This is a genomic window from Dyadobacter crusticola DSM 16708 (assembly GCF_000701505.1).
Taxonomy (GTDB): Bacteria; Bacteroidota; Bacteroidia; order Cytophagales; family Spirosomataceae; genus Dyadobacter; species Dyadobacter crusticola.
Genome location: NZ_JNJB01000004.1, coordinates 229056 through 459741, shown reverse-complemented (window position 1 = coordinate 459741; position 230686 = coordinate 229056). Strand labels below are relative to the sequence as shown.

The following is a 230686-nucleotide window of genomic DNA, read 5'->3' as shown; positions in this document are numbered from 1 at the left end:
ACGTGTTGATAATTCTTCTTTATACCAATCAACACTTTTACGTCCCTTTTTCTTGTCCCCAAAGACGCTGTCAAGCGCAACTAAAACACCTGCATAAGCAGTATGACCAGCCATTTTTACGTACTTTCTGTCTTTGTAAAAACCATCTTCCTTCTGTGCTTTTTCGCTCAGTATCGCTTTTGCATTGGAGAGATAGCGTTTAGCTTCAATGATATCTTTCATGTTAATGTGTGTTTAGTTTTGATGGAGAAGGCAATGCGAGCTGCCGATATAGTGCAGGCAGCTCGCATTTTCGTACTATCAGATTCCAACAGCTTTCAAAAACTCAGCATCTGTTGGTAATACTTTCGAAGCAAAAAAGTTGGTCAGCTCGCCATTCTCATTGACTACATATTTGCAGAAGTTCCAGGTTGGAACTTTGTCGTTCCAGCCGTTCAATTCTTTTGTGGTTAACCATTTGTAGATAGGAGCCTGGTCTTCTCCCAAAACCGACACTTTCTCGAACATAGGAAACGTCACGCCGTAAGTTGCCGAGCAGAATGTAGCGATTTCTTCGCTGGTACCTGGCTCTTGTCCACCGAAGTTATTGGCAGGGAAGCCAAGTACAACCACTTTGTCGCCATGCTCTTTGTTAAATTTCTCCCAATCCGCATACTGCTTGGTATAGCCGCATTTGGACGCCACATTCAGGATCACTACTTTTTTTCCTTTGTACTTACTTAAATCCACTGTTTTACCGCCTACCAGCGATTTTACCTTGAAATCGTAAAGAGATTGTTTCGCAGTTTCGTATGAATCTGGGCGCGATGCGGTTTCACTTTTATCAGCAAACAAACCGCCGATCAGAGATGTAATCATAATTAAAATTGATTTAAGAAAGCTCATATTAGTTTTGGTTATGGTTTATACAAATCTATCAATAAACGCGTGAAAATCAGCTTTACATACGTTCCGGAACTTCTATTCCCAATAACCCTAAACTTTTTTGAATTGTTTCCGAAACAACCTGCGATAATGCAACCCTGAAACGTACAGCGTCCGGATTTGGGTCAGAGAAAATGGATACCTCGGCGTAGAACTGGTTATAAACTTTTGCCAGCTCAAATGCATACAGTGAAATGATCGACGGGGCAAATTCGCTTGCAGCTGAGGTTACCTTCAGAGGAAACTGAGCAAGCGCAAAAATCAGCTCGCGCTCCGACTGGTGCATTGCGTAAGTTGCGCCAGGGATAATTGCTTCAATACCCGCCTGTTCCGCTTTTCTCATAATGGAGCGGATCCGGGCATAGGTATATTGAATAAATGGTCCCGTGTGCCCTTGGAAATCAATGGACTCGGCCGGATTGAACAGCATTCTTTTCTTTGGGTCCACTTTGAGCAAAAAGTACTTTAATGCGCCCATTGCCAGCTGATTATAGAGCTGCTTGGCTTCTGCACTATCGAAATCGTCTATTTTTCCTAACTCCTGGGTACGGTCGGCGGCAGTTTGTATCATTTCTGCAATCAGATCGTCTGCATCCACGACGGTACCTTCACGTGATTTCATTTTACCCGACGGCAGGTCAACCATTCCGTAGCTGATATGGTAGCAGCCTTCTGAATAGGTTCTTCCAAGCTTTTTCAAAATGGCAAACAGGACCTTGAAGTGGTAATCCTGCTCGTTGCCAACCACCCATAAGTAACGGTCATTATGGAAATCACTGTTTTTTAGCTCGGTTGTTCCCAGATCTTGCGTGATATAGACGGAAGTACCATCGCCGCGAAGTACAAGTTTCTCGTCCAAACCTTCATCTGCGAGGTTTATCCAAACAGAATTGTCCTCTTTCCGATAGAAAACACCCTTTTGAAGACCCTCTTCGATGATATCTTTTCCTAGCAGGTAAGTGTCTGATTCGTAATAGGTTTTGTCAAATGTTACACCAATTTTGTTGTACGTTTCTCCAAAACCTGCATACACCCAGCTGTTCATTTTTTGCCAAAGTGCAACCGTCTCGGCGTCGCCTTGTTCCCAAAGCAGCAATATACGTTGAGCTTCAAGCATCCATGGGGCCTTTTTTGCTGCTTCTTCTTCCTTCATTCCCTGCTCAACCAGCTCTTTGATCTGCCTTTTGTATTCCTGATCAAACTTTACATAATACTTCCCGGCCAAATGGTCGCCTTTGATCCCGCTGGTTTCGGGCGTTTCCCCATTTCCAAGCTCGCGGTAAGCCAGCATAGACTTACAAATGTGGATTCCGCGGTCGTTTACAAGGCAGGTTTTTACAATATTGTAGCCGCTCGCTTTCAGTATTCTCGACAAAGAATCGCCGAGGAAATTGTTTCTTAAATGCCCCAGGTGCAGGGGTTTATTGGTATTAGGGGAAGAAAATTCAACCATCACCGAGGCCCCATTCGAAGGCGAACTGCCGTAATCAGGGTCGCTTTTCATCTTTTCAAACAGGTCGAGCCAGGTTTGATCTTTCAAGCTGATATTGAGAAAACCCTGCACGACATTGAAGCGCTGCACCACCGCAGAAGCCTCCACAAGCGCAGCACCGATAATCTGGCCGATTTCCCCAGGCGCTTTGCGGGTCGTTTTGGTAAGCGGGAAGGTTACGAATGTATAAAAGCCTTCAAATTCTTTTTTGGTTGGTTGCAAAATGACTTCCTCAACATCGATCTCGAAATGCTTTTGGATCGCTTTTTGGATATCCTCTTTTAATATAGCCTCAATTGTCATGAAAAATGGTGTAAGCGGAAGTGTGCTCCTGAAAGCCGGGACCCATTTCCTGTCGTTTTTATTTGAATGAAAATATTTCTTATATTAATAGTGATGTTATCTTTTTTGATGCAAAATTAGGGTAAATATTGAAGAGAGTTACACCCCACCAGGAAGAAGTTATGTCCAATTACCTGCTTCGTTTTTTCCGGACAAAGATACTGCTGCTGATTGTTCTGGCTCCATTCACTGGTGCAAAAGCGCAGTTGCATCAGTCTGACCGATTGGAGATTCCAACCAGTTCTTCCAGCTCCGAACAATTCGAAGTATTTAGCCTGGGCGAGCAGGGTATTCTGTCCGTGATCCGGGGCGATGAGTATTCCAGCAGTCGTAATGAAAAGTGGAATTTCGTGAAGTACGACACGACTTTGAAAGTACTATGGCGAACCGCGTATAAACTTGATTTTCGTTACATTCCAGTAATGGCTTACAAAGGAGCGGATTTGGGCTACTGGCTTTTCGCAGAGCCGGATACCGACAAGTTCCTGTTTTTGCAACTCAATTTCAACGACGGGTCCATTGATACCTTCAAAGGTAATCTCCTTTCTGGTGTGGATGTGCAGCAGTTCAAAGTGATAGGCAGCAAGGCACTGGTTTCAGGATATTATCGCTCGCGGCCGGTGGTAATCGTGCATTCTTTCTTCGACCACACGACGCGCGTTCTGCCAGGATTGTTTGAAAAAAATACAGAACTGAACAATGTGGATATCAATGAAATCGACGGCTACATCAATGTAATTACTTATGCTTACCGGAAAAAAAATTGTGTTTTTGAGATCAAAACTTACAATTATGACGGCAAGTTTTTGAAGAAAACTACATTGAGCGACCCGAGGTACAGCTTCATATCCGGACAAATTGTGCCGCTTAATTCTGATGATTCCTATCTGATTGGCAACTATTCGGTAGGTTGTACCCAGTATTCACAAGGGTTGTATGTCACACATATAGAAGATGATACGCCCGGAGAGCCGCAGTTTATCGAATTTTCTCAGTTACAGAATTTTTTCAATTACATGAAGCCAAAACGCCGGCAGCGGGTTTTGGAAAAAATTGATAAAAGACAAAGTCTGGGTAAGGAAAACCGATTCCGGTACCGGCTCCTTGTTCACGAGCTGATCCAGACACCTGAAGAAATCGTGCTGGTTGCCGAAGTTTATTATCCAAACCAGCGTTCAACTAATCCGATTATCTCCGGCGGAATTTCCCGCCCTTACATTTCCCGGTCGCTCGAAGGTTACCGTTATACCCACGCGATCGTCTGCGGATTTGACAGGAATGGAAAGTTTATGTGGGACAACACCATTACAATCAAAGACCTCACCAGCTTCGATTTGCAGGAAATGGTGCAGGTAACGCCCGTCGACGATTATTTCGTGCTCGCTTACCCACAGGAAGGTGAGATTCACACGGAGGTGATCAACCGGGACAAAGTGGTTGTGGAAACCGAGAAATTCAAAATCAATCCCAAATCTGAAAAGGAGAAAGTGCTCAATAATGAAGACGGGTACCTCTCACCCTGGTACGGCCAGTATTTTCTTGCCTATGGAATGCAGCGGATTGGTACTTCTTCGATAGGGCAGGGGAGAGAGGTTTTCTATATCAATAAGCTGACTTACAAAACAGAAGAAATTGGCAAAGTAGGCTTGAAAGAAGCTTCCCGCCCGCGTTGATTTTTTCAGTCGACAAGCCAGATGTGGTCTTCTTCAAAACCCTGCTCTTTCCACTCCACCTGTACCCGCTGACTTTCCACCGTGCTGACTTTCATTCCTGCATAGTCGGGGCCGAGCGGCAGCTCGCGATTATAGCGGCGATCTATTAGTACCATTAGCTCAACTGCTTTGGGGCGCCCGAATGCGGTCATCGCGTCCAATGCAGCGCGCACCATGCGACCGCTTGCAAGCACATCGTCGATCAGGATTACCTTCTTACCTTCGATCAGAAACGGTACATTGGTCTTATTGGGCACAAGCGGCGATTCCCTTCTTCTGAAATCATCCCGGTAAAAGGTAGCATCCAGGTAACCCAGCGGAATATTCTTCCCTGTTCGTTCGCGAAGTTCTGCGACAATGCGTTCGGCAAAGTAGATTCCGCGCGGCTGCAGCCCCATTACCACCGAATTGGAAAATTCCTGGTGGTTTTCAATCAGCTGCTGGCATAATCGGCTGATCATGATTTCCAGCAATGGGCTACTTAGTATCAATCGTTTTTGGGGCATCATGTATTTTCCCTGAATTTTAGCCTAAATTAAGTGCTCTAATACGAAATCAAAAACTTTTAACAAATGAAATACCTTATTGCCGGATTGGGGAATATTGGTCCGGAATATGCATTTACCCGGCATAATGTCGGATTTATGGTACTGGACAGGCTCGCCGCGCAGCACGATTTTAGATTCAGCTTTGAGAAGCTGGCGTTTGTGGCTGAGTGGAAACACAAGGGAAGGCAGATCTATTTCATCAAGCCTACCACTTACATGAACCTGAGCGGAAAGGCATTGCGATATTATATGGACCAGTTCAAAGTCCCGGCCGAAAATACATTGGTGATCGTAGATGAGCTGCAACTTCCGTTTGGAACGCTGCGGATCAAGCCAAAAGGCAGCCACGGCGGGCACAACGGTTTGAAAAACATAGAGGAGCTTCTCGGCACATCGGAGTACCCGCGTTTGCGCTTCGGAATCGGGAACAATTTTCCGCGTGGCAGGCAAGTAGATTATGTGTTAAAGGCTTTTTCCCCAGAGGAAATGATTGAATTGCCGATATTCCTAGATAAGGCGGGAGATATGGTGACTACTTTTTGTACTTTGGGTATACAATCAGCAATGAATAATTATAACCAATGATTGAACATTTCAAAGAAAATATAATTATTTCAAGATGGTAGAAAATTTTGCAATATGCTACTTTTTCGAAATAATTTGAAACAGTACAGCAGGCGAAAAGCATAATATTGCAAAAAGACACGCAAAATTGATATTTAATTCCCAATAAAATTTTGTTGTTACAAAGTCAGCAACTTTGTAATATCGAAATTAACGTTCATATTTGTATCACGGTTAGCGAAGGCCAAAATTGAATTAATCCGTGATGCTAACTAGATTTGTTTTATATTTGTATAAATAAAACAAGAATTTGCCTTCCTCATTGTCAGGCGGCTATATATTAAATGACGAGGGAAGTCGGTGTGTTGTTGAGGGGAGGATTGATCTTTTTACCTTTTAGATTGTAGAATCGATTAATCTTCAAAAAAGGAGTAGCATTAACAATCACATTACTTTAGATATGCAACCCGCTCGCAGGATCTTTTGTTTACTGCAAACGGTTTAAGATATAAAAGAAAAGAAAAGGTTAAGGGTTTAGGAATAGTCAGTATAAAGCCACCTCAATGAGGTGGCTTTATCTTTTTACTGGCTCCGCCCAAATATCTACCCGCCGGTTCGATCGCTTGCCCGTTTCAGACCTGTTTACCCGCTTTGGCTGCGCTGAGCCGTAACCACTTCCTTCAATGCGATCGGCAGGAATACCTTTCCCGATCAAATGCGTTTTCACCGTTTCTACCCGCTTATTCGATAGTTCGAGGTTTTTATCAAAATTTCCCGTGTTGTCAGTGTGACCTTTCAGAAGGATCTTCAAGCCGGGATGTTTTTGAAAGTACCCGGCAATGGAGTCCAGGTCAGTAAGTGACGGGGCGTCCATTTCTTCTGTACCCTGGTTGAAATACAACGTGGTCAATGGAGTTGTATAAGTCTCAGGTGCCAGACTGATCAGTGACTTGATTTCTTCGAACCGGTTGGTCGTCTTTACTGCCACACTCTTGCTTTGAAATCCATCTGCACGCGCCGAAATCCTGTAAGATTGGTAGGGTGTCAGTTCAAAGTTGTAAACACCTTTTACTGTTTTAGTCTGTGCCACCAGAGAGTCATTATCAGACTTTCTTACCATTACCTCGGCGTCATGCACGGGTTTGAGGTTGCGGCCGTCATAAACTTTCCCGGTAACGAGAGAGAGATTTTTGTTACGCCCAGGTTTTTCTGCCACCTTCTCTTCTGGCTTTGGTTCTGGTTCTTCCTGCTTGGCGACAGGCTCCTTGAAATTTTTGCTGATTGTCTGGTAGCTTCTTCTCACAAAAACGGGTGTCATCACGCGGTCGTAAACTCGGATCAATGCAATGGAACCGGAGCTGGCTTCGTGATTGGCAACCAGATCATCCTGAAAGAAGTTAAGTACCTGATCCTGATCCAGCATTCCCTCACTTCCCGGATCTTTGAATTCAAGCTTGGACTGACCATTGATATACATTTTGATGATCTTGGTATCGAAGTCGCGCGAGTACACATAATGTACGTACTGGTTTGCTCTTACCGGCGCTTTTTCACCGATTGCATAATCATAGAAATTCAGTTTGCCGTCATAAATGTAGCTTCCGTAATCGCTTTTGCGGTTCTTGAAATCGAGTACCCGTTTCCAGCTGTCGAGTTCTGTCATTTTAAAATAAATCTCAACAGTGAACGACTTGCTCAGAAATCCTTTCGCCTCCGTATTGTTGAACTGTAGTCCGCTATTGTTTTCAAACTGGTAGATGGTACGATTGAGATAGTCAGAACCCGGGATTTTTTCTTTGATATACTGGCCGGGTTGACCGAGTACTTTTAAGGCAGGTCCGCCATTTTCAATCGGATTAAGCCCATTGTTAAAATCGTAAGTCCATTGATTTTGAGAAAAAGCGGGCGTGTACCAGCTTGTCAGGAGAAATGCGAAAAGCAGTACATTTTTTCGAATAATCATGCTCAAAAATATGAAAAGTGCCGGCGGAAGCCGAAGCGCATCCTGTATTTTTGATCCATAATTCGTTTCATGTGTGAAAAATATCGGTATAGGTCTTCTTTTTTCCATTTTGTGGTCCTCAGCCTCGGTAGCAACCAAATTTGGGGTACAGTCGGCCGCTCCTCTGGTGTTGGCAAACGTTCGCTTCTTTATTGCGGGCATTTTGCTCCTTTCATTTTCTTATGCGTTTGGCAAAGGTTCGGCCTACCGATTGCCAAATAAAAAAGAATGGCAGCAGCTGGCTGTCTTTGGTTTTTTGAATACAACGTTATACCTGGGCCTCTACGTGTGCGCAATGAAATATACCGCCGCAGGAATAGGCAGCCTGGCCGTTTCTACCAATCCGCTGATCATCGTTTTACTATCGTCGTGGTGGTTGAAACGCAAGCCGCAGGCAGCAGAATGGCTGGGAATTGTACTGGGAATGGCGGGTATCGGCATCGCTACCTACCCGTTGCTGGCAAACAGCTACACGACTGGCTGGGGAATTACGCTGCTGCTGATCAGCATGGTAGCAGTGTCTGCCGCGAGTGTTTACTATGCTTCTGTTAAGTGGGAGCTGCCAAATCTGTTAATCAATGGATGGCAGGTCTTTATTGGCGGGCTGTTATTGTTGCCCGCCACATTCCTGCTCAGCGATTTTTCATCAACTGTTTACGATAAAGTTTTTTGGGGCTCAGTCTTATGGTTGAGCCTGGCGGTATCAATCGCAGGGTTGATCTGCTGGTTCTACCTTTTGCGCATTGATACCGTCAAGGCTTCTTTGTGGCTGTTTCTCTGTCCGCTTTTCGGCTTTTTCTTCGCGTGGTGGTTAATGTCCGAACCTATTACGATCTATACCGTGGTTGGGACGATCCTCGTGGTCGGCGGATTATATGCAGGTCAGAGAACAAAGCTTTCAGGAAAGCGGGCAGCTTAATCGTCGACCAGAATTTCTCCTTTGAGATACAATTTCGCCTGACCACCGATATAAACACGGTCGCCGGCTAGCTCGCATTTGAGGTAACCTCCTCTTTTTGAAAGCTGCTTGGCACTCAGCTTATTTTTTTCAAGCTTCTCAGCCCAGTAAGGGATCAAAGTGGTATGTGCCGAGCCTGTCACAGGATCTTCATCAATTCCCGATTGAGGCGCAAAGAACCGTGACACAAAATCCACATCTTCACCAGGCGCGGTGACGATAATACCTCGTGCAGGGATTGTCGAAAGGATAATAATGTCAAAGTCGAGGTTCCGTACAATATCCTCTGACTCTACAACCACCATGTAGTCCGTTTTTCCTTTATATACTTCAAGCAAATGAGTTGTATTCAAGCTCTCCGCAAGCGCCGGAGGTGGTACAGCTACGTGGTATTGATCTACCGGAAAGTTAAGTGTAAGCCAGTCTTCCTTGCAATCCACCCGCAACTCGCCGCTGCGCGACTGGAACAGAATCGTGTAACCTTCGTAATTCTGGATATTGAAGATCACATAAGCTGTGGCCAATGTAGCATGCCCGCAAAGATCAACTTCAACGAAAGGTGTAAACCAGCGGATGTGGAAGCCATTTTCAGTGGGAACGTAGAATGCAGTTTCAGCAAGATTATTTTCTGCTGCTATATGAAGCATGGTTTCATCCGGCAACCATTGCTCTAATGGAACAACTGCCGCAGGATTACCTCCAAAAAGTTTGTCTGTAAAAGCATCTATCTGATATATAGGGAGTCTCATCGGGGTTGGTCATGTTGGTATTACAAGGTATTAAAAAGAATGCTATTGACGGAAGGCGCTAAGCTAATTTTTCAATATAATTTATTGGAATGGTATAAGAATATCATGGTCGGACCGTACTTATCTTTTCTTATTTTTCATTCTGAGATAAACTCCATTGGTCCAGCCGAAACCTTCCTGAACTTCGTATTCACCGCCGCCGGCGATCAGATGTGTGTTCGATACGTTGTATTTTTCAAGCATTTTTCCTGAATGTTTGAATTCTTTTTCAATCAGGGCAAGCCACTCGGTTGACAGTTCATCGGCAGTTCGATGAAAATTATAGTTTCTTAAACCTTTGTAGGCAATCCATTGCAGAGGAGCCCAGCCATTTGGGGCATCCCACTGCTGTCCCGAGTTAGATGTCGTAGTCAGCAAGCCGCCCGATTTCAGGAAATTCAGCCTGATATAGGCGCTTACATAATGCGATTGCTGCTTGGAAGCCAGTTTGAAAAATAACGGAAATGTCCCTGCTAGAGTAACGGCTTTCGTGAATTCTTGCTTTTTGAAATCATAATCCATATAGAAATTCTTGCTGGCGTCCCAGGAGTACAACTGTATCGCTAATTTGCGGTCAGTGGCCTTTCCGGTATAAACCTGGTGCAATGTCCGGTTGCCGCTCAGCAGGTACGCTTCTGCCAGGGTTTGTTCCATATAATACATCAGACAATTCAGATCCACCGGAATAATGTCGGTAGTATGTATGGTGGAAAAGTCATGCTCAGCCGCAAACCAGCGGCTGCTGAAATCCCAGCCTGATTCGGCAGCGGCCCGAATGTGGCGGTATAATTCTGGGCGTGCGGTTCCATGGTTTTCTTTCGCATGGTCTGCGAGTTCCACATCTTCACTGTATGATTCTGGCCGGGGAGTGGCTTTGTCGTCCCAATACCTGTTCAGCTTCAAGCCGTTTGGTAGGAATACCAGGCGGCGATAAGCGGTAAATGGTTCGCCAGTGCTGCTGCCGGAATCCATCCAGTAATCATATTCTTTCTGCATTTGAGGCAGGTACCGGGTCAGTACCTTCTGGCCTTCCATTTCACTGAATAGGCTCACCATCAGGGAAAAGAACGGCGGTTGTGACCGGGTCAGATAGTAAGTCCGGTTGCCGGTGGGAATGTAGCCGAAGCTATCGATGAGGTGCGCAAAATTATTGATCATGGTTTGCACCAGATCGCTCCGTCCCGCCTCTTTCAAACCCAATAAGGTGAAATAGCTGTCCCAGTAGTATATCTCCCTGAACCGACCGCCGGGAACTACGTAGGGATAGGGGAGTGGTATGAGTGAACCGCCACGCTCCTGGCTCTCGGGCTGCCGGGTCAGTACCGGCCATAATCTCTCGATATGGTCAGAAACGGAAGCGTTTTTATCTGCCTGAAAAGTGGATGCGATATGCGCCGGCATTCGGAAATACCGGTCTACAAACGCGGCAATATCAAAATCTTCGGCAATTTTCTCGCGATGGTATCGCTCTATAATCAATACCGGATCTTCAAGCGGGATCGCATCCGCGAAGCTCTTTGAGTCCGGAAAGATGTGGCTATTCTGCACATCTTTAAAAAGGCTGCCGTAAAGGTCCTCCGGTGAAACGTGGGACTGTCCGTAAGTAAAAGCAGGTGCAACAAAACCGTACAAAACGACTGATTTTAAAGGGTTAATACCTAAACACTGGCCCAATAACATCATTTTTGGACATCAATGCACTTCAGTTTAATATAAAAATTGAACCACGGGTCCTTTGCTTTTGTTCCTTCCCGCTCATCAGGCAGCGCTGGGAGTGACAATAGAATTTGGCAGTTTGTTTGCATTTTCTCACGTCCCGGCTTAATATTGTACCATCAAGTCAATTGCTTCACCAAAGCGGTTGATTTATAAAGAAGAGGCGAGAGAATGGGCTCAACGAACCTCTGGCAACCTGCTACCATTATGGAGAAAGGTGCTAATTCCCACCTAATTTATTAGGAGATATAAAATCAATTCGCGTGTTCTTACAGTTAGAAATTTCCGTAAGCCGAATGGCTTTAATCTCGCACCTGCAACTGAAAGGTATTTTTCAGATGTATTAGTCACTGTATTTTTTATCAAAAATCGTGACGTTACTATTTTGTACTTAACTGTGCTTGGGCACCTATGCAGTCGGAACAGAAAATATTCAAACATCCCTATCCTTATTCGCTGGAAATGGGCGGCGAGCTGGCCGGTTTTGAGCTATCATATACAACCTACGGAACCATCAACCCGGAGCAGAACAATATTATCTGGATCTGTCACGCACTTACCGGCAGCTCCAATGCAGCCGACTGGTGGGACGGGCTCGTGGGAGACGATAAATATTTCAATCCGTCCAAGCATTTTATAGTTTGTGTCAATGTGCTGGGCTCTGCATACGGTTCCACAGGGCCGCTTTCGGTTAATCCCAAAACACAAAAACCTTATTACCGCGATTTTCCTGTCATTACCGTCCGCGACGTAGTGGGCGCAATGGACCTGTTACGCCAGGAAATGGGGATCAGAAAAATCAAGATCTGCATTGGGGGATCGTTAGGCGGTCAGCAGGCGCTCGAATGGGCAGTTGAAGTGCCTGACTTGTTTGAAGAACTGGTACTGATCGCTTCCAATGCATTGCATTCGCCCTGGGGAATTGCATTCAACGAATCGCAAAGAATGGCGATCGAGGCAGATCCTACCTTCAAAGACGATCATCCCGAGGCAGGTTCAATGGGGATGCGGGCGGCGCGGTCTATCGCATTGCTGTCTTACCGCAATTACGATACTTACAACTTTACGCAGGCAAGGGATAATCCCGATCAGATCGATGATTTCCGGGCTTCTTCCTATCAGAAGTACCAGGGCGATAAATTTGTGAAACGCTTCAATGCATACTCCTACTGGGTTTTGTCCAAAATTATGGACTCCCATAATGTAGGCAGGAACCGCGGCGGGATCGTGCATGCGCTGGGCCTTGTTAAAGCAAAAACGCTTGTGCTTGGGATTAAGTCGGATCTGTTATTCCCGCTTTCGGAACAGCAGTTTCTAGCCCGTCATATTCCCGATGCGGTTTTTCAGGAAATAGATTCGCTTTATGGACACGATGGATTCCTGATTGAATACAAGCAGCTTACGCAGGTGATCAGGGCTTGGCAGGAGACAAATGGACAACTGGAAATGGCTAGTATTTAGCCATTTCCGTTCCGTAGCTTATTTTTTAGAAATGCTGAGCAGCAATTCAGGTTCGTTGGTTGTGATATAATCCACATCTTTTTCCAGGAACCACTTCAATGCAGATTCATCGTTGACGGTCCAAACGTTGGTAGTCAGCTTTTTCGCCTTCATCGCAGGGATGTAATCTTCATTTTTCTTGTAAACATTGTAGTGGTAATCAATTCCGTCGAGTCCCGCAGCTGCTATTTCATCCGGCGTTTTGTCGCCATTCAGGTATTCTACATGCGCTTTTGGTGCGAGTTCTTTCACTTTTTTACATACATCAAAATCAAAAGCGATGTAGTCTGTGATCTTCTCCACTTTCAGTCTGTTTACCATTTCCACGCATTTGGCAGCAAGCGCAAGTGATCTTTCCTTGCCCATTGATGAAGATTTGATTTCGAGGATCAACCTGGTTTTCTTCTGTTTTGCGCCGGCTTTCAGGTAATCTTCCAATGTCGGCAGTGACTCGCCGTTTTCCAGCTTGATCTGTGCCAGCTCAATTGCATTGGTTTTTTCGATATGTGTGCCTTTAATGGTATGATCGTGGAGCACGAAAAGCACCGAGTCCGCCGACATATGCACATCGAATTCGCTGCCGTAGCAACCTAGTTTAATTGCATGTTCTAATGCGCCAATCGAATTCTCGGTAGCGCCGGTATGCTTCCACGCACCGCGGTGAGCAATTACCTTGTTTTTGTTTTGTGACATTCCTTCGAATGCAGTCAAGCTTAAAAAACCTGCTGCAAGCATAGCAAATACTTTCTTCATTTTGTACAAAAAATTAAACTGAACTAACTGGAAATACAAGTAATCCTGGACCAGGTACTACTCCTAAGAAACGCGAAAATTACTGCTTGTAAATCTCAGCTGTATTAGGCCAATGTTAAGATTGCATTTCAGCAACAGTATGTTTCGAAACCGTTATCGCTACCATCTTGGAAGTGGGCGTGTTACTTTTCTCTGCCACGCTGCCAATCGGTACCAGCACATTCGTTTCGGGAAAATAGGTGGCCGTGCAGCCTTCCGGAATCGGATATTCAACCACTACAAACTTCCTTGCAACCCTTTCCACGCCATCAAACCGGTTGTGCAGATCAACCAGACTGCCATCTTCCAAATCCCGCGCCGCTATATCCCGGCGGTTCATCAATACCACGCGTCGTTCATTGAAAATACCACGGTAGCGATCGTTCAGGCCGTACACTGTTGTGTTAAACTGGTCGTGGCTCCGGATTGTCATCATCATCAGCTCGCCGTCTTTCAATTTGTTTTCGCTAACGGGAGCGACATTGAACCGTGCTTTTTGCGTGCTTGTATCAAATTTTCCTTCCCGGTTACAGTTCGGGAGGTAAAATCCGCCGGGCTGGCGCACACGCTCATTGTAGTTTTCAAAGCCAGGGATCGTACGTTCAATATCTGCGCGGATCACGTCATAATTGGCAACATACCGGTCCCAGTTGATCTGGCTCTTTTTGCCCAAAGTGGCTTTGGCCAGTCGAACTACAATCTCCGGTTCGCTCAAAAGCATGTCCGAGATCGGTGGCAGCATGCCCTTTGACATTTGCACCACGCCCATCGAATTTTCGCAAGAAATAAACCGGTTTTCGCCGTCGCGCAAATCCATATCGCTTCTTCCGAGACAAGGCAGGATAAGTGCTTCTTCGCCGTGCACGAGGTGGCTCCTGTTCAGTTTGGTCGAAACATGGACTGTTAATTTGCAATTGCTTAAAGCCTGTGCGGTGAATTGTGTGTCAGGAGTAGCTGAAAGAAAGTTGCCGCCCATTGCAAAAAACACTTTTGCCCGGCCGTCATGCATTGCCTTGATAGACTCCACAACGTCGAAGCCATGTTTACGCGGCGGGCTGAATTGGAAGTTACGTTCTATTGCATTCAGCAGGCTTTCGGAAGGTTTTTCAAAAATCCCTACTGTCCGGTCACCCTGGACATTGCTATGCCCGCGCACGGGGCAGGTGCCGGCTCCGGGTTTGCCGATGCTGCCTTTCAGCAGGAGCAAGTTCACTACCTCTTTAATGGTATCAACCGCATTTTTATGCTGTGTCAAACCCATTGCCCAGCAAACGATGATCCTGCTTTTCGAAGCGAGTAACCGGGCTGTTTCTTCAATCTGAGCCAGCTCAATGCCGCATATTCTCGCGAGATCTGTTACGTCAAGTGTATCCAGATGAGCCGTGAACTGCTCGTAACCTTCTGTATTTCCAAGAATGAAATCCTGATCAAAAATGCTGCCTGGATCTTTCTTTTCTTCTTTCCATAAAAACGATTCGATCGCTTGCAGCAAGGCAAGATCGCCATTGATCCTGATTTGCAGGAACAAATCGGTGAGTGTTGGATTGATGCCCAGCACACCGGTTACCTTTTGCGGATTATTGAACCCCATTAAACCGGTTTCCGGCAATGGATTGATGGAGATGATTTTGGCGCCATTTGCTTTCGCTTTTTGCAGTGCAGTCAGCATGCGCGGGTGGTTTGTACCCGGATTTTGGCCCAAAATCATAATTACTTCTGCCTGATGCAAATCGTCCAGTTTGACTGAACCTTTCCCAATTCCAAGTGATTCAGTCAGTGCAACTCCGCTGCTCTCGTGACACATATTGCTGCAATCGGGCAGGTTATTCGTGCCAAATTCGCGTACAAAAAGCTGATATAAAAAAGCGGCCTCATTGCTGGTACGACCGGAAGTGTAAAAAATCGCTTCATCCGGTGAGGCAAGGCGATTGAGCTCCATTCCGATTTTTGTAAAAGCAGCATTCCATGTTATAGGCTGATAATGCGCAGCTCCGGCGGGTAAGTGCATGGGTTGCGAAATGCGGCCTTTCCCACCTATCTCGTAGTCGGACAGCTTTCCAAGTTCAAGAACGGAATGTTGAGCAAAGAATTCAGGCGTTAGTTTTTTCAGTGTAGCTTCTTCTGCTACCGCCCGCGCGCCATTTTCGCAGTACTCGGCAATGCCCGAACGTTCATCGTCAGGATCCGGCCAGGCGCAACTCGGACAATCAAAGCCGCCTTTCTTGTTAAGATTAAAAAGCGCCTTCATGCCGCGGCTCACGCCAGCTTCCTGCACCGTTTTCTCAAAACTCGAAACCACAGCAGGAATGCCGGCAGCTACTTTCTGTATCGGGCCTTTTTTTAAGCCGGTTAGCTGATCCGGATTTTCGGAGCCGGGGATTACAGGGGTCATAATCAGCAGGTTTGATTTGGATTTTCGTAGTTGTCCGACTGATCTTCTGCCTCATTATCCAGACATTTAAAATCCTTTTCAACAAGGAGATACAATGATTCGCCTGCATTTAAAGGCATGTTGGAATCCGTTCCGATCAAATTGTTGTCGGGCCAGGCTTTGGTGAAGCTTTCGGGAATATAAATGGTAATCTGCTGGTTTTCGAAAGCAGCGGAAAGTGAATCCGTGTCGGGCTGGCTTTTCAATGCATAAATCAGCTGACCTTGCGGAAAAGTCGTTTTTTCTTCCAGGTATCCCTCGCTTGCCAGTTGCGCTACGTCGCTTTTAGACAGTCGGTACCTTACTTTATTTTGTTGGATTCGAATTTTCATAGATCTGAAATCCGGTGGAAACCGGTGTAAACATTGAACTTATCTTGTTTTAAAAAACCAACCAGCGTGATATTATTATCCTCGGCGAGCTGCACGGCGAGGCTTGAAGGCGCGCCGATTGAAACTACCATTTCGATCCCTGCCATCAATGCTTTTTGGATCAACTCAAAACTTGCTCTTCCGCTCAGCAGAAGTATGTTACCTGTAAGCGGCAGTTTGTCGGATAACAATGCGGCGCCAATCAGCTTGTCCATTGCATTATGCCGGCCCACATCTTCGCGGAGTTGCAGCAGGTTTCCATTCTTATCAAAAAGTGTCGCCGCGTGCAATCCTCCTGTTTCTTCAAAAACGCGCTGACTGCCTGAGATCTTGTCGGCAAGCCCGAAAAGCACTTCGGTGTTTACGGAAAGAGTATTTTCCAAAACAAACCTGGAAACCGTTTTAACAGCCTCGATACTCGCCTTCCCGCAAACGCCGCAGCTCGATGTTGTATAGAAATTCCGATCCGCATGGTTCAGGTTCGGCTCGCACGAATCGGCTAACTTTACCAGAACCAGATTTTCCTCGAATACTGAATTCTCTACCGTTTTGATCTGCCGGATATCGTGAATAATCCCTTCCGTAAAAAGAAAACCTGCCGCCAGCTCGGGATCGTTTCCGGGCGTGCGCATGGTGACAGAAACATTTTGCCAGGTTGCCTTTCCATTTCGCTGAAAAGCGATCCGGATTTCGAGCGGCTCTTCTACTGCGAGCAAATCGTCGATAGTATCAGCTCCCAAGCTGGTTACCCGCCTGATCTGCCGGCGCATTACGGAAGCAGGCGGTATTCTAACCATTGTGAATGCGGTTTATAAAAGCTTGCATTGCTTCAAAATCTTCCAAAGTATCTACGCTCTTCATCGCAGTTTCGGATTTCGGAATAAATTTTTGCGCATCTACCTTCCGTAATAAAGATTGTAGTGAGAGATCATTCACTTGGTAATGCTCTTTTATAAGTTGGCTAAGATTCCGCGAATACCAGGCGAGCAGCGGCTCATACTTTCCATATGCATTAAAAAATGCAGCAGCAGTGGCGCTTTCCTGGATTGAGCTCAAAAAACCTGAGATATCCTCTGTGCTCAGCAATGGATAGTCACAACCTATAAACAGAAAATCTTTATTCGGAAAAGTAGAGTAGACGGTCATCAATGCGGCGATCGGGCCGCTATTGGCATATTCGGGCAAGTCAGACAGTTTTTCGTACTGCGTTTCAAAGCTTTCAAACTGCCTGCTATTGCACGAGATTACCACCTTTTTACAGAATTGGTCAAGAAGATCGCCCACATGTTCAGATTGGGGTTTCTGGTGATACGTCAGCATGCTTTTGTCCTTTCTCATTCGTGAACTTTCTCCTCCGCAAACCACAATTCCGATCAGGTCCGTGCGATCCATTGTTTTAAATCTGTCATGTTTTGGTAAAAAGGCGACTTGGAACTATCGGCTAGATATGTGTAACTTCCTTCTATGGAAAAGGGTGATGTTACGATATTGAAAAAGAAGCCGATCTACCCGGTGAGTCCCGAATTACGGAAGTACCTGCGTTTCTACCAGCGCGACGCCCGTCTTCCGGTAAGTTACCACGATTTGCTTAATTTTTATGAATCCTTTCCGGTAATGGACAAGAACGGAAAAGATACGCTGTGGGAGAGCCCGCTCTACCCGCCACACGAGGTCGACAGGCTGCATAATGGTTTGAAAAAAGTGTATGCAATGCTGAAAGCCTCCGGTAACCTGCGCATCGTGGAGCACAAGTACATCGACCGCATTGACTATTGCAAATTCGGAAATTCCAATCCGTTCAGGATCAAGATCGTGAACAGACTCAATGATATTTACGATTATTTTTATGTCAAAAAAGCCGATGCGTCCCGGATCTATGGATTGGAACTGGAAGAAATATTCTCGCCCAATCAGGTCAACTACCTGGTCGACGGCGACTCGCTGGTTGAAGAACACATTGCCGGAATTCCGGGTGATGAATTTGCTAAAACCCGCCTGCGGCATACTGACTACAATCCGATCCGCATTGCAAAAGAGTTTGTCAAGTTTAATGAACGCTGCATGATCACATTGCTCGGCGATATGCGGTCGTACAACTTTGTAATGCAAATCACGCCCGACTTTGACGATTTTCAATTCCGTTTGCGTGCGATCGATTTTGATCAGCAGTTTTACGAAGGCAATCTGAAAGTATATATGCCGCAGTTTTTCAAGGAAAACCGCCCTTATGTGGAGCTTGCAATGGAATACCTGACAGACAAAACGGTACTGCAATACCAGCAGGAAGAGCATTCTTCCATTATGTACCAAGCCAGAAGTGAGCGGCACCGGCTCCGCGAGTTGCGGGATGTTTCAATTAAGGATAAAATATCGACCGCCGACAATATTTACCAGCTCAGGGACGGGCTTTTCAAGCATTTCAAAGATAACCACTACCAGCATTGCGAAAGCATGACGGAGATAATTGAGCTGAATATTAAGAACATCATTCGGCAGGTGATTTCGTAGCAGTACAAATGTATTAAGCCATTGATCTGACCACTTCGAACATTTCCTTACCTTTGCGGAACCGTTGGACAACGCAAGTCTGTTCAACGGTTTCATCTTTATATCAACAATCGGAAGGCATTCAACCTTCGGCAGATTACTACCATGAGCAAACACGGCAGAATTCTTGTCGCCATGAGTGGCGGCATCGACAGCTCGCTCGCAGCTGTTATGTTACACGAACAAGGTTACGAGGTCATCGGAATGACCATGAAAACCTGGGACTACGCCAGCAGTGGCGGGACCAAAAAAGAAACCGGCTGCTGCTCGCTTGATTCTATAAACGACGCCCGGAACATTGCCGTTGAATTAGGTTTCCCTCATTATATCCTTGACATCCGCACCGAATTCGGCGACTATGTAATCGATCATTTTACAGGCGAGTACCTCGAAGGCCGCACACCAAATCCCTGCGTTTTGTGTAACACGCACATTAAGTGGGATGCATTGCTCCGCCGGGCGGACAGGCTCGATTGTGAATTCATCGCGACCGGCCATTATGCAAATATGCAGTTCAATGATGGCAGGTATTATGTGTCAAAAGGTATAGACAGCTGGAAAGACCAGAGTTATGTGCTCTGGGGCGTTTCGCAGGAAAGTCTGGCCCGAACTAAGCTTCCGCTTGGTTATCTGCATAAAACTGAAATTCGTGAAATGGCGAAAGAGCGCGGTTTTATAGATCTGGTGAATAAATCGGAGAGCTATGAAATATGCTTTGTGCCTGATAATGATTACCGTGGCTTCCTGAAAAGAAGAATTCCTGGCCTTGAAGCGGAAGTTGCAGGTGGAAACTTCGTTTTCGAAGACGGTACTATAGTTGGAAAACACGAAGGTTATCCTTTTTACACAGTGGGACAGAGAAAAGGTCTCGGTATCGCCCTCGGAAAACCTGCATTTGTAACAGAGATCAGAAAAGAAACCAATGAAGTTGTTCTGGGAGATTTGCCCGACCTGTTCCGCGATGGGATGTATGTGGGCAAATTGAATCTTCAAAAATATGCTTCGATTGAAAAACCGCTCGAAACAGTAACCAAAGTCCGGTACAAACACGACGGTACCCCAGCGTTAATCGAACAGATCGAGCCGGATAAAATCGTAGCCCGCTTCCACGACGGTGTAAACGGAATTGCGCCGGGTCAAGCTGCGGTATTCTATGAAGGTGACGATGTAGTAGGAGGCGGCTGGATTTTGAAGAGTTTCCGGCAGTAGAGGAGGCACAATAAAGCTAAGTTTTTCTGTCCGCCTGGCACTTTTTCTTGTAAGTCTGCTTTACATCCTTTTGTCAGCCTGAGCGCAGTCGAAGGCACGTGCACCATGCCTTCGACTGCGCTCAGGCTGACAAACTTGGCACATGCTTTTTCTCTACTCAATCACAGAAGCTTTGCATTGGAGTCCCATACAATAAAAAAACACCTGACGTGCTTAGAGGAGATGCAATCCAATGCCGGTTCAGGTGTTAAGTAAATATAAAAAAACTTTTAGCTGAAAAACAAGTCTTATACCTGGATTTTCAATCGCTGCCGCACCGCCTCATACAATACAATAGAGCTCGCGACTGACACATTCAGCGACTCAACCTGGCCGGTAAGAGGAATCCTGGCACCCGAGTCGGCGAGTTGGATAAATTCTTTCGAGATACCGTCTTCTTCCGAGCCCATAATAATTACAGTTGGCACTGCGAAGTCGATGTCGTAAAGGGACTTTTCAGTCTTTTCGGTACAGGCAATAATTTGCAGACCGCTGTTTCTGAGGTATAAAAGCGTCTCGTATAAGTTCGGCTCGCGGCAAACCGGAAGGAAGTTCAATGCACCTGAAGAAGTTTTCATCGCATCCGCATTGATCTGCGCACCTCCTTTGGTAGGAACGATGATCGCCTGTACTCCGGCGCATTCGGCTGTTCTTGCAATTGCTCCGAAGTTTCGTACGTCAGTAATGCGGTCTAAAAGCAGGAGCAAAGGTGTTTTACCATCTTCATAAACCTGCGTCAGTACATTGTGCAGCGGCATGTACTGAATCGGGGAAACAAATGCGATTGCTCCCTGGTGATTTTTGCGGGTAACTCTATTCAGTTTTTCAATGGGAACCCGCTGAAAAGGTATCCCCTTTTCTTTGGCCAGCTTCTCTATTTCTGAAAAACCTAATTCTCTCTGAAGGAATAAACGCTCAATCTCTTTTCCCGAGCGGAGTGTTTCAATTACTGACTGTGTCCCGAACACCATGTCGGCCTGGGACTGTTTTGGGGCGGGTTTTCTTACCGTATACTGCCGTTTCTCCATGCTTCTACAACTGGATACCAAATGGGCTGGTATTCGGCATAGCGAACCAGTTCATAATGATCATCCACGAATTGATTGTTTTTTCTGTTAAATGTAAAATTGACGTTCTGAGCATTGCCGCGCTGGTCGTAACTCCATACTTCACGGTCTTTGCTTCTCTGAACTTTGTCCGGTGGGCCTAGTACGATGTAAATCATACCTTTGTCGGTTTTCCATCCTTCCTTATAAGTTGTAAACAGCTGGTTGGCTTCTTCCACGCGGCTGTAAAAAGAGCGGATTGACTGCTGGGCCAGCGGCGCATTTCCATTCATCAGCGTCAGCCAGTATTTATCCAGCGCTTTTTTGTAATCTTCTGCTTTCTTGATTTCGTTAATCTCCGTATTGGTGCTCATATAAAGCAATGGACCGAGGAGAAGCTGCGGGCGCGTTACCTTCGGAAAGCGTTCATTTACAACCAGGATTCCTAATCCTTCCGACTGGGTTGTATCAGCAAAAATGTTGTACAAACCTTCTTTCTCAAATTTCAAAGGCTGATTCGCCTGTATTGTAAAGGTACTGTCTATTTCAAGGGACTTGGTAACCCCTTTTGCAGCAATATTCATGGGCGAACCTGCCGGCTCAAAGTCGTAATTATAGTAATATACGTGCAACGGCTGATCTTCACCGGATAGCTTTTTTACCACAAAAGATTCATTGCTGCTGATGTAATGGCGTTGTAGTGGCAGTGAACTGTTTGCAGTGTAAACCCCGTAAGTCTGATTTACATCCAGCTTTTTGAACCTGATCGTCAGGTCATTTAATACTTTCTTTAAAGTCCCTACCTGGCTTATTTCACTCAGCAGAACTCCGTATTCTCTGTCTGGACTTTTGAGATCGTACGATATCACGATCTTATTGCCGGCACTGGTTACATTAGACGAATCCATTTTTACATTCCCGTAACCCAGCCGCTCCCTCGTTCCGTAATCAGAATAAATTACGTAGTTCAGGTTGTATGTTTTGATAAAATCAGCTGGCGAAATCGGGTTCTTTCCTTTGAAGGCATCTACGTAAAGGTACACTTTCGCTTGCGTAGTGTCTTTTAGAATGTACTTGCTCTGGATCGCGACGAGCGATGGTTCTTCGCTTACAGACGGCGCCGCTTGCTGGGTAGACCTTACCTGCGCCTCAGGAAGTGGCTTGGAAGTTTTATTGGAAGACGCGCAGCCTGCTAATGCAGCTACCGTCAGTATATGAACCAAAACGCTTAAACCTGTTCTCATGTGTTTTCTTCAACCTTTGTCAAATAACGAAGGAACCGCCAAAATTACCCAATAAAACGGTAAGAAAATTTTTCATTCACCGGCCTTGCTGTTCCGGTTGGCATTTTTGATCTGGTTTTCGATCGTATCCCACTGATCACTAGTAACTTCGTTTAAAAAGTTAAATTGTCCCGCCGAGAGAACTTCACCTCCGTCCAGCGTAATTACCTCTCCGGTCATATACGCAGAAAAGTCAGACATTAAATAAGCCGCGAGGTTGGCCAGCTCTTGGTGATCGCCGACCCGTTTTAATGGGATCCTGTTTTCGAAAGCAAATTTCTCTGAAAGCTCTTCCGGGAAAAGCCGGTCCCACGCTCCTTTTGTAGGGAATGGCCCGGGTGCAATCGCATTCAGGCGGATACCGTACCTGGCCCATTCGAACGCCAGCGATTTTGTCATAGCAAGTACCCCCGCTTTGGCCATCGCCGAAGGTACCACCCAGCCAGAGCCTGTCCAGGCGTAAGTAGTGGAGATGTTGAGAACTGTTCCTTTTATTTGCTTTTCAATCCAGTATTTGCCCAATGCCAATGTAAAATAGTAAGAGCCCCGAAGCACAATATCAACGACAACATCTACTGCTTTGTAGGATAGCCGCTCGGTCGGACTGATGAAATTGCCCGCTGAATTGTTGACAAGCCCGTCAACCTGCCCAAACCTTTCGATGGCTGCCGCAATGACGCGCTCGATCTGCTCAGGCTTGCGGACATCGCATGGTACCGAGATAATGTTCTCGCCAGCACTTTGTCTGAGTTCTTCCACCGCTTTTGTCAGAACATCTTCTTTCCTGCTGCAAATCACAACATTAGCCCCTAGTTTGAGGAAGTAGGCGGACATGGATTTCCCCAAGCCGGTCCCCCCGCCAGTCACAATAATCGTCTTATTGGCCAGCGATCCTTCCCGGAGCATTCCTTCGGTGTTTGACATGAGATTTGAGATTAGATTAGAACAAATCCTATTGCTGTGCAAGCAGGTACAAAACCGCCATTCTCACAGCTACACCATTCTCAACCTGATTCAAAATAATGGAGTGGTGCGAATCGGCTGCATCGGATGACAGCTCAACACCGCGGTTAATCGGGCCGGGGTGCATGAGCACGATCTCCTTATTCAGGTCGTCGAGCATCTGCTTGTTGATGCCGAAATAAAGTGAGTATTCTCTTAGTGAGGGGAAATACTTGATTTGTTGCCTTTCAAGCTGAATGCGGAGCACATTGGCTACGTCACACCAGTCGAGTGCCTCTTTTACATTGTGGCTTATTTTGACGCCGAGTTCGCCTAAGTGTTTGGGAATTAAAGTAGAAGGCCCGCAAACCATAATTTCTGCGCCGAGTTTTTGTAAGCAGAATATGTTAGACAAAGCAACCCGGGAGTGGGTAATGTCACCGATGATCGCGATCTTTTTACCCCCTAGGTCCCCCAGTTTTTCGCGCATCGAAAATGCATCGAGCAATGCCTGGGTGGGGTGCTCGTGGGTTCCGTCGCCTGCATTGACAACATTGGCAGGAATGCGGGTTGACAGGTAATGCGGCGCGCCCGGACTGCTGTGGCGCATCACAATCATATCCACCTTCATCGCAAGGATGTTATTGACCGTATCGAGCAGCGTTTCTCCCTTCTTTACCGAACTTCCCGAGGCTGAAAAATTTACCACATCCGCAGAAAGCCGCTTTTCGGCCAGCTCAAATGAAAGCCTGGTGCGGGTTGAATTCTCAAAAAAAACGTTAGCAATGGTAATATCTCTGAGGGAAGGTACTTTTTTGATCGGCCGGTTGATGACTTCCTTAAATTCAGTGGCAGTGTCTAAAATTGTCTGGATGTCGTTCTCGTTCAGGTTTTTGATGCCAAGTAAATGCCGGACCGAAAGTTTTGTCATTGTGAATTGTCAATGAATGTTTCGCAAAGATAATAAGTAAGCTGGCATTGAGAAAAAATGATGTCCAAATAGGAGGCAGAACGGCTGGCAAGCGCCCGCTTGCAAGGCAATGCAAGTGCTGGAAATTTCATAGAATTATTTTGTGTCCAATAGTTGAATTATCATAGGAATTGGTATTTTTGTTACAAAGGAATTCGTCAATTTTCTTCTGGCAGTTCCATCGATCTCCTCCTTGCATTTTGAAAATCAACTAATTACTTGATGGTATAAAAAAGTCGGTCTTTTCAGTTTTGGCATTTTGCCAATTCGTGAGACAGGTGTGTTCATTAGTGTCGTTTTTTCACCTAAATGTTACATATATGCACTTGAAATTTTTTACTTTCATCAACTTACTACTGGCTTCATCAGCACTCTACGGACAGGTTAATGTAACTTTTCCACCGTCCCGGATGGTGTATCAGCGTAACGAAGCGGGTAACGCTACCGTGTTTATTAATGGTACTTACCTCAACAATCCGGATCAGATTCAGGCCAGATTGAAGACAAGGGACGGTGAGCCCGGATCGGGCGTCGATTGGACTACCATTGTAACGGATCCTTCCGGCTATGTATTTTCAGGCTCACTCAATGCAAGGGGCGGCAGGTTTGATCTAGAAGTGAGGACCATGCGGAATGGCGAACAGCTCGGTAATACGACCATTGTAGAAAAAGTCGGGATAGGGGAGGTATTCCTGATTGTGGGGCATTCCAATGCAGCAAAAGCGGAGAGCGCTATGAAGCCCGCCAGCAGCGACCTTGTTAATACCATTGATCCAAATGCAAACGCCGAGCTTTACAACAAATATCTCGAATCCGGCAGTCCTGCCGATATGCCGCCACTTGCCCCAGTGCAGTTCTGTCTTAATTGCGGGATTGCTCCGATGGCGGAATATCCCTGGTTCTGGACACAGTTGGGCGATTTGCTGGTAAGCTCACTCAATGTGCCTGTCCTCTTTTACAGTGCGGCTTTTGGCGGAAGTAACATGGGCCATTTGTACAAGGCAGCTTATAACATCGACTTCGACCACGGATTCATCAAGTACAGTATCAGAATGCCTTATGTCAATATCAGGAATACTATTACGACCTATATGCCCCGCACGGGCTTGCGCGCGGTACTTTCTGCACACGGTGTGAACGATGGTGATACAACCGGCGCGGGATTTTATTTCCGCAATAAAATGGTTATCGAGAAATCCAGGAGCGAGGCTAACTACGATAATCTCCCCTGGATGATCGCCACTTCCTGCTATTCTAATGGTGTAAATCAGGAAAAAACGGATGCGCAGAATGCATTGATCAATGATATCCATGATGTTTTCCGCGGGGCCGATCTCAACCAGATCGGAGAGTCGGGACGTTACGACGGGCTGCATTTCAATGAAGAAGGCCAGCGCAGGGCTGCTGAGCTGTGGCGTGACGCAATTACCAATCCCGAGACAAATCTACTAGGTAATGCAAGATCTCTGATGGCCAGCGCGCCGCCGCTGCCTGGCCCGCCATTGCCTGTCAACCTGGTAAGCTTTGCCGGACAAAAGGCGGCTGACGGTAAAAACCATCTCACCTGGGTAACATCTTCGGAAGAGAACAATGATTATTTTGAAATCCAGAAAAGCCGTGATGCGGTCAACTTTGAGGTAATCGGCCAGGTAAAAGGTTTGGGCGACAGCCGGGTAAGTAACACTTATACTTACACCGACGAGCAGCCGACAGACCAGCTGACTTACTATCGCCTCAATCAGGTTGATTATGACGGAACGGCAGCATTATCCCGCATTGTGGCGGTTAAGAATGCAATTGCGCGCGAGAACGATTTTGTATATCCTAACCCCGCCCAGCATTTTGTGGAAGTGGTGCTGAATAACGGCGCAACAGTAGATAACCTGAACCTTTTCGATCTGAGCGGAAAACTTTTGATACAAAAAGAAAAAACAAGCCAGCTAGATATTTCCGCCTTGGGCAAAGGCGCTTACATTGTTGAGATTAAAACAAACGGCGGCCAGTCTGTCCGGAAGAAAATCACGAAAATGTAATTTGAAGTTGTCCAACGCTTAACTTTACCATCAAGTGTAGTTTTAATAGGGTTACCATTTTGGTAACCTTTATTTTTTTATGGACAAAGCAAACGTTTTAGAAAAGCTCAAAGAAATACTCGACGAAAAGCTGCTGATATCGTGGAATGCAATGGAAGCCGCCCAGCAATCTGCGAACGATCAGGGTAAAAGCTCAGTCGGTGACAAATACGAGACCTCACGTTCAATGGGCCAGCTGGACCGCAACATGCACGCGCGACAGTACGAGCAAACGCGGCTCGAAAGGTTGATCTTGGAGCGAGTAAATGCACATGAGGTAAGTCAGCGTGTTGCAGTGGGTACTTTGCTGAATACTACCGCCGGATGGTTCTTCGTAGCAGTGAGCCTGGGCGCCGTAAAAATAAATGAAGAGACCGTTTTGGCAGTCTCTTCATCCTCTCCGGTAGGTGCTTCTCTACTTGGGAAAGAAGTCGGGAGCAAGTTTGAATTTATGAAAAAGCAGCAGGAAATAATCAGTCTGCATTAAGCCATATTGTGGTAAACGCGCTGAACATCGTCGTCGTCTTCGATCTTTTCAATCAATTTTTCCACTTCCGCGGCCTCTTCTTCACTTAATGTCTTGGTATCATTCGGAATGCGCTCGAAGTCGGCTTCTACGATTTCGTAGCCGTTTTCTTCGAAGTAATGTTGCAATGCACCAAATGCGGCGAATTCACCATAAATGTTGATCAACCCGCTTTCTTCATCCAGAAAAACCTCTTCTCCCCCTAAGTCAATCAATTCGAATTCAAGTTCTTCCAGATCTTTTCCGTTGTTTTTAATCTTGAAAATACATTTCCGGTCGAAAATAAAGTCGAGCATACCCGAAGTGCCCAGGCTGCCGCCGAGCTTGTTGAAATAGCTTCTCACGTTCGCGACAGTACGCGTAGGGTTGTCGGTAGTACTTTCCACCAAAATAGCAACCCCGTGCGGCCCATAGCCCTCGTAAACCATTTCCTTATAGTCTTCCTGATCTTTGGAAGTCGCCCTTTTGATCGCCCGCTCGATGGTATCCTTCGGCATGTTGGCTGCCCTGGCATTTTGTAAAAGAACACGTAGCTTCGCATTGGTGGCGGGATCCGCAGTTCCGCTTTTCACCGCGAGGACAATCTCTTTACCAATCCTCGTGAAAGTCTTGGCCATCTTGTCCCAACGCTTAAACATTCTAGCCTTTCTATATTCAAAAGCCCTTCCCATGCTTGTTAATATTAATTGTTAAGTTTTTTATTGATGCTAAGGTGATCAATTTTGCAGCAAATTTAAAAAGACGAACAGATCAGGCAAATATATATTTTATCGTGACCATTAATAATCCTATGCTACTCGACTGGCAGTTCCAAACCTTTGAAACACTTACAAATGAAGCAGTTTACCAGTTGCTGCGTCTGAGAAACGAAGTTTTTATTGTTGAGCAAAAATGCTGTTTTCAGGATCTTGATAATAAAGACCAAAAATGCCACCATTTGCTGGGTTATCGCGAAGGTAAGCTCGTGGCGGTTTCCAGGATAGTTCCGGCTGGTTTATCCTATACATATCCTTCTATTGGAAGAATCGCGGTCGCCCGTGAGGCCCGTGGAATTGGAGCAGGTGTGGAGCTGCTGAATGTGTCCATTGAAAAACTCGAAATGCTTTACGGAAAAAGCACAATCCGCATCGGGGCGCAACTGTACCTTAAAAGATTTTACGAATCCTTCGGTTTCCGTCAGTCCGGCAATATCTATCTCGAAGACGAAATCGAACACATTGAGATGACTCGGTCTGAATGACTCGGTCTGAATGACTCGGTCCGAATGACTCGGTCAAAGTGACCCGGTCTGAATGTAAATAGTGCTGATCTTACAGGTAAACTAATCCAAAATAGCAGGCAAATCGGAATACACTAGAACTATTGTAGAGTACTGGGGAACGAATTCCCGGATTTGCTGAATTTCGAAACATAGGCGCAATTCGGGCTTTTTTTGAATCTTCTCCTTGAATGCAATATTCAGCTAAAATGTAGTACTTTAACTACAAGTTTTGAAAAAAAACTTTGATATAAATTGGTCATTCCCGTAATGTTTAATAATTTGGCACAGAATTTTAGTTATTAGTATTCAGTCAAGCAAATTGTTGCTGTGGGACTGACGCCCGTCAGAAACCCAATAACATTTTTGACGAACACTGATAGAGGAGGGTTTACGTGGAATGGCCTACTGTAATGCGGTAGGCCATTTTTTTGTACTCACTAATTGGTTCGCATTTTCAAATCGTGTTCATTTGTAGCATCATCAGAACACGCCACTTTTTTTCATGACCAAAGTAACAGATTTCATTCAGCAGGCAAACGGCAAAACGCTGTTTTCCATCGAGATTATCCCGCCGCTGAAAGGTCAGAATATCAATGAATTACTGAATTCGATAGAGCCGCTGATGGAGTTTAAGCCTCCATTTGTGGACGTGACATATCACCGTGAAGAACTGATCGACCGCGTCAGGACAGATGGAACGATCGAGCGGATACCAATCAGAAAACGGCCGGGTACCGTAGGTATTTGCGCCAGGTTAATGGAGCGTTTTCATGTAGATGCGGTACCGCACGTGATCTGCGGCGGTTTTACCAAAGATGAAACCGAGGATGTTCTCATTGACCTGCATTACCTAGGAATCGACAATGTACTTGTACTCAGAGGAGATCCTGAAAAGTCAGCCGGGGTATTCCAGCCGAAAACAGGCGGACATACTTACGCCTCTGAACTGGTAGCACAGGTTCATAACATGAATAATGGGATTCTGCTGAATGCGGAAACGGAAATGTCACCTACTAATTTTTGCATTGGCGTGGCGGGCTATCCTGAAATGCATTTTGACGCGGCAAGCATCGATGCCGATTATGAGCACCTCCGCAAGAAAGTAGAACTGGGCGCTGATTATATCGTGACCCAGATGTTTTTTGATAATGAGAAGTACTTCCGCTTTGTCGAAAGATGCCGCGCAGAAGGTATCACGGTTCCCATTATCCCGGGTCTGAAACCCCTGGCCACGCGCAAGCAGCTAAGCGTACTCGCACAAATCTTCCACCTCGAATTTCCGAAAGATCTTGTGAATGAAGTTGAAAAGTGCGCGACTGACAAGGAAGTTCGCCAGGTTGGTATCGAATGGGGAACACAGCAATGCAAGGAATTAATGGCTTACGGCGTGCCGGTTCTCCATTTTTATACAATGGGTAAGTCAGACAATGTAGCACAGATAGCGAGACAGGTGTTCTGAAAAGAGCACCTGTTATTCAAAATAAACCGCAGTTCCGTTGGCGCTCACCATCAGCATTGTGCTGCCGCTGCCAATTGTTTCAAGATCAATATCCACTCCGATCACCGCATTGGCTCCAAGCCTTTGCGCCTGGTCCATCATTTCGCGGATCGCGATGCTTTTCGCTTCCCGCAAGCCTTGCTCGTAAGAACCCGAGCGGCCGCCTACCACATCACGTACATTTGCAAGAAAGTCTTTGAAGAAATTGGCACCAATAATGGCCTCCCCATTTACAAGGCCGATGTATTTAATGATCTTTTTACCTTCAATGTTCGGGGTGGTAGTAACAAGCATATAAGTCAGGTTTTGGTTCGGTGTAATTGCGGCGATGAAGTTAGGTCTTTGGGTAAGGCAGGGCGAAAAATAATTGTTTAGCGGCAAAGTAGCATGCTACGCCGGTAATTTTTAGTTATAAGCCCCAATTTTGTCTGCTAAAAACCACCATTGTTCCCGCCAGCGAGCGAGAAATGGTTAGCTTTGTTTTTGAATTTTTCAGATTAAAAAAGTAGTTATGGAACAGTCTATTCAGACGATCAATACAATTATCAGTACACGACGCAGCATTTTCCCACCAAGTTATATCGAGAAAGAGATCCCGGATGAGATCATCAAAAACATCCTGGAAAATGCCAATTATGCCCCCACGCACAAGCTTACCGAACCCTGGCGGTTTATCGTTTTCAAAGGTGCAAGCCTGAATAAGCTGGCCGGTTTCTTTTCGGAACGATACAGAACAATCACTCCACCGGAAGCATACTCGCAGGCGCGCTATGATGCAGCTGGCGAAAAAGTATTGAAGTCGGGATGTGTGATTGTGATCAATGCAGAACTGCATCCTGAAAAGCTGCCGGAATGGGAAGAAGTTGCTGCAACGGCCTGCGCGGTACAAAACATGTGGCTCACGGCCACAGCTTACGGTCTTGGCTCCTATTGGAGCAGCCCGGGCGTTTTGAAGGAGCTCAGTGAGTTCCTGGGACTTCCTGAAAATCAAAAATGTCTCGGACTGTTTTTCATGGGTTACCACGATGCACCCGAAACACCGGCGCGGCGCACGCCTATTGAAAGCAAGGTTACCTGGGCAGAATAATGACGAAAAACAAGACAGTTCTCCGCGCCGATCAGGTTTCGAAGCAATTTAGTAACCAGCCTGTACTTTCAAATGTCAGCCTGGAACTGAGGGCGGGAGAGTGGCTGGCGATTTTGGGCGAGAGCGGCTCCGGAAAGAGCACGCTCCTGCGCATTTTCGGCAGATTCTTGGATGCAGATCAGGGTAAGATCATTTTTAATGGGGAAGAATTAAAGCCCGTCCGGGGCGAGCTGATCCCCGGGCACGAGTCTATCCGGCTGATCCACCAGGAATTTGAGCTTTTCCCTAATCAGACTGTCGAAGAAAATATTTCCTACTCACTCCGGTTTTACGATTCCGCCTATCGCATTGAGCGTGTGCGGGAGCTGCTTAAAGTAGCTGGCCTCGATTATGTAAAAAGTCAAAAGGCCAAGCTGCTTTCCGGCGGCGAAAAACAGCGTACTGCCATTGCCAAAGCGCTGGCCGAACAGCCGGAAGTACTGTTGCTCGACGAACCTTTCGCTCACCTCGATAATCACAATCGCAGGGTACTCGGCAATGCAATTGAACAGATGCGAAACGAGCAGAAAACCAGCTGCATTTTTGTTACCCACGAATCTTCCGATGCACTCGCGTGGTCAGACAGGATTGCGGTTTTACGCAATGGGGAAATCGTGCAGATCGGTACGCCCGAAGAAGTTTACAACCGGCCTGCAAATAGTTATGTTGCCGAACTGACTGGTGGAATTAACTGGCTCGGCAGCGGAGAAAAGCGCTACTTTATCAGACCCGAAAAGATCAAACCAACCAGATACCCTGAAAAAAGCAAGTGGAAAGGGAAAGTTGAAACCATCCGCTTTCACGGAAACTACTGGGAAATTCGCTGTACAAATGGGACTGAGCAGCTCTCATTTTACAGAAATAAGGCAAATATTGAGATTGGCCAGGAGGTCTTCCTCACTTACGCCGCCAAAGATCTGGGCAGTATCTAAGTTTTATAGGCTGAACCAGAACGAAATTTTCACCGCAAATGGCTGTACGTTCGGGTTGTTGAGATAGGTAAGGCGGTGCACAAAATCAATGCGGCCGGTTTTCAGGATATTGTCAATCCCGTAACCCAGCTCCACATAAGGCCGGTCTTTCAGCTTGCTGAATGTCTGGATTTCGTGACCAGTCTCGTCGGTAGTTGTGGTGAGTGACAAATTGGCGTCGCTGATACTTCCGTAAAACAGCTTGCCCGTCGCCAGCATTCTCCATTTCAGCTTCTTGATCGCAGGGATACGATTGAGCAGAAATCCCTCAAAATTGTGCTCCATCCGAAGTGAAACATACCTGTCGCTGATAAATTCAAAATAGCGCATCATATTAAATGCATTGTCGACATAGAAGAGCGACTCGTTACCCAGCGGGGTATATAGCAGTGGATAAGGCAGTGTGGAAGGGATTAAACCGAACGTCACATTGTAGTAAGTGCGACCGATCACGCCGGTACGGAAGCTTTGTTTTACGTTGAATGAGAGTTTGTTATAATTGAAATCGCCGCCCAGCAAATTTTTGACACCAAGTGTATAGCGGAATGTAAATGCAGGAGAGTTCCCATTTCCCATGCTGATCCGCTCGTTATCGTTCTGCAAAAAGGTTTCCTTGCTGGCCAGCCTGCTTTCGAAGTTGATTTCAGTAATATCGAACGAACTTTTGGTAGGAGAGTCGATACCTGCTTCGGGGTTTGTTTTATATGTAAATGGAAACAACGGATCAAAAGTGCGATGCCGGATCTGGACACTACTTGTCAATCCTTTTACAACCTCCCTTTTAAAATACGCCGAAATATCCTGTTGCCAGTAAGCTCTCCGGAAAGCGCCGAAACGTGAGAATGCGCCAAAGAGGGTGTTCGGCCCGATCGTCTCGGCAGAGATACCGAGCCGCTCCAAGTCTTTGGAATAGGAGATACCTGCCATTGTCCACGGCTTGCGATCAATGATATAGTCCATTCCGGCACCGTATTTGAATGCATTGTCGCGGGTTCCGTACGCGCCGTATCCGCTGAAAATCCATTTGCGACTGAATCCGGGATCAGTTCTGAAACCTAATCGAAAACGATGGCCTTCTACCTTGTTATTTGCATATAGAAAAAGATAAGGTCCGATGTCGATGTTCCATTTGTCAATCTTTTTATAACCATTTACAAAGATGTTGAGGATCTCGGTATAGGTTTTCACAACAGGCAGTACCCGAAGCGAATCCACAAGCTGGAAGGTAAGTCTTTCGGTGGGACTCAATGCTTCCGGCCGGCTTTTGATCCAGAAAGTCGAGTCGTGCTCCATGTAATCCTCCTTTAATTCTATTGCTGTGTCATAAAACTTGGCGTCCCGCGGCGCATTGATCCTGAACTTCGAGTTTGCAGAATAGAATTTCAGCAGCATACCCGCAGTCTGCTTCGTAGGTTCGTCTACATCGATCAAAACCCTTGTTTTCAGCGGTACATACTTGTTTTCGTCTTCTACCAGCTCATAGGATTGCTGGATTTTGATCTTTTCAATGAAATTGATATTCGCCCGTTTACTGACGGTCACGTCCATTTGGGTCAATGCAAATGTGCCTCCGTCGACCCAGAAAGATCCTGTAAATGCAAGATCCTGTTCTTGTCGCGGCTCAAATTCAATGTGGTAATCGTAGCTGGCTCCATTGTACACACTGTCAGCCAGGAAGTATTCGTAGTAAAGCTTCCAGTTGTCGCTCACAGGCGATACGAAATCCTTTTCAAGGATGTTCAGCCAGTTGTTATAAAAATTGTATTGCTGAAACGAAGAACCGATCAGCTGGGAGGTCAGGCTGCCGTCCGTAAGCCCCACGCCGGATATTTTGGTCTTGTTGATTACCTCTTTTTTCTTCTTCGGGTCTCTGCGGTAAAAGACATTGGACACAGATTCGGAAATAAAGATCGGGATGATCGTTTCGCCATTTTCACCTTTCACCTCATCAAACTGGTCGACGATATGGGTCATTTTTTTCACCGGCTTCCGGTTCCTGAAACGCTCCGACAGGTTGTCAATATCAATCTGGATTTTATTGTAGCTCTCGTACTCGTAAGCGCCGAGATGATCCGGATTGTTGACTCGTTTGTTGGCGACTATTTTCCTCAGCACAGCCCACGCGGGGTTCTCACCTGCAAATATCTTCACTTCCCTGAGCTGCAATGATCCCGGCGCGAGCTGGACATCAATCACCTGCTCGGTCAGAGCGGCATTTATAGCCTTGCTTCTATTGTCATAACCCACATAAGTGACGCTGATCGAATCTGCCGGGGGATTGTAATTTAGCTGGTAAAAACCGTCGAAATTAGTTGTGGTGCCGTATAAGCTCGCTTTGATAGCAATATTGGCGAATGGAATCGGGTCTCCCGTACTTGCGTCGGTAACCCGGCCTTTTATCACGTGGGTAGTTTGCGATAATACCCCGGTAGAAGTAACAACTACAATGCAAATTAAGTAAAGTAAAATGCTGAGAAACCTTTTTAGCCTAACCGACACGCCCGCAGTACATTTTCCCTCATTTCGGTTTCTCATTTTTCCTGATTTCTTTATTGGAGGTTACATCTGCCGGCGGCCGCAGGATATGTACATCCAGCACTGCTTTGGGCCTTGCAAGGTACTCCCTGACCAGCGTACGCATTGAGTAGCCGTCGGGAACATCCTGTGCAGCAAAAGATATTGCATCAATTCCTTCATTGTGAGCAATATACAATGCTCTTGCATTATGGAAATTTTGAGAAATGATCGTGAAATTATCCTGGTTAAAAACTTTCTTGCACCGGACTATGGAGTCGAAAGTCCTGAAACCGGCATAATCCAGCGTCATCACATTCTCGGGAATACCCAGGTTAAGGAGCGCTTTCTGCATATCGAGCGGCTCGTTATAGTACTGGGAATCATTATTTCCACTTAAAATTATATACTTGATTTTTCCCTCCTTAAAAAGCCTTGCCGTGGCTTCCATCCGGTATTTGAAAAACAAATTATCTTTCCCTTTTTCCGACTTCGAGCTCGTGCCCAGCACCAGTGCCACGTCATTGGAAGGTAGATTCTCAATGGAAAAGTAGTTATATTGCCTTGTACAATATACCACCCAGAAGTTACAAAGCAAGATGAAAACCATGCAAGCGAATAGTAGGGCTAATATGATCTTTATTGCTTTTTTCACCTCAGCTTTGTTTATTCAAAAAGACCAAGTTGCTTTTTAGGGTCCGGGCTCTTTTTACCTGCTTTTTTCACTTTCGGGCTATTTTCTTCTTTTTCCTCTGCAGGCGGCTCTTCCTGCGCATTAACCGGTTCTTCCTGCTCTTTCGGTAGTTCCTCTTCCGGTTGCTCAGCTAAGTTAGCTGTATTTTCGGGTGGGGCGCTGCTTTCAGTTTCGTCAGCGACCGGTACTTGTTCATCTTCCAGGTCTGTAATTACCTCCGTGTCCTCCTGCGGCTCCGGTTCGTTCACTGGATCGGGCAATGGCGAAAGCCAGTGAATATCCTTGAATTTGTCGTTTGGCAGCTTCGTACCCATTGCACGCCAGCCGCGTACTTCTACCATTTCCTCGATCAGATACTCAACACTGGTTTGTTCTTTCTGAGCTGTTTTTGGGTAAATAATTTCAAGTCTCGGGCGCTTGTCGGTGCTTGCGAGCAGCAGCTTGCTGTTTTTGGCATCACTGATAAAAACGAATTTTTTATCCAGTGAAGAAGTCTCAATGTTAAAACGCTTGATAAAGTGCTGTTTTTGACCTCCGTCAAAATAGATAGCAGTAATCGCTATCGAGGGATCGAATTTCTTGACAAGCAGGACTTCGTTCGGTACGTAATGGTTTGTTAGGTCAAAATTCGTTAGCTCGTAGGATCCGTCTTTATAAATCACGAGAATGCTGTCGGAAGGACCGAAGTTACCCAGGTATTCTCCTCTTTCGTCACGATTGAGGCGGCCGATCGTTGGGTCAAACCACATATCCACACCGCCAAGTGTCGAGCGTCCCGCCTGCTTCATGACAATCTTCCTGACCGGATATTTGGTCAGAATATTTCCCATTGCGCTCCGGTTTTTGATCAGTAACTCGGCAAAGTTGAAGTCAAACTGCTTGACCTTTGCCTTGCTCTGAGCAGTCAGGCTGACAGAAATGATCTCTGCCTCTCCATTGTCATTGGCGGTGAAGTAGGTGATCTTGGATTTGGGCGTACCCTGTGTCAGATCGTACTCACGGTCGCGCGTCACGGCCGTGATCTGGCATCGTTTGATGTACGAAACCCCCGTTTTTCCATCGAGATAAACCAGGTTGTACACCTTTCTTTCATCATTTTTAAGAAAAACGGCGCAATGAATAATATCTTTTCCTACAAAAACCTTTTCCTGGATTTTCGTCACAAGGCATTTACCGTCCGCTTTGAACACGATAATGTCGTCTATATCCGAACAATCCATTACGAATTCATCTTTTTTCAACCCATATCCGATAAAACCCTCGGCGCGGTTTACATAAAGCTTCTGGTTGTTAGCTGCGACAATATTGGCTGAAATCTGGTTGAACGCGCGTATTTCAGTTTTGCGGCCTCTTCCTTTCCCGTATTGTTTCAACAGATCACGGAAATAGTCGATCGCGAATCGGGTAATATTGGCGAGGTTATCTTCTGTTTCGGCCAGATCCTCCTCCCATTTACGCATCAGCTCATCGGCTTTGAAACCGTCGTATTTTGAAATCCGCTTGATCCGGATCTCTGTTAATGCGACGACATCATCGTCCGTGATCTCGCGGTAGAATTGTGGTTTGAATGGTTCAAGTCCCCTGTCAATCGTCCTGATTACATCTTCAAAAGTCTCGCATTCCTCTATATCGCGGTAAATGCGGTTTTCGATGAAGATTTTTTCCAGCGATCCGTAAAGTATTTTTTCAAGAAGCGCAAGCCGCTTTATTTCCAGCTCACGTTGAAGCAGGTGAACAGTTTGCTGTGTATTGTATTTTAAGATTTCCGTAACACCCACAAAGTGAGGCTTATCGGCAATGATGATACATGCATTTGGAGAAATGGACACTTCACACTCGGTGAAAGCATACAATGCATCCATCGTAATATCCGGCGAAACGCCCGGCGCGAGGTGCACCTGTATTTCTACGTCAGCCGCCGTGTTATCTACTACTTTCTTGATCTTGATCTTCCCGCCGTCATTTGCTTTTACAATCGAGTCGATCAGTGAAGTTGTCGTGGTACCGAATGGAATATCACGGATCACGAGCATTTTCTTGTCCTCCTCTTCAATCCTGGCACGTACACGTACTTTGCCGCCTCGGTGCCCGTCGTTGTAATTGGAGACGTCGATCTGCCCGCCGGTGAGGAAGTCCGGATATATAGTTACTTCTTTTCCCTGCAAAACAGCAATAGAAGCTTCGATGAGCTCACAGAAGTTATGCGGGAGTATTTTGGTTGAAAGACCTACCGCAATCCCCTCAACGCCGAGAGAAAGCAGCAATGGAAATTTGACAGGAAGTGTAACCGGTTCTCTTTTCCGACCGTCGTACGAGAGCTGCCACTCGGTTGTTTCATCATTAAAAACAATTTCTTTGGCAAACCTGGAAAGCCTTACTTCAATGTACCGCGCTGCTGCGGCACTGTCTCCGGTACGTATATCTCCCCAGTTTCCCTGGGTATCAAACAGCAATTCTTTCTGGCCAATGTTTACGATCGCATCGTAGATCGAAGCGTCGCCGTGCGGGTGGTACTGCATCGAGGAGCCCACCACATTTGCCACCTTATTAAAGCGCCCGTCGTCCATTTCATTGAGCGCATGCATAATGCGTCGCTGAACGGGTTTTAGACCGTCTTCGACCGCAGGTACGGCACGCTCAAGAATTACATAAGAGGCATAATCCAGAAACCAGTTTTCATACAAACCCGAAATGGGCAATTTATCATGCAATCCGCTATCTGCTACGTCAGGCGTAGCTCCGTTTTCGTCCATAAATAAAGGAGGAACCAGGTTTTAACTATCAGTACTGTAAGGTTTAAATCAAGCGACTTCGTTGAAGGACCGTGCTGCCGCCAGTGAGCGGAACAGGACGAAGATTACCGTAAAATTGGCTTGAATTAACTGCTAATATAGCAAATAAAGCGATAACTATCGGTCTGCTGTACCGGGTTCCTGCGCATTCAGCACAGTAAGCAGCTCGCTGATCATCATCGCAGTAGCACCCCAGATTTTGTACCCCTGTACCATATAGTGCGGAGCATGTACCTGTTCGCCACGTACTTGAATATCACTGGATCCGATGATGTTGACATCCGAAATTTCTTCCAGTTTGATCTCGAATATATCTTCCACCTCGCGCGGATCGGGGTAGAAGTCGGGGCGATAGGGCATCGCGGCGATCACCGGCAAAACGTAGAAGTTACTGGCCGGGATAAAGAGCTCCGTCAAAATGCCAAGTATCCGCACATCGTTAAGCCGCAAGCCAATTTCCTCCTGGGCTTCCCGCAATGCAGTCCGCACCAGGTCTTTGTCGGCGAGCTCGTACCGGCCGCCGGGAAACGCCACCTGTCCTGAGTGTACGCCGTCGTAAGCGGGCCGCAGAATTAGGGGAAAGAAAATCTCGTTTTTATGGGGATAAAACAGAATGAGGACTGCGCTTTTGCGGGTACGTGCATTCGGTTTGAAGGAAAGGCGCAACCTGGAAGAGGCTTGCATAACCTGGTGAGCCGTTTCGCCAGGAAGCGGGTATTTGAGTTTTTGGGTTAACTGTTCAGTAAATAACGAAAACGATTCCAGTGTGGCCATCGGGGCAGTTTGGTGTCAAAGTAAATTAGGCTCTTTTAACTAGATCTTGGCATAATGTAATTCTTTGTTATGTGAGGGTATTTCACAATATAGCAATTATCAATCTCGGACATTTTTACCGCAATCGCAACTTTGCCAGCTGCTCCGCGCAACGTTCGCCGTCCATTGCTGCTGACATAATGCCGCCGGCGTAACCAGCGCCTTCACCGCAAGGAAACAACCCTTTTACTTCCGGATGTTCGCAGCTTTCCCGTTCTCTCGGAATGCGGACCGGCGAAGAAGTCCTACTTTCGACTCCGATCAGCTGCGCATCTGGTGAAAGGTAACCGCGCATTTTCCGTCCAAAATCTTCCAGCGCTTCTTTGAGCGGAAATGCAATGTTTTCAGGTAATATATCATATAAATCAACTGATTGCAAACCTGGTTGATACGAGGTTTCACGCAGTTGGGACGATATTCTTTGCTTTACAAAATCCGTTGCAAGCTGTGCCGGGGCAGTTTGGGTGGCTCCCGCCAGCGCGCAGGCACGCTGCTCCATTTCAATCTGGTACTGCAATCCCGCCAGCGGCCCGTGAGCTTTGAAGGGAGCAAGATCTGCTTCTTCCACGGAGACCACCATGCCAGAATTTGCAAACGGAGAATCACGCTTGGAAGGCGACATTCCATTTACAACCACTTCGCCAGTCGCCGTCGCAGCCGGTACGATAAAGCCACCCGGACACATGCAAAAGGAGAACGCACCGCGCTGAACGCCCTTATAATGCGTTTGTGTAACCAGGCTGTAAGATGCAGCAGGCAGGTAGGCGCCCCGATCGGTTGCGCAGTGATACTGGATTTTGTCAATCGTATTCTGAGGATGCTCAATGCGCACGCCCATTGCAAACGATTTACTTTCGATCAGGATTTGTTTCGAATGCAGCAAATTGTAAATATCCCTTGCGGAGTGCCCGGTTGCAAGGATTACACCGATCCCTATGTGTTCTGTATGGTCGTCGGTGATGACCCCCTTTAATTCCCCCTCTGACACAATGAAGTCTGTCACCTTGGTATTAAAGTGTATCTCTCCACCTGCTTTCAGAATGCTTTCCCGCAATTCAGAAACGACCACAGGTAATTTGTTTGTGCCAATATGGGGATGTGTATCCACCAGTATCTGCTCATTTGCGCCATGCTGAACAAATATTTCGAGAATGCGGCGGATATCCCCGCGCTTGTTGGAGCGGGTGTATAGTTTCCCATCGGAGTAAGTACCCGCACCGCCTTCACCGAAACAGTAATTGGACTCAGGATTAACAATATGTTCTTTATTGATCGCTGCCAGATCACGCCGGCGCGCACGTACATCTTTACCCCGCTCAAAGATGACAGGCTTGATGCCCAACTCGATCAACCGTAATGCAGCAAACATCCCAGCCGGGCCGCAGCCCACAATCAATGCCTGTGGGCGCGTTGACACGTCTTTGTATTGAAATTGCGTGGTGATCAGTGAGGGTGGCAGCTCATTTACATAAACCTCGGCCTGCACATTAACCTTCACCTGCCTGCTGCGAGCGTCGATAGACTGGCGTGTTTTGCGAATTATGGGCTGGTCAGAATCGCGCAGCCTGAGCTTTTTGATAATATGGAGACGAAGCTGTTCTTCGTCAAGCGCCACTTCCGGCGCAAGCGTTAATTGAAGTGTCTGATGCATTTGAAAGGGATTTATCCTTTAATGGTACAAAGTTAAAAATTTCTTTAACTGAACCGTTCGAAAACGTGAATCTGAATGCCGGGTAACTATGCAAAGTCAGCTACTTTGATAGCTAAATCAGCTATAACAACTACTAAGATGGACACTAACCGGCGTCAGTTTTTAGCATCTTTAACCGGCATTCCGGTCGTACTTGCCGCTATTCCTGCATCGGGTGAGCAGCAAGCGGCGAACCGATTTCCATTGTCGTGCAATCAATACTCCTGGATTACATTCTACGCAAGAGATGGAAAAGATTGGTCGGCTAACCCGGACGCTTCTCTCGCCGACTTTGCTTCGACCGGCCTGAAAGCGTACGAGCCAGCGTTTAACAACGCAGATGAAGTAGGCAGGCTGCTGCCGCTTTTGAAAAAATACAAATTGGAGATGCCGTCGGTTTATGTAAATACTTCATTACACGAAGCCAAAGAAGCAGCAAGCTCCATTGAGTCCGTTCTCGCAGTTGCAGATGCATTGAAACCGGCAGGTACCAAAATCGTGGTTACCAATCCAAACCCGATCAAATGGGGGAGTAGTGAGAATAAATCAGACGAGCAGTTGAAGGAACAGGCGGGAAACCTGAACAAGCTCGGGGCCGAACTCAGGAAAAAGGGAATGACACTCGCTTACCACACACACGATGTGGAACTACGCGCAGCAGCACGCGAATTCCACCACATGCTACTAGCTACGGAGCCTGAAAATGTGTCGCTTTGTCTGGATGTACATTGGGTTTACAGGGGCTCGGGTAACTCACAGGTTGCATTGTTCGATGTGGTTAAACTATATGGAAAGCGCATTGTGGAGCTGCACATCCGGCAGTCGAAGGATGGGATTTGGCAGGAGACTTTCGGGGAAGGAGATATTGACTATCCGCGCCTGGTTCGCGAGCTCAACGCACAAGGTATCAAGCCGCATTTGGTACTGGAACAATGCCTGGAAAAAGCATCGCCCAAAACCATGAATGCAGCTGAAGCGCATAAAGTGGATATGGTTGAGGCGCAGAAGGTATTTGGTATATAGGAACGCCATTTACTTGTTGGTTTTATTCGACCAAGGACGGTGCAGTTGCCTTCCTGTCATCAACTATCTTGTCCACCATGCTCCGTCCCAGCTTAATAAAAGGTTTTTCGATGAACAGGTAAATCAAATAACAAATTGTGAAACAGATGATAAGAGTTAAGGCCAAAGCGACGAGTGCGATTGTAGGCTTGGAAACAGATTGATCATCAAAAATGGTTATAGTGAATTGTAAAATATATCCGATGAGCAATGTGTGAATGAGATAAAGCGAGTAAGATATGTCTGCTCCATATCCAGCCAGTTTTTCCGACATAAGAGATCTGGCCGAAGAAATGATCCTAAACATAAATCCAGGAATAATATGTTCTAATTTGTCCAGGAACAGAAATAGCAGGAAGATGCTAAGGATAAGATTAGTAAGAAATGCTTGAAATGATAACAGTACAATGATCGCGATAATCAGGTAGATGGAGCTAATTTTTTTTAGTCTTACGCCTGCTGAAATCATACCAAACAAGAACAGGGGCATGGTGTAAGTTAATATCGAGGGGAGCTTGAACTTAGGAAGAGAAAAGTATTTGGTGAGGAAGTCGAAGACCTTTGGAGAAAGAATCGCCAAAAATGTACAAAGCAATAGGAAGAGGACTAGTTTTTTCTGATGCAAAGATCTATTCGCAAAAGTAAAAAGGAAGATGAAAGGAAATAGAAAATAGAATTGCATTTCCAGGGAAAGGCTCCAAGTTACACCTAGGATGCTGTCATGGAAACTAGGGAAAAGCCCATGGACAAGCAAGATGTGAGAAATGAAATCCGGTATACCCGGTTGAGTTACCGATCTGACAAATCCCCACTGAGACACGTTACTTCCTGTAAAAAATATTAAATTCTCTTCATTTACCTTGGCGATATTAGTAAAACTAATAAAAGCTATTGTAAGCAATAAAATATAAACCGGGTAAAGTCTGAAAAGCCTCCTTAGCCAAAACTTAAAAAAGGTGGATTGATGATTAACTGGCTCTTTATGTTCGCGACTCATATAGTTATAAGTCATCAAAAAACCTGTAATCACCATAAATCCATAAACAGCTATAATAGGGTGATTGAAGCTCTGAAGTATTCGAGGAAGTGGAATGAACATGACACCACCAACGAGGGTGTAAAAATGAGCCAGTACTACCCATAACGATAAGATAAACCTGAATCCATCCAGGAATTGAACTCGGTTTACTTGCATGGAATCTGGTTCTTTAATAAAAATTTTGTATTCATTTGATCCTTTTATTGAGCATTAATAGAGAGAACCTGTAAGTAAGCATTTATTTACCACAGAACAGCAACGCACCCTTCCAGCGATTTGATGTAGTTATTTAATGGTAAGTTGGAAGTTGTCACAAGACGAATTCAAGCTGACTTTGATATGTAAGGCAACTTTTCAATGTAATCAGCATGCTATTCACCGAGCAGTACTTGGAAGGCAATACGTGAGTCAAGCAGAAAGGGGAGGAGAGATTCCTAAATTTTTAAATACCAAGAGAATAGCCTGTCGCACGGCATTAATAGCGCATTCAAATAGTTGTGTCTGCCCCCAAGTCAAGTACTTTCCTTTGCAGCTCCTTACTTGTCTCCCTAGATCCGTCGTGCGACCAGCCTGGGGATTTCAGCAGGTATTTCAGCTTGACAGGCAGCCCTACCGGCAGCATCAAATCGTTTCCTATCTCTCTCCACTCGTGAAAAATGGTGGCTGTAATATTCTCTTTTGCGGCAGATTTGGTCAGGCCGTACTTCGGTGGCACTTCGGGTAGCTCCTCTTGGAAAGTACCAAAAATGCGATCCCAGATGATCAGGCACATTCCCATATTTTTGTCCAGGTACTGAACATTGCTCGCGTGGTGCACGCGGTGGTGGGAAGGCGTTACCAGGATATATTCCAGCCAGCCCAGTTTTTTGACATACTCGGTGTGAACAATGATCCCGTAAATCTGCGTAAGTGAATACATCACGATGATATCCGCCGGATCAAAGCCGAAAATGGCAAGCGGCACGAAATAGATAAAGCGATAGAGCGGCTGAAAAACCGAAGACCGGAAACCCGTAGTCAGGTTGAAATGCTGGGAAGAATGGTGTGTAACATGTACTGCCCAAAAAAGCCTGCAATGGTGATCTACGTAATGTAAAGTGTAAAAAGCGAGGTCTTCCAGCAGGAAGAGCGAAATCCAGTATAGATAGGGATTTTCTATGCCAGAGAACAATGCGCGGTTGTAAAACCACATCAATACGCCCACATAAACGGCTCGGAAAAGTAAATCAATGCCGCCGTTCAGGAGCATCAGAATCGCATTGGTAAAGCTGTCTTTGAAAGTGTAAGCCGGTCGGGAAGGTTGCTCGTGCTGGGAATGCCGGTACGTCAGAAAAATCTCTAAGCCAATTAAAAGCAGATAGAACGGAGTGGAGACTTTTAACAGAAAATCCTCAAAGTCATAAGTGCCGGGCATAGCGTTTTGTCCAAATAATTACAAATATAGTTTAACAGGGACTTGTAGATTTTACCTTGCCATTTTTTAAGGAATTTTTAATCTCACTCCAAGATCGTCCCGTTTGTCAGACATTCCAGCGGGAACAATCCCCTACGAAAAATTTCAAACTGCGACTTATTTATGGGATTATCTTCTTTAGCGCCTTTCTGAGCGCCTCATTCTTGTGCTTTTTTTGAAGAATGATCGGGGCGGCAATGCGCTCGCGACAGTCAAAAAGCGAGCATCTTTCACACGTTTGGTTTACTTCCCGGGAATGCAGGTTCGGATCGTCGAGAAATGCGAGCTTTTCCCGCGTTTGCGCATCGAGGTAAATGCCCATTGAAACACTTACATTCAGGTTGGGCGTGGGCGACATCGGCTGTGCGAAACTGATCACCAGGTATTCGTCCTGCGTGTCGACGTAGGTGGATTTCTGCGCTTTGCAAAGCACCCGCGGAGGCTCTTTGCTGCTGATACTATCAGCTAAATCATTCAGGATCGTGAGTGCAACCCACCGCCGGCAGTAATGCTCGTCGCGGACCGTATGCGGGTAGTGTTTCCTGGAAATATGCATTTCCTTGGTCATATCAAACACATTCTGGCCCACGAAATTGTTGAAGCGCGAGAAGAAGATCTGGTTAATGCCAAAGTATCTGGGCAGTACATTGCTCAGCCGGTAGCAGAATGATTCAGGCGTTGTATTAAAATCCTGTATCAGCTGGATCAATTGGTCGGGCTGCCAGGTTTTTTGTTCAAAAAAACGGGTAATCGCAGGTACAAGCAAGTTCCGCTTGATAATGATTGCGCTTGCGAAGTAGGATGCTTTAAAATTGTTGAGCAGCTGTTCAAAAGATTCCGCTTCAACCAATGCAGTAGTATGCAGCCTGTTTTTCAGTCCGAGCGTCAGGTACCCGATTTCCCGCCCGTAAATAAATGCGCGCTGAACGGAAGATAAATGCACATTCATCAGCAACCGGTTTCCGAGTGGATTGGTGATCGTCAGTGACCTCACTGTGGAAAACTCGGGATTAATGCGCTCATTGATCGTTTCAATGGTGTAGTTGAAGCGGGTAGTCAGTATCTCGGCGAGATCGTTTTCACTTAGTAGTTTCTCAGGCGCTACATTATAAGCTTCCAGAAATCGCTCTGCTTCTATTTCAATATCTTCAAAATAGTTGTCGTGCATCTCCTGGTAGGTCCGCAATGCAGAGAAATAGAACTTCTCAATCGACATATTATAATTCCGCGCGATCTCGATCAGCGTACCTACAAAGGCACTGATCTTCATCGGCGCGTCGGACAGGATTTCGAGCAGGTTTGCAGGATCTATCCCGAAGAGTTCGAGCGGGAGCTCGGTCAGGATATTGGAGCTGAGCAAATCGGAGATCGGTTCCAGTCTTTTGCTCAGTTTGAGCGAGACGAGCGTATCGTAATCCACATCAATGGCGCGTGCAAGTGCCAGTATCTTATCTGATTTCGGATACTTTTTTCCTTTCTCAATTTCATTGATATAAGAAATGGAGAGCCCGGATTTTGATGATAGCTCGCTGAGCGACATGCCTTTATCTAGCCGCAGCTGTTTCAGCTTCAATCCAAAAACCAACCTGACATTATCTGTATTTATCGCCACTATTTTGGATAAAAAAGGCCCGAATAAAAGGGTTTTGCTTTCAGGCAATTTAATTAAAGAAACACAAAAGTAGAAATCCCGGACTACGTATTGCATTCGCACCGCATTTTGTATAAAGAAAAAACGGGATCCATCGTTGACAGATCCCGTTTCCTGCAAATTAAATTTGCCGTTTGTCTTACAAAATAGCGAAGCCCAGTGTTGCCTGGAACAAATTGCCTTTTTTGCCAAACTGTGACGCAGTAGTGCTGTTGTTGAAATTGATATTCACTACTTCAGTGAAGTTTCCTTCGTAGCGAACATCCAGGCTCAGGCGACCGAAGTCAAAGCCTACACCAGCCTGGTACCCGTAAGCAAGACGGTTTTTGAATTCCGCATCCGAGTTGCTGCCGGTAACATCGTCAAAAGAGTCGCCCAATTTTCCATTGCTGTTCAGTCTTAACGAAGCCATCGGACCCACATTGATCCTGAAAAATTTCGCGATCCGCACACCGAATAATACAGGTACATCCAGGTTAGAGAAACGTACATCTACTTTTCCGTCAGAATTCTGCACGCCATCTTCGTACACATTAAATCTTCCTCCTTTTTGCGACAAAAGGAATTCCGGCTGGATATAGACATTTTTACCGAACCGGAAAAATACACCACCTGCAAAGCCGAGAGAGCGGTTATCATTATCTCTGAAACTAAATGCATTCCCGCCAGAGTTGAGCGAAAGATCGTTGCTTCCATTGATATTCGAGAGATTCGCTCCTGCCTTGATCCCGAAGCGGAAAGCCGGGTCGTATTGGGCCGAAGCCGAGTAGCTTATGCAGAGTGCACACAGCACAATAAACATGTTTTTCATTGTATGTTGAGATTTTAGTTTATAATGATGAACACTGTTTTTCTGTAAAAACCTGTGCCCGGTTGTCAGAGGTAGATCTCCGCTTTTTTTGGGAAGCAGATTCCCCAAATGAAAGCTGCGGCGGCTCTTTTTAGGAGGTTAATGCAGGAATTAGCAAAGTGAATACAAGCAAAAAGCCTATTTTTGCGGTTTGATCAGAAATCAGTTTAAATAAGTCACCTTCCTTTAAGGAAAGCATTCTCTGAGCTGGATCGACGGGAGCTTTGGAATGCATTTAAATCAATCAATATGAGTGAATACAGCCATAGGGAAATAGAACAAAAGTGGCAGCAATACTGGCAGGCCAATGAAACCTACAAGGTTTTTAATAACTCGGAGCAGCCTAAGTTTTATGTGCTCGATATGTTTCCGTACCCATCGGGCGCAGGCTTGCACGTGGGTCACCCGCTGGGGTATATCGCTTCTGATATTTACTCGCGCTACAAGCGCCTGAAAGGCTTTAATGTACTGCACCCAATGGGATTTGATAGCTTTGGCTTGCCGGCGGAACAATACGCGATCCAAACCGGGCAGCATCCCGCCATTACTACCGAGCAGAACATCGCCCGCTACATTGAGCAGCTGAGAAACCTGGGATTGAGCTACGATTGGAGCCGCGAAGTGCGTACTTCCGATCCGTCCTATTATAAATGGACACAATGGATCTTCCGCGAACTTTTTAACAGCTGGTACAACAACGATACGGACCGTGCTGAATCGATTGATACCTTGACGGAGCAGTTTAGCCAGTCAGGAAACCGTAATGTTAATGCGCCTTGCGACGAAGACACCCCCTCATTTACCGCGGCAGAATGGAATGCGTGGTCGGAAGAGGAGCAATATAAAATGACATTGAAGTACAGACTCACCTATGTGGCTGACGCAACCGTAAACTGGTGTCCGGGACTGGGATCTGTATTGTCCAATGACGAAGTGAAAGACGGCGTCTCGGAGCGCGGCGGATTTCCGGTGATCCAGAAATTAATGCGTCAATGGATGATGCGAATCACAGCCTACTCACAGCGCCTGCTGGACGGTCTGGATACAGTAGACTGGACAGACTCATTGAAAGAGCAGCAACGCAACTGGATCGGAAGATCGGTCGGAGCCCTGGTCCGGTTTGAGTTGTTTGACAAGGGGAGTAAAGGGAGGATGGAGGAAAGGGAGGATGGAGGAACGGAAGAAGGGAAAAAAAATCCTTCGTCCCTTTCCTCCCCTTCGTCCCTTTCCTCCCCTTACATCGAAGTTTTCACCACGAGAGTTGACACCATTTACGGGGTGACTTTTATGGTGATTGCGCCGGAGCATGAGCTGGTGGACCAGATTACAACTCCTGAGCAGCGGGCGGATATTGATGCTTACATTGCGATGACCCAGAAGAAGTCGGAGCGGGACAGGATGTCGGATGTGAAAACAGTGTCGGGTGCATTTACCGGCGCTTACGTGATCAATCCGTTCAATGGCGAAAAGGTACCCGTTTACATTGCCGACTACGTTTTGGCAGGATATGGAACCGGCGCAGTGATGGCGGTACCATCAGGCGACCAGCGCGACTGGAACTTTGCAAAGCATTTTGACCTGCCGATCGTGCCGATCCTTGACGCTCAGAAAGACATCGAAACGCAGGCAGATAATACAAAGGAAGGTAAATACATCAATTCAGGAATTATCAACGGCCTCACATTCCACGAAGCTAATAAAGTGCTGATCCAATGGTTGGAGGAAAAAGGTTTAGGTAAAGGAAAGATCAATTACAGATTGCGTGATGCGGTTTTCAGCCGCCAGCGTTACTGGGGAGAACCGGTGCCTGTTTTTTACAAAAATAGCAGCGACGGAACACCATTACCTTACCTGATGGAAGAAAGCGAACTGCCGCTGAATTTGCCGGATGTTGACAAATACCTGCCTACCGAGTCAGGAGAGCCGCCGCTGGGCCGTGCGCAAGGCTGGATGCACGCTTCGGGTAATGCTTATGAACTGAGCACAATGCCGGGCTGGGCGGGCAGCAGCTGGTACTGGTACCGGTATATGGATCCTAAGAATGAATCTACATTTGCTTCCAGAGAGGCGATCGACTACTGGCAAAATGTGGACTTGTACATGGGCGGCACCGAGCACGCGACTGGTCATTTGTTGTACAGCCGCTTTTGGAACAAATTCCTGAAAGATAAAGGGTATGTACCACAGGAAGAGCCATTTAAAAAGCTGATCAACCAGGGAATGATCCAGGGGCGCAGCAATTTTGTGTACCGGGTAAAAAGCGATGATCACAAGAACCCGACTTTTGTCAGCGCGGGCTTAAAAGACCAGTATGAAGTATCGGCTTTGCATGTAGATGTGAACATTGTGCAGAGTGATGTACTGGACATCGAAAAATTCAAAGCAACGCGGGCAGATATCGGGGCTGAAAACGCCACCTTCATCCTGGAAGATGGCAAATACGTGTGCGGCGTGGAAGTAGAAAAAATGTCCAAATCTAAATTTAATGTCGTTAATCCGGATGATATCGTAGAGAAATACGGAGCGGATACCCTTCGGCTTTATGAAATGTTCCTCGGCCCGCTGGATCAGGCAAAACCTTGGAATACGAATGGAATTGACGGTACTTACCGCTTTATCAGGAAATTGTGGCGGTTGTTTTACAATGACAATGGACAGTTCCTCGTGAAAGATATCCCGGCGAAACCGCAGGAGCTGAAAATCCTTCACAAGACCATCAAGAAAATTGAAGAGGATATTGAAAACTTCTCATTCAACACCGGCGTAAGTGCATTCATGGTTTGTGTAAATGAACTGAGCAGCCTGAAATGTCAGAGTAAATCTGTTTTGCAGGAACTGGTTGTGCTGGTATCCCCTTACGCACCGCACATTGCCGAGGAGCTTTGGGCTGCATTGGGTAATGAGGCCGGGGGTGTTTCCAAGGCAGCGTTCCCGAAATGGGAGCAGCAGCACGTAACAGATGCGGTATTCGAGTATCCTGTGCAGATCAATGGAAAAGTGCGGATATCGCTTCCGTTCCCGCTCGACACGCCGAGCGCGGAGGTAGAGCAGGAGGTACTGGCGAATGAAACGGTTCAGAAATGGATGGAAGGCAAACCAGCCAAGAAAGTAATCGTGGTGCCGAAGCGCATTGTTAACGTAGTGACATAGTTTTCTTAATAAATTAAAAAGAAATAGCCCGGCGCATTGATTTGCACCGGGCTATTTCTTTAAGGTTGATCTTCATTTGATAGCAAGCGAGCGTTCCGTTGATTGTTCCGATAACTCAAAGCGGCGGGTCACTTTTCCGTCTTTTCCACTAACTTCAATGGTGTACTCTCCGCTTGGCAATTCCTGCAAATTCAATGCTTTTCTGAATTTGGAAACTTCTTTCCCAACTACTTCCCGGTAAATGACGGTACCTCTTGCATCAGTCACAAGCACAACTGCATGATGGTCTGTGTATTTGTCGAGGTTGATATGGATCTTTCCGGATTTGGAAGCAAAGATGCCGGTTCCGAAAGCTGCTTTCTTGGTTTCTTTGTCGTCGGCAAAAGTATTGGAAACGAATACTACAGTGAAAGCTACTGCGAAGGCGATTGATTTAAGTAAGTTTTTCATGGCTAACAGATGTTTAAGGTTCTTCATTTATTTATCCCTGATGGACATAACAAAGATAGGTGACAACAGGTACTATGTATTACAAAGTACATGAATGGTTACTGGCGAAAATGAATGGTCGGGAGCGGGTAATACTGAACTTTCGTATTTTTGCATGGTATGGCAAAAAGGAAAGTAAAGTCTGCGGGCAGTAAAACAAATTACATTAAACCACTCCCGCCGAAAGGTTGGGCGATCATTGCCGGAGTGGCTTTACTGATCATCGGCATTATCTGGTGGCGCTACAGCAAGGACGAAAACCAATGGGAGTTTGTCAGCAAGTTCGGTATCAGGCTGCCAATGCGCTACGCGATCCACGGGATTGACGTATCGCACCACAATGCAAAAATCAATTGGGACAAGCTCAAAGCAACCCGGTCGGGCAATGTGGGGATAGATTTTGTGTATATCAAAGCAACAGAAGGCGCCACGCATCTGGACAAACAGTTTAAACGCAACTGGACAGAAGCAAAGCGGGTAGGGATGAAGCGGGGCGCTTACCATTTTTACAATCCCCGGGTAATGTCCGACCGGCAGGTACAGAACTTCATCGGACAAGTCCGCATGGAACCCGGTGATCTGCCGCCGGTGCTCGATCTGGAAGCCCACGCCGGCCGGCCCGACGATATCATTATAATGGGCGTAAAAAACTGGCTGACGCAGATCGAAGCGCATTATGGCGTGCGTCCGATTATTTACGTCAATGAGCATTTTTACAAAAAATACATTGCAGGCAATTTCGACGATTACCCGCTCTGGCTGGCAGGCTACTCACGCAATGATATCAATGACCTCTCACGCGACGCACAGGTACTGTTCTGGCAGCACAGCGAAAAAGGCTGGGCCGACGGGATCAGGGGTTTTGTAGATTACAATGTATTCCTGCACGAAGGCGACGACTGGGCGGCGCTGGGGGATTACCCCTAAATCCCCTACGAGGGGACTTTTTGGTTTTCACCGGACTAATAAAACTTCTTTTACAATGCAGCAAAGTAAGCCCTTCAAGGGGCGTGGGATAAGCCACTTCCAAAGCGACCAATAAGCCTTTTTAGGTTTTGGAACAAAAACAAAGTAAGCCCCTTTAAGGGTTTGGGGCTAAAGGAGAAAAGCGCCAAAACCTCAGATCAATGGCTCCTGCTGGCTGAGGCAATGGAAGCTTCCCTGTCCCCAGATAATTTCTGTTGCTTCAAGCGGTATGATTTTTCTTCCTGCAAATGCTTTTTCCAGGATATCAATGGCGACCTGGTCATTTGGGTTGTTGAAAACCGGTACGATCACACCTGCATTGCAGATCAGGAAATTGGCATAAGAACCCGGTGTGCGGAAGCCGTCGATGACAACTGCTTTGGGCATGGGGAGCTCGATAATATTTAGCTGCTTTCCATTTACCAGGCGCATGTTTTTGAGCATATCCAGGTTGGTTTGCAGGATTCCGAAGTTCTCGTCGCGGCTATTCGGTTCTACGCAGGCGACTACGGTATCCTCATTGATAAAACGCGTGGTGTCATCAATGTGGCCGTCGGTATCGTCGCCTACAATGCCGCCTTCTACCCAAAGAACTTGCTCCACTCCGTAGTAATCACAAAGTTTTTGCTCTATCTCTGTCTGGCTTAAATGCGGATTTCGGTTGGTATTCAACTGGCAGGAGCGGCTGGTCAGCACACTGCCGGCTCCATTGAATTCCACTGCACCGCCTTCCATGATAATGCCGGGGTTGACAAGTGGTAAGTTGAGGTACTGCGCAACTGCCGCCGGGGTTCTGTTATCGTCGTCGTAAGGCGGATACTTGCCTCCCCATGCATTGTGGCCCCAATCCACGATCATTTTTTGCTTTGTCTCGGGATTGATCACAAAAGAAGGGCCGTGATCGCGGCACCAGGCGTCGTTGGTAGGCTTTATAATGAACTCAATTTTGGTCAAATCCACGCCAGTACGTTCGAGCTCGGCAGTAATGAAGGATTTCAGTTTTTCATCATTCGCGATAATCCCTACATTTTCACCTGCACTGATCGCCTTGATGAATGCAAGGTACTGCGGGCGCATTTGTTCGAGCTTGCCGCCTTGCCACGAAGCCTCATTGTGTGGGAATGTAAGCCAGGTAGCCCGGTGCGGGTGCCACTCGGCAGGGAAAATAAAACCTGATTCTTTCGGGTTCGACGAAGTACTTAGCTCTGACACGGTAATGCGATTGAATTTAATTGAACCGCAAAGGTCGGAAAGGTTTGGGGTTATGGCAAGAAGTAAAGAGCTGTTAGCTTTCAGCGATTAGTGAAAAGTTGAAAGGCTAACAGCTAATAGCTAACGGCCAACAGCTCTCAATTATTCGCTACCATCACATTTTCCACAAGGTAAGTCCCGTCGACGGTTTCCAGGTGATAGGCTTTGTTCACTTTACGGGCATTCTCCTTTACTGCGCCGACCTTCCAGGATGAGACAAGATCGGTAGCGGGCTCGTAATGATAAAGAATGTCGTTTTTTGATAATTTACGCATCCGTTTTTTGCCGTGTTTGGTTTGCACACGGTGATCGGGCGTGGCTTCCAGCAGCAGGGCGGGCACTAGTTTCTGGTCAATGTGCCCGGGCTCATTTGCAGGGCGAAGGTAAATGGCGGTCAGTGCGGAGTAAGGTTCGGTGAATACGTTGATCTGCTTCACCTGGGTAGTCATGCTCCTTCCGTCTTTGCAGGTTTTTACGTGCTCCCCGATTTTTACATCAGCGATCGGTTTTACACTTCCGTCCGCCATGGTCACCGGCGCGCTGCCTGAAAAGTACTGGTAACGTTTCTTCTTCTTGGCAACCTTGATGGTCTCTTCTGATTGAATGCGCTGGTTTGTTGTTTGGGCAAAGAGATGAGCCGACGCAAACAAAAGGAATGAAATGCTAAGGATACGCTTCATGCTTTTGAAACTTTAACAAAAACCTTACTCACCGCATTGGGAATTGCGCCCAGACCGATTAGGATTAATCCGGCAGAAATGAGCGTGGTGTTATGGGTAAAGAATGTGCCCGACGAAAGGATTGCAAGGATCAGGATCGTGGAAAATGGAAGTGAAAAAGCAAGCAGCAATACAGCGAGTTCAAGGTCGAATGTGCGTTTTTCCTTCGGTAAACCTTTGGCATCTTCTTTCAGGTTGAATGCGGAAATATGCGCCAGCGGCCAGAAGCTTGCCGCACTCAAAGGGATCACGATCGCAAGCAATATCATCGCATAGTCGTTGATATTAAGCACATAAATCATTCCTGCGCTGATCAGCATCGTGATGCCGGCGCGGAAGAACAGGATGCTTGCCACAATCCGTTTTTTTCCTTCTTTTAACTGAACAGCAAGTCCTATAAACAACAGCACGAGGGGCGTCATCATTGCACTGGTTTTGTCAAAAAGATCGGTGATCAGGGAGGGTAGGGTATTGTAATTGATACCGAGACTAAGCAAAAGGATAGCCAGGAAAATAAGCAGATTGATCGGTTCCTGGAACATGCTGGCGAACAGGCTTTTCAGTTTGCCGCCCATTTTTGTTTCCTTATCATCGCTGTTTTTCAAAAACATATTCATCGCCAGAATGTAAAGCGAAATCAGCACGAAGAATTTGTTTCCTACATCTGCAAGCGCGGCGATCGCCAGGCTTTTTTCACCCAAAAATTCTGCAATAAAAGGAAAGCAGGAGAGGCCGGGGGCGAGTGACGGGATCAGCATCATCAATGTCCGGCCGGTCGGACTGTTTTTATCAATGCCAAAAAGTGCGAAAGCCAGCGGCGCTGAGAAGAACATCAGGAAATTGAAAACCAATGTCACCAATGGAATGATGATCATGGAAGAGTCTATGTCAATCTTCATCAGCGAGATAAAGATCGTGGATGGCAATGCAACCGAGAGAATAATTTCTTTGATCCCATTGGTCTGGTCCTTGTTTTTGAACTTACTTTTCAGGAGCAGGCCAAGTCCAATCAGCAATAAGAGTGTAATGGTTTTTTGCAATGCATCACTCATAATCTAGCAGAATTTGAATGGTAAAGTAGGGAGTAACGAGATTAAAGAGGGTAGTTGCTTTCGGTGATTTTTATAGTAATAAGAGTGTGCTTCGACCGCCCGGCGACCTGGTCCGCTCAGCATGACAAGATTGTCAACTGTAGATTGTCAGCCTGAGCACAGTCGAAGGTGCTACGAAGAATGCACTTCGCAAAAAGCACTTCGACTGCGCTCAGTGTGACAAAGGCTAGGTAATGTCACACTGAGTGGAGCTTTGTCAAACTGAGCGGACCGGGCCGCCGGGCGGTCGAAGTTTAGCTCAACTGTCCCAGCGCCCCGACAAACGCTTTCATTTCGTCCATTGTACCGAGACTTACGCGGCACCAGGGTTTGTTCTGGATATCGAATGCGCGGACTGCTACGCCTTTTGCATTTAGTTTGGTCAATAGTTCCTTGCCGGGAATGCTCACGGGGAACAATACGAAGTTCGTGAAGGAAGGAATGTATTTGTATCCCATTTTATCCAGGTTTTCGTAGAGGTACAATTTCGCTTCGTGGTTCAGTTTACGGGTGTTGCCCTGGAAATCTTTATCGTCAAGGCTGGCAGAAGCTGCGAAAATCGAGGTGTAAGAAATTCCCATTCCGCCGCGGGTGATTTTGTTAATGCTTTCCAGATAAGATGGACGCGCCACCATATAACCTACGCGAATACCTGCCATTCCCATGATTTTGGAGAAAGTACGCGCCACGATTACGTTTTTCTTTTGCGTAAGCAGGGATACCATGCTCTGGGTGTCTGCGCCAACTGCCAGCTCAATGTAAGCTTCATCCACAAAAACAGGCACTTTCTCGGACACGCGCGAGCAGAAGTCAAGCAAATCCTGACCTTTTGTGATTGCGCCGGTCGGGTTGTTCGGGTTGCAAACGTACACCAGCTTGGTTTCGCTGTCGATCGCCGCTTCCATTGCTTTCAGGTCGTGTGACCAGTCTGCCGTACAAGGTACCGGCTTCCAGGTAGCGCCTACTGATTTGGCTACCTGTACCAGCGACATATAGCAGGGATCAGCAGAAACGATATTGCCTTTTCCATTCATAAATGTTACCAGCGCCACTTTTTCCAACAAATCCGACGAGCCTGGTCCCATCATAATGTGGTCGGCAGGTACACCTTCTTTCTTGGCTATCTTATCGATCAGATCGTACATTTCTTTCCATGCATAACGGTTACCGTTTTTTACAGAATCCGCTACTGCCTTTTGAGCAGACATTGGTGGTCCGTACGGGTTCTCGTTTGCATTCAGTTTCGCTATGATCTTCGGTGCTTTAAAATCATCTGGTAAAAAGTGTTCTCTTACCATTGGGCTTCGGTAAATGCGGTTTTCCGGATCCAGAGACAACGGTGAGTTAGCAAAAGCTCCCATGCTCAGATGCGGAGCCAGGGTCATACCTCCGATTGCCATTAAACCGGATTTAAGTAGATTCCGACGGTCCATTTTGTTGTTCATTGTTCAACAGTTTAGTAGAATACGTGACGATAAGTATATTGTAATTTAGGAAAAATTCAACTGAATAGATCTGTGAAACTCAAATCTTACAGATTAAATCCGCGTCTGATTTGAATATTGCAGTTAATTCTTTGTTATAGCCATTTGTGAAGTTCGGGTAAATGCAATTCCCTTGTGAGTACCTGTCCAGCTCAGCTTAATGATATCATCTTTTCGCTGAATCCTGTTCCCGGTAAGTCCCAGAGCTTTGTAGGTGGTCTTCAATGTCACCACTCCATTCGCGTCAGATGTAACCTCGCCCAGAATGCCCGCGGTTTTGAATGTTTCGGCGGTGAAATTGTAAGTAACCCCTTTGAAGTCAAGTTTGCCCGGCTTTACTGTTTTGGTCACGTCGAAAGAGACTTTGATCGCAATGTTTGGTACCGGAATGGAGTCTATTCCTTTGGTATGGTCGAGAATGTTCGTCTTGTCAAGTTCGAGCAGGCGGGATGTCAGTACCAGTTCCTGCATGGAGCTGTCGTAAGCTACCGACGGGGTACTTGCAAGCGGCGCGCCAAAAGGTGCACCCACAATGTCCACAAGTACCGGCGCTACATCGCGGTCCAGGAATGGATCTTCTTCTTTGCAGGACGTTAGTCCCAGTGACAGCGTCAAAGCCACGCAAAGCGCGAAAATGTATGTTTTGCTATGTTTCATAATCTCGATTCTTGAAATGATTTGGAAATGATAACCGCCTTACTTTTCGGCCCACCACAGCTTTGTTTTCATGTCGTTTGGCCCCCCATTTAAGCCTTCGCCCGCTTTCACAGCTTCTGCGTTCAGCGAATATTCCGAGTTAGGGTAGGGGAAACGCGTTGGCAGGATGCCGCCGTTTTGCAAAACCGCGCGCGGATCTGGTGCAGGGAAAACCGGGAATCCCGTTCTGCGCCATTCTGCCCAGGCTTCTACGCCCTGGCCGAACAATGCGACCCATTTTTGTTCCAAAACCTTTTCCCTTGTTACAGTGCCCAATTTGGTTAGGAAAGATGCAGAAGGTGTCAGGCCGTATTGTGCGAAAGATGCTGCTACGCCCTTGTCAAAATAAGTTTTGGCGTCGCCGGTAATATCGCCGTCCAATGCTGCCTCGGCTAAGATGAAGTTTAGTTCAGCAAAGGTCATGATCACTTCCGGTGCTTCGGCAGCAGTAAAGTAATTTCCTATTGTTGAGCTTGTAGCCAGGTAGGTGGTTGCGATCGCATCAGGCAAGCCATTGGGGTGGCCTTCGTATTTGCCGTCTTTGTTTGGATTGGCATACACCGTAATGCGAGCGTCGTCCAGGGAATTCATTTTGTCGGCCAGCGTTTTACTGATGTTCCAGTCCGTCCGTCCGTCTTGTTTCATCACCTGATTCCATTCGTTATTGCTCGGCAAAACGGTTGTGCATTTCAATTGCGCGTTGTCTGCATTGCTTGTGAAAATCGGGAATTTGGTCGGGTCGGAAATAATTTCTGTCATAATCGCTTTCGACTCGGCAGGTTTCTTGGCCGCCTGGCGGTTTGCAAGGCGCAGGCGTAGCGAGTTGGCGAATTTCTTCCATTTCATGATATCACCAGAATACAGGATGTCACCCGCGACGGCAGGTCCGCCCACGATCAACTTTTCATTCGCCATTTTCAAATCGTTCAGCATTCCGGCATAAACGACTTCCATAGGGTCGTATTTAGGGGTGTAAATGGGCGTCTCAGCTGTTCCTTTGATTGCGTCGGTATATGGGATGGCTCCGTAAAGGTCTGTCAGTAAGGAGAAAACCCACGTCCGCATCACCAGCGCAATGCCTTCATAGTTGGAGTTTGGCGTAGCAGAACCTTCACCGCTTATTGCAATAATGCGCTGAAAATTGAGCTGAGAATCATTGTAAAAGCCCTTCCAGTTGTTGGCAACCAGTGCAGGTGATACCGTGTAGTCGTCGCCTTCATTGGAATAAATATTACGGGTGAAATGCTGCACATACAATTCAGCGGCATCAATGTTAATGCGCTCAAAACGCGTACGGTGTCCCCAGTAGCGGTCTACAGCGGTTTCAATGCCGGTAGGAAGCAGATATTGCGGTCCGATAGCGGTCGGGCTGTTCGGACTTACATTCATTTCATCAAAGTCTTTGGTGCAGCTCGATGCAGTCAGAATCCCTGCCAATGCCGTCATCCAAATGGTTTTATGATTCAGTATATTTCTCATTTTCAAGTTTCTTTAAGGTCAGTAAACTGGATATCAGAATGACAATGACAGGTTCATACCTATGCTGCGTGAGCTAGGAAGCTCGCCGTAGCCGAAACCTTGCCCGTTTCCGCCTTTTGCATCAATTTCAGGATCGATATGCGGCGTGTTTTTAAAGATCATCCACACATTACGTCCTACAACTGAAAACTTCGCCGATTGAATCTTGATTTTTTTCAGGAATGAAGGACTGATGCTGTAACCCAATGAAACCTCGCGAAGCTTTACATAGCTGGCATCGAAAATCGCCGATTCGTGGTAGTTACGTGGGTTGCTGTAACCATAGAGCTGGTTTGCAGTAACAATGATGTCATTCGGAACGTAAGATTTAGAGCCGTCTGCTCCTGTCACTTCACGAACACCTCTTCCGATCACACCTTCCTCACGTCCCAATGCTGTTTCTGCATACTGACCTGTCCAGCGCGCTGTTCCGGTTCCTTCGTCATAAATGTCGCCGCCGATGCGCACATCAACCAATGCACTTAGTGAGAAACCTTTATAGTTGAATGTGTTAAGCATACCGCCGATCCAGTCAGGCTGCACATTACCCAGTTTCTGATTTGAAACGGTCACGGGTAAGCCGTTGGCTCCGTAAACAATTTGTCCGTCTGGTGATTTCTGGAAGCCTACGCCGTAGAACGTTCCGTAAGATTCGCCTACACGTGCTTCTGAGGTCATCCCGCGTTGCGTTGCCAGTGTGTAAGTGGTTAATCCTTCGGCAAGCTCAACCACTTTGTTGCGGTTGCGGGCATAGTTCAACGACACTTCCCAGCTGAATCCATTCGACAATTTTACCGGCGTTCCCGATAATGTAACCTCAACACCTTTGTTAGTGATCTTTCCGGCATTCAGGATTCTTGTGTTATAACCACTTGCTTTCGAAATTTCAACACCCAGGATCTGGTCTTTTGTGGTTTGGTCGTAGTAAGTCACATCCAGGCCAACTTTCCCTTTGAAGAAACGCAGGTCAGCGCCTAATTCAAGTCCGGTTGTGATTTCCGGCTTTAGTTCAGAGTTTGCGATTTGAATGTTCTCACTAAACTTCGGTACAGATCCGTTCCATGAACCACTCGCTGTGAATGTTTGAGCCAACTGATAAGGCGTAGCATCATTTCCAACCTGTGCGTAACTCGCGCGGATTTTTCCAAATGACAACACATTGCTTTTTATATCCAGCAATTCAGTAATTACCGCACTCACAGAAGCAGAAGGGTAGAAGTATGACCGTGCATTGGAAGGCAATGTGCTAGACCAATCGTTTCTAGCAGTTAAATCAAGGAACAATGCATCTTTCCATGAAAAGTTGGCGGTTCCAAACAAGCTTTGCGTTTCAGATTTTTCAATCTTGCTTTCAATGGTGTTGGCGCTTGGTACAGAGTTTCCTGCATTGTACAAGCCATCTACAACCATTTCACCCACCGCGAAATAATTTCTCTTGTAATAATTCTTGCGCTGGATTCCACCGAACTGGACATTCAAACCAAAATCGTTGGTAATGTTCTTATTGTAGGTTAGCATGAAATCCGTGTTTGTCTCCTGGCTGCGCAAAACTTCCTCGTTGAAGCGTCCGGGCGTCCGGGTACCATTGCGAACGCGGAGGAAGTTGGTTACATTGATCCGTGTGTCCGACCAGTAATCTGTTCCTGAGCGAAGCATCAGCGACAGCGAGGGCAGTATTTTATAGTTCAAAGCAATATTTCCTAAAAGGCGGTCTTTCTCGTTGCCGGAAGGCAGCATTTTTTGTGAGAAATATGGATTTGTGAAGAATGTATGCTGCCAGTTTGGCGGATCTGTGTCGCCTGCTTTCTGGTTGTGCACGTCTGTATATTGCTCGTAGTTGCGGAGCTGATCCCATGAAACTGAGCGGTGAGACCAGATAAATTCCTGTCCGCCTGCATAGCTGCGGTTGTCTGAGCCGGATTTGATATACTCACCTGATAATGTAACGCTGATGTTTTTGGTCAGGTTGTAACCCGAGTTAATGCGGAAGTTGTTTCTGTGGAAATCATTATAATACATAATTCCTTTCTGATCCACGCGGCTTAATCCAAGGCGGAAAAAGCCTTTGTCGTTTCCTCCGGAAAGCGCCACACTGTTTGTGATCGTGCGGCCGGTCTGCCAGTATTCTTCCCAGTTGTTAGGCTGGGGAGTCAGTGGTGCAACATCGTCACCAGTCCACCACTGTCTTACCATCCGGCCATCCATAGGTGCTCCCCAGCTTTCATCAGTTCCCGCTGAACCCGCGAGCGGATATCTTGCATCATAAACAGCCCTGTATTGTGCGATTTGCGCAGGATCGGTGATGGAGGAACTCCATCCATCGTTATACCAGGTGCGGTAACCGCTTCCTCCGCCATATGTATTTTGGAAATCAGGTTTGATCCAGGGGCGCTCAAACGTAATGTTTGAATTTACTTCAACACCCAATCCTTTTGTGCCCTGACCGTTTTTTGTTGTAATCAGAATAACCCCGTTCGCCGCGCGTGAACCATACAATGCAGCTGCATTGGGCCCTTTTAAAACAGACATTTCTTTGATGTTATCCGGGTTAACCTCCGAAATTCCACCGCCAAGCGTTTTGTTCGCAGTTTGCTCCATTGGCACACCATCAATAACGATCAACGGCTGGTTATTGCCTGAAACAGAGGAAGACCCGCGAATCTGGATCGTGGAGCTGCTGCCCGGGCCTCCATTGGATTGAACGCGCACACCGGCGATTTTACCCGATAATGCATTCGCTACGTTCGTTGACCGCGCCTCGGTCAATGCGCTTCCTTTTACTTCCTGTACTGTATATCCCAGCGCCTTTTTCTCGCGCTCGATACCAAATGCGGTTACAACCACCTCAGACAATTGTCGGGTGTCGGATTCCAGCTTTATGTCGAATTGGGTCTGATTGCCGATTGGCAGCTCCTGGATCAGGAATCCCACGTAGGAGATAACGAGCGTTCCATCGCCAGGTACGGAAAACGAGAATTTTCCATCTGCATCTGCATTGGTACCTACATTGGTGCCCTTATAAATGACAGAAGCCCCTGCGAGTCCGAGACCATCTTCGGCTGCCGTAATCTTTCCACTGACTTGCCTGACCTGGGCGAAAGCGAGCGGAGAGCAAAGGCATACCCATAATAACAAGAGTAGAGCTTTACGCATAGGAGTGTTAGGTTAAATGGTGAGTTGGTGTTCAGTAGCAGAAAAAGTTATGGCTGTGTGGTGTCCACACTGCCGTGCGCCGCACACACTTTCGCGTGGACAGAACAACACAGCCATAAGCTTGCAACACTGCTTTTCCGGAAAGCAATACCCTCTTTAATCGAGGACAGGCAGGATGAATGGCGAGGATAGCGCATAGCGCTGGTCCTGGCAGTGTGCCTGTCCACGTTGTTAGGGAAACTCGTATTAAAAAAATTATATTACGTTGGCTGAGAACATCCCTGAAAAGATCATGAATGATCCTTTCCGTTCCTGGTATGCTCTTCTCTCAACAGTCAGACATATTCATGTGCGGCTCGAATATGCCCTCGGCTTAGAAGTTCAGTCATTCGTTTAATGACTTCTCAAATATACTGACAATGTGAAAAGATGCAAGAGATTAAATTAATAATATGGAGTTTTTTGCAATAAAAGTTGGTAGGTCAAAACCTTTATAAAATGTTATTGTAATAAATCCATAAAAAATTCTAATAAACCTGCTTTCCTCGAAAATCTAGTGATTTAATAGGCTGTTTGCGTATATAACTCAATGTAAATAGCTATTTGATAGACGTTTATAGGTATTGTGACGAAATTTGGCTTGTCACAAGGAGTTACTTTTTCCCAGATACCGATTTTACGCGAGCTTTTCTGCCGGCACAAAAAAATAAGGCTCCGGATAGAAGCCTTATTTTTGTTGAACTCAGAATAGTTATATATTAAGCGTCAATGTACCGTTTCAGAATGGGCCGGTAAGAGTCGACTCTCCGGTCGCGCAGAAACGGCCAGGTGGTACGGTAGTGATCCAGTTTTTGAAGGTCAAGTTCCTGTACGTGCGTGACTTCCTCTTCATGAGGCGCCAGGTAGATCAGTTTGCCGTGCGGATTTGCAATGAATGAACCACCCCAGAACTGCTGGTCTGCCTCGCGGCCTACACGGTTTACAGATACCACATAAACCCCATTTGCAACGGCGTGGCCGCGCTGGATAGTCTGCCAGGCGCCGTACTGTTCTTCATTGGTGGCAGGATCAGTTTCGTTCGTATCCCAGCCGATGGCAGTTGGATAAAATAGGATCTCCGCGCCCATCAGGCTTGTAATGCGCGCTGCTTCGGGATACCACTGGTCCCAGCAGATCAGCACACCTATTCTCGCGAATTTTGTTTCGAAAATCCGGTAGCCGTCGGTGTCGGTTTCGGTGACCGGCGCGTCACCAGGCGTAAAATAGAATTTCTCATAATAGCCCGGATCATCGGGAATGTGCATCTTCCGGTACTTGCCCAGGTACTTTCCATCTGCGTCGAGTACAGCTGTGGTGTTATGGTAAAGTCCATGCGCCCTTTTTTCAAAAAGAGAAGCAATGATAACCACTCCCAGCTCTCCTGCAAGCGCGCTAAGCGCGTCGGTGGACGGACCTGGAATGGACTCCGCCAGAGAAAAGTTGTTGTGATCTTCTACGTCACAAAAGTACAGTGAACGGAACAGCTCCTGTAAACAAACGATTTGCGCGCCATTGGCAGCTACTTCGCGAATCTTTTCAACCGCTTTCTGAAAATTGGCCTCCGGGTCGGCGGAGCAGCTCATTTGTACAAGACCTATATTGACTTTTTTATTCATTATATCTCGATATTCAACTGATAATTACCTGTGACTTCCAACACTTATTTGCCCAAACTTGTTTCATCAAACATTTTCACCGCACTTCCGGCAATAAGGTGCTCGTCCTGGTCCCACATGCATTTGAAGTGCTTTCTGGGGCAGGCTGGCAATCCGAAATTGCTGCATGGATGACACGACAACTCCTTCACTTCCGCGATAACCTGAGCTGTATTCAGGTATGGCCACACACCGAAATGATCCGGCGAAGTACCTCCCCAAACCGATACAATGGGTTTGTTGAAGGCACCGGCAATGTGCATTAGTCCGGTGTCGTGCGCAATGACAGATCCTGCCGATTTCAATAGCGACACGGATTGGTTGAGGCTGTATTTGCCGCAGGTATCCAGCACTTTTTCGTCACAGGATCCGACCACAAGCTTCGCTACGTCAGCGTCTTCCGGGCCACCCAGCAAAACGATGGGTTTATTGATCTCTTTACAAATCCGGATGATTTTCTCAGGCGGCATTCTTTTCGTGAAATGCTGCCCGCCGATCACAAATGCGATATAGCCTGCCTGGTGTGTGAGCGGCAAACTGGAAAGCGGCACTTCTTCTTCCGGAGAAATAAAATAATCTACCGGCCGGTTATCGTTTTTGATCCCCAGCGGCGCGACCGCTTTCAGATTTCTCTCCACAATGTGAACTCCTTTCGGCAGCAGATCGATCTTGAAACGGTTCATAATCAGCTTCTCGACAGACAGCTTCCGGAACGTCAGGGTAGGGCGGCGGAGCTTGAAGCGGAGCAGGTAAGAGCGCAGCGTTTTGTGCAGATCAATGATGTAATCGAAATGTTCGTTTTTGAAGGTTTTAACGAGCTCATCCAGATTGTTATCCAACAAATGCAGGTGGTCAATGTAAGGATTATGTTCCACGACCTGCCTGAATTTCTTTTTTACCACGAAATGGATTTCTGCGTTCGGATGCTGTTGTTTAAGGCACCTGATCACCGGGGTGGTCAGAACGATGTCACCAATGGAGGAAAAGCGGATAATGAGAAATTTGACAGGTTTATTCAACTTTGATTTCCTGTTGGATTTGAGATGGTAAAAGGTTAGCCGGCCGGCAGTGCTTCCAGCGGCGGTGGCTCCACAACCAGTTGTCCGGCTGCGCAATAATATCTTCTTCCAAATGCTCGATCTGACTTTGCAGAATTGCATTGGTCGGTTCCAGCCTCGGCGTTTCGGTGATCAGTTTGAAGCTGGCTCTGTAAAAGCCCCTTTTCGTTCTGCTTTTGGAAATTCCCATATACAGTACCGGCGCATTCAGCCTGCGGGCGATCAGTTCGCCTCCTCTGAAAAAGCCGGTATCCTGGTGCAGGAATTTTGTCCAGTAAGCTTTTTCCGGAACCGGCGACTGGTCGTTGATCAGCACAAAGAGGAACGGTTTGTCACGCGGTTCAAGTGCTTTGCTGATCGCGTCTTTCATAGGAACCATTTCAGTGCCAAAGCGGGTACGGAAACTCCGGAACCAATCATCAAATACATCATTCGCAAGCTCGTGATAAACGACGATGATTTGATAGGATAATTTGGCGGAGGCAAACAGGTTCAGCATTTCCCAGTTGCCCAGGTGACCTGCCATCACCACCACATTTTGCCCTCTTTCATAATAATGGTCCAGGATCGGCATTTCAAGGTCAAACCTTTGAAGCAGGTCCTCCTTGGAAATGGATATCATTTTTACTGTTTCAAAAATGATATCCGTAAAGTTCTTATAGTATTGTTTAGCAATTCCCTGTACTTGCTCATTGCTGTAAGTAGGGAAGCTATTCTTTAAATTACTGAAAATTACATTTCTCCGGTATCGTCCCACATTGAATATCAAATACCGAAATATATCAGAAAGCTTGTATAACCTCTTCCAGGAGAGCTTCGAAATCGCTGTAAGAAGCACCAGTAAAAGTCTGGTAGAAAATGTCCTCATTACCTAATTCTTTGCAAAGAAAGCAATTCTGCAAAAGAAATAGTTCCGGTCAGATTTTGAAAGCTATCAGGTGTTTATTGTCGTAATATCTGTTCCGGTTTCAGGTTTTCTGGCCTGGTATGTTTCCATCTCCGGTGGCTCCACAGCCAGTTATGCGGCTGCATTTCTATATTCTGCTCCAAAATCCGGAGCTGCTTTTCGAGGATTGCATTGTTGGGAATTTCTTTGGGGCAATCTGTAATGGTGCAGATATTTACCTTGTAATAGCCTCTTTTGTTAGCGACTTTGATAAAATCTGCATAAAGTACCGTGAGGTTGTACCTTCTCGCAATGGTTTCCACTCCTCTGAAAACGCCCGTATCCTGATTCAGAAATTGCGTCCAGAATGCGGTTTTAGGATTGGGTGATTGATCGTTTGCGAGCACCACGACGTACGGCTTTTCGCGTGGTTTCTGAAGTTCTTTAAAGATGTTGTCCATCGACACCAGCACTGCGCCAAACCGCGTGCGAAGATCGCGAAACCATTTGTCAGAAGCCTCATTTTGCAGTGGCCGGTATACGACAATGCATTCGTGGGTAAAGCAAAGAGAGGAGAAAAGATTGGCAAGCTCCCAGTTGCCCCGGTGCCCCATGAGGTAGATGATATTCCGTTTATCGGAGTAATAATGGTCCATTACGCTGATATCACCTTGCAGTCGCTCGCGAACGCATTGCGGCGTAGCAGTCTTGAATTTGATCGTTTCAACGATCAGATCTGTGAAATGCAGGTGAAAAGCTTTTACAATGCAGCTCAGCTCCGCTTCCGTCTTATCAGGAAAGCTCTTTTGTAAATTCTCATAGATTATCTTCTTTCGATAGCCAGCAACCTGAAAGATCGACCAGCAAAGAAAATCAGAGAGCCGGTACGCGTTTTTCCATGATAAAAGGGAAATCTGATTCAGTACTACGAAAAGTAATTTCGAGAAGGGTTGCTTCATTAAAACAATTTTATACAATAATAACTATATATTATGTATAAACGAAACGTTGCCTTTGTTCGTAAATTTTGTTAGATTCACTCTTTCAAACACTTGCGTAGACTGTTTTGGAAGGATTATTTGACATCAAAAATGATCGCCGCCTGAGCGTGTACCTGTACAGAATGGGCTTCGGTATGTGGCTGCTGTACCTGATTCTGGGCGCACCTGCATTGCATACCTATATGCAGTACCGGCAGGATTGTGGGCTGCTTTCTTTTGCATTGATGATCTTCGGGTTCACAGCTGCGATGGTTTACGATTATTTTCACCATCACGATCAGTACGAGATCAAAAAGAAGTGGCTATTTATCAGCTACGTGATTTTAGCGGGGATTATCTATTTTCTTGAATTTCACCAAAAGGGGAGCGTTGTTGATCTGAACTGGTTGATCAGGCTGCTCTGACCTCAGCCTGTAACGGAGTTGCTCCGCTGCATCATTTCCTTTACCTTCTGAATTGATAAATCTGGTAAAGCGGCTACTTTTCCAATTACCATGATGGCGGGAGAGCCGATCTCACTCACTTTTGAAAGCGGCAGAATGTTACTGATTTTACCGGTAACTACCTTCTGGTTTTCCAGTGTGCCATTTTGAATGATCGCAACAGGCTCGTCCATTTTGTTCAATCCTGAATACATTTCCACGATCTCTTCCAGCTTGTGAAGCCCCATCAGTACTACCACGGTTGCAGAAGATTGCGCAGCTAAATGCAGGTCCTTTGAGAGCTCGTGCGCTTTGGTAGTGCCTGTTATCACCCAAAAACTTTCACTTACACCACGTGAAGTCAGCGGAATCCCGGCCAGTGCAGGAACCGCATAGCTACTGGAAATGCCGGGAATGATCTCTGATTCGATCCCATGTTCCGCAGCAAAAATCACTTCCTCATAGCCGCGGCCGAAGATGAAAGAATCGCCGCCTTTAAGACGCACGACTTCCCCGTACTGCATTGCTTTCTCTACGATCAGGTCATTGATTTCATCCTGTCCGCAGCTGGTTTTGCCAAAGCGTTTACCTACGAGAATCTTAATGCAATCGTCTGGGCAATAATCAAGAAGAGCGGGATGAGCAAGGGAATCGTATAATACGACTTTGGCTTTTTGCAGCGCCTTAACTCCCTTTAAGGTGATCAAGTCCGGATCTCCCGGCCCTGCACCGATTAATGTAAGTTTCATATCTGAGAACTTCGGCTGTCGGCAATCGGCTATCAACTTTTCGAGCCGACTGCCGACTGCTGAAAGCCGTTTTAACTATCTTTTCCGAATGAAAGCTCCTGCAATACCGGTTCGCCTGTTTCTGCAAGCTGGCTTTCGCGGGTATTTCTGACAAAATCGAGGAACTGAGCAGCAGTACTGATAAAGTAAGTTGCAAATGCCTCCGTCGGTTCAAATTTATTGATACTGAAAGCCAGCGATTTGAATGGAGTCTCGGCTTTTTCAGGAAGCAGAAATTCAGCAGGTGTTTCGTACTTGAAATCCTGTCCGAAATTCGTTTCGAAATCGTTGACAATACCATATTGCGTGTTGGTATTTACATCTTTCGTCATCAACAATCCCTTTGCACCAGTAATAAGCACATTATACGCGTGGTAAATGGCATCCGCCCAGATACCAGACTCAAAATTCTCTTTTGCCAGGTTCAACTTTTCCTGACCTTCTGTGATCGTCGTAGCAACCAGGTCAACCAGTACGCTCGCGCATTCACCTACACCGATTTCTGTTTTGAACAATTCATCGTGGTCCCAGTCGCGGTAATCGTCGTCTTGTAATGTCGAGAGGTCAGCGAGTGGTTTCAGCAGTTGGAAAAAGTAATTCTTGGTCTGGCGTTGGTAGTATTGATTGTAATACTCACCGTCAAATGCATTGGCTTCGTAATCATCAAAAAGCATCCTTAAAGCTTCCGGGCCGCGTTTCGTAGGTACCTTGATCACCTTATCGCCGATCAGCCCAATACCGTCGCCTGTAAAGCCGCCGCCCAGCAGTACCTGCAATGCAGGAAGCACCAGCTTGCCATTTTTGATCGAGCTTCCGTGGAAACCGATGTTAGATGCATTATGCTGCCCGCAGCCATTCATACAGCCGCTGATTTTAATCTTAATATCCTGATTGTAAATCATTTCAGGGTATTCGTCACGCATTACATCTTCCAGTACACGGGTAATTCCGTAGCTGCTGGAAATCGCCAGGTTACAGGTATCCGTACCCGGGCAGGTAGTAATGTCCATTGTACTGTCAAAACCAGGAGTAACCAGTCCAAGCTTAGCCAGTTCGTGGTAAATCGCAACCAGGTCTTCACCTTTCACAAAACGGAGAATATAGCCTTGGTTTACTGTTACGCGGATATCGTCGGCTGCGTACTTGCGTACAACATCAGCCAGGCTGCGGGCGATATTGGAGTTCATATCTCCCAGTAATACCCGCAATTGCACTGCATACCAGCCTTTTTGTTTTTGTTCAAAAGTGTTGGTGCGCAGCCATTTTGTGAAGATGTCCAATTTATCAGCCTCAATGCTTTCCGCTGCAATCTTCAAAATTTCAGCTTCGCTCAATGAAGGGCGAGGCGCATAAGTGATCGACTCGATTTCTTTGGTGCCAAAAAGGTCCTCAGGAATGGTAAAAACTTTGTTTTTCAAAGCAACGCGTTGTTCTTCTACGCGCGCCATCATTTCTTCAAGACCAAGGTCATTCAGAAGAAACTTCATACGTGCCTTGTGGCGGCGCACGCGTTCTCCGTACCGGTCGAAAACGCGGAGCAATGCTTCTATAAAAGGAATTACATCTTTTTCTTCGAGGAACTCAAAAGCCGTTTGTGCTGAGAAAGGTTGCGCACCCAAGCCGCCTCCGATCAGCACTTTAAAGCCTTTTACAGGCTCGCCAGCTTCATTAACACCCATTTTGGCAATCAATCCAACATCGTGAATGAATGCAAGCGCAGAGTCTTTTTCGGAAGAGGATACCGCTATCTTGAATTTCCTTCCCATATCCTGATTGATCGGATTGCGGAGGAAATATTGGAAAATCGAATGGGTAAGCGGGGTTACATCGAAAGGCTCATCCGGATCAATACCTGCGATAGAGGACGCAGTTACATTGCGAATCGTGTTTCCACAAGCCTCTTTCAGCGTAATTCCCGCATCTTCCAGGTCCGCCCACAATTGTGGTGAATCCGCAAGCTTTACGAAGTGCAGCTGAATATCCTGGCGCGTGGTCGCGTGCAGGTTTCCGGTCGCGAATTTGTCGGAAGTATCCGCAATGCGGACAAGCTGGTCGGCAGTGATACGCCCGTAAGGTAGTTTAATACGGATCATTTGCACACCAGGCTGGCGCTGACCGTATACACCGCGTGTCAGACGAAACTTGCGGAATGCTTCTTCCGGTGTTTCACCCGTATTAAATGCATTGATTTTGTTGTTCAAATCAATGATATCACGCTTTGCAACGGCGGATACTTTGTCAGAGATGATGATTTCGCTCATGGTTGATATTCTGGGTATTCTAAACGTCTATCGGAATAGTATATTTTTGGTCGCCGTGAAAGGGCTTCGACTACGCTCAGCCTGACAATTGCTTCGGCTTTGTCGCCCTGAGTGCACCTGGCCGCCGGGCGGTCTAAGGGTTACTCAATCATGCAGGCCCCAACAGTCACATTTGATGTCTCGTCGATCAGAATTGCTGCGCCGTTTGCGCGGTTTTTCTGGTAGGGATCGTAAGCTATCGGCTGGGCTGTTCTTAGTATAATCCTTGCAACGTCATTCAGCTTCAAGCTGTCAACTTCGTCGATCTTTTCGTAAGAGTTGATATCGATCTGATATTCAATGTCACGGATTGAACAGCGGGAGCGGGCAGTACCGTGTTGTAAAATGTATTTGCTTCCTGCTTTCAGCGGCTTCCTGTCGTCCATCCAGCAAACCAGCGCTTCAATGTCCTGGCTCACGATAGGCGCATTGTTCAATGAAACGATGGTATCTCCGCGGCTGATATCGATATCGTCTTCCAGCAATATCGTTACAGATTCTAGAACAGAGGCTTCCTCTATTTCGTTTCCGCCAAATTCGATTTTAGCGATTTTAGATTCTTGCTCAGAAGGCAAAACTTTAATCAAATCGCCCTTTTTGAAGCTGCCGCTTTGAACCCGTCCGGCATAGCCGCGGTAATCGTGCAGTTCGTCAGTTTGCGGACGGATTACATATTGTACCGCAAAGCGCCCGTCTTCCAGATTCTGGTCTTTCAATACGTTAACAGTTTCCAGGACCGAAAGCAATGTTTCGCCGGTATACCAATTCATGCTGGTGGATCTGTCTACGATATTATCGCCATTCAATGCACTTACAGGAATGATCGTCAGGTCTTTGATCGCCAATTTCTGGGCAAGTTCCTGATAGGATTTCGCGATTTCAAGAAACGCATCTTCTGAGTTTCCAACCAGGTCCATTTTGTTGATAGCCACGATCACGTGCGGTATCCCCAGCATTGAGGCAATCAGCGAGTGTCTGCGTGTTTGTTCCACCACACCGTGGCGCGCGTCAACCAGAATGATAGCCAGGTCTGCATTGGAAGCGCCCGTTACCATATTTCTGGTATACTGAATGTGGCCCGGTGCGTCGATACTGATAAACTTACGGTTTGGCGTCTGGAAATATTTGTAAGCTACATCAATGGTAATTCCTTGCTCACGCTCAGACCGAAGTCCGTCCGTCAGCAATGCGAGGTCGATCTCACCCGCATTTCGCGTCTTGCTGGCACGCTCAATGGCTTCCATCTGATCAGCCAGGATATTTTTTGTATCAAACAGCAAGCGGCCAATCAAGGTACTTTTCCCATCGTCAACCGATCCTGCTGTTATAAATCTTAGTAAATCCACGGTTTAATTTTGAATGATTGAATGATTGAATGAGTGAATGACACCTTTTGTCATGCTGAGCGCAGTCGAAGCGTGTCACCCTGAGCGCGGTCGAAGGGCCCTTTCCTCTTCTTTAAAAATACCCTCCCTTTTTACGATCTTCCATCGCAGCTTCTGTCTGCTGGTCGTCGATGCGGGTTTCGCCTCTTTCGCTGATCCGTGAGATTGTAATTTCAGCAATTACTTCATCCAGGGTTGCTGCGCTTGATTCTACCGCCGCCGTGCAAGTCATATCGCCGACTGTACGGAAACGTACCTGACGCGTTACGATCTGATCTTCGGGGTCGCTTTCGATGACGGGCGTATTATTAAGCAATTTGCCGTCGCGCAAAATCAGCTCTCTTTCGTGGGCGAAGTAGATGGAAGGAAGCTTAATACCTTCTCTTTTCAGATAAGCCCACACGTCCAGCTCAGTCCAGTTGGAAATTGGAAATACGCGTACGTTTTCACCTTTCTGAATTCTTCCGTTAAACAGGTTCCACAATTCAGGACGCTGGCGTTTCGGGTCCCATTGCCCGAATTCATCCCGGAAAGAGAAAATGCGCTCTTTTGCACGCGCTTTTTCCTCGTCCCGGCGGGCTCCGCCAATGCAGGCATCAAATTCAAATTCTTCAATCGTGTCAAGCAAAGTAAAGGTTTGCAGCCAGTTGCGGCTTGCATTCTTGCCGGTTTGCTCTTTCAGTCCTTTTACTTTAATAGTATCTTCCACATATCTCACGATCAGCTTTGCGCCGATTTTCTCAGCAAGCTCATCGCGGTATTCAATTGCTTCAATGAAATTATGGCCGGTATCCACGTGTACCAGCGGAAAGGGGATTTTTCCGGGAGCAAATGCTTTTTGCGCAAGATGGACCAGCGTAATAGAGTCCTTCCCACCTGAAAAAAGCAGTGCGGGGCGTTCAAACTGTCCCGCTACCTCGCGCATAATGTAAATGGCTTCTGCTTCAAGCTGATCCAGGTAATCCGGAGCTTTCTTTTCCGCTCCTACCGAAGCCTCATTGACTGAAATTGACATGGTTGTTTAATTTTTCTTGCAAGAAATTATTTGGCTGTCGGCTGTCGGCAATCGGCCGTCAGCACTTATGCCGGATATATTGTATAAAGCAAAAAGCCGATAGCCGACGGCTGATTGCCGACAGCCCAAAACTTACTTCGCATGCAGCCCGCACTCCTTTTTCGATTCGTCTTCCCACCACCAGCGTCCGGCCCGGAAATCTTCGCCCTCTTGGATCGCCCTGGTACAAGGCGCACAGCCGATACTTACAAATCCTTTGTCGTGCAGCGGATTATAGGGAATCCCGTTTGATTTCACGTAGTGTTTCACTTCTTCAAAATTCCAATTCAAAATCGGATGGAATTTTACCAGCTGATGCGCTTCGTCCCATTCCAGTTGGGGCATATCGTGGCGGTTGCCCGATTGCTCAGCACGAATACCTGTTACCCAAATCTTAGCACCTTTTAAAGCACGGTTCAAAGGCTCTACCTTACGGATAAAGCAGCATTCCTTTCTGTTCTCCACCGAATCGTAAAAGCTCAGCGGGCCTTTGGTACTGACCAATTGCTCTGCGGCAGTCGTTTGCGGATAATATACCTTGATCTTCGTGTCGTACCGGTTATTTGTCTTTTGCAGCGTCATATAAGTTTCGCTGAAAAGCCGGCCGGTATCCAATGTGAAAATCGTGATATTCAGATTGTTCTTTAAAATCAAATCAGTAATCACCTGATCCTCATACCCCAGGCTGGTCGAAAACACGACTTCTCCAGGAAAAAGGTCAGCCAGAATCGCCAGCGACTCAGTTTCACTTTTGCCTTCGATAGCAGCGTTTAAAGATGATATTATTGCTTCGTTCATGGTGTAAATTATATCAAATCAAATCGGGCAACGTTCAAGAACTGGTTATTCAAATGATCAAAATCTTCGTCAGTGGTAATCAGGGTCGCATTAAGCGTACTCGCCACCGCCGCAATCCACAAATCATTCTTGCCCATATTCCTTGCTGAACAATCCAGCCTAGTCCCCGGCAACCTTCCCTGACTGAATGCATCGATTTCTGCGTAACGATGAACAATGTCATCAGTCAAGTCAAAAAGTGGAATAAATTGCGTAATTAGTTTTTCCAGCTTATCAATTTTCAGGGTTCCCCAGCCATTCTGAATGGCAAGAGATCGCAATTCACCTATTATCATTGCGGGAATCACTACTTGCGTTCCCGGGTCAAAAATGCCGTAAGTTTCTTCAATCCTGTACCAGGAGGAATGCTTTCTGAAATAGGATAAAATGATGTTTGTATCCAGTACATACTTCATCTCGTCAATTGCGAAAAAAGTAGTTCAAGTGGCTCCTGTATGTCCAGTTCGTCCCTCAGTCTATCCATCTCTTCCTTATTTAAGCCAGTATAGCCCTGTTTCTTGACCTGCTCTTGCAATGCTTTCTCCGCCGTCCTGTATTTGATCTTAGACCAAGATTCAGCACGATCTTTCGGGAACTCACTTGACATAAAGTCTTTCTCCTCAATACCAGCCAATTTTGCAGCTTGCTCTGCAGACACGAGTTCTTTCTCATAGAGCTGCCTTGCAATAGAAAGTGAAACTTCCTGACTGCTCAATTCATCCGGTATTTCAATAATTACAGTGTGCATTTGTATAGTAGTTTAAGTTAATTCCTACTCTAATATATCACTTTTCACCGACACCTCGACGGCGTGCGTGAAATCTTCGATCAGGTCTTCGATATCTTCTAATCCTACTGAAATACGGATCAAACCAGGGGTAATACCCAATGCTTTTTTCTCCTCCGGTTTCAGTTTTGCATGAGTCGTTGTGTTCGGGTTTGTCACGATTGTTCTCGTATCACCCAGGTTAGAAGACAGGGATGCAATTTCAAGTGCGTCCATGAATGCGGCGACCCTTTCAAACCCGCCTTCGAGTTCAATGGTCACGATCGCGCCGCCTGCTTTCATTTGCTGTTTTGCCAGCTCGTGCTGCGGGTGTGATGCCAGGAATGGATACTTCACCTGCTTCACGTCCGGATGTTTTTCCAATGCCGTGGCAAGCTGCAATGCATTCGCCGCATGTTTTTCCATTCTCAGGTTGAGCGTTTCAAGACTTTTGCTCAAAACCCACGCATTGAATGGAGACATTGACGGACCAGTCTGGCGACAGAAAAACCGCAATTCTTTGATATATTCCTTCTTACCTACAACAATTCCACCCAACACACGGCCTTGTCCATCCATGAACTTGGTAGCTGAATGCAAAACGAGGTCTGCGCCGTACTCTGCGGGAGTTTGCAGAGCTGGTGAGGCAAAGCAGTTGTCTACATTGAATATGATATTGTGTTTTTTGCAAATGCGGCCGATCATCGCCAGGTCTACCAGGTCCAAGCCGGGATTGGATGGTGTTTCCAGGTAAATCATGCGTGTATTCGGCTGTACAGCTGCTTCCCAATCAGCCTCCGTTGCATCCGAATCCAGGTAAGTATGTGTAATTCCCCATTTGCTCAAAATTTGGGTAATTACCTGATGTGCAGAGCCGAACAATGCGCGGCAGGCCAGAATGTGATCGCCACTTTTCAACAAAGCTGCCATACTCGCAAAAACCGCCGCCATTCCCGTAGCAGTTGCAACACCATCTTCACAATCTTCCAGGATACAAACTTTGTCCACAAACTCCTGAACGCTCGGATTGGAGAACCTGCTGTAAATGTTACCTTCTTCAGTTTCCTCAAAAAGAGCCTTTCCTTGTTCAGCACTTTCAAAAGTGAAGCTGCTTGTCAGGAACAGCGGAGTGGAATGTTCGCGGTACTTGGTCTTAGCCGTTTGCGTACGGATTGCTTTGGTTTGTTTTTTCATTGGAGAACTTCGGCTTTCGGCTGTCGGTTATCGGCGCTAGATCCGTATCCCTTTTCCTATAAGCACTATTAAATTTTTGACAACTAAATCTATAAAAATTCTGACCCACAAAGCCGACAGCTGATAGCCGACAGCCTTTAAAGGCTACTCAAAACCATATATATAATCCTCAAACTCACAATAATAACAATGGTGCCCACCATAATCATCATGGTTTTGATCGGTAACTTTCTTGAAAGCGTTGCGGCGATCGGGGCGGCTACCATTCCGCCGAGTATCAGTCCGAGGACTACCTGCCAATGCGAAAAACCGATAATGCTGATAAACGTTACCGAGCTCGCCAGCGACACAAAGAACTCCGCAAGGTTCACAGAGCCAATGGTGTATTTAGGGTGACGACCTCTTGCAATCAGCGTGGAAGTTACAATTGGTCCCCAGCCACCGCCTCCAATAGAATCAAGCGTACCGCCTGCCATTGCGAGCCAGCCTATTTTCTTGATCGGCCGCTTTTCAACCCGCTTTTTTAACGCTTTCTGAATGATAAGAATTCCCAGTATCAGCGTGTAAACCGCCACGAGCGGCTTGATGATATAAATATATTGTTCGAGAGAAGACAGCAGGTAAGCGCCGGTAATCGCACCGAGCACACCCGGAAATAGGATCTTCTTGAATAGTTTGCTGTTGACGTTTCCAAATTTCAGGTGCATATACCCCGAAACCCCGCTGGTGAATATTTCAGAGCTGTGCACACTCGCACTTACAGCCGAAGGCGGCACGCCCAATGTCAGCAGAAAAGTAGCAGCTGTAACGCCGTAAGCCATTCCCAGCGCACCGTCGATCATCTGGGCAACGAATCCCCCGAGTACATAGTAGAAGAAGTTCTCATTGATTTCCAGCTCATTCCAGAGAACAGTAAGGCGGTCGTAAGTGAAAAATGTAAATAGCAGATGCCCCAGCACCATTAATGCAACCGCCGAGAATATATTAACAGCCACTTCGGTCCTGGTACGTTTGCGGACTGTTGCCGCCCAAACTTTTTGCTGGATCGTTTCCCAGGTGAGGGGAGTGCGCGTGGGATGAATCTGCGGATTTGCCGGCGTTTGAGAAGCGGTACTTGCTGCAAGCTTATTGAAAGGCAAGTCCGATTCCCCCGGCAGGTCCGGCAGGTAAACCACCTGTCCTTTCTTCCGTGCAATCGCAGCCAGCCGGCGATCTTCATCGGGATTTCCGCTCGCGATATAAGCTACGTCGAGCGACTCCCAGTCGTTTGCTGCGTTGGTTTCAGATGAGGGTGTATAATCCGCCGCTTCCTTCAAAGTCTATTAACTATACTATTTTTGTAGAGTATCTAAGGCTGCAAAGGTAATTTCAAATTGTTAATTTTCAAAGGAGAGTGCCTGCCAAAAAGACGCAGGAGACAGTCTTCTCGAAAGGCTGTCTCCTTGCTTCTCAGATGATGTGATTGTACGCTCTTAGAGTCAGTAGCAACGTACTTCGAAAAGGGCCGCAGGTACATTCTCGTAGCTGCTTTGCATTCTCACTTTAATGGATTTTGTGTTAGCAGGTTTTCCCAATTGTATACTTCGTCGGGTCTGGTGATTGTTGGCAATATGGCCAATTACGTTTCCATGATCGTCGGTAATCTCGATTTCTGACACACAAAATGGCATTATATTCTCGGGGTGAACGTAGATCACATTCTCCATCGGGTGGTCAAAGTCCGTGTCAAAAACCAGCTCTACTCGGTTGATTTTAACTTCTTCATTCCATTCAATGGTTACGTACGGAGCATTATCTGTAAAGTCGGAAACCCACGCATTCGGCGCAGCGACGGGGCGGTGCAGTCCGTTTTTAAGGTTGTTTGGTTCAAATGCAGTGAGCGGCACACTTAGCTCAAATGCGAGATTTCTGCCTTCCGGTCTGCGCTGCGGGCACCAGAATTCGAAGGTATCAACGCCAAGATCCTCGGTCGGCTCCTGTTTTCCGTAGTTTGAAACAGCCGGGTTTGTCGCATTGAAAACCGTTAAAACTCCGGTTACCCGCTTTTCGCTGTATTGTATTTTGACTTTCTCATTCTTCAAAAAACAGATAAAAGCATAGCATTCTTCGTCAAAGCGGGCGTTCCATTCCAGCTCTATTCCTTGCTTTCCAGGAGTGAGGGTTAGAGATTTTGTCTCAATGGTTACATCCGGCGTGTGGTTAAAAGCTTTGCTGCTTCTCCGTAACTCCACATCCAACGTGGTGTTTTCCAAAACTTCCACCCAGACCTTCATATTGGGCATCTGGCCGTTTACCGGTAACATTTGCCCTACCGAATGCACTATCGGAGCCCAGTGATCCGAACCCGGAACAGATATAAGTTGCAGCGCAGAAGAAGCCGAAATATGCGCAGCGTTCCGGACAAGATCAGCCTGGTCTTCTACCTGCGTTTGCGGCAGATACTGCCCTGATCTCCAAAGTTCAAGCTGGTACTCTTGCAAGTGCTGCGTGCCCACTTCGCGTGGTGTGCAACCATACTTCTTCGCGAGTGCCGCTGCAATCCCTACCGCTTGTCCGCCAACCGCGCTCGTCGCCATTACGCGGGTGGACGCAAATGCAACGTGGGTGGCACTGATAATGCGGCCGGCGATAAATAGGTTACTAATGTTCCGGCTGTAATAGCAGCGGTAAGGAATGCTGTAAACGCCTTTGCTGTGCCACTGATTACAACCCGACTGATCGCTGTATACACCGTCGGCGGGGTGCAAGTCAAGACTCCAACCACCGAATGCAGCTGTGTCTTCAAAAGTTTTTTGCTCAACAATATCCTGCTGTTTAAGCATATAATCTCCCTCAAACCGGCGGCTTTCACGTTTTCCGGGAATGGTACCCACCCATTCCAAAGTCATATTTTCCGATTCGGGAAATTCACCTGAATTTTTAATGTAGTTCCAGGCTCCGTACACAACCTTCCAGAGTTCCCACTTGATCTTTTCAGTATCGTGTACCGTATCCAGTCTCCCGCCGAATTCCAGCCACCAGAGCCGGCATCCAAAGTCTTTCGGGTTGAAGGTTTTGTAACGCGGAATTTCGGTGATATCCTGCAATGCATAGGAGGGGGGAATGAACTTCACAGGCCGGCCCACATCTTTGGAATAAAAATACATGGAATGCCCCAACAACTCTCCATACGCTTTATCCGGCGCAAATTTCTCGCCAAACTCTTCCATTGACTCAGCGCCCATCCGGAAAGCCGCGCCTGCCAGAAAGCCCACAAGCCCGTCACCAGACGCATCACAAAACAATGGAGCCGAGACCTTGTATCTCGTGCTGTTCTGGCTGCAAAATGCATGCACTGCCGCTATTTCGTCACTTTCACTTCCGTTACCTGTTTTTTTGTCCAAATCGAAAACCGCAGTATTGAGCAGCAGTGTAATATTGGTCTCCTGGATTACTTTTTCGAGCAAAACAGTGTCGAAAATAAGTGGATTACCGTCCGGGTTGCGATAGATATTTTCAAGCATAATCTCGTCTATCACGCCGCCTTCCCGGGCCCAGCGGTTGTTGTTGCCCATGTGAGAGGTAGCGCCGAGTATCCAAAGCCGCACTTCGCTGGAACAGTTCCCTCCGAGAACCGGCCTGTCCTGGATCAATGTCACATTCAATCCTGCCCGCGCAGCAGTGATAGCCGCGCAGGTACCCGTTAATCCTCCTCCTACAATCACCAGATCAGCCGCAGATTCAATGGTTTTGGGTGCTCTTTTCGCAGAAGCTTCTTCTTGTATCATTTTGTTAGATTTTTCATGTCACTGTTCAAAGCAATGTGCTTATTCCAATGTAAATTCAGCTTCCGTCGCCAGGAAACCTGTTGGTTTATAGATCGATATATGTGATTTCCCTTCAAAGCCCAGAACCGGAACAAGTACTTCCCTGCTTTCGCCCGGGTTTAGTTCAGGGATGTTAATCTTTGTATTTGATGTTTCAATGTAGTAGCCGGATATCCTGCGCGCCGGGAAGTCTGCACGAGCGGTAACCTTGATCGTCAATGTGTTAGATCCTGATTCGCCTGATTTGTAACTTACTTTTTCAACCTTCACCGGCGACAATTCCTCCTGGTGCACTTTGTAGGCGCGACGGGGCGCACGGTCAGGGCCGACGATCCCCCACGGTCGGAAACCATTTACATTGGTACCAAAAAGCTTGCTGCGATAATCATTGTAAGTCCACCAGGAAGTCCCGGCCACGTAAGGTCTTTTGCGTACTTCGGCCATCACGTCCCGGATATGCTGCGCCTGGTATGCCTCGCCGCCTTTCCCGTCGGAGCGCGTTCCCCATTCGCTGATGAATACGGGTTTATCGGGATATAATTTGTGAATGTGATCGAGTGACTTGGCATGCCCGCCATAGGTGTTGGTCGAGACGAAATCCACATATTGACTGGCTTCATCCTCTGGCTTCGCAGGCAATGCATTGAGGCGCATGCTCGCGAAAGTATACAACCGGGTAGGGTCAACCTCCCTGGCGAATGCGATCATGTCTTTGGTCCACCGCTGGCCACCTGGCTGATCTGAAAGATATTCATTACCAACACTATAAGCGATAATGCTAGGGTGATTCCAGTCACGCTCCGCCATTTCCCGGAACTGTGATTTGAAGTTGGTACGCATGGAATCATTGTCCATTTGCTTGCCTGTAAGCTGCCAGTTACCCGCTTCGGTGATGATCAGCATTCCGAACTTATCAGCCAGATCGTAATAATATTCGGCAGGAGTATAATGCGTAAGGCGCTGGAATTCCATACCCGCTTCTTTCATCAGGCGAAAATCTTTTTCAACCAGCCAATCCGGTTCCATTGAACCCAAACCTGGATAATCCAGCACCCGGTTGCCGCCTCCCACCTTCAATGGCTTTCCATTAAGCAGAATCTGCGCATTGCGGATTTCGATTTTTCGTATTCCAAAATTGGATGCAATCGAATCAGTACCGACTGTTGCTTTTAGTTCGTATAGATTTGGCTGATCGAGGTCCCAAAGTTTGACCTGCGCGGCGGGGATTGTCGCTTCCGCTTCTATGAGGGCGGTTTGTCCGGCTGGAATGCTGGTCAGTTTCGTCTTCCATTTCAATGCAACCGGCTTTTTGTCCTGATATACATCAAAATCTACTTTTGGCGAAGCTGCATTTGCAGATGCATTTTTTACACGTATCCTGGCAGTAATGCTCGCAGTATTTTTGGCAAGATCCGGTGTAGTTTCAATCTTGATATTTTCAGCATATACCTCCGGCTCGATCGTCAGGTAAACCGGGCGGATGAGCCCACCGTAATTAACCCAGCCGACAAAAGAATCATTGACATCACCATTATCCTTTACGCCCGGAATGGTGTTCGTTTTCCAGGTATTGTTGTTGACCGCGACAACCAGCTCATTGCTACCTTCTTTCAGTAAAGGCGTTACATCAAAGCTGAACGGCGTATAACCACCTTCATGCTCGCCGACTTTCTGGCCGTTGAGCCAGACGTACGTTTTGTAATACGCTGCATCAAAATGCAGGATCACGCGTTTGCCCAAAGCCGGTTTCCAGGGAAAAGATTTGCGGTACCAGGCTGTTCCGGTGTAAAATTCAAAGCGCGGATCCGTCGAGAAGCAATGCGGTACGGTTACAATATCCTGTCGTGACGATTTGGCGACGCCTTCTTGATACCATTGATTTGAAATTCCGAGCTCAGCCGGGTCAAGCACAAATAGCCAATTTCCGTTCAGCGATATCGCCCCGGGATCTTTAATATGGTACTGCGCAAAGCCGTTTTGAGAAGCCCAGCAAACGATGATCAGGATCAGGGCTCTAAATTTTTTGTTCATAAATGCGATAAGGGATTCAAAAGGATTTAATTAATAATTCATTCGTGCGGATGATTCTCTTGAACTGGTAAGATCGCGTCAACGCTAACTTTCCGCGACGCTATAAAAGGGATTAATGCCGAGAACAAAACCACAGTTGCGATTACAGCAGTGATCAGCGCTCCTGAGGTTGTTAAAAGACTCAGAATAAACAGCATAACTGCTGTAAAAAGCAGTGCTCCGGCGATGACCTGCAAGCCAAACCGGTTCTGACGTTTGATCTCAACTACCTCTTCTTCATTGATTTCCAATGCATCAATACGCTTTTGTTCTTTGGTTTTGAGATAGGTCAAATATTCATCTGCAATGCGATTTTTCGACCGGGCCCAAAGTTCGTAAGCCAACAAAAGCAAAAGCGGCAGTCCAACTCCAACGATCGTTTCCATTCCCCTTGAAAGCTTGAAATCGAGCAGTAACGGAGAGAGGATTTTGAAGAATAGATTGACAAGAAGCCCGATACCAGTCACCCAAAGTGTGGTTTTTGCATTCAATCGTTTGGAAAACAAAGCCCAGAGCGGCGGCGCAAGCAGCGGACCGCCAGAAATGGCAGAAATGCTCAGTACTACCTCTACGATTCCCCCAGCCGCTGGCACCAGCAATGCAATGCCGATCATTCCCAAACCAAAAAACCAGGAAGAGCCCCGCGCAACACGGATCAGCTGCTTGTCAGAGGCCGCCGGATTGACCATTCCTTTGTAAATATCATTGGTAAAAACTGCTGAGACCACGTTCAAGGCCGTGTTGGCGCTAGCGGAAGTGGAAAAGTACATTCCGGTCAACATCAGGCCGAGTAACCCCGGAGGCAGCACCAGTTTGCAAATCATTAAATATGCATTTTCGGTATCGAGACCGGTTAATGCGGGATTGATAGCCTTATAAATCATGGGCGGGAACATCCAGATAACCGGGCTGATCAGGTATAATCCGGCAAATAGCAATGCCACTTTTTTGGCTGATTTCTCGCTGTCGACGCTGGTATAACGCTGCACCATTGTCCAGTTTCCGCCGATATAGCAGATGTGGTAAATGACAAATGCGAGGACGAAGCCAAAGGTGTATTCGCCATTTAGCAAATTGAAAAAATCGTCAGGAACATTTTGTGTAAAGCCTTCCCAGCCGCCTACCTTTTCAAAGGATAATGGGAGAAGAATGAAAACCGCGGCAGATAGTACCACGAATTGCAGAATGTCCGTCACCATCACCGCCCACAGTCCGCCTACCGCAGTATAAGCAATCATAAAAAGCCCCAAACCAATCGTGCACGGTACCAATGGAAGATCCAGCGAGGCACTCACCAGCCTGGCAACCGGGTATAGAACCGAGCCTTTGATAAAAACAGAAACGAGTGTGAAAATGAAGATATAAGTCTTCTGGACCGGCAGGCCAAGTCTTTCCCGAATGAATTCTGCGGCGGTTAGCGCACCTGTTCTTTTCCAGCGTGGCGCCAGGTAAAGTGCGGTAACCAATGCACCAATGCACATGGTCCATTGAATGGTAATCGCCACCCAGCCGTGTTTGTAGGCAATGGAGCCCCATGCTACGAATGTGCCTGCCGAGAAAAAACTCATAAACAAGGACAGCCCCCCGATAAACCAGGGAACTGCCTCACCTCCGGCAAAAAAGGATTTCAGATTTCGCCCTGTCCGCGCAAAAAGCATCCCGATCCCAAGCACAAATGCCGAGAAAACCAGAATGACAATAGTATCAATGTTGCTGTTCATATTTTGTTTAAATGCTGGTTTTTCAATTTGGCCGCTCCTCTCGCCTTGTCACCCTGAGCGCAGTCTAAGGGCAGGCACGATGCTTCGACGCCCGGCGGCCCGGTGCGCTCAGCATGACAAAGGCCTGGTACCAAGCTGGGGGCGTGCTTCGACTCCGCTCAGCATGACAAAGAGGTTTCTAATACTGAATCTCCAGCGTCTTCAAGCCAAATGCCGGAATGCTTATCTGTTCGAGTTTTGCAGGTTGATCGTTTTCCAGCCATTTTAAACTTTTAACTTTCTTTCCCTCTCCAATCTTATTCTCATCAATCTTCAATGCGAAATCCGTTGGCGATGAACTGTTGTTCATCAGGATAATGTAAATGCTGTTTTTTGAAGTAGACTTTGCAGTAATATGCTCGATAGCAGGCTGATCCGGTGTAGCCAACCCGGCTTTGATCACCAGTTTCGCCTTGTCGCCAAATACATTCCCCGGCTCGAAACCATAAGTCTGGTGCGGACCCACTTTCGGCGTGACAAAGCCTCTCGGGAAGCTGATCTTTTCATTGGATCTCAACTCCGCTTCCGACAGCAAGTAGTCCGTGATCCAGCCGATCTGCCACCAGGCATGGTGCGGGTAGGGGCCAGCGCCGCGGTTCATCGCATTCCAGTAGTAAGAAGCGACGCTCGTTTTGCTGTCCACAAATGCGTCGCGCCCAATGGCCGCCGAGCGCGCCATATCTGCGAATAGCTGCTCGCCGGTTAATTTGTACATCCTGATAAACATCCCCGCGTGGCTCGCCAGCTGAATGGGTCCGTGCCGGGTAGCCGACCCGAAAATGCCGCCATGTTCGAAGCTGAGGCCGGTTTGACTGATCTCCCAATCTTCCCGCGCTACACCATTTACAGATTTAGGCGAATGATTGGCAATAGGATGTGTGTAAATGGAGGTGGTGTAAATTTTAGCGCAGGTAACAGCCGCGTCCTGGTATTTTTTGTTTTTGGTCAAATCATAAAGATCCAGCAACGCCTGCGCCGACTGCCCGGTAGCGAAATCAGGTGCATACCGCGCATCGCCGCACACGCCAAGAAAAGAGCCCGTTTCTACTGCATTTTTGATAAACCAGTCAGCGCCTTTTTGCGCAGCTTTCAGGTATTTTTCATCTTTTAAAAGCCGGTACGCGACGATCAACCCGTAAAATGTTGGTCTCACGTCTTTGATATCCTTGAACAGTTCTTGTTCGTTTCGCCGGTCGTAAGCCACTGCCCAGCTTCCGTTCGGATTTTGCCAGCTCAGCAACTTATCGGCACCAAGCCGCAGCCTTTCTTTCAATTCTGCATTGCCTGGCTCGAACAAGAGCATATTGCCCACATCGAGCATCACATAGTAGGTTAGGGCAATAGGCTCCACCACTTCTCCCCATTCTTCAACAAATTTTTTGCTTTTGGCGAGATAATATTGGCCTTCAATTGCGCCATTAAAAAAGCCTTTATCTGTTTCCTGCTGCACCAGCTTGAAATTGAGCGCAGGCGGCAGCACTTTTTCTTTGAGCTCCGGATCGTTGGTTGCATTGGCTAGCATCCACATGGCGCCGTAGTCCGCATTTTTCATGGCATCTTTATTAGAGCCAACCACGCCGCCGAGATAGGATTGCGCGCCGATCTGCTTGCCCTCATATTCTTCTATGTTCCAGAGCGAAGTTTTAGGGTCGGTGAGGTACAAATGCATTTTCTCAATGCGATCGGTCAGCGATTGTTTGCTTTTGCGGAGCGCCAGCGTTTCGTCAAACTGGTAAATGTCATTTGCCGCGTGCTTGATCGCCTGGAACCAGTCGCCGGCGATGATGCTGTACCTGAATGAAAACGTAAATTCCTCACCTGCATTCAGTTCTGATTTTTTCTCACCCAAAACCGGATAGTAAATGGTAGGCGAAAGTTGACCTTTCCTGTTCATATGCGACAAGCCGATATGCCAGTCCGTTTGCGTGATCTTGTCTTTTGCCCAAGGGTCCCGGGCGAGTCCAGGTTCGGGAATTACCGATAAAGTCACCCCATTTTTGGTGGTTACCAGCGGACTTAATGTACTGGCACAGCGCTCGCGATAGATAACCGGGCGGTTGGGCACACCGTGACCGTAGGCATAAGCGAGTGCGAAGTTCTCCTGCAATGCATTTCCCTGAAAATAACCCGGCACGGAAGTCCAGTTGAGCTGCTCTTTGGCCACGGTGCCCAGTGTAGGTGTGGCCATTGAAAAGTAGCCTTTCGTCTTCGCTTTCACCGTCATTTTTACCAGGATATCCGTTGGATTCTGCGGATCAAAACGCCAGTTGCCAGTCACAGTAGCTACTTCGGTTTCCTTTGAAAATTCGATCGCATCGGATTTGATCAGCATGGAAGCAGGCAGGAAATGGATTGCCTGCCCGGCTTTATTGAGGGAAACATCATTGATACTTTCTTTCCATTGTTCCTGTTGATAATGGTATGATTCCTCAGGGAATTTTCCACCGGTTATTTTTTCAAAACTTTCGGTAGGTTCGCCGGAAGGTTTTGTTGCCGAATACAACAAAGTATACTCCCCGGAAGGTTTAGGTCCATCTATCCATTTCCCATCCTTTTTGACCTGAAAAACGGCAATCGGAAATGTGCCTTTATCGGCACCCCTCCATACAATTCTGACGTGATCGTTACTCAGGCTATTCGGAGCATTTTTCTGACCAAATGCTGCTCCTGAAATCAGGAGAGCCATTAATATCGTTGTGCTTAATTTCATGGGTTAGGTATTTCTTTGATAAAATCCTTTATTCCTTCGGTTACATAACTGGCGGTTTTTCCCTTTTCGTCAGTATAGATCAGGTAAGCTTCCAGGTTGTTTTGTTTTGATAAAAATTCCTTTGTCGCTTCCAGCCCCATGACGAAAAAGGCAGTATCGTAACCATCGGCGGTCATCGCGTCCTTGGCAAAAACGGTCACACTCAGCAGCGACGTTTCTTCCATTGAACCGGTCTTTGGATTGATGATATGGTTGAAAACGCTACCGTTTCTTGTGAAATGATTATTGTAATTACCTGCGGTTGTCATGGCGAGATTGGAAAGTTTTGCAGTTGCAAACAAACGCCCGCGTTCCAGCGGATTTTCGATTCCGACAACCCAGGGAAGGTTTTCATCTTTGTTTCCGGAACACACTACTTCACCGCCTATCTCGATCATAAACCGGTCAATGTGCCGGCTCCTGAGAAATGCGCTCACAACATCCACGGAGTAGCCTTGCGCAATCCCGTTCAGATCTAACCTGACGCCCGCTTTCGTCCTGGTAACAGCCTCCGCATTGAAGTTAATTTTATCAAAACCAACATATTGAAGCAGCGAATCCACATTCGCCAACTCGGGATCAGTTCTCTTCGCGCCAAATCCCAGGGCCTCGGTCAGTGGCATGATAGTAGGATCGAAAGCGCCGTTGGTAGCCACGTATATTTCCAGGGATTTTTGTAAAACGGGATAAAAATAGGGTGACCTGAACCGGTGTGATCCGGGACTATTATTAAACGCAACTATTTCTGAATCTTCACGGTACAAAGAAAGGCACTTGTCGAAATCCGCGAGAATGGAGTCGATCTGTACTTTGAAATTCCGGTTTTGCTGATCGAAATATTTGACATGATAGGTCGTACCCTGCGCCTCGCCGGCAATGGAGATCATCGGCTCGTTCCCGGCGGTTTTTGCATTCACCGCGGGAACGAGCATTTGAAATACCATGAAGGTAAGCGACAACGAAATTTTCAAAATCATCAAATCAGTATGTTACTCAAGGCTGCGGCGCCGGGGTTTCTCCTTTCAGAATTCCCATTAATTCCGGCAAATGCTGCTCATAAACGCCACGTGGAGTGGTTCTGTATTTCTTGGTCAGAGAGGCTGCGAAACCGACTACTTCACCCATCATGCCGCAGGTACGCATTACCCGCGTGCTGCCAAATGCAACGTGCGTGGTGCTGATGTTCCGTCCGGCCATGAACAGGTTTTGGATGTTTTTGGAATATAAACAGCGATAGGGGATGGTGTACGGCGCCACTTTGATGTGTTTTGTCCCGGCGAAAAACTCCTGCCCTTCAAAGTACTTGCTGTTTTTTGCATCGGGAAAATGCAGGTCGATGGTCCAGGTGGCGGTCACCGTTCCGTCGGGGTAAAATTTGCCTTCCTGAATGTCCATCTGGTTCAGAATATGGTCGCCCATAATGCGCCTCGACTCCCTTTTGCCGCCAATGTAAGCCACCCACGCCAGCTCATGTTTCGCGTATTTTGCAGCTTTGTTCTTTTTCAGATAAGACCAGTTCCCGTAAATCGCGCGCAGGTTGTGGTCACGGATTTTCTCGGCATCGGTAATGGTGTTGAAGTTACCAAAACCCGTTTCCCACTGCCAGTCAGCTTTGGGCTCGTCGATGTGGTATTCGTCGGAGAACTGGATTGCCCAAGGTGTTTCCGGGAAGGTAGAAACCGTGTCGCGCGGGAGGGACGCCCATAGGTTGGACGTGCCCAATGTGAAATCGTCGGCCTTTTCTGCCGCGAGCGACTCACCTGTCTCAGCCTTGCTCTCACGGCCCATTCTGAATTCAGCGCCAGCCAGGTACCCGATCGTTCCGTCACCGGTACAGTCTGAAAAGAAGGAGCCTGCAAAACGAGTTTCTTTATTGGTTGCAATATCCCGGCCTACTACGGCTGTGACGATATCATTCTCTTTTTCAACCTTATAAACATGCGTGTTCAGGAATAGAGAAATATTCGGCTCCGCTTTTACGATCGAAATCTTGCGCGCATCTCCGTATTCTTTCGCATCAGGATTTCCATTTCCCGGATCGCCATTGTCCATTTCGCGCACTATGCGGCCGAGTTTGGGGTAATGGTTTTTATCTACATCGCCCATTAAATGCACGCGAATTTCGGAGCTGTTATTACCTCCCAGTACCGGCCTGTCCTGGATCAATGCTACTTTCAGTCCCATTCTCGCGCCCGAAATAGCGGCGCAAGTCCCGGCGATCCCGCCGCCCACTACTACTAGATCAAACTGTCCTGCTTCGACTGGTTTATCTGTCAGGTTGAGCAGCTTTTTGCGGAATGCATTCAGCTCTTCCAGTTTATTTGGCGGGGTAAATTTTAAATCATCCGTAAATAAAATCGCATCGCAACGGCCATTAAATCCCGTCAAGTCTTTCATCAAGAGCTTTGTTTCGGCAGATTTAATATCGACCTGACCGCCGTCGTACCATTTCCATTCGTCGGATCCGCTTTCACCAAATACCTGGCCCACCGCTTTTCCGTCAAGCAGCAGCTGAAACTTGCCCGGACCTTTTGGAAATGGGGCCCAGTCTTTATTGCGTACCCACATCCGGTATTTGCCTGTTTTGGGAAAATTAACTGTGGTAGTGGCATCCTTGACAGGCCGCCCCATACCATGCGCCATCAGGTAAGAGGACCCCATTACCACAAACGATTGCTGGTCAATCACCCAGCCTCCTTTGTCGGTAAACGATTCTGTTTCAATAAATACATGGTTTTGAGCAAAGGCGGAAAAAGAGAGAAGAAATATGATTGATGTTATCATGTTTCTCATCATGTTGCCCATTATCTTTTTTATTGTCTTTCCGGTTGCATCTCTTATTGTCTTTCCCATCATCATTGCTGTTGTTTTTTCTGATGTCATTATCGTTGTCTTTTCTTTTCTCTTTTCTTTTCTCTTTTCTGTTGTCTTGTCCGTTGTCTTATCCGTTGGCTGAAGCCAACGGGAATGGATTGCAGAAATCGATTGCTCTGGTTTTGAGAATTCATTTTAAATCCCTTGCCCCGGGCTTTAGTCCGGGGATTTTAGTTTTTTGTCAGTATTTGATTAATTAGCGCAGCTTGTTCCTGGTTTGCATTGGGTAATGCGGCTTTGAGGTTGTTGGCGAGTGAGTTAGTCAATGGAATATTTGCCAGCTTTTTCAGGATCGTGATCTGCAATGGATAGGCAGATTTCTGATAACTTTCCCAAAGCCAGCTTTGCCTTGCCTCGCTTTCGAAAAAGCGGTTGTTAAGATGCTGCAATGCATATTTGGCCGTAAAAATGTTTTTGCCGCTGATGATCTGCTGCAAGTCTTGTTCAAATGGCTTTTTTACACTTCCATCCCCACTTACTACTTTCTCCATTGCCCAATATTGATAATGGTAGTTGTTGCTGGTCAGAAAGCTGTGCAGCAGCTTGTCATCGGTGTAGGCTTCGATGATCTTCCGCATTTCGGGCACTGCCTTTCCGTAAGCGATTTGCCAGAGTGTATAGCAGGTATAAACCGCGCCGTCAATCACCTGATTTTTGATGGTTTTCAACGTAGCACCCGCTTTTACATCCACTGAATCGGTGAGATCTTCGGTGCCTTTTGTAATCAGATCCTCCATTTTCAGTTCAGCAAAAATGGAGTTGGGCTGCGCGAGAATATCCTGCAACTTTTGGTAATCCTCTTCCTTAAACTCGTCGTGATCGACTTTCGTGAGCACTTTGTTTTTAGGGAGATCATATCTTACATAATTGCCCAGCAAGTCCCAATAGAAATTGATATACACCGGTTTGCACTCATTGGTGTAGCAAACCGGTGTAAAAATGTTCCTGAAAAAATACTGCGGCCGCCCTTTGTCATCTAGTGCTAGTTTCAATGTATATGTCAGCGTGTCATTCTCCACAATCTCGAATTCCTTTACCTTCTCGTTCCGGGGACCGAAGGAGGGGTTATTTAGAAGAAGTGATAAGAAGAAAGCGACACTTAACATTTTTTATTCACATTGGTTTTGGTAAAAATTGGGTAGCGCTGGTGCCGGGTTTGTTGCCTGATCCTTTACGCGTTTCCATTTGATAGGAAGCTCCTCCGGAGCTCGGCAATTTTTGTGGCCGTCGGGTTCTAGAAACAGGAGGCCTCTCTGCGGCCGGCTTGCGCTGATTCAATAACACTGCAGCGCCCATTCACTCATTCACTGTTCCACGGCGGCTCATTCCGTTCCACGGCGGCAATCATTCACTCATTCAATCATTCAAAATTGCTGCCCTACTTCCAAGCCGGATTCTGCTCCAACTGCGGGTTTGCATTAATCTCGTCTTGCGGGATGGGGAAGTATTTGTTCTTTGGCTGAACTGGTCGTGTTGGATACACTGAGTTTACGGCTTTGGCGATCACTGTGAGGAATTTATCGGTTCTCGTCAGGTCGTACCAGCGGTCGCCTTCGGCAAACAATTCCCACGATCTCTCCTGAATCACGGCGTCGATAAAAGCATCTTTTGCTAATCCTTTGGCCAGGTCGGGCAGGCCGGCTCTTGTGCGGACTGCATTGATGTACTCGTAAGCTTTTGCAGAAGGTCCGTTCAAACGCGCCTCTGCTTCTGCTGCAATCAGGTAAATATCCGCCATTCGAAGAATCGGTATGTTAGGAATCAAACCTGTGCTGGAAACGGGATCCTGGTATTTTTTAATCAAAACAGCATCCGTGGTAATCGGGGTAATGCTGCGCTGCGGGACCCATTTGCCTGATTTGTCGATAAAAGTGGTGTCCAGTAATTGTCTGCGCTTGTCCTTCGGATCGAATGAATTAAAAAACGACATATAGGCGAACATGGAACCGTAGGAGGTTTTTGCATATTCCACACCGGCACTGCCGACCGGACCGGCCAGACTCGTCAGTTGGTGCCCGTTACCCGGTGTGATAGGATCCGCTTCATAAGCCCAGATATTCTCCCGGCGCGCTTCGTCTTCCTTCAAATAGCTGAAAACGTCCATTACATTCGGCATCAGTCCGTATTTGCCAGATTTGATCACAACCTCAGCCTTTTCTAGCGCCTTAGCCCAGTCCTGATTGTAAAGTGCAGCTTTGGCATAAAGCGCATCTACTGCTTCCCGGGACGGCCGACCTTTTTCATTAGCTGGGTAGGAGGCAAGCCCGGCTTGCGAAGCCTGATCGAGGTCGCTGTAAATCTGTTTGTAAACATCCGCCATTGCGCTTTTCGGAGCGTATGCTTCCACTTCTGTCACGCTTGGTTCCGTTTTTACGACTACGTCACCGAAGTTCTTGGCAAGCGTCCAGAAGTAAAATGCTCTCAGAAAATAGGCTTCGCCTAAAATCTGTTTCTTCCGCGTTTCGTCCATTGTTGCGTCGGGAACTTTGGCAATGATCCAGTTAGCTCGTTCTATTCCGCTATATGATGAAGTCCAGAGCTGCTGAGGCGATTCGTTGGTCCGACCTGCACTTTTCTGAACTGTGTAAGTGGGCTCTACGGTGAACAGAGTCAGTGAATTGCGGCCCACGACACCCCGTGGATAGATCTGGTCCGCGCTGAAATCAGGTACCATCGTTGCCGCCGGACCGCCATAAAGACCACCGAGGGCATCGTAAACCGAGAGCAAACCTTTTTCAGAATCCGAAGCAGTTTTGTAAAAGGATTCGACAAAGATCGAAGAGTAAATTTCTTCGTCTAACTGGCAGGAGCCAGTTCCCAATGCAAGCGCAACAAGCGGAAGTATTTTCTTAAATGTTATTTTAGAAAGTTTCATAATTCAAAGTTTAGGGCTTAAAAGGTAAGCTGAATGCCTCCCAGGAATGATTTCGATTGCGGGTAAACGAGGTTGTCAATTCCGATTGTGGTATTTGAATTGGCATAAGTGTTCACTTCCGGATCGAAGCCGCTGTATTTCGTAAATGTGACCAGGTTGTTGCCACTCACATAAACTCTGATTCTGCTGATCCCTTTGATCGTCGGCAGGGTATAGCCCAGCATCAGGTTCTTGAAACGCAGGTACGAACCGTCTTCCACTGCATAGGATGAAATCGGTAACCGGCCCGCCACTGCCGGACTTACATACTGGTTGCTCGGATTCTGTGGTGTCCAACGGTTTTCAACACCTTGGAAAAGATTGCGTTGGCCAAGCGGATTTTCAAATGAAAGCCGGCTGACGTTGTAAATGTCATTTCCCTGCGTACCTGAGAAAAAGGCGCTCAGGTCAAAGTTTTTGAAGGTAACATTGGTAGAAAAACCGTAGATGAACTTCGGGTTCGGGTTGCCCGTAATCATCTGATCTGCTGAGTTAATCGCACCGTCGTTGTTGAGGTCTTTTACTTTATGTCCGCCCAGCCTGCCGTCGTAACCTGGTATGATTGCTTCGCCGGTTTGGTTGACCCCGTCAAAAACGTATGTTTTAAAAACACCTAGCGGTTGACCTACTTTGAGCACGGTATAATTCGTGATAAATCTTTCGTCGGTTGTTCCGCCGTCCAGATCCAGTACCTTATTCCGGTTAATGGTCAGGTTTCCGTTGATGCTCCATTTCACCGGACCATTCAGCAGATTTGCACTTGCAGCGATTTCAAGCCCTTTGTTTTCGAGCGAACCGTAGTTTCCGGTAATGTTGCTGTAACCGGATGAAAGTGGCAGTGTTTTGATATAAAGCAGGTCTTCGGTTTTTTTGACATAATAATCCACGATCAGAGAAAAGCGGTTATTGAGCAGACTAGCGTCTATACCGATGTTCGTCTGTGTCGATTTCTCCCAGCGGAGATCAGGGTTGGAAATGCCGGATGGGCGAATGGCGGTAAAGTACGTATGGTTGATATTGTAGCCTCCGCCGGACTGAACCGTGGCCAGAGATTGATATGGATCAATTCCGCCCGCATTCCCGGTGATACCATAACTACCACGTAGTTTCAGGTCCGAAAGCCAGGTCGCATCTTTCATGAAAGGCTCTTCTATAATCCGCCATGCCGCAGACACAGCAGGGAAAAACCCGTATTTGTGATTGGCGCCAAACTTGCTCGAACCGTCCACGCGGGCAGTAAAGTCCATAAAATACCGGTCCTTGAAACCATAGTTGACCCTGCCCATGTAAGAATCCAGGCGCTGCATGTTCCGTGAACTCGAGACCGTCCTGTTCAATGCAAGTTGAAGCGCTTCGTTCCTTGTAGCATCGTTGGGAAAGCCGTTCGCATTGATTTGATTGTCGTTATATTTCTCTACCTGCGTTGCGAACAAACCTGTGAATTTCAAACTGTGGTGATCGCCGATCTTGGTACCGTATGAGAGCACGCTTTCATGAAGGAGCCCCAGGAAGTTGGAATTAAACTTACCGGCAGTTCCTGAGTTCTCGTTGCGGTCTTTGACAGCAATAATGGAAATGGGCAGGTATGTATCGTTGATTCTTGAATCTATATCTGCATTGAAAGACGCCCGGTAGCTCAATCCGGGAAGGATCGTATATTCTCCGTAAAGATTGATCAATGCTCTTTTAATATTCCGCTTCCGCAGGATAGACGTGTAATTCAAAGGGTTAATTACCTCCCGATATTGCCCATTACCTTGTTCCGCAAATGGGAATATCGAACCATCCGGTTTATAAGGCTGCAAAGTTGGGGGCGCGCCTATCGCAGCTCCGAGCACCGTTCCGGTCACAACACCGGCGTCGCCCACCGATGTACTTCCGGCTTCGATCCCATTGTTATTGGAAAAACTTCCCATTACGCTGGTACCTACGCGCAGCTTCTTGCTGACATTGTGATCCACGTTCAGGCGGTAGGTGAAACGTTTGAAGTCAGAATTAATGATCACACCATCCTGATCAAAGTAGTTGGCGGAAAGCGACAGCTGTGTCTTCTCGGACCCGCCGCTGATCGTGAGCTGGTGATTCTGAATGGGTGCTTTTTGGAAAATAAGGTCCTGCCAATCAACACCTTCGCCGAGGCTTGCCGGGTCGGGATAAGCGTTGTTTTTGAATGTTTCATTTTCGAGTTGCGCGAATTCAGCTGCATTCAGCACATCCAGTTGCTTGGTTACCTGCTGCACGCCGTAATAGCTCTCGATCGACACGTTGGTCTTGCCTGCTTTACCGCGTTTTGTCGTAATAAGTATGACGCCATTAGCCGCGCGTGCGCCGTAAATAGCAGACGCAGACGCATCTTTCAGTACTTCAACAGACTCGATATCATTGGGGTTAATGGTAGAAAGCGGACTTACATCATTAATCCCGCCACTGTTTGAGATCTGAATTCCGTCAATCACATAAAGCGGCTCTGCATTTCCATTAATCGAGTTTGTACCACGGATACGCACGCTGATATTACCACCAGGCGAGCCGGAGTTTTGATTGATTTGCACGCCGGAAACTCGGGATTGAAGTCCCTGCGCTACGTTTGTAATTGGCAGTTGCGTGAGTTCGTCCGATTTCACGGAAGCAATGGATCCGGTAGTTTCCACTTTTCGCTGCGTTCCGTAGCCTACCACGACGACTTCTTCCAGCGCTTTAGTGTCGACTTTCAGAATCGCATTAACAGTTGAGCGGTTGTTGATAGCGACTTCTTCTTTCAGGTAACCAACAAAGGAGAAAACCAACGTAGCATTTGCCGGCGCTTCAATGGAGTAAGTGCCGTCGACGTTCGTAAGTGTTCCAAGCTGCGTGCCTTTGACGGTCACGCTGGCTCCGGGAACGCCTTCGCCTTTTTCGTCATCAACTTTTCCCGCAACATTGGCCGACTGGGCGAAAGTGGTCTGTGCAAGGCTCAGCGAAATGCATAAGAGCACAAGCAGAATGCGTATTTGTTTTTGCATATTAATGAATATAGGGTTAGAGTGGATAACGGAATAATTCAATTCTGAGCAGATTTCTTTCGTTTCGAGGCTTTGCGTAAAAGCAAACTGCCTGCTGCAATTCGATGATATCTGGCTGTTTTTATCTGAATTTAGCCAGCTGTAATGCACAGATCAAGTCGGTTTAAACCTAATCTGATCTCGGAATTGATCAAAAACTATCGGGAACGTTTGCGAATACGTTGCCGATATATGGTTTTATGAACTAATAATATGATAATTCTTTATTTTTGCTTGTGGGTTGTTGAGATGGTGGGGATTCGCTCAATTAGCAGCCATTTATTTAAATAATACAATTGGAATGATTAAATGCGTGAAGTGCGGGCAGGTAGAGGGGATCATGAAGGCGGGATATGTCAGAGGCAAGCAGCGGTTCCTCTGCAAGCCGTGCAACTATTATTTCACGATCCAGGAAAAGGATGTTTCTGCGGAAGTGCAACGGAAAAGGAAACGTCACCAGACGACCATCATCGATATCGCCAAGACACTCGGAGTTTCCAACTCGACAGTTTCTCGCGCGTTGCATGGACACGCCGATATCAGTCCGGAAACCCGACAGGCTGTGCTTGATACTGCGGCGCTGCTCGATTACCAGCCCAATCAGCTGGCTTACAATCTGGTGAAAAGCCGGACAAATACGATCGGGATGATTGTGCCAGAATTTCACAACCCATTTTTCCCGAATGTGATCATCGGGGCACACGATGTGCTGACAAAAGCAGGCTACAACCTTACAATCATGCAGAGTAATGAATCTTACCAGGTTGAGATTTCGAACAGCAAGGCAATGCTGGCCAATCGTGTAGACGGACTGCTGATCTCACTAACGCAGGAAACCAACAATTTTGACCATTTGAGTGTGTTTGAAAAAAGGGGTATCCCGCTGATCCTGTTCAACCGCGTTTGTGAGGAGATCGATGTGCCCAAAGTGGTGGTCAATGATTTCGAATCCGCATTTATGGCGGTGGAGCATCTGATCCTGAACGGGTATGAACGCATTGCACACCTTGGCGGGCCGCTTACATTGCTGGTCAGCCAGGAGCGGCTGCGGGGCTATAAGGCTGCCATGGAAAAGCACGGTAAGCCCATTGAAGACCACATGGTAATTCAGGGAATGCTGACGCAGCAAAAGGCCCGGATTTACGGGCAATACCTACTCGATCTGGCAGAGCGGCCCGACGCGATCTTCGCTGTAAATGATTCAGCCGCGATAGAGATTATGCTGATTGCGAAGGAAAAGGGGATTAATATCCCGGAAGATCTGGGTGTTGCAGGTTTCAGTGATAACCCTGAATCGGCTTACATTGGCCCGGGATTAACCACGATCCGGCAGCCGACCTTGGAAATGGGACAAACAACGGCGGAGTGGATTTTGCAGCTGGTGGATGCGGAGGAGCTCAGCCCAAATGAACGCAAGGTGCTGAATACAGAACTGATTGTCAGGGGTTCTTCCATGCGGAAGACTTAGCGGAGTTTTTTTATATTTGTCCTGGTTCCTCATTTCATGACACATACTTACATTTAAAATCTCCATTATGTTAAGACTTGCAATGCCGCCAAAAAGGGAAAAACGAGCGATCCGGGAATTTTTAAGAACATTGAAAGCTCAAAAGCAATCGCCTGCCCAAATGGACACTACCGATTATCTATTGAGTGATCCTACTAACAAGAGGCTTTTATTGAAAGCGATTGAGGACCTGAAAAACAACCCTGGTTGTTTTATTCAGCGCGACCTTATTGAGCCTTGACGCTTTCCTGGCATCCTGATGCCTGGGAGGAATATACCGAATGGCAGAAGGTTGACAAGAACATAGTTAAGAAAATCAACGAGCTTGTCAAGGAATGTTTGCGAACTCCTTTCGAAGGAAAGGGAAAGCCCGAAATGCTACGGGCGAACTTGTCGGGATATTGGTCGAGAAGGATTACTGACGAGCACAGATTGGTTTATCGCGTGATAGATGAAACTGTATTTATTATGCGATGCAAATCTCACTACGATAATTAAGTTTATTTGCCACGAATGCACGAATTAACACGAAATTATTCGTGCTCATTCGTGCATTCGTGGCTTTAAATCAAGGATTCTGCTTCAAAACATTAGCCCCCATAATGTCAATCTGCGCTTGCGGGATCGGGAAGTATTCGCTTCTTCCTTTCACGAAAGTGGCGCCTGACAGATAAGTGCGTTTTTTGCTCTCTTTTGCCAGGTAGGCATTTAAAACCGTGTCAGCGACTCCCCAGCGAACCAGGTCGAAGTGGCGGTGACCTTCCATTGCCAGCTCAACGCGACGCTCAAACCGGACCGCTTTTCTTGCATAATCCTGCGAAGCAAATGCCGGGTAGGGTTTTACAAGATAGTTGGCCGCAGGTTTTCCGCTTGCGTCCGTCACTACTACATTCGCAGCACGCGTTCTTACCTGATTAACCAGTTTTAATGCAGTTGCGAGGTCGTTTTCTTCCACCGCAACTTCTGCGCGCATTAAAATAATGTCTGCAAAACGGATCGCCCGGTAGTTGTTTGCATTCGCACGAGGAGATTCAGCGCCTGCATTTTCTCCGCTATAAGCAAAGAACTTCTTGAACGTATAGGGTCCGCCGAAAGCCTGATCGCGGATCCAGTTTCTGCCAGGGTGTGTGCCCCAGTTCAGGAATGGTAATCCTCTGCGTCCCACAGTCCAGTCGAGTCTTGGGTCAAGGGTACCTTCGTAGGGTGTAAATGGATCGCTGGAAGCAAGTCCTTCATCATTTTTTACATCCACATCATTGAAAGTATCCAGCAAAGGCAAGCCTGCTGCATCTGTTTTAAATGCATTCACCAGGTTTTGAGAAGGTTGGAAAAACCCGCAGCAACCGCCTGGTGCCGACCCGTAAGGGAAGTTATAGTTGTCTCCCCAGCTACCATTCTGGCCGTTTCCACCGTCGCCTACCGACATTTGTACCTCAAAAATCGACTCGCTGTTGTTTTCCGTAGCAATGCGGAAGTTGTCGTGGAAGCTGTTTACCAACGCAAAAGGTCCATTGTTAATAATATCGTCCAAAAGCGGCTTGGCAGCCAGGTAGTCGCGCTGGTACATGTGTACCTTTCCCAATGCAGCCTTGGCTGTCCATTTGCTTACGCGGCCTACCTGTGCTTTGGTCGCTGATACATTATCTACCGCAAACTGGAAATCAGCCTCGATCATCGGCCAGATATCCTCCGTGTTTGGCAGGTTCACGAAGTCAGTTACTGTTTCGTCTACATAAGGGACCATGTTCCAAAGCTTTTTGGCTTCGAAATGGTACCACGCGCGCAGGAAACGCGCTTCTCCCATTGCCTGTGCCTTTTCAGCGTCGGTCATATCCGTAGCGAGACCAATTAGTTTGATGGTGTTATTGGAACGGGAAACCCCGTCGTATACCGCGATCCATTTGTCATTGTAAGCGCCAATATCCGCCTGCGGAATGTAACGCTCAATGGTCGTGATCTGCGCCTGGTCGCCGACGTCTGAACCTTTGTAAGCGTCGTCGGAGGCGATTGAACCGTAAATCCAGTTACTTACCGAAGAAGTATTAACCGGCCCGGAGCCAACACCGTCGAGCAAGCTGTAAGCCCCGATCAACACCGCATTTACACCTGCTTTATTTGAAAGCGATTGTTCATTTCCAACACCAAGTGGTGTAGTTTCCAGAAACTCCTTGCCGCAGGAAGTCAGCATTCCTATGCAGACCATTGCAGTTAATATGCTCTTTTTCATATCTATTAGCTTATTATTCACAGATAAAAAGTTTTCTCCCTATTGTTAGAATCCGAAGTTGATACCGATCTGGTACATTTTGGAATTAGGGTAATTTCCCTGATCTACACCCAGCACGGTGCTGCCCGGCGTTGAACCCACGGATGTTACCTCAGGATCGATACCGCTGTATTTGGTGATCGTGAAAAGGTTTTGTCCCTGCAGGTAAACGCGTGCGGTTTCAAAGCCGATTTTTGACAAGATGCCACTTGGAAGTGTGTAGCCCAATGTGAGGTTTTTCATACGGAAATAAGAACCGTCCTCGATAAAGTAGCTCGAAGGCTGCTGGCTGCGGCTGTCGTTTGCATCCAGGATCGGAAGCACTGCATTCGGATTTTCGGGAGTCCAGGAATCGTTGAGCATGCGCAAGCTTCTGTTACCAGCCTGGTTGTTGAAATCAACCCAGCGCTTTACCATATTGATAATCCCGTTTCCTTTCACGCCCTGGAAGAATGCCGACAAGTCGAAGTTTTTGTAGCCTACATTCAGGTTGATACCGTAAGTGAAATCGGGGTGGGGGTTACCGAGGAACACACGGTCGTTGTCGGTAATGGTACCGTCGCCGTCTGTGTCGTGGTATTTGTATTTACCCACAGCTGCGTAGCCGGGATATTTAGGTCCTTTGTCCACTTCTCCCTGGTTTTGGTAGATACCGTCGATCTGCAAACCGTAGAATGAATAAAGCGGCATTCCGGCTACCGAGCGGGTCCAGGTATAGCTGCGGATCGCAGGGCCAAGCAGTACTGCCGAAGAACTGTTGTTCAGTTTCTTTACTTCATTTCTGTATGTAGAAAAGTTGACACCCACAGAGTACGTAAGTTCGCCATTCAATGCTTTGTTGTTGAAGTCCAAAGCGAGGTCAATTCCTTTGTTGTTCATTTCACCTACGTTCACAAATGGGATTGTCGCTACGCCCTGGGTGGCAGGAAGTGCTACCTGATAAAGCATGTCCGAAGTAGTCCGGTTATACAAATCGAGGTTGAAGTTGAACATGCCTTTCAGGAAAGTCGCGTCCAGACCAATGTTGGTTTGCGTGGTAGTTTCCCATTTCGCGTCAGGGTTACCGAATGCTTCTGTGTCAAAACCGGGTTCAACTGCATTGTTGCCGCCGCCGATCGCGTAAGATGACAAGCTCAGACTTGAACGGTAAGTGCTGAAACCATTGTAGTTGCCAATTTCCTGGTTACCGGTTTGTCCCCAGCCTCCTCTTAGTTTCAGATCATCCAGCCAGGTAAGCGGTTTTAGGAAGCTCTCTTCTGATAATCTCCAACCTACACTGAATGCAGGGAATGTTCCGTAACGGTTATTCTGACCGAAACGGGAAGAACCGTCGCGACGAACTGTTGCTTCCAGTAGGTAACGGTCTTTCAGTGCATAGTTCAATTTTCCGAATATGGAGAAAAGCGCCCATTCGTAACCTCCGCCTGCATTGTTGATGCCTGCCGTACCGGAGCTCAGGAACATATACTGAGGATCTTCCGAGAAGAAAGTCGTGCGGGTTGCATTGAAGTTGCGGCCCATCCCTTTAATAGCTTCCGTACCCAGCAATACACCGATCTTGTGGTTAGTGCCGATGTTTTTGTTGTAGTTTAAAGTATTCGACCACGTCCAGTTAATATCGTACGCATTCTCGTTTGACAGCGCATTTGCCGCTTCAATTTCCGCTTCTTCAAGGTCCATCAAAGTGTAGCCCACGCGGTTAAATGCATTCAAATCAATCCCGATGCTTGACTTCGCTGTCAGGTCTTTGAGAATATCAATTTCCATGTAAGCGTTACCGAATGCACGGAAGTTGTTGGTCTGGTTGTTTCTCGTTCTCCAAAGCTGCGCAACCGGGTTGGTCGCAGGGCCAAGTCCGGCAGCACGGGTAGCAGCAAAATTGCCCATGATGTCATACACCGGAATAATTGACGGAATGCGGTAGCCGTTTCCGATCGGGTTACCATCCTGGTTGTTCAGCGTGCTGGCAGTTCCGTTATTGGCATAATACCCTTTGTTTTCCGTGTAACTTACTTCCAGGTTTTCACCCAGGCGAACGCGTTTTTTGAACGTGAACTCAGTATTTGAGCGCAGCGAGTAACGGTTGAAAGAAGTATGGATCAACACCCCGTCCTGCTTGAAGTAGTTAAGCGAAAGCGCATAACGGCCCGTTTCGGTACCACCGCTTGCGCCGATGTTGTACTCCTGAATGGCAGCCGGACGAAGGATTTCCTTGTGCCAGTCTGTTCCTTCTTTATTTGCTTCAACGATTTGGTAAAAACCAGCGCGGTTATAGTTATAAAGTGAAGGATTCACTTTCGGGTCACTTGCAGAAAGTCCATAGCTTGATCCTGCGAGGATATAATCCGGAACAACTGCATTCGGCCCATTTCCGTACTGCTGGTGCGAAGGGTTTCCATTCGTCAAAACACCTGCATTGCGGCGCTGCGTCCATAACAAATCACCAAATTGCTGCGGATCTTTGATCAGGTCCAAATCCACTTTTCCGGTTTGCAAACCTGCACGTGAGTTGAATGTAAATCTGGCCGCGCCTGCTTTTCCTTTTTTGGTAGTAATGATAATAACCCCGTTTGCAGCTCTTGAACCATAAATTGAGGCTGAGGCAGCATCTTTCAAAACCTGCATAGACTCGATGTTGTTCGGGTTGATGCTGTTCAAGCCGCCTTTTGTAGGTACTCCGTCGATCACGTACAAAGGATCGTTGTTGTTGATCGTACCAAATCCGCGGATACGCACTGTTGCTTCACCACCAGGCGAGTTGTTGGAAGTTACTGTTACACCCGCTACGCGGCCCTGCAACTGCTGCGCTACGTTTGGAGCCGCTACTTTTGTCAGCTCGGTAGCGTCCACAGTGGAAACTGCACCGGTGATATCTCTTTTGGATTGAGAAGAATATCCCGTTACCACCACTTCGCTCAATGCTTTCACGTCTGATTGCAGTACGATATCGATCTGTGATTTGTTAGCGATGCTTACTTCCTGCGTCAGAAAGCCAATGGACGAAACGACCAATGTGGTGCTGCCGTCGGGTACATTCAGTGAAAACACGCCGTCGGCGTCGGTGGTAGTACCAACTGATGAGCTGCCTTTCAGCACGATCGTCGCGCCTGGGACAGTGGCGCCTGTAGCGTCTGTTACTTTCCCTTTGATCGCGATGTCGGCATCCATTTTCAGTGTCTCGTGCGAGATCCCGCCGGCTAGGGAAATGTGCGCACACTGAATAATCAGGAATAGTTGTATGAGACTGATTCTCATAATTTTAAGCAGGTAATTCCGCCGGTAAAAGGTTTTTTTCATACTTTTGAACGTTTTGTTGTTTTGAAAAATCGGCAAACAAAATCCCATGCTCCTTTCGGGGCAGCAATCCGGGTGAGACAATCTGGTTGGGGGTTAATTCGGGTGGATGATGTGGCGACATCATTCACCTTTTTTCATGTATAGGCAAGTGGTTTATGGTGAAAAGTTAGTTTTAGGAATAAGGTGTTTAATGTTCCATAATTAGCAGAAACTGTTGCACATTGACCAAATATAGGTCATGTGTATTATGCATAAAATACTCTTTTGTAGTTCCTTTAAAAATCAAAATAAAATTGCATTATTTTCCTAAAATCGAAATGTTTCAGGCTGTGAGGAGGGGCGGGGTGGCCGGGAGCGTACTCAGTATAAGAGTAAATAACGCAGCCTGCCAGGTTTAGCAAGGAAGTATCAAATTCACTAAACTATGACACAAAGTACCCGATGGTCACTTTCTATGCTTTTTTGTTTGCTTTTCTTCCAAGGCAATGCACAGGACAAGGCCGAATATGAGCAGCGGATCGCGCTGATCAGTCAGAATATCAGCAAGGTATTTCACCAGCCAGCCACAGGTTTATATATTGAAACAAATGGAAAAAATGAGAAGCCGCATTCATTTCTCTGGCCGCTTTGTGCGTTGATGCAGGCGGCCAATGAAGCAGATGCTTTGATGCCGGGAGGACAGGCTATGAAGCCCGTCTTGAATGCGATCAGCAAGTACCGCAACAACGACGCACCGGCACCGGGGTACCAGGCTTATGTGACCAAAGAACAAAAGGATTCGCGGTTTTACGACGATAATCAATGGATCGCAATAGCCGCCATTGACGCATACAACCGGACAAAAAATGCCTCTTACCTCAAATTAGCGGAGGAAATATACATGTTTATGATGACCGGCTATGACCAGAAATCCGGCGGCGGCATTTACTGGAAGGAAGACGAGAAGAATACCAAGAATACCTGTTCAAATGGTCCGGGGATACTGGTTGCACTGCAATTGTACAAAATCAATCAAAAGGAAGAATACCTCGATACTGCGCTTGATCTGTATAAATGGACCAACAAGCACCTGCGCTCGCCAGAGGGTACTTACTGGGATGCGATCAAGATCCCATCCATGAAAATTGACTCTGCCAAGTACACTTATAATACTGGTACAATGCTGCAATCGAATGTGCTTTTATATGAGATTACCAAAGAGCAGCAGTATCTGGACGAAGCAAAAACGATCGCGCAGGCTGCGAAGGATTTCTTTTACGTCAACAATAAGCTGCCCGCGAATTATTGGTTCAATGTGGTCCTGCTGCGCGGATATGAGGAATTGTACAAGGTAACAAAGGACAAGAGTACTTTTGCTTTTTTTGTAGACGATGCGGAGCGGATCTGGAAAGAGGAGCGGGACGAAAACAACCTGATCGGCAGAAAGCATGAAAAAACGCTGATCGACCAGGGTGCAATGGTAGAAATGTACGCGCGCCTGGCGCGGCTCACTGCTGAGTAATACGGATGGGCTATAAAAGCAATTTCCCCAATAAGTCGGATACTTATTGGGGAAATTGCTTTTATGAGGTTAGACTTATTCTGAATCTTTATACAACCCGAACTCACTGATTGCCACGCTCACCGGCGACTTGGTAATCCGCAGCCTGATCCGCTGCGCAGTAACCGGAGCTTCCAGTTTGACGATCCTTTTCGCGCCGACGCTGGTGCCTTTATGGATTTCTTTCCATTCCGTTCCCTGCCATGCGTCTACTGCAAATTCTTCGATACGCTGACCAAGCTTGATGAATTCCTGCAAGGAGATAATGTCAAACACAGCGGGCTGGCCAAGGTCAAAGATCACTTCCGGGGTTTTAAAATCATCGTCTGTGGCCCAGTAAGTTTCAGGTTTTCCGTCCAGCAGATTTTTGGCGCTGTAAATGGAGTTGTAACCTCTTACGTTTACCGCTTTGGAGCTGGCTTTTGCAATCAGGTTGGTCGCAAAAGTTTGTTTAACATGATCTCCGAACGCCTTCAATGCAGCAACATCGTCGGCGTGCAGCTGGCCGCGTGTGTCGGGAGCAAGCCCGAGGTCAAGCGCCGCGCCGCGGCCTACGCTTTTCAGGTAGAGGTCAAATAATTTCTCCGGAGTTTTAGGTTTTTCATTGGGGTGGTAAAACCAGCCTTTTCGAAGTGGTACATCGCATTCGGCGGGTATCCAGAATTTTCCATTGCGGGTACCGCCCGGGTTTTCGGTTGCATTGGCCTGTCCGGGCACCGCTACGTTCTGTCCTTCGGAAGGTTTTGGTGTCAATGTGGCCCAGGAGGTTTCATTCACACTGCCGTCTTCATTACCTGCCCAGCGGACATCCCAGCCGATATCACTGAAAATGCTTGCATTTGGCTGCAATTTGCGGGTCAGGTTTGTCCAGGTTGAATCCCATTGATAGTAGGTAGTGTTGTCAATGGAGCGTTTTTCCTTTGCCCCGCCATAGTAGCCGTCGCCGCCATTTGCACCGTCGTGCCACGACATAAACAGTTCACCATAGTTGGTATACAGCTCGCGCAGCTGCTCGCGGTAAATTGCCAGGTACTCCGGTGTGCCGTATTTCGCGTTGTTACGGTCCCAGGGTGAGCAATAAACTCCGAATTTCAAACCGTGCTTGCGGGTTGCGTCGGCTACTTCTTTCACCAAATCCCCTTTTCCGTCGCGAAACGGACTTTTGGTGATGTTGTATTCTGTCGTTTTGGTAGGCCAGAGCGCAAATCCGTCGTGGTGCTTTGCCACGAGCACAATACCTTTCAGGCCACCTTCTTTTGCGGCAAGTACGATCTGTTCTGCATTGAAATCACTTGGGTTGAATGTTTTCGGATCAGCATCTCCAAAGCCCCATTCTTTGTTTTCGAAAGTAGTGGGAGTGAAGTGCATAATGCCGTAAACTTCCGTCTGATGCCAGAGTATCTGTCTTGGTGCCGGCGTCGCTCCGTAGGGTTTGGGCGGGGTTTGGGCGAAGGTATTCAGCGCAGTAAGTAAAAGAAAAGCGGCTACAGGTCTGATCATTTCTTTATAAATATTAGGTAGTAGGTATCGGGTGATATCGAAAAAGTGAAGATCGGTTTTTTTGAAATCAGTTCGTCGATTTTTGTCGAGTATGTTGCTTCATAATTCCTGGCCTGCCTCAGTGTTACCATTAGTCAGATTTTTCATAACAAAATCCTTAATTTTTATTTATAAATTTGAATACTCTTCAACGTTCCAAATCATTTCATGCTATGTTCAATATTGTTGATGATTATATGGAATTAAGGAAAAACATGAGCCTGTTGATCAAGGAGTCCGGCTTCAAGAATGCTTACCTGGCAGAGCAAATCGGCATGCCGGCTCCAACGTTCAGTGTTAAAAAGCAGCGCGGAAACTGGACGCCGGACGAGATGAAAAAAATACTTGACATCATCGAAAGCGAAAAGCTGGAAGACCTGTTTCTTCTTGAATTAATGCGTGCTGAAAGCAATGAGCCGCGGTACCCAATCGACGATCTCATAAAAAGAATGGGATGGTAGTAGAATACCACAGGAGATTTGAGAAGGATTTGGAAAGAGCTCCAAAGGACATTCAGAGCCGGGTTTTCAAGATCATTTTGAAGTTGAAAGAAGCTGAAAATCTTGAATTCTCCGGCCTTGATTACAAGAAGTTGGCAGGTCAGGAAAGTCAGTACTACCGGATCCGAGTTGGTGATTGGCGGATCGGGATTGAATACATTCAGCCTAATGTCACGTTGCTGCGGATTTTAGCCCGCGGCAACGTGTACAAATCATTCCCTCGTTAATCAATCACCAACAAATAAGCAGGTTGATCACCTAATTCAGCTACTGTTTTTGCGGGTAGCTGGATCGCTCCATCCTTTACTTTCAATGCTTTTTTGCTGCCGGCAAATGTAACTTTTGCGTTTGCTGGAAGCGTTAATCCCTCCGGTTTCAAACTGGCACTCAGCTTTTCACCTGCTTCCGCGAGATAGAACGCGTAAGTGGTAGTACCCTTTTTAGTGTAAGCCCATTTGCCTTGACGGTATGGCGCCAGCGGTTTGGTTTCGTAGATACCCACTCCATTTACATTCATCCATTTTCCTATTTCTTCCAGCCGCGAGTACGCTTCTTCGTGCCATTCTCCGTCCGGTCCCGGCGCTACATTGAGCAGCAGGTTTCCGCCTTTAGCGACAATGTCCACCAAAGTGTGAACAAGCTTCCTTGTCGATTTAAAATTCTCTTTCGGGATGTAAGACCACGAGTCGCCCATTGTTATACAGGATTCCCAGGGGATTGACATATAATGTTCAGGGATTGATTGCTCGGGTGTTACATAATTTTCGAATTCACCTGTAACCGTTCTGTCCACAACCAGCAGGCCAGGCTGATGCGATCGCGCCATTTTGGCAATGCGCGCCATATCGATATCCTGCTCGTAAGGAATGCTCTTCTGCCAGCTGATATTCGGGTCAATCGTATTCAATGGACGTACCCAGCCACCGTCAAGCCACAGAATGTCGACTGAACCGTACTCCGACATGAGCTCTTCTATCTGGTTGTAAGTGAAATCTTTGAACTTTGTCCACAGCTCAGGCCGCTTCTTTGGATCGTAAGAAGCATTGCGGTCTTTGGGTGGAAAATACTTCCACCAGTAGAATTCAGTATTCCAGTCAGGTTTAGAAAAGTAGGTACCAGTCATAAAACCCTGGTTGCGGAACGCGGCCAGTACTTCTTTGGTCACATTGCTTTTTGGGTTTGATTTAAATGGCGTGTTGGTAATCTTATAGTCCGTGTACTTGGAATCGAACATCGCGAACCCGTCGTGGTGCTTCGTTGTAAAAACCACGTATTTCATTCCTGCATTCTTGGCTGCCTGTGCCCATCTTTCCGGATTAAATTTGACGGGGTTGAAAGTTTTTGGGATTTCCTCGTAGGCTTTTTTATACTCGTACCAATCGTGAGAATGCGGACCTTTGCGCTCACACCAACCTTCGTCTTCCGGGCACAGCGACCACGATTCCACGATGCCCCACTGGCTGTATGTTCCCCAATGCATCAGCAAGCCGAATTTGATATCCTGCCATTTGCTAAGCTTCTGCTGCACCAGCGGGTCGGTGGGTGCTACATACTTCGAATGGTCCTGCTCCGAATGCTGCTGGGCAAGAGACAGGTTTCCTAAAAGCAATCCCGAGAGCAGGATTGCCGCTGATCTTAAATTCATTTTGAAAAAAATAGTAACAGAATTGATATAGGAAGTGAATGTCAGGCAAAGTGGCTTTCGGCATTAATCACCTTTCCTTTGCCGTCTTTTTCAGTAACTGTGTAGTTGAAACCTTTTTGAAGAGAATACGCGCCGACTTCACCGTTTTTATCGATCGCAATAAAGCCAACCTGAAATGTTTTTGCCTTTTCGGGATTGATCTTGACAATGCGCTCGATCGCTTTTTTGCAGGCTTCTTTGGGTGAAGCGCCATTCCGCATCAGCTCTACAATGGTGTGGGTGCCGCAAATGCGTATCACTTCTTCTCCCTGGCCTGAACCTGTGGCAGCGCCTACTTCATTATCTACATAAAGTCCGGATCCGATGATTGGGGAGTCGCCTATACGCCCGCGCATTTTGAAGCCCATTCCACTGGTGGTACACATTCCGGACAAGTTGCCGGCTGAATCCAAAGCGAGCGTTCCCATGGTATCGTGGTTTACTGACCCGTCTTCAAAGTGGCTGGGCGCAAACGGACCGTGACCTTTTGGCTTGGATTGTTGGTGTTCAATATTGATAATGGGCTTGTATTCAGCTTTTTTCAACCATTCTTTATAGGCTTTTGCGGCATCAGGAGACAATTCACCCGATTCGAGTTTAATGCCGCTCGCTACTGCAAACTGCTGCGCACCCTCGCCCGCCATAAAAACGTGCGGTGTATTTTCCATTAGTTTTCTGGCGAGTGAAGCCGGGTGTTTCACGCGCTCCACGAAGGCTACCGAACCGCAGTTGAACTTATCGTCCATAATGCACGCATCCAAAGTGACGCGCCCGTCGCGATCCGGATTACCGCCTAATCCAACGCAGCAGTTCACTTCATTTTCCATGGCAATTGCTGCCTGTTCCACTGCATCCAATGCTTTTCCGCCGTTTTCAAGAACCGGCCAGGCACCTCCATTGGCGATTTGTCCGCTGTCCCAGGTGGATATCACAATAGGCTTATTAACCGGCTTGCTCTTGGCGAACAGGTCGTTAACCTTCGCAAAAGGCAGCGCCAATGCAGAAAGTTGGAGAAAAGAACGGCGGTTGGATTTCATAGAAGAGAGAAGATGTTTGGGAATAACTTTCTAAATATTTTAAAAATACCTACTTATTAATTCAAATTTTTTCAAATATACTGGGCTAAGTTGTCCCGGCAAATGAAAATACAAAATTTTCGATCGTGTACCTTCTGTTGAGTAGTTAGGCCGGTCAACATTTTGTTTGTATGCTGATTTAACAGAAATTCGGCGTTTAAATGTCCATATCACCACAGAGAACAGTTAGTCAGTTAAATTCCGCTTCATCATGAACCTTCCTAAAAATAGTGTTGACGTAGCTATAAATGCGTACGGTAAACCTTATCAAACCGCAATGACATTGCTCACGTTAATGAAAGAGTCGGGGCAATGGATCAATAAAATCTACTTCGTTGAGGAAACCAAACAGCCCGAACCTTCCAATTTTAAGTTTGTTCTTGATTACTTAGGCGACAAGATTGTCTACTACAAGCCGAGTCTCTGGCTCTGGACAGGAAATCTCAAATTCAGGATTTTATTAAAACTGCCGTTTTTCAGACGCGCGATCCGGTATCAGTATGCGTGGGAAAAATCAAAGGCGAAATACTTGCTCGTCATTCATAACGACGTATACTTCAAGGCGGACCTGGTCAAAGAATATCTGCAGCAGATCGGCAGTACTTCGGGCATCGGACGTATCGGGCAGTGCTGGGGATGTCCGGCTTTCGAGGCGAAGCTCTGTAATCCTGAAATTTACACGCAATACAAACCTGGGTACCAGGAGCTTTTACAGCTGGCTACCGAATACCCGCAGGCGCGAACTTCCACTTACACCGAAGTAGTTGATCCCGCTACGCCCTGGCCGCTTCCGGAATGCAGACTGAATGAATACGTGGCAATGATCGACCTGGAAAAGACCAGAAAAGATACTTTGCCGGTTGGAAAGGGATCTGCATTCGGGAGCTACGACCGTCTGGATGTAGGTGTGAAATGGTTTGCAGATATGAACAATCTCGGGCATTCTTTCCGGCATTTTGATTATGATCCGTACGCGACCCACAGCTGGATCAGTCTGAAAAACGCCGGGCACGACGCGCTCTTCAACCAGGATTTGTATAAATATGAGGAGTCAGTTGCATTGCAGCAGCTGGTCGACGAGTTTGGTTTTGACCCGAAATCAAAAACTTTCAAGCAATAACCGGAAGACTTATGGTGCTCGAAATCCGCGATCTTCATCAGCAGTACGGCAATGTGGAGATCATTGCAGTCGCGCACTTTCAGGTAAGCGGAGGTATCTACTGGATTCACGGAGAAAATGGCGCGGGTAAGTCTACACTTTTCAGAACGCTGGCCGGAATGCTGCCTTGTACCGGGTCAGTAATGATTGACGGGCAGTTCGATCTCATAAAACATCCCGTGGAATACAGGCTGCGGCTGAACCTGGGCGAGGCAGAGCCGCTCTATCCCGCATTCCTTACCCCGCGTGACCTGATCGATTTTATAGCCAATGCGAAAAAAGCGCCAAAAGAGCAGGCGGAACATTTGGTCGACAAGCTTGGAATCAATTACCTTAACAATACATTCGGAAGCTGTTCAAGCGGAATGGTGAAGAAGGTTTCCCTGGCGGTGGCTTTCCTTGGTAATCCCAAAATCATTATCCTCGACGAACCGCTGATCACCATTGACCGGCAAGCGCGCGAGAACCTTTTTGACCTCATTCGCGAATATCGCGCGGCCGGTGTCACGTTTTTACTTTCTTCACATCAGCCATTTCAGCAGGAAGGTCTTCAAGTAAGCGAGAGCTTTGCGCTGCAAAACAAAACGCTGGTTCCAATGCTATGAAAATGCTCCTGCTATCAACGGTTTCGGAGTTTTTCAGGCGGCGTGCCGGTACATTTCTGGTGCTGGTCGGCGTCCTTTTCGGGTTCCTGAGCGGAGCGGAGCATTATGCATTTGCGGTATTCTTCCTGACCGGCAATTATGGAATGCACTTTCTTTTCCTAATATGGTTGTGGTACACATTAGTCTGCGCGCAATTTGTTAATCAGCTCTGGCAGCAGCCTGATTATACATTTATATATAGTGCCCGGATCTGGCCGGGCGCGGTGCGGGCGCGGAGACTGTTTGTACTCGCACTCGGGTTTTTACAACCTATATTGTACTACGGCATTTACCTGACTTCCATTGCTATTCAGGAAAAGGTACCTGGCAGGGTCTGGCCTGTCTTTCCAATGTATGGTATCCTTGCCATTTCACTGGTCGCTGTTGCAGAATGGCGGCTGAGACATCCGGTTTTATATGTAAAAAGAAAGAATCCCGGCCTTTTCAGCATTCCTTTTCCACGCCCGGCTTCCTGGCTGTACTGGATTTTTGAATGGTTGTTCCGGGAGCGGGGTATTACATTGCTTGCCGGCAAGACGGGCGCCATACTAGTCGCAACAGGCACGATGCTCTATTATTCCACCGATAACTACGACCTGCGGCTGCCCGCAATAGGACTCTCGCTTGCATACCTACTGAATTTCGGTATTTCAATGGAACTGTATCAATGGGAAAATGAGGTTTGCCTCTGGGAGAAGTCAATGCCGGTACCAGACCTGCGCCGGTTTGCCAGGGTAGTAGGATTTCACGCCATTGTTATTCTGCCCGAAACGCTGATAGCAATGCGGAATGCGGCATTAAGTCCCGCAGAGTTGTTGCAGCTTTTTCTGCTCGGAGTCTCGATTCTTACAGTTTCGCATTTGTATCTGTATAAAAAGCAAAGTCAGCCCGACGATCACCTCAAAGTATTTCTTTTCGGCTTCGTCGCACTGACGTTGTTGATTTTGTATAAAATCCCACTGCTTATTCTGGCAGCTGCGGGAATGCTCTTTTCTACCTGGTTTTTTTCAAAATGGTATAAAACCTGACTTACTTCGGCATTGATGGTCTTACTTCGATCTTGCTTGGCAAAGTGCGGGCAGGAAGTTTGATCAGGTCGGAAATGATTTGTCCGATATCTTCCGGCTGAATTTTCCAGGCATCCTTTTCAGAAGGCTGGTGATTATTGAACTCGCTGGCAACAGATCCCGGCATAATGGTCGTAACCCGGATACCCGCGCTCCTTACGTCGAGCATCATCGCCTGTGAGAAACCTACGAGTCCGAATTTGCTTGCATTATATGCGGTACCATTTGCGAAAAAGTTGGTACCCGCAAGGCTGGCGATGTTGATGAAATAACCTTTTGTCTGGGTAAGTGCTTCCAAAGAAGCTTTTGCACTATAAAAGACGCCTGTGAGGTTGATGTCGATGGTTTCCTGCCATTGTTCCGGAGTCAACTCCGCGATAGGCGCGAAATGTCCGACACCTGCATTGGCGATGAAATAGTCGAGCTGTCCCCATTTGTCTATCACAGTTTTCACCGCATTTTGCTGCGATTCAAAACTTCTTACATCAGATTCAATGCCGATCGCGGCGCCTTCACGGATCTGGTTCAACCGCGCGGCTGCTTTCTCCGCATTTTCCTTTGAGCGGCTGGTAATCGCCACCTGGATACCTTCTTTAATCAATACTTCCGCGATCCCGAAACCTATTCCTTTTGAGCCTCCGGTAATCAGTGCGGTCTTAGTAGTTTCTGCCATTAGTTTGAGATTTGTGGTAAATAAATGCAAAAAGGTAACAGCCGGAAACGAGAGAAGGTTTGTGAGAATGGCATATTTCTAGGTTTCAGGCAACTTCCTCAATTCAGTAAAATGTGGCTGTTTTTTACTTCATAATATCTAAAACCCTATTTTTGCCAACCATTATTTTTTTGACAGATTTTTAAACCATCTATGAAAATAGTAGAAAACAAGGTCGCGCTGGTGACCGGTGCCTCCCGTGGAATTGGACGTTCAATTGCTTTGCGTTTGGCAGAAGAAGGTGCAGATGTGGCTTTTACCTACCTATCAAGCGTTGAAAAAGGCGAGGCGCTTACCAAGGAACTCGAAGCATTTGGTGTGAGAGCAAAAGGCTACCGTTCCGATGCGGCCGATTTTCAACAGGCTGAACAGCTCGTAACCGATGTACTTGCAGACTTTGGTAAGCTCGACGTGCTGATTAACAATGCCGGCGTTACCCGCGACGGACTTTTAATGCGCATGAGCGAGGAGCAATGGGATACGGTCATTAATATCAACCTGAAATCTGTTTTCAACCTTACCAAAGCAGCAACTAAAAGCATGATCCGCGCTAAGAGCGGCTCTATCATTAATATTACTTCGGTTGTGGGTATCAGCGGCAATGCGGGACAGTCCAATTACGCTGCTTCCAAAGCGGGTATCATCGGTTTTACCAAATCCATCGCGCTTGAACTGGGCTCCCGTAATATCAGGTCCAATGCAGTCGCACCCGGCTTTATCGAAACTGAAATGACTGGTGCAGTGGAATCCAAAGCGGTGGAAGAATGGAAACAGTCCATTCCGATGAAGCGCGGCGGACAGCCCGAAGAGGTAGCCGATGCGTGCGTATTTCTCGCCTCAGACTTATCGAGGTACATTACCGGCCAGGTACTTCAGGTAGACGGTGGTATGTTAACATAGTGTCTTTCTTCGTTTGTAAAATAGCTGGCAGTTTCATTGTATATTGTAAACATTGCCAGCTATTGACTCCGAGCACATGCGGTCCGAACTGATCTTTCAAACTCCTTACTGGTTTATTCTCTTTTGCCTGGCAGCGGGAACGTTGTATGCTTTCCTGCTTTACCAGCCAATTGCTTCCTGGGGTAAAAAGTGGAACTACGTGCTGGCCGCATTCCGCGGGATTGCTGTCGCATTGATCTGTTTTCTGCTGCTCAGTCCGCTGGTCAGAAAGACTGAAACTTCCATTGATAAGGCTAAAATCGTATTTGCGATCGACAACTCGGAGTCTGTCGGCGCATACGGGCAAGCTGTAATGAAGGAAGTTGCGGATGCAACTGCCCAGCTCGTAGCTTCGGGGTTTGAGGTAGGTATTGAGACCCTGGATCAGCAGGCAAGACAGCTTTCTGCCGATTCGATCCGCTTTGACAAAAACAAAACCGACCTTACCGGAATGCTCCAGACGATCAGGAGCAATTATGAAGGCAGAAACCTGACGGACGTCATTCTTGTCTCTGACGGTATCGTTAACCAGGGCGTTTCGCCGGCTTACAATCGTTTTCCATTCCGGATCAGCGCGCTGGCAGTAGGGGATACTGTTCCGGATCTTGATATTCGTATCAAAGATGTGGTGAATAACAGGATTGCGTATTTGGGAAATGAATTTCCGATCCGGGCTGAAATTGCAGCAAATGGACTCGCCGGAAAATCGACCACAGTTACATTGAAACAAAACGGCCGGGTAATCCAAAGCCAGAATGTAGCAATAGATCGTCCTGACTTTTTCAAGGCTGTTGATTTCAAAGCTACTTCTTCCCAGAAAGGAGTACAACATTTTACATTGGAAATAGGGGCAGTTTCAGGAGAAACATCCAAACGCAATAATACCCGTGATGTTTATATTGATATCATCGACGGGAAGCAGAAGATATTGTTGATGGCGCTGGCGCCTCACCCGGATATCAAAAGTCTCCGCAGCCTGATTGAGGCGAATGAAAACTACGAGCTGGATATCAATATTCTCTCCATTTCAACAACTCCGCCGGCAGGAACGAAACCTTACGATCTGGTTATTTTACACCAAATCCCGAATGTACTGGGACTTGGCAATGCGCAGATCCGGAAGTTTATTGATGCTAAAACACCTTTGTTCTTTATACTGGGAAATCAATCGGCGGTGCCACTGGCCAATTCGCTGAACCGCTCGCTGACGATCAATGCAGCAAATAACCAGACTGATAAGGTAACAGCCCGATTCAATCCGGCTTTCCAGCAGCTGAATTTTGATACGGAAAGCCTGAAAATATTAGAGCGTCTTCCGCCACTCTCGGTTCCATTCGGTGAGTATAATCTGTCATCTGGTACCGAAACAATCCTTTTTCAGAAAGTAGGTACATTGAATACTCAAAAACCGCTGCTGGTACTGAACACGAGCGGTGAGCAGAAAATCGCGGTGCTGGCAGGCGAGGGGATCTGGCAATGGCGGCAGGAGGAGTTTGCACAGACCAATAAGCAGGATGTCGTCGACAATTTGTTCCAAAAGCTCATTCAGGTACTTTCTTTGAGAGAAGATAAACGGAAGTTCAGGGTTTATCCAGCAAGGAATGAGTTTGAAGCCGGCGAGCAGGTTACTTTTCAAACAGAAATTTACAACGATATCTACGAGCCTATATTTGGCCAGGAAGTGAAGCTTGATGTTACCGACGAGAAGGGGAAAACGAGGCAATTTACCTACACACATACCAGCGAGTCGCCGCGGTTCAGCATTAGCGGACTATCTGACGGAGTTTATCGCTACACCGCGTCAGCTGCATTGCGCGGCGGGCAGGAGAAGGCTGCGGGGCAGTTTGTAGTCAGGAATGTGGACCTCGAACTTAACAATACTACTGCTGATTATGGAATGCTGCGCGAACTGGCGAGCCGCTCGGGAGGAGCGTTTATCATGCCTGCGTCGCTTGCATCTTATGTCGAAAAGCTGAAAGCCGACCGGCCCGCTGACCGCCTCGACAGCTCGGAAGAAATGGTTGAGCTGATCTATCTCAAATGGTTATTTTTTCTGCTGATACTACTACTCGGCGCTGAATGGGGATTAAGAAAGTACCATGGCGGATATTAGGAGTATTTTTTGTGCAATTTTCTTCTGTTTCATTCAAATCAGGCCAGCCTTCTCGCAGCAAGCTGATTCTCTCTTTGTAACAAATACACCGGATACGTCGCAGGCACAACGCCCAAACTATGCGATGCTGCGCGGCATTTTTGCGGCTCAGTCTGCACTCTACCTCGGGACGATTTACGGGCTTAGCAAATCGTGGTATAAACAGCCGCTCACGCACTTTACAATTCAGGATGATACCCGCGAGTGGCTGCAAATGGACAAAATGGGGCACGTTTACACATCGTACCAGATTGCGCGTCACACCGCTGAGCTCTATAAAAAAACAGGTATTTCAAAGCGCCAGATGCTTGTTTACGGCGCGATTTCAGGAGTGATCTTTCAAACTCCCATTGAGATTCTCGACGGCTTTTCACCTGACTACGGATTTTCGCCGGGAGATATGGTTGCCAATCTGACGGGCTCGGTGTTGTTCCTTGGTCAAGTGGCATTATGGGACGAAGTTCGCATTCATCCCAAATTCTCATTTCACTCCACATCACTATCGAAGGTGCGGCCGGAGCTACTCGGGAAGTCGTGGTCGGAGAGCTGGTTGAAGGATTATAATGGTCAGACTTACTGGCTTTCAGCAAGTCCGAGATCTTTTTTTCAGGAAAGTAAGTGGCCTGCCTGGCTCTGTTTTTCACTAGGTTACGGAATTCAGGATATGGTCTCGGCAGAACCGCATAAAAGCATTGAAATGGGTTACCGGCCTTACCGGCAGTACTATTTGTCGCTGGATATCGATCTGACCCAGATCAAAAGCAGGAGTAAATTTGTTCGAACTATAGGATTCCTTGTCAACTCATTGAAAATACCTGCCCCTGCATTACAGTTCAGCAGGAACGGAATTGGCTTTAAGCCGTTATACTTTTAACCAACAGGGAAAAAAGACGATCTAAATAGGATATAAATGAATATCGGAGATAAAGTAAGGTTAGTACATGGACGTGAGGAAGGCATTATCTATGCTTTTTTACCAGGAAATGTAGTTGAAATAGAAATTGAAGACGGATTCCGCATTCCGGTTCTTCGGAACGAGGTCGTGACGATTTCCCCCGTTGAATCTCAGCGGATGCAGAAAGACAGCGAGATAGTTAAGGCGAGTGCAAAATCAGACGTGATCGTTCCGAGGAATGCACCGTTTGCTGAAAAAGGTATTTACCTGGCTTTTGTTTCCATTAACGACAAATCGCTTACTGTACATTTAGTTAACAACACCGACTGGACACTTCCATTCACCGCCTCTTCCATTGGTAATCAGGTCCAAACGGGATTGGGCGCCGGTGTGTTGCTTCCTCGTCAGTCCCAAAAATTGTCAGAGGTTTTGATGAAAGATTTTGAGGACTGGCCTGTATTTGATTTTAACATCCTGTATTTCCGGGAAGGTAAATACATACTTCCGCAGCCTCTGACCAAGCGGATTAAATGTCGCGCGCAGTCATTTTACAAAAGCAAGAAGAAGGCGCCGGTACTTGACAAAGAAGCATTTGTCTATCAGTTGGATGAAGAAAGTCTGAAAAAGGAGCAGATCCCGTCAGACATAGACGCGGCAGCTTTGAAGGAAAGTATGCTGAGAGGAGCAACAGGAGAGCAGGTGAAAGTAGGAAAGCCAGAGGAAATTATTGATCTGCACATAGAGAAGCTGGTCGAAGATCCTGCCCGTATTTCTACTGAAAGTATTGTAAAAACCCAGCTCAGCGTCTTTGAAGAAAATCTGGAAAAGGCGATAGCAAACGGAATGGACGAAATTACCTTTATTCACGGCGCGGGCAGCGGCGCATTGAAGAATGAGCTGCACAAGCGGCTGAGCAAAAACAGGCACGTCGCATATTTCAAAGATGCATTAAAAGATAAATTCGGATACGGTGCTACCCTCGTCAAAATCAAGTAACCTGCTGGCCAGGATATTATATGTTTCGTTGTTGTCGGCCATTATGTGGAGCAGCTGGCAATGTCGCTCAAAAAGTACCTCCCCGCAAGCACCTATGGAAGAATATAAGTATTCGGATAAGGAAATTCAGAATGAAAAGCATTTGTCGGTTTTAAATATCCCGATAGAAATCCCGGTTTCTGAGATCGAAACGCAGATCAATGCAAAGATCAAGGGGCTTATTTATGAAGACAACAGCTACGAAGATGACGATAATGACAATCTCAAAGCGAAGGTCTGGAAAATCAGTCCGATCCGGGTAGTTGCGATTGACTCTTCGTTCCTTTTTGAAGTTCCTTTAAAAATCTGGGTAAGTGCGGGCTATAAAGTCAGTCCGCTCGGCATTACCATGTCCGGCTATAAAGACACTGAGTTCTCCATTAAAATCAGGCTGATTTCTAAAATTGGTATCTCTCCAAACTGGCAGATCAAGTCCGAAACTTATGTCGACAGCTACGATTGGATTTCCGATCCGAGCATTAAAGTGGCGGGCTTGAACATTCCGATCAAAAGTATGGCAAGCCGGTTGCTGAACAAGAACTTTGACAAAATCACCGAGGCAATCGACGAAGAAGTTGCTAACAATCTGGAACTAAAAAAGAATGCAGAGCTCGCGTGGAACATTGCCCGCCAGCCTGTTATGCTTGCGAAGGAGTTCGATACCTGGCTGGTGGTAGTTCCAACCGGCATTGTAATGACGCCGCTGCTGGCCAAGAATAATGTGATCCGCGCGGTACTTGGAATCAAAGGATATACACAGACGATCACTTCTGCTGCTAAACCCAGTGTAACGGCAGGCGCCAAGCTGCCCGATCTGCAAATTACGAGTAAGGTCACGGAGGATTTTAAAATTGGTCTGATCAGTCTGGTTTCCTACGAAGACGCCGCCCGGCTCGCAACTGCCAAGTTTGCCGGCGAGACTTTCTCGTTTTTAGGCGGTCAGTACAAAGTAGAAGTTACCTCTGTTGAAATGTATGGTCAGAATGACAAGCTGGTGATCAAGGCCGGATTGAAGGGCAGCATGTCAGGCTTCATTTACCTGAAAGGTGTCCCTTACTACGATCCGGCAACGCAGCAATTGTCGCTGAAAGGCCTCGACTATGATCTGGATACCCGCAATGCGATTGTGAAAACGGCTGGCTGGTTGTTACAGGGGCAGTTTAGCAGAATGATGGAGAAGAAGATGGTTTTTCCGGTAGGCGAGCAGATTGTCGAAGCGAAGAAGACTATCCAGAAAGCCCTGAGTAACTATAAAGTTACAGACGGCGTAACACTGAAAGGCACGCTTTCGGACATTCAGCCAGATAAGGTTTACCTCACTCCAAAACACCTTTATTCTGTCGTATTTGCACACGGGAAGGTCAATTTGCGTGTCGACGGATTGAAAGGAATTTGAGGCAAAACTGTCATAATTGTACGTATAGATGCTATAATTTTTTCCTTTTTATAATAAATTGGATGTCGTTGAAAGAAAGTATTTGTTAGCTTTGTGGTCAGAGGAAAGGAGTGAGCTGTCCTACCGCTGCGGTATTTTACCGAAGAGGAAAGTCCGGGCAGCGCAGAGCGCCGTACTTCCTAACAGGAAGGCAAAGAGTTGGAAACGGCTTTTTGACAGCAAGTGCCACAGAAATGATACCGCCTTGGCATGTTTTTTATAGGTTGAGGTAAGGGTGAAATGGTGGGGTAAGAGCCCACCGACCGGCTGGTGACAGGCGGGGCAAGGTAAACCTTACGGGCTGAAAGATCAAATAGGTGTTGGTTTGCGGGGCTGCTCGTCCCCGTTCTTCGGAACGCCGGCACGGGTAGATCGTTAGAGGTCCAGGGCGACCTGGATCCTGGATAAATGGTAGGAGTTTTCGGGTACGAAGGTGCTTGGGAAAACAGAACCCGGCTTACAGGCTTACCCCTTTTTTCTTGTTTTTAAGTTAATTTTTATAGTGCAATATTGAATCACATAACGCGTGTTTCCCATGAAGAAAAAGAATCTTTACGTTGCTTTGCTTTGTTTGTCCCTGCTGAGTTTGGATACGTTTGCCCAAAATCGAACGTATGATGGACCCAACAAAATGAATACCTGGTCCATTACTGGATATGGGGGGATTACAAAATTCTTCGGTGATTTATCGCATTACAATGGCTTCAGACGCGGAGATAGAGAAGTTCTTACCGGCGGATGGGGCCTTTCTGTTAACAAGCAATTGTCGCCGATTTTCGGTGTTCAGATAGTAGGGTATAATGGACGTTTGCAAGGAGCTAAGGATAACCACCTGAGTTCTTTATCAAATAGAACTTACAGTGCCACATTCAATAGTCCATCATTTGTTCAGGTGACACTTGACGGTACGATGAATTTGAACCGTCTTTTGTTAGGTTACAAGAAGCTGTTGAGGTGGAAATTTGATGCTCACCTCGGTGCTGGTATCATTTACTATCACACTGATATCGATTGGACTGATGTAAATACCGGTCAGCCAGGAAGCTTCTCAACCAATACTGATGCGAGTTCTAAAACAGCAGGTAAATGGGAACGTAATGGTTCTGTTTATACTCGTGAATGGGTTGTACCTGCGGGATTTACCTTGCATTATGAACTTACTCCACGTTTTGATCTTGGACTTGACTACACACATAACTTCGTAAATACTGAAAAGCTTGATGCTACGGTAGGTGGTTTGAGCGACTATGATACGCAAAATGGTATCTGGACATTTGCAAAAGGAGATTCTAAAAATGACTCCTACGGAATGTTGTCTCTTGCATTGACTTACAAATTGGGCAAGAATGCAGTAAGAGCAAAAGGAGGCAAGTATGACGCTACAAGCGGACGTTACCACCTGCGTTGGGCTAATCCACAGTCTTTGATCCCTGTGCCTTACAATCCTACAATGGAAGATGCAGATTCAATCGCAAAAGCAAATATGCCTAAGCCGGTAGACCCACGTCTTTATACAGATTCTGATGGTGACGGTGTAGCTGACTTGTTCGATAAAGAGCCTAATACTCCTGCTGGAAGTATCGTCTCAGGTGGTGGTGTTGCCCTTGATATTGACAAAATCATCAGAGATGCAATCAAAAACAACCTTCCGAAAGACGAATGCGAAGCGTTGTTTAGTAACATCGAATTTGATACCGACAAAGCAATCATTCGCAATCCTTCAAAAGAGACGTTGAGCAAGGTGGTTGAATTGTTGAACATGCGTACTAACTGCCGCATTGTTCTGGTAGGACACACGGATGCACGTGCTTCTGACAGCTATAACGTTGCACTTTCTCGCCGCAGGGTTGACGCAGCTAAGAGATTCCTGATCCGGGCTGGTCTCACAGATCCTAGCCGCATCATTGCTGAATACTACGGTGAGTACCGCCCGATCGCAGAGAATACAACTGTGGAAGGTCTGCAGTCTAACCGTCGCGTTGAAATCAAAATATTGCCAAATAACACGATCCGTTCAACTTATCCTGCTGGTTTCCGCAGGTAGTCGGATTGAAGAAATGACAAAAGGGAAGGCTGCAAAGTCTTCCCTTTTTTTATAAATGCTGTTTAGAAACATGGGATAATTTCCTACCTTTGCACCCTGTTTAATCCAGGGACGAGTTCCCGCTATAACAAATTCAGAATGGCAGTTAAAATCAGGTTAGCGCGTCGTGGACGCAAAAAGAAAGCGATCTATGATATCGTAGTCGCAGATGCCAGAGCACCACGTGATGGTCGCTTCATCGAAAAATTGGGTATCTACAACCCAGGTACAAATCCTGCTTCCATCGTTTTGGAATCAGCAAAAGCAGTTGACTGGCTTTTGAAAGGAGCACAGCCAACTGATACAGCACGTTCTATTTTGCAACACGAAGGTGTAATGCTGCGCAAGCACTTGCAGGTTGGTGTTTTGAAAGGCGCAATTACCCAGGAGGTTGCTGATACGCGTTTTGAAGAGTGGAAAGGATCGAAAACAGAGCGTAAAGCTACTGCTGCTGATACTTTGACTCAGAAGAAAGATGCCGACAAGCAGGCGAAACTGGATGCAGAACGCAAGGTAAGCCAGGCTCGTGCAGAAGCTATTGCTAAGAAAAACACACCTCCTGCTGAACCAGTTGCTGAAACTGAAGAAGTGGCAGAAGGAGAAGTTTCTGATGCACCTGAAACCGAAGCACCAGCTGAGGAATCTGCGGAGTAATCATTGCTTCCATACCAGGATGGGTCTGTCGGTAACTCCGTACAGACTCATATTTTTTTATACTCACCCTAATTGATATTATCCATGACACAGGATAATTGCTTTTTACTGGGATACATTGTAAGAACACACGGAACTGCTGGAAACGTAGTGTTCTTTCTGGATGTCGACTATCCTGATGATTATGAAGATCTTGAAACTGTTTACGTCGAGATAAAGGGGGATTTGGTCCCTTACTTTATTGATGATATTAATCTTCAAAAACAAGGCAATGCAATTGTTGCGCTGGAAGATGTGGATACCATGGCGAAGGCACAGGCATTGGTTGGAAGTTCATTGTACCTGCCCCTGGAAGATCTCGAAGAACTAGGCCACGAGAACTTTTACTATCACGAGATAAAGGGATACACGGTTGTTGACGAAAATGTGGGTGAACTGGGTATTGTACGGGATGTTTACGCATTGAATGGTCAAGATCTGATCGCAATGGAATACGAGGGGGTGGAAGTTCTGATTCCAACTGCTGTCGAGATTGTTTTGCGAGCCGATAAGTTGAACAAACAGCTTGTGGTTAAGCTTCCTGACGGTTTGTTGGACGTTTATCTCAATAAAGACTCAGAATCAGAAAACATTCCGGATGATGCGGATTGATATATTAACCTGTGTGCCGGCGCTGCTCGAAAGCTTTTTTGCACATTCTATTCTGAAACGTGCGCAGCAGGCCGGTCACGCCGAGGTAAAAGTCCATGATATCCGTGACTATTCAACCAATAAGCACCGTACGATTGACGATTATGCATTCGGCGGCGGCGCTGGAATGGTTATGCAGATTGAGCCGATCGCACGCTGCATTCAGGCTTTGCAAGCAGAGCGGAATTATGATGAAATCATCTACCTGACTCCCGATGGTGAACTTTTGAAGCAAAAAACCGTCAACCAACTTTCTTTGAAAGAAAACCTGATATTGCTTTGCGGACACTACAAGGGAGTGGATCAACGCGTACGTGATCTGTTTGTTACCAAAGAAATCAGTATCGGAGATTACGTACTATCAGGAGGAGAGCTCGCGGCTGCGGTTCTCGCTGACGCCATTATCAGGCTGGTTCCCGGCGTGTTGAATGATGAAACTTCCGCATTGACGGACTCTTTTCAGGATAACCTGCTTGCTCCGCCTGTATATACTCGTCCGGCAGATTATGAAGGTCATAAGGTACCCGATATCCTGATGTCCGGGCACGAAGCTAAAATTGAAGAATGGCGTTATGAGCAGGCGCTGCAACGAACAAGAGAACGCAGACCTGATCTGCTGGACTAGTTGCAACGCAGCCTGCTACATTAAAAGTCCAGGCTGCAGTTGATCCATTCATTGTCGAAGTTGGTGCCGTACTTTCGGTAAAACCCAACGGCCGAGGTATTCCAGTCAAGCACCTGCCACAACATACCTGTACAGCCCGTTTGCTTCGCTGCCGAAACCGTCGCATCAAACAATATCTTTCCTATTCCATTGCCACGCATGGATTCGGTAACGATGATATCTTCCATATACAAACGCTTACCTTTCCAGGTGGAATAGCGGAAGTAGTAAAGCGACAATCCAATGATCTTTGAGTCAGACTCGGCTACGAAAAAATCAAATAGCTTTTCGTTATAATCGCGTGTCATCTTCTCGACATTGTTGGATACCTGGTTCAACGCTCTTTCGTAGATAGCCAGCTCTTTCACCAACTCAAAAATCGCTGGTATATCCTCTACTTTACCGTGCCTGGTTGAAATGTTCATTTGTATACTTTATTCTTAAAACACCTTTGAATCGAGAATATACCTGTTTCTGCTAATGATTTAGGTAGTTTTCCCACTTTTCAACAATCGTTTGAAAGCCAGTGGGTAGCTCAGTGTCAAATTGGATCCATTCTTTTGAAGTGGGATGCACGAATCCAAGTGACTTGGCATGCAGCGCCTGGCCGGGAAGTTGCTGAAAGCAGCTTTCTACCATAGCCTTGTAGCTCCCGCTCGAAACGCTCCGCAGGATTTTGTCGCCGCCATAAACAGGATCATTGAAAATCGGGTGACCAATGTGTTTCATGTGTACCCTGATCTGGTGCGTCCGTCCGGTTTCGAGGTTGCATTTAATCAGCGACACATACCGCAGCGACTTGATTACTTCATAGTGCGTAACTGCATGTTTTCCGAGGTCTGCATCGGGGAAAACATCCATTACACGCCGGTCACGTACGCTTCGTCCTACATTGCCGGTCACTGTTCCACTTTGTTCTTTCAATTGTCCCCAAACCAATGCGTAGTAAGTTCGCTCAATGGTATGGTCCGAAAACTGTTTGGCAAGAAAAGTCATCGCGAATTCGGTTTTGGCAATTACAAGCAGTCCCGAGGTATCCTTATCAATGCGATGTACGAGACCAGGCCTGCCTTCACCATTGCGACCGGTTGGTAGTTGTTGAAAGTGATAAACCAGCCCATTGATGAGCGTGCCTGTCCAATTTCCGTGAGCGGGATGCACAACCATTCCGGTGGGCTTGTTTACGATTAAAATTGCCTCATCTTCATAAACAATATCGAGCGGAATGTTTTCAGGCAGGATTTCAGTATCCCGTGGCGGCTGGGGAAGTGAGAGGGTAATCACATCCAGCGGCTTGACCTTGTAGCTTGCTTTCGAGGTTTGCCCGTTTACCTTTACTGCTTCCGCTTCAATGCCGTTTTGTATTTTTGTCCGGGAAGCATTTGCAACATGCAGGTTGAGGTATTTGTCCAGCCTGATAGGTCCCTGGCCTTTGTCGGCTACGATTCGGTAATGTTCAAACAGATCATCTTCCTCGGGGATTTCAATAAGGTCTTCGGACATTTGCAGTTTAATTGGACAAGCAACAAAAATATCAAAATAAGTGGATTTCTCAGGCCATTTACTTCCTACACCTTTACAGGAGCTGCTCGACGACAGATTAGAAAAAGCAGGTGTACAGGTATTTGTAAAACGCGACGATCTGGTGCACCCCGAAGTTTCCGGTAATAAATGGCGGAAGTTAAAATTTGTGCTCAAAGAAACACGCGAGCTTGGTGTTGGCAGAGTACTGACCTTTGGTGGCGCGTATTCCAACCACTTGTATGCAGTGGCTGCGGCGGGCAGGGAAATGGGGCTGGAAACCATTGGGGTAGTAAGAGGGGAGCAGCCTGCCGAAGAAAGTGCAACATTGAAATTCTGCCGGCTCAAAGGTATGCAACTGCATTTTGTGTCAAGAGGAGAGTATAAGCAGCGGCAAGCGCCTGATTTTCTGGCCCGGCTTTCGGTCCAGTTTGGAAAGCCGTATATTATTCCCGAAGGTGGGACAACTTCTCTTGCGCTACCTGGCGTACGGGAGCTGGTTACAGAAGTAGCAATTCAGCTGGGCAAATCACCGGATTATTATTGTGTGGCTGCGGGCACGGGCGGCACTGCGGCAGGGATACTCTCTTCCGGTGCTAATTTGCTCGCATTTCCGGTTTTAAAAGGAGATGGGTTTCTCCGTGACGACATATTGAATTTGACCAAAGATCTCGCCACACCGGGGAGCCTGGAACTGCATACAGACTACCATTTCGGAGGATATGCCAAATGGAACCCCGAACTGCTGGCTTTTATAGATGATTTCAAAACCAGCTTCGGGATTCAATTGGAGCAGGTATATACCGGCAAAATGTTTTACGGACTTTTTGATCTAATACAAAAAGGACATTTCCCAAAAGGTTCAGTTATTGTAGCAGTGCATACCGGCGGGTTGCAGGGTTTACTCAGGAGATAATTGAAGTAATCTCCTCCGCACTATCAGTCGTTTTAATGTTGATAAAATCCTTGATCAGATCGCGGTCGCCGGCGATCCAGAGCACATCCTGATTTTCGATGATCATAGACGAGTCAGGGTTCAGGATACGCTCGCCATTTCTTTCCAGTCCGACGATCATCCCGTGTGTTTTCTCCCTTATACCACTGTTCCGGATGGATTTGCCCCGAATGTTATACTCGTTCCTGACCTCGATCCGTTCCAGGATGATCGTCTCTTCATGCGCCATATAAACGTCGCCTGTCATGCTGATTTCCACGTGGCCTCTGAATATATCCAGTTGGTCGTCGGTCCCGATTACCTCAATGCGGTCGCAAGGATAGAGTACCTCCGTGGGTTTTGGTAAATAGATCGTTTTACTCCCACGTTCGATCAGTACCACATTGATCCCAAAATTTTCGCGGATTTTTAGTTCCTGCAAGCTTTTTCCAATCAGGTTGGAATCGGGACTTACTTCGAGGAATGCGAAGTGTGCATCCCAGGGTAGCAAAATCCGCTTCGATTTTCCACTTCCTTCCAGCTGTCTTGCATTTAGATTTTGTAAAAAACGATCTTCAATCTTGCTGTAAAACAACTGTAACCGCCGATAGAAGATAGCAAAGCCAAGGATCATAATCGCCGCAGCGAGAGTCAATGCAGTTGGGGTTGAAAAGAAAGAATTGAGCAGAAAGGCCATTAAAATAATTGCGACCAATACGCGTGACAGTTCCAGCAGCAGGAGCGGGCCACGGCTGTATTTACGGCTAAGCCAGATCGCAGAATATGCTTTTCGGTTAGAGCGCTTGAAGATCAGCGCCCAGAGAAACGGTGAGATCAGCAGGAATGTAATCCCGAACAGTACAGAGTTTGTAATGTAATTTTCAGGGATTTTGGTGTGCAGCTGATCGGCAAGCTGACGGGAAGCTGCGAGTATGATCCCAATTACAACTACTGAATTCAGGATAACTGTTTGTGCGTAAGCTTTCAAAATTTCCTGCCACTGCGTTGTCCGCGTGATTGTCACCGTGCTGGTGCTGTACCTGTTAAGATAATGCCGCCATTTCTCGGGTAAGCGCTTCTCAAACCAGTTGTAAAATGGTTCAGAAGCTTTCATCATATAAGGCGTGGTAAATGTGGTGATAACCGACACTCCGACGGCGATTGGATAAAGGAAGTTGCTGGTAACATGCAGGGACAACCCGAGATTGGCGATGATAAAAGAAAATTCGCCGATCTGCGAAAGGCTCATTCCTGATTGCATAGATTTCTTCAAAGGTTGTCCGGATATTACTGCGCCCATTGTTACAAATGCGGTTTTTCCCGCAATCACAACAAAAACCAGGATCATTGTGGGTACTGCATATTCCATTAAAAGACCCGGATTGATCAGCATTCCTACCGAAATAAAGAATACTGCGCCGAAAAGGTCTTTCAGGGGTTTTAACAAATGCTCAATTTTTTCAGCGTGCGTGGTTTCGGCCAGAATGGAGCCCATGATAAATGCGCCCAATGCAGCTGAAAACCCGGCTTGCGTAACCAGGAATACCATTCCAAAACATAGCGCAACCGAGGTAATCAGTACGCTTTCGTCATTCATCAGATTACGGTACTTTCTTAGCAGGGTCGGGAAGACGAAGATTCCACCTAAAAACCAGAGTGTCAGGAAGAAAAACAGTTTGAGTATGGATTGAAGCAACTCATAACCGGCAAACTGCTGGCTAATGGATAACGTAGAAAGCAAAACCATCAGCAACACCGCAGTAAGGTCTTCAATCACAAGAATGCCGAGTACGACGCGTGTGAATTTCTGGGTTTTTATGCCCAGTTCATCAAATGCGCGGAAGATGATTGTTGTGGATGAAATAGCGATAATACCACCCAGGAAAAGACTATCTGTTTTACTCCAACCCATTAACTGGCCGGTGACAAAGCCTGTGATCAGCATCATACTTACTTCAAACAGACCGGTTATAGCGGCAGTATTCCCTACTTTGACCAGCTTCTTGAAACTAAACTCCAGACCGAGATTAAAGAGCAAAAAAATAACCCCGATCTCAGCCCAGATCTCAATCGTTTTGATATCCGTAATGGTGGGGAACAGATGGAAATTAGGACCTACAAGTAATCCGGCCAGTATATAACCCAGCACAATGGGCTGCTTCAGTTTTTTGAAGATCAGGGTAATTACCCCAGCCATTGTGAGTATTAATGATAGGTCTACGATCAGTTGAGGAACATGCGTCATGAAGATTGGGTTATTGGATGTTAATGAAAGCTCAATAAAATACAAAAAGCCTTCGACGAATCAAAGGCTCTTGTAGTATAAAACGAAAATCCTGCGTTGTAGTTTTTAACCTACGCTTCCTTCCAGGCTGATTTCCAGAAGCTTTTGCGCCTCGACTGCAAATTCCATCGGAAGCTGATTCAATACCTCCTTGGCATAACCATTTACGATCAATGCAACCGCCTGTTCAGTTGGAATACCGCGTTGATTACAGTAAAACAGAATGTCCTCTCCGATTTTAGAAGTGGTCGCTTCGTGTTCAACCGTAGCAGTTGTGTTGCTTACTTCGATATATGGAAACGTATGTGCACCGCATTTGTCGCCCAGCAAGAGGGAATCGCATTGTGAAAAGTTACGTGCCTTGTCCGCTCTTTTGAAAACCTGAACGAGACCGCGGTATGAATTCTGGCTGTTTCCGGCTGAGATACCTTTTGAAACAATCCGGCTTTTGGTATTTTTTCCAATGTGGATCATTTTCGTACCGGTATCTGCCTGCTGCATGTTATTGGTAACTGCAACAGAATAGAATTCACCAATCGAATTATCACCTTTCAGGATTACCGAAGGGTATTTCCAGGTAATAGCTGATCCGGTTTCTACCTGAGTCCACGAAATTTTAGAACCATTTCCATCACAAAGACCACGCTTGGTCACGAAGTTGTAAATACCGCCTTTTCCGTCTTTGTCGCCGGGATACCAGTTTTGAACGGTCGAGTATTTCACATTCGCATTCTCGTGAGCGAAGATCTCCACTACGGCAGCGTGCAACTGATTTTCATCGCGCATCGGTGCTGTACAACCTTCAAGATAGCTTACGTGGCTATCCTCGTCGCCGATGATCAATGTGCGCTCAAACTGGCCGGTTCCTGCTGCATTAATGCGGAAATAAGTAGAAAGCTCCATCGGGCAGCGTACACCTTTTGGGATATACACGAACGATCCGTCAGAAAAAACGGCTGAGTTCAGTGCTGCATAGTAGTTGTCACGCGGAGGAACTACCGATCCGAGATATTTCTTCACCAAATCAGGATGTTCCCGGATTGCTTCGCTGATTGAACAGAAAATAATCCCTTTTTCTTTTAAGGTACCTTTAAAAGTGGTGAATACAGATTCAGAGTCCATTACCGCGTCAACCGCAATTCCTGAAATCCTCTTCTGCTCATTCAATGAGATACCCAGCCTTTCAAAAGTATTACGCAGTTCAGGATCGATATCCTCGATGCTTTCAACCGGTTTCTTCTTTTTGGGGGCGGAATAATATTTGATATCCTGAAAATTGATCTCGGGATAATGGACGTTCGGCCACTTAGGCTCTTTCATACCAAGCCACAAATGGTAAGCTTTCAAACGCCACTCCAACATCCATTCAGGCTCGTTTTTCTTTGCCGAAATGAATCTTACAATATCATCATTAAGACCTGCAGGAGCTTCATCCGCCTCAATATCAGTTACAAAGCCGTATTTATATTCGGAACTGGTGATTTCCTCCAACAATTCTTCTTCTTTGCTCATAGTCTTTAATTTATCACGCTGTGTTTGTCATTACGTTAACACAGAGAAACGTTATTCAGTTTATCAGGACGTCAAAAATACGCAAAAATGTCGACTTAATGAGCCAATTTAACTAAAACCCAAAAGGGGTACTTGCTGGCACCGGCAAAGTCCTGTTCAGGTGATTAAGTGGTAAATGGGGTTAAATTAAAGATAGCTCCCGGATGCCAGATAATTCTTTACATAATCAGAAACGCCTTCTTCCAAACTGGTAAAAGGTTTATCGTAACCAATCGAGCGTAGCTTGCTCATATTGGCCTCTGTGAAATACTGGTACTTATCGCGGATATCTTCCGGGGTATCTATATACGTGATATCAGGTGTTTTGTCCATTGCCGCAAAAGTGCTTAGCACCAAGTCTTTGAAAGTGCGCGCCTGGCCTGTTCCCAGGTTGTAAATCCCTGAATTTTTTCGATGGTGCATGAAGAAAATGCAAACGTCGATCAGGTCTTTCACATAAATGAAATCGCGCATTTGCTCTCCATCCCTGAAGTCGGGATTGTGCGAGCGAAAGAGCTTCATCTTGCCAGTAGCCTTGATCTGATTGTACGCATGGAAAATGACCGATGCCATTCTTCCTTTATGGTATTCATTTGGACCGTATACATTGAAGAATTTCAAGCCAACCCAGAAAATCGGCTTTTTCTCCTGAGCGAGCGCCCAGATATCGAATTCATTCTTTGAATCGCCGTAAGGGTTCAGCGGTTTCAATTGATCCAATGTGGATTCATTATCATCGTAACCTAACTCTCCCAATCCGTAAGTTGCTGCCGAAGAAGCATATACCAATGGAATCTGGTAGGCAACGCACTTTTCCCAGATCGACTTGGAATAGTTTACATTCAGTTCGTCAAAAATATGCTTGTCAAACTCCGTGGTATCTGTTCGGGCGCCGATATGGAAAATAAACTCGATATCGCGGCTGTTTGCATCAATCCAGCTGAACAATGCATCCCGCTCCACGCGCTCCTTTATGATCTTGCCTTCCAGGTTTTCGGCCTTGTCGATTTTTGAAAAATCATCAACTGCGATGATGTTTTTGAAACCATCCTGATTAAGACGGCTGATTAATCCGCTGCCGATAAATCCGGCTGCACCTGTTACGATAATCATAGGGAGTTTGTGTGGTTATAGGATTCTTTTTGATGATACACTTGTTGATCTGCAAAACTACGGATACAAAATGTAATTTTGCATCCGATTTCTAAAGTGCAAAGAAGTTTATGATTTACGTAACCAGAAAAGAGCATTTCAACGCAGCTCACCGGCTTTTTAATCCGGCTTGGTCAGAGGAGAAGAACCAGGAAGTATTTGGTCCTTGTGCAAATAATAATTGGCACGGACACAATTTCGAATTGATTGTAACTGTGAAAGGCAAGCCCGATCCGGATACCGGATTTGTGATAGACCTGAAAGTGCTGGGCGATATTGTGAAGCAGAAAGTGGTCGATAAAGTGGACCATAAGAACCTGAACCTGGACGTGGATTTTATGGCAGGCAAAATGGCTTCCTGCGAAATTTTTGTAATGGAAATATGGAAAATCCTGGCACCTGCTGTTACCCAGGCTGCCCCGCACGCAAAGCTGCACTACATCAAATTAATCGAAACCCCCAAGAATTTTGTAGAATACTACGGGGAGTAGGAGGAAAAGGAGGAAGGAGGAAAGGCGCTTCGACTGCGCTCAGCGTGACAATACTAATCACTCATTCGCTCATTCGCTCATTCACTAATTCACAAATTCAGTCATTCATCGCACCGGCGACCCGGTCATTCAATCATTGAAATACTACCTCATAGCCGGCGAGCGTTCGGGAGATCTGCACGGATCCAATCTGATCAAGGGAATTAAGGAAAGCGATCCGGCTGCGGAGTTTCGCGGCTGGGGCGGCGACTTAATGCAAGCGGAAGGTTTTGACCTCGTCACGCACTATAAAGACACTGCTTTCATGGGTTTCCTGGAAGTAGCGATGAACCTGCACAAAATCTCTGGTTTTTTGAAGAAGTGCAAGGCTGACATTTTAAACTACCAGCCCGATGCCCTGATTTTAATTGATTATCCCGGTTTTAATCTTCGCATTGCGGCATTCGCAAAAGCGAAAGGAATTAAGGTTTTTTACTATATCTCTCCAAAAGTGTGGGCGTGGAACCAGAAACGCGCCTGGAAGATCAAGCAGAATGTCGACCACATGTTCGTGATCTTTCCGTTCGAAATAGATTTTTATAAGAGGTTTGACTACAAAGTGGATTATGTCGGAAATCCATTGATGGACGCGATCGCTGCATTCAAGCCAGATCCTGATTTTAAGACTAAAAACAACATAGGCACCAAGCCGGTAATTGCATTACTGCCGGGCAGCCGGCGTCAGGAAATTTTGGGGATGCTAAACGTAATGCTCTCTATTCAGCCTCATTTTCCAGATTATCAGTTTGTAATTGCAGGTGTCAAAAACCTGCCTCCCGAGCTTTATTCCGGAGCCGATCTTTCAGGGAAGTCGATGGTGGTATACGAAAGTACTTACGACCTGCTGCACATTGCCACTGCTGCATTGGTTACCTCCGGAACTGCTACATTGGAAACTGCGCTGTTTAAAGTGCCCGAGGTGGTATGTTACAAAACCAGTGGTCTTTCCTACGCGATTGCCAAGCGCCTCATTCGCGTTCCGTTTATCTCGCTTGTCAATTTAATAATGGACAAAGAAGTGGTTAGAGAGCTGATCCAGGATGAACTGAATGAAAAGCTGCTAACGGAAGAATTAAGAAGTATTCTCCCCGGCGGCACTAAACACATGATTCAGCTTGCAGATTACGAGGTACTTGCGGAAAAAGTAGGTGGCCCGGGCGCTTCGCAGCGAGCTGGAAAGTTGATGGTGGATTATATATAATTATATTTCATATAAAGTTTCATCTACTTTTGTAACTTTTACTATATTTGAGAAGTACTCACCGGATTGATTCACCTTCATCTGCTTCTCAAAATGGAAAATTCATCAACAAGCTGGAATCTTCTATCCAGCTATTCGCTCGCATTTTTTCTTTCGTTAGTTACCTGTCTGGGCTGTGTACACTCAGCAAAAGAAGACATTGTAATAAACGGCGATTTCGTCAGTACCACGTCATTTCTGGAAGGTAAAAAGCTGTATTTACAAAATGCTGGTAGTCGTAGCTTTATTGATTCAACTGTTGTTAAAGAAGGTAAATTTCGATTTGAAATACAGCCTGTGGCAGAATTTAGCTCCATTCCCTGCAGTTTTGTTTATGAAACAGCAAATCCCAGAGCGCCCTATCAGCGGCTGCCAATCAAGAACCCTTATTTGAACAAAACGGTAGAAAGCAACTTCATTCTCACACGTGGCAATTTTAATTTTGTCGCTGATCCAGCCTTTAAGCCCCGGGGAGATGAAAAGGTTGGGTTTCTATTTGAAAATCCTAATCTCGAAACAGAAGTAGCTTACAGGCATTTGTCATTTAAAAGTGGCCCGGCTTTATCCGACAAAGATAGAGCATACAATAGGGCGCTTATAAAAAAATACGCGACTTCTTCTGAGTTACTGAGACAGCTGAACTGGACAAAATCATCTCTATCCGATCATGAGTTGGCAGCGTTGCTTCCCTTGTTTGATCCTGCGTTACAAAGCACTCGCGAGTATGCAAATATCAAATCCTATCTTGCTGTTGAAAATAAAACCGGCAATCTGTTCCCAGCTGATATTTTACTTAAAAAGCCAGACAAAAGCTTTACGTCAGCGGTATTGAATGGAAGTGGAAAGCATAATTTGGTTGTTTTCTGGGCAAGCTGGTGCGGGCCGTGCAGACAGGAAATTCCACAGATCAAAAAGCTGGAAAGTCAATTTAAGGACAAACTGAATATTGTCAGTATCTCAATAGATCATGACGAAACTGCCTGGCAAAAAGCATTGGAAAAGGAGAAAATGCCCTGGTCGCAGTTCCTGGCACTTGCCGATTCTTCAAGGATCAAGCTGGATAAGAAATACAATCTCCAATCCATTCCAGTCTGGGTTCTTCTGGACTCTGATAACAAGCTCGTTGAGCGGCAGGTAGGTTATGATACCGGCAAGAACAGCATCGACCGCAAAGTAGCCGCGCAACTTGCCAAGTTATAGGCTTAGCTGAAAATTTCTTCCAGATTGATTTTAAGATCGGGGAAAATAGTAGAGGTAAGTTTCGAAGTGGCGGGTTGAAGACCTATGTACCTTTCTGATTCATTCAGTACATAGACTATTACTGCGTTATAGCAAGGAAATACCATCCAGTATTCCGATACTCCGCAATCCTGATAAAGCTCAAACTTTTGACCCATTTTGAACTTTCGAATGTCCAGTCCGTAAAATATCGACAACTAGCTCAGGAGCGCCTGTACAACCCAGCTCATCTAATTTTCTGTTTTGACATACACACAGATCGGGTTGCACAACCGAATGTAATTTCAAGCCGCTACTACTTATTGGTATTCTTAGAAGCTTGACCTCGAAAGGAGTGAAAAAGACTTTTCGAGAACTGTTTCTAAAGTAGTTACCAAGTGCAAGATGGAGTTTTTGAGAAATTGTCTGGTGAAATAGCCCAGGATTTGTGGTTGATCTAAATATCTTTCCATCAATCAGTTCAGTTCGCTCGTTCCATTGATTAGTTTGATAGTCCGAATGAGTATGTACAGAATTAATATCCGGTGTCTTAGTGTGTTCCATTCTTCGAGATGTTCGGGTATAACTGTCAAACTCTCAAATTCGTGAAATGTACTATCACGTTTTCCTCTTCTTCTTTCTAGCGGAAGGAAAAAGAATATTATTCAATATCAAACGATAACCCGGCGAATTTGGATATAAATTCAGATCGGTGGGTATTCTTCGGCCGCCGCCGCCGCGGCCTTCCGGATCGTGACCGCCGTAAAAAGTCCATTGGCCCCTTCCCATTTCTCCATAAATGTAACGGTCAGAAGAGTTGCTGGTCCCCATTACCAATGCGCTCGGCTTGACGGTATATTTGCTGAATGCAGTAGTCTGACCGAAAAACTCGCGGATCAGATTTTCATGATTTTGAACCAGCATTGCCGGGATTACGTCCCACTTCGCTGAGAAGTCGAACAGGGAGAAATAGACATTATTCTCGCCCCAGCTGTGGTACCTGCCGGCCGAGGAATTGATGTCCGAAAAATTCATTCCTTCATATTCATCGAGCTGCAATTTGAAATTATGAAAGGCAAATGTCTTTCCGAAGTCCAGCCTGGACTGAGCGTCGGGATCGATTCCATCTCCGTCAAGATTATCCACGATATCAATTCCCTCGGCAGCCAGTGCGATGTCGAAAGTCTCTGCGCCTGAACACATGGCGAATAGAAAACCGCCGCCTGCGCAGAATTCCTTGATCAACTTCGCCACAGCCAGCTTCATCTGCGGTACTTTGGCGTATCCAAACCGGTTAGCTATTGCTTCCTGCGCCTTGATATCCTCCTGCGAAGTCCGCCGCAGGTTCTTGCCAAATTGTCCCGTGAAATCTTCGTGATGCAAATGCAGCCAGTCATATTTCGGCAACTCGCCTTTTAAGATCTCTTCATCATAAATTACTTCGAATGGAATTTCTGCATACTTCAAAACCAGCAATACAGCATCGGTATTCTCGAATTCGGCCGGACTGATTTTAATGGGAGAGTAAACTGCGATTTTGGCTGCCTTATGCAGCTTCACCACGTCCATATTAATGTTGGGGTTGCTGATTTCGTTGACAAGCTGCGCGCTGGCGGCATCCGAAAGTACCTCGTAGGAAATCGCCCGCAGCTTGCATTCATTTTCAATGGATTTGCTATACTGGACTTTGAAGCTGCCGCCGCGATAGTTGAGCAGCCACTCCACGTCGATATCTCCTTTAAGCAGGACATAGGCAAGCCCGTACGCTTTCAGGTGATTTGTTTGCGACTTGTCCATTGGGATCAGAATCTGATTGGCCAGCGAAACGTGCGCAATAAGTACCAGAAGAAGTAGGATAGAAGTCTTTTTCAGCATTGTGACAGACGATTAAAATCCGGGACTTTATGGAACGGGAGGTTACCAAATTTAACGAATTATAATCAGATCACAGAACTGGTATTCAGGTTTTTGCAAAGTAGCTATTAGCCATTTGCCATTAGCTGTTACCTAACAGCTAACAGCTAATACCCGTCACGAAAACCGTATTACGTGTTTGAAAGGTGTAAAGCCGGTTAGGAACACAGTTGGGGCTTCCATCGCAGGCAATGCGCCGCGCAATGCAATGTTTTTGTGCAAAGCCATTCCCGGACCAAAGGAAATGTTATCGTCGTTGAACCGGTAAGTTCCCGTTCCTTCTTTCAAAAGCCACGAATCTTTGGTGTTCTCAATTTTTACAACTCCTTTCAGCTCACCGCCTGGACGGAAAATCAGCTCCAATGCGGCAGGTACCCGCTCAGTTCCATTGGTGGTCACTTCAACCTCCATTCCGTTCGCAGTTTCTTTGATCCGGACCTTGGTTTCGAGCAGCTGTACCTCGCTCTGCGGGCGGTATATGCGCGGCATTTTCTCCCAGTCACCGTCGTTGGGCAGCGATTCTTTCGGGTAGGGCTGGTAATAAGGCCCGTCCAGTTTTTGGGTCAGCTCCCAGATATCTCCATTCTGAGTGATTTTTTCAGACTGAAACTGACCTTTTCCGAAAAATGAAGACGCAAACCTCAGGCCTTGCAAAACTGCATTGCCTTTCATAAAAGTAAACCAGACAGGATTGTTGGCGATCAATGTGGAGTCGCGGTTATCCCTCCTGATGCGCACGAGACCGGAGTTTGGAAATGTTTTTACATAATTTACCGGAAATGGTTTTTCTGCCGGCAATTCAGCCCAGAGGGAAGGATCTGTGAGAAAATAGTCAATGAATGCGCCTGTCTTAGGACCCGCTGTTTTCTCGATCATGCGGCACATGGCAGCGTACTGCGGGTTCTTGTCTTTGATAGCGAGATAACGATAGGGATAGTAATAGTTTTCCAATGTCCCGATCACCGCCTTATCCTGCCGCCCCGACGCGTCTGTAACTACCTCTCCGTTCGGATGCACGTAGTACATTGTCATGTTCAGGTTTTTACGGACATTATCGAGCAATTCAGGCTTTTTCAGGCCTTTGGCAATGGTGATCAGCAGCCGATCGGTGAGCGAGGAATAAATGAACGTACTTTTCTCATTGTATTGTCCGTCCGCATCCATATCAATGCGCTCGCCGAGCCACTGTTCAATGCGGGCAACGTATGTTGGATTTGGCCAAAGTTCATTTAACCTGGTTAATGCAGCAGACACAACCCAGCGGTGATTGGGCGTATGAATACCGCCCACGCTCAATGCTTCCCCGCATTTAAGCAGGAAGGTTTTCAGGTTTGTCAATACTTTCTCAATGCCCGGCGTAGCCGATTTTTCCATCAGCATGTAAGCCATTGCCAGTCTTTTCACCAGGAAACCGGTATCGGGAGTCGAATGGAAATTGGTAGAAAGCAGATCGATAGTCCCGTCGCCGTGCTGTGTTTTGAGAAGATACTGTACCGCCAGGTTCACGCTCGCAAGCAGTTCGGGTGATTTATGATACTTGGAAGAAGGCGAAAAAAGGCCAGCCGCGCCGCATTGTATCATTGCAGAAGTACTGTGCGGGTTTAGTATATCAAAGCCGTCGCGCAGCCCGCCCAGGTCGGGACTTGCTGTGTCTTTTACCTGATAGTTTCGCAGGGATTCAATGCTGTTATCATTTCGCGCGACCATCTCCAAAAGCCAGGCCGGCATTTGTTCGGCTGCTTTTTGAGATGCGAAATGAATTGGTGAAAATACTGGTACTGAGCAAATAGCGAGCGCGCTGCTTTTGATGAAATGTCTTCTATCCATGGAAGTTGTTCTTGCAGGATAAAAAGTGGTCGGTGCGTGCAGGTTACTATCGCCGTAGCAGATTATTTACATTCGATCATACTTTGCCAACACTTTCGATGAATTTGGGTGCGACGCGATTCCGCGACACCTGCTCGTAAGCGTAAGCAATTCCGATCAATTCGGGCTCGCTGAATGCGCGGCCTAAAAACGAAATCCCGACTGGCAGTTCATTCGCATTGCCCATTGGAACTGTAATGGAAGGGAAACCGGCGATTGCGGCAGGTCCGTAGGATCCGTACCCCGTCCAGAAATCGCCATTAACGGGATCAATGCACCAGGAAGCGCCGGTTGCCGGTCCGCAGCACGCATCGAGTTTGTTTTTCTCAAATTCACGGTTGAGCAGATCTGCTACCTGATTGATCTTGCGAAGAGCAGCTTTGTATTCCTTACTTTCCAGATCGCCTTTTTGCTGGGACGTTTCAAACAGTCCCTGCTGGAAGTAAGGCATTGCTTTGGCTTTATTTGCATTGTTGAATGCGATCAGCTCTTCCAGTGACTTTACTTTCGCGTTCGAGCCGGCAAGGTACCGGTTCACTCCATCCTTGAACTCAAATTGCAGCAAGTCAGATTCAGCGCCGCCCGTATCCTGCGTTTTCATAAACTCGATTTCCACAATTTCTGCACCCAGGCTTTTCATCTGGTCCAGCGCTTTTTTGAGGAGCGAGTCGATTACTTCGTGTTGTTTCAAAAAAGATTTTTCTACGCCAATGCGCTTGCCTTTCAATGCGTCCCGATTCAGCGATTTCATATAGTCGGGAAGTGACTCTTTGCTTGGGTACCTTGCCGGATCAGCCGGATCGGCGCCAACGATTACCGTGAGCAATGCAGCAGCATCGGCCACTGTTCTGCCAAATGGACCGGCGGTATCCTGCGTTTTAGAGATAGGGATAATGCCGGATCGACTTACCAGCCCGACGGTCGGCTTGATACCAACTACTCCGTTCATGGATGCAGGACAGGCGATGGAGCCATTTGTCTCTGTGCCAACTGATACTGCACAAAGATTGGCCGCCACAGCTACCCCGGAGCCCGAGCTTGATCCGCAGGGGGAGCGATCGAGTACATAAGGATTCTTGGTTTGACCGCCGCGACTGCTCCAACCACTGGAAGAACGGGTCGAGCGGAAATTGGCCCATTCACTCAAATTCGTTTTACCCAAAATCACCGCGCCTGCGGCACGGAGCTTTTTAACTATGAATGCATCTTGTGCGGCGATGTTTCCTTCCAATGCAATGGAGCCGGCGGTAGTTTGCATTTTGTCGGCCGTATCTATGTTGTCTTTAATCAATACAGGTATTCCGTGCAAAGGCCCGCGGAGCTTCCCATTCTTTCGCTCCTGGTCCAATGCGTCTGCAATGCTTAGCGCATCGGGATTAAGCTCGATGACGGATTTCAAAGCAGGACCGTTTTCATCGATCGTTTTGATCTGGTCGAGATAGAACTCCGTGAGCTTGCGTGCACTTAGTTTGTTTTCCTGCATAAGCTTCTGCATTTCCGCGACGGTCATTTCTTTGAAGTCGTTCCCGGAAGGCTTTTCTGTTGACCGCTCCTTGGACTGAGAGGTACATCCGGCAATGCTAAATGCCAAAGGCGCGATGCTTGCGGCGGAGGCAAGATTGATAAAAGTTCTTCTTTTCATTGGAGTGAAACAAACTTGTTAGACTGGCGTAGCTGCAATATAATGCTTTCACCAATTCAGTCGGCCGGCGGCTTAATGGAGATCTATTTGCCCGGGATTATCCAGAAAGTAGTACACTTCTTTGTTATTGTACAATCTTAGCATAAAACATCTTCTAAAATCATGTAATACTCGTACTACAAACCTGAGTTTCAATGTACAACATCCTTAAAATTCTCTTAAAAAATGATAAAATCATTCAATAAAACATTGTGGCATGATTATTTATTATAATTTTGAAAAGGAAAAGTACCATATAAATATTTGAATTATGAGCCTACTATCAAACGTCATATATTACTGCGGGAAGTTTTTCTTCGCAACCATTTTGTTCATAGCAATGATCATCTCGACGATCGTTTCCCTGCCGTTTATCGGAGCAGGTATGATTAAAGACGCAATGAACTCACATCATAGTCACGCAGACCGTAACAGCCTTCTGGATTACTACGGTTGAAGCTTGAAAAAGTAATAATTACAGGGCACAAACCGGAAGGTTTGTGCCTTTTTTCGTTATGTAATTTGATAAAATGCGTTTTTCCTGAACCTTACCGGGTTAAATGCTGTAATTTTCGCATTTGATCTTTAAACATAGTGCATGAAGTATTTCCCTGTCTTTGCTTTCCTTCTGATTTTCGCCTGCCCACAATTCGCTTCCTCCCAGGAGTCGCGTTATAGCTTTGAAAGGGGATTAATGGGCTCTCCATTCAAGTTGGTTTTTTATGCGAGCAGCGATACACTCGCCCGGCGCGCTGCCGACAATGCATTCAAAAGGGTTGAGGAGCTGAACGAAATCATGAGCGATTACCGCGACGGAAGTGAGATTAACAGACTTTCTGCTCAGTCGGGTAGTGGAAAGTGGATACCAGTGAGCAAAGATCTCTTCGATATTCTCGATATTTCACTTGATGTAAGTAAGAAATGCGACGGTGTTTTTGACGTGACGTTAGGCCCTGTCGTCCAGATGTGGCGGCACGCAACGCGGAAAGGCACTTTCCCAAGCAAAGAGGAAATAGCCGAAGCCATGTCAAGAACAGGATATGCCAAGATGAAGCTTAATTCCAAAACAAGGAGCGTTTTTCTTACGCAAAAAGGAATGCGGCTGGATATCGGCGGTTTAGGAAAAGGGTTTGCCGCTGAGGAGGCATTAAAAGAGCTGGAAAAGCTGGGTATCACCTCGGCAATGATGGACGCCGGCGGTAAAATCGTCATGACAAACCCGCCTCCCGGCACCGACGGCTGGAAAATTACGATTTCCAATGGCAGCGATTCGCTGAAAACAATCAAATTATCCAATACCTCTCTCGCCACTTCCGGGCCGACTTACCGGTATATGGAATACCAAGGCGTAAGATACTCGCACATTGTTGATCCAAAAACGGGTATTGGCCTGCTGTTTCATGTTCGTACGACCGCCATTTGCGACGGCGGGGCGCTTTCCGACGCACTTGCAACTGCATTTAGTGTTGCAGGAATTGAGAAGAGCAAGAAAATGGTCAAACGCTTCCCAGGTACCAAGGTGTGGCTTGTCGAAAGAACAGACGGGCACGTAGCAGAATGGAGCACACTTTCTGAGTAAATTTTTGCATTTTTCCGCGAATCCATTCCCTTGTGCAAATATTTTAAACAACCGTTTAAAATATTCGTTTCATACACTTGTACAAGTCAATTTTACTCCTGACATTTGAAGCACGGATTTAGTAAAAGCTTGTTTTTAGAAACCAATTTCCACCTAACTATTTGACATTGTGAAGTGCGTATCTGAAAAAAGTGAGGACAAGATCAGAGAAGCGGCGAAGCGGGTTTTCCTGAAAAAGGGTTTCGATGGCACTACATCCCGCGATATCGCCAAAGAGGCTGATATGAATATTGCTTTAACCAACTATTACTTCCGAAGTAAGGAAAAGTTGTTTATGGAGATATTCAAGGATTTGATGGAGATGTATTTCCAGAATATTATCGACATCCTGAATAAGCCGATTGATATCAAAACAAAGATCTCGGAGGTCGTTGAAAACAACTACCGCATGATGAGGCAGGAGCCAGACCTGGTTATTTTTATCATGAACGAGATTCACAAGGAACCCGAAAGGCTGCTAGTCAAAATGTCGTTGTATTGTCAGCTCAAATCAACGTTGTTTAGCCGGCAACTGGCCGAGGGAATTGAAAGCGGGGTTTTGCGTGCAGTGCCCATTGAAAGCATTTTGCCTTTGATGACGAGTTGCGTTGAGTTTCTGTTTTTGGGCAAAGAAATGCACCAGAAAGTATTTGGTATCTCTGCCGAAGAATTTGAAGACTTTGCCGAAAACCACAAGGAGCACGTAAAAGCGATGATCTGTAATTACCTGATCCTCGAAAAGTGAGATTTCAGACATTCGGTAGAACGGCTGTCTAAAATGAACAATTATTGAACATTTGGCTATCGCTTATCCATCGGTTTAACCGCCGGTAATTTTAGAGTTGGAGCAGACTGCCGGGAGTTTCATATTGATCAACGTTAAATGCAAATTGAAAAAAAGCTGGCCGGTAAGGCGGATTGCAGTCGCACTGATAGTGGCATGCATTTTTGTAAGCGCCGGCAGCAGCTTTCGGGTAAAAGGTTTAGTTTTGCAACACATCCAGATAGTGAGCAAATTAGGTCTTTACCAGTGCGGTAAGCGTTTCCGGTTATCAATTAATTCAGTAGTAAAAGAAGGCAGGTTGGGCAGGTTACGTAGTTACGGCTGTCTGACAGAAAGGCAAGAACCGAAAAACCTCTTTGAAGATTTAATTGGTTTTTAACGGTAAAATCCAAAAAGAGCAGTCAGTTTTGTGAACCAGATGAACAGGTATGTGGTTAATCCGTCAATCGGACCTGTTGTATACGTAAAAATGGTCGTTTCCTGCTTTACGTCATCGGGTGAAAACTACCGGCCCGGTTCATGCATCGAGACTTCTATTACTCAGCACCGTTAATTTCGTTTTATATGAAAAACATCAACTACAACACCAATTGATTGCCAGAAGTCAATTAGATCAGGTCTGAACCTGACGCCTCCCGGCACCCCCTAAAAGAAGCTGTTGATTCTGACATTAATTATTTATGGGTAAAAAACTAAATAAGCGCATATCCGAATTCAAAGACGCGGCAGCCATTAAGGCAAAAGGTCTTTATCCTTTCTTCAGACCAATTGAATCTGGTCAGGATACTGAGGTGATCATCAACGGAAAAACCGTACTGATGTTCGGGTCCAATTCTTACCTCGGACTTACTTCGCATCCGTATATTATTGAAGCGGCACAAAAAGCGGCTCAGAAATATGGTACCGGCTGCGCAGGATCACGGTTCCTGAACGGAACACTTGATATTCACGAAGAGCTGGAACGCAGGCTTGCCAAATACACAGGTAAAGAAGGTGCGGTGCTTTTCAGTACCGGGTACCAGGCCAACCTGGGCGCACTTTCCTGTCTTACCGGAAGAAATGACTATCTCATTCTGGACGAAAGCGATCATGCTTCGATCATCGACGGCAGCCGGCTTTCATTCTCCAAAGTAATTAAATACGCTCACAACGATATGCAGGACCTTCGCAAGAAGCTGAGCTTGCTGCCCGACGAAGCCGACAAGCTGATCGCCACGGATGGTATTTTCAGTATGGAAGGGGATATCGTGAAGTTGCCGGAACTGAATGCAATTGCGGCTGAGTACGATGCAACGGTGCTGGTAGACGATGCGCACAGTTTGGGTGTAATTGGTGAAAAGGGTGCAGGAACAGCCTCTTATTTCGGGCAGACTGAGATAACTGACCTGGTAATGGGCACATTCAGCAAGTCGCTGGCTTCGCTTGGCGGATTTATCGCAGGAGATGCAGCTACGATCGACTACTTGAAACACCGCGCGCGCTCACTCATGTTCAGCGCGAGCATGACACCTGCTTCGGTGGGAAGCACCCTGGCTGCATTGGATATCATTGAATCTGAGCCACACCATATTGAGCGGCTTTGGGCAAATACCAGGTATGCCAAAGAATTATTGTTGTTCAATGGATTTGACCTTGGCCAGACCGAGAGCCCGATTCTTCCATTGTATATCAGGGACAACGACAAGACCTTTATCATGACAAAACGCTTGCAGGATGAAGGTGTATTTGTAAACCCGGTGGTTTCGCCCGGCGTACGTCCTGAGCAGTCATTGATCCGGTTTTCATTAATGGCGACACATACTTTCAGCCAAATTGAAGAAGCAGTTGATAAAATATCACGCGTTTACCGCGAAGTATGTCCGGAAGCCCTTATTGAAAGACAAAGACTATGAAGCGAATTGTACCCGTAAACTCTCCCGGGGAACTTAAATCATTTATTGATTTTCCCCATGCCCTCTATAAAGACGATATAAACTATGTTCCTGAGCTGTTCATTGCTCAGAAGGACATGCTTACCCCGGGCAAGCACCCGTTTTACGAGCACTCCGAGGTAAAGCTTTATCTGGCGTACGAGGGTTCCGAGATTGTGGGCCGCATCGCTGCAATATATAATACCAACCACAATGCGTTTACCGAGCGCAACGATGGTTTTTTTGGATTTTTTGACACAATAAATGATCAGGAAACGGTTAATCTGCTTATCAGAGAAGCTTCCGGCTGGTTGAAACAAAAAGGGGCTGATACTCTCTGGGGGCCTGTCAATTTGTCGACGAACGATACATGTGGGCTCCTGATCCAGGGCTTTGAAAGGCCGCCGGTCGCGATGATGCCTTATAATGCGCCTTATTACCAGCAGTTGCTGGAAAATACGGGTTTGGTAAAGAAAACGGATTTGCTTGCTTACGAGATCACAACAGAGTCTGTCAACGACCGCTCTGTGCGGCTGATCGATGCATTGGAAGCGAGGCTGAAACGAAGCGATATTGTAATCCGCTCCATTGATCTGAAAAAGTTCAAGGAAGAAGTGGTCAAGATTAGGGAGGTGTATAACTCTGCCTGGGACAAGAACCTGGGCTTTGTTCCGATGACCGAAAACGAGTTCAACTATCTGGCCAAAGATCTGAAAATGATCCTTGATCCTGATTTTTGCCTTGTTGCTGAAAAAGATAACAAACTGATCGGGTTCATATTGGGAATTCCTGATATCAACCAGATTTTGATAAAAATAAAAAAGGGCCGCTTGCTGCCGACCGGGATTTTCAAATTGCTTTTTGGCAAAAAGAAGATCAAAGGGCTGCGGGTCCTGACCCTGGGGGTTGTTGAAGATTATCGGAAAATGGGCATTGAAGCCTGCCTTTACGGAAGAGTGATCAAGAATGGTCGGGCGAAAGGCATCAAATCGGCGGAATGCTCATGGATGCTGGAAGATAATTACATGATCAACCACGCGATTGAGCAAATCAATGGAAATGTGTACAAGCGTTACAGGTTGTACGAAAAAGCAATATGAAAGAGCGTGTGTTCATAACGGGAGCGAGCGGGTTTATAGGGTTTCACCTGGTAGAAGCTGCGCTGCACAATGGGATGGAAGTACATGCCGCCGTAAGGCCCAGCAGCAACCTCGCATTCCTGGAAAAGCTGGCAACTAATTACCCGGCTGCTCTCAAAGTTGTGAACGTAGATTTCCGCTCCCGCGAAAAACTAAAAGATTTACTCGCAGCGGGAGGCTATACATACATTATACATGCGGCAGGTGTTACCAAGGAAAAAACGGCAGCAGCCTACAATCTGGTCAACGCCCAATATTCCCTAAACCTGGCGCAAGCTGCAATGTCGGCGGATATTCCATTGAAACGGTTTGTATTTCTGAGCAGCTTGGCCGCTATTGGCCCGCTGAGCTACTCCGAGCAAAAACCGATTACGGAAGACACGCTGCCAGGACCAGTTACCGATTATGGAAAAAGCAAGCTGCTGGCTGAAAAGTATCTGGAAGAAGTCAGCGGACTGCCTCTCACAATCATCCGACCCACAGCGGTTTACGGACCCGGTGAAAAGGATCTGTTCGTATTGTTCAAAACACTTTCCGGCGGACTGGATGCCTACATCGGCAACAAGCCCCAGCGACTGAGTTTTGTATATGTGAAAGACCTGGTAGCCGCCACCCTGGCCGCACTCACTGAAAACAAGAAAGAAGTAACGGTGTACAACATTTCAGATGGGAATGCTTACGACCGTTATGCATTGGCTGACAGGTTTAAAGAGATAAGCGGGAAAAACATCTTTCGTGCACATCTGCCCATGATTCTGGTAAAATGGCTGGCAGGTCTGCTCGACATCATTTACTCCTTCTCACCGAAAACGCCTGTCTTAAACAGGGAGAAGCTAAAAGAGCTGACCGCTTCGAACTGGAACTGTAGTATAGACGCAGCCCGGAACAATCTGCATTACCAGCCGCAATACGACCTGCGACAAGGACTTGCGGAGACTTTAACATGGTATAAAGAGAACAACTGGCTTTAATTCCTGCACCCGATTTGATTTCATATCGGATCACACCACCGGAACAACGGCCCGCGCCGTATGTGAACTGCCGGAGGTGGAGGGGTACAACATGTGTTATGATCTTCAAAAATGAAAACAATAATTAAGTCGGTATGGTATAAAATTGCTCCGGTTATCTGTTTGATACAGATCCTGTCCGGAGTAGCCGTAGCGCAAAATACAACTACAATCAAAGGAACCGTTACAGACGCGAAAACAGGTGAAACCCTGCCTTTCGTATCGGTACTGATCCCGGGCACGACCATGGGAACAGCTTCTGATGTTGACGGTCGCTACGCACTGACGCTCCGGGAGAATCACGCTACCGTTAAATTTACTTACGTAGGTTATCTCAGTGTTGAAAAACAGATCACACCCGGTATTTCACAGGTGATCGACGTCAAGTTGCCGGTAGATGCTTCCATGCTCAAAGAGGTGACCATCAAAGGAAAAGGACGCTACCGGAATAAGGATAACCCTGCTGTACAGCTCATTCGCGAGGTGATCGCACACAAGGATGAAAACAAAATGGCAGGGAACGACTACGTGGAATATGAACAGTACGAAAAGATCTCGCTTGCATTGAGCAATCTTTCTGACGGGTTCAAGGACAAACGTATTTTCAAGAACTATCAGTTTTTGTTCAAAACCCAGGATTCGAGCGCAATGGGCGGGAAGAATATGCTGCCTGCGTTTATAGAGGAAAAGCTTTCGCAGGTATACTTCCGCAAAAGTCCGTACACCAAAAAGCAGCGTGTACTGGCTAACCGCCGGGCGGAATTTGATGCCAAGTTTGTGGACAATGAAGGTTTAAGCGCCTATTTCAACCGGTTGTATGAAGATATCAACATTTACGACAACGATATCTCCATTGCCACGAACCTGTTGCTGAGCCCGATTGCGAATACAGCGCCTACATTCTACAAATTCTTCATCCGGGATACCATTAAAACCAACGATCCCTGGCTGATCGAGTTGGGCTTTGTCCCAAGAAACAAGACTGACATGCTTTTTGAAGGAAAGCTGTTTGTCACATTGGACGGAAAATATGGTGTTCAGAATGCGTATCTGACCGTAAATAAAGACATTAACCTCAATTTCATGCGCGACCTGGAAGCCAGTCTCGAATTCGAGAAAAGTGCTGACGGGCGGTACCACCCCAGCCAGACTTCGCTGGCAATGGAATTCGCATTGGGAGAAAAAAGTGCCGGTTTGTACGGGCACCGCGTAGTTAACTTCAAGAACTATACAATCAACCAGAGCCGGCCCGACAGCGTTTACAGAGGCCCGAATGAGGAAATTGCATATAATCCTGAGATCAAAGTAGGAGAGTCTTTCTGGGGAAGCGCGCGCCACATTCCGCTGGAAGCGACCGAGCTGGACATTTACAAGAATATAGATACGCTTCAAACAATTCCCTCGTTCCGGCGCACAATGGATATTGCGACATTGTTCCTGGCCGGGTACAAATCATTCGGGAAAGTTGAGATCGGGCCATTTAATACCTTTTACAGTTTCAACCCCGTTGAAGGTTTCAGGTTACGTTTCGGCGGCAGAACTACGCCGGAGCTCAGCAAACGTGTGTATTTTGAAGCATACACTGCATACGGTTTCAAAGACGAGAAGTGGAAGTACTTCCTGTCAGGGACCTATTCTATCAATAATAAATCCGTTTACCATTTCCCGCTCAACTATATACGGGCAAGCTACCAGCGCGATACCAAAATCCCGGGGCAGGAATTGCAGTTTGTTCAGGAAGATAACCTGCTGCTCTCATTCAAGCGGGGCGACAATAACCGTTGGCTGTACAACGACATTTACAAGCTGGAATACGTAAGAGAATTCGACAGTCATTTGTCTTACAAAATCGGTTTCACGCAATGGAGCCAGCGCGCTGCGGGTATACTTCGCTATGAAAGTCTGGACTCTGACGGTTCATTACAGGATGAAGGTATCCTGAACAATACAGAAGCGAACTTTGAATTGCGGTATGCACCCAATGAGCAGTTCTATCAGGGCAAATTGTACCGCACACCCATTATCAACCGCTATCCGATATTTACGGTAAGGTATAATGCAGGTCTGAAGGGAGTTTTCGCAGGACAGAACAGGTACCACAATCTTTCAGGTAATGTTTCAAAACGCTTTTATCTGTCACAGTTCGGGTATGCCGATGTGACGGGAGAGGGAGGTTATATTTTCGGGAAAAATGTATTGTTTCCATTGCTGACAATCCACCGCGCCAACCAGACCTATGCATACCAGCTCAATTCATTCAACCTGATGAACTTCCTGGAATTTGTAAGCGACCGTTATGCAAGCCTGGATGTACAGTATTATATGAATGGATTTTTGTTCAATAAAATCCCATTGCTGAAAAGATTGAAGTTGCGCGAAGTGTTCAGTTTCAAAGGTCTTGTCGGCGGCTTGCGAGATGAAAATAATCCTGCATTGCATCCGTCACTGTATCGTTTCCCGGTAGATGAAACTGGTCGGCCGATTAGCTACACGTTGTCACGGGCGCCTTACATTGAGGGCAGCGTCGGCATCGCGAATATTTTTAAGCTGATCCGGGTTGATCTGGTGAAAAGGTTTAGCTACCTGGACAATCCGGGTGTTTCTGAATGGGGCGTTCGGGCCAGGTTCAAGCTGGATTTCTAGTATCAATTTTTAGACACCAATTAGTATGAATTACGCCATCATAGCCGCAGGTGAAGGCTCCCGCCTCGCCAGCGAAGGTTTTCAACTTCCGAAGCCGATGGTCCCGCTTTGCGGCGAGATGATGATAGACAGGCTGATCGGCATTTTCATGCGGAACCAGGCTGAGCGCATCCGGATTATAATAAATGAAAATTCCCCGGAGCTCGAAGCGCATTTGCTGGAATTACAAAGGGATTTGCCCATTGATATTATTAAGAAATCGACGCCCAGCTCGCTGCACAGTGCATTTGAGCTGCTGAATGGAGTTGAAGAGATAGATGCGGTTTGTCTCACTACCACCGATACGATTTTTCGCGAAGAGGAATTTGCTGCATTCATCGCAGCTTTTGAATCCAATTCAGATCTGGACGGGCAAATGGCGGTTACCTCATTTATCGACGACGAGAGTCCGCTTTTCGTACACGTGAATGAAAGTGACATAATCACGGCGTTTACAGATACGAATGAAATGCAGACCCGATATATCTCGGGAGGAATTTATTGTTTACGTAAAGATGCGATCGGGGTTCTTGGCAAATCTGTCGGCAGCGGGACTGCCAGAATGCGCAATTTCCAGCGGCAGCTTGTCGGGGAAGGACTTAAACTGAAAGCTTATCCATTCTCCAAAATCGTAGACGTAGACCACGTGAGCGATATAGAGACGGCAGAATCGTTTTTGAGCGAGGAGAACCTTGCCTGAAAATCAGAAAACAAACTGACACCAATGATTAAAGACCGGTTCATTTACCGGCAGCGTATGAATGAAATTGAAATACTCGGCGTACACCGAAACAGAAAGTATTCGCCAAATCACATTGGCAACGACGACGCGATTTTCTCGCTGACGGCCAGGGCGCTTGAACAAATGGGTTGCAAAGTCAGTATTTGTTGTGAGGACGAGTTCCTTGCAATGGGAGAAGTGAAGCAGCCCCGGATTTTTACAATGGCGAGACAAAAGCAGGTTGTAGCCCGGTTGCAGGAACTGGAAAACAGCGGCGTAAAAGTAGTTAACTCGGCATTTGGCATTGAAAATTGCTTTCGTACCAATCTGACAAAAGCACTAAACGAGCACCACATTCCCGTTGCAGACAGCTACATCGTGCCTACTTCCTACGATCAGGAAACCGTTTTCGACGATATAAAAAGCAAGGGATACTGGATCAAGCGCGGCGATTTTCACGCGATCCATAAAGAAGATGTTTCTTTTGCCGCTTCCCGGGAAGAAGCAAAAGAGATCCTGCGGGAATATGCATTGCGGGATATTCCGGATGCGGTGATTTCTGAAAATCTGGTGGGTGACCTGGTGAAATTCTATGGCGTGCGAGGGACAGACTTTTTCTTCTGGTTTTATCCTTACGATAACAATCACCACAAATATGCACAGTACCAGCAGGTGAATGGAAACTCGGCATATTACACTTTCGATTCTGCGCATTTGCAGCAGGTTGCTACCGAAGCAGCAAAGGCAGTTGGCATAAGTATTTACGGGGGCGATGCGATCATCGGGCAGGACGGACAGTTCCGCATAATCGATCTGAACGACTGGCCTAGCTTTGCACCTTGCCGGGACCAGGCAGCCGGGCATATCGCAGGCCGCATTTTTCAGGAATTTACAAATGACAATTAATGGAGACTACAACTACCGGACCATCTGAATTAAAAGACGAAGCCAGTAATTCGGCCTTTCAAAACTCACTAAAATCACGCGATACCGAGGAGCAGATCGACATCTGGTTCTATCGCCCGATCGGGTACCAGATCGCATTGTTTTGTGCCAAAGTAGGTATCAGGCCTAACCCGGTAACGATTGTCAGTATTTTCTTCGGGGTCGGAGCGGGTATCCTGTTTTACTATCAGGAGCTTTGGATCAATGTAATCGGAATGCTGTTACTGGTCTTCGCCAATTCACTGGATAGTGCCGACGGACAGCTGGCGAGAATGACCAATGACAAAAGCCGCCTCGGTCGCATTCTCGACGGAGCAGCGGGCGATTTCTGGTTTATTTCCATTCACGTTGCATTGTGTTTGCGGGGAATGAATGAAGGCTGGACAGCCTGGATCTGGGTTTGGGGAGTTTTGGCCGGCGCGTCGCACGTAGTTCAATCCGCGATGGCGGATTATTACCGTAATGTACATTTATTCTTCATCAAAGGCACATCCGGTAGCGAGCTGGACAACAGTCGCGAATTGCAGGCAGAATATGACAAGCTAAGCTGGACTCGGGATTTTGGAATGAAGTTCGTAGCCCGCTTTTACCTGAACTATACCAAAATGCAGGAGAGTTTTTCACCAAACCTCCAAAAATTACTCTGGGTTGTAAGGGATAAATACCGGAACACATTGCCGGAAAAGCTGGTTATAGATTTTCGGGCAATGAACAAGCCTTTAATGAAGTATACCAATATCGTTCAGTTCAATACACGCGTGATTTTTCTGTTCGTCTGGCTGTTTATCGACCAGTCCTGGATCTATTTCTTCTTCGATATGCTTGTTCTGAATCCCATCCTGATTTATATGATTGCGAATCAGGAGAAAGTCAGCAAGCATTTTCATCAGCAGATTACGAGCGGCAAAATCAATGAATACCAAAATATATAAGGCAGTTTTTCTCGCGATCGGCGTCATTTCTCTGGGCTATATGATCTATAGTACCGGGGTCGGCGTAATCTGGGAAAACATTCAGCTGACGGGAATCTGGTTTGTACCCGTGATCGGAAGCTGGCTGCTGATTTATATACTGAATGCATTTGCTTTCAAAGCGATTATCCACGAGCCCGCGGTACCAGAAAGTGATCTTTCCTTTTGGGCAGTGTTGCGGCTGACGATATCAGGTTACGCAATCAATTACATTACTCCCTTCGTTGCATTAGGAGGCGAACCTTACCGTATCCTGGAACTTAAACCTGCATTAGGCCTGCAAAAGGCGACTTCTTCGGTGCTGCTTTACAGTCTGATGCACATGTTTTCTCATGTGATTTTCTGGCTGACAAGCATTGTGCTGATTGTCGCAGTGGTTCCGCTCAGCGATGTAATGCTCGCAGGTTGCGGGATTTTGCTCGTCGTGGGGTTGGTCCTGGGTTATTGGTTTATCAATGTGTACAAAAAAGGTTTCATGGTAAGCACCTTCCGACTGCTTGAAAAGCTGCCTTTTGTGGGGAACAAAGCGCGGGAGTTTGCGATCAAAAATGCAGAGAACCTGTACGAAGTTGACGAGCAGATCCGCATTCTTTACGCGCAGCGACGCAATGTATTTTACGCATCCTTATTCTACGAATTCGTAGCCCGAGTGATCGGCTGTCTTGAAATATTCTTTACTGCCCACGCAATTGGAATGGAAATGTCGCTCTCGCAATCCCTGATTGTAAGCTCCGGCTCTTCTCTTTTCGCCAACCTGATATTCTTTTTCCCAATGCAGCTGGGTACCCGCGAAGGCGGCCTCGTGCTCGCATTGCGAAGCGTAGGACTGGCAGCCTCGCAGGGAATTTTCATCGGAATTGTAATGCGTATCAGAGAGATCGTGTGGATCATCATAGGACTTGCATTGGTTAATAAGAAGACAAACTCGAAGCCGGTATTGGTTGCTAAAAGCTATTAGCCGTTAGCTATTAGCTTTTAGGAAGGTTTGAAATAGATATAATAAGAAAACAGAATAGTAAGTAAATAAGGCGGTAGCTAACAGGCAACAGCTATAAGCTTTTAGGAAGGTTTGAAATAGATATAATAAGAAAAACAGAATAGTAAGTAAATAAGGCATAGCTAGCAGCCAATAGCTAACAGCCAACAGCCAAAGCCAAATATGATTAAAGGAATTCTACTTGATTACGGTGGTACAATCGACACCAATGGCCTGCATTGGGCGCATGTTTTGTGGGAAGCTTACCAGCACAATCAGGTGAACGTTGACAGGGATGCATTTTCACAGGCTTACAAGTACGGCGAAAGAGCATTGGCTATCAAACCGCTCGTACAGCCGCATCATGTATTCTACGACGTTCTCTCGCTCAAACTGACTGAACAGTTCAATTTTCTGAAAGATAGCGGGCACGATATTGATGACAGCGCAATAAATGCTATCGCGCGTGAATGCAATGATTTCGCACACACTACCGTCGATAATGCAAAGCCGGTTCTTGCAGCGCTCTCAGCAGATTATCCGGTTGTAATGGTTTCCAATTTTTACGGGAACATTCAGAGCGTACTTGCAGATTTTGGTATCCTGGGTTACTTCCAGTCTGTGGTTGAATCTGCCGTGGTGGGCGTGAGAAAGCCTGATCCGCAGATTTATCAGCTTGGTATTGATGCGCTGGGTTTGAATGCAGGCGAGTGCGTGATCATCGGGGATTCCTATTCAAAGGATATTGCTCCGGCCAGGCAGCTGGGCTGCAATGCAATCTGGTTGAATGTAGCCGGGTGGGAAGATGCAGGCGCGCCGGGTCAGCAGCTCGAAGGAGTTGTGGAAATTGCTGATTTTGCTCAGGCCGCAGAGGTTATAAATCAATTCTATTAAAAAGCTTATGTACGAAATCTGTACGATAGGGCATATCACCCTTGATAAGGTTGTGACCACACAGTCGGTCAACTATATGCCAGGCGGCACTTCGTTTTATTTTTCAAAGGCGCTGCGGGATTTTGATGTAAAATACATGCTGGTCACTGCACTGGCAGAGGAGGAAGGCCACATTGTAAAGTCGCTCAGAGATGAACGCATTGAAGTTTTCTCTCAGGACAGTCCCTACACCGTTTACTTTGAAAATATTTACAGTGCCAATCAGGATCACCGGGAACAGAATGTGCTGCACAAAGCCGCTCCATTTACCGTGAAACAAATGCCGGAGATAGAAGCCCGCATTTTCCACCTCGGGCCGCTGCTCTCAGATGATATCCAGCTGGATCTGCTCAAACATCTTGCATCCAAAGGCGAGGTTTCGCTAGACATTCAAGGCTACCTACGGTTTGTGAAAGATAAAAAAGTGTATTACACTGATTGGGCAGATAAGAAAGAAGCATTGCCGCACGTGTCGATACTGAAAGCAAATGAATTTGAAATGGAAGTAATTGCCGGTACTTCTGATATCCGTGAAGGTGCAAAAATACTGGCTGGAATGGGCGTGAAGGAAGTCATCATTACGCTGGGCAGCAAGGGTTCGCTCGTCTACAAAAACGATCATTTCTATCAGATCCCAGCCTTTAAGCCAGCTGCTGTCGTGGACGCGACAGGCTGCGGTGATACTTATATGGCGGGATACCTGAGCAAGAAAGTACGCGGTGCGGATGTGCAGGAAGCAGGGGAGTTTGGCGCAGCAATGGCGACATTAAAAATTCAGTCTTCCGGGCCGTTTTCGGGAAACCAGGAGGCAGTTAATCATGTTGTCATGCATGGAGAGTGTGATCGTAAAGTGATCGCGCAGGCCATTTACTGAAGCGTTTGTCTATTATGAAATATGTGAGGAATTGGTTGATGGCATTGAGCCTGATACTGTCGTCGTACTCAGGGACTTTCTCCGCGGGCGACAAGGACGGCGACAAGCTGCCCAATCCGGATGAGTTTCCAGTCCCCAGCAATGTACCGGGTTTGCTATTCTACATTCAACGGGACCCGAATGCGAATACAATCTGTTATCAGCTAAATACCGACAAACAGGGCCGGCTCAGTGTTAAAGATCCTGTCAATACATTCTGGATCAGATATACCGATGGCGGTGAGCGAAGAGAGCTCAATTATCTTCAGCGCAAGTTTGCTTACGGGATCAATGTTAAAGACAAAGGAAACGCTTCTTACGAGCTCCGCTCGGTAGCATACTCCAAACTGCCGCTGCAACTTCGGAAAGACAGCCGCAACGACTACCACGTTTATACTACCATTGACAAAAAAGAATGCATTCTCAGCCGGGTGTTCATCCGCATTGACGGAGGTACATTCTGGTCGCCAAATGTTGTTTACATAGAATTGAAAGGAACAGAACTTGCTACCGGCAAGACGATTGTTCAGCGTATAAAACCTTCCTGAGAGGCTCAATTCGCCAAATTGTCATAAGATTGCCACAGGATTATTCAGTTGCTTGTACAGGTTACGTAACAAGTTCGCATATTTGGAATGGAATTTTCTATTTCAAGCGAAAAGCAACCGGAATTCAACGTAATCTAACTATTGACAAATGGAGCATATTGAGAACGGAGGTCAGGACGAGGTCTTCAAAGACGAGATCACCAAAGCTTCCGATTTTAAATTCGGTACTACCGTAGTGAAGGTGTTTGACGATATGGTCAGCCGGTCGGTACCGTTCTACAACGAAACACAGCGCATGCTCGCGGAAATTGCCGCGGATCACGTCAAAGAAGGCAGCTATTTATACGATCTGGGCTGCTCCACCGGGACCACGCTCATTGAAGTCGACAAGCTTATCCCATCTGACATTAAGTTTATCGGCATTGACGAATCTCCGGAGATGCTCGCAAAATGCGACCTGAAATTCAAGGAAGCGGGTTTTGTGCGTCCCTACGATTTGCAGGTCGGCGACTTGCAGCAGGAAACCCTGCCGATTTCAAATGCTTCAGTAGTCATTCTTTGCCTTACCATGCAGTTTGTAAGGCCGCTATATCGCGAGCGGCTTTTGCGTAACATTTACGACGGCCTCAATCCGGGTGGTGTGCTGCTGTTGGTGGAAAAGGTACTGGCCGAAAGCTCCGTTTTCAACCGCGACTTCATTAAATATTACTATAACTACAAAAGAAGAAACCATTACAGCGAGCTCGAAATCTCGCAGAAAAGAGAAGCGCTGGAAAACGTGCTGATTCCATATAAGTTATCTGAAAACATGCTTCTGTTAAAGGAAGCCGGTTTCGCGGATTGCGAAATATTCTTTAAGTGGTACAATTTTTCAGGAATGATAGCTTATAAAAAATAATGATAGCGATAGGAAACTTCTTTTTTAAGTACAGGAACAATCTGTTCATTTTTCTTTACCTCCTACTTTTTCTTCCTTCGCCGCTGCTTTTCAAGCCAGAGCAATTCGGTGAAAATTACTATTTGTACCCGATCATTCTCGGGCTGCTCGTCACATTTGCAGGAGAAATTATCCGCGGCATTACAATCGGCCTGGCTTATATCATTCGTGGTGGGAAAGACAAGAAGGTATATGCTGAAAAGCTGGTGACCGAAGGGATCTTCAATCACTGCCGCAACCCGCTTTATGTCGGAAATATCCTGATGTTACTGGGTGTTGGCATTCTTGCCAATTCGCTCATCTATGTGGGAATCGTAATGCCCCTTTTTCTGTTTATTTATCAGGCAATCGTGCTTGCGGAAGAAAACTTTCTGCGTAACAAATTCGGTGCTCAGTTCGACGCGTATTGCAGCAGGGTGAATCGCTGGCTGATCAATTTCGGCGGTATATCCCGCGCATTTGAAGGGATGAAGTTTAATTACAAAAGGTGGGTGCTCAAAGAGTATAACACGCTGTTGGTCTGGTTGCTAGGTGTCTCGGCAATCCTGATCTTCAAATATCCCCAGCTGGTGCCTGATAGTGACTCGCGCATGATCCTATTCGTCGCGATTGTACTGGTGCTTGGTGCCGTTTATGGCTATGTCCGTTATCTGAAAAAATCAGGAAAAATGACTGATACAATGGCGTAATGCACTTTTGAAAAGCTTTGGCATACTATTTGGCAGTTAATAAAACCTGAACCCTTCTGAATTAACATAAAAGTCATAACCCCCTAAGATTAAAACAGGACTTATGAGAATCGTTATCATTGGAGGAGGATTTGCAGGTGTGAACCTGGCTATGGACCTTGCCAAAAACAAGAAGTTTGATGTTACATTGGTGGATAAAAACAACTACAATTTTTTTCCTCCATTGATATACCAGGTTGCTACGGCATTCCTGGAACCTTCCAGTATCAGCTATCCTTTCCGGAAGTTGTTTTCAGAAAGGAAAAACCTGCATTTCCGACTCGGCGAGTTGACTAAGGTAATACCTGAGGAAAACCGGGTCATACTCGCAAACGGCGAGCTGGAATACGATCAGCTTGTATTCGCGACGGGTGCGGAAACCAATTTTTTTGGAATGGAAAACGTGAAAAACAATTCCACACCGATGAAAACTTTGGAGGATGCGATCGGAATGCGGAATAAGTTACTCCAGCAAATGGAGAAAGCGACTATCTGCGAGGACCCGGATGAATTGAAAAAGTTGCTTACCGTGGTAATTGCAGGTGGTGGACCCACAGGCGTGGAGATTTCGGGGATGTTTGCGGAAATGCGAAATGGCGTACTGCGGAAAGAATACCCCGAGCTCGCCGGAAAAGGCAGTGAAATTTACCTGGTCGACGGGGGAGATGCATTACTTTCTCCGATGAGCGTGAAATCGCAGCAGGATACTTACGAAGCGCTCAACAAACTGGGGGTGAAAATCAAGCTGAATGCCCACGTAGTCGATTTCAAGGACGATAAGGTTTACTTCACTGACGGCGAATTTATTGAAACGAAAACGCTGATCTGGGCTGCCGGGGTTACAGGTAAAATATTCGATGGAATACCGCCGGAAGCTTATGGAAGAGGACGGAGGATGCTCGTAGATGCTTATAATAAAATTAACGGGCTGCCTAATGTATATGCAATTGGCGACGCTTGTTTGCAGCTGACCGACAGCAATTTCCCGCAGGGACACCCACAGGTCGCACAAGTAGCTATACAGCAGGGTAAAACATTGGCCCGCAACTTCAAGGCTGCCGACGAAAACAAGCCGCTGAAAGCGTTTTCTTATCACGATAAAGGTTCAATGGCAATTATCGGCCGTGCAAAAGCGGTGGTGGATATGCCTAGGCCCAAGTTGCATTTCAAAGGTCTTATCGCCTGGCTAGCCTGGCTCTTCATTCACCTGATCGCATTGATCAATCAGCGTAACAGGATTAAGACGTTGTATAACTGGATGGTCGCTTATTTCACGAAGGACCAGTCTCTGCGGATGATTATCAAGCCGGCCGAACGAGAGGAACAGGAAGCTCCTGTACAAAAAGTCCCAAGTATCTGATTACATCATGACAGAATCTTCATCTTACGCCTACGACTCGCCGGGCACGGTGTCCGCAGTTTTCCTGACGAGGGCCGACGCCGACAAAGCCTATAAATCGCTTTTGAAGAGAGGCTATTCAGAAGACGAGATCTCTGTTTTGATGTCCGATGAAACTTTGAATAAGCATTTAAGCGACTCCAGCGATCATTCAGAGCCTGAATCCAAACCGGCAAACGAGGAAGAAAAGGGAAAAGTAATCGGCGGGGCGACAGGTGCATTCACCGGCTTTTTAATGTCATTGAGCCTGATCGCTGTACCTGGCCTTGGTATCTCCATAGCCGGGCCGGTCGTCGCGGGAATTACCGGGGCGATTACCGGGAGGACACTAGGAGGGATAATAGGCGCGAGAATTCCTTCTACGCATTCTGAAACATACGAGGAAGGCGTCAAAGAAGGTGGTATCATCATCAGTGTTGATCCCAAAAACATGGCTGAGCGGGATTCGATTATTCAGGACTTCAAGCAGCAGAATGGCCGGGATATCCTGACCAACGATGGTTACTCCCATTGGGGATAATCACGTTTAACAGCCTGTCAGCTTTAAAGTAGAATGTTTCCTCTATTTAATTCACTGCATTATTCCGGCAGCTCACTTAAAGCTTTCGCCTGTTCCACATAGCTGCGGAGAACAGGTAATTTCCCTTCTATCCAGGATTTCAGTGCCGCGTCCGAAACAATGTCCGCTTGTTCTTCAAAGTAAGAGATAGTCTGGGTGTGTGTACTAATCATGGTAGCTGCATAAGTGGTATCAAATGCAACCGCCCTGCGTGCGGCGAGGCTGTCAAGTGCCTGCTGGCGCTCATTCGAGATCGTATTTCGAATGGTCAGCTTTTTGTCGGCGGCAAATGCCTTCAACTCCTCGTTGGATTTCGTGTAACCATCGATGATGAGCTGAGCGAAGTCTGCGTGGGGTTTGGAAGCCTGATTTTCCAATGCAAGTTGGCCCGCGCTTATCTGGAAAATCCCTTCATCGGCTGCAACAAGTACAAACGCCCGGTCGTCTTCGGTAATCGTGATATTTCGTGCACTTTCATCATTTTCAGTGCAGGAAAAGGTTGCGGTAAGCAGAAGCAGTAAAAACACGCCAGGCTTTTTCATGTGAGTTGCATTGATGTGGTTGCAAGCTCGAATAATATTGTGCCAAGTGGCGGCGCTACGAAAGGTCATTGTCCTTTCTATAAGCAGCAATTTTTGAATAAAGCTCAGCCGGACTGAAAGGTTTGCTGATATAATCGGTCATTCCAACCGTAAATGCAATATCCTTAATATCCATCATAGCCGAAGCGGTAAGTGCGATAATGGGGAGCCTGGCATATTTCTCACCAGGAAGCTGTCTGATTTTTTGAGTAGCCTCGTAGCCATCCATTTCAGGCATTTGTAGATCCATTAAGACGAGATCATAGTCGCCTGATTGCACTTTTTCCAATGCAACCAGCCCATTGTTGGCTACATCGTGCTCTACTTTCCATTGCCTCATGAAGTTGCGCATCAGGAGCACGTTAATCGCATTGTCCTCCACGATAAGTACCCGCATTCCTTCCAGGCTGAATGTATTTGTAAAACCACCCGCACGCTGCTCGGCAAGTTGCTTTTCACTGATTTTGAAAGCCAGGCTGAAATAGAATGCCGAGCCTTTTCCCGGTTCGCTATCGACATAAATCTTGCTTTGCTGTAATTCCAGGAGCCGCTTGGTGATCGTAAGGCCCAGACCTGAACCACCGTATTTGCGTGTAGTATCGGAAGTTGCCTGGGTAAAGCTGTCGAATATGTTGTCGATCTTGTCAGGCGGGATTCCGATCCCGGTATCTTCTACCCGAAAATCTATCAGAACTGTATCTCCCTCACGTTTGGCCACATCGGCCGAGATCGTCACTTTTCCACTTTCTGTAAACTTCACCGCATTGCTCACCAGATTCGTCAATATCTGGCCCAGTCTGACCGGGTCGCCTGTGACAGTTACATTCACGCTGTTGGTTACTTTCAGTTTGAGCAGTATCCCTTTTTCGTTGGCTTTCTGGAGAACGGCCGAGCGGATATTTTCCAGGAGGAACAATACATTGAAAGCAGTCTCCTCAAACTCGATCTTGCCCGCCTCTATCTTGCTGAAATCAAGGATGTCATTGATGAGCACGAGGAGGTTCTCCGCCGAAAATTTCAGAATATTCAGATACTCCATTTGTTCCGGAGTAGGATTTTGCTGCAGCAGCAAATGGGTAAAGCCGATGACCGCATTCATTGGCGTGCGGATCTCGTGGCTCATTGTAGACAGGAATTGCGACTTGGCAATTGCTGCCGTTTCTGCCATTTCTTTGGCACGGATCAGCTCTTGCTCGGTTTTCTTCTGATTGTCAATATCCATGATCGCGCCGTATAGCTTGATCACCTTACCGGAAGCGTCTGAATAAGGTTTACCAATGGCGTGTATGAACTTGATATTCCCGTCCGGCAGCACAATCCGCAGATCAAAGCTCGCCGGTTGAAGGTTGTTAATGGCCTCTTTTATATGTTTTTTGTATAAATGAAGATCATCCGGGTGGATCATCCGGGAAAAAAGCTCGGTATCCGGGCCTGCATTGTTTGGCTCCAAACCGAAAATCCGGAAAGCCTCGTCCGACCAGAAGTTTTGGCCCGTAACCAGATCCGCTTCCCAGCTGCCGCTATGCGTAAGCTGCTGCGATTCGGCCAGCATCGCCTCGCTGCGCCTGACTGCCTCCTCTGCCTGCTTCCGGTGGGTAATATCATGCCATACAACCAGCAAAACCTTCTTGTTATTGATCGGGACAGGGTTCAGGGTAACTTCGACCGGGAACTCTTCGCCATTCATTCTCCTGTGAATCCATTCAAATCTGTTATAGCCGCTCTCGTAGGCCAGCCGATCCATTTCCCGGGACTTTTCAGAAGAAAGGCGGCCGTCGGGCTGGTATTCCGGGGAAAAAGCCGCCGGGTGAATGGACAGCAGCTCATTCTTGTCTTTGCAGCCCAGCATTGTTACCGCTGCCTGGTTACAGTCTATGATCCCGTTTTCATCAAATAAAAGATGTGCATCCGGCGAATACTGGAATATAACAGCCAGCTTCTCCTGCAGCAGCTCCCGCTCGATATCATCTTGCGAAATGGTTCGCCTGAAAGCTTCGTCTCCTGTCGCTGGTAAACTCATTCGGGATCTGCTGTTTTTTGTAGAAGAAGGTTAAAATTAAAGAGGTTTCCAGCAGCTGTTTCAGGGCTGGATCAGGTCGGTCAGGAAATTACAATGTCACTAAAAAAATAAACTATTGAACGGTAATCAAATCCCTGACATTGCTTTCGAAAGTACATATAATTGCATGTTTATTCAAGATTGAGATTGCGAATAAAGCCTGATCTTGTAAATTGATAAGTGACAATATTGCTGTACGGCATGAATGCAGATTATAACTCATTAATACAACGGATTGCCGAGTTGGAACAGGAGCTGGCGATAGCACGTGATCATAACGTTTCCTCTTCCAGGCAGCAGGCTGACGTGCGGGGTGACGGGTGGATCGAAGCCGAAGCTAAGATACGTGAAAGTGAGGAGCGGTTCAGGATCATTGCCGATACTGCACCCGTTCTGATCTGGCTGGCGGGCGTTGATAAAGGCTGCTACTTCTTCAATAAAGGCTGGCTGGATTTCACGGGTAAGACTATTGAACAGGAATTCGGCGACGGCTGGGCAGCGGGTGTTCATCCCGACGATCTGGAACGTTGCATCCACATCTACAATACAAATTTCGACGCCCGGCAGGATTTCAGCATGGAATACAGGCTTCGGCGGTTCGACGGGACGTATCGATGGATCTGGGACAGGGGCGTACCGAGGTACACAGCCGATGGTGTTTTTATCGGGTATGTGGGCGGATGTATGGATGTGCACGAGCAGAAAAATTTCGCCGAGGAGCTCGAACGTAAAGTGGAGCAAAGGACCGCGCAGCTGAAAAGATCTGAAGAGTTTTTACAATCTATCCTGAACACGACCAGCAACAGTATCACATCTTTTGAGGCTGTCAGGAACGAGAACAACCGGGTTGTTGACTTCCGGATATTGTATACCAATGCAGAATCATTTTTTCGCAAAACCCGGGAGCAAACCGGAATAATTGGCGCGATGTGCAGTGACGTTTATCCCGCCATCTTTGATAACGGTGTCTTCGAGAAGCTGACGAAGTGCCTGGAAACGGGGCAGGGCGACAGATACCAGGTGAGCCACGCGTACGGAGGGGAGATCAACTGGTATGATGCTTCGATTGAGAAACTGGGTGACGGTGTTACTGTTACGGAGCGGAATATCACGGAACAGCTCCGCTCGGATATGGAGCTGCTGGACCTGAACCGGAAACTGAAAATTCAGAATTCTATCTTCAAGCATTCGGAAGAGAATGCGAATGTGGGCAGCTATGCATGGAACCTTACCACCAATGAACTGGAATGTTCCGACAATCTTTACCGCCTGATCGGCTACGAGCCGCAGGAGTTTACGCCATCTTTTGAGCAATTCATTTCGTTTTTGCACCCGGCCGACCGGGGTAAGGCTATTCGCGACGGTATCCGCGCTTTTGAAACAAAGGTACTGCTCCAGAGTACTTATCGTGTAGTTACGCGTTCGGGCGACATCAAGTACTTGCGCCTGAGCGGCAACTTTATTCTGGAAGCGGGTAACCAGCTGATGATCGGCGCTTTGCAGGATGTTTCCAAGGATATCAAATTGAATGAAGCGCTGCGGGTAAAAAATATTGAGCTGCGCAGAAACAACGAGGAGCTTGCATCTTTCAGTTATGTTGCCTCCCACGATCTGCAGGAGCCGCTCCGAAAAATCCGCGCATTCAGTGGCAGGATACTGGAAAGAGAAAAACACCTCTCAGAAAGTTCGACCGATTATTTCAACCGCATTATGCTGGCGGCCGCCCGGATGCAGAAGCTGATCGAAGCGCTGCTGAGTTACTCGGGGACAAATTCACGCGACGTACAATTCGTGAATACTGATCTTAACGGGATTGTGCAGGAGGTGATAACAGACCTGGAAGGGGTTATTGACGAGAAAAAGGTTGTTTTTGAACTTGGTAAGCTGCCCACGATGGCCGTAATACCTGTTCAGTTTTATCAACTCATGCAAAATCTGGTAAGTAACGGAATCAAATACAGCAGGCAGGGAGAAACACCGCTGATCCGCATTCATTGTGAGGTCACCACCAGAGAAGGAGACGAAAGTGAGTTTTACAAGATCAGCGTGGAAGACAACGGGATCGGTTTCGATCAGCAATACGAAAGCCGCATTTTCGATCTGTTTCAAAGACTGCACGGGAAAAATGAGTACGAGGGAACCGGTATCGGACTGGCAATCTGCAAGAAAATCGTGCAGAACCACCACGGTTATATAAGTGCCGAGGGCCGGCCGGGAGAAGGTGCTACTTTCAATGTCTACCTGCCTGTTAACAGGGATTGATTTCTTGTTGGTATAAAAGAAAAAACCTTCTCAATGCAGACTGAGAAGGTTTTTTCATGACAATATCATTAAAAAATGAACTTGGTACTCAGGAAATTGGATGTATCCTCATGCACGATCTCGTTGATCAGCTGTTTATTCTGCTCGTTCATTTTAAATGCGACAAGCGAGCGGATCGAGAATGCACGAATTGCGTCGGGAACAGATAATGTACCTTCTGCGCTGTCTTTCCGGCCGGTGAATGGGAACACATCCGGTCCGCGCTGACATTGTGTATTGATGTTAACCCGGCTTACCTGGTTCACAAGCGGATCAATCAATGCCGCCACCTCATCGGCGTCGTTACTGAATATACTTACCTGCTGCCCGTGGGTTGACTCGATCAAAAACTCGATCGTTTCTTCCAGGTCCTCAAATGGAACAACCGGGACAATGGGCCCGAATTGCTCTTCATGGTACAGTTTCATTTCTTTATTCACCGGATAAACCACTGCCGGATAGAAGAATGAACCTTCCGATTTGCCGCCGTTTTCATTCACAACAGATGCACCGTGCGCCAGCGCATCGGAAATGCATTCGTCGAGGTATTCGATCTTGTTGGTTTCCGGAAGCGGGGTCAGAGAAACACCTTTTTCCCATGGCATCCCGAATTTAAGCGTTCCTACCGCAGCGCTCAGCTTTTGCAGGAACTGATCTGCGACACTTTTATGTACCCAGATAATCTTCAAAGCAGTACAGCGCTGGCCATTGAAGGAAAGCGCGCCGAGGATAATCTCCTTAACTGCCAGGTCAAGGTCTGCGTTAGGCGTAACAATTGCCGCATTCTTAGCGTCCAATCCCAGAACGGCACGAAGCCTGTTTACTTTCGGGTGCTGCTTTTTTAGCTCATTGGCAACTTTACTCGACCCGATCAGCGTAAGTACATTGATCTTGCCCGACTGCATCAGCCCGGGTACTATTGCATTACCGCGGCCATAAATCACATTGACAACACCTTTTGGAAAACAATCCCTGAATGCTTCCTGCAACGGATAATGCAGCAGCGTACCGAATTTCGGGGGTTTAAAAAGAATTGTATTCCCCATGATCAAGGCTGGGATCAATGTGGTAAACGTTTCGTTGAGCGGGTAGTTAAATGGCCCCATACAAAGTACCACACCTAATGGGGAACGACGCACCTGCGCAGCGATACCATCTACAATATCAAAACCCGAAGAATCTCTGTCAAGGTTTTTCAGCGAGTCAATAGTGGCGTAGATGTATTCAACGGTCCGGTCAAACTCTTTGGCCGAGTCAGCAAACGATTTCCCGATCTCCCACATAATGAGCTTGACGATAATGTCTTTTTGCTCGATCATGAGGCCGGTAAACTTCTCGACACGATGGATTCTTTCTGCCACGCCCATGGTGGGCCACTCGCCGCGTCCGTTGTTATAAGCAGCAACCGCAGCATTCAGCGACTCCTCTGCTTCGGCAGCTGTACAGACCGGGTAACTACCGATCAGCTTTCTTTCAAGTCCGTTTTCTGTTTTGATACAAACGGGTGAGTAAACTTCGTGAACCGGCCCATTCCAGGGTTTCATCACCCCATCGCTGAGGTATTCGCGCTGGTGGATCAGCGAGGGTAAGCTGAACTCCGAAGGGATTTCACTTTCTTCGACAAAGATGTTCTTCAATGCGGCGTTAAAATCCATTTTCTAACTGGCTAAATGAGTGCTTGGTTTATTTAAGTAATGATTTTTGAAGACGGACAGTTCCCGTTAGAATGACCTGACGACGTATATTGTTAAATAACCTGAACCCGGTCTGCACTTAGCGGAAATTAGCCTGTGCGCGGCTTGCCGGGGGCAAAGCCACATTCCTTCTGCCCATCTTTAAAAAGCGGGTGATCAGAAATCCTGACGCAACGGTAAGTCCGGCGATCAGTCCGAGCCACATACCGGGTGCGCCCATGTTGAAGTGAAATGCGAGCAGATAACCTACCGGGATCCCAATTACCCAGTAGGCAATCCCGATCAGCAATGTAGGCGTTTTTACATCTTTGATACCTCTCAAAAGTCCGGCACCGATTGCCTGTGTACTGTCAGAAATCTGAAAAATGGCGGCAAACAGCAACAGTAATGCAGCAAGCGAAACAACCTGCGGCTCTTTGTTGAATGCAAATGGCAGAATCTGGCGCAGCGCTACGAACATCGTGGCACAGAATATTCCGTATATCAATGCAGTTACCAGGGTACTCTTGCCAATTGCGATGATCTTGTGCCAATCGGACCTGCCCAGCGCATTGCTGACGCGGATAGACCCTGCCTGAGCGAGTCCCATCGAGACCATGAAAGTGAATGAAGCACAGCTCAATGCGATCTGGTGTGCGGCTTGCGATACCGCGCCCAGGGTACCGATGATAATGCCGGACACTGCAAATGCGCCAGCTTCCATACCTATTTGCATGCTGCTCGGCACACCAATGTGCAGGAGCTCACGCATAGTCTGACCTTTCAGCTTCCACTGTTTACGGCGTACTGCGATGTATTTGGCAAATGTCTTGTGACTAAGTACCACGTAAGCCAATGCGATAAACATACAGGAGCGGGTGATGAGCGTAGCCCAGCCGGCACCGAGCAGTTCAAGTCGCGGAAAGCCCCAGTTACCGTAAATCAGCAGCCAGTTCAGCAGAATGTTGAGCGGCATACCGGCAAGCGAGAATATCATTGCAGTGCGGGTACTTTCCAGTCCGTCTGCAAATTGTTTTAATGTCATAAAAAGCAACATCGGGATGATCGAAATTCCCATCAGCTGCATAAATGGGATCGCTAGCGTAACTACGTCGGGATCTTGTCCAAGATGATAAAGCAGGTCTTTACCAAACACCAGTGTAAAGGATATTGCGATTGCGGTGAGTGTACAGAGCACAAACCCATTGAAAAGGTAATGCGAAACCTGCTGTGCATCTTGCCTGCCGTTGGCAAGCGATACCATTTGTGAAACCGAGATCGTCATTCCGATCCCGATCACGAAAGGAATGTTCATGGCATTGATCACCAGCGCCGCGGCCGCCAGGTGTTTGTAGCTGATCGCGCCTACCATCGCGCTGTCGATCAGGTGTAGCGCCATTTGGGCGAGTTCGCCTATGATAATGGGGAAGGCTAATCTTAACGTTTGTGAGGCTTCGTTTTTCATGGAATGGCGTAGATGTGCTAAAAAGGTTGCAAAGTTAGCTTTTTAGAGATCAGGGCAAGAATCTTTCCTGCTATTATGTAGCGGTTTAGAGTAAATCCGGTTTACAAAACGGTTTCTATTGTTAGCAAAATCAAAGCAGTTTGTATCGCAAAAAATATTACAAAAAACAGAATGGGTAGTATCAGGCAGTTCGTGGCAGGCTCGGGACAGGCGAGTGGACAGAGGCAATTTTTGAAGGTGATAGGTTTATTCGTGTGCGTCTGTCTGAGTGCCTCCGGTGCATTGGGACAAGGTGCTGCAAAGCTGAAAGTAACAGGTAAAATTGTAGACGCACAAACAACCGACCCGCTTGGATATGCAAGCATCAGGCTTTTTAAATCGGCCGACAGTTCTTTTGTAAGCGGGGCGATCACCGATGAGACCGGCGGCTTCATTGTAGATATCGCGGCGGGCACTTATTACGCGCTTTCAGAATTCATCGGGTACAAGCCGCAGTATACTTCCAATGTGCGTCTCACTGCTGCCAATTCTCCACTGGATTTAGGATTAATCAAAGTCGCTCCATCAGCGCGCACTTTGGACGAGGTAACCGTGCAGGCGGAGAAAAGCACGATGGAGCTGTCTCTTGATAAAAAGATTTTTAATGTTGGACAAGATCTCGCCAATGCCGGCGGAACTGCCGTGGATATACTCACAAATGTGCCCTCAGTGGCTGTGGATGTAGAGGGCAATGTGAGCCTGCGCGGAAGTGGTAACGTGCGTATATTGATTGACGGTAAACCTTCCGGTCTGGTGAGTATCAAAGGCGCAAGCGGCTTGCAGCAGTTGCAGGGAAGTATGATCGAGCGGGTGGAAATTATCACTAATCCTTCTGCGCGCTATGAGGCCGAAGGAATGGGAGGGGTGATCAATATCGTTCTGAAAAAAGAAAGAAAAGAAGGGATCAATGGATCTTTTGATATCATCACTGGCCACCCGACCAACTATGGAGCGGCAGCCAATGTTAATTACAGACGCAAGAACCTCAACTTCTTCATCAACTATACGATGTCGTACCGGAACACGCCTGGGAAAAACTTTGTGTACCAGGAGCTTTACCGCGATGATTCCACATTCATCATGGAGCGGGATATGAAAACCAATCTTAAAGGAATGGCCAATTCTGCACGTGGGGGAATTGATTATTATTTTAATCCCAAAAACATCCTGACCGGCTCCTATACCTGGCGCACGAGCAAGGGGAAACGGTTTTCAACACTGACTTACAGGGACTATCTGACAAATAAGGACAATTTGACGAGCTACACGATCCGAACGCAGGACGAAACGGAAACAGAGCCAAACTCCGAATATTCCATTACTTACAAGAAAACATTCGACCGGAAAGGCCGGGAATTTACAGCGGATGTGCGTTACCTGGATAACTGGGAAAACTCTGACCAGTATTACAATGAAAATGTGTTCAATCCCAATGGAAGCCCGTCGGATATAGCGCCATTGCTGCAGCGGGCGGTCAACTATGAAACCGAAAAGCAGCTGCTTTTCCAGGTTGATTATGTACATCCTTTTGCCAAAGACGGCAAGTTTGAAGCAGGGGGCAGGAGCAGCTCGCGCGATATGACGAACGACTATGCCGTAACCCAGCGGGCAAGTGACGGGGGCTGGATTACGCTCCCCGGCCTTACAAACGATTTCCTGTACGAGGAGAACATCAATGCAGTGTACGGAATGATTGGAAACAAAACGGGCAGATTATCCTACCAGGCCGGATTACGTGCGGAGTGGACTGGCGTAACAACCGAGTTGAAGCAGACCGCCGAGGTGAACAAACGGACTTATGCCAATCTGTTCCCGAGCGTACACCTGACTTACGATCTGGCGAAACAGAATGCATTCCAGCTCAGTTTCAGCCGCCGGGTACGCAGGCCGCAGTACAACGACCTGAGCCCATTTGCCACGTACAGCGACAATCGCAATTATTGGAGCGGAAACCCGGATCTTAACCCCGAATTCACGAATGCATTTGAACTCGGTCACATCAAGTACCTGACGAAAGGTTCGCTTACTTCTTCGCTTTACTACCGGCATACGAATGGGAAGATCACGAGTATCCGGCGCGTGCAGGAAGATGGAAGTTCTTATACCCGGCCGGAAAATCTGGGTACGGAAGATGCTTACGGAGCTGAATTTACGAGCTCTTTCAACCCGGTTCAATGGTGGAAGTTTGATGCAAGCTTTAACTTTTTCAGGGCGATCACGGATGGAGCTAATGTAGACGATACATTCAAAAGCGATACTTACAGCTGGTTTGTACGGGCAATGTCGCGGCTTACATTATGGAAAACCACGGACGTACAGCTTCGCGGCAACTATGAAGCGCCGCAGCAAACCCCCCAGGGAAGAAGAAAGGCACTCGCCACGCTCGATCTGGCAGCTACCCGCGATATCCTGAAAAACAATGCAACATTGACGCTCAGTATCATTGATGTTTTCAACTCCCGCAAGTTCAGGTCGATAACGGAAGGAGCTAATTTTTACACAAGAAACAGTTCGCAAGGCAGGCTGCGGCAGATTAATCTTACATTAAATTATAGGCTGCATCAGGCGAAAAAGAAGCCCAAAGAGAGTCTTGAGGGTGATTTTTAATATTTCAGTTTTTATTTAAAATTTTAATTTTCTTACCTTGTATATGATTTTGAATTCGTGAGCAAGTAAACCATGATTAGGTTTTACGGAATGTATTGATCAACGTTTTTGTTATCTACCCTAATACTTAATTTGGACTATGAGCACTAAACCGAATAAATCAATTTTCCTCGCCGATGACGATGCAGACGACTGCATGTTGTTCGAGGATGCGCTGAGGGAAGTTAGTACCTCTGCTGAACTGGTGACTGCAAATGACGGGGTTGAGCTTATTAATCTAATGGAAACCACCGTGCCACCTCCGCCGGATGTCATCTTTCTCGACCTGAATATGCCACGTAAAAACGGCTTTGAATGTCTTGAACAAATCAGAAATACGAAAGAATGGGAGGGTATTCCCGTCGTGATTTTCTCGACGAGCGGGCAGGAAGAAATGGTTCGCAAAGTATATCAGCAGGGAGCCAACTTCTTCATCAGAAAGCCAGGCTCTTTCCCCAAATTAAAGCAAGCGATCAAGCAGGTGCTGGACATTGATTGGAAGAAGCATAACTGGGCACCAGCAGCGGAAAATTTTTATTATCAGTATTAATCCTTCCTTTTGTTCACTGTTTACTTTTGTAAAGTACGATTCTCCACAAACACGTGAACAAACCAGGCGACTCTCCCTACAATCCGGAGTTTATAAATAAGCAGCCGACAGACAGCGAAAGCAGATTCAGAAACGTAATGAAGCAGGCTCCCGTAGGAATGTCCATCCTGCGAGGAGAAAGCTTTTTTGTGGAAATGGCTAACGATACTTACCTGAATATCGTTGACCGGACCGAAGCGGATTTTGTAGGGAAACCGCTCTTTGAAGCATTGCCGGAAGTGCGGGATTCTGTGGAGCCTATCCTGCTCGACGTGCTTAAAACCGGAAAGCCTTTTTACGGTAACGAATTTGAAGTTACCCTCCGCCGGTTTGGCGAGCCGCAAAAATGTTATTTCAACTTTGTATATCAACCTCTTTCTGAGGATACGGGAGAAACTTCCGGAATTATAGTCGTAGCGACGGAAGTTACCCAGCAGGTTTTATCCAAGCAGGCGCTGTTAAGAAGCGAAAATCTGTTCAGAAACCTGGTCACACAGTCCCAGTTTGCTAAAGCTATTTTTAAGGGTGAAGAGTTTGTAATCAGCATTGCCAACGAAACAATGCTGAAAAACCTTTGGCGAAGGAAAGAAAGCGACGTTGTGGGACGAAAGCTGCTGGACGTTTTTCCTGAATTGCAGGACCAGAAGTTTGTCAATATTCTCCGGCAGGTTTACAGCTCAGGCCAGATTTACCGCGAAAACGAAGCACTTGCTTATGTTGACGGACCCGACGGCCTGAAAACCTTCTATCTGGATTTTCAGTACGCGCCGATGTATGAGATCGACGGATCTGTGTCAGGGATTATGGTTTCGATCAATGACGTAACTGAAAAGGTCAGGTTCCGCCAGCAGATCGCGGAGGCTGTCGACAGACTTTCACTTGCTACCGACGGTACTAAGCTTGCCACCTGGGATCTGAACCTGCAAACTCATGAGATCATATATTCAGGAAGGTTAGCCACACTTTTTGGTTACGACGAAGCGGCTGTGTTGACCCACGCCGAACTACGCGACCACGTTCACCCTGAGGACAGAAAGGCGATTGTCGAAAAAGCATTCGCAACAGCGCTGGAAACAGGCAGCTACTATTATGAAGCGCGGGTCATTCATCCCGATAAATCCATTCACTGGATCCGGACGCACGGCAAAATTTTGTACAATGACGATCACGTTCCGCACAGAATGCTCGGGACAATGATGGATATAACCGACAGAAAAGAGTCGGAGCTTGCATTGAGAGCCAGCGAAGGGAAGTTCAGGACACTGGCCGACTCCATGCCGCAGCTCGTGTGGACTGCTGACTCGGAGGGATTCCTGAATTATCTGAACAAGTCGGTATACGATTACGCCGGTGCTCACGAGGGGCGGATTTACGGAGATTTCTGGTCCAATATTGTGCACCCCGACGATGTAAATGAAAACCGCAGGCTTTGGGAGCTTTCCATTCAAACCGGCAATGAGTTTGTGTATGAACACCGGCTTAAAAGGGCTGATGGCGAATACCGGTGGAACCTGAGCCGGGCTATTCCGCAGCGAAATCCTGATGGTAACATCCTGATGTGGGTCGGTACCAGCACCGATATTCACGAGCGCAAATTGTTCATTGATCAGCTGGAAAGTAAAGTGCAAACGCGCACCCAGGAGCTGACCGTGGCGAATAATGAGCTGGTGCGGACCAATATGGAGCTGGCGCAGTTCGCCTATGTCGCGAGCCACGATTTGCAGGAGCCTCTTCGCAAAATACAGACATTTGCCACGCGTATTCTTGAAACCGAGTACAATAACCTTACTGAGAGAGGAAAGGATTATTTCGACAGAATGCAGGCTTCGTCAACCCGAATGCAGCAGCTGATTATTGACTTACTTGCTTTTTCACGTGCCAATGCAGTAGAAAAGCATTTCGAATATACCGATCTGAATGTAGTCTTGAAGAATGTAAAAGATCAGCTCAGCGACCAGATCAACAACCGGCATGCGCAGATTTTCAGTAACGAGTTACCTTCCTTCGAGGTGATCGTTTACCAATTCGAGCAGCTTTTTACAAATATCATTGCCAATGCATTGAAGTTCGTGCGACCCGAAGAAAGCCCGGTGATCCGGATCAGCTCTGGCAAAATAATGGGCGATCTGATCCCCGTAACTGGCCCTGATCCAGCTGTAACTTACAGGTATATCTCATTTGCCGACAATGGGATTGGTTTTGATCAGCAATTTAAAGACCGGATTTTTCAGGTATTTCAGCGACTGCACAACCGGAGTGCATATGAAGGAACGGGAATCGGGCTGGCTATTTGTAAAAAAATTGTAGAGAACCACCAGGGGTTTATCGATGCGGTCGGCAGGCTGGGGGAAGGTTCTACTTTTACCATTTATTTGCCTGAATCCGGGGTTAAATAGATTTCAAACTTCTATTCTACTTGATGGCTCCGGCTGTTTTTTCGTCCGGTAGGTAATTGCTATTCCGGCCAGGATAATCAGTCCGCCGAGGATCATCTGCAATGTAATTTGCTCCCCGATAAAAATCCAGGCAAAAAGTCCGCTTACTACGGCCTGGCTTAACAAGCTGAGAGAAACCTTTTTTGCGTCCATCTTTTTGACTGCATAATTAAGCGCCAGCCAGCCTACAAGCTGGCAGATCAGGCCTTGAACCACAAACACGCTCCACACGGTTGTTCCAAATCCCCATAAAGGTTGGTGGAATACAAGGCAGATCACAAGCAGGTAAATGCTGGATACCGCCATATTGATGGTCATGAAGCTCACAATATCCACTTTCCCGAGTACAGCTTTGCTCACCAGCATATAAGTCGCATATAGCAGACCTGACAGCACGGCGAGCCAGAAACCTGCATTGAGCTGCAATCCGGCAAACTGCTCAAAGCCGATCAGGATCCCAATTCCAAAAAGTGCCACAGACGTTCCGATCCAGAATGCGGATTTTGGTTTATCCGGCAAGAACAGGAACGAGCCGACTCCCACCCAAACAGGCGACAAATTGGCGAGCAATGTTGCCTGTGTTACATTGGAAAGTGTGATAGATAAGTTCCAAACGGCAATATCAGACGCGAAAATGATCCCGCATAAAATGATCGGAAACCAATGCCGGCCAGCAGGCCAGCTGAATTTCTTTGTTAAAAACACGTAAGGCAGGATCAGGACGAAACCGAAAAACATCCGGTAGAACGCGGAGGTGATTCCCGATACAGGCGCCCATTTGACCAAGACGGGAAAAATACTGATGCTAATGAGCCCAATAACAAGTGCAGCACGGGGATTTAGCATAAATAGGTATTTTCAGGCAAAGATAACATTCACAACCTATGATGTTGAAGGATATTGACCGGTTCTTCTGGGAAAAACCTGAGCCTGTCAGAAGCTGCCTTTCCGCGCTCAGATACTTGATCAAAAGCTACGATCCTGCCATAGAAGAGGTATGGCAATACTCAACACCATTTTACCGCCTCGGGAAAAAGCGGCTTTGCTACATCTGGATTGAGAAGAAAACAGGCAGACCTTATCTCGGCATCGTAAATGGAAAGCTGATCGATCATCCGCAGCTTATCGCTGAAAAGCGTTTGCGAATGAAGATTTTGCTTTTAGATGCCGGAGAAGACCTGCCTGTCGAATTAATAATGGAAATCCTGAATATGGCAGCTGCTTTACCGTGAGCTTATTTCAAAGCAGGTTTCGCCCGATCGTATTGAACCGGCCAGACGATATCCTCACCGAGTTCATGTGCCGCGTGCAATGCAAAATACGGGTCACGGAGCAGCTCGCGCGCCATAACGATCAGGTCGGCTTCGTTGTTTTTTAAAATATCTTCTGCCTGCTGCGCCTCGGTAATCAAGCCTACTGCGCCCGTCAGCGCATTGGTTTCTCTTTTGATTTTGGCAGAAAATGGAACCTGGTAGGAGGGACCCACCGGAATCTTCGCATTTGAAGCCAGTCCGCCCGAGGATACGTCGATCAGCGAAATACCTTTATCCGTTAAGATTTGCGCGAGTTTGGCAGACTCTTCTTCATTCCATCCATTCTCCACCCAGTCGGTCGCTGAAATGCGGACAAACACCGGCAATTCTGCGGGCCAGACATTTTGAATGGCATCTACCACTTCAAGCAAAATGCGAGTCCGGTTTTCGAAGCTGCCGCCATAAGTATCTGTGCGGTTGTTGCTCAGTGGTGAAAGAAATTGGTGAATGAGGTACCCGTGCGCCGCATGGATTTCTATAACCTTGAAGCCAGCTTGTAATGAACGTTCCGCAGCTGCAGCGAAATCAGCAATCACTTTGTCTATCCCCGCCTGATCAAGTTCCAGAGGCGCGTCCTCACTATGGTGGAATGGAATAGGTGAGGGGCCTACCGTTTTCCAGCCACCCTGGTCGGGCGGAACCTGTCCGCGACCTTTCCATGCGGGGTATGTGCTCGCTTTGCGGCCTGCATGCGCCAGTTGTATCCCCGCGACTGCGCCCTGTGCAGAAATAAAGTCGGTGATTTGTTTGAGCTTCTCAATGTGCTCGTCTTTCCATATACCCAGATCCTGAGGCGAAATGCGGCCTTCCGGGGATATTGCGGTAGCCTCAGCGATCAATAACGCAGCGCCACCAACTGCCCGGCTGCCAAGATGGACCAGGTGCCAGTCATTTGCAAAACCGTCTACGGATGAATATTGGCACATGGGTGAAACCACAATGCGGTTCCGTAGTTCAATGCTTTTTAGTTTAAGCGGAGTGAAAAGAAGTGAAGACATGAAAGTGTTACTGTTTATTGAATGATTTTTACGCGGCCAACTTCGCCGCTTTCAAGGCGCACTTTGATCCCGTGCGTGTGGACTGGTGCTTTTGTGAGAATATCTTTGACTGTCCCGTAGGTTAATGTGCCGCTTCTCTGGTCTTTTTTCAAAACGATAGCTACTGAAATACCGGGTTTGATATTCTCCCTTCTGGTTCCTGTGAGTGTTTCCATTATGCGTTTGCCGCCTTTATTTTTTGCAAAATTTTTATCTCGTCAATCGTGATCGTACTGATCAGCTCAAATAATCCATTGATTGTCTTTACATCCGACAGCATTTTCCTCGCCGGTGACTGATCTGCCTTTTCAATCCCCAGCTCTTTGATTTCTTTCTTACGCTGAGCCAGGAGCGCAATGAGCTTTTGATTTTGCGGCAGCGATTCACGTGCTATCTCGAAACTATCACTGGCTTTTCCTTCAATCACGTCGGCGGCGGCTTGCAATTGCCTGTCGATCTGGCGCGTCATCAGTTCAAATTCTGTTGCAAACTCGGAGTAGTTCAGCATTTGCGCGTAGGTCGACAGCGATGCAATGTAAGAAGTAAGCATGTGGCTGGTCGCGACAAACTGGTGGTACTCTTCCATTTTCAACTGCTGCCTTTTGGGTTCGGAAAGCATTTTTTGAAAGTTGTCAGACAGATTGGCCATTGCAATAATCGCATCTTTCCGGCTTAGTTTCAGGTCATTGATATCTAATTGCTTACCTGTGAATTTAGCAGCTACCAGGTCAAAATACTTTCTGTTTGCATTCAGAGCCTCCTTGATGTACTGGTTGATTTGCGAATGTTCCCAAACCGGGAGTACGTAAGACGAAATCAAATACGCGATCACAGATCCGATAACCGTATCAATTACCCGCTCTTCGAGAACGGTGCGAATGTGGTTAGGGTTCAGAAAATTGAATGACAGGATTACATATAATGTGATCGAAGTGGAAGCTATGAAATAGTTGATCTTCAAAAAGCTGTAAGCCAGGATCATCGCAATGATCATGATCACGAAATGCGCAGTGTTATCTTTGGTCAGGTACAGGAAGAGAAATCCCGTGACGACTCCCAGTAAGGTCCCTCCGATCCGTTGAATGTTCCGCTTTTTTGTGATACTGAATGCAGGTTTGAGGATTACGACAATTGTCAGCAAAATCCAGTAACCGTGGCCCAACTCAAAAAATAGGGAGGTGATATAACCTAAAAGCAAACCCAATGTAACCCGCACCGCGTGTCGGAAGTGACTTGATTTGAGAGATAAGTTGTCAATAAGAATTCTGGGATGATACTCCTGCTTGGGGATAAAATTGTCTCCTTCCACATCCAGCTTGTAACCTTCTCCCACAGCAGCATCGTAAGTAGTGGCGCGATGCAATTTCTTAACGCGCTCTGTTACGTCCTGCAAACTGTTGAGGATCTGGCGCAGCATGATAAAATCTTCCATGTTTTCATGGTTCATCTGGTGTTCACGCATCCGCTCAAATGCTTTTTGACATTTGTTAAAAGCTTCATCCAGGTCGTGACGTGGATGTGAGGCAAACCCGCTTTGAACAGCGAGGCCGATCGTCTGGATTTCAGCAGCCAGCCAGGTGATGTATGTTCCAAAGAGCCGTAAGACTTTGGTATGGTCAAATGCACGATGGAGATTGACGTAGTTTTGCTGCGAGTTCAGGATGCGTTCGAAGAGATCGATGCTATCCAGGAACATGAGCATTAAAATCCGGCTCTTGTTTGTGGACTCAGTTACAATCTCGCGCGTTTTGAACAAAATTTCCCTCAGATTCTCATGATTTTCCCGCAAGATCACCTGCTGATGGATCATGCGGTTAAACAGTTCATCGTAGTCGGGTTTCGCGAAATAGTAGTCAGCTTTAATGGAAAGCAGTTTACCAAGTTCAATGAAGTTTTCACCTAAGAGCTGTTGGATAAGCTTGTAGGGCAGCAGCTTTTGAAGGATCATGAAAAGCGCAAAATACCAGATGCCGCCAGCGCAGAAGATAGCCGCCGTTCTGAGTACCAAATCTCCGCTGAGGTGATCGTCGATATTGAACACGAACACGAGCAAAGATATCAGTCCAATGCTGTTAACGCGGTTTCCATACACGCCAACCAGCGAAAAGAACATCCCGAAAAAGATAATTTCCAGAAAGATGATAAATGGGAAATCCCTTAGAAATCCGGTAATGCAGGCGACGAAAAAGCAGCTGAAAATTGCAATGAGCAATGCATTTCTACGACGATGGTATGGTCCGGGATTATCGGTACCTCCGATCAGCAGTGTGCCCAGCGGGAATGCGATCATCTCGCTGAGAATGCCATAATGTTGAAATATGAGGCTGGGGACGATCGTTCCAAGCGTTAGGCGTACTCCCGTCGACAGGTAATGACTGAAAATGAATTTTTTAAATTCGTCGAGGTAATTCATGAACTGGCCTACTGTAGCTTTTTACAATACTACTATTTTAATCTTACAAGAAACAAAACGCGTACCATAATTCGGGCTGGCACAAAAAACAAAAGGCTGCCTCGTTTGGAAGCAGCCCAGCTATTGGTACTACGATTGTTTAGTCGTGCGAACCGATTTTCGAAACGGCTTTGTCGATCACGTATAGACCTGTTGCTTCTTCGCCGATCACATCAAAAAGCTCGATCGCGCGACGTGCGTTATCTTCTTCTTCAACCTGCTCGTTGACAAACCACTGCAGGAAGTTTTCAGTTGCGTAATCTTCTTCTTTGCGCGTTGCCGTGATGATGCGGTTGATTGATTGTGTCACTGCGATTTCGCTCTGTAATGCGGTTTCAAACACGTTTCTGAATGTTGGATATTCCTGCTTTACAGGTCCGATTTCAGGTGAAATAGCTGTTCCTCCAACGGTCATCAGGTAGTTGAAGATTTTCAGCATGTGTCCTCTTTCCTCGTCAGACTGTTTGAGGAAGTATTGCGCACTATATTTGAAACCGTTGCGATCACACCAGGAAGCCATTGCCAGATATTTGGCAGAAGCTTCTGCTTCCATTTTAACCTGGTTATTTAATAATATCTCTATTTCCTCTTTCAGGGAAGTTCTTTGTCTCAGTAAATCTCTCATGGTACTTGTTGCTTATTTGTTTTAATAAGTACAAATATCATGCGAAAGTTCATCAATCCAAACAGAATTTGATATTTGGAATTGGTCTAAGACAATCGTTATCAGTTATTTAGACTGATTCTGTTTCTAAGAAAAGAAGTTCGTGGAGCAGAGAATTCAGCTCAATTGCGAAGTGGGTACCGTTGACTAATTCCCTCAGTTGGATCAATTCGCAGAGGGTAAACTTGTGGTAAATGTTGAGTTGAGGAGCTTCAACAAACTCGTAGTCAGATTCGTCCGAGAGGTCGAACAGCTTGCTTTGAATATCAATGTTGTTGATAAAGCGACGGAATGCCAAAAAATCGCGGACCTTAAAAGAAGCTTGAATTTCGCCGAAATGAAGCTGGATTCGGGAGGTTAAGTCGCATTGTACGCAAAAACCTTTTGCAGTACTAAACAATTCATTGGGGGTATTCACTGACAGCAAAACAGATTGGTTCGTGAAAATTGTGCTGCAAAGATAAAGTCAAACAGCTTCCCGAGCAAGATTATCTGTAAGTAATCTAAATAAATACCCCCTTATTTTCCTTCAAATTATTTCTCAGTAGTCTTTGTCCAGTTATCGCGCAATGTTACCGTGCGATTGAACACCAGCTTTGATTCGCTACTGTCGGCATCTTTCACAAAGTAGCCTTTCCGCAGGAACTGGAATGATTCATCTTCTTTGGCGTCCAGCAATGCAGGTTCTGCGTAGCCGGTAATAATTTCCAGAGATTTTGGATTGATGAAATCCTTGAAATCGCCTTCTTCCGCTGAAACGTCCTCTACTGAAAACAGCCGGTCATATAACCTGATTTCCATTTCAACCGCGTGCTGTGCAGAAACCCAATGCAGGGTACCTTTCACATTGATACCGGTTGTATCCTGTCCGCTTTTGCTGTTCTCAATGTAGTTGCAATGCACTTCCGTAATCTCGCCCGCTTCGTTTTTGACGAAATCGGTGCATTCTACAATGTAAGCGCCTTTAAGCCTTACCATTTTGCCAGGCGCCAGACGGAAGTACTTCTTGCCCGGACTTTCCATGAAATCTTCTTTTTCAATGTAAATCTCCCGGGTGAATGGAATGTCGCGCATGCCGGTAGCAACGTCCTCAGGATTATTCTCGCTGTGGCACATTTCTGTAACTCCCTCAGGAAAGTTTGTTACAACCACTTTCAGAGGATCCAGTACTACCATTCTACGAAGTGCTTTTTTATTCAGGTCTTCGCGGACGCAAAATTCAAGCAGACCCACATCGATCATATTCTCACGACGCGCGACGCCGATACGGTCACAGAAGTCGCGGATACTTTCCGGCGTGAAGCCTCTCCTGCGCAAGCCGCTGATCGTCGGCATCCGCGGATCGTCCCAGCCGCTTACATGATTTTCGCGTACCAGTTGCAGTAATTTCCGCTTGCTGGTCACTGTATAATTCAGGTTCCGGCGCGCAAATTCGTATTGGTGCGACGGGTATATCTCCAACTGCGCTATCAGCCAGTCGTAAAGTTCACGGTGCGGAACGAATTCCAGCGTGCAGATTGAATGCGTTACCGTTTCAATGGAATCACTTTGGCCGTGCGCAAAATCGTACATCGGGTATATACACCATTTATTGCCGGTACGGTGGTGTTTCGCATGTTTGATACGGTACAAAATCGGATCGCGCATCAGCATATTGATGTGCGCCATATCAATTTTGGCACGTAAGGTCCGGCTTCCGTCGGGGAATGCGCCACTTTTCATTTGTTCAAAAAGTACAAGATTTTCCTCCACGCTGCGGCTCCGGAACGGACTATCTTTTCCTGGCTCCGTGGGTGTACCTTTCAAAGCTGCAATTTCCTCGGAAGTAGAATCGTCTACATAAGCAAGCCCTTTTTTAATGAGCTTGATAGCATATTCATAAAGCGTATCGAAGTAATCGGAAGCATAAAGTTCGTTTTCCCATTTAAACCCCATCCATTGAATGTCGCGCTTGATGCTCTCAACGTACTCAGTATCTTCTGTTACCGGATTGGTATCATCAAACCGCAGGTTAGTATAGCCTGGAAATTTATTGGTTAAACCAAAATTGAGACAAATGCTGGATGCATGCCCAATGTGCAGGTAACCATTTGGTTCCGGGGGGAAACGGGTGATAATCTGAGTATATTTTCCTGATTGCAAATCCGCCTCAACGATCTCTTCAATGAAATTCAGGTTTTTCTCTTCTTTTTTCTCTTCCGTAATCATACAATAATGAAATTATCCAATTCTCAAAGTTAACCTTCTTCCTAACAAATTCCGCAATTCAGCTTGTAAATCGCAAATCTCTGTCCTTTGACTTACTTTTGCACTATGCGCTATTTTCTCGAATTTTCTTACCTCGGAACAGCCTATAATGGCTGGCAGAAGCAAAATAACGCGCTTGGTGTCCAGCAGGTGCTGGAAGAAGCGCTTGCCAGATTATTCCGGACAACAGTCGAACTTACCGGCAGCAGCCGCACTGATACCGGCGTACATGCAGAACAACAATTCGCGCATTTTGATTTAAATAATCCCATTCCTGATCCCGATCTTTTTGTTTACAAGCTCAATGGTTTGATCCCGCGGGATATTGCTGTTAAAAATGTGTATGAAGTTGAAAGCGAGCTTAATTCCCGCTTTGCTGCCACCTTTCGTAAATACGAATACCGCATTACCAGGTTCAAAAACCCGTTTCTAACCGGACAGGCATACCTCTTGAAAGCCGATCTGGATGTGAGCCAGATGAACGAAGCCGCCGCATTGCTGCTGACACACCACGATTTTGAATGTTTCAGCAAGGTGCACACCAATGTGAATAACTTCCGCTGTACGATCACCGAAGCCGAATGGACGAGCACGCCGGATATGTTGATTTTCCACATTCAGGCCAATCGTTTTTTACGCGGGATGGTACGTGCGGTGGTGGGTACGCTGCTGGAAGTGGGTAAAGGCAAGAAAACAGTGCAGGATTTCGAAGAGGTAATACTATCCAAAAGTCGCAAAAAAGCCGGAGCGCAGGCTCCGGCGGAAGGGTTGTTTCTAACCAGGGTAGGTTACCCCGAAGGATTGTTCAAAATCAATTAGTAACGGTATCTTTTGTTGGTACATTGTTAACCAACCGGAGAATGCCAAGCGGGTTGCTGTTTTTCAGTTCGTCAGGCAAAAGCGAATCCGGCCAGTTTTGGAACGACTGCGGACGAACAAACCGTAAAATAGAATGCCGCCCGACTGACGTGAATTTCGAGTCAACTGTTGCCGGGAATGGTCCGCCGTGGTGCATGGACGGGCAAACTTCCACACCGGTAGGTACGCCATTCATAATGAACCTGCCGGAAATTTTCGCTAGTTGTCTGATCAGCGCAGGGTAGGAGGCAGCCTCAGTTTCACCCGCCATTAAAGTAGCAGTAAGCTGGCCTTTCAGGTGTGACACCGCAGCAAGCAGCTCTTCGGTGTCTTTACAAACGATAAGCAGAGAAAATGGTCCAAAAACTTCTTCGTGCAACTTCGGATTGGAAATGAATGCACTTCCGGAAACTTCCGCAATGGCAGCCTGTGCCTGGTTACCGCCTGGCGCAACATGGTCCGAGATGACTAATCTGGATACATTTGCCTGTTCAAATACCTCGTCGCGCAGCTTGTTGTAGTTCGTGTAAATTCCCGCGGTCAGCATTGTTGCGGAGGTAGTATTTGCAATCTCGTTTTTGTAAGATTCTTTGAATGCATCCAGGGCTGCCGAACTGGTCACAAAAACCAATCCGGGGTTTGTACAAAACTGACCTGCGCCGAGACTTACAGATGCAGCGAGCATTTTGCCGAGCTCCATTGCATTTTGTTCTAGATATTCTGGCAGCACTACAATAGGATTCACGCTCCCCATTTCTGCATACACCGGAATAGGATCTTCGCGTTCCTGGGCCAGCTTGTGCAATGCCATTCCGCCTTTGAAAGAGCCTGTGAAGCCGACTGCTTGGGTAGCAGGATGTTTGACCAGTGCCGCGCCGACTTCGAACCCGTCGTCATAAAGCATTGAAAATACACCTTCGGGCATATCGGTTTTCCTGGCAGCTGAAAGGATCGCCTGCGCAGTAAGTTCACTCACGCCAGGATGCGCAGGATGTGCTTTCAGAATAACCGGATTTCCTGCCGCCAAAGCGGGGCCTACATCCACACCGGCGACTGAATAGGCGAATGGAAAGTTACTGGACCCAAAAACCACAACCGGTCCGATCGGTACCAGCATTTTGCGCATATCAGGCTTTGGCACCGGAGTCCGGTCAGGTAATGCAGTATCAATGCTCGCTTCCACCCACGAGCCTTCGCGCAGTAAGTCTGCAAATTGGGTCAATTGATTGATCGTGCGCGCCCGCTCACCTTGCAACCTGGCCAGTGGCAAGCCGGTTTCCAGATGGGCGCGTTCCAGCAACTGATCTCCGAGAGCGGTTATTTCCTCTGTAATCGCGATCAGAAATGCCGCCCTGCGCTGGGCGGGAACAGCGGCATACTTGGTAAATGCTTTTTCGGCAAGTGCCATTGTTCGCGCCACTTCTGCTTCCGTGGCGCGATGAAATTCCTCATTCAGAAAAGAATCTGTCGCCGGTACGTACGATTGAAAAGTATGATCACCTTCCGCCGAAAGTGTATATCCTATGAAGTTTTTACCTTGAATATCCATTGTTGAAATAAGAATCTTGAAACTTGATAAACCCTTAAAACAGAAAAAATGTGCAAATCGCAGACCTGCACATTTTTCAATATCTACAAAATGATCTAATCTAGACTAAACGGCCGATGATATCATCAACCGATATACCTTCCGCTTCCGCTTTGAAGTTGCGGATAATGCGGTGGCGCAATACCGGCAATGCAACTGCTTTTACATCCTCTATATCCGGCGAGTATTTGCCCGACAACAGTGCATTGCATTTGGCCGCCAGGATCAGCGCCTGAGACGCCCGGGGTCCCGCGCCCCATTCGAGGTAGTCGTTTGTATCCTTTACAGCTAACCCTGCGGCTGGTCGTGTTTTATGAACCAGCTTTACGGCGTATTCAATGACATGGTCAGTAACGGGGACGCGGCGTACCAGGTGCTGGAAATCCATAATTTCCTCTGCAGTGATTACCTTTTTTACCTGGTATCTGTTGTCCGTAGTTGTATTTTTTACAATGTTCACTTCCTCCGCGTAAGAAGGATAATCCAGCTGGATCATGAACATAAAACGGTCAAGCTGTGCTTCGGGCAGCGGGTAGGTACCTTCCTGCTCGATTGGATTTTGCGTGGCCAATACAAAAAACGGCCTTTCCAGATTATGCTTGGCGCCCGCTATCGTGACCGAATATTCCTGCATTGCTTCAAGTAATGCAGATTGTGTTTTAGGCGGTGTCCGGTTGATCTCATCCGCCAGGATAATGTTTGCGAAAACCGGTCCTTTGATGAATTTGAAATTCCTGTTCTGATCCAGTGTTTCGGATCCCAGAATGTCAGAGGGCATTAAATCGGGTGTAAACTGAATCCGGTTGAAGTTCAGGTCGAGCGAAGAAGCGATGGTTTGTATCAGCAATGTTTTCGCAAGTCCAGGCACTCCCACCAGCAGACAATGCCCCTGACAGAAGATGGCAGTGAGCAGCCTTTTAACAACTTCATCCTGGCCGATAATTACATTACCAATCTCATTCCTGATCTTATCATAAGCTACTTTCATAGCTTCTGCAGCTTCTACGTCCGATGAATACTTCACAATATGCTGGATTAGATTTTTATACTCCTGAACTGCGTTAAAACGGATATTCTGCTAAAGATCATCACCGCCTGCCGCGAGTCCAAGCACTTTACAATTTTTATATTCCGGCTCAATGCTGATAAATACATCACCCTGGGCTTTTGTAAACCATTCTTCAAGTGCATTGTTCCGCTTGTTGCTCAATACAATCTGTGCCAGCTTTTCATAGTCGTCGCGCAGGTTGGCAGTATGCGGCTCCGACTTGCTCTTGTACCAAATAATACGCATTGCGCTGCTGCCATCTTCCGTACGGTAGGATACCGGCTTACTCAGATCGCCTACTTTCATGGTATCGATGGCGAAATACAAAGCCGGGTCCATTGAAGCATCTAGTGTCAGTTTGGATAAACCTGTGTTTCTGTCCTGAATCAAACCGCCGGATTCAGCACTCATTTTATCGTCAGAATTGTCCAGTGCCGCTTTTGCGAATTTCAATGTATCAATCTGGATCAGGTTTCTAAGGCTGTCCAGCGAGCGGATCGCCTGCGACATATCTGTTCCTTTGTTATAATCAGGGCGTAACAGAATGTGTCGCGCCCGATATTCTGCACCGCGCGTTTCAACCATTTTGATCAGGTGAAAACCATACTGTGATTCAATCGGCTCAGACATTTCGCCGGGTTTAAGCGCCAGGGCTGCACCTTCAAATTCCGGTACCATCGCGCCGCGCTTGGCAAAACCAAGGTCACCACCGTTTTTCGCCGATCCCAAGTCCTCCGAATAGATCTGCGCCAATGTAGCAAAGTCTTCGCCTTTTTCGGCACGTTGTTTCAGCTCTACCAACTGCTGGCGCAGTTTGTCTTTTTGTTCCCGTGTTACCGTTCCCAGTTTCACGATATGCCCGATTTCAACTTCCGAGGGAATGTAGGGAAGACTGTCTTTGGGTATGGAGTTGAAGAACTTGCGAACTTCATTAGGAGTGATTTTTACATTACCTGAAATCGTGCGCTGCATCTTTTCAACTACCTTTTGTTCCTTCACCTGCTGGCGAAGCTCGTTTTTCAGGTTGTCGATGCTTTTTCCGTAAGCTTCAACGATATTTTTTTCTGAACCGAAACGCTGGATCATGTAACCCATTTTCGCGTCCAGCTCGCCATCTACTTCCTTATCATCCACCAAAACCGAGTCGATCTCCGCTTTGGCAAGCAGCATTTTGTTGATGATCAATGATTCGAGCAACTGACATTTTTCCGGAGCAGTGCGGCCCTCGGCTTTGTACTGGTTGTACATATCTTCCAGCTCCGAGTTGAGGATGTAGTGATTGTCGACTCTCGCTATGATCTTATCGAGGCTCACTCCCTGCTGACCTTGCCCGTTGCTTTTCAAACTAATAAACAGCGCAAGGACCATGAGCAGCTGAGTGGCAATCAATTTATTTATTTTCATATGCTTAATTGTTCCTGTCGGATACGTGCGGGTTTTTTAATGTAATATGTTTTTGTAAATGCTAAAATACGCTTAACGCTTAATTTTATCTAATTCTTCTGCATTGACTTTCACCGGAAATTGCTGCTGAAGTCTTGAAACCCATTGCTTTTCCAGCTCTTTCTGGTAATCGTTGATCACGCTTCCGCGTGCCTCTGCGAATGTTTTTGGTCTCGCAGGCTCGATTTTCCGGATATTAACCCAGGTAACAGCATTTTGATCCTGGCGGGTTTGCTCGCCGGCTTCCCATTTCACTTTGGTCAGAAGCTTATTGTCGCGGGTAAAATAGCCGTCTTCAATGGTAACGGAAGCCTGAGCATCAGAATTATATACTTTTTCGACATCTTTCACAGACTGACTATAAAACTGAAATGCAACCCTTCGGTTCCGCTCTGTTTCGGCAGCTTGTCTGAAAGAACCGTAGTCTTTTTCTATGATACGCAGAATGGGGATGTTTTGTGTATTCAGATACTTAATAACATTCCTGATCCGGGCAGCAGAAGTCACTTCAGATTCCTCAGAGGAGCGGTAACCTGCAATCTCGACCACATAATCAGGGTTTTTCTGCATGATAATCGCAAGCTCCTGCAAAGCGGCAGTTTCCTGATCTTCTATTTTTGAAGATCCGGCCTGGAATAGTATTTCGGGGGATTTTCTTTCGAGTTTGTAGGGACTTACGGCGAGTGTCCTGCGGATCGCATTGACCGTTTGCGTGTCTTTGGCAGAGATGATTGTAGCCAATGCGCGGTCAGGATAGTTGTAGCGTGACTTGTTTTGTTCGTAAAAACGCATTTGCCCCGTTGAATCCGAAAGCGATCTTTGCCAAACATTTTCTTCCATCATCTGGGAAAGCAGTACACCTTCCCTGATCTCGTTCATCAAACTTCTGAACTCCGGGTTTGTCTCTTCCAGATGTGCTTTCTCGTATTCGGTCAGGCATTCAGACACGTAATCCGTATAGTATCTCCTGAAAGTCACAGCTACCGATGCGCCTTTCGGCTTGCGTACCTGACGCTTTTTGATATAGTCCAAAAACGATAATGCATCGTAAGGCTGCTGCTCAATCGTAAACAAAGTAGTAGTCGACCAGTCTTTGCTCACTGCCCTGAGGTAGTCCCATTGGCCCGTCAAGATACTGCTATCCTGCAAGGAAGCTACTTCTTTCCACTGATCCGGGAATTCCTGAACAGCGTACTTCTCTCTCAAACGTCTCGCATTTGCCGCCTCGATCAACTTTCCGCGGGAGTCAGTCACTACTTTTTTGCGGAGCGAAGGCGCCATAACGGCGAGTGTTTCTATCGGTCTTTTCTCAATCAGTCTGATAATGTGCCAGCCGTACATTGTTTGTATTGGCTTGGAATATTCGTTTGAGCGGCTGAGTGCAAATGCAGCTTCTTCGATCTCCGGTACCATTTCTCCGATCCCGAACATAGGAAGAAGACCATTGTTTCTTTTGGATTGTTTATCATCCGAATAGTTCTCAACCACATCCTGCCACTGTTCGCCTTCCTGCAAAAGTTTGTAGGCTTCTTCAATGCGCGTTTTAGCTAACTGTTTCTGGGTTGCGCTGGCTGTTGTATCTGCCTGGGTCATTATATGCGCGATCCGGATCATGCCGCGGTTCGCGCGTTTGTCTGTTACCTTGATCAGGTGGTAACCTGCTTTAGTGCGGACCGGTTGTGAAACCCGGCCAACAGAAAGATTGTAGGCTGCCGTTTCAATGGGGTACAAGGTCTGGAATGCGGTAAAGTAGCCCAGGTCACCCTTGTTTTTCTTAGCCGAAGGATCTTTTGAAAACCGCGCAGCCATATCTCCGAAGTCGGTACCTTCTTCGAGACGGCCTCTCAATGCGATAGCAGCCCGGTAAGCTTCGAGCGTATCCGCAGGAGCGGCATCTTCGGGAACGGCGATCAGGATGTGCGACGCGCGGACTTCCTGTTTCAGGCGTGTATAGGCTTCGTTAGTCAGCTTCTCTACCAGTTCTTTATCAACCAGGTGATTCTTGGCAAGCTGGTCACGGTAGGATGCAATTTGTTCTTTATAGTCCTGCACGGTGTCCCGGCCTTCCTTCTTCGCTTCCAAAACTTTGATCTTGGCGTCCGTATAGAGTGCCAGGTATTCTTTCGGAGTTAGTTCTTTGGTGGAGTCGGAAGCGTACAGATTTTTGTTGTAAGCATCCTGGTATTCGTCGAGAGAAAATTGTTCGTCGCCTATTTTCAGCAAAGGCTGATCCTGAACTGTTGTTTGTTTTGGCGGATTGGAGGTTTTACAGGAAAGTATTGTAAAAATGGAGGTTATGATAATATAGGAAGTCGCTCTAAGCATATTCTGATGATTCGTAATCTGCGGATGTCGCCGTTTTATAAAACCTGATTCGCATTCAAATATTGTAAAGCGGGCAAAGTTAGCCGCTTTCAGCTCACGACAAAAATATCGGGGTGCGGTATGTGATTTGTTCCATTCCATTTCCACGCCACACTTGTAAGGATATGGCGAATTCACCCCAGGTAACTTGCCTGTTTTGGTGTACCTGAATTATTAAAAAAGTTTATTTATTCGCCATTTTGCACTTAGGCTGGAATTGTTGTTTGTATAACTACATATACCCATTTGCAAACGTTTTCAGGCACACATTTTATGCAATTTAGGAATGGTTAAATTACAGGGCGTTATGGAGAATGTTGGGGACAATAACTTCGTTCCGATAATCAGAGCATTATGGAATGAACAGAAAAACAGGGAGCTGCTTTATTTGGAAGCATTGAAGAAAGACAGCATGGGGAATTTTCGTAAGCTGCTGAGCCAGGGGCACGTGAGTGCTGTACTGTTTCAGAAGGAGATCCGGGCCATTTATGATTATTTCAAATGCTTCCTGACGGACAAAGAACTTGGCGATACCAACCAGATTGCATCTCTTGCTTCGCTGCAATCTTTGGAAAATGCAAAAGCGCCCTGCGAAGTAGCAAGCTGCCTTAAAAAAATTGAATCTGCGACCTTGCAGCTGTACAAATCACTTCGCTCGCACCTTGACCGTGATACAGAAGCGGTACAGGTTCTAGATGAGCACCTGAGCCGGATCTCTGAATTTTATGAGGTCTTGTGCAAACTAGAAGTAAGCAGTACCGCCAGAAAGCCGGTATCTTACACTGCTGCTGCGTAATTTTTACGCTTCATACAACTCAATCGGCAGATCATCAGGATCTGCGAAAAATGTAAACTTCCTGCCGGTAAATTCATCTGTTCTTACCGGCTCAGGAAAAATTCCTTTCCCATTCAACGCTTCAATAGCAGCTTCTACATTTTCTACTGCGAAAGCAATATGCCTCAGTCCCGTCGACTCTGGACGGGATGGTCGCTTCGGAGGCTCAGGAAATGAAAACAGCTCAATGCAGTACTCGCCGTTCAGTGATAAATCGAGCTTGTAGGATTGCCGCTCAGCCCGCAGCACTTCACGCTCGATTTTAAATCCGAGAATGTCAGTGTAAAACTTTTTGGATCGCTCATAATCCGAGCAAATGATTGCGATATGGTGTATTGCCTGTAATTGAAGCATAACAGCGCTGGGAATGCGGTTTGATAGTTAAAATTGAAATATTAGATCTTAATAAAGAGCTTCTTTTTGTACATCCAGTATAATATCCACCACTCAAAGAGCAGGATTACCGTCCCGCTCACAAGCGATCTTAGTCCTTCGCCAAACAGCGAATCGTAATTTGGACTGATATGGATCCTGAAAGATTGATCGATAAAGCTATCAATAGTATGTGCGAGAATGTAAGCAGCGATTGAATTCGTTCCGATTACGAGTAAGAACAAGAATTTGGAGCTGTTGTTTTTTACATCAACAATATAGTAGAATGCAGCCAGCAGCAAAAAGCACCAGCCGCCGCTGAACAAAGTCCAGGAAGGTGTCCAGATTCTTTTCACAATGGGATTGATACCACCGAAGTTCAGGACCAATGCAAGCACAAGCAGGACAATGCCACCTACAATACATTTTTTAATAAACCAGCTTGCGGAAGGAGCAGATTTAAGCCATTTTCCTGCTACCAGACCTAGTATCATTGTTCCGAGTGTTGGTATAAAGCTCAAAGTACTGTAGCCGCCTCCATTGTAGCGAAATGCTTTTTCCCGCGGGAACAGGTTCATGAACCAGCGGTCGAAGTCCCAGGCAAAATTTGTGTTTTTGTTCCAGTGCGCTGCAAAGCCTTTCAGATGATGTTCCCAATCAGCAGTGGTTCCTGTCTCAGCCCAATCGAACCCGGGGCCAGGTACGGGATATAATGCAAAAGCGAGAAAATAAAGAAGCAGGATCGCGCCCAGAGCAGCCCATTGAATGCGCTCGGTGGTGAATGCGAGTGCAAAAAGGAATGGATAACCAAGACCAATCTGTGTTAACGTGTCTTCAAAAGTGAAGTTCGTCTGGTCTGCATGCATGGAGCGCAGGAAAATCCCTAACAGGATCAGGATCAGTGAGCGGCGAATGGTGTGGTACCACATGACCGAAGTGCTTTGCTCCCTGCTTGCGCGACTTGCAATGGAGTAGGGTAGCGCCACTCCTACCAGAAATGAAAAGGAGGGCTGGATCAAATCGTGCAATGAACAGCCGACCCAGGGAACGTGGCTCTGGTGAAATGCGAGAAACGACCAAAAGCCACTTTGAGGAAATGCTTCCGAGATTTGTTCCAAGCGCAGCACTTCGGCCATCATCAGGAACATCACAAAGCCACGGTAAGCGTCAACCGACGAGACCCGCTGTATTGGTGCAATTGGAGAATCTTTCAAGACATAAGGGATTAGGGTTGAAATATAAAGAAAAAACCCCGCTGGATTTACCTGGCGGGGTTTTCACAACAAGAAACCACTTGTTATACATTCATTTTCTTCAACTCCTTCACTGCATGATCGGCAGCTCTCGCGGTCATCGCCATGTAAGTAAGCGACGGGTTCACGCAAGAAGCCGATGTCATAAATGCGCCGTCGGTAACATATACGTTTTCTGCACCCCAGATCTGGTTATGCTTGTTGAGTACCGAGGTTTTCGGATCGTTACCCATTCTCGCAGTTCCCATTTCATGAATTCCGATTCCCGGGTGCTTTGATTCATCGTTGTAAGGAACAACGTTCTTCAAGCCGGCTGCTTCCAGCATTTCGGCAGCGTCGTTCATCATATCTTTGCGCATTTTGGATTCGTTCTCTCCGTATGCTGCGTCAAAAACAATAATTGGAAGTCCCCATTTGTCTTTTTTGGTCGGGTGCAATGTGAACCTGTTCTTTTCATTCGGGATCATTTCTCCAAATCCTCCGAGGTTCATGCTCCAAGCGCCCGGTTCTGATAAGCTCTTTTTGAAATCAGCACCGAAGCCATCCGTATTCACGCCACGGCCCCAGCTCTCGCGGCTAGCGCCTCCCTGATAACCGAAGCCCCTGATGTAATCACGTTTATCGTCTCCCCAGTTCCGGTAGCGTGGAATGTAAATTCCGTTTGCCCGGCGACCGAAGTAGTATTTGTCCTCAAAGCCCGGCATATCTCCGCGCGCGCCCACGGCAAGGTGGTGGTCCATGATATTCCTCCCCAGCTGGTCGCTTTCGTTCCCAAGTCCATTCGGGAAACGTTTTGATTTGGAGTTCATCAAAATGGAAGCCGAGGCAATCGCAGAAGCATTCAAAAATATGATCTTGGCGAAGTATTCTTTGGTTTCAAGGGTATTCTGATCGATTACCCTCACACCGGTAACTTTGCCCAGCTTGTCATCAAAAATCACCTCCGAAACAATGGAGTCAGGTATCAGGGTAAGGTTACCCGTTTTCTGTGCAGCAGGTAGAGTAGCCGACTGCGTACTGAAATAAGCTCCGTAAGGACAGCCACGCATACACATGTTCCGGAACTGGCATGCGGCCCGGCCAAGCTCTGTGTGGAAGTTCTGAGGCTGGGTAAGGTGCGCAGCGCGGCCCATGATGATGTGGCGCCCCGCAAATTTCTTCTCCACCTCGCCTTTTACGTGTTTTTCAACACAGTTCATTTGCATGGGCGGCAGGAAGTTTCCGTCCGGCAATACATCCAGTCCATCCCGAGCACCGCTGATCCCTGCGAATTTCTCTACGTAATCATACCACGGAGCTATATCCGAGTAGCGGATTGGCCAGTCAACGGAGATACCGTCTTTTGCATTTGCTTCAAAATCCATTGGATTGAGGCGGTAGCTTTGACGGCCCCACAATAGCGAGCGGCCCCCCACGTGGTATGCACGGATCCAGTCGAACTTGCGTGTTTCTTCGTACGGGTTTTCTTTATCGTTTTCAAAAAGGTACCGGTGCTCTTCGTTGGCTGTGTAGCCTGTCCTCATTCCGGCCCAGTACTCTTCTTTTGCTACGGTAGTTACCCTGCCGCGGTGTTCCAGTTCCCAGGGAGCAAGCGTGGCAGTTTTGTAATCTGTAATATGTTTAATATCCCGGCCTCTTTCCAGCATCACAACCTTCAATCCTTTCTCTGTCAGTTCCTTTGCTGCCCATCCGCCGCTTATTCCCGAGCCTACCACTATGGCATCATATGTGGCCTGCTTTGTTGCTTTTAAGTTTAGATTCATGTGAATATGTCAATATCAAATTTTGGAAAAGGCACGCGTGCCTGTATTCATTTTCCTTGGATTACATTGCCCAGTTCTTCTGTCCGGGTTTTAGATCAATGCAGCCGTCATATCTTCCTGGCACCGCCACGTATTCCAGCGCCATTGTTGCGCCCGGCTCGGACGTGAAGTAGCCTAGTAAGGTGAGTTCTTTCATAAGCCGGAAGAATGGTACACCTGCATCACTATACTCCTTGCCTGCTTCCGTGTATTTCTTCTTCTCTTCCGGGGTTCTTTCATCGGCTTTCTTGTCAGCAGCTGCGAGCTCTTCTTTGGCAGACTTCTCCATTTCAGTCAGGATCGCAGTTTGCTCTGCAGGGGAAGCTTTCATGAAGTCTTTCTTTTCTAATTGTTCAAGACCTTTATTGAAGCTTTCCTGATCATTTGCAGCGTAGCAGTCTTTCAGCATTTTTTCGATGAATTCGCCCACTTTCGCGTCCTTTGCACCCGGAGTATCAGTTTTAGGAATGATTATTTCAGCAACTTCAGACACGAGTGCCTGCCTGTCGGGAGAAAACGGAAAAGTAAGTGCAGAAGAAGTTTCGTTGGCCGATTTACATCCTTCGAGAAAAGCTATCAGGGTTGGAGCCGAGAGTGTTCCACCCATCAGGAGCGCCACCCGGCTAAGGGCATCACGTCTATTCATTTGATTTACTTAAATGTGAGTTAACAATCCAAAATGTAATAATACATTTGATTAATGCAATTTTAAACAATCCGACTAAATTAGGAAATATTCTAAAATCAAGCTTGTTAGAACAATTCTATATTGCAAAACAGGCTGGTAGAATACTGATTTACACTGTTTTTAGTGCGATTAAAAAACAATTAAACTTTCCAGTGAAGAGCCGAAACGATTAAATGCCTGATAAAAACGGTTTAAAGTACCATTAAATTGCAGCCGCGGATATCAGAATTGTCAAATCGTCCCATTACATTAAACCTGCCTGCTGACTCCTCAAACCGCCCCAAATCCTGTGTTTCAATGAAAGAGCAGGTATCCAGATTCGCAAGGTCAATAACATTGATACCGCCGGTTTTCGAAATCCCTACATTGTGATCATAAATAGCAAAAGGGTCGTTGATATCCCTGAGCAGAATGCGCATCGTGCGCCCGGGTTCAAAGGAGCCGTTACCACTTGAATACCCTTGCGAAAGCAGCTCGGTCATTCCATATTCAGAATGAATGTTGTCAACGGCAAAACCTCGCTTAAGTACATCGTGCACTTCCTCCCGCAGCATTTCACGGCGCCGGCCTTTCATCCCTCCGGTGTCCATGACGATTACTTTATCGCTTTTTCCTATAAATTGAAGGTCGAAGCTACCCTCCGCCAGATCCAGCAGCGCGAATGTTACTCCGAGCAGGAGAATGCGTTTCTTATCTTCTGCATTGATCAGATTTCGAAGTACTTGCAGCATTTCTGCTATATTGTTCAGGTAAAATCCGGAGTAAGGTGAGCCGCTTTTCTCAATAAAATGTTGCATCATATACACGAGCGAAGAATTGTTTCGTTCAAGGTATGATGGTAACAGGGCGAGGATGTGGAACTGGTTCAGGTCACGATAGTTATCCTGAAAAATTTGTTCAGACACAACTTTGTAAAGTTCCTCGTCGTACAATGCATGGCGGCTTGTCTGCTGACCGGTGGTACCACTGCTTTGAAACGTAATCTTTGCTTCGGATACCAACCCTGTGCGGACAATGTGTGTCTTAAAAAATTGGATGGGCAGGAATGGGATTTTGGTCAGCTCATTTACCTCGTCAACGCGAATGTTCAGTAGCTTGACGTACTGGCTGTAAACAGGATTGTAAAGTGCCTGGTAACGGAATACCTGCAACGCAAGCTGCTCAAAATCTGAGGGTTTCAAATGCAGAATTTGTTGTCTCAGACCATGCCTGATTTCGGCAACCGTTTTATTGTTTTGAATTTCCAATACTGTTACTTTCGTAGGATACAAGTACAAAGTTAAAAATTGAAGTAATATGAAACTGAAAGTTTCCCTGTTCCTCTTACTTGCTGTTTGGTTTGCCGGCTGCGTTGAAATACCTGACTTTAACGATACCCCGGTCATTTATTTTAACGGGATAACCCAGGACACGCAGATCGACACTGTGTCCGGAAGGGAGCAGAAAACCGAGGTTGTAACCATAACCGTGGACTTCGAAGATGGCGACGGCGATTTGGGTGCATCTTCCGACGACGTGCAGAAAACCGATTTCACCTCGGCCTACGTGAAGGTACCGGGCTGGGGAATGCCTGCCAATTACGAGCTTGTGACAATGGTGCAGAACAGGGACAGCAGCTGGTCCGAGACGGTTATGGAAGGAGATAGTTTCAAATTCTTCCCACTATTGAAACCAGATGGAAAGCCGGGCCCGATTAAAGGTAAGCTGGATCTCAGAATACCTTTTCGCTATCTTGGAAGCGCATTGCCGACGAAGGTACGCTTCAAAGTAAGGATCATTGATCGCGCTTTCCACATTAGTAACCAGCTGGAAATTAAACCGGAAGATGCAGTAACCGTTCCGGTTTACCGATAGAGATCAGACACGATATCTTGATTACAAACGCCGGCTTACTCGATGATGCTGGCGTTTAATATGATACGGAATGTAGTTCCCTTGCCTATCTCGGAACTTTTCACGAAAAGCTTACCCGAGTGATAGTTTTCAATGATGCGTTTGGCAAGTGTTAATCCTAATCCCCAGCCACGTTTTTTTGTACTGAATCCCGGATTGAAAATCTTGCTCATATTCGCTTTGCTCATTCCTTTGCCGGTATCGGCGATATCAATCCAAATTTCGTTATTATTAGGCGGAGCCTGCAGGCTCACATTGATTTCCCCGATCCCGCCCATTGCATCCACTGCATTCTTGCAAATATTTTCCACAACCCATTCAAACAGGTTTTTGTTTAAAAGCGCAGTTTGCTCCTTCGCAAGCTGGTTGTCTACCGTGAATTTTACCTTGGAAGAAACCCTTTTTTCGAGATAGTTGACGAAGTTGGAAACAATTTCCGCAATCGGCTCGTCTTTCAATGTGGGAACAGATCCAATGTTCGAGAAGCGCGTCGTAATCATTTCCAGCCTGATCACATCCTTTTCAATTTCTTCCGCAATGGAAGGATCAATCGACGGATCGCTCCTGAAGTACTCTACCCAGGCCATCAGCGACGACAGCGGCGTTCCCAGCTGATGTGCCGTTTCTTTCGCTAGTCCAACCCAAACGCGGTTCTGCTCCGCTTTTCTCGCCGAGCTGAATGCCAGATAGGCGAGATAGCCGATCAGCAGCATGACAGAAAGCTGTAAAAATGGGTAATAACGCAGCTGCGTCAGCAAAAAAGAGTTACTGTAATAAATGTAGCCGGTGCGCCCTTTCCCAAGTTCGACGGGAATGGGAGGGTGTTCGAGTTTCATGACGCTCAGCTTGTCCTGAATAATCCTTTCCCGCTCCCGCAAGCTCATGTTTTTGGGGAAGTCGATATTCATGGTGCGGTCTGGCGAAGTCAGGTTGTTCTCGTCCAGATAAATGGCGGGGATCTGGTAAAAGTTGACAGCATCCTGGATAACCTGATAAACTACATTGAAATTTTCGTCCAGCGGACTGTTTACCACGTACCTCAATGCTTCTGCATAAAGTTGCACCTCACGCTCTTCGCGCTGTTCAAGTTCTTCCACCAGTTCATTGGTGTAAAACAAAGAACTGATGCTCAAAACCAACAATATGACGCCGATCAGGTATTTGTATGTGCTCTTTTGATCGTACGTATCCATCAGGGACCGCCTAAGTCGCTGACTGTTCAGTATAGCTGAGGGATGCAGCCGGAAACGGGGTTTTTTCTTGATATTTGGACTGATCATTCAGTGATCGGGCACGCGCAGCCGGATATTTATGTTGTGGTGTACAAATAACGCAAAATAATCAAGCTTAGTGGATTCATCGGCCGCAATGTTACGCCTCTGAGTCAGTTGAAAAGCTGATTTTAATCATGTTTTTTGCCTGGAAACCGGGGTTACTTGCATAAGATTTCAGGCAATTATTTAAATACTTTCTAAATAAACTGTCGGCGATCCTTTCGTTTTTCAATTGAAGTTTTGCGCCGTACTTTTGTGTATTGAATTAGACAAAGTGATGTATAATCAGTTCAAATTAATAAGTTTATCACATCGGAACGCTCCTCTCGCTATTAGGGAACAGCTGGCACTGAACGAGGCGGAAGCGAAGAGTATCATGCTTCGTCTAAAGGATTTCTTCGATGTTTCCGACGTCTTGGCTGTCTCCACCTGTAACCGCACCGAAATTTATTATTCTTCCCAAACCGATCTGAATGAGGACATTATCAAGCTCCTTCTGATTGAAAAAGGAATTACTGATACTGAAATTTTCAAATCTTATTTTGAAAGTTTTTCCGACGGAGAGCAGGCAGTTTATCATTTATTTCAGGTTGCTACCGGCTTACAATCGCAGGTAGTAGGGGATATGCAAATCCCGAACCAGATCAAGCACGCATATCAATGGTCTGCCGACCTGAATATGGCAGGGCCGTTTTTACACAGGTTACTTCACACGATCTTTTTTGCAAACAAACGTGTAGCGCAGGAGACTTTCTTCCGGGACGGAGCAGCTTCGGTTTCCTATGCAGCTGTTGAAATGCTGGAAGGTTTAATGCCTAATCCGAAGATACTGGTTGTGGGTTTGGGTGAGATCGGAACAGACGTTTGCAGGAACCTGGCTCAGAGCAAGGACCCTGATATCACATTGGTAAACCGGACCAGAAGTAGAGCCGAAGCATTGGGTAGCGAACTGGGTTTCAGGGTTGCAGATTTTTCGGACATAGAAGCTGAAATTTCGAGAGCGGACATCATCGTCTCCTCAATTTCACGTAACGAGCCGTTTTTTACAAAAGAAATGATGGTCCGTTTGCGCGGCATGTCATTCAAATATTTCATTGATCTTTCAGTTCCAAGAAGCGTTTCCCCGGAAGTAGAAGAGATTCCCGGTGTAATGCTCTATACCATTGATTCAATCCGTTCCAAAGCGGACGAAGCTTTGCACCGCCGCCTGTCTGCTGTGCCACACGTCCGGGAGATCATCGATGAGGCAGTAATCGAGTTCAACGACTGGTCACGCGAAATGGTTGTTTCTCCTACTATTCAAAAGCTGAAAGGTGCATTGGAGCAGATCAGGAAAGAAGAACTAACGCGTTTTACTAAAAGTTTGAGCGATTCGGAACTGGAAAAAGTGGAAAGGATTACATCCAGTATGATGCAGAAAATCTTAAAGCTGCCGGTACTCCAATTAAAGGCTGCTTGCAAAAGAGGCGAAGCCGAAACGCTGATCGACGTGCTGAATGACCTCTTTAATCTCGAAAAAGTGAAATCGGATCATTGATCCTATATCTGGCAAACAAAAAACTCCCGGAACCTTCGTCCGGGAGTTTTTTTGTTTGCTGGCCTAAAATAAAGAGAGGGTGACACTGTCACCCTCTCTATGTATTACCTTACCCTCCACAATAATTAATTGTATCCTTTGATCCGCTGTTCAGTACAGCATTGTCAGCAATTTGAGTGATTTAACCAGAATCCCACACACATTCAACAGCTCATTCCAGTCAATTCACAACTATTTACGACAAGGATTATTCTGTAGATCATTGAGGAGAAAAAATTTTTGGATTTTTTTCACTTTTTTCCTGACCGCTTAATCGGGCGACCATATTTCTGCATTTTCTCTTTTGCGTGATCGCGGCGGACGTTCACCTTCTTGTTCTTCGCAAGCTTTTCATGGAATGCCGGTCCAACATTCTCGTTTCTCGGATTTTTAACAAGAATGTCCTTCATGAAAACCTTGGGCTCTTCATCAGGAGTCAGTATCTCCGAAATTTTGAGTTTTTCCGGCAGCGGAAGCATTGGTATCTTGAACTCCATCAAAGCTTCTATTTCCTCCTGAAACGGCTTTTCACGCTCAGAGATGAATGAGATAGCAACACCTTTTCTGTCAGCACGTCCTGTTCTTCCGATCCGGTGAATGTAGTTTTCAGGAGCTTCGGGAATATCAAAATTAAAGACGTGCGACACCTCGGCCACGTCAATTCCGCGCGCGACAATGTCTGTTGCGATCAGGATGCGGTAATTACCCTCATGAAATTGCCGCATTGTATTAAAGCGGTGATTTTGCTCCTTATTCGAATGGATAACCCCGATTTTATTCAGATATCCCAATTCAAGTTGTCCGTAAAGCTGATCAGCCAGCTTTTTTGTCGCGACAAAAATCAGAACCTTGCTCATTTCCTCGTGCTCTTCCAGCAGCAGATCCAGCAGGTTTACTTTTGTGTAAAAGTTGGGAACTTCGTAGGCTTGCTGTTCGATATTATCCAGCGGAGTACCTGCGGGAGCAGCTTCCACGCGGACAGGACTGTTGAAGTATGTTTCCATGAGCTGCTCCACATCCGGCGACAATGTCGCGGAGAAAAGAAGATTCTGCCTCCTTTGCGGCAACAGGTCCAGAATATTTTTGAGCTGCGTGCGAAAACCCAGGTTCAGCATTTCATCAACTTCGTCGATGACGAGCTTTTTAATATTCTTAGTTTTAAGAGCGCCATTCAACGCAAGGTCAAACAAGCGCCCCGGCGTAGCAACCACCACATCTGCCCCATTGTGCAGTTCTGCCATTTGTACTTTGATATTCCCGCCTCCGTAAACGCCCACAACTTCAAGGGTGAGGTAAGCGCTTAATTTCTTCACTTCTTCCACTACCTGCACCACGAGCTCCCTGGTAGGTACCAGTATCAGCAGCTGCGGCAGTCTGTCTTTGGAATACTCAATCTGGCGAAGTGTGGGTAGCAGATAAGCAACCGTTTTTCCGGTACCTGTCTGCGCGATGCCACAAACGTCTTTTCCGGACATCATCACGGGAAATACCTTGTGCTGAATGGTTGTAGGAGTGGTATAGCCCGCATCAGCAACTGCCTTTAATAGCGGCTTTGTGAGGTTTAAATCTTCAAATGTCATCATGCAATTCAAATTGAACTGCAAAGTTACGCCTTAATCTGTGTTATGCGGCGGATTAGCAGTTACACTGCCTCGGTTTGTATACCGCCAGGCCCACCAGATCAGTACAAATTGCAGCGGAAGCCGCAGTAATGCGATCCACAAATGACTGTTTTGTTGATGATAGTAGTCCGTTGCCATTTTGATGTTGGCCGGGAAAACAGCAATCAGCAACAGAATAATCAGCCAGGCAGCCGCATTTCGTGTTGTCGCATTCAAAAGCATTGTCCCGAATGCGATTTCACAAATACCGCTGATGTACACGATCGCGAGTGGTGCTGGCAGGAAGTCCGGAACGATGCCGAGGAACAGCTCTGCTTTAACAAAATGCAGGACACCGGCAAAGATGTAAACTAAGGCCATGACGTAAAGGGAGAAGTTCCTGACTCTCATATATATCAAAGTTAGGCGGCGTTTTCCGTGGTACCACTTTTCTCCGGGTATCCCGATTCGGGAAGGTGTGCTCACATCGGCGCTGATAAACAAATAAAGGGCAGACTCAGCTGAGTTGCCCTTATTCCTTCTAAAATAGTGTGCTTTTTACGTGATAATAGTGTGCTTACTATCGAATCAGTGTGCTTACCGGGTTCTCAGGCGACCAGTGTTCCTGTCGTAAGTTCCCAACGGGAAACTCAGGCCGGCATTAATGCCCCAGTTATTGTTTTTTATGTTTGAATTGTCCAGCCTGGTGATATCCAGTAGTCCGAATCCATAGCGTGCGTCAAAGTTCAGCCAGATTTTTTCTGCCAATCTGATGTTAAGTCCTGCGCCTACTGCACCACCCAGGTCGAAGACGCTGTAATTCCGGTTATTGGAATCACCATTGATATTGTTTCCGTTTTTGTCACGGGCCGAGGTCATGAAATTGAGGGTAGGGCCCAGGAAAATTTTCGGTCTTACTACGTCGCCGTACTTTCCAAAGAAGAAAGTTGCCAGCAATGGAGCTTGAATGTAGTTAAGATTAATTTCGTTGCGCTTGCTGTCCGTCTGCGCACCAAGTTGTGTGAAAAGCAACTGCCCGCTAAAACCAAATCCAGTTTTAGAACTGTAATTGTAAAAACCACCAATAGTCAGGCCGGGTTTCCAGTTTGTGTTTGATATATCACCGCGAAGGTTAGCAATGGAAACTCCTGCCATGGGTCCGATAGAAACGTTTTCCTGAGCTTGTGCCTGTTGGGTACAAATGAATGCAGCCAGTAGCAGAATAATACAATTTTTCATATGAATGTGTTTTGAAAAGCAATACAGCGGTAAAGTTGAAAAATGTGTACCAAATGCTCAGATGCACGCTTTTAGTAGCTAAATAGCTACATTGTCTACTAAAAGATGGTATTTGTATAATTATATTAGAAAAAAGAAGTCCCTGAGCGGGGAAATTCATCTACAAGTGTATACGTATCCCTCAACTGCGTTGGTAGAAGTTATGATTTGAGTTACAGCCCGGCTTTTGAAGTAAGTAAAAGAGCGGAGCATGGGTTCAAAGATCGGTGCTGCTCAGAGATTTAATTCCTGGTAGGAGATCATCAAGATGGCAATTACCGCCAGAACAAGCCCCCATTTGTTCAGGGAATTGAGTCTTTCCCGGTAAATCAGCCAAGCGGCAGCCGAAGACACCAGCATACTGAGAATGTTGTAGATCGGGAAAACAAATGCCGCGCTGTTGCCGAACGAAGCCAATGCAAGCAGGAGAAAGTAGAGCGACAAGAAATTAGGCACACCCAGGATCAAACCTCCTGCAACGCTCCTGAGGTGTAGCCGCTGTTTGTACAAAACCGACCGGTAAATGAGAATGGAAGTGCCGATCAGCATCGCACCCGTGCAGGCGATAATCATGAAAACGGTGGTTTGCCCAGGCTCGTAGTAGCGTGCCGACAGGTAATTAATAAGCGTGTTGTTGGTGCCCGAAGCCAGGAAAGTAAGTACGGGCAGCAGCCACAGACCAGCAGTGCTTCCGGTACTTTCACTTGCTGTTGTTCTCGTATCTTCCTTCTTGCCCGTTCCCTGAATGGCGCCCAAAGTGAGTGCTGCAAGTGCGACCAGCAAGCCCGCATAGTTGATCGCAGTGAAATCCTTGTTATTGTTTTTAAAAACAAAAAGACCAAACAGTACCGGGATTACCAGTGACATATTACCCGCCAGGGAGGTAGCAGTGACACTGACTTTTTGAGCAGTTAACCCAATGAGCATGAATGCAGTTACGAACATCGTACCCAATGCAAGTGTAAGCAATGTACCCTGTGAACCCCATTCAATTTGCCCGAATGCGGCAAGATCGGGCGTGAGTAACAGGCCGGTGATCACGCAGGAGTAGTAATTGAAAACCACCGCGTGAAAAGAGTCCACCTGGTACTTCGGAAATGCGCGCATGATCAGGTAAAGAGCCACGGTGAAAATCACCGCAAGTATGAAGTAGAGCATTCCTGATCTTATTGACGTGCCAGCAGTTCGTCTATCACTCTTGGGTAATGTTCGTATTCAAGCACATGTACTTTCGCGGCGACATCCTCAGCAGTATCGGTAGGCGCTACGTCGCAGGTTGCCTGAAAAATGATGTCGCCTTCGTCATAATTTTCATTCACATAATGAATGGTAATGCCCGATTGCAGCTCGCCTGCATTTACCACAGCTTCATGCACAAACTCTCCGTACATACCCTTGCCGCCATACTTGGGGAGCAAGGCGGGGTGAATGTTAATGATTTTATTGGGGAATGCATTCACGAGCATTGCAGGTACCAGCATCATAAATCCCGCGAGTACCACAAGATCAATGCGCTCGTTTTCAAGTATCTGAGGTATTTTACCGGTTTGGTAAAAGGTTCTTTTGTCGAAGAAAACAACTGGAATCTGTAAGTTGCATGCCCGTTTTATCACCCCGGCCATCGGATTGTTGGTGAAGATCAAAGAAACTTCAACATCTTCTCTTTCCGAGAAGTATTCGCTGATCTTCTCGGCATTAGTCCCCGAGCCGGAGGCAAAAATGGCTATTCTTTTCATTAGGTAAGATTAAAGGTGAATATCGATGAGATCAAAGCGGGATCGCCGGGACAAAACTAAAAAAGAACGGCTAACGAAAGTTCCGAAAGCCGCTCTTTACAAAGACCAGTTGTGAAAAAGTTAGTATATTTTGGTCAACTCGCTGTGTCCCATTAGTTTTCCTTTTCTGTAAGTTTCTGTTTTCAAATCCCAGATCACACTTGGAGTCCGGTAAGAGACGGTCTGCATATCCACTTTGATCGGAAAGCCCATGACCATTTGTACATTCATATCCGCATTAATCTTGTAAGCATCAAAGGTACCTGCGGGTACAGTCAGCTTCTCCTGGCCGATCACCGTTCTGTTTTTGATACCCATATTAAAAGTAACCGGCATTGCACCTGATTTGGCTTCTCCTTTTACCGAAGCATCTTTCCATTTGTCGCCGATGTTGTATTTGGAAGGATACTCAATGTTATCGTAAGTAAATTTCATTTCCATTCCCTCGAAAGATTTCATTTGCTCCTGACTCACTAGCGCACTGGCATCCAATACCATCGCATTTCCGTCGCATTTCATTTGATAAGTGTTTTTCAGCTCCGACTTCCCTTTGTTATTGAAAGATTCCATATCGATGCTGAAAACAGTGAATGCACCATCTTTGCTCACTTTCGCAATCTTATAGATGATTTTGCCAATCGGCTTGCCTTTCGCATCGAAGTTGTCCATTTCAAATCCTGAGCCTTCTTTTAATGTAAATCCCGCGCAGTCCTGTGCCGAGACAGGGAGGATAAATGACGCGATGAGGCAGCATGCGAGTAATAAGTACGTTTTCATAGTTTTCGGTTATAACGATTTGATTAATAACGAATACTTAAATATACTCTCCCGCAAGCTGCAAGGATGCAGGCTTTCAGAATATTGATTAAAAGGGCGCTACGCCCAGATCATCGTTAACAATCCAAGCAGCATGATGATCTTGCATAAGCTGCTGATTTCCCTGAAATCCTTGCGTGTATCCGCCCGCGACAGTTTGAATCCGAGATAAAGAATCGGCAGTAGAAGCAGTATAAACAGCAAAACGAGCAAACTGTTATTCAGTACCCTCGCCATGGTAAAGAGGGTGAAAACAAAAAAGATCAAAACCGTATACAGGAAGTTCCTGGTCCGTGGGATGCCCCAGATAATCGGCAGGGTGCGGCAGCCGTGCGCTTCATCTCCCTTAATATCTTCCATATCCTTCACTACTTCTCTGACGAGCGATATAAAGAACGAGAAAACAGAATAAATCAGCACCAGGTGGCGGTTTGCAGGAAAATGTACCGTCAGGATGAGGAGCGACATCGCTGTGAGCAGTGAAACTATGAAGTTACCGATAAATGGCGCCCGCTTAAAACGCTCGGAATAAAACCATAGCAGCGTGATCGAAAATACATTAATCAGAAAAATGTATGGACTAACTGCCAGTCCGAGCACCGCGCCGAGCACATTCAGAATCTGGTGCGCTCCGATTGCCCAACGCCTTTTGAGGTACCGCCCCACCACCACGCGCTCGGGTTTGTTGACGATATCTATTTTAATGTCGAAGTAATCATTGATGATATAGCCGGCGGCGGCAATGCAAACTGTCGAAAGAGACAGCAGGAAAAGATCAGGATCAGCTATAATGGACCTCCATTCACTTCTGGGGCCAATTAATAAAATCCTTGTCAGGTATTGGGTAAGCGCAACAATAACCAGATTAGTGAAGCGGACCAGCCGCGCACTTCCTGCAATGTAATCCCGTAATCTAATTTTGGACCTGACCGACACATTTATGCAGGTTAACGCTGAAAAGAAGGTTTAGGCGATAAAATTATCATTTTAAAGCATTAACGACAATTCTTAACTTCTTTATCCATTTGTGGGATAAAAAACACCGATTTGTTGTTAGCTGAAATGAAAACCTGCCCGGCGATAACTTAGGCTAGGGGGTTAATAACTTTTCTACTAACATTATGAAAATCGGTATCGTATGCTATCCAACCTTCGGAGGAAGTGGTGTGGTAGCTACCGAACTTGGTAAGGCGCTAGCGAAAGCCGGCCACCAGGTTCATTTTATCACATATTCTCAACCACAAAGACTCGATTTCTTCAATGAGAACCTCTATTATCACGAAGTAAATATACCCGCTTATCCATTGTTTCAATACCCGCCTTACGAGTCGGCACTATCGAGTGAAATGGTTCACGTGGTACAGAATGCAGGCCTAGATCTCCTGCATGTACATTACGCAATCCCACACGCATCCTCGGCTTACCTCGCCAAGCAGATACTCGCCCAGCAGGGAATCCACATTCCGGTGATCACAACTTTACACGGTACTGATATCACATTGGTCGGCAAAGACGAATCTTACGAGCCGGTAGTTACTTTCAGTATCAACCAGTCGGACGGAATTACAGCTGTTTCAGAATCTCTGAGACGTGATACTTACAGTCATTTCGCCATTACAAAAGACATTGAGGTAATTCCTAACTTCATTGATCTGGATCGTTTTAACAGACAAAAGAAAGATCATTTCAAACTGGCAATTTGTCCGAATAATGAAAAGCTGATCGTCCACACATCCAATTTCCGGAAGGTGAAGCGGATTGACGATGTGATTATGATTTTTGAAAAATTGCGGAAGCTGCTGCCAAGCAAGTTGCTGCTCGTTGGCGACGGCCCAGACCGTGCCCGTATTGAACGGCTTTGCAAAGACCTGGATATGCTCTCGGATATCCGTTTCCTGGGTAAGCTGGATGCGATTGAAGAAGTATTGTCGGTAGCAGATTTGTTTTTAATGCCGTCTGAATCCGAAAGTTTCGGTCTGGCTGCATTGGAAGCCCTCGCTTGTGAAGTGCCTTTGATCACTTCCAATGCAGGCGGATTGCCGGAGCTGAACCTGCACGGTGTAACCGGCTTCCTGAGTAATGTTGGCGATGTGGATGATATGGTGAAACACGCGGCATACATTTTGAACGATGATAATTTACCAACATTTAAAGCCAATGCGCTCGCCCGTGCAAAGGAATTTGATGTTGCGAAGATCCTACCACACTACGAATCCTATTACGAAAAGGTAGTGGAAAGCAGCAAAGCGGTTGCGATTTGAAGTCCGGAAACAGGAGCCCGTTTATACCAGTTACCGACCTTTCCGCAGGCGTAAGCCTGCATTCGTTAGGATTTTCCCTATATTAGTGTGCTATTTTACTTAGGTTTGCGTTATACAGAGAAGAAAACTTTTGAAAAATGAAACTGGTATTTAATATAATTCTCATATTCCTGCTGCTACTGGCATTTGTTCCTTTTTTTAGAAACTTCATTTTCCATTTACTTGTAGGAAGAAAGTTGGTAAAAGAGCAGGAAAGAATCTTCCGGGCGCATCAAAAGCAACAGCAACAAAAAACAAAGGGTGGCGTAAGAGTAGACAATGTACCACCTGATGCAAACCAATCTTCAAGATTTCAGGGCGGCGAATATGTCGATTATGAAGAGGTGAAATAATTTAAGATGATTTTGAAAATACAAAACCGGCACTGCGAAGCGCCGGTTTTTTGTTTTGTAAGGAAAGCGAAGATGCTTAATGCTTTACGATCTTGAATGTGCTTTTTCTTCCCTTTGATTCTACCACAAGTATATAAATACCACTTTGCAGCGCAGCTATGTTGATTTCTTCGGCCGTCTTACGTGACACCAAGTGCCGCAGAACCCTTCCATTCAGATCGTATAAATTGATTTGCTTCAATGCAGCTGCATTGTCAAATGTAACATGGAGCATTTCCTGAGCTGGGTTGGGAGCGACGGTTACTTTGAATGTAAGTGCCGGCTCCGCAGCGGTTACCATTTCTACCCGCACTGTTCCCGGGCTTTCTATGGTGCCCAACCCGCAGTAATTGGAAACCCTGAACAGACGATAATACTGGTTAGGCGAAGCCTGGAACAGCTCGATCACGTCGGTTGGGTTGTAACTCTGCCGCGTGTTGATCAGCAGATCTGTTCCCCATTGATAAGTCCACGGCCCGCCGCCTTCCAGGAGAACCGTGATTCTCGGATTTGTTTTTCCATCAAAAATAACCGACTCGGAAGCAAAGCGGGCTTTGGCTTTGAGTCCGGCCACCAATGCATACTCGTAAGCGCCGCTGGATGTTCCCGCGTCGCTTGCAGCCACACGCAATCTGTATTGTCCGTTTGCAACCAGGTCAGTTGGCAATACCGCTTTGAGCGGGTTCGTGTTGGCAATTGTAGCAACGGGGCGGAAATTCTTGCCTGTTGTATCCGATATCTGCACCGTCATTACATTGCTCGCCAAAACCGCCGGTATTTCCGCTATAAAATGTAGTTGGTCCAGCGACTTCCATAAACAAAAAATGGCGCGCAGATTGCTCTGCACGCCATGATAAGAATTGATCTGAATGTGATTTTACCGGCTCAGATACAGGTTTCTTTCTCCATATATCTTTTGGAAAAAATCGTCCTGCAAATCGTCGATAAAGTAGATAGCTTCTCCGGTCGATTTCATTTCCGGTCCAAGCTCCTTATTTACATTCGGGAATTTATTAAATGAGAATACCGGGATCTTGATCGCCCATCCTTTTTTCACAGGATTGAATGTGAAATCAGACAGTTTCTTATCGCCCAGCATCAGCTTGGTTGCGTAATTCACATAAGGCTCCTGGTAGGCTTTGCAAATGAAAGGTACCGTTCTGGAAGCTCTTGGGTTGGCTTCAATCACATACACAACGCCATTTTTAATAGCAAACTGCACGTTGATCAGACCTTTTACATTCATTGCCAGTGCAATCTTACGGGTATGCTCTTCGATCTGACGAATCTCGTCGGCGCTCAGATCGAACGGAGGCAATGCAGCGTGCGAGTCGCCGGAGTGGATTCCAGCTGGCTCGATATGCTCCATTACACCGATGATGTAAGCATCTTCCCCGTCACAAATCGCGTCAGCCTCTGCTTCGAGCGCGCCTTCGAGGAAGTGGTCAAGCAGGATATTGTTATCTGGAATATCGTGCAGGATCTTCACCACGTGTTGTTCCAGTTCCTTTTCGTTGATCACGATCTTCATGCTCTGTCCACCCAATACGTAGCTAGGACGAACAAGCAGCGGGAAGCCCAGTGTTCTTGAAAGTTCAACTGCTGCATCCGATGTACGTACAGTACCGAACTTCGGGAATGGGATATTGAGCTCTTCCAATAGTGAAGAGAACCGGCCGCGGTCTTCTGCCCAGTCAAGTGAATGGTAGCTGGTACCGATGATTTTCACACCATATTTTTCCAGCTTTTCTGCCATTTTCAATGCAGTCTGTCCGCCAAGCTGCACGATCACACCTTCCGGTTTTTCGTGCTCGATAATGTCGAAAACGTGTTCCCAGAAAACCGGCTCGAAGTAAAGCTTGTCCGAAATATCCGGGTCGGTTGAAACCGTTTCAGGGTTACAGTTCACCATAATGGTTTCGTAACCAGCTTCTTTCGCTGCCAAAACTCCATGTACGCAAGAGTAGTCAAACTCGATTCCCTGACCGATCCTGTTAGGCCCTGAACCCAGTACCATCACTTTCTTGCGGTCGCTTACAATCGATTCGTTGTCAGGATATTCCTGCGAAGTATTGAACGTAGAGTAGTAGTAAGGCGTTTTTGCTTCGAACTCAGCTGCGCAGGTATCCACGCATTTGTAAACACGTTTGATACCCAATGCTTTTCTTCTATCGTAAACCTTGCTTTCTTTGGTTCCAAGCAAATGCGCGATCTGACGATCCGCGTAACCTTTTTGTTTGGCTGTAAGCAGCAGCTCCCTTGGAAGATCTTCGAGTTCGTACTTCTCAATCTGGTGTTCCAGCTCGATCAGCTCCTCGATCTGGCGCAGGAACCATGCGTCTATTTTGGTAAGATTCTGGATTGTTTTGAAAGACAAACCGATCTTGAATGCATCGTAGATGTGGAACAAACGGTCCCAGCTCGGGTTTTTCAGGCTTTTCTTAATTGCTTCCTGATCGCGCAGCTCGCGGCCGTCGGCACCCAGTCCGTTCCGGCGGATTTCGAGTGACTGACAAGCTTTCTGCAATGCTTCCTGGAAATTACGTCCGATTCCCATTGCTTCTCCAACGGATTTCATCTGCAAGCCAAGCGAGCGGTCAGCGCCTTTGAACTTGTCGAAATTCCAGCGGGGCACTTTTACGATAACGTAGTCAATGGAAGGCTCGAAGAATGCGGAGGTACTTCCGGTGATCGGGTTGATCAACTCATCGAGGTTGTAGCCAATCGCCATTTTAGCAGCGATTTTAGCAATCGGGTAACCTGTCGCTTTCGAAGCAAGTGCCGAAGAGCGGGAAACGCGTGGGTTGATCTCGATGGCAATAATCTTGTCGTCTGCCGGATTCACAGAGAACTGTACATTACAGCCACCTGCGAATTTTCCGATCCCGTCCATCATTTTGATAGCGAGGTCGCGCATTTGCTGGTAAAGCGTATCAGGCAATGTCATCGCCGGCGCTACCGTGATACTGTCGCCTGTATGTACCCCCATCGGGTCAAAGTTCTCGATCGAACAGATGATGATGAAGTTACCATTGCCGTCACGCAGCAATTCGAGCTCGTATTCTTTCCAGCCCATTACGCTTTGTTCAACCAGTACCTCGTGTACAGGAGAAGCGTGTAAGCCGTTATTCAATGCCTGGTCAAAATCTTCTTCTTTCTCCACGAAGCCGCCGCCGGTTCCTCCCAATGTAAACGAGGGGCGTATAACCAGCGGGAAGCCAATCTCCTGGGCGATTTCCTTGCCTTCCAAAAATGAGCGGGCAGTTCGTCCGATACACACATTCACACCTAATTCCAGCATTTTCAACCGGAATTTCTCTCTATCCTCAGTGGTCTCAATTGCTTTGATGTCGACACCGATAATCTCAACATCATATTTTTTCCAGATTCCCGCTTTGTCGCAGTCGATGGCCAGGTTCAATGCAGTCTGACCGCCCATTGTTGGCAAAACCGCGTCAATCGGCCTGCCTAGTGCTCTGTGTTTTTCAAGAATTTCAACGATATACTTTTTCTCCAATGGCAACAGATAAACATGATCTGCACTGATAGGATCAGTCATGATGGTTGCCGGATTGGAATTGATAAGAACTACTTCAATTCCTTCCTCACGCAGCGAACGGGCCGCCTGGGAACCTGCGTAGTCAAATTCACAAGCCTGACCTATGACAATGGGACCTGAACCGATAATCAGAACGGATTTGATATTCGTATTTTTGGGCACAGTAGATGGTAATTTTGTAGAAATGAAGGAAATACTTTAACAACTTTTGGGGTTGCCTGGGAATTCTCAGCAGGGGTACGTCCAAAAATTCCACAAAGTTAATTCACATATTCGAAAAAGCAGGGCCGGAAGTCGGAAATTAGTTGTAAAAATAGAATTTTGTATGTAAGTGGATATTAATCAAACTGTTAGGAGCTATTGCAACGGAACTATGGAAGGCGCCGAGATATCGAAGTCCCGCAAACGCAAAGGTACGTTCCCGCTCGCGCCGAATCGCCATTCGGCCGTGTTGCCGGGAATGTTTGGATAATACCCCACCCGGATCTGTAATGTATTAAAGGTAAGATTCTCATTTCTCAGCCTCAGGCCAAGCCCATAGCCCTGGTAAAGCGGACCGTCCCAAAGCGAAGAAACGCCATTGACCAGCCCCAGATCAGCAAACACAAAGTAGGCAATCCGAAACCCGAGCAAGCTTTTGTCCGAGAAGAACACGGTTTCCGTTCCGACGGTCAGCCTCTTGGTACCAATCAGCTGATCATTGTTAATGCCCCTGATACCTTGCTCTCCGCTGATATTCAGATAATCCAGCGGATCGCGGCGGATCCCGTGGGTATACCGGAATGTGAGAAACTGTCGGAAGAAGCTGTATCTGAACGGGATCAGGTTACTGATATAGTTTAATTGCCCGTTAATCACTCCCTGCTGCGCTACCCCCTTTTTGGAGTAGGTCCCGACATTGGCAAGAAAGTACATGTAACCCAGGTTGTGCGGAATGTAATTACCCGTAGCAAACTGCACACCGCCATATCCGCGCACGCCGAATTCCGTATTTTCCCTTCCGATAGTTAATGCAAACAAGCTTCCTATCGGCACGTCCTCCGTTCTACCAAAACCATAAATTAAAACGTCGCGTTTGTAATTCCGGTTAGAGTACCCCAAACTTACCAGCGTGGCACTGCGGTTCCAGTATATCTTGTTGAGATCAGCTGTAACCAGCGGACGTTTCTCAAAATGGTATTTGTTGTGCCGGAATGCAGTAACAATCCGGGAGTTCTTGGCCAGCCTGCTGTCTGGGAACGGAAACTTAAATGCCCGACCGATCCACGCGTCATAATAGGCATACTCGGTAGGAAAGCGGATTTCCACATCCGTATCGTCCAGCCTTCGCTTGTATTGCCGCACATTGGTGTGGCCGATTTCGAAGGCACCGGCATATTTGGTTTCGTTCGTCAAAAAGCGCCTGAAAAAGCGGATGGACTGCTCTTTCAGATCGCGTTCCCGGATGAAGTTGGCCTGGCCGGTGATAAATGTTTTTCCGATATAAGGAATGGTATAAATGCTGCGGAACTGGAATTTCTGAATGGTATCGTTGGCATCCCACCGGATTCCTGTGCGCTGTGAATGCGTCGTTCCGCGGACGTTGATGTTCTCTACGGATGCACTGAATTTATTAAAACCGCTGAACCCGCCTGCGAAATTAAGCGACCAGGAATCCTGCACCAGCACCACTACGTCGGCCATCCAGGTCACGTCGCTTCGCGGGACAACGATTATCCGCGCATCAAGAATCGTGCGGTTCTCACGCAGCAGACGCTCGTTGTCTTTTAATACCTGCGCCTGAATGTCGTCGCCTTCTGAAAACAGCAGAAAAGACTTCCGGATAATACCTTCCCGCGTATTTGTATGCAGTGTTTTGCTCAGAAATCTCTCAAGGCGGTTTCCTGTGCGCGTCGTATCGTATACAGACTCGCCCAGAATATCCAGCTGGCGAATGTAGATTTTACGGATCACCATTCCCTCGTAAGGCGTAAATGGATTGGTCTCGATCTCCTTTACCTCTTTGATCTTGCCCTGGTTATATACATCCCGGAAAAGCAACCTGTACACTGCGCGCGAGAACTTCGTCTTCGACATGCGCGCTTTCAGGTTCGTGTACCGAACACTATCGCTTTTGTAAACTGCCGCGCTGTCGGGATTTTGGGCCGACGCGATGGCAGAGAACAGGAGAAACAGTACCAGATACTTGTACATGAGAAATGTAAATTCCAATAGAAAGCATTAACGTAAACACAGGAAGCAAAGGTATGCGGCAGTTGAAGGGCGGTAATCAAATCGTACCGAAGTTGACATTACTTATTTGCGTCGAGAATAGCTTTCACAGTCCTGTCCAATGCGCTCGGGGCAGGTGCGTTTTTCAATGCAAATTTTCCATTTGGCCTGATAATCGCGAATGTGGCTGCGTCAAGCGGGTTGAGCCTGAAAAGCAGGTCCATTGCCTGATTGTCGTTTAGGAATACATGTGCGCCTTTCAGTTGATGCCGGACCACATACTGGCGCAGCAGCTCATCTGAAAATCCAAATTCCTGCCCTGGGAGGTGTACAAATATGAACTTGACATTCTCAGGCAGGCGGGCTTGCAGCATAGGAATGAAACCCATCTCCTCGCGGCTCTTCGCATCTTCCATACTCCATTTGATGAGATAGATCGTGTTGCCTTTGTAGCCGTCAATGAGCTGATTGACCCACGTATTGCCCCGGTCATTGGAGGCAGTAAGGTAATAGCCCGGCAATGCTTCGGTGGGGGTAGTTCGGGCATTTTTAAAATTCACCAGCTTGGCGATATCTGCGCTGTCTTTCACTTCCAGCCGCACAAGCTCGTCCAGTGACTGCTTAAACTGTGGTATCCCATTCCGCGATTGAATGTGCCGGTTCAGCAGCAGCTGCTGTTTGTAAGTGAATTTGTAAAGATTGCGCGACAAATAGCGCATATTCAGAAACTCGGTTGCGGTACTGTCAAACAGATCGTCGTAAGTCCGGCTTTCCCTTTCGTAGTTGAAAAGAATGTTCAGCGTTGTTTCGTTTTTTGCAAAAAGCTTGTTCAAAAAATCAAGCTGCGCTTTTTCGGCAACGCCATTTAACGTGATTTGTTCAAGGCGCTGTTTTTCGTCAGACGTGAGGTTATTGCTGTAATTCCTGATCAGTGTCGCCATTAATCTTACCGGCAATGAGTTGGTTCGACTGGGACTGATCATCCGCTGCTGCTGGGCGAGCACGTCGGCGTAATCGCCAAACCTGCTTGCCCAGATCACGCGTTGTCCTGTCAAAGGCGGGTTTGCAAGGCGTTTAAGGCTGTCTTTCAGTGCGCTACTTATTTCATACAAATTGCTCAATGCATGCTCAAAAAGGATTTGCATTTGTTCCTCTTCTGCATTCGCCTTTACCCATTGGAGCAAAGCGGGGGACGGTACCGAGTTTTGCGTAGCAGCTTGTACAGCGCCGATGCGCAATGCGGCCCGTTGCTCAGTAAGCGACCTTGCCTGCGCTACGCTGCGTTCCCAGAACGATTTGAAAAACTCGGAACCCAATGCCTTATTCGCGCTCAGCCGCTTATTCTCTTCCTGGATATAAGTCGGATACTGATTATTGGCATCTGCATTGACGCCCGCGAAATAAAACAGCTTACCAGTTGTGTTGAGAGAGTCGCCGTTGAAGGTGATCTCTACGGTACCTGGGGAACCAAGGAAGGTGGCAAAAGCTTTTCCACCGTAATCAAGGTAAATTTCTTCCTGTTGAAAAAGCATAGGAAGTGAAACCCTGAAACTGCCGTCTGCGTCCAATGGCGCCTGTTTGCTGAGCTCCGACTGCGGTTGCAGTATGTTATTACGGGAGAAATTAATGAAGGAAGCCTGCCGGTAAAGCCGGCCATTGAGGTTAAGTATTCTGCCCTTGATGATCAGTGAATCTGTCGAAGCCTGACAAATCTGAAATAAGCCTGAAAAAAGGACGAAAAGTAAGGTAAAGCGCATGCACGTGACTATTGAAAATTTTATAACGAAAAATAGCCAGCCTTTTTTACGCCTCCAAATCTGAAAGTTTATTTCCGCAGCGGGTTAGCTTACAATGTATGGTCCGGGCCGACAAGTTCCTGGTCCGGCCCGCCATCTTCATACCTTACATATATCCCGTGATAACGATCCTGCGCGTGGTAGTCTTTGCGGAGCGGGTGACCTTCCCAGTCCTCCGGGAGCAGGATCCGGCGCAGGTCCGGGTGGCCGTCGAAATGAATACCCATTAAATCATAAGCTTCGCGCTCGTGCCATTCAGCAGTGCGCCAGATATGGCTGACCGTAGGTACTACCGGCAGGTCACCTTCCGGATTATTCCTTGGAAAAACGGCTTTGATCGTGAAGTCTCTTTGGTAAGGAATCGAAGTCAGGTTGTAGATCACTTCCATTGTCGCCAGTCCGGGCCCATTGTCGATCGCTGTAATGCAAGCCAGGAAATCGAAAAACAAACGGTTATCCTCATGCAGGAACTGGCAGACATCCGCAATATTTTCTTTTGGTACAATTAAAACCGGTTGCGGGTTTTTGATATCTGCATCGATCGCTAATTCCGGAAACCGGGCAACAATCAGGGAAGTGATTTCTTGAAAATCCATTGGTTAAAAGTTAGGCTGTTGCCATTTCCGAAGCTTCCATTTCAAGGAACAGTGCGGGTGCGACTTCTTTTGTATTCCTGATCTTTTCCTGCAGTTTCATAAATCCGCCAATCAGCGCCTCTGGTCGCGGCGGACAGCCGGGAACGTATATATCTACCGGAATGATCCTGTCCACCCCTTTCACCACATGGTACCCGTGCTCCCAGTACGGACCGCCGCAGTTGGAGCAGCTTCCCATGGAGATCACATAGCGCGGCTCGGGCATTTGTTCATATAATCTTCTGATCCGGTCGGCCATTTTGAAAGTAACAGTACCTGCCACAATCATCACGTCCGACTGCCTGGGGGAAGGTCGCGGCATAATGCCAAACCTTTCCAGGTCGTAATTGGAAGCATAAGCCGCCATCATTTCAATGGCGCAGCATGCGATACCGAATCCCATGGGCCACAACGACGACAGCCGTGCCCAGTTCATAAGGTCCTCAGCATTAGTTAGTATAATTCCTCCGTCTCCGGTTTTTGCTCTTTCACTCATCTTGCTATCGAATACTACTATCCGGTTGGTACAAATTTTGCCTGTTATTGTGATACAGACTTCACAATTGTAACCATATTTGGCAAGAAACGGTTTCAGCCCGCGTTACAAAACAAATGCTTTTAACAACAACTATATGAAAAACAAACTACTTCTCATTGCTTCCTTTCTAATCATTTTCTCCGGGTTCGCCAGCGCACAAACAGAGGCCGATACAACAGTGAGGTTATTTAAAAGCGGAATGGCGATTTACGCGGAATTCGGGCTCTTGCCTAACAATAAAGCGATACGCGATCAACTTACGCAGCTGGGTGTGAAACCATTTGAAGGATTAATGGGCTCTATCGTGCTGGCGCGGCGGACTGAGTCGGAGAAGTGGTTTTCAGAAGGCCGGATCATTATTATGAACAGTACCAATTATACTACGGATAAAAATGTGAAGAAAGCCTACTTGTCAGGCATCGGAATCGGTACAGATGGCGGCCCGAAGCTTGTGAACACGTCGCGCTGGAATGTCACCATTCCACTGGGTGTTGATGTGATGCTTTACCGGCTGAATATCAGAAGCAATGGTAATGCGACGATCGGTCAGGTTGTTAACAATCCGTCTTCCTTCCAGGCTGTTAAGCTATTTACACCCAATGTAAATCTCCACGGGGGCCTGGGGGTAGATTATAAAATGAATCTTTTCCCTAAGGTGAATGATAAGGTGTACCTGAGTGGCAAGGTAACGTACCACCAGCCGCTGCTTGGAAAAAGGAAATGGAGGGGAGAGAATGTAACGATCACTGATTTGCCTTCATTGAAAGTAAACCAGGTTTACGTACAGGTTGGATTGGTCGTTTTCCCGAAACCGGGCGATAAGAAGTGGGGTAAAATGCATTGAGCTAATTCTTCTTCTCATTTTCAACAAGCAATGTCCGCAGCTTGTCTTTGAGCATTCTGATATACATATCCTTATCTTCTTCGGTAAGGATATTTTTTGTGCCTGAAAGTTTGGGATTGGTGCTTTCAGTCTCATTAACTGAACGATCCCTGAGCAGCTCGTCAACAGTGGCTTCAAATACTTCTGCAAACTTTTTCAGCTGCCAGATTGAGGGTGTTGTTTTGCCTCTCTCAATGTCCGAATAATTGGGCTGGGACATACCGCATTTCGTCGCGACCCACGTTTGTGTATACCGTTTTTCCTCCCGCTTGGCCAGCAGGTTGCTTGCAAGTATGTTCATTCAGTGTGTGAGTTTGTGAGAAGTTTTGTTTTGCAATAATTCAAAAATTCCCATTCAACGCCAACTGTTTTGCAAATTATAAGCGGTGGTTATGAAGTTATAAGTGTTGCTTATAAACTTATAAGTCAAGCCAATAGACTTATAAGCAGAGCTTGTTGGAAGTTGCACAAGAATCAATTCACTTTGTCTCATGCCATTGGTCGCCCTGTTGCGTCCTTGGTTTTATCACTTCAAAACAAACATGAAATGTCACACACCTATCAATCACCGCGCCTGCGGTCTCTCTGCGCGATCCTTTTGCTGTTGATCGCTTCCTGCCAAAAATCAGATGTTGCTTCTCCCAATCAGGGAGAGCCCACGCGCTTTGCCGGACAGTTCCGCGTCTCTTTGAACGATGCCGCAGAAGTTGCCGCATTCCATTTGTCGGTTGATTCTGCGTCTGACAAAAATGCCAGAGTTGTGGACGGAGACAATGAGATCCTGGAAAGAAAGGCTGTTTTAGATTCGGCCGACAAACAGCCACTACTTTACATCTTCAAGAAAAGAAGAGGGTTCGCCATTGTCTCGGGTGATTTAAGGGTAATGCCGGTGCTGGCACATTCCGAGAAGTCGAGTGTGGACCTGAATGATATTCCGACGGGAGTTCGGCTATGGATGGAAACTGCGAAGCACAAGATTCGCGAAGCCCGCAAGGATACAAGTCCGCCGCACCCGATCGTTTTAAAAGAATGGCAGAAATACCTGTCACGTCAGCTGAGAACAACTGATACTTACTGCATTGAATGGTACCAATATGGGCAGTTTCAATGTAAATACACATCAAGCCAAAAAGGCCCGTTGCTGACAACTGCATGGGGGCAACATCGCTTGTCTACAACACAATTGAGTACTGCTGGGAATTGTGATGGTTGCGGCAGAAGAAAGGCTGGCTGCGGACCGGTGGCTATGGCCCAATTGGAAGAATTCTATCATCCTAATCTGGCAAGGCCCAGATTTCCCAAGGACACCTGCTTCGCAAGTAACGCAGGTGAGATTAGCTTAGGAGCTCTAATGAAAAATATGGGAGATAAAGCAAAAGCAAGCTACAATTACATGGGTAGCTGTAATACTTTTACATGGCCAAGCAATGTCAAAAGTGGATTAAAGGATTTCGGTTTTTCAAATGGCGGCAATGGGAACGAGGCATATAATTACAATTTGATTAAAAGTGAATTAAATGGTAAGTATCCACTGATTTTCTGGGGATCAACCTGCTTGGACTGTTGGGATGATTATCATGTCTGGTTGTGTGATGGCTACTTGGAACATCATTATAGTGATTTCAATTGCACAACAAAGCAATGTAACAACTGGTCATATTACTTTTTACATATGAATTGGGGATGGGCAGGAGGATGGGACGATTACTATGCACTTGGTCAATACAATCCCGGTGGTGAAGATTACAATGGAAACTTGCATGTTATAACAGGTATTCGCCCATAGCTATGAAATCGCAAACAAAAAGTGTCACCATACTTTTAATGTTAAGTTTTTCGCTTTGTCTTTGCTCCTGCGATGACGGATGGGGGCCGGGTGGTCCTACCCAGGCACATTTACATAGTAATTGGAGACTGGATTCTTCTATCGCGAATCACAAGCTGTTAAACATTCAAAAAGAAATGTTAAAAATTGCATGGGATGGAAAATATACGGTGGAAAAAACCTTTCAAAATGACTCGCTGGTTAATACGCAGTATTGGGGCATCAATCCCCGGCCTGCTTCTGATGACAATAACGGCACCGTTCTAATTAGTTATAGATATGGTTTAAAACGATTTTATCGAGTACGGCTTCATGTAGGAAAACCTAGCAATCTTGAAGCCACAGCTTATGTAAACCAAGTTGGAGGTGAAGCAGACTCTGTAAAGTACTATTACACGGAGATTTGGGGCCAATAGTGCTATTAAAATTGCAGGCTGACGTTGATGTACGTCAGCTTGCCTTATACCGCTCATTAACCTGCTTGTACATATCCGCAGGCACCGGCGATTTTACTTCCGGGATTTGAGGGTTGGGGCGTACCCAGTCGAGGTAGCCTTTGACCCAGGCGTAGGCCAGGCCGAAGATGAGTATGCCGATGAAAACCGTCATTTCGGCCATTGCAAACCAGCCCCATTCTCCATTGGTCTGTGCGATAAGATCTTCGTTGCCGAAAACGATGGACCAGGGGAAAAGGAACAGCAGCTCGACTTCAAATAATACAAAAACCAGTGCAACAATGTAAAAACGCACATTGAACTGGATCTGCGCATTTCCCATCGGATCTTCGCCCGACTCGTAGGTAGTCAGCTTTTCTTCATTCGGCTTGTGCGGACGCAGGAACTTGGCGATCGTGAGCATGGTGCCCAGGAGTACCAGGGCAGCAATGATGAAAAGAAGTATGTATCCGAAATCAGAAATCATGTTCAGCGGTCTTTCCTGCAAATCTAATCGTTAAATCTCCCCATTTACAAAATCAATGAAATTGTCACGGTTTATCCAGTGTGTTTCCGCTTCCGGATAGGCTTCTGTGAAAGCCTTGGGAAATTTGATCTTGTTTTCTTTCCATTTAAACTCATATCCTTTGAGCTGATCATTCCTTACTTCCAGCCAGTCAAGTTCCTGCTGGTCGTAAGTCCGCCAGAAATAAACGAACGGGTCTTTTCTTGAATAAGAATTAACCTTCATCCGCTCTGCTGCCAGATAATTTTCCCAAAGCGCGCCAATATCCTGACGTTGCGGTACCGGTAAAAAATTGTTAATAAGCGCATTCCGAATCCCATTGTCAAAGAAGTACCATTTCGAAGACTTGGTAACTTCTTTTCTAAGGTTTTTACTAAAACCCCCGATTCTGAAAATGATAAATACTTTGGAGAAAAGATCAAGGTAGCGCTCCACCGTGTTCCGATCGATTTGCAGTGATTTTGAAAGTTCTTCGTAAGAAACCTCCTGCCCGGTTTGATAGGCTATCAGTTGCAGTAGTTGAAGCATTTTGTGCGAGTATCTCACTTGCTCAAACATAAGGATATCTTTAAGCAGGTAGGCGTTCACCAAGCCTTTCAGATACTCTTTCTGCTCTTCTGTATTGGTTATTTGTAAAATGTCAGGGTAGCTTCCGTATACCAGCCGGTTTTCGAGTTGCTGCTGGGTGTGTAAATATGATTCCTGAGCAGAAAGCTCTATCTGAGCAAGCGGATAAAGCTGATAGTTGATTTGCCTGCCAACCAGCGGCTCGCCAGTTTGGTTGGACAATTCAAATGCAGAAGATCCGCTAGCGATAATCGTAAGGCCTGGAAAACTGTCTATCAGAAGTTTGAGCGCTTTTCCGATTTCAGGCACAACTTGTGCTTCGTCAATGAGCAGTAAGTTGATGTCTTTTACCCAGCGGCTGTAAGATGCAATTCTCCGGTCTGAAAGCAAGGTAATGGTGTCCAGATCTTCTCCATTCAGAAAGAGAGACTTCCCAAGAAAATTTTTTTCGATCTGATTTAGCAAATGTGTTTTGCCAACGCGGCGTGCGCCGGAGAGTACAAGAACCTTATTAGAATTTAGTTTCTCTTCTACCGATTTGAGTATATAGCGGGGGAATTCCATGGTAAATACGAGTCATTAACATCCAAATTTAGCTAAATCCAATGATTTAATTCAATGAATTTAGCTAAATTAGTTGAATAGACTCAACCAATTTAGGTATTTTCAGTTAAAATCTACCAGTTGGCAGCCCAGCGGGCCTCTCCCGGGAATCCGCTTTTCAGCAATAATTTGGCAGCCTGGCGACTTCTGATCCCGCTTTGACAGTAAAACACAACCGTTTTATCAACAGGGAAAGTGGCCAGGAAATCCGGGATTTCGGAAAGCGGGATATTAGTGCCGCCAAAATTGTCCGCTTCAAATTCATAATCCTCCCGCACATCAATGAACTGAACTTGCTCGGGGGCTACTTCCTGAATGCGTTCGAATTCTTCAAGAGAGATTTCACGTGCATCAACGGGTTTCGCCAAAGGCTCCTGCTTCACAGGCTCAATGTCGGCTGCGGGAATGCTCCGGCTGAACTCGAAGATGCTAGCCGCATTGGTAAGTGCATTGATCAGCAGCAGCTTACCGGAAAGTACCTGGCCTACTTCGCAGATGACCTTAATTGCTTCATTCGCCATGTAAGTACCAATGATACCTGGCAAAATCCCGATCACCCCGGCCTCGGCGCAATTGTCGCCTTCTTCCGCATCGGGAAACAGGCAGCGGTAAGTAGGTCCATTATTGTAATTGAAAACGGAAACCTGCCCTTCAAACCGCAGAATGGAACCGAATACCCACGTTTTGTTGAGTCTTACACAGGTATCATTTACGAGATAGCGTGTTTCAAAATTGTCGGAACCGTCAATCACCAGATCGTAGCCCGAAATAATGCCGGCTGCATTCTCGCTGGTCAGCTGTACGGGGTAGGGCGTGAGTTTTACAAATCCATTCAGGATCCTTAACTTTTCAGCGGCGGTAACTGCTTTCTTTTTGCCCAAATCGGCCTCCGAATACAGGATCTGTCGATGTAAATTGGTCACTTCGACGTGATCGTGATCTATAACACCGATTTCGCCAACTCCGGCCGCAGTAAGATATTGCAGCACCGGACAGCCCAAACCGCCGGCTCCTACCACCAGTATTTTAGCTGATTTGAGTTTTTCCTGACCTGCAAGACCCACCTCCGAAAGAAGGATCTGACGGCTGTATCGCTTGCGTTCCTGAATTTCAAGTTTTAACATACTCCTTAATACTGTTCACAGAGGTGACAACGCTGCCTCTTTTAAGTCGAAAACAGGTAAAGTAGGCAATTCGATCATTGGGGTGCGTTTAAATTTTTAAATAATCCTTATTTTAACGCACTCAATCAACCTGACCACGACCTGAATTACTTGATGGATCTTATTATCAGAAGCGCTGCTCCCAGGGATTTACCTGTTTTGCTGGAAATTATCAACCACGCTATTCTTAACACCACCGCTATTTACGATTACGAACCGAGAACGCTGGAAGAGCAGACTGCCTGGTTTGAAAAGATGTTCAATGACGGAATGCCTGTGATCGTGGCAGAGCTCGAAGGAAAAGTGATCGGATACGGTTCTTATAATACTTTCCGGCCCAAAATCGGGTACAAGTTCAGTGTGGAGCATTCTATTTACCTCGACGAAAAATCACGAGGAATGGGCGTGGGAGGGAAGTTGCTAGGCAGCCTTATTCAGCGCGCCAAGGAGTCGGGTGTTCACACGATGATCGGTGTGATCGACGCTGCGAACAGGGGTAGTATCGAATTTCACAAAAAATATGGCTTCATCGAAAAAGGCTACCTCAAAGAGATAGCCTTCAAATTCGACCAGTGGCTGGATGTTGTATTTATGCAGCTGCTGTTGGAAGAGGATTAGGTTGTTTAGTATGGTTCGGGATTGTTCGATGTAGTTAAAAAGCTGTCGATTAAACCACTCTGAACAATCCCGAACAACCCCCAACAACGTCGATCCTACAATCCATTTTAGTGCGCTCTTCCCGTTTCAATGTAAGTTTCTTCATCGCCGGTCGGTTTGCCTTGCCACCACGAAGCCAGGATAGAGCCGGTAATGTTCATCAACGGTCCGAAAATGGCGGGAGCTAATCCTACCGTTGCCATTTTGCCCATTTCCTTTGCAATTCCCGAAGCAAGTCCGCCATTCTGCATTCCTACCTCGATCGCGATAGTGCGGCAATCGCGCTCGCTCATTTTGAACAACCTGCCCGACCAGTATCCCAGGGTATAACCCGAAAGATTGTGAATCAGTACCAACAGCAGCAATGCAGGCCCGATCGTAAGCAGACTATCGCGGCCCGCGGCGGTGATAATTACAATGATGAATGCGATCCCGCCCATTGACACGAGCGGCATTGCTGCATCGAGCCACTTCACTTTTCCGCTGAATAGTTTGTTAAAAAGCAGCCCCGCGCCGATTGGAATAATGACCATTTTGATAATATCCCACATCATATGCAGCGTGTCGATCTCCACAAAAGCACCTGCCAGCATGTTCATCAGCAGCGGCGTCACGAGCGGAGCGAGCATGGTAGAAATTGCGGTAATGGTGATTGATAATGCCAGATTGGCTTTGGCCAGATAGGAAATCACATTAGAAGCCATTCCATTCGGAGAGCAACCGATGAGGATAATGCCGGCAGCGATTTCGGGTGGGAAACCGCTTAAACTCGCCAGCGTGTACCCTATCGTCGGCATGATAATAAAATGACTGACTACACCAATCAACACACCCTTAGGCATTTTCACAACCCCTACAAAATCCCCGAAGCTCATCGAAGTTCCCATTCCAAACATGATGATCTGGATCAATGGGGTGATCAATGCGGCGAGTTTGAAGTCGCCGAGTGTCTGAAAATACTGCGGGTAATACAATGCGGTGGTTACGGCGGCGAAGATGACGGTCGTGTAAGTAAAGCCTTTCAGCTTTTCATAGCCACGAAAGCTGATCGCTAATGCAAGGAAAAAACCGATGAAAAATGGACCGGCCCCGGGCAGGTTTCCGCTGAATGCAAGATATAATGCGACGAGCAGGCACACTGCCGCCGCGACTGAGAGTAGCTTGTAAATATTCATGCGTACTACCAGGTTCTCTTTTTCATGTATTCATCCAGCTCCGAGCGTTTCATCGGGATTTCGTTCGGGTTTTTGTCGAGCCATTTCAGGAAGTCGCTTTTTAAAGTATCCGACCATTGACTGTCAATCTGGCCCGGCGTATACTTTCCTGCTTTTAACATCTGAATACCAAATTTGTCACGCAATGCGATAAACTCGGCGGTTTGTATCACTCTCTCAACCAAGTGCGCAGGTACGAAAATCACACCTTCTTTCTTGGCCAGCACCAGGTCGCCTGGGAGTACTACTGCGCGGCCGATGCGGATCGGTGTATTTAATCCGGCCAGGTATTCATCTTTCAGGTAAGACGGGTCAAAGTCGCGAACGAATGCATTGAAGCCTTCAATTTTGGACAAACCTTCCAGGTCGCGTACCGACGCATCGAATACGACGCCATTGCCCGATTTGGCATAAATCGAATTAGCGAGATTGTCACCGATCAATGTACCTTCGGCGATTTTTCCAAAACCATCTGCCACGTACACGTCGCCTTTGGAAAGCTGGTCAATGGGCCAGGAGTTTGTATTTCCGATGCGGCCTTGTTTGTTGCCGCGTTCTTTGATATTCTTTTCAACATCGGGACGAGAGGGGAGAAATTGTGCTGTCAATGCGCGTCCGGCGATTACGACGTCGGGGTGCACCATTTTCCAGTTACCTTCAAACTGACAGTTGTAGCCTTCGTTTTTCATGACCACCCAGGCTTCTTCAATGTTGATCTCCCTGGCGCGGCGCACAAGATCGTCGGGTATTCTCGGGCGCCCGTCGGGGAATCTCTCACCCTTCCATTCAGATGTCAGGAAAATGAGTTCTTCTTTGGAAATCGTTTGCGCCTCGACGGCATTGGAAAAAGTGAGTGCAGAAAAAACAATTGCGGCTAAGCTCAGGAATTTGAATTTCATAAAAAGAAAATTGTTGATCAGGTTTTTGGGTGGATAAAAATAGGGATTAGGAAAGAAAATCAGACTTCCCGGTCCGGAAAGTCTGATTTCTGCTTTATTAAATTGACTCAAAAACTTACTTATCCCACCAAACTATACTTGAAAGCGTGTTGGTACCGCCCTGGCGGGTGCGGGCCTCAATGAAGTTGGCCCTGTTATACTGTTCTTCGGAATCCGGGATTACAAATCTTGTAGGAATCTTCCCGCCTGTCAGGTTACCGGGATAGTTGGTCGGGGTGAGTCTGGGATACCCTGTGCGCCGCCAGTTAGAGAAAATTTCATATTCGTCTTCCAGGAACAATGCCACCCATTTTTGTGTCGAGATTTGCTCTATCTGCTGCTCTACTGTTCCTGTCGATTTGTACGGGTTTGCAGCCAGGTACGCATTGATTTTTGCTTCTGAGATAGTACCTGCCGGACCAAAGAGTGACCATTGGCGCAGCCCCGCCCTTACTGCATTGTCATACGCTGCCGCTGCTGTACTGCCACTGTACCAGCCGCGAACAGCCGCCTCTGCCAGCAACAGGTTTGTTTCAGCATTCCCGAAAACTATGAGCGGCGAAGCATATCTCAGAACTGTGGCCGGGTTCGGCTCCGAATATTCATTGAAATCTGCCGGGCGACTGTTGAATGCAGCATTCGGCATCCCCTTTTGCAACGCAGTGGAAGTGTCAGCCACGAATGTTGCCCCTTCCGGTCTCCACACAATAGAAACCACATTCAGGCGGGGATCTTTGGTTGTCTTCAAATGGTCGATCAGCGTTTTAGCCAATTTCCCGCCTTCCACATTATCGCCACCGGGGGTAATATAATCCGTGGCCATTAATCCGTTTGCGATAAAGTTGCGGCTAAGCGTCTGTGAACCATCAACGTATGTAATAATCGCACGATCGCTATCTTCCAGGATGACGCCACCTGCGATCGCCTTTTGCACCCAAGTCTTGGCTGATGCATTATCCACTTCAGTCAAACGCATTCCAAGACGCAGCATCAGCGAGTAGGCAAACTTTTTCCATTGCGGAATATTGCCGCCATATATCAGATCAGCATTTGCAAAATTGGACTTGGATGCGTCGAAAGCGGCGATGGATTCTTCAAGCTCGTTGAGCATATCGGCATAAATAGCTTGCTGAGTATCGTATTTCGGGCCGTAGTTCTTTTCAGATAAAGCTTTGCCTGATTCGAAGTATGGGATATCCCCGTAAAGGTCAGTCAGGCGATGGAAAATGTAGGCCCGCCAGATCCTTGCGGCCGAAAGTTTGTTCACTGCCAGAGGATCATCCTGCACGGCGGCAATGATCTGGTTGATCGAGATCACTGCGCCCGCGCCCTGGGCGGTCCCGGCGTACGCATTCCAGCTCGCTTGTGAATAGTTGAAATTGAAGTATTTGTCGCCCGCAGCAGGTACCTCTTTATACGTAGAAAAATGCTGCATCGATTGTCCGATTGTCAGGTAGGCAGCGCCGGTGAAGTTAGTAGCGACACCGTCAAGCTGAGCTCTCGTGAAGAGATATTCAGGAACAACCTTATCGTATTTGTTGGGATCAACATTCATCTCCTCGAAACCATTGTCGCAGGAAGAAACCATCAGGGCCAATGGGGCCGCATATATGAGTTTTTGAAATAGACTTTTCATAGTAGAATTCATGTTTTAAAATTTCACCATCAGGTTCACGCCCAAGCTACGCGTTCTAGGCACACCAAACGCTTCCAGGCCCTGTGCATTAGTGCTTGTGTAGCTCGATTCAGGATCAAAGTAATTTTGCTTTTTGTCCTTGAAAAGAATAGCAAGGTTACGTGCCACGAATGATACAGAAGCCGATTGCAGTTTGAGGAAAGCCAGCTTGTTCACCGGGATGTTGTAGCTCAGCACAACCTGACGCAGCTTGATGAAATCGTTGTTGAACATAAACATCGCCGTGTAGTTCTTGTCGTTGTCGTAGTAAGTGTCCACCTCTTCTTTCTTCCAGGTTTTGGTAAAGGGGGATCCTTCTGATGTTACTCCTTCCACAGTTACGCCTGTATCACGGCCCGGTAGAGTTTCCTTCGGCAAACCGAAACGGTAGGCGTACTGATACAGGTTCGAGTACACAATGCTTCCGAATTTACCGTCAAGCAATACATTCAAAGAGAAATTTTTGTAGCGAAAATTGTTCGTAATACCCATTGTCAATGGAGGCGTACCTTGTCCGATCTCTTCCAGGTCGCCACGTACTGCGTAGCCGCTGGCAGGGTTAAATACTACATTTCCACTCGCGTCGGTTTTTTTGCGGTAGCCCCAGATCGTTCCGTATGGTCTGTTGACAGCGTTGCGAACTACACCACCGCCCACGCCGGTAGCAATGTCAAGTGCATTGATCCCTTCTGCAAGCTGCTCGATTTTACTTTTGTTATAAGCCATATTATAGCTCACATCCCAGCCGAAATTAGCCTTCTGAACCGGCGTACCTGTAATCAGCAGCTCAACTCCCTTGTTACTCAGCTCGCCTACATTTAACAGTGCCGATGTATACCCTGACGATAATGCAATGTTGGTAGTAACGATGTCGTCGGTTGTTTTCCGGTTATACAAAGTGATGTCCAGACCCAAACGGTTGTTCAGGAATTTAGCTTCCAAACCTCCTTCGTAGGTAGTCGAGGTCAAAGGTTTGAGGTCGGGGTTTGGTACTTCGGAAGAGGCAAGACCCTGTACCGGGCGACCGTTATGCCCGCCTTGCTGCATATTGTAGTATTGGTAAATCTGGTAGGCATTCACAGTGGCGCCGCCCACTTGTGCCCACGAGCCGCGCAGCTTTGCAAAACTGATCGCCGAAGGCAATTCAAGAGCCTCTGATAGAATCAGGGAACCACCGACTGAGGGATAAAAAATGGTATTGCTTTTTGGATTCAATACTGAAAACCAGTCCTGGCGACCAGATACGGTCAGATAAGCCAAACCTTTATAACCAAAGTCAACTGAGCCAAAAAGCGAGTTGATCGCACTTTTCAGGTATTTTGGTGTCGTGGTCATGGCAGCCAGGTTGGTGTAGCTGTAAAATTCCGGGATCGTAAATTCACTGCCTACGATGATCGTCTCGTCAAAAATGCTGCGTTGTGCATTGGCACCGGCCATTGCCGAGAAGCTGATGTTCTCCCACTCCTTATTGTAATTGACCGTAAGCATACCGTTGGTTTCAGAAGAGCTCGTTTTTCTTCCTTCATAGCTTCCACGCGGAAAGAATGCATTGTTGGTCGGCTGCACGTATTCAGAAGTAAAGCTGTAAAAATCCTGGCTCACACTCCCTTTCACATACAGGTTTTCAAGGATATCATATTGAAGGCTTCCCTGACTCAAAAAGCGATTTTTTGTATCGTCATTTTTGAATTTGTTCACAACAAAGTAAGGGTTAGGCGCAGCTGGTACCGGATTCCACTCCATTTCTTTGCCGGTCACGGGATCATACCCAGGCGAAAGGCTCCGAATATCTACAGTATTGGCCACCAGATAAGTAGCCCAATGCGGGTTCATGTCGGCATAACCTACTTTCGGGCGGTTCGTACCTTGTTCCAGGTTGTATTGGAATACCGTTTCGACGCTCAGTTTTTTACCCAAAAAGGCATTCAGGTTCAAATTTGCGATGCGACGAACAAATGAGGAGTTCGGTACCACACTGTTGGATTTAGTATTATTCAGACCCAAACGAAAGTTAACCGATTCACTGCCACCAATCAATGCGACGGAGTTGATGTAGTTGGTGCCAGTATTGTAGAAATTTTTAAGGTTGTTTTTTTGAGGAGAGTAGGGGTGCATTTGTCCATCCACCTGGATCGTCGGCTGACCATCCATTTTCGCGCCATACGAAAGGCGTCCTGTACTTTTTGCTTGCTCTATTGTCGTTGGTTTCACACCGTCTACGCCCTGGCCATATTCATATTGCCAGTCAGGAATGACGGCAAGCGTTTCAAATGTGGTATTGCTGTTAATCTCTACTCCGATTCCTTTCTGCGCGCGACCTTTTTTAGTAGTGATCAAAATCACCCCGTTGGAGGCGCGGGCTCCGTAAAGCGCCGCTGCGGGACCGCCTTTCAGAACGCTGATTGATTCGATATCATCCGGATTGATGCCACCGATACCGTCTCCGCGATCGACATTCATTCCATTGCCATCCGCAGCAGTTCCACCAGGGGTCGAATTATCCATTGGCATACCATTAATCACATATAAGGGCTGGTTATTGCCATTCAACGACCCGTTACCACGAATTACAATGCGGCTCGATCCACCCGGCCCTGTCGCCATACCGGTTGCATTCACCCCGGCGATTTTGCCGGTCAAGGCATTGCCGATATTGTTTTCACGTGCCTGAGTAAACTCACTTCCTTTTACCTCAGTAACTGCGTAAGCAAGTGCCTTTTTCTCTTTGGCAATACCTAATGCAGTCACAACAACTTCATTCAAAGCTTTCGCCTCAGGTTGCAGCTGAACATTGATTTCACTTTGGCTTCCCACCGGTACTTCCTGCGAAGTATATCCTACAAAGCTGAAAATCAGCACTGCGGAAGCTATCTCCTGATCAGGAATATCAATGGCAAACCGGCCTTCCGCGTCAGAGGAGGTGCCTCTTTGTGTTCCTTTGATCAACACGCTCACACCGGGTAGGGCTGCACCTGTTTCGTCTGAAACCTTACCGGATACATTGCGCTTGGGGGCGACTTTGCCTGCTGCAGGCGACTCGCCCGATGCGGCTTGTTCGCGTTTCAGGATGATCCGGTCCTGAACTACCTCGTAGGTGACCCTGTGCGGGGTAAGTATTTTTTCAAGTACTTCGGAAAGTGCTTCTTCTTGGAATTTGAAGTTGTATTTCTGGCCATTGAAAATCTGCGGGTTATACATGAACTTAACCTTCGCCACATTTTCAATTTTCTCCAAAGTCTTATCGATCTCGGAATTGGATAAACGCAATGTTATTTTTTGTTCCAAAATGCGTTGTCCCCGCACATCGTGAGCCTGGACGAAGGTTCCGATGGCGATGGAGAGCAGAGCTTGATACAGCGTAATGCGCATGATTTTCTGTAAAGCATGGTGAAATTGTACGGGTTTTGACATAATTTTGATTGTTGTCGGGTTAACTGTTCGGCATCAATAATTTCCCATAGCTACCGCCTCGCGGCAGCTGTAATGTAAGAAACTGGGGGATTAAGCAGTCGGTGATGTTGCAGCATCATCGACTTTTTTGTTGGGACAATTGGTAGCATTTATATCATAGGCATTTTCGGGGATTGTTAAAGGCAACCTTTACTGTTTATTATAATGCTCGCGTCCAGCTGCTCGTATTCTGCACCTATCGTTTTGCATATCAGGCTCATTTTCTCAAAAAGCGGCTCGTCTGAAAGGGAGGCGGTGAGATAGCAGTCTTTCATCAATGCTTCATCGAACACGATCTTGACGCCATAAGATTTCTCCAATGCGGCAAATACATCTGCGATGGGCGTTCCCTTGAATTCAAATGACTGGCTCTGAATAGGCAGTTCAAGCAACTTAGGATCTGGTACGAGGCTTCGGGTGAGTCTTAATTCTTTCGGGGCAAAAACAATCTGCTGGTTCGGAGTCAGGACCATTCCACCGAGCTTATCGTCTGCGTGCTGGTTGGCGATTGCTTCCTTTGTCATCGGGAACACCGATACTTTTCCGGTTTTCACAACCACCTTTACTTCTTTGTCGTCATCAAATGCGCTGACTTTAAAGCTGGTACCCAAAACCTTTGTCGCCAATGTGTGTGCGTATACATAAAAGGGTTTATCAGGATCTTTGGCTACCTCGAAAAATGCCTCTCCGTTCAAGAAGACTTCCCGTTTGTTACCCTCAAATCGCGATGGGTAGGTAATGCGGCTGTCGGGTTGTAAAAGAACGGTACTCCCGTCTTCAAGCACGACCAGCTTGGCCTTGTCTGTTTCGTTTTTCTCTTCTACCAGCGGCTCCTGTATCTTGCTTAGAATGACTTTGTATTGATCTGATTGCTTGTCTGAGATCCGGTCATTCAGCCACCAGCCGGCAAAAAGCAGCAGGAGCACCGAAGCGGCCAATTGGTACCAGTTGGGACGGAATATCAGCCAGTTTGCGGATCTCTTCGCAGTATTTTCCCCGATTGCGTGTGATAGCCTGTAAATCTCATTAGCCACTTCTTCATCCGATATCTTGTCGAAAGCCCCCTCGGTCGCCAGCAGAAAATCCTTCGCCTGACCGACCAGCTCCCTTTTATCAGGGTTTTGTTCCAGCCATTCAGCCCAGGCGGTCGCATCGGCGGGGTTTTTGAAGATCACCCAGCTTCTGAACGAAGGATCGGCGGCGAGCTCTTCCGGAAGATAATTGCGGTAATTGTGCATAAAGGGCAAATGAAAATGCGGCTAATATCATTAAGGATGCATAATGATTGGCTCAATACTCCTTTTTAGGAAATTATTTTTTTTGAAAGTTTGCCTGCTTGAAACTCCAATATGCCCGGCTTGCAACTTCTGATACCATGCAGATTGATTTACTGCTTTCTTGCACTCTATTCGCCCCATTGGATTGAGACAAAATGATGAAAGACCGAAAACTACGCCATCAGTTAATGGCTGTCACAATACTGCTGGTATGTACTTACCTGGTCTTATCCTTCTTTTTTCTGAAAGAATCAATGCTGCTTTCCAGGCGCCTCTTCACATTTGAAATTCTCGTAATCGCATTCCTTTTGATCGCTTTCTATGTAGGTTTTCTGCGGGGCAAGAAATATAAACGCTAGACTGCCCTACATCCGGAAACATTCCACAAAAACATATATGCTGCCCGCCGTTTGAGCTACGCCACCTGCCGGAGGATAGTTGAGGGCACCTCACGCCCAACTAATTCTGCTATTGTGGGTCAATGGTTGTATAGGCAGTTTAATTGTCATGTAGTCCCGAAATGTTGATCACTAACTTACCAAGTTTCAATATGAAGTCTCTACGAAAGCTACACTTCAAAGCAATGCTAGCTGTGACCTGTCTCAGCTGCCTTATGACCTCCTGCTTCCTGAAACAGGATCGTACGACAGTTGTGTACGGGAAGATTAAGGATGGGAGGGGGCAGGCTGTGGATAGTATTCTGGTCATTTGTCAGGGACTGAGAAATCTGACTTATGAGACAATTACCTCGAAGTATTCAGACGAGAGTGGCGAATACGAGATCGCTGTTGAAGTTCCTTCAAAATTCACTGCAGCTAATGTGACTGCTCCATTCTTATCGCTGGAAAACCCCAAATACTTACGCCTTTTTAAAGATAAGATTAGTTCTAAAAATGGGAAATCGACTGGAAATTGTTGCATTGCCCAAATTGGAGAAAAGACTAGATATGATTTTGAATTAGTACCTAAATAACAATTTCTAACTTCTAACCATGCACTTATTATGAAGCATTTGCAAAAATGCGGTAAGGAAAACTGTGCGTTTTCCTTACCGCCCTCCTTGTTGCCTTTTCGTCCGCTTACGCTCAGGATTATGAAGAAAAACGAAATCTTAGTAGTATATACTTAACCGGTAGTGAAATTCAGCGGCATGAAGCAGCTAAAAAGGCTAGGCAGATCAGTAAGTTCGCAGATTCCGCCCGGTTCAACATCGTTTATGGGGCTGTGCTGCAAGAAGAGGTCTTTCAGGGCGATGTTGCTTTTAAAATTAGTCGGGAGCTCTATATTTCTAATGATACTGCGCAGCCAGCGCAGGTGGAACTAGATCTGGAAGATGGCCGCGGGTTTGTCGCATATCCATTTTCCGAAAAGCCAATTATGCATCAGTTCAGCGCAGTCGGAAAACACACCGTGCATATCAGACTATCGCTAGGTGCGAAAACTTACTAGTTTGATACGCAGATTAATGTCCGTCAAGTGGAAAGATCAAAACCCTATGCGGAATTTCAGGTTAAGGTTCCAAGGATATACCCTGGCAGCATTCGTCAGGGTATTTCACTGATTTTCAAACATCTATTTAGGAAATACATAGGTTATGGATTTGAACAGGTATAATTTTTCAAAAACATTATTGGCAATGCTATTCCTCACATTGTTGCTCAATTCCTGTTTTCTCAAACAAGACAGAACTACTACAGTTTACGGAACGATAACAGATGAAAAGGGTCAATCGGTCGACAGCATTCTCGTGATTTTTCAGGGAATGAAGGATCTGAACCTTGAAATTCTGAGTAGCGAATTCTCTGACCAAAAAGGAGAATACGACATAGTCATGGAGGTGCCCAAGAAATTTACGTCTATCAATGTAACCATACCGTTTTTTCCTGCTGAAAATTCGAAATACATGAGACTTTTTAAGACTAAGAGAAGCACTAAAAATGGCCAATCCACAGGCAACTGCTGCATTGCTCAAATCGGTGAAAAAACGAGATATGATTTTGAATTAATCGCCAAGTAAGCTCAGCGCGAGAAGATAAGCAGTAATGTAATGAGCCCGGCTCCGATGGAACGCATTTGGAATTTCAATGCACTGAGCGCTTTAAACAACAAATTCGCGACGGATTGCCGGTTTACCTGCATCAGGTCCGCGATTTGTTCATTGTCCATTCCTTCGTAGTATTTCAGGAATATCGCTTCTTTCTGGCGGCGGGGGAGTTCTTCCAGGGCACTCCGCACTTTTGCCTTATTTTCATTAAAAAGCTCATTCCGCTCGATCTCCGTTTCAATCGTCTGGTAATCGGAAAGCTGGCTGGCTTGCTCAATATCGAGCATGTGCGAAGCATTGTTGCGCCTGAACTCCTGCATTAACTGGTTTCTCAATGCGCGCAGGAAGTAAATAGTAACAAACTGGATTTGTATCTGCTGTCTTCTCTCCCAAATGTGGATCAGCAGCTCCTGAATGGAGTCCTTGATGAATTCTTTATCAGATGTAAAATTGGTAGCGTAATTGAAGAGCGTGCGGTATTGCTTGTCGGCGAGCTGGCAAAAGGCAAGACTGTCACCAGCCTGGGACTGATGCCAGAGTTCCAGAAGAATCGTGTTCTCCTCAGCGATGCGTTGTCTTTTGTTCAAATCTTAATGGGTCAGACAACAAATTAACTGTTATTTAATAATAAGTTAAAATATAAGAGCGACTTTATTTTTTTATTTAAAATTATCTGCGGACAAATTGTATTATTTCAAAATTTAAGTTTGTAGCTGCTTGCTATCCTGGAAATTCAATGTACTAAAAAGCTCATAGGGCTGATTATCAATTGGTAAAGCTGATTACCAGAGTTGTCCGACTGAGCGCAGTCGAAGTCCAATGGTGCACGGGACTTCGACTGCGCTCAGTCGGACAAAGATTGGTTAGTCTGATAAAGTGTTAACAGGCAGACAGAAGGCGTTACTAAACGTAGGCAATGCAATCAATCTCAACCAGGGAATCACCTGGTACGCCGCCGTAAACAGCAACTGTGGTGCGGCATGGGGGCTTGTTGCCGAAGCGGCCTTTGTAAGCTTCGTTCATGGCTTTGTAATCGTTGAGATCATGCAGGAAAACGCTGCATTTAAGTACTTTCTCCATAGAAGAACCCGCTTTGATCAGCTCTTTTTCCAGTTCGTCCAGTACGTGCTTGGTATGTGCCGTGATATCTCCTTCAAAGTGCGCGCCTTTCCCGGCTACGAACACCAGGTTGTTGAACTTCGTGTGGCCCGAAAACAAGGGTACATCCTGGTACATTTCCACACTTCCAACTTCCTTTTCAGGCGCAGCATCAGCTTTCGCCTTGGTCGCAACCCCAAGCCCGGCTACTCCGGCCACCGAGGCAAACAGTTTTTTGATAATCGATCTTCTTTCGGACTTCATACTCGTTTTTTTTAAGGTTATAAACTGGTTGTATTAGGCTCTTTTCTTCTTGCTTTTTTTAGCGACTTTATCTGAACCGGGCAGCGTAATCTTCCAGATACTTCCGCCCGCTTTATTGCCGCCCTGCTTGCCGCCGTATTCGATTACATACAATGTATTTCCAACCAACAATGCGTCGGTTGGGGCGGTGAAGTTGTCGATAATGCGGGTTGTTTTTACTTTATAGTTGTCACTTGCTTTGTCGTAGATCATTTTGAGGTGGAGCAGATCTTTTCCCTGGCGTCGCAGCGGACTTGGGTTCACGACTCCGTTGCGCGGGCCGCCTGTATACCTGATTACAAATCCATCGCCGGTCAGGTCTTTGCCCAACGCTTTTTCATTGTCGAAAAACAGGCCCAGTGGAGAGGAGTGCGCATTGAATGTTCCCACTGTTACGCCGGTGGTATCCCCGTCCATTACTACGCCCGTTTTACGGTCACGGTATTCGTTGGCGTCCGGCCCCATGTTTTGTACAGAAGGGGTGAAAGCCACGCCTGCTGGTCGTTTCGGGAATTCGGGATCGTTGTGGAAATACTTCATTAACCATGCAAATGCAAATTTGCTGAGGAATGGATCTTTTTCAGGATCAGGCTGGTAGTCGGGATATTGCTGTGGGTTTTCAATGCCGCCCATGATCCAGGGAAATCCATAGTGGCGGCCCTGCCGCACCCAGAACATATCCTCTGGGTGATCGTAGTCGCCGGAATTGGAGACTGCAAACAAGTTGCCTTTTTCGTCAAAAGCCATATCGTAAGCATTCCGGATACCTTCGGCATACAGGTAGCCCTTTGCTTTCATTTCGGCTGCATCGGTCGTGAGTACGAGGTCTTTTGCATCAATGGGAATGCGGAATATGTTGGCCGTTAATGCATTATCCCTTGCGTTCGGGTACTCTCCGCCATTGTCCTGTACTTCACCGTGGTCTGTTCTGGCACCTGTGTTGACAAACACATACTTTTTATCCGGGCTGATTTCGAGTGCATTCCAGCCGTGGTCAAACGTCGTTTTATTAGCGCCATATTCCACCGTGTTGAAAACAACAGTCATTTCACCCGGCTGGGCCTTCATCTCGTAGCGGACCATCCTGCCTTTGTTACCCTTGTTGTTATTGACACTCACATTTCCGG

At 46.7% G+C, this 230686-nt stretch carries 194 protein-coding genes, 1 other RNA gene and 1 riboswitch (2 of these 196 only partly in view); of the genes, 76 read left to right on the top strand and 119 right to left on the bottom strand.

What is annotated here, in order from left to right; all coding sequences use genetic code 11:
• From Q369_RS0105505 to argS, 3 genes are all read right to left on the bottom strand, one after another.
• On the bottom strand, positions 1–222 hold the 5' portion of the coding sequence (locus Q369_RS0105505) for a DUF5618 family protein (RefSeq protein WP_031526809.1). It extends 153 nt beyond the left edge of the window; 222 of the gene's 375 nt are visible here — the first part of the coding sequence; its start codon is at positions 220–222; the stop codon falls past the left edge of the window.
• A gap of 78 nt (positions 223–300) precedes the next feature.
• Positions 301–858, bottom strand: coding sequence for a glutathione peroxidase (locus tag Q369_RS0105500; protein ID WP_229206739.1), 558 nt, complete (start codon positions 856–858; stop codon positions 301–303).
• A gap of 82 nt (positions 859–940) precedes the next feature.
• Complete coding sequence (gene argS, locus Q369_RS0105495; RefSeq protein ID WP_031526807.1) at positions 941–2719, bottom strand: arginine--tRNA ligase; 1779 nt, start codon at positions 2717–2719, stop codon at positions 941–943.
• A gap of 128 nt (positions 2720–2847) precedes the next feature.
• Between argS and Q369_RS0105490 the strand changes: the two genes are divergently transcribed.
• Positions 2848–4431: a hypothetical protein gene (locus Q369_RS0105490; protein ID WP_229206738.1), complete on the top strand. Its 1584-nt coding sequence runs from the start codon at positions 2848–2850 to the stop codon at positions 4429–4431.
• A 5-nt stretch (positions 4432–4436) separates the two neighbouring features.
• On the opposite strand, the gene pyrR is transcribed toward Q369_RS0105490, so the two are convergent.
• Positions 4437–4976: a bifunctional pyr operon transcriptional regulator/uracil phosphoribosyltransferase PyrR gene (pyrR, locus tag Q369_RS0105485; RefSeq protein WP_031526805.1), complete on the bottom strand. Its 540-nt coding sequence runs from the start codon at positions 4974–4976 to the stop codon at positions 4437–4439.
• Positions 4977–5042: 66 nt separating this feature from the next.
• On the opposite strand from pyrR, the gene pth reads away from it, so the two are divergent.
• The gene (gene pth, locus Q369_RS0105480; RefSeq protein WP_031526804.1) at positions 5043–5603 is read left to right on the top strand and encodes an aminoacyl-tRNA hydrolase; all 561 of its coding nucleotides are present in this window, start codon (positions 5043–5045) and stop codon (positions 5601–5603) included.
• A gap of 553 nt (positions 5604–6156) precedes the next feature.
• Here pth and Q369_RS0105475 read toward each other — a convergent pair.
• Positions 6157–7545, bottom strand: coding sequence for an OmpA family protein (locus tag Q369_RS0105475; protein WP_031526803.1), 1389 nt, complete (start codon positions 7543–7545; stop codon positions 6157–6159).
• A 73-nt stretch (positions 7546–7618) separates the two neighbouring features.
• On the opposite strand from Q369_RS0105475, the gene Q369_RS0105470 reads away from it, so the two are divergent.
• Positions 7619–8503, top strand: a complete 885-nt coding sequence (locus tag Q369_RS0105470) for a DMT family transporter (protein WP_031526802.1) — start codon at positions 7619–7621, stop codon at positions 8501–8503.
• On the opposite strand, the gene Q369_RS0105465 is transcribed toward Q369_RS0105470, so the two are convergent.
• A complete protein-coding gene (locus Q369_RS0105465; RefSeq protein ID WP_031526801.1) occupies positions 8500–9291 on the bottom strand; it encodes a PhzF family protein in 792 nt (263 codons plus the stop codon). The genes Q369_RS0105470 and Q369_RS0105465 overlap by 4 nt on opposite strands.
• 120 nt (positions 9292–9411) lie before the next feature.
• Positions 9412–10962: an alpha,alpha-trehalase TreA gene (treA, locus tag Q369_RS0105460; RefSeq protein WP_031526800.1), complete on the bottom strand. Its 1551-nt coding sequence runs from the start codon at positions 10960–10962 to the stop codon at positions 9412–9414.
• A 231-nt stretch (positions 10963–11193) separates the two neighbouring features.
• A riboswitch (SAM riboswitch) is annotated at positions 11194–11301 on the top strand.
• A 156-nt stretch (positions 11302–11457) separates the two neighbouring features.
• Here treA and Q369_RS0105455 point away from each other — a divergent pair.
• Positions 11458–12507 carry a homoserine O-acetyltransferase family protein gene (locus Q369_RS0105455; protein ID WP_031526799.1) on the top strand — a complete coding sequence of 350 codons (1050 nt, stop codon included), beginning with the start codon at positions 11458–11460 and terminating at the stop codon, positions 12505–12507.
• A gap of 18 nt (positions 12508–12525) precedes the next feature.
• On the opposite strand, the gene Q369_RS0105450 is transcribed toward Q369_RS0105455, so the two are convergent.
• The 5 genes from Q369_RS0105450 to Q369_RS0105430 all read right to left on the bottom strand — a co-directional run bounded on the left by Q369_RS0105450 (position 12526) and on the right by Q369_RS0105430 (position 17532).
• Positions 12526–13299, bottom strand: a complete 774-nt coding sequence (locus tag Q369_RS0105450) for a glycerophosphodiester phosphodiesterase (RefSeq protein ID WP_031526798.1) — start codon at positions 13297–13299, stop codon at positions 12526–12528.
• 115 nt (positions 13300–13414) lie between these two features.
• A complete protein-coding gene (locus Q369_RS0105445; RefSeq protein WP_035333021.1) occupies positions 13415–15730 on the bottom strand; it encodes an FdhF/YdeP family oxidoreductase in 2316 nt (771 codons plus the stop codon).
• Positions 15731–15732: 2 nt separating this feature from the next.
• Positions 15733–16101: a DUF7009 family protein gene (locus Q369_RS0105440; RefSeq protein WP_031526796.1), complete on the bottom strand. Its 369-nt coding sequence runs from the start codon at positions 16099–16101 to the stop codon at positions 15733–15735.
• Positions 16098–16937, bottom strand: a complete 840-nt coding sequence (fdhD, locus tag Q369_RS0105435; protein WP_031526795.1) for a formate dehydrogenase accessory sulfurtransferase FdhD — start codon at positions 16935–16937, stop codon at positions 16098–16100. Before fdhD ends, Q369_RS0105440 begins: the two co-directional genes overlap by 4 nt.
• Complete coding sequence (locus Q369_RS0105430) at positions 16930–17532, bottom strand: molybdenum cofactor guanylyltransferase (protein WP_031526794.1); 603 nt, start codon at positions 17530–17532, stop codon at positions 16930–16932. Before Q369_RS0105430 ends, fdhD begins: the two co-directional genes overlap by 8 nt.
• A 72-nt stretch (positions 17533–17604) precedes the next feature.
• Here Q369_RS0105430 and Q369_RS0105425 point away from each other — a divergent pair, with 72 nt between their 5' ends.
• Together Q369_RS0105425 and mnmA are read left to right on the top strand one after the other, a co-directional pair.
• Entirely contained in the window at positions 17605–18648 is a 1044-nt protein-coding gene (locus tag Q369_RS0105425) for a hypothetical protein (RefSeq protein WP_031526793.1), read from the top strand.
• A 144-nt stretch (positions 18649–18792) separates the two neighbouring features.
• Positions 18793–19896, top strand: coding sequence for a tRNA 2-thiouridine(34) synthase MnmA (mnmA, locus tag Q369_RS0105420; RefSeq protein ID WP_031526792.1), 1104 nt, complete (start codon positions 18793–18795; stop codon positions 19894–19896).
• Between the two features lie 287 nt (positions 19897–20183).
• Here mnmA and rlmB read toward each other — a convergent pair whose 3' ends face one another.
• The 4 genes from rlmB to Q369_RS0105400 all read right to left on the bottom strand — a co-directional run bounded on the left by rlmB (position 20184) and on the right by Q369_RS0105400 (position 24137).
• The gene (gene rlmB, locus Q369_RS0105415) at positions 20184–20963 is read right to left on the bottom strand and encodes a 23S rRNA (guanosine(2251)-2'-O)-methyltransferase RlmB (RefSeq protein WP_031526791.1); all 780 of its coding nucleotides are present in this window, start codon (positions 20961–20963) and stop codon (positions 20184–20186) included.
• Positions 20939–22225 (bottom strand): GWxTD domain-containing protein, encoded by a 1287-nt coding sequence (locus tag Q369_RS0105410; RefSeq protein WP_031526790.1) that lies wholly within the window; start codon positions 22223–22225, stop codon positions 20939–20941. Before Q369_RS0105410 ends, rlmB begins: the two co-directional genes overlap by 25 nt.
• A 72-nt stretch (positions 22226–22297) precedes the next feature.
• Positions 22298–23188: an SDR family oxidoreductase gene (locus Q369_RS0105405; protein ID WP_031526789.1), complete on the bottom strand. Its 891-nt coding sequence runs from the start codon at positions 23186–23188 to the stop codon at positions 22298–22300.
• A gap of 28 nt (positions 23189–23216) precedes the next feature.
• A complete protein-coding gene (locus tag Q369_RS0105400; protein ID WP_031526788.1) occupies positions 23217–24137 on the bottom strand; it encodes an aspartate carbamoyltransferase catalytic subunit in 921 nt (306 codons plus the stop codon).
• Positions 24138–24496: 359 nt separating this feature from the next.
• Here Q369_RS0105400 and Q369_RS0105390 point away from each other — a divergent pair, with 359 nt between their 5' ends.
• Both Q369_RS0105390 and Q369_RS0105385 read left to right on the top strand, forming a co-directional pair.
• Positions 24497–26209 (top strand): T9SS type A sorting domain-containing protein, encoded by a 1713-nt coding sequence (locus Q369_RS0105390; protein ID WP_031526787.1) that lies wholly within the window; start codon positions 24497–24499, stop codon positions 26207–26209.
• Positions 26210–26288: 79 nt separating this feature from the next.
• Positions 26289–26735 carry a hypothetical protein gene (locus Q369_RS0105385; RefSeq protein WP_031526786.1) on the top strand — a complete coding sequence of 149 codons (447 nt, stop codon included), beginning with the start codon at positions 26289–26291 and terminating at the stop codon, positions 26733–26735.
• Here Q369_RS0105385 and Q369_RS0105380 read toward each other — a convergent pair.
• Positions 26732–27445: a YebC/PmpR family DNA-binding transcriptional regulator gene (locus Q369_RS0105380; protein WP_031526785.1), complete on the bottom strand. Its 714-nt coding sequence runs from the start codon at positions 27443–27445 to the stop codon at positions 26732–26734. The genes Q369_RS0105385 and Q369_RS0105380 overlap by 4 nt on opposite strands.
• Positions 27446–27546: 101 nt before the next feature.
• Here Q369_RS0105380 and Q369_RS0105375 point away from each other — a divergent pair, with 101 nt between their 5' ends.
• The gene (locus tag Q369_RS0105375; RefSeq protein ID WP_310588967.1) at positions 27547–28014 is read left to right on the top strand and encodes a GNAT family N-acetyltransferase; all 468 of its coding nucleotides are present in this window, start codon (positions 27547–27549) and stop codon (positions 28012–28014) included.
• 523 nt (positions 28015–28537) lie between these two features.
• Positions 28538–29494, top strand: a complete 957-nt coding sequence (gene metF, locus Q369_RS0105370; protein WP_031526783.1) for a methylenetetrahydrofolate reductase [NAD(P)H] — start codon at positions 28538–28540, stop codon at positions 29492–29494.
• A gap of 12 nt (positions 29495–29506) precedes the next feature.
• Here metF and Q369_RS0105365 read toward each other — a convergent pair whose 3' ends face one another.
• Positions 29507–29827, bottom strand: a complete 321-nt coding sequence (locus Q369_RS0105365) for a heavy metal-binding domain-containing protein (protein ID WP_031526782.1) — start codon at positions 29825–29827, stop codon at positions 29507–29509.
• 217 nt (positions 29828–30044) lie between these two features.
• On the opposite strand from Q369_RS0105365, the gene Q369_RS0105360 reads away from it, so the two are divergent.
• Both Q369_RS0105360 and Q369_RS0105355 read left to right on the top strand, forming a co-directional pair.
• Complete coding sequence (locus Q369_RS0105360) at positions 30045–30620, top strand: nitroreductase family protein (RefSeq protein ID WP_031526781.1); 576 nt, start codon at positions 30045–30047, stop codon at positions 30618–30620.
• Entirely contained in the window at positions 30620–31591 is a 972-nt protein-coding gene (locus Q369_RS0105355; protein WP_031526780.1) for an ABC transporter ATP-binding protein, read from the top strand. Before Q369_RS0105360 ends, Q369_RS0105355 begins: the two co-directional genes overlap by 1 nt.
• 3 nt (positions 31592–31594) lie before the next feature.
• Here the strand turns inward: Q369_RS0105355 and Q369_RS0105350 are convergent, their stop codons facing one another.
• From Q369_RS0105350 to Q369_RS0105330, 5 genes are all read right to left on the bottom strand, one after another.
• Entirely contained in the window at positions 31595–34165 is a 2571-nt protein-coding gene (locus Q369_RS0105350; RefSeq protein WP_084165650.1) for a DUF5686 and carboxypeptidase-like regulatory domain-containing protein, read from the bottom strand.
• Positions 34149–34799 carry a SanA/YdcF family protein gene (locus tag Q369_RS0105345; protein ID WP_374754342.1) on the bottom strand — a complete coding sequence of 217 codons (651 nt, stop codon included), beginning with the start codon at positions 34797–34799 and terminating at the stop codon, positions 34149–34151. Before Q369_RS0105345 ends, Q369_RS0105350 begins: the two co-directional genes overlap by 17 nt.
• A gap of 11 nt (positions 34800–34810) precedes the next feature.
• On the bottom strand, positions 34811–37591 hold the full coding sequence (locus Q369_RS0105340; protein ID WP_031526777.1) for a DNA gyrase/topoisomerase IV subunit A: 2781 nt from the start codon (positions 37589–37591) through the stop codon (positions 34811–34813).
• Between the two features lie 156 nt (positions 37592–37747).
• A complete protein-coding gene (locus Q369_RS0105335) occupies positions 37748–38404 on the bottom strand; it encodes an NUDIX hydrolase (RefSeq protein WP_031526776.1) in 657 nt (218 codons plus the stop codon).
• Positions 38405–38519: 115 nt separating this feature from the next.
• Positions 38520–40094 (bottom strand): NAD(P)/FAD-dependent oxidoreductase, encoded by a 1575-nt coding sequence (locus Q369_RS0105330; RefSeq protein ID WP_031526775.1) that lies wholly within the window; start codon positions 40092–40094, stop codon positions 38520–38522.
• 138 nt (positions 40095–40232) lie between these two features.
• On the opposite strand from Q369_RS0105330, the gene Q369_RS0105325 reads away from it, so the two are divergent.
• Positions 40233–41156: a sugar phosphate isomerase/epimerase family protein gene (locus Q369_RS0105325; RefSeq protein ID WP_031526774.1), complete on the top strand. Its 924-nt coding sequence runs from the start codon at positions 40233–40235 to the stop codon at positions 41154–41156.
• A 22-nt stretch (positions 41157–41178) separates the two neighbouring features.
• Here the strand turns inward: Q369_RS0105325 and Q369_RS0105320 are convergent, their stop codons facing one another.
• From Q369_RS0105320 to Q369_RS27510, 4 genes are all read right to left on the bottom strand, one after another.
• Positions 41179–42390, bottom strand: coding sequence for an acyltransferase family protein (locus Q369_RS0105320; RefSeq protein WP_031526773.1), 1212 nt, complete (start codon positions 42388–42390; stop codon positions 41179–41181).
• 331 nt (positions 42391–42721) lie between these two features.
• On the bottom strand, positions 42722–43648 hold the full coding sequence (locus tag Q369_RS0105315) for a sterol desaturase family protein (RefSeq protein WP_035333018.1): 927 nt from the start codon (positions 43646–43648) through the stop codon (positions 42722–42724).
• A 160-nt stretch (positions 43649–43808) separates the two neighbouring features.
• Positions 43809–45299 (bottom strand): helix-turn-helix domain-containing protein, encoded by a 1491-nt coding sequence (locus tag Q369_RS0105310; RefSeq protein WP_031526771.1) that lies wholly within the window; start codon positions 45297–45299, stop codon positions 43809–43811.
• 178 nt (positions 45300–45477) lie between these two features.
• Positions 45478–46149 carry a porin family protein gene (locus Q369_RS27510; protein ID WP_051663926.1) on the bottom strand — a complete coding sequence of 224 codons (672 nt, stop codon included), beginning with the start codon at positions 46147–46149 and terminating at the stop codon, positions 45478–45480.
• A 288-nt stretch (positions 46150–46437) separates the two neighbouring features.
• Between Q369_RS27510 and leuS the strand changes: the two genes are divergently transcribed.
• Positions 46438–49338, top strand: a complete 2901-nt coding sequence (leuS, locus tag Q369_RS0105290; RefSeq protein WP_031526769.1) for a leucine--tRNA ligase — start codon at positions 46438–46440, stop codon at positions 49336–49338.
• A 72-nt stretch (positions 49339–49410) separates the two neighbouring features.
• Here the strand turns inward: leuS and Q369_RS0105285 are convergent, their stop codons facing one another.
• On the bottom strand, positions 49411–49788 hold the full coding sequence (locus tag Q369_RS0105285; protein WP_031526768.1) for a T9SS type A sorting domain-containing protein: 378 nt from the start codon (positions 49786–49788) through the stop codon (positions 49411–49413).
• 159 nt (positions 49789–49947) lie between these two features.
• On the opposite strand from Q369_RS0105285, the gene Q369_RS0105280 reads away from it, so the two are divergent.
• Positions 49948–50754 (top strand): glycoside hydrolase family 25 protein, encoded by an 807-nt coding sequence (locus Q369_RS0105280; RefSeq protein ID WP_031526767.1) that lies wholly within the window; start codon positions 49948–49950, stop codon positions 50752–50754.
• 192 nt (positions 50755–50946) lie between these two features.
• Here Q369_RS0105280 and Q369_RS0105275 read toward each other — a convergent pair whose 3' ends face one another.
• The 11 genes from Q369_RS0105275 to Q369_RS0105225 all read right to left on the bottom strand — a co-directional run bounded on the left by Q369_RS0105275 (position 50947) and on the right by Q369_RS0105225 (position 65302).
• Entirely contained in the window at positions 50947–52005 is a 1059-nt protein-coding gene (locus tag Q369_RS0105275) for an agmatine deiminase family protein (protein ID WP_031526766.1), read from the bottom strand.
• A gap of 137 nt (positions 52006–52142) precedes the next feature.
• Complete coding sequence (locus tag Q369_RS0105270; protein WP_084165649.1) at positions 52143–52724, bottom strand: Hint domain-containing protein; 582 nt, start codon at positions 52722–52724, stop codon at positions 52143–52145.
• Complete coding sequence (locus Q369_RS0105265; RefSeq protein ID WP_031526764.1) at positions 52721–53815, bottom strand: AEC family transporter; 1095 nt, start codon at positions 53813–53815, stop codon at positions 52721–52723. The genes Q369_RS0105270 and Q369_RS0105265 overlap by 4 nt, the downstream gene beginning before the upstream one ends.
• 293 nt (positions 53816–54108) lie before the next feature.
• Positions 54109–55299 carry a pyridoxal phosphate-dependent aminotransferase gene (locus Q369_RS0105260; RefSeq protein ID WP_031526763.1) on the bottom strand — a complete coding sequence of 397 codons (1191 nt, stop codon included), beginning with the start codon at positions 55297–55299 and terminating at the stop codon, positions 54109–54111.
• 123 nt (positions 55300–55422) lie between these two features.
• A complete protein-coding gene (locus Q369_RS0105255; RefSeq protein ID WP_031526762.1) occupies positions 55423–55995 on the bottom strand; it encodes a hypothetical protein in 573 nt (190 codons plus the stop codon).
• Between the two features lie 39 nt (positions 55996–56034).
• A complete protein-coding gene (locus tag Q369_RS0105250) occupies positions 56035–57513 on the bottom strand; it encodes a SusD/RagB family nutrient-binding outer membrane lipoprotein (RefSeq protein WP_031526761.1) in 1479 nt (492 codons plus the stop codon).
• A gap of 33 nt (positions 57514–57546) precedes the next feature.
• Positions 57547–60705: a SusC/RagA family TonB-linked outer membrane protein gene (locus tag Q369_RS0105245; RefSeq protein WP_031526760.1), complete on the bottom strand. Its 3159-nt coding sequence runs from the start codon at positions 60703–60705 to the stop codon at positions 57547–57549.
• A 758-nt stretch (positions 60706–61463) separates the two neighbouring features.
• Positions 61464–62360 (bottom strand): carbon-nitrogen hydrolase, encoded by an 897-nt coding sequence (locus tag Q369_RS0105240; protein WP_031526759.1) that lies wholly within the window; start codon positions 62358–62360, stop codon positions 61464–61466.
• A gap of 44 nt (positions 62361–62404) precedes the next feature.
• Complete coding sequence (locus Q369_RS0105235; RefSeq protein ID WP_051663925.1) at positions 62405–63418, bottom strand: glycosyltransferase family 9 protein; 1014 nt, start codon at positions 63416–63418, stop codon at positions 62405–62407.
• Positions 63411–64325, bottom strand: coding sequence for a lysophospholipid acyltransferase family protein (locus Q369_RS29450; RefSeq protein ID WP_031526757.1), 915 nt, complete (start codon positions 64323–64325; stop codon positions 63411–63413). Before Q369_RS29450 ends, Q369_RS0105235 begins: the two co-directional genes overlap by 8 nt.
• A 74-nt stretch (positions 64326–64399) precedes the next feature.
• Positions 64400–65302, bottom strand: a complete 903-nt coding sequence (locus Q369_RS0105225) for a lysophospholipid acyltransferase family protein (protein WP_031526756.1) — start codon at positions 65300–65302, stop codon at positions 64400–64402.
• A gap of 164 nt (positions 65303–65466) precedes the next feature.
• On the opposite strand from Q369_RS0105225, the gene Q369_RS0105220 reads away from it, so the two are divergent.
• Positions 65467–65748 (top strand): hypothetical protein, encoded by a 282-nt coding sequence (locus tag Q369_RS0105220; RefSeq protein ID WP_051663935.1) that lies wholly within the window; start codon positions 65467–65469, stop codon positions 65746–65748.
• Between the two features lie 2 nt (positions 65749–65750).
• Here the strand turns inward: Q369_RS0105220 and cobA are convergent, their stop codons facing one another.
• The 18 genes from cobA to Q369_RS0105130 all read right to left on the bottom strand — a co-directional run bounded on the left by cobA (position 65751) and on the right by Q369_RS0105130 (position 93265).
• Entirely contained in the window at positions 65751–66515 is a 765-nt protein-coding gene (gene cobA, locus Q369_RS0105215; protein WP_031526754.1) for a uroporphyrinogen-III C-methyltransferase, read from the bottom strand.
• Between the two features lie 71 nt (positions 66516–66586).
• On the bottom strand, positions 66587–68815 hold the full coding sequence (locus tag Q369_RS0105210; protein WP_031526753.1) for a ferredoxin-like domain-containing protein: 2229 nt from the start codon (positions 68813–68815) through the stop codon (positions 66587–66589).
• 140 nt (positions 68816–68955) lie between these two features.
• Positions 68956–70200, bottom strand: coding sequence for a sulfate adenylyltransferase subunit 1 (locus Q369_RS0105205; RefSeq protein WP_031526752.1), 1245 nt, complete (start codon positions 70198–70200; stop codon positions 68956–68958).
• Positions 70201–70312: 112 nt separating this feature from the next.
• On the bottom strand, positions 70313–71254 hold the full coding sequence (cysD, locus tag Q369_RS0105200; protein ID WP_051663924.1) for a sulfate adenylyltransferase subunit CysD: 942 nt from the start codon (positions 71252–71254) through the stop codon (positions 70313–70315).
• Positions 71255–71386: 132 nt separating this feature from the next.
• Positions 71387–72091 carry a phosphoadenylyl-sulfate reductase gene (locus tag Q369_RS0105195; protein WP_031526750.1) on the bottom strand — a complete coding sequence of 235 codons (705 nt, stop codon included), beginning with the start codon at positions 72089–72091 and terminating at the stop codon, positions 71387–71389.
• 8 nt (positions 72092–72099) lie between these two features.
• Positions 72100–72546 carry a PIN domain-containing protein gene (locus tag Q369_RS28225; RefSeq protein ID WP_051663923.1) on the bottom strand — a complete coding sequence of 149 codons (447 nt, stop codon included), beginning with the start codon at positions 72544–72546 and terminating at the stop codon, positions 72100–72102.
• Positions 72543–72878, bottom strand: coding sequence for a UPF0175 family protein (locus tag Q369_RS0105185; RefSeq protein ID WP_031526748.1), 336 nt, complete (start codon positions 72876–72878; stop codon positions 72543–72545). Before Q369_RS0105185 ends, Q369_RS28225 begins: the two co-directional genes overlap by 4 nt.
• Before the next feature lie 24 nt (positions 72879–72902).
• Positions 72903–74090 (bottom strand): trans-sulfuration enzyme family protein, encoded by a 1188-nt coding sequence (locus Q369_RS0105180; RefSeq protein ID WP_031526747.1) that lies wholly within the window; start codon positions 74088–74090, stop codon positions 72903–72905.
• Between the two features lie 137 nt (positions 74091–74227).
• Entirely contained in the window at positions 74228–75406 is a 1179-nt protein-coding gene (locus tag Q369_RS0105175; protein ID WP_031526746.1) for a sulfite exporter TauE/SafE family protein, read from the bottom strand.
• A 162-nt stretch (positions 75407–75568) separates the two neighbouring features.
• Positions 75569–77857, bottom strand: coding sequence for an FAD-dependent oxidoreductase (locus Q369_RS0105170; RefSeq protein ID WP_031526745.1), 2289 nt, complete (start codon positions 77855–77857; stop codon positions 75569–75571).
• Positions 77858–77896: 39 nt separating this feature from the next.
• Positions 77897–79927 carry a glycoside hydrolase family 2 protein gene (locus Q369_RS0105165; protein WP_031526744.1) on the bottom strand — a complete coding sequence of 677 codons (2031 nt, stop codon included), beginning with the start codon at positions 79925–79927 and terminating at the stop codon, positions 77897–77899.
• A gap of 38 nt (positions 79928–79965) precedes the next feature.
• Positions 79966–81687, bottom strand: coding sequence for a sodium:solute symporter family protein (locus Q369_RS0105160; RefSeq protein WP_035333014.1), 1722 nt, complete (start codon positions 81685–81687; stop codon positions 79966–79968).
• A gap of 178 nt (positions 81688–81865) precedes the next feature.
• Positions 81866–84436: a glycerophosphoryl diester phosphodiesterase gene (locus Q369_RS0105155; RefSeq protein ID WP_035333012.1), complete on the bottom strand. Its 2571-nt coding sequence runs from the start codon at positions 84434–84436 to the stop codon at positions 81866–81868.
• Entirely contained in the window at positions 84433–85452 is a 1020-nt protein-coding gene (locus Q369_RS0105150; RefSeq protein WP_229206737.1) for an FAD:protein FMN transferase, read from the bottom strand. The genes Q369_RS0105155 and Q369_RS0105150 overlap by 4 nt, the downstream gene beginning before the upstream one ends.
• A gap of 16 nt (positions 85453–85468) precedes the next feature.
• Positions 85469–87268, bottom strand: coding sequence for an FAD-dependent oxidoreductase (locus Q369_RS0105145; RefSeq protein ID WP_084165654.1), 1800 nt, complete (start codon positions 87266–87268; stop codon positions 85469–85471).
• A gap of 251 nt (positions 87269–87519) precedes the next feature.
• Positions 87520–88455 (bottom strand): hypothetical protein, encoded by a 936-nt coding sequence (locus tag Q369_RS0105140; RefSeq protein WP_031526739.1) that lies wholly within the window; start codon positions 88453–88455, stop codon positions 87520–87522.
• A 272-nt stretch (positions 88456–88727) separates the two neighbouring features.
• Entirely contained in the window at positions 88728–90224 is a 1497-nt protein-coding gene (locus Q369_RS0105135; protein WP_031526738.1) for a RagB/SusD family nutrient uptake outer membrane protein, read from the bottom strand.
• Positions 90225–90241: 17 nt separating this feature from the next.
• Positions 90242–93265, bottom strand: coding sequence for a SusC/RagA family TonB-linked outer membrane protein (locus Q369_RS0105130; protein ID WP_031526737.1), 3024 nt, complete (start codon positions 93263–93265; stop codon positions 90242–90244).
• Between the two features lie 340 nt (positions 93266–93605).
• Between Q369_RS0105130 and Q369_RS0105125 the strand changes: the two genes are divergently transcribed.
• From Q369_RS0105125 to Q369_RS0105115, 3 genes are all read left to right on the top strand, one after another.
• Positions 93606–94772, top strand: coding sequence for a LacI family DNA-binding transcriptional regulator (locus tag Q369_RS0105125; RefSeq protein ID WP_031526736.1), 1167 nt, complete (start codon positions 93606–93608; stop codon positions 94770–94772).
• A 67-nt stretch (positions 94773–94839) separates the two neighbouring features.
• Complete coding sequence (locus tag Q369_RS0105120; protein ID WP_031526735.1) at positions 94840–95052, top strand: type II toxin-antitoxin system Phd/YefM family antitoxin; 213 nt, start codon at positions 94840–94842, stop codon at positions 95050–95052.
• Entirely contained in the window at positions 95049–95309 is a 261-nt protein-coding gene (locus Q369_RS0105115) for a Txe/YoeB family addiction module toxin (protein ID WP_031526734.1), read from the top strand. The genes Q369_RS0105120 and Q369_RS0105115 overlap by 4 nt, the downstream gene beginning before the upstream one ends.
• Before the next feature lie 70 nt (positions 95310–95379).
• Here Q369_RS0105115 and Q369_RS0105110 read toward each other — a convergent pair whose 3' ends face one another.
• Together Q369_RS0105110 and Q369_RS0105105 are read right to left on the bottom strand one after the other, a co-directional pair.
• Positions 95380–97038, bottom strand: a complete 1659-nt coding sequence (locus Q369_RS0105110) for a RagB/SusD family nutrient uptake outer membrane protein (RefSeq protein ID WP_031526733.1) — start codon at positions 97036–97038, stop codon at positions 95380–95382.
• A 45-nt stretch (positions 97039–97083) separates the two neighbouring features.
• The gene (locus tag Q369_RS0105105; RefSeq protein ID WP_031526732.1) at positions 97084–100374 is read right to left on the bottom strand and encodes a SusC/RagA family TonB-linked outer membrane protein; all 3291 of its coding nucleotides are present in this window, start codon (positions 100372–100374) and stop codon (positions 97084–97086) included.
• Between the two features lie 424 nt (positions 100375–100798).
• Between Q369_RS0105105 and Q369_RS0105100 the strand changes: the two genes are divergently transcribed.
• Positions 100799–101875, top strand: coding sequence for a glycoside hydrolase family 76 protein (locus Q369_RS0105100; protein WP_084165648.1), 1077 nt, complete (start codon positions 100799–100801; stop codon positions 101873–101875).
• 75 nt (positions 101876–101950) lie between these two features.
• Here Q369_RS0105100 and Q369_RS0105095 read toward each other — a convergent pair whose 3' ends face one another.
• Positions 101951–103414 (bottom strand): alpha-L-fucosidase, encoded by a 1464-nt coding sequence (locus tag Q369_RS0105095; protein ID WP_031526730.1) that lies wholly within the window; start codon positions 103412–103414, stop codon positions 101951–101953.
• Positions 103415–103626: 212 nt separating this feature from the next.
• Here Q369_RS0105095 and Q369_RS0105085 point away from each other — a divergent pair, with 212 nt between their 5' ends.
• Both Q369_RS0105085 and Q369_RS0105080 read left to right on the top strand, forming a co-directional pair.
• On the top strand, positions 103627–103914 hold the full coding sequence (locus Q369_RS0105085) for a hypothetical protein (RefSeq protein WP_031526729.1): 288 nt from the start codon (positions 103627–103629) through the stop codon (positions 103912–103914).
• Positions 103908–104180 (top strand): type II toxin-antitoxin system RelE family toxin, encoded by a 273-nt coding sequence (locus Q369_RS0105080; protein WP_031526728.1) that lies wholly within the window; start codon positions 103908–103910, stop codon positions 104178–104180. Before Q369_RS0105085 ends, Q369_RS0105080 begins: the two co-directional genes overlap by 7 nt.
• On the opposite strand, the gene Q369_RS0105075 is transcribed toward Q369_RS0105080, so the two are convergent.
• Together Q369_RS0105075 and Q369_RS0105070 are read right to left on the bottom strand one after the other, a co-directional pair.
• A complete protein-coding gene (locus Q369_RS0105075; RefSeq protein WP_031526727.1) occupies positions 104177–105598 on the bottom strand; it encodes an alpha-L-fucosidase in 1422 nt (473 codons plus the stop codon). The genes Q369_RS0105080 and Q369_RS0105075 overlap by 4 nt on opposite strands.
• Positions 105599–105639: 41 nt before the next feature.
• A complete protein-coding gene (locus Q369_RS0105070) occupies positions 105640–106674 on the bottom strand; it encodes an isoaspartyl peptidase/L-asparaginase family protein (RefSeq protein ID WP_031526726.1) in 1035 nt (344 codons plus the stop codon).
• 250 nt (positions 106675–106924) lie between these two features.
• Between Q369_RS0105070 and Q369_RS0105065 the strand changes: the two genes are divergently transcribed.
• The 3 genes from Q369_RS0105065 to Q369_RS0105055 are packed head-to-tail and all read left to right on the top strand — an operon-like array spanning position 106925 to position 109544.
• Complete coding sequence (locus Q369_RS0105065) at positions 106925–107833, top strand: hypothetical protein (RefSeq protein WP_031526725.1); 909 nt, start codon at positions 106925–106927, stop codon at positions 107831–107833.
• Between the two features lie 11 nt (positions 107834–107844).
• Entirely contained in the window at positions 107845–108477 is a 633-nt protein-coding gene (locus Q369_RS0105060) for an ABC transporter ATP-binding protein (protein WP_031526724.1), read from the top strand.
• Between the two features lie 2 nt (positions 108478–108479).
• Positions 108480–109544, top strand: a complete 1065-nt coding sequence (locus tag Q369_RS0105055; protein ID WP_229206736.1) for a hypothetical protein — start codon at positions 108480–108482, stop codon at positions 109542–109544.
• A 1-nt stretch (position 109545) separates the two neighbouring features.
• Here Q369_RS0105055 and Q369_RS0105050 read toward each other — a convergent pair whose 3' ends face one another.
• Positions 109546–110256, bottom strand: coding sequence for an SDR family oxidoreductase (locus tag Q369_RS0105050; RefSeq protein WP_031526722.1), 711 nt, complete (start codon positions 110254–110256; stop codon positions 109546–109548).
• Positions 110257–110448: 192 nt separating this feature from the next.
• Between Q369_RS0105050 and fabG the strand changes: the two genes are divergently transcribed.
• The 10 genes from fabG (at position 110449) to trmD (ending at position 120803) form a co-directional block, all read left to right on the top strand.
• Positions 110449–111195 carry a 3-oxoacyl-[acyl-carrier-protein] reductase gene (gene fabG / locus Q369_RS0105045; RefSeq protein WP_031526721.1) on the top strand — a complete coding sequence of 249 codons (747 nt, stop codon included), beginning with the start codon at positions 110449–110451 and terminating at the stop codon, positions 111193–111195.
• Positions 111196–111271: 76 nt separating this feature from the next.
• The gene (locus Q369_RS0105040; RefSeq protein ID WP_031526720.1) at positions 111272–113347 is read left to right on the top strand and encodes a hypothetical protein; all 2076 of its coding nucleotides are present in this window, start codon (positions 111272–111274) and stop codon (positions 113345–113347) included.
• On the top strand, positions 113334–114260 hold the full coding sequence (locus Q369_RS0105035) for a DUF2279 domain-containing protein (protein ID WP_084165647.1): 927 nt from the start codon (positions 113334–113336) through the stop codon (positions 114258–114260). Before Q369_RS0105040 ends, Q369_RS0105035 begins: the two co-directional genes overlap by 14 nt.
• Before the next feature lie 36 nt (positions 114261–114296).
• Positions 114297–115277 carry a Smr/MutS family protein gene (locus Q369_RS0105030; protein ID WP_031526718.1) on the top strand — a complete coding sequence of 327 codons (981 nt, stop codon included), beginning with the start codon at positions 114297–114299 and terminating at the stop codon, positions 115275–115277.
• A gap of 94 nt (positions 115278–115371) precedes the next feature.
• Positions 115372–116712, top strand: a complete 1341-nt coding sequence (locus tag Q369_RS0105025) for a DUF4403 family protein (RefSeq protein WP_031526717.1) — start codon at positions 115372–115374, stop codon at positions 116710–116712.
• A gap of 107 nt (positions 116713–116819) precedes the next feature.
• Positions 116820–117227, top strand: an RNA gene (gene rnpB / locus Q369_RS28230) — RNase P RNA component class A.
• Positions 117228–117286: 59 nt separating this feature from the next.
• A complete protein-coding gene (locus Q369_RS0105020) occupies positions 117287–118795 on the top strand; it encodes an OmpA family protein (protein WP_031526716.1) in 1509 nt (502 codons plus the stop codon).
• Between the two features lie 138 nt (positions 118796–118933).
• Positions 118934–119488 (top strand): 30S ribosomal protein S16, encoded by a 555-nt coding sequence (locus tag Q369_RS0105015; RefSeq protein ID WP_031526715.1) that lies wholly within the window; start codon positions 118934–118936, stop codon positions 119486–119488.
• 84 nt (positions 119489–119572) lie between these two features.
• Positions 119573–120139: a ribosome maturation factor RimM gene (rimM, locus tag Q369_RS0105010; RefSeq protein ID WP_031526714.1), complete on the top strand. Its 567-nt coding sequence runs from the start codon at positions 119573–119575 to the stop codon at positions 120137–120139.
• Positions 120129–120803 (top strand): tRNA (guanosine(37)-N1)-methyltransferase TrmD, encoded by a 675-nt coding sequence (gene trmD / locus Q369_RS0105005; RefSeq protein WP_031526713.1) that lies wholly within the window; start codon positions 120129–120131, stop codon positions 120801–120803. Before rimM ends, trmD begins: the two co-directional genes overlap by 11 nt.
• A 20-nt stretch (positions 120804–120823) precedes the next feature.
• On the opposite strand, the gene Q369_RS0105000 is transcribed toward trmD, so the two are convergent.
• Both Q369_RS0105000 and Q369_RS0104995 read right to left on the bottom strand, forming a co-directional pair.
• Positions 120824–121267 carry a GNAT family N-acetyltransferase gene (locus Q369_RS0105000; protein WP_031526712.1) on the bottom strand — a complete coding sequence of 148 codons (444 nt, stop codon included), beginning with the start codon at positions 121265–121267 and terminating at the stop codon, positions 120824–120826.
• Positions 121268–121319: 52 nt separating this feature from the next.
• Positions 121320–122345, bottom strand: coding sequence for an RluA family pseudouridine synthase (locus Q369_RS0104995; RefSeq protein ID WP_031526711.1), 1026 nt, complete (start codon positions 122343–122345; stop codon positions 121320–121322).
• A 40-nt stretch (positions 122346–122385) separates the two neighbouring features.
• Between Q369_RS0104995 and Q369_RS0104990 the strand changes: the two genes are divergently transcribed.
• Complete coding sequence (locus Q369_RS0104990) at positions 122386–123279, top strand: 1-aminocyclopropane-1-carboxylate deaminase/D-cysteine desulfhydrase (RefSeq protein WP_031526710.1); 894 nt, start codon at positions 122386–122388, stop codon at positions 123277–123279.
• On the opposite strand, the gene Q369_RS0104985 is transcribed toward Q369_RS0104990, so the two are convergent.
• The 3 genes from Q369_RS0104985 to rfaD all read right to left on the bottom strand — a co-directional run bounded on the left by Q369_RS0104985 (position 123269) and on the right by rfaD (position 128245).
• Positions 123269–125542, bottom strand: a complete 2274-nt coding sequence (locus Q369_RS0104985; RefSeq protein ID WP_031526709.1) for a monovalent cation:proton antiporter family protein — start codon at positions 125540–125542, stop codon at positions 123269–123271. The two genes, Q369_RS0104990 and Q369_RS0104985, sit on opposite strands and share 11 nt — an antisense overlap.
• 105 nt (positions 125543–125647) lie before the next feature.
• Entirely contained in the window at positions 125648–127093 is a 1446-nt protein-coding gene (gene sufB / locus Q369_RS0104980) for a Fe-S cluster assembly protein SufB (protein WP_031526708.1), read from the bottom strand.
• Between the two features lie 186 nt (positions 127094–127279).
• Complete coding sequence (rfaD, locus tag Q369_RS0104975; protein WP_031526707.1) at positions 127280–128245, bottom strand: ADP-glyceromanno-heptose 6-epimerase; 966 nt, start codon at positions 128243–128245, stop codon at positions 127280–127282.
• Between the two features lie 110 nt (positions 128246–128355).
• On the opposite strand from rfaD, the gene Q369_RS0104970 reads away from it, so the two are divergent.
• From Q369_RS0104970 to Q369_RS0104960, 3 genes are all read left to right on the top strand, one after another.
• On the top strand, positions 128356–128775 hold the full coding sequence (locus tag Q369_RS0104970; protein WP_031526706.1) for a 6-pyruvoyl trahydropterin synthase family protein: 420 nt from the start codon (positions 128356–128358) through the stop codon (positions 128773–128775).
• 136 nt (positions 128776–128911) lie between these two features.
• The gene (lpxB, locus tag Q369_RS0104965) at positions 128912–130015 is read left to right on the top strand and encodes a lipid-A-disaccharide synthase (RefSeq protein WP_031526705.1); all 1104 of its coding nucleotides are present in this window, start codon (positions 128912–128914) and stop codon (positions 130013–130015) included.
• A gap of 93 nt (positions 130016–130108) precedes the next feature.
• Positions 130109–131254, top strand: a complete 1146-nt coding sequence (locus tag Q369_RS0104960; RefSeq protein ID WP_031526704.1) for a TlpA disulfide reductase family protein — start codon at positions 130109–130111, stop codon at positions 131252–131254.
• Between the two features lie 2 nt (positions 131255–131256).
• Here the strand turns inward: Q369_RS0104960 and Q369_RS29645 are convergent, their stop codons facing one another.
• The 5 genes from Q369_RS29645 to Q369_RS0104940 all read right to left on the bottom strand — a co-directional run bounded on the left by Q369_RS29645 (position 131257) and on the right by Q369_RS0104940 (position 136694).
• A complete protein-coding gene (locus Q369_RS29645; protein WP_051663922.1) occupies positions 131257–131451 on the bottom strand; it encodes a Uma2 family endonuclease in 195 nt (64 codons plus the stop codon).
• Positions 131435–131836, bottom strand: a complete 402-nt coding sequence (locus tag Q369_RS29815; protein ID WP_051663921.1) for a Uma2 family endonuclease — start codon at positions 131834–131836, stop codon at positions 131435–131437. The genes Q369_RS29645 and Q369_RS29815 overlap by 17 nt, the downstream gene beginning before the upstream one ends.
• Positions 131837–131890: 54 nt before the next feature.
• Entirely contained in the window at positions 131891–133147 is a 1257-nt protein-coding gene (locus Q369_RS0104950; protein WP_031526703.1) for a hypothetical protein, read from the bottom strand.
• Between the two features lie 156 nt (positions 133148–133303).
• Positions 133304–135013, bottom strand: a complete 1710-nt coding sequence (locus Q369_RS0104945) for a hypothetical protein (RefSeq protein ID WP_031526702.1) — start codon at positions 135011–135013, stop codon at positions 133304–133306.
• A gap of 76 nt (positions 135014–135089) precedes the next feature.
• Positions 135090–136694 carry an amidase gene (locus Q369_RS0104940; protein ID WP_031526701.1) on the bottom strand — a complete coding sequence of 535 codons (1605 nt, stop codon included), beginning with the start codon at positions 136692–136694 and terminating at the stop codon, positions 135090–135092.
• Positions 136695–137004: 310 nt separating this feature from the next.
• Between Q369_RS0104940 and Q369_RS0104935 the strand changes: the two genes are divergently transcribed.
• The 18 genes from Q369_RS0104935 (at position 137005) to Q369_RS0104845 (ending at position 155467) form a co-directional block, all read left to right on the top strand.
• Positions 137005–137190 (top strand): hypothetical protein, encoded by a 186-nt coding sequence (locus Q369_RS0104935; protein ID WP_031526700.1) that lies wholly within the window; start codon positions 137005–137007, stop codon positions 137188–137190.
• Positions 137191–137331: 141 nt separating this feature from the next.
• Complete coding sequence (locus tag Q369_RS0104930; protein ID WP_031526699.1) at positions 137332–138312, top strand: FAD:protein FMN transferase; 981 nt, start codon at positions 137332–137334, stop codon at positions 138310–138312.
• A gap of 169 nt (positions 138313–138481) precedes the next feature.
• A complete protein-coding gene (locus Q369_RS0104925) occupies positions 138482–139096 on the top strand; it encodes a TetR/AcrR family transcriptional regulator (RefSeq protein WP_031526698.1) in 615 nt (204 codons plus the stop codon).
• A 719-nt stretch (positions 139097–139815) separates the two neighbouring features.
• The gene (gene spt, locus Q369_RS0104915) at positions 139816–141027 is read left to right on the top strand and encodes a serine palmitoyltransferase (protein WP_031526696.1); all 1212 of its coding nucleotides are present in this window, start codon (positions 139816–139818) and stop codon (positions 141025–141027) included.
• The gene (locus Q369_RS0104910) at positions 141024–142145 is read left to right on the top strand and encodes a GNAT family N-acetyltransferase (RefSeq protein ID WP_031526695.1); all 1122 of its coding nucleotides are present in this window, start codon (positions 141024–141026) and stop codon (positions 142143–142145) included. The genes spt and Q369_RS0104910 overlap by 4 nt, the downstream gene beginning before the upstream one ends.
• Positions 142142–143155, top strand: coding sequence for an NAD-dependent epimerase/dehydratase family protein (locus Q369_RS0104905; protein WP_031526694.1), 1014 nt, complete (start codon positions 142142–142144; stop codon positions 143153–143155). Before Q369_RS0104910 ends, Q369_RS0104905 begins: the two co-directional genes overlap by 4 nt.
• 111 nt (positions 143156–143266) lie before the next feature.
• Positions 143267–145837 (top strand): DUF5686 and carboxypeptidase-like regulatory domain-containing protein, encoded by a 2571-nt coding sequence (locus Q369_RS0104900; protein ID WP_031526693.1) that lies wholly within the window; start codon positions 143267–143269, stop codon positions 145835–145837.
• 25 nt (positions 145838–145862) lie between these two features.
• Positions 145863–146576, top strand: a complete 714-nt coding sequence (locus Q369_RS0104895) for a nucleotidyltransferase family protein (protein ID WP_031526692.1) — start codon at positions 145863–145865, stop codon at positions 146574–146576.
• A gap of 24 nt (positions 146577–146600) precedes the next feature.
• Positions 146601–147503, top strand: coding sequence for a hypothetical protein (locus Q369_RS0104890; protein ID WP_229206735.1), 903 nt, complete (start codon positions 146601–146603; stop codon positions 147501–147503).
• Positions 147503–148474 carry a CDP-alcohol phosphatidyltransferase family protein gene (locus Q369_RS0104885; protein ID WP_031526690.1) on the top strand — a complete coding sequence of 324 codons (972 nt, stop codon included), beginning with the start codon at positions 147503–147505 and terminating at the stop codon, positions 148472–148474. The genes Q369_RS0104890 and Q369_RS0104885 overlap by 1 nt, the downstream gene beginning before the upstream one ends.
• Positions 148455–149471 (top strand): lysylphosphatidylglycerol synthase transmembrane domain-containing protein, encoded by a 1017-nt coding sequence (locus tag Q369_RS0104880; RefSeq protein WP_031526689.1) that lies wholly within the window; start codon positions 148455–148457, stop codon positions 149469–149471. Before Q369_RS0104885 ends, Q369_RS0104880 begins: the two co-directional genes overlap by 20 nt.
• A 201-nt stretch (positions 149472–149672) precedes the next feature.
• On the top strand, positions 149673–150383 hold the full coding sequence (locus Q369_RS0104875; RefSeq protein WP_031526688.1) for an HAD family hydrolase: 711 nt from the start codon (positions 149673–149675) through the stop codon (positions 150381–150383).
• A gap of 7 nt (positions 150384–150390) precedes the next feature.
• Positions 150391–151296: a PfkB family carbohydrate kinase gene (locus Q369_RS0104870; protein ID WP_229206734.1), complete on the top strand. Its 906-nt coding sequence runs from the start codon at positions 150391–150393 to the stop codon at positions 151294–151296.
• A gap of 14 nt (positions 151297–151310) precedes the next feature.
• Positions 151311–151883 (top strand): DUF4833 domain-containing protein, encoded by a 573-nt coding sequence (locus Q369_RS0104865; RefSeq protein ID WP_031526686.1) that lies wholly within the window; start codon positions 151311–151313, stop codon positions 151881–151883.
• A 148-nt stretch (positions 151884–152031) separates the two neighbouring features.
• On the top strand, positions 152032–152781 hold the full coding sequence (cmoA, locus tag Q369_RS0104860; RefSeq protein ID WP_031526685.1) for a carboxy-S-adenosyl-L-methionine synthase CmoA: 750 nt from the start codon (positions 152032–152034) through the stop codon (positions 152779–152781).
• Positions 152781–153509 carry a methyltransferase family protein gene (locus tag Q369_RS0104855; RefSeq protein WP_031526684.1) on the top strand — a complete coding sequence of 243 codons (729 nt, stop codon included), beginning with the start codon at positions 152781–152783 and terminating at the stop codon, positions 153507–153509. Before cmoA ends, Q369_RS0104855 begins: the two co-directional genes overlap by 1 nt.
• Positions 153510–153612: 103 nt before the next feature.
• Positions 153613–154908 (top strand): NAD(P)/FAD-dependent oxidoreductase, encoded by a 1296-nt coding sequence (locus Q369_RS0104850; protein ID WP_031526683.1) that lies wholly within the window; start codon positions 153613–153615, stop codon positions 154906–154908.
• Between the two features lie 7 nt (positions 154909–154915).
• Positions 154916–155467, top strand: coding sequence for a phage holin family protein (locus Q369_RS0104845; RefSeq protein ID WP_051663920.1), 552 nt, complete (start codon positions 154916–154918; stop codon positions 155465–155467).
• Between the two features lie 59 nt (positions 155468–155526).
• Here Q369_RS0104845 and Q369_RS0104840 read toward each other — a convergent pair whose 3' ends face one another.
• Complete coding sequence (locus Q369_RS0104840) at positions 155527–156048, bottom strand: DUF4142 domain-containing protein (protein WP_031526681.1); 522 nt, start codon at positions 156046–156048, stop codon at positions 155527–155529.
• Positions 156049–156103: 55 nt separating this feature from the next.
• A complete protein-coding gene (locus Q369_RS0104835) occupies positions 156104–158107 on the bottom strand; it encodes a hybrid sensor histidine kinase/response regulator (RefSeq protein WP_229206733.1) in 2004 nt (667 codons plus the stop codon).
• Between the two features lie 219 nt (positions 158108–158326).
• Here Q369_RS0104835 and Q369_RS28215 point away from each other — a divergent pair, with 219 nt between their 5' ends.
• Positions 158327–160408: a PAS domain-containing sensor histidine kinase gene (locus Q369_RS28215; RefSeq protein WP_157488048.1), complete on the top strand. Its 2082-nt coding sequence runs from the start codon at positions 158327–158329 to the stop codon at positions 160406–160408.
• 68 nt (positions 160409–160476) lie between these two features.
• Here Q369_RS28215 and Q369_RS0104825 read toward each other — a convergent pair whose 3' ends face one another.
• Positions 160477–162102: an NADP-dependent glyceraldehyde-3-phosphate dehydrogenase gene (locus Q369_RS0104825; protein WP_031526678.1), complete on the bottom strand. Its 1626-nt coding sequence runs from the start codon at positions 162100–162102 to the stop codon at positions 160477–160479.
• A 118-nt stretch (positions 162103–162220) separates the two neighbouring features.
• Positions 162221–163585 carry an MATE family efflux transporter gene (locus tag Q369_RS0104820; protein ID WP_035332995.1) on the bottom strand — a complete coding sequence of 455 codons (1365 nt, stop codon included), beginning with the start codon at positions 163583–163585 and terminating at the stop codon, positions 162221–162223.
• Between the two features lie 171 nt (positions 163586–163756).
• On the opposite strand from Q369_RS0104820, the gene Q369_RS0104815 reads away from it, so the two are divergent.
• From Q369_RS0104815 to Q369_RS0104805, 3 genes are all read left to right on the top strand, one after another.
• On the top strand, positions 163757–166231 hold the full coding sequence (locus tag Q369_RS0104815; RefSeq protein ID WP_051663918.1) for a TonB-dependent receptor: 2475 nt from the start codon (positions 163757–163759) through the stop codon (positions 166229–166231).
• Between the two features lie 139 nt (positions 166232–166370).
• On the top strand, positions 166371–166820 hold the full coding sequence (locus tag Q369_RS0104810; protein WP_031526675.1) for a response regulator: 450 nt from the start codon (positions 166371–166373) through the stop codon (positions 166818–166820).
• A 53-nt stretch (positions 166821–166873) separates the two neighbouring features.
• Complete coding sequence (locus tag Q369_RS0104805) at positions 166874–169255, top strand: PAS domain-containing sensor histidine kinase (protein WP_229206732.1); 2382 nt, start codon at positions 166874–166876, stop codon at positions 169253–169255.
• A 3-nt stretch (positions 169256–169258) separates the two neighbouring features.
• On the opposite strand, the gene Q369_RS0104800 is transcribed toward Q369_RS0104805, so the two are convergent.
• Positions 169259–170140: a DMT family transporter gene (locus Q369_RS0104800; RefSeq protein WP_035332993.1), complete on the bottom strand. Its 882-nt coding sequence runs from the start codon at positions 170138–170140 to the stop codon at positions 169259–169261.
• Positions 170141–170178: 38 nt separating this feature from the next.
• On the opposite strand from Q369_RS0104800, the gene Q369_RS0104795 reads away from it, so the two are divergent.
• Positions 170179–170526 carry a DUF1801 domain-containing protein gene (locus Q369_RS0104795; protein WP_031526672.1) on the top strand — a complete coding sequence of 116 codons (348 nt, stop codon included), beginning with the start codon at positions 170179–170181 and terminating at the stop codon, positions 170524–170526.
• A gap of 2 nt (positions 170527–170528) precedes the next feature.
• On the opposite strand, the gene namA is transcribed toward Q369_RS0104795, so the two are convergent.
• The 6 genes from namA to Q369_RS0104765 all read right to left on the bottom strand — a co-directional run bounded on the left by namA (position 170529) and on the right by Q369_RS0104765 (position 176968).
• Positions 170529–171605: an NADPH dehydrogenase NamA gene (gene namA / locus Q369_RS0104790; protein WP_031526671.1), complete on the bottom strand. Its 1077-nt coding sequence runs from the start codon at positions 171603–171605 to the stop codon at positions 170529–170531.
• Positions 171606–171619: 14 nt separating this feature from the next.
• Positions 171620–171820 (bottom strand): YwbE family protein, encoded by a 201-nt coding sequence (locus tag Q369_RS0104785; RefSeq protein ID WP_031526670.1) that lies wholly within the window; start codon positions 171818–171820, stop codon positions 171620–171622.
• On the bottom strand, positions 171820–174057 hold the full coding sequence (locus Q369_RS0104780; protein WP_031526669.1) for an FUSC family protein: 2238 nt from the start codon (positions 174055–174057) through the stop codon (positions 171820–171822). The genes Q369_RS0104785 and Q369_RS0104780 overlap by 1 nt, the downstream gene beginning before the upstream one ends.
• Before the next feature lie 139 nt (positions 174058–174196).
• Complete coding sequence (locus Q369_RS0104775; protein WP_031526668.1) at positions 174197–174721, bottom strand: ferritin; 525 nt, start codon at positions 174719–174721, stop codon at positions 174197–174199.
• 109 nt (positions 174722–174830) lie between these two features.
• Positions 174831–175178 carry a DUF6686 family protein gene (locus tag Q369_RS29745; protein WP_310588966.1) on the bottom strand — a complete coding sequence of 116 codons (348 nt, stop codon included), beginning with the start codon at positions 175176–175178 and terminating at the stop codon, positions 174831–174833.
• 116 nt (positions 175179–175294) lie between these two features.
• Positions 175295–176968 (bottom strand): glutamine--tRNA ligase/YqeY domain fusion protein, encoded by a 1674-nt coding sequence (locus Q369_RS0104765; protein ID WP_031526666.1) that lies wholly within the window; start codon positions 176966–176968, stop codon positions 175295–175297.
• A 105-nt stretch (positions 176969–177073) separates the two neighbouring features.
• Between Q369_RS0104765 and truA the strand changes: the two genes are divergently transcribed.
• Complete coding sequence (gene truA / locus Q369_RS0104760) at positions 177074–177826, top strand: tRNA pseudouridine(38-40) synthase TruA (RefSeq protein ID WP_031526665.1); 753 nt, start codon at positions 177074–177076, stop codon at positions 177824–177826.
• Here the strand turns inward: truA and Q369_RS0104755 are convergent.
• The 4 genes from Q369_RS0104755 to Q369_RS0104740 all read right to left on the bottom strand — a co-directional run bounded on the left by Q369_RS0104755 (position 177819) and on the right by Q369_RS0104740 (position 184269).
• Positions 177819–179414, bottom strand: a complete 1596-nt coding sequence (locus Q369_RS0104755; RefSeq protein ID WP_035332992.1) for an aldehyde dehydrogenase (NADP(+)) — start codon at positions 179412–179414, stop codon at positions 177819–177821. The two genes, truA and Q369_RS0104755, sit on opposite strands and share 8 nt — an antisense overlap.
• A gap of 100 nt (positions 179415–179514) precedes the next feature.
• Complete coding sequence (locus Q369_RS0104750; protein ID WP_031526663.1) at positions 179515–180477, bottom strand: AAA family ATPase; 963 nt, start codon at positions 180475–180477, stop codon at positions 179515–179517.
• Between the two features lie 54 nt (positions 180478–180531).
• Positions 180532–181905, bottom strand: a complete 1374-nt coding sequence (locus Q369_RS0104745; protein ID WP_205624301.1) for a peptidylprolyl isomerase — start codon at positions 181903–181905, stop codon at positions 180532–180534.
• A gap of 72 nt (positions 181906–181977) precedes the next feature.
• A complete protein-coding gene (locus Q369_RS0104740) occupies positions 181978–184269 on the bottom strand; it encodes a peptidylprolyl isomerase (RefSeq protein WP_031526661.1) in 2292 nt (763 codons plus the stop codon).
• A gap of 325 nt (positions 184270–184594) precedes the next feature.
• On the opposite strand from Q369_RS0104740, the gene Q369_RS0104735 reads away from it, so the two are divergent.
• Complete coding sequence (locus Q369_RS0104735) at positions 184595–185104, top strand: hypothetical protein (RefSeq protein ID WP_229206731.1); 510 nt, start codon at positions 184595–184597, stop codon at positions 185102–185104.
• A gap of 3 nt (positions 185105–185107) precedes the next feature.
• On the opposite strand, the gene gloA2 is transcribed toward Q369_RS0104735, so the two are convergent.
• From gloA2 to Q369_RS0104710, 5 genes are all read right to left on the bottom strand, one after another.
• Positions 185108–185497 carry an SMU1112c/YaeR family gloxylase I-like metalloprotein gene (gene gloA2, locus Q369_RS0104730; protein WP_031526659.1) on the bottom strand — a complete coding sequence of 130 codons (390 nt, stop codon included), beginning with the start codon at positions 185495–185497 and terminating at the stop codon, positions 185108–185110.
• Positions 185498–185538: 41 nt separating this feature from the next.
• Positions 185539–186729: an acyltransferase family protein gene (locus Q369_RS0104725; RefSeq protein ID WP_262485480.1), complete on the bottom strand. Its 1191-nt coding sequence runs from the start codon at positions 186727–186729 to the stop codon at positions 185539–185541.
• Between the two features lie 83 nt (positions 186730–186812).
• Complete coding sequence (locus Q369_RS0104720) at positions 186813–188531, bottom strand: GMC family oxidoreductase (protein WP_031526657.1); 1719 nt, start codon at positions 188529–188531, stop codon at positions 186813–186815.
• Between the two features lie 61 nt (positions 188532–188592).
• Positions 188593–189216 (bottom strand): gluconate 2-dehydrogenase subunit 3 family protein, encoded by a 624-nt coding sequence (locus tag Q369_RS0104715; protein ID WP_031526656.1) that lies wholly within the window; start codon positions 189214–189216, stop codon positions 188593–188595.
• A 233-nt stretch (positions 189217–189449) separates the two neighbouring features.
• Positions 189450–190505 (bottom strand): LuxE/PaaK family acyltransferase, encoded by a 1056-nt coding sequence (locus tag Q369_RS0104710; protein WP_031526655.1) that lies wholly within the window; start codon positions 190503–190505, stop codon positions 189450–189452.
• Positions 190506–190554: 49 nt separating this feature from the next.
• On the opposite strand from Q369_RS0104710, the gene Q369_RS0104705 reads away from it, so the two are divergent.
• Positions 190555–191112, top strand: coding sequence for a hypothetical protein (locus Q369_RS0104705; protein ID WP_031526654.1), 558 nt, complete (start codon positions 190555–190557; stop codon positions 191110–191112).
• A 35-nt stretch (positions 191113–191147) separates the two neighbouring features.
• On the opposite strand, the gene Q369_RS0104700 is transcribed toward Q369_RS0104705, so the two are convergent.
• The gene (locus tag Q369_RS0104700) at positions 191148–192431 is read right to left on the bottom strand and encodes a sensor histidine kinase (RefSeq protein WP_031526653.1); all 1284 of its coding nucleotides are present in this window, start codon (positions 192429–192431) and stop codon (positions 191148–191150) included.
• 271 nt (positions 192432–192702) lie between these two features.
• On the opposite strand from Q369_RS0104700, the gene hemA reads away from it, so the two are divergent.
• Positions 192703–193962 (top strand): glutamyl-tRNA reductase, encoded by a 1260-nt coding sequence (gene hemA / locus Q369_RS0104695; protein ID WP_031526652.1) that lies wholly within the window; start codon positions 192703–192705, stop codon positions 193960–193962.
• Positions 193963–194252: 290 nt separating this feature from the next.
• Here hemA and Q369_RS0104690 read toward each other — a convergent pair whose 3' ends face one another.
• From Q369_RS0104690 to Q369_RS0104660, 7 genes are all read right to left on the bottom strand, one after another.
• On the bottom strand, positions 194253–195581 hold the full coding sequence (locus Q369_RS0104690; protein ID WP_031526651.1) for a DEAD/DEAH box helicase: 1329 nt from the start codon (positions 195579–195581) through the stop codon (positions 194253–194255).
• A gap of 33 nt (positions 195582–195614) precedes the next feature.
• Positions 195615–196013 carry a DoxX family protein gene (locus Q369_RS0104685; protein WP_051663917.1) on the bottom strand — a complete coding sequence of 133 codons (399 nt, stop codon included), beginning with the start codon at positions 196011–196013 and terminating at the stop codon, positions 195615–195617.
• Between the two features lie 186 nt (positions 196014–196199).
• The gene (locus Q369_RS0104680) at positions 196200–196841 is read right to left on the bottom strand and encodes a porin family protein (protein WP_031526649.1); all 642 of its coding nucleotides are present in this window, start codon (positions 196839–196841) and stop codon (positions 196200–196202) included.
• Between the two features lie 273 nt (positions 196842–197114).
• Complete coding sequence (locus Q369_RS0104675) at positions 197115–198038, bottom strand: EamA family transporter (protein ID WP_031526648.1); 924 nt, start codon at positions 198036–198038, stop codon at positions 197115–197117.
• A gap of 8 nt (positions 198039–198046) precedes the next feature.
• Positions 198047–198616: a phosphoribosylglycinamide formyltransferase gene (gene purN, locus Q369_RS0104670; protein WP_031526647.1), complete on the bottom strand. Its 570-nt coding sequence runs from the start codon at positions 198614–198616 to the stop codon at positions 198047–198049.
• Positions 198617–198736: 120 nt separating this feature from the next.
• Positions 198737–199432 carry a TapB family protein gene (locus Q369_RS0104665; RefSeq protein WP_031526646.1) on the bottom strand — a complete coding sequence of 232 codons (696 nt, stop codon included), beginning with the start codon at positions 199430–199432 and terminating at the stop codon, positions 198737–198739.
• Between the two features lie 99 nt (positions 199433–199531).
• Positions 199532–200413 carry a geranylgeranylglycerol-phosphate geranylgeranyltransferase gene (locus Q369_RS0104660; protein ID WP_035332989.1) on the bottom strand — a complete coding sequence of 294 codons (882 nt, stop codon included), beginning with the start codon at positions 200411–200413 and terminating at the stop codon, positions 199532–199534.
• 179 nt (positions 200414–200592) lie between these two features.
• Here Q369_RS0104660 and bshA point away from each other — a divergent pair, with 179 nt between their 5' ends.
• Positions 200593–201732: an N-acetyl-alpha-D-glucosaminyl L-malate synthase BshA gene (gene bshA / locus Q369_RS0104655; protein WP_031526644.1), complete on the top strand. Its 1140-nt coding sequence runs from the start codon at positions 200593–200595 to the stop codon at positions 201730–201732.
• Between the two features lie 137 nt (positions 201733–201869).
• Complete coding sequence (locus tag Q369_RS0104650; protein ID WP_031526643.1) at positions 201870–202124, top strand: DUF4834 family protein; 255 nt, start codon at positions 201870–201872, stop codon at positions 202122–202124.
• 76 nt (positions 202125–202200) lie between these two features.
• On the opposite strand, the gene Q369_RS0104645 is transcribed toward Q369_RS0104650, so the two are convergent.
• The 6 genes from Q369_RS0104645 to nuoB all read right to left on the bottom strand — a co-directional run bounded on the left by Q369_RS0104645 (position 202201) and on the right by nuoB (position 210860).
• On the bottom strand, positions 202201–203010 hold the full coding sequence (locus Q369_RS0104645; RefSeq protein WP_157488046.1) for a T9SS type A sorting domain-containing protein: 810 nt from the start codon (positions 203008–203010) through the stop codon (positions 202201–202203).
• Between the two features lie 30 nt (positions 203011–203040).
• Complete coding sequence (gene carB, locus Q369_RS0104640) at positions 203041–205884, bottom strand: carbamoyl-phosphate synthase large subunit (protein ID WP_031526641.1); 2844 nt, start codon at positions 205882–205884, stop codon at positions 203041–203043.
• 195 nt (positions 205885–206079) lie between these two features.
• Positions 206080–207915 (bottom strand): hypothetical protein, encoded by a 1836-nt coding sequence (locus Q369_RS0104635; protein ID WP_031526640.1) that lies wholly within the window; start codon positions 207913–207915, stop codon positions 206080–206082.
• A 98-nt stretch (positions 207916–208013) separates the two neighbouring features.
• Positions 208014–209690: a hypothetical protein gene (locus tag Q369_RS0104630; protein ID WP_229206730.1), complete on the bottom strand. Its 1677-nt coding sequence runs from the start codon at positions 209688–209690 to the stop codon at positions 208014–208016.
• A gap of 89 nt (positions 209691–209779) precedes the next feature.
• Positions 209780–210325, bottom strand: a complete 546-nt coding sequence (locus tag Q369_RS0104625; RefSeq protein ID WP_051663916.1) for an NADH-quinone oxidoreductase subunit C — start codon at positions 210323–210325, stop codon at positions 209780–209782.
• A 10-nt stretch (positions 210326–210335) separates the two neighbouring features.
• Positions 210336–210860, bottom strand: a complete 525-nt coding sequence (gene nuoB / locus Q369_RS0104620) for an NADH-quinone oxidoreductase subunit NuoB (RefSeq protein WP_031526637.1) — start codon at positions 210858–210860, stop codon at positions 210336–210338.
• 136 nt (positions 210861–210996) lie between these two features.
• On the opposite strand from nuoB, the gene Q369_RS0104615 reads away from it, so the two are divergent.
• Positions 210997–211746 (top strand): hypothetical protein, encoded by a 750-nt coding sequence (locus tag Q369_RS0104615; RefSeq protein WP_031526636.1) that lies wholly within the window; start codon positions 210997–210999, stop codon positions 211744–211746.
• Position 211747: 1 nt separating this feature from the next.
• Here the strand turns inward: Q369_RS0104615 and Q369_RS0104610 are convergent, their stop codons facing one another.
• Positions 211748–212086: a helix-turn-helix domain-containing protein gene (locus Q369_RS0104610; RefSeq protein WP_031526635.1), complete on the bottom strand. Its 339-nt coding sequence runs from the start codon at positions 212084–212086 to the stop codon at positions 211748–211750.
• A gap of 69 nt (positions 212087–212155) precedes the next feature.
• Between Q369_RS0104610 and Q369_RS0104605 the strand changes: the two genes are divergently transcribed.
• Together Q369_RS0104605 and Q369_RS0104600 are read left to right on the top strand one after the other, a co-directional pair.
• On the top strand, positions 212156–213571 hold the full coding sequence (locus Q369_RS0104605; protein ID WP_157488044.1) for a Spi family protease inhibitor: 1416 nt from the start codon (positions 212156–212158) through the stop codon (positions 213569–213571).
• A 2-nt stretch (positions 213572–213573) separates the two neighbouring features.
• Entirely contained in the window at positions 213574–214026 is a 453-nt protein-coding gene (locus Q369_RS0104600; protein WP_035332984.1) for a hypothetical protein, read from the top strand.
• 34 nt (positions 214027–214060) lie between these two features.
• On the opposite strand, the gene Q369_RS0104595 is transcribed toward Q369_RS0104600, so the two are convergent.
• From Q369_RS0104595 to moeB, 3 genes are all read right to left on the bottom strand, one after another.
• Positions 214061–214531: an NADH-quinone oxidoreductase subunit A gene (locus Q369_RS0104595; RefSeq protein WP_031526632.1), complete on the bottom strand. Its 471-nt coding sequence runs from the start codon at positions 214529–214531 to the stop codon at positions 214061–214063.
• A 30-nt stretch (positions 214532–214561) separates the two neighbouring features.
• Positions 214562–215701 carry an ATP-binding protein gene (locus Q369_RS0104590; RefSeq protein WP_031526631.1) on the bottom strand — a complete coding sequence of 380 codons (1140 nt, stop codon included), beginning with the start codon at positions 215699–215701 and terminating at the stop codon, positions 214562–214564.
• Positions 215702–215814: 113 nt separating this feature from the next.
• Positions 215815–216864 carry a molybdopterin-synthase adenylyltransferase MoeB gene (gene moeB / locus Q369_RS0104585; RefSeq protein WP_035332982.1) on the bottom strand — a complete coding sequence of 350 codons (1050 nt, stop codon included), beginning with the start codon at positions 216862–216864 and terminating at the stop codon, positions 215815–215817.
• Positions 216865–217017: 153 nt separating this feature from the next.
• Between moeB and Q369_RS0104580 the strand changes: the two genes are divergently transcribed.
• The gene (locus Q369_RS0104580) at positions 217018–217521 is read left to right on the top strand and encodes a GNAT family N-acetyltransferase (protein ID WP_031526629.1); all 504 of its coding nucleotides are present in this window, start codon (positions 217018–217020) and stop codon (positions 217519–217521) included.
• Between the two features lie 107 nt (positions 217522–217628).
• Here Q369_RS0104580 and Q369_RS0104575 read toward each other — a convergent pair whose 3' ends face one another.
• From Q369_RS0104575 to Q369_RS0104555, 5 genes are all read right to left on the bottom strand, one after another.
• A complete protein-coding gene (locus Q369_RS0104575) occupies positions 217629–218735 on the bottom strand; it encodes a bile acid:sodium symporter family protein (protein WP_031526628.1) in 1107 nt (368 codons plus the stop codon).
• A gap of 5 nt (positions 218736–218740) precedes the next feature.
• A complete protein-coding gene (locus Q369_RS0104570) occupies positions 218741–219673 on the bottom strand; it encodes an RraA family protein (RefSeq protein ID WP_031526627.1) in 933 nt (310 codons plus the stop codon).
• 115 nt (positions 219674–219788) lie between these two features.
• Positions 219789–221348 carry a SusD/RagB family nutrient-binding outer membrane lipoprotein gene (locus Q369_RS0104565; protein WP_031526626.1) on the bottom strand — a complete coding sequence of 520 codons (1560 nt, stop codon included), beginning with the start codon at positions 221346–221348 and terminating at the stop codon, positions 219789–219791.
• Positions 221349–221363: 15 nt separating this feature from the next.
• Positions 221364–224798: a SusC/RagA family TonB-linked outer membrane protein gene (locus Q369_RS0104560; protein ID WP_031526625.1), complete on the bottom strand. Its 3435-nt coding sequence runs from the start codon at positions 224796–224798 to the stop codon at positions 221364–221366.
• Positions 224799–224974: 176 nt separating this feature from the next.
• Complete coding sequence (locus Q369_RS0104555; protein WP_031526624.1) at positions 224975–226075, bottom strand: FecR family protein; 1101 nt, start codon at positions 226073–226075, stop codon at positions 224975–224977.
• Between the two features lie 227 nt (positions 226076–226302).
• Between Q369_RS0104555 and Q369_RS0104545 the strand changes: the two genes are divergently transcribed.
• The 4 genes from Q369_RS0104545 to Q369_RS0104530 all read left to right on the top strand — a co-directional run bounded on the left by Q369_RS0104545 (position 226303) and on the right by Q369_RS0104530 (position 228131).
• Positions 226303–226473, top strand: coding sequence for a hypothetical protein (locus Q369_RS0104545; RefSeq protein ID WP_157488042.1), 171 nt, complete (start codon positions 226303–226305; stop codon positions 226471–226473).
• Positions 226474–226664: 191 nt separating this feature from the next.
• Complete coding sequence (locus Q369_RS0104540; protein WP_157488040.1) at positions 226665–227087, top strand: hypothetical protein; 423 nt, start codon at positions 226665–226667, stop codon at positions 227085–227087.
• Positions 227088–227338: 251 nt separating this feature from the next.
• The gene (locus Q369_RS0104535) at positions 227339–227563 is read left to right on the top strand and encodes a hypothetical protein (protein ID WP_031526621.1); all 225 of its coding nucleotides are present in this window, start codon (positions 227339–227341) and stop codon (positions 227561–227563) included.
• 187 nt (positions 227564–227750) lie between these two features.
• A complete protein-coding gene (locus Q369_RS0104530; protein WP_157488038.1) occupies positions 227751–228131 on the top strand; it encodes a hypothetical protein in 381 nt (126 codons plus the stop codon).
• A gap of 2 nt (positions 228132–228133) precedes the next feature.
• On the opposite strand, the gene Q369_RS0104525 is transcribed toward Q369_RS0104530, so the two are convergent.
• From Q369_RS0104525 to Q369_RS0104515, 3 genes are all read right to left on the bottom strand, one after another.
• Positions 228134–228745 (bottom strand): RNA polymerase sigma factor, encoded by a 612-nt coding sequence (locus Q369_RS0104525; RefSeq protein ID WP_031526619.1) that lies wholly within the window; start codon positions 228743–228745, stop codon positions 228134–228136.
• A gap of 316 nt (positions 228746–229061) precedes the next feature.
• The gene (locus Q369_RS0104520; RefSeq protein WP_031526618.1) at positions 229062–229520 is read right to left on the bottom strand and encodes a RidA family protein; all 459 of its coding nucleotides are present in this window, start codon (positions 229518–229520) and stop codon (positions 229062–229064) included.
• Positions 229521–229553: 33 nt separating this feature from the next.
• Positions 229554–230686, bottom strand: partial view of a PQQ-dependent sugar dehydrogenase gene (locus tag Q369_RS0104515; protein ID WP_031526617.1) — the 3' portion only. 343 nt of this gene lie beyond the right edge of the window; the window shows 1133 of its 1476 coding nt (coding positions 344–1476); the start codon falls outside the window, past its right edge — the gene reads right to left on this strand; the stop codon is at positions 229554–229556.

Bases quoted from the DNA above. Each gene is read 5' to 3' on its own strand.
- Q369_RS0105500 (WP_229206739.1), bottom strand. From the start codon at position 858: ATGATTACATCTCTGATCGGCGGTTTGTTTGCTGATAAAAGTGAAACC.
- argS (WP_031526807.1), bottom strand. From the start codon at position 2,719: ATGACAATTGAGGCTATATTAAAAGAGGATATCCAAAAAGCGATCCAA.
- pyrR (WP_031526805.1), bottom strand. From the start codon at position 4,976: ATGCCCCAAAAACGATTGATACTAAGTAGCCCATTGCTGGAAATCATG.
- pth (WP_031526804.1), top strand. From the start codon at position 5,043: ATGAAATACCTTATTGCCGGATTGGGGAATATTGGTCCGGAATATGCA.
- Q369_RS0105475 (WP_031526803.1), bottom strand. From the start codon at position 7,545: ATGATTATTCGAAAAAATGTACTGCTTTTCGCATTTCTCCTGACAAGC.
- Q369_RS0105465 (WP_031526801.1), bottom strand. From the start codon at position 9,291: ATGAGACTCCCTATATATCAGATAGATGCTTTTACAGACAAACTTTTT.
- Q369_RS0105455 (WP_031526799.1), top strand. From the start codon at position 11,458: ATGCAGTCGGAACAGAAAATATTCAAACATCCCTATCCTTATTCGCTG.
- Q369_RS0105450 (WP_031526798.1), bottom strand. From the start codon at position 13,299: ATGAAGAAAGTATTTGCTATGCTTGCAGCAGGTTTTTTAAGCTTGACT.
- Q369_RS0105445 (WP_035333021.1), bottom strand. From the start codon at position 15,730: ATGACCCCTGTAATCCCCGGCTCCGAAAATCCGGATCAGCTAACCGGC.
- Q369_RS0105440 (WP_031526796.1), bottom strand. From the start codon at position 16,101: ATGAAAATTCGAATCCAACAAAATAAAGTAAGGTACCGACTGTCTAAA.
- fdhD (WP_031526795.1), bottom strand. From the start codon at position 16,937: ATGGTTAGAATACCGCCTGCTTCCGTAATGCGCCGGCAGATCAGGCGG.
- Q369_RS0105430 (WP_031526794.1), bottom strand. From the start codon at position 17,532: ATGGATCGCACGGACCTGATCGGAATTGTGGTTTGCGGAGGAGAAAGT.
- Q369_RS0105425 (WP_031526793.1), top strand. From the start codon at position 17,605: ATGGAAAAGGGTGATGTTACGATATTGAAAAAGAAGCCGATCTACCCG.
- mnmA (WP_031526792.1), top strand. From the start codon at position 18,793: ATGAGCAAACACGGCAGAATTCTTGTCGCCATGAGTGGCGGCATCGAC.
- rlmB (WP_031526791.1), bottom strand. From the start codon at position 20,963: ATGGAGAAACGGCAGTATACGGTAAGAAAACCCGCCCCAAAACAGTCC.
- Q369_RS0105410 (WP_031526790.1), bottom strand. From the start codon at position 22,225: ATGAGAACAGGTTTAAGCGTTTTGGTTCATATACTGACGGTAGCTGCA.
- Q369_RS0105405 (WP_031526789.1), bottom strand. From the start codon at position 23,188: ATGTCAAACACCGAAGGAATGCTCCGGGAAGGATCGCTGGCCAATAAG.
- Q369_RS0105400 (WP_031526788.1), bottom strand. From the start codon at position 24,137: ATGACAAAACTTTCGGTCCGGCATTTACTTGGCATCAAAAACCTGAAC.
- Q369_RS0105390 (WP_031526787.1), top strand. From the start codon at position 24,497: ATGCACTTGAAATTTTTTACTTTCATCAACTTACTACTGGCTTCATCA.
- Q369_RS0105385 (WP_031526786.1), top strand. From the start codon at position 26,289: ATGGACAAAGCAAACGTTTTAGAAAAGCTCAAAGAAATACTCGACGAA.
- Q369_RS0105380 (WP_031526785.1), bottom strand. From the start codon at position 27,445: ATGGGAAGGGCTTTTGAATATAGAAAGGCTAGAATGTTTAAGCGTTGG.
- metF (WP_031526783.1), top strand. From the start codon at position 28,538: ATGACCAAAGTAACAGATTTCATTCAGCAGGCAAACGGCAAAACGCTG.
- Q369_RS0105365 (WP_031526782.1), bottom strand. From the start codon at position 29,827: ATGCTTGTTACTACCACCCCGAACATTGAAGGTAAAAAGATCATTAAA.
- Q369_RS0105360 (WP_031526781.1), top strand. From the start codon at position 30,045: ATGGAACAGTCTATTCAGACGATCAATACAATTATCAGTACACGACGC.
- Q369_RS0105355 (WP_031526780.1), top strand. From the start codon at position 30,620: ATGACGAAAAACAAGACAGTTCTCCGCGCCGATCAGGTTTCGAAGCAA.
- Q369_RS0105350 (WP_084165650.1), bottom strand. From the start codon at position 34,165: ATGAGAAACCGAAATGAGGGAAAATGTACTGCGGGCGTGTCGGTTAGG.
- Q369_RS0105340 (WP_031526777.1), bottom strand. From the start codon at position 37,591: ATGGACGAAAACGGAGCTACGCCTGACGTAGCAGATAGCGGATTGCAT.
- Q369_RS0105335 (WP_031526776.1), bottom strand. From the start codon at position 38,404: ATGGCCACACTGGAATCGTTTTCGTTATTTACTGAACAGTTAACCCAA.
- Q369_RS0105330 (WP_031526775.1), bottom strand. From the start codon at position 40,094: ATGCATCAGACACTTCAATTAACGCTTGCGCCGGAAGTGGCGCTTGAC.
- Q369_RS0105325 (WP_031526774.1), top strand. From the start codon at position 40,233: ATGGACACTAACCGGCGTCAGTTTTTAGCATCTTTAACCGGCATTCCG.
- Q369_RS0105320 (WP_031526773.1), bottom strand. From the start codon at position 42,390: ATGCAAGTAAACCGAGTTCAATTCCTGGATGGATTCAGGTTTATCTTA.
- Q369_RS0105315 (WP_035333018.1), bottom strand. From the start codon at position 43,648: ATGCCCGGCACTTATGACTTTGAGGATTTTCTGTTAAAAGTCTCCACT.
- Q369_RS27510 (WP_051663926.1), bottom strand. From the start codon at position 46,149: ATGAAAAACATGTTTATTGTGCTGTGTGCACTCTGCATAAGCTACTCG.
- leuS (WP_031526769.1), top strand. From the start codon at position 46,438: ATGAGTGAATACAGCCATAGGGAAATAGAACAAAAGTGGCAGCAATAC.
- Q369_RS0105285 (WP_031526768.1), bottom strand. From the start codon at position 49,788: ATGAAAAACTTACTTAAATCAATCGCCTTCGCAGTAGCTTTCACTGTA.
- Q369_RS0105280 (WP_031526767.1), top strand. From the start codon at position 49,948: ATGGCAAAAAGGAAAGTAAAGTCTGCGGGCAGTAAAACAAATTACATT.
- Q369_RS0105270 (WP_084165649.1), bottom strand. From the start codon at position 52,724: ATGAAGCGTATCCTTAGCATTTCATTCCTTTTGTTTGCGTCGGCTCAT.
- Q369_RS0105265 (WP_031526764.1), bottom strand. From the start codon at position 53,815: ATGAGTGATGCATTGCAAAAAACCATTACACTCTTATTGCTGATTGGA.
- Q369_RS0105260 (WP_031526763.1), bottom strand. From the start codon at position 55,299: ATGAACAACAAAATGGACCGTCGGAATCTACTTAAATCCGGTTTAATG.
- Q369_RS0105255 (WP_031526762.1), bottom strand. From the start codon at position 55,995: ATGAAACATAGCAAAACATACATTTTCGCGCTTTGCGTGGCTTTGACG.
- Q369_RS0105250 (WP_031526761.1), bottom strand. From the start codon at position 57,513: ATGAGAAATATACTGAATCATAAAACCATTTGGATGACGGCATTGGCA.
- Q369_RS0105245 (WP_031526760.1), bottom strand. From the start codon at position 60,705: ATGCGTAAAGCTCTACTCTTGTTATTATGGGTATGCCTTTGCTCTCCG.
- Q369_RS0105240 (WP_031526759.1), bottom strand. From the start codon at position 62,360: ATGAATAAAAAAGTCAATATAGGTCTTGTACAAATGAGCTGCTCCGCC.
- Q369_RS29450 (WP_031526757.1), bottom strand. From the start codon at position 64,325: ATGAGGACATTTTCTACCAGACTTTTACTGGTGCTTCTTACAGCGATT.
- Q369_RS0105225 (WP_031526756.1), bottom strand. From the start codon at position 65,302: ATGAAGCAACCCTTCTCGAAATTACTTTTCGTAGTACTGAATCAGATT.
- Q369_RS0105220 (WP_051663935.1), top strand. From the start codon at position 65,467: ATGGGCTTCGGTATGTGGCTGCTGTACCTGATTCTGGGCGCACCTGCA.
- cobA (WP_031526754.1), bottom strand. From the start codon at position 66,515: ATGAAACTTACATTAATCGGTGCAGGGCCGGGAGATCCGGACTTGATC.
- Q369_RS0105210 (WP_031526753.1), bottom strand. From the start codon at position 68,815: ATGAGCGAAATCATCATCTCTGACAAAGTATCCGCCGTTGCAAAGCGT.
- cysD (WP_051663924.1), bottom strand. From the start codon at position 71,254: ATGTCAATTTCAGTCAATGAGGCTTCGGTAGGAGCGGAAAAGAAAGCT.
- Q369_RS0105195 (WP_031526750.1), bottom strand. From the start codon at position 72,091: ATGAACGAAGCAATAATATCATCTTTAAACGCTGCTATCGAAGGCAAA.
- Q369_RS28225 (WP_051663923.1), bottom strand. From the start codon at position 72,546: ATGAAGTATGTACTGGATACAAACATCATTTTATCCTATTTCAGAAAG.
- Q369_RS0105185 (WP_031526748.1), bottom strand. From the start codon at position 72,878: ATGCACACTGTAATTATTGAAATACCGGATGAATTGAGCAGTCAGGAA.
- Q369_RS0105180 (WP_031526747.1), bottom strand. From the start codon at position 74,090: ATGAAAAAACAAACCAAAGCAATCCGTACGCAAACGGCTAAGACCAAG.
- Q369_RS0105170 (WP_031526745.1), bottom strand. From the start codon at position 77,857: ATGATACAAGAAGAAGCTTCTGCGAAAAGAGCACCCAAAACCATTGAA.
- Q369_RS0105165 (WP_031526744.1), bottom strand. From the start codon at position 79,927: ATGAACAAAAAATTTAGAGCCCTGATCCTGATCATCGTTTGCTGGGCT.
- Q369_RS0105160 (WP_035333014.1), bottom strand. From the start codon at position 81,687: ATGAACAGCAACATTGATACTATTGTCATTCTGGTTTTCTCGGCATTT.
- Q369_RS0105155 (WP_035333012.1), bottom strand. From the start codon at position 84,436: ATGAAATTAAGCACAACGATATTAATGGCTCTCCTGATTTCAGGAGCA.
- Q369_RS0105150 (WP_229206737.1), bottom strand. From the start codon at position 85,452: ATGATTTTGAAAATTTCGTTGTCGCTTACCTTCATGGTATTTCAAATG.
- Q369_RS0105145 (WP_084165654.1), bottom strand. From the start codon at position 87,268: ATGAGAAACATGATAACATCAATCATATTTCTTCTCTCTTTTTCCGCC.
- Q369_RS0105140 (WP_031526739.1), bottom strand. From the start codon at position 88,455: ATGTTAAGTGTCGCTTTCTTCTTATCACTTCTTCTAAATAACCCCTCC.
- Q369_RS0105135 (WP_031526738.1), bottom strand. From the start codon at position 90,224: ATGAAACTTTCTAAAATAACATTTAAGAAAATACTTCCGCTTGTTGCG.
- Q369_RS0105130 (WP_031526737.1), bottom strand. From the start codon at position 93,265: ATGCAAAAACAAATACGCATTCTGCTTGTGCTCTTATGCATTTCGCTG.
- Q369_RS0105125 (WP_031526736.1), top strand. From the start codon at position 93,606: ATGATTAAATGCGTGAAGTGCGGGCAGGTAGAGGGGATCATGAAGGCG.
- Q369_RS0105120 (WP_031526735.1), top strand. From the start codon at position 94,840: ATGTTAAGACTTGCAATGCCGCCAAAAAGGGAAAAACGAGCGATCCGG.
- Q369_RS0105110 (WP_031526733.1), bottom strand. From the start codon at position 97,038: ATGAAAAAGAGCATATTAACTGCAATGGTCTGCATAGGAATGCTGACT.
- Q369_RS0105105 (WP_031526732.1), bottom strand. From the start codon at position 100,374: ATGAAAAAAACCTTTTACCGGCGGAATTACCTGCTTAAAATTATGAGA.
- Q369_RS0105100 (WP_084165648.1), top strand. From the start codon at position 100,799: ATGACACAAAGTACCCGATGGTCACTTTCTATGCTTTTTTGTTTGCTT.
- Q369_RS0105095 (WP_031526730.1), bottom strand. From the start codon at position 103,414: ATGATCAGACCTGTAGCCGCTTTTCTTTTACTTACTGCGCTGAATACC.
- Q369_RS0105085 (WP_031526729.1), top strand. From the start codon at position 103,627: ATGTTCAATATTGTTGATGATTATATGGAATTAAGGAAAAACATGAGC.
- Q369_RS0105080 (WP_031526728.1), top strand. From the start codon at position 103,908: ATGGTAGTAGAATACCACAGGAGATTTGAGAAGGATTTGGAAAGAGCT.
- Q369_RS0105075 (WP_031526727.1), bottom strand. From the start codon at position 105,598: ATGAATTTAAGATCAGCGGCAATCCTGCTCTCGGGATTGCTTTTAGGA.
- Q369_RS0105070 (WP_031526726.1), bottom strand. From the start codon at position 106,674: ATGAAATCCAACCGCCGTTCTTTTCTCCAACTTTCTGCATTGGCGCTG.
- Q369_RS0105065 (WP_031526725.1), top strand. From the start codon at position 106,925: ATGAACCTTCCTAAAAATAGTGTTGACGTAGCTATAAATGCGTACGGT.
- Q369_RS0105060 (WP_031526724.1), top strand. From the start codon at position 107,845: ATGGTGCTCGAAATCCGCGATCTTCATCAGCAGTACGGCAATGTGGAG.
- Q369_RS0105055 (WP_229206736.1), top strand. From the start codon at position 108,480: ATGCTCCTGCTATCAACGGTTTCGGAGTTTTTCAGGCGGCGTGCCGGT.
- Q369_RS0105050 (WP_031526722.1), bottom strand. From the start codon at position 110,256: ATGGCAGAAACTACTAAGACCGCACTGATTACCGGAGGCTCAAAAGGA.
- fabG (WP_031526721.1), top strand. From the start codon at position 110,449: ATGAAAATAGTAGAAAACAAGGTCGCGCTGGTGACCGGTGCCTCCCGT.
- Q369_RS0105040 (WP_031526720.1), top strand. From the start codon at position 111,272: ATGCGGTCCGAACTGATCTTTCAAACTCCTTACTGGTTTATTCTCTTT.
- Q369_RS0105035 (WP_084165647.1), top strand. From the start codon at position 113,334: ATGGCGGATATTAGGAGTATTTTTTGTGCAATTTTCTTCTGTTTCATT.
- Q369_RS0105030 (WP_031526718.1), top strand. From the start codon at position 114,297: ATGAATATCGGAGATAAAGTAAGGTTAGTACATGGACGTGAGGAAGGC.
- Q369_RS0105025 (WP_031526717.1), top strand. From the start codon at position 115,372: ATGGAAGAATATAAGTATTCGGATAAGGAAATTCAGAATGAAAAGCAT.
- Q369_RS0105020 (WP_031526716.1), top strand. From the start codon at position 117,287: ATGAAGAAAAAGAATCTTTACGTTGCTTTGCTTTGTTTGTCCCTGCTG.
- Q369_RS0105015 (WP_031526715.1), top strand. From the start codon at position 118,934: ATGGCAGTTAAAATCAGGTTAGCGCGTCGTGGACGCAAAAAGAAAGCG.
- rimM (WP_031526714.1), top strand. From the start codon at position 119,573: ATGACACAGGATAATTGCTTTTTACTGGGATACATTGTAAGAACACAC.
- trmD (WP_031526713.1), top strand. From the start codon at position 120,129: ATGCGGATTGATATATTAACCTGTGTGCCGGCGCTGCTCGAAAGCTTT.
- Q369_RS0105000 (WP_031526712.1), bottom strand. From the start codon at position 121,267: ATGAACATTTCAACCAGGCACGGTAAAGTAGAGGATATACCAGCGATT.
- Q369_RS0104995 (WP_031526711.1), bottom strand. From the start codon at position 122,345: ATGTCCGAAGACCTTATTGAAATCCCCGAGGAAGATGATCTGTTTGAA.
- Q369_RS0104985 (WP_031526709.1), bottom strand. From the start codon at position 125,542: ATGACGCATGTTCCTCAACTGATCGTAGACCTATCATTAATACTCACA.
- sufB (WP_031526708.1), bottom strand. From the start codon at position 127,093: ATGAGCAAAGAAGAAGAATTGTTGGAGGAAATCACCAGTTCCGAATAT.
- rfaD (WP_031526707.1), bottom strand. From the start codon at position 128,245: ATGATTATCGTAACAGGTGCAGCCGGATTTATCGGCAGCGGATTAATC.
- Q369_RS0104970 (WP_031526706.1), top strand. From the start codon at position 128,356: ATGATTTACGTAACCAGAAAAGAGCATTTCAACGCAGCTCACCGGCTT.
- Q369_RS0104960 (WP_031526704.1), top strand. From the start codon at position 130,109: ATGGAAAATTCATCAACAAGCTGGAATCTTCTATCCAGCTATTCGCTC.
- Q369_RS29645 (WP_051663922.1), bottom strand. From the start codon at position 131,451: ATGGGTCAAAAGTTTGAGCTTTATCAGGATTGCGGAGTATCGGAATAC.
- Q369_RS29815 (WP_051663921.1), bottom strand. From the start codon at position 131,836: ATGGAACACACTAAGACACCGGATATTAATTCTGTACATACTCATTCG.
- Q369_RS0104950 (WP_031526703.1), bottom strand. From the start codon at position 133,147: ATGCTGAAAAAGACTTCTATCCTACTTCTTCTGGTACTTATTGCGCAC.
- Q369_RS0104945 (WP_031526702.1), bottom strand. From the start codon at position 135,013: ATGGATAGAAGACATTTCATCAAAAGCAGCGCGCTCGCTATTTGCTCA.
- Q369_RS0104940 (WP_031526701.1), bottom strand. From the start codon at position 136,694: ATGAAAAGAAGAACTTTTATCAATCTTGCCTCCGCCGCAAGCATCGCG.
- Q369_RS0104935 (WP_031526700.1), top strand. From the start codon at position 137,005: ATGAGCCTACTATCAAACGTCATATATTACTGCGGGAAGTTTTTCTTC.
- Q369_RS0104930 (WP_031526699.1), top strand. From the start codon at position 137,332: ATGAAGTATTTCCCTGTCTTTGCTTTCCTTCTGATTTTCGCCTGCCCA.
- spt (WP_031526696.1), top strand. From the start codon at position 139,816: ATGGGTAAAAAACTAAATAAGCGCATATCCGAATTCAAAGACGCGGCA.
- Q369_RS0104910 (WP_031526695.1), top strand. From the start codon at position 141,024: ATGAAGCGAATTGTACCCGTAAACTCTCCCGGGGAACTTAAATCATTT.
- Q369_RS0104905 (WP_031526694.1), top strand. From the start codon at position 142,142: ATGAAAGAGCGTGTGTTCATAACGGGAGCGAGCGGGTTTATAGGGTTT.
- Q369_RS0104900 (WP_031526693.1), top strand. From the start codon at position 143,267: ATGAAAACAATAATTAAGTCGGTATGGTATAAAATTGCTCCGGTTATC.
- Q369_RS0104895 (WP_031526692.1), top strand. From the start codon at position 145,863: ATGAATTACGCCATCATAGCCGCAGGTGAAGGCTCCCGCCTCGCCAGC.
- Q369_RS0104890 (WP_229206735.1), top strand. From the start codon at position 146,601: ATGATTAAAGACCGGTTCATTTACCGGCAGCGTATGAATGAAATTGAA.
- Q369_RS0104885 (WP_031526690.1), top strand. From the start codon at position 147,503: ATGGAGACTACAACTACCGGACCATCTGAATTAAAAGACGAAGCCAGT.
- Q369_RS0104880 (WP_031526689.1), top strand. From the start codon at position 148,455: ATGAATACCAAAATATATAAGGCAGTTTTTCTCGCGATCGGCGTCATT.
- Q369_RS0104875 (WP_031526688.1), top strand. From the start codon at position 149,673: ATGATTAAAGGAATTCTACTTGATTACGGTGGTACAATCGACACCAAT.
- Q369_RS0104870 (WP_229206734.1), top strand. From the start codon at position 150,391: ATGTACGAAATCTGTACGATAGGGCATATCACCCTTGATAAGGTTGTG.
- Q369_RS0104865 (WP_031526686.1), top strand. From the start codon at position 151,311: ATGAAATATGTGAGGAATTGGTTGATGGCATTGAGCCTGATACTGTCG.
- cmoA (WP_031526685.1), top strand. From the start codon at position 152,032: ATGGAGCATATTGAGAACGGAGGTCAGGACGAGGTCTTCAAAGACGAG.
- Q369_RS0104855 (WP_031526684.1), top strand. From the start codon at position 152,781: ATGATAGCGATAGGAAACTTCTTTTTTAAGTACAGGAACAATCTGTTC.
- Q369_RS0104850 (WP_031526683.1), top strand. From the start codon at position 153,613: ATGAGAATCGTTATCATTGGAGGAGGATTTGCAGGTGTGAACCTGGCT.
- Q369_RS0104845 (WP_051663920.1), top strand. From the start codon at position 154,916: ATGACAGAATCTTCATCTTACGCCTACGACTCGCCGGGCACGGTGTCC.
- Q369_RS0104840 (WP_031526681.1), bottom strand. From the start codon at position 156,048: ATGAAAAAGCCTGGCGTGTTTTTACTGCTTCTGCTTACCGCAACCTTT.
- Q369_RS0104835 (WP_229206733.1), bottom strand. From the start codon at position 158,107: ATGAGTTTACCAGCGACAGGAGACGAAGCTTTCAGGCGAACCATTTCG.
- Q369_RS0104825 (WP_031526678.1), bottom strand. From the start codon at position 162,102: ATGGATTTTAACGCCGCATTGAAGAACATCTTTGTCGAAGAAAGTGAA.
- Q369_RS0104820 (WP_035332995.1), bottom strand. From the start codon at position 163,585: ATGAAAAACGAAGCCTCACAAACGTTAAGATTAGCCTTCCCCATTATC.
- Q369_RS0104815 (WP_051663918.1), top strand. From the start codon at position 163,757: ATGGGTAGTATCAGGCAGTTCGTGGCAGGCTCGGGACAGGCGAGTGGA.
- Q369_RS0104810 (WP_031526675.1), top strand. From the start codon at position 166,371: ATGAGCACTAAACCGAATAAATCAATTTTCCTCGCCGATGACGATGCA.
- Q369_RS0104800 (WP_035332993.1), bottom strand. From the start codon at position 170,140: ATGCTAAATCCCCGTGCTGCACTTGTTATTGGGCTCATTAGCATCAGT.
- Q369_RS0104795 (WP_031526672.1), top strand. From the start codon at position 170,179: ATGATGTTGAAGGATATTGACCGGTTCTTCTGGGAAAAACCTGAGCCT.
- namA (WP_031526671.1), bottom strand. From the start codon at position 171,605: ATGTCTTCACTTCTTTTCACTCCGCTTAAACTAAAAAGCATTGAACTA.
- Q369_RS0104785 (WP_031526670.1), bottom strand. From the start codon at position 171,820: ATGGAAACACTCACAGGAACCAGAAGGGAGAATATCAAACCCGGTATT.
- Q369_RS0104780 (WP_031526669.1), bottom strand. From the start codon at position 174,057: ATGAATTACCTCGACGAATTTAAAAAATTCATTTTCAGTCATTACCTG.
- Q369_RS0104775 (WP_031526668.1), bottom strand. From the start codon at position 174,721: ATGAGAGATTTACTGAGACAAAGAACTTCCCTGAAAGAGGAAATAGAG.
- Q369_RS0104765 (WP_031526666.1), bottom strand. From the start codon at position 176,968: ATGATTACGGAAGAGAAAAAAGAAGAGAAAAACCTGAATTTCATTGAA.
- truA (WP_031526665.1), top strand. From the start codon at position 177,074: ATGCGCTATTTTCTCGAATTTTCTTACCTCGGAACAGCCTATAATGGC.
- Q369_RS0104755 (WP_035332992.1), bottom strand. From the start codon at position 179,414: ATGGATATTCAAGGTAAAAACTTCATAGGATATACACTTTCGGCGGAA.
- Q369_RS0104745 (WP_205624301.1), bottom strand. From the start codon at position 181,905: ATGAAAATAAATAAATTGATTGCCACTCAGCTGCTCATGGTCCTTGCG.
- Q369_RS0104740 (WP_031526661.1), bottom strand. From the start codon at position 184,269: ATGCTTAGAGCGACTTCCTATATTATCATAACCTCCATTTTTACAATA.
- Q369_RS0104735 (WP_229206731.1), top strand. From the start codon at position 184,595: ATGGTTAAATTACAGGGCGTTATGGAGAATGTTGGGGACAATAACTTC.
- gloA2 (WP_031526659.1), bottom strand. From the start codon at position 185,497: ATGCTTCAATTACAGGCAATACACCATATCGCAATCATTTGCTCGGAT.
- Q369_RS0104720 (WP_031526657.1), bottom strand. From the start codon at position 188,531: ATGAATCTAAACTTAAAAGCAACAAAGCAGGCCACATATGATGCCATA.
- Q369_RS0104715 (WP_031526656.1), bottom strand. From the start codon at position 189,216: ATGAATAGACGTGATGCCCTTAGCCGGGTGGCGCTCCTGATGGGTGGA.
- Q369_RS0104705 (WP_031526654.1), top strand. From the start codon at position 190,555: ATGAAACTGAAAGTTTCCCTGTTCCTCTTACTTGCTGTTTGGTTTGCC.
- Q369_RS0104700 (WP_031526653.1), bottom strand. From the start codon at position 192,431: ATGATCAGTCCAAATATCAAGAAAAAACCCCGTTTCCGGCTGCATCCC.
- hemA (WP_031526652.1), top strand. From the start codon at position 192,703: ATGTATAATCAGTTCAAATTAATAAGTTTATCACATCGGAACGCTCCT.
- Q369_RS0104690 (WP_031526651.1), bottom strand. From the start codon at position 195,581: ATGACATTTGAAGATTTAAACCTCACAAAGCCGCTATTAAAGGCAGTT.
- Q369_RS0104685 (WP_051663917.1), bottom strand. From the start codon at position 196,013: ATGAGAGTCAGGAACTTCTCCCTTTACGTCATGGCCTTAGTTTACATC.
- Q369_RS0104680 (WP_031526649.1), bottom strand. From the start codon at position 196,841: ATGAAAAATTGTATTATTCTGCTACTGGCTGCATTCATTTGTACCCAA.
- Q369_RS0104675 (WP_031526648.1), bottom strand. From the start codon at position 198,038: ATGCTCTACTTCATACTTGCGGTGATTTTCACCGTGGCTCTTTACCTG.
- purN (WP_031526647.1), bottom strand. From the start codon at position 198,616: ATGAAAAGAATAGCCATTTTTGCCTCCGGCTCGGGGACTAATGCCGAG.
- Q369_RS0104665 (WP_031526646.1), bottom strand. From the start codon at position 199,432: ATGAAAACGTACTTATTACTCGCATGCTGCCTCATCGCGTCATTTATC.
- bshA (WP_031526644.1), top strand. From the start codon at position 200,593: ATGAAAATCGGTATCGTATGCTATCCAACCTTCGGAGGAAGTGGTGTG.
- Q369_RS0104650 (WP_031526643.1), top strand. From the start codon at position 201,870: ATGAAACTGGTATTTAATATAATTCTCATATTCCTGCTGCTACTGGCA.
- Q369_RS0104635 (WP_031526640.1), bottom strand. From the start codon at position 207,915: ATGTACAAGTATCTGGTACTGTTTCTCCTGTTCTCTGCCATCGCGTCG.
- Q369_RS0104630 (WP_229206730.1), bottom strand. From the start codon at position 209,690: ATGCGCTTTACCTTACTTTTCGTCCTTTTTTCAGGCTTATTTCAGATT.
- Q369_RS0104625 (WP_051663916.1), bottom strand. From the start codon at position 210,325: ATGGATTTTCAAGAAATCACTTCCCTGATTGTTGCCCGGTTTCCGGAA.
- nuoB (WP_031526637.1), bottom strand. From the start codon at position 210,860: ATGAGTGAAAGAGCAAAAACCGGAGACGGAGGAATTATACTAACTAAT.
- Q369_RS0104615 (WP_031526636.1), top strand. From the start codon at position 210,997: ATGAAAAACAAACTACTTCTCATTGCTTCCTTTCTAATCATTTTCTCC.
- Q369_RS0104610 (WP_031526635.1), bottom strand. From the start codon at position 212,086: ATGAACATACTTGCAAGCAACCTGCTGGCCAAGCGGGAGGAAAAACGG.
- Q369_RS0104600 (WP_035332984.1), top strand. From the start codon at position 213,574: ATGAAATCGCAAACAAAAAGTGTCACCATACTTTTAATGTTAAGTTTT.
- Q369_RS0104595 (WP_031526632.1), bottom strand. From the start codon at position 214,531: ATGATTTCTGATTTCGGATACATACTTCTTTTCATCATTGCTGCCCTG.
- Q369_RS0104590 (WP_031526631.1), bottom strand. From the start codon at position 215,701: ATGGAATTCCCCCGCTATATACTCAAATCGGTAGAAGAGAAACTAAAT.
- moeB (WP_035332982.1), bottom strand. From the start codon at position 216,864: ATGTTAAAACTTGAAATTCAGGAACGCAAGCGATACAGCCGTCAGATC.
- Q369_RS0104580 (WP_031526629.1), top strand. From the start codon at position 217,018: ATGGATCTTATTATCAGAAGCGCTGCTCCCAGGGATTTACCTGTTTTG.
- Q369_RS0104575 (WP_031526628.1), bottom strand. From the start codon at position 218,735: ATGAATATTTACAAGCTACTCTCAGTCGCGGCGGCAGTGTGCCTGCTC.
- Q369_RS0104570 (WP_031526627.1), bottom strand. From the start codon at position 219,673: ATGAAATTCAAATTCCTGAGCTTAGCCGCAATTGTTTTTTCTGCACTC.
- Q369_RS0104565 (WP_031526626.1), bottom strand. From the start codon at position 221,348: ATGAAAAGTCTATTTCAAAAACTCATATATGCGGCCCCATTGGCCCTG.
- Q369_RS0104560 (WP_031526625.1), bottom strand. From the start codon at position 224,798: ATGTCAAAACCCGTACAATTTCACCATGCTTTACAGAAAATCATGCGC.
- Q369_RS0104555 (WP_031526624.1), bottom strand. From the start codon at position 226,075: ATGCACAATTACCGCAATTATCTTCCGGAAGAGCTCGCCGCCGATCCT.
- Q369_RS0104545 (WP_157488042.1), top strand. From the start codon at position 226,303: ATGGCTGTCACAATACTGCTGGTATGTACTTACCTGGTCTTATCCTTC.
- Q369_RS0104540 (WP_157488040.1), top strand. From the start codon at position 226,665: ATGAAGTCTCTACGAAAGCTACACTTCAAAGCAATGCTAGCTGTGACC.
- Q369_RS0104530 (WP_157488038.1), top strand. From the start codon at position 227,751: ATGCTATTCCTCACATTGTTGCTCAATTCCTGTTTTCTCAAACAAGAC.
- Q369_RS0104520 (WP_031526618.1), bottom strand. From the start codon at position 229,520: ATGAAGTCCGAAAGAAGATCGATTATCAAAAAACTGTTTGCCTCGGTG.